The organism is Sphingobacterium sp. HSC-15S19 (assembly GCF_050433745.1).
In the GTDB taxonomy this organism is placed as follows: Bacteria; Bacteroidota; Bacteroidia; order Sphingobacteriales; family Sphingobacteriaceae; genus Sphingobacterium; species Sphingobacterium siyangense.
In genome coordinates this window covers 1-230,686 of record NZ_JBNPWQ010000004.1, presented here as the reverse complement: position 1 = coordinate 230,686, position 230,686 = coordinate 1, and the positions used below count along the sequence as shown (strand labels likewise).

Annotated in this window: 190 protein-coding genes and 2 pseudogenes (1 of these 192 cut by a window edge); 49 read left to right on the top strand and 143 right to left on the bottom strand. The window is 40.2% G+C overall.

From position 1 onward, the window contains the following. From lepB to L1283_RS05185, 6 genes are all read right to left on the bottom strand, one after another. Window positions 1-830, bottom strand: partial view of a signal peptidase I gene (gene lepB / locus L1283_RS05210; protein WP_145330922.1) — the 5' portion only. Its footprint begins 748 nt before the window's first position; 830 of the gene's 1,578 nt are visible here — the first part of the coding sequence; its start codon is at window positions 828-830; the stop codon falls past the left edge of the window. Window positions 831-868: 38 nt separating this feature from the next. Beyond that, window positions 869-1,603, bottom strand: a complete 735-nt coding sequence (locus L1283_RS05205) for a hypothetical protein (protein ID WP_429625938.1) — start codon at window positions 1,601-1,603, stop codon at window positions 869-871. A 304-nt stretch (window positions 1,604-1,907) separates the two neighbouring features. Further along, window positions 1,908-2,381 (bottom strand): LIC11966 family surface protein, encoded by a 474-nt coding sequence (locus L1283_RS05200; protein ID WP_286727815.1) that lies wholly within the window; start codon window positions 2,379-2,381, stop codon window positions 1,908-1,910. A gap of 113 nt (window positions 2,382-2,494) precedes the next feature. Next, complete coding sequence (locus L1283_RS05195) at window positions 2,495-3,556, bottom strand: hypothetical protein (protein ID WP_286766815.1); 1,062 nt, start codon at window positions 3,554-3,556, stop codon at window positions 2,495-2,497. A 99-nt stretch (window positions 3,557-3,655) separates the two neighbouring features. Continuing rightward, on the bottom strand, window positions 3,656-5,443 hold the full coding sequence (locus L1283_RS05190; protein ID WP_429625937.1) for an HSP90 family protein: 1,788 nt from the start codon (window positions 5,441-5,443) through the stop codon (window positions 3,656-3,658). A 7-nt stretch (window positions 5,444-5,450) separates the two neighbouring features. After that, on the bottom strand, window positions 5,451-7,928 hold the full coding sequence (locus L1283_RS05185) for a tetratricopeptide repeat protein (RefSeq protein WP_429625936.1): 2,478 nt from the start codon (window positions 7,926-7,928) through the stop codon (window positions 5,451-5,453). Window positions 7,929-8,154: 226 nt separating this feature from the next. On the opposite strand from L1283_RS05185, the gene L1283_RS05180 reads away from it, so the two are divergent. The 3 genes from L1283_RS05180 (at window position 8,155) to L1283_RS05170 (ending at window position 12,066) form a co-directional block, all read left to right on the top strand. Further along, window positions 8,155-10,323, top strand: a complete 2,169-nt coding sequence (locus L1283_RS05180) for a TonB-dependent receptor (protein WP_429625935.1) — start codon at window positions 8,155-8,157, stop codon at window positions 10,321-10,323. A 202-nt stretch (window positions 10,324-10,525) separates the two neighbouring features. Further along, complete coding sequence (locus L1283_RS05175) at window positions 10,526-11,002, top strand: DUF4625 domain-containing protein (RefSeq protein ID WP_286851614.1); 477 nt, start codon at window positions 10,526-10,528, stop codon at window positions 11,000-11,002. A 44-nt stretch (window positions 11,003-11,046) separates the two neighbouring features. Further along, window positions 11,047-12,066 (top strand): DUF4625 domain-containing protein, encoded by a 1,020-nt coding sequence (locus L1283_RS05170; RefSeq protein WP_313490928.1) that lies wholly within the window; start codon window positions 11,047-11,049, stop codon window positions 12,064-12,066. Window positions 12,067-12,148: 82 nt separating this feature from the next. On the opposite strand, the gene L1283_RS05165 is transcribed toward L1283_RS05170, so the two are convergent. The 5 genes from L1283_RS05165 to L1283_RS05145 all read right to left on the bottom strand — a co-directional run bounded on the left by L1283_RS05165 (window position 12,149) and on the right by L1283_RS05145 (window position 19,224). Beyond that, window positions 12,149-12,619, bottom strand: coding sequence for a PepSY-like domain-containing protein (locus L1283_RS05165; protein WP_429625934.1), 471 nt, complete (start codon window positions 12,617-12,619; stop codon window positions 12,149-12,151). A gap of 82 nt (window positions 12,620-12,701) precedes the next feature. Next, window positions 12,702-13,985 (bottom strand): sensor histidine kinase, encoded by a 1,284-nt coding sequence (locus L1283_RS05160; protein ID WP_429625933.1) that lies wholly within the window; start codon window positions 13,983-13,985, stop codon window positions 12,702-12,704. After that, entirely contained in the window at window positions 13,982-14,659 is a 678-nt protein-coding gene (locus L1283_RS05155) for a response regulator transcription factor (RefSeq protein ID WP_313239355.1), read from the bottom strand. The genes L1283_RS05160 and L1283_RS05155 overlap by 4 nt, the downstream gene beginning before the upstream one ends. Before the next feature lie 137 nt (window positions 14,660-14,796). Continuing rightward, the gene (locus tag L1283_RS05150; RefSeq protein WP_429625932.1) at window positions 14,797-17,853 is read right to left on the bottom strand and encodes a beta-L-arabinofuranosidase domain-containing protein; all 3,057 of its coding nucleotides are present in this window, start codon (window positions 17,851-17,853) and stop codon (window positions 14,797-14,799) included. Between the two features lie 264 nt (window positions 17,854-18,117). Continuing rightward, entirely contained in the window at window positions 18,118-19,224 is a 1,107-nt protein-coding gene (locus tag L1283_RS05145; protein WP_429625931.1) for an acyltransferase family protein, read from the bottom strand. Between the two features lie 118 nt (window positions 19,225-19,342). Here L1283_RS05145 and L1283_RS05140 point away from each other — a divergent pair, with 118 nt between their 5' ends. Both L1283_RS05140 and L1283_RS05135 read left to right on the top strand, forming a co-directional pair. Further along, window positions 19,343-21,271 carry a tetratricopeptide repeat-containing sensor histidine kinase gene (locus L1283_RS05140; protein WP_313239352.1) on the top strand — a complete coding sequence of 643 codons (1,929 nt, stop codon included), beginning with the start codon at window positions 19,343-19,345 and terminating at the stop codon, window positions 21,269-21,271. Window positions 21,272-21,410: 139 nt separating this feature from the next. Then, window positions 21,411-21,821, top strand: coding sequence for a hypothetical protein (locus tag L1283_RS05135; protein WP_286851618.1), 411 nt, complete (start codon window positions 21,411-21,413; stop codon window positions 21,819-21,821). Window positions 21,822-21,833: 12 nt separating this feature from the next. Here L1283_RS05135 and rfbA read toward each other — a convergent pair whose 3' ends face one another. The 5 genes from rfbA to L1283_RS05110 form a co-directional block, all read right to left on the bottom strand. After that, the gene (rfbA, locus tag L1283_RS05130) at window positions 21,834-22,697 is read right to left on the bottom strand and encodes a glucose-1-phosphate thymidylyltransferase RfbA (protein WP_286727806.1); all 864 of its coding nucleotides are present in this window, start codon (window positions 22,695-22,697) and stop codon (window positions 21,834-21,836) included. A 22-nt stretch (window positions 22,698-22,719) separates the two neighbouring features. Next, window positions 22,720-23,577 carry a dTDP-4-dehydrorhamnose reductase gene (gene rfbD / locus L1283_RS05125; RefSeq protein ID WP_380943445.1) on the bottom strand — a complete coding sequence of 286 codons (858 nt, stop codon included), beginning with the start codon at window positions 23,575-23,577 and terminating at the stop codon, window positions 22,720-22,722. A 6-nt stretch (window positions 23,578-23,583) separates the two neighbouring features. Beyond that, entirely contained in the window at window positions 23,584-24,138 is a 555-nt protein-coding gene (rfbC, locus tag L1283_RS05120; protein ID WP_313239348.1) for a dTDP-4-dehydrorhamnose 3,5-epimerase, read from the bottom strand. Window positions 24,139-24,140: 2 nt separating this feature from the next. Beyond that, window positions 24,141-25,196, bottom strand: a complete 1,056-nt coding sequence (gene rfbB / locus L1283_RS05115; protein ID WP_312905988.1) for a dTDP-glucose 4,6-dehydratase — start codon at window positions 25,194-25,196, stop codon at window positions 24,141-24,143. 138 nt (window positions 25,197-25,334) lie between these two features. Further along, the gene (locus L1283_RS05110; protein ID WP_429625930.1) at window positions 25,335-27,335 is read right to left on the bottom strand and encodes a polysaccharide biosynthesis protein; all 2,001 of its coding nucleotides are present in this window, start codon (window positions 27,333-27,335) and stop codon (window positions 25,335-25,337) included. A 473-nt stretch (window positions 27,336-27,808) separates the two neighbouring features. Here L1283_RS05110 and L1283_RS05105 point away from each other — a divergent pair, with 473 nt between their 5' ends. Further along, on the top strand, window positions 27,809-28,603 hold the full coding sequence (locus L1283_RS05105) for a tyrosine-protein phosphatase (protein ID WP_088159935.1): 795 nt from the start codon (window positions 27,809-27,811) through the stop codon (window positions 28,601-28,603). Between the two features lie 27 nt (window positions 28,604-28,630). On the opposite strand, the gene L1283_RS05100 is transcribed toward L1283_RS05105, so the two are convergent. The 23 genes from L1283_RS05100 to L1283_RS04990 all read right to left on the bottom strand — a co-directional run bounded on the left by L1283_RS05100 (window position 28,631) and on the right by L1283_RS04990 (window position 56,528). Next, entirely contained in the window at window positions 28,631-29,575 is a 945-nt protein-coding gene (locus tag L1283_RS05100) for a UDP-glucuronic acid decarboxylase family protein (RefSeq protein ID WP_313490898.1), read from the bottom strand. 20 nt (window positions 29,576-29,595) lie between these two features. Next, complete coding sequence (locus L1283_RS05095) at window positions 29,596-30,726, bottom strand: hybrid sensor histidine kinase/response regulator (protein ID WP_286851632.1); 1,131 nt, start codon at window positions 30,724-30,726, stop codon at window positions 29,596-29,598. Between the two features lie 106 nt (window positions 30,727-30,832). Then, entirely contained in the window at window positions 30,833-31,891 is a 1,059-nt protein-coding gene (locus tag L1283_RS05090) for an endonuclease/exonuclease/phosphatase family protein (RefSeq protein WP_313261880.1), read from the bottom strand. A gap of 10 nt (window positions 31,892-31,901) precedes the next feature. Beyond that, window positions 31,902-33,722 (bottom strand): ATP-binding protein, encoded by a 1,821-nt coding sequence (locus L1283_RS05085; RefSeq protein ID WP_429625928.1) that lies wholly within the window; start codon window positions 33,720-33,722, stop codon window positions 31,902-31,904. A 10-nt stretch (window positions 33,723-33,732) separates the two neighbouring features. Next, window positions 33,733-34,920, bottom strand: a complete 1,188-nt coding sequence (locus L1283_RS05080) for a glycosyltransferase family 2 protein (protein ID WP_313239338.1) — start codon at window positions 34,918-34,920, stop codon at window positions 33,733-33,735. An 18-nt stretch (window positions 34,921-34,938) separates the two neighbouring features. Beyond that, window positions 34,939-35,808, bottom strand: coding sequence for a glycosyltransferase family 2 protein (locus L1283_RS05075; protein WP_313261876.1), 870 nt, complete (start codon window positions 35,806-35,808; stop codon window positions 34,939-34,941). Window positions 35,809-35,814: 6 nt separating this feature from the next. Then, complete coding sequence (locus L1283_RS05070; RefSeq protein ID WP_313239335.1) at window positions 35,815-36,972, bottom strand: glycosyltransferase family 4 protein; 1,158 nt, start codon at window positions 36,970-36,972, stop codon at window positions 35,815-35,817. Window positions 36,973-36,977: 5 nt separating this feature from the next. Next, entirely contained in the window at window positions 36,978-38,123 is a 1,146-nt protein-coding gene (locus L1283_RS05065; RefSeq protein WP_313239334.1) for a glycosyltransferase family 4 protein, read from the bottom strand. Between the two features lie 4 nt (window positions 38,124-38,127). Further along, entirely contained in the window at window positions 38,128-39,033 is a 906-nt protein-coding gene (locus tag L1283_RS05060) for an SP_1767 family glycosyltransferase (protein ID WP_313490882.1), read from the bottom strand. Next, the gene (locus L1283_RS05055; RefSeq protein ID WP_313239332.1) at window positions 39,033-40,160 is read right to left on the bottom strand and encodes a hypothetical protein; all 1,128 of its coding nucleotides are present in this window, start codon (window positions 40,158-40,160) and stop codon (window positions 39,033-39,035) included. Before L1283_RS05055 ends, L1283_RS05060 begins: the two co-directional genes overlap by 1 nt. A 13-nt stretch (window positions 40,161-40,173) precedes the next feature. Beyond that, window positions 40,174-41,616, bottom strand: coding sequence for a lipopolysaccharide biosynthesis protein (locus L1283_RS05050; RefSeq protein ID WP_313239330.1), 1,443 nt, complete (start codon window positions 41,614-41,616; stop codon window positions 40,174-40,176). Then, complete coding sequence (locus L1283_RS05045) at window positions 41,616-42,554, bottom strand: glycosyltransferase family 2 protein (RefSeq protein WP_313239328.1); 939 nt, start codon at window positions 42,552-42,554, stop codon at window positions 41,616-41,618. Before L1283_RS05045 ends, L1283_RS05050 begins: the two co-directional genes overlap by 1 nt. Beyond that, on the bottom strand, window positions 42,538-43,164 hold the full coding sequence (locus L1283_RS05040; protein WP_088159923.1) for an acyltransferase: 627 nt from the start codon (window positions 43,162-43,164) through the stop codon (window positions 42,538-42,540). The genes L1283_RS05045 and L1283_RS05040 overlap by 17 nt, the downstream gene beginning before the upstream one ends. A gap of 32 nt (window positions 43,165-43,196) precedes the next feature. Further along, window positions 43,197-44,378: a glycosyltransferase family 2 protein gene (locus L1283_RS05035; protein WP_312906010.1), complete on the bottom strand. Its 1,182-nt coding sequence runs from the start codon at window positions 44,376-44,378 to the stop codon at window positions 43,197-43,199. Window positions 44,379-44,390: 12 nt separating this feature from the next. After that, complete coding sequence (locus L1283_RS05030) at window positions 44,391-45,308, bottom strand: glycosyltransferase family 2 protein (protein WP_312906012.1); 918 nt, start codon at window positions 45,306-45,308, stop codon at window positions 44,391-44,393. Beyond that, on the bottom strand, window positions 45,286-46,512 hold the full coding sequence (locus L1283_RS05025) for an O-antigen ligase family protein (protein WP_313239325.1): 1,227 nt from the start codon (window positions 46,510-46,512) through the stop codon (window positions 45,286-45,288). The genes L1283_RS05030 and L1283_RS05025 overlap by 23 nt, the downstream gene beginning before the upstream one ends. A gap of 224 nt (window positions 46,513-46,736) precedes the next feature. Continuing rightward, the gene (locus L1283_RS05020) at window positions 46,737-48,788 is read right to left on the bottom strand and encodes a hypothetical protein (protein ID WP_429625924.1); all 2,052 of its coding nucleotides are present in this window, start codon (window positions 48,786-48,788) and stop codon (window positions 46,737-46,739) included. Window positions 48,789-48,894: 106 nt separating this feature from the next. Next, window positions 48,895-49,626: a TolC family protein gene (locus L1283_RS05015; RefSeq protein WP_157698344.1), complete on the bottom strand. Its 732-nt coding sequence runs from the start codon at window positions 49,624-49,626 to the stop codon at window positions 48,895-48,897. A 72-nt stretch (window positions 49,627-49,698) separates the two neighbouring features. Further along, window positions 49,699-50,892: a sugar transferase gene (locus L1283_RS05010; protein WP_313261862.1), complete on the bottom strand. Its 1,194-nt coding sequence runs from the start codon at window positions 50,890-50,892 to the stop codon at window positions 49,699-49,701. Continuing rightward, a complete protein-coding gene (locus L1283_RS05005; protein ID WP_088159916.1) occupies window positions 50,892-51,257 on the bottom strand; it encodes a response regulator in 366 nt (121 codons plus the stop codon). The genes L1283_RS05010 and L1283_RS05005 overlap by 1 nt, the downstream gene beginning before the upstream one ends. Window positions 51,258-51,393: 136 nt before the next feature. Further along, on the bottom strand, window positions 51,394-53,640 hold the full coding sequence (locus tag L1283_RS05000) for an LruC domain-containing protein (protein WP_429625922.1): 2,247 nt from the start codon (window positions 53,638-53,640) through the stop codon (window positions 51,394-51,396). 262 nt (window positions 53,641-53,902) lie between these two features. Continuing rightward, the gene (locus L1283_RS04995; protein ID WP_313261858.1) at window positions 53,903-54,733 is read right to left on the bottom strand and encodes a helix-turn-helix domain-containing protein; all 831 of its coding nucleotides are present in this window, start codon (window positions 54,731-54,733) and stop codon (window positions 53,903-53,905) included. A gap of 724 nt (window positions 54,734-55,457) precedes the next feature. Next, window positions 55,458-56,528: an endonuclease/exonuclease/phosphatase family protein gene (locus L1283_RS04990; protein WP_429625920.1), complete on the bottom strand. Its 1,071-nt coding sequence runs from the start codon at window positions 56,526-56,528 to the stop codon at window positions 55,458-55,460. A 280-nt stretch (window positions 56,529-56,808) separates the two neighbouring features. Here L1283_RS04990 and L1283_RS04985 point away from each other — a divergent pair, with 280 nt between their 5' ends. Further along, on the top strand, window positions 56,809-57,099 hold the full coding sequence (locus L1283_RS04985; RefSeq protein ID WP_070570037.1) for a helix-turn-helix domain-containing protein: 291 nt from the start codon (window positions 56,809-56,811) through the stop codon (window positions 57,097-57,099). A gap of 6 nt (window positions 57,100-57,105) precedes the next feature. After that, complete coding sequence (locus L1283_RS04980; RefSeq protein ID WP_208734241.1) at window positions 57,106-57,447, top strand: HipA N-terminal domain-containing protein; 342 nt, start codon at window positions 57,106-57,108, stop codon at window positions 57,445-57,447. A gap of 124 nt (window positions 57,448-57,571) precedes the next feature. Here the strand turns inward: L1283_RS04980 and L1283_RS04975 are convergent, their stop codons facing one another. Continuing rightward, window positions 57,572-58,657 carry a mechanosensitive ion channel family protein gene (locus tag L1283_RS04975; RefSeq protein WP_232475655.1) on the bottom strand — a complete coding sequence of 362 codons (1,086 nt, stop codon included), beginning with the start codon at window positions 58,655-58,657 and terminating at the stop codon, window positions 57,572-57,574. 824 nt (window positions 58,658-59,481) lie between these two features. Here L1283_RS04975 and gldL point away from each other — a divergent pair. Together gldL and gldM are read left to right on the top strand one after the other, a co-directional pair. After that, entirely contained in the window at window positions 59,482-60,294 is an 813-nt protein-coding gene (gldL, locus tag L1283_RS04970; protein ID WP_088159910.1) for a gliding motility protein GldL, read from the top strand. Window positions 60,295-60,324: 30 nt separating this feature from the next. Next, a complete protein-coding gene (gene gldM, locus L1283_RS04965; RefSeq protein WP_088159909.1) occupies window positions 60,325-61,860 on the top strand; it encodes a gliding motility protein GldM in 1,536 nt (511 codons plus the stop codon). Window positions 61,861-61,962: 102 nt separating this feature from the next. Here the strand turns inward: gldM and L1283_RS04960 are convergent, their stop codons facing one another. Next, window positions 61,963-63,030, bottom strand: a complete 1,068-nt coding sequence (locus tag L1283_RS04960; protein ID WP_429625917.1) for a Fic family protein — start codon at window positions 63,028-63,030, stop codon at window positions 61,963-61,965. 594 nt (window positions 63,031-63,624) lie between these two features. Between L1283_RS04960 and L1283_RS04955 the strand changes: the two genes are divergently transcribed. Further along, a complete protein-coding gene (locus L1283_RS04955; protein WP_286727777.1) occupies window positions 63,625-64,794 on the top strand; it encodes a homing endonuclease associated repeat-containing protein in 1,170 nt (389 codons plus the stop codon). A 221-nt stretch (window positions 64,795-65,015) separates the two neighbouring features. Here L1283_RS04955 and L1283_RS04950 read toward each other — a convergent pair whose 3' ends face one another. The 8 genes from L1283_RS04950 to L1283_RS04915 all read right to left on the bottom strand — a co-directional run bounded on the left by L1283_RS04950 (window position 65,016) and on the right by L1283_RS04915 (window position 70,187). Then, complete coding sequence (locus L1283_RS04950) at window positions 65,016-65,321, bottom strand: hypothetical protein (protein ID WP_286727775.1); 306 nt, start codon at window positions 65,319-65,321, stop codon at window positions 65,016-65,018. Window positions 65,322-65,344: 23 nt separating this feature from the next. Then, the gene (locus L1283_RS04945) at window positions 65,345-65,797 is read right to left on the bottom strand and encodes a DUF5675 family protein (RefSeq protein WP_201639822.1); all 453 of its coding nucleotides are present in this window, start codon (window positions 65,795-65,797) and stop codon (window positions 65,345-65,347) included. 3 nt (window positions 65,798-65,800) lie between these two features. Then, window positions 65,801-66,379: a hypothetical protein gene (locus L1283_RS04940; protein ID WP_281047749.1), complete on the bottom strand. Its 579-nt coding sequence runs from the start codon at window positions 66,377-66,379 to the stop codon at window positions 65,801-65,803. 313 nt (window positions 66,380-66,692) lie between these two features. Beyond that, the gene (locus L1283_RS04935) at window positions 66,693-66,971 is read right to left on the bottom strand and encodes a hypothetical protein (RefSeq protein WP_145328136.1); all 279 of its coding nucleotides are present in this window, start codon (window positions 66,969-66,971) and stop codon (window positions 66,693-66,695) included. A 69-nt stretch (window positions 66,972-67,040) separates the two neighbouring features. Continuing rightward, window positions 67,041-67,814, bottom strand: a complete 774-nt coding sequence (locus tag L1283_RS04930) for a LytR/AlgR family response regulator transcription factor (protein WP_313261845.1) — start codon at window positions 67,812-67,814, stop codon at window positions 67,041-67,043. Window positions 67,815-67,840: 26 nt separating this feature from the next. Beyond that, window positions 67,841-68,869: a hypothetical protein gene (locus L1283_RS04925; RefSeq protein WP_429625914.1), complete on the bottom strand. Its 1,029-nt coding sequence runs from the start codon at window positions 68,867-68,869 to the stop codon at window positions 67,841-67,843. Between the two features lie 179 nt (window positions 68,870-69,048). Continuing rightward, window positions 69,049-69,972 (bottom strand): hypothetical protein, encoded by a 924-nt coding sequence (locus L1283_RS04920; RefSeq protein WP_313261841.1) that lies wholly within the window; start codon window positions 69,970-69,972, stop codon window positions 69,049-69,051. 86 nt (window positions 69,973-70,058) lie between these two features. After that, a complete protein-coding gene (locus L1283_RS04915) occupies window positions 70,059-70,187 on the bottom strand; it encodes a hypothetical protein (protein ID WP_262511799.1) in 129 nt (42 codons plus the stop codon). A gap of 326 nt (window positions 70,188-70,513) precedes the next feature. On the opposite strand from L1283_RS04915, the gene L1283_RS04910 reads away from it, so the two are divergent. Continuing rightward, window positions 70,514-71,485 carry a helix-turn-helix domain-containing protein gene (locus L1283_RS04910; protein WP_429625912.1) on the top strand — a complete coding sequence of 324 codons (972 nt, stop codon included), beginning with the start codon at window positions 70,514-70,516 and terminating at the stop codon, window positions 71,483-71,485. A gap of 311 nt (window positions 71,486-71,796) precedes the next feature. Beyond that, entirely contained in the window at window positions 71,797-72,210 is a 414-nt protein-coding gene (locus L1283_RS04905; protein WP_147281976.1) for a hypothetical protein, read from the top strand. Between the two features lie 56 nt (window positions 72,211-72,266). On the opposite strand, the gene L1283_RS04900 is transcribed toward L1283_RS04905, so the two are convergent. The 4 genes and pseudogenes from L1283_RS04900 to L1283_RS04885 form a co-directional block, all read right to left on the bottom strand. Continuing rightward, complete coding sequence (locus tag L1283_RS04900; RefSeq protein WP_313490848.1) at window positions 72,267-73,589, bottom strand: RagB/SusD family nutrient uptake outer membrane protein; 1,323 nt, start codon at window positions 73,587-73,589, stop codon at window positions 72,267-72,269. A 55-nt stretch (window positions 73,590-73,644) separates the two neighbouring features. Further along, a pseudogene (locus L1283_RS04895) lies at window positions 73,645-76,743 on the bottom strand (SusC/RagA family TonB-linked outer membrane protein); the annotation flags it as partial. A 61-nt stretch (window positions 76,744-76,804) separates the two neighbouring features. After that, a complete protein-coding gene (locus tag L1283_RS04890) occupies window positions 76,805-77,419 on the bottom strand; it encodes a TlpA family protein disulfide reductase (RefSeq protein ID WP_159332688.1) in 615 nt (204 codons plus the stop codon). 4 nt (window positions 77,420-77,423) lie between these two features. Further along, complete coding sequence (locus L1283_RS04885) at window positions 77,424-77,801, bottom strand: hypothetical protein (protein ID WP_286803498.1); 378 nt, start codon at window positions 77,799-77,801, stop codon at window positions 77,424-77,426. Window positions 77,802-78,626: 825 nt separating this feature from the next. Here L1283_RS04885 and L1283_RS04880 point away from each other — a divergent pair. Further along, complete coding sequence (locus tag L1283_RS04880) at window positions 78,627-79,148, top strand: hypothetical protein (protein WP_429625909.1); 522 nt, start codon at window positions 78,627-78,629, stop codon at window positions 79,146-79,148. 339 nt (window positions 79,149-79,487) lie between these two features. On the opposite strand, the gene L1283_RS04875 is transcribed toward L1283_RS04880, so the two are convergent. Further along, window positions 79,488-79,724 (bottom strand): hypothetical protein, encoded by a 237-nt coding sequence (locus L1283_RS04875; RefSeq protein ID WP_429625907.1) that lies wholly within the window; start codon window positions 79,722-79,724, stop codon window positions 79,488-79,490. A 170-nt stretch (window positions 79,725-79,894) separates the two neighbouring features. Continuing rightward, window positions 79,895-80,542: an Rpn family recombination-promoting nuclease/putative transposase gene (locus L1283_RS04870; protein ID WP_429625905.1), complete on the bottom strand. Its 648-nt coding sequence runs from the start codon at window positions 80,540-80,542 to the stop codon at window positions 79,895-79,897. 595 nt (window positions 80,543-81,137) lie between these two features. On the opposite strand from L1283_RS04870, the gene L1283_RS04865 reads away from it, so the two are divergent. Next, window positions 81,138-82,772, top strand: a complete 1,635-nt coding sequence (locus tag L1283_RS04865) for an SGNH/GDSL hydrolase family protein (protein WP_429625904.1) — start codon at window positions 81,138-81,140, stop codon at window positions 82,770-82,772. 26 nt (window positions 82,773-82,798) lie between these two features. Here the strand turns inward: L1283_RS04865 and nagA are convergent, their stop codons facing one another. The 11 genes from nagA to L1283_RS04810 form a co-directional block, all read right to left on the bottom strand. Next, on the bottom strand, window positions 82,799-83,995 hold the full coding sequence (gene nagA, locus L1283_RS04860) for an N-acetylglucosamine-6-phosphate deacetylase (RefSeq protein ID WP_429625902.1): 1,197 nt from the start codon (window positions 83,993-83,995) through the stop codon (window positions 82,799-82,801). Next, complete coding sequence (locus L1283_RS04855; protein ID WP_333889310.1) at window positions 83,976-85,256, bottom strand: sugar MFS transporter; 1,281 nt, start codon at window positions 85,254-85,256, stop codon at window positions 83,976-83,978. Before L1283_RS04855 ends, nagA begins: the two co-directional genes overlap by 20 nt. Before the next feature lie 13 nt (window positions 85,257-85,269). Beyond that, window positions 85,270-86,328, bottom strand: coding sequence for a hypothetical protein (locus tag L1283_RS04850; protein WP_333889309.1), 1,059 nt, complete (start codon window positions 86,326-86,328; stop codon window positions 85,270-85,272). Between the two features lie 95 nt (window positions 86,329-86,423). Beyond that, window positions 86,424-87,533 carry an alanine racemase gene (locus L1283_RS04845; protein ID WP_429625901.1) on the bottom strand — a complete coding sequence of 370 codons (1,110 nt, stop codon included), beginning with the start codon at window positions 87,531-87,533 and terminating at the stop codon, window positions 86,424-86,426. Beyond that, a complete protein-coding gene (locus L1283_RS04840; RefSeq protein ID WP_429625899.1) occupies window positions 87,530-88,900 on the bottom strand; it encodes a hypothetical protein in 1,371 nt (456 codons plus the stop codon). The genes L1283_RS04845 and L1283_RS04840 overlap by 4 nt, the downstream gene beginning before the upstream one ends. A gap of 7 nt (window positions 88,901-88,907) precedes the next feature. Next, window positions 88,908-89,987 (bottom strand): dipeptidase, encoded by a 1,080-nt coding sequence (locus tag L1283_RS04835; RefSeq protein WP_333889306.1) that lies wholly within the window; start codon window positions 89,985-89,987, stop codon window positions 88,908-88,910. Further along, entirely contained in the window at window positions 89,984-90,838 is an 855-nt protein-coding gene (locus tag L1283_RS04830) for a 3-hydroxyacyl-CoA dehydrogenase family protein (RefSeq protein ID WP_333889305.1), read from the bottom strand. Before L1283_RS04830 ends, L1283_RS04835 begins: the two co-directional genes overlap by 4 nt. Window position 90,839: 1 nt before the next feature. Continuing rightward, entirely contained in the window at window positions 90,840-92,150 is a 1,311-nt protein-coding gene (locus L1283_RS04825; RefSeq protein WP_333889304.1) for an aspartate aminotransferase family protein, read from the bottom strand. After that, complete coding sequence (locus L1283_RS04820) at window positions 92,147-93,118, bottom strand: 3-hydroxyacyl-CoA dehydrogenase family protein (RefSeq protein ID WP_333889303.1); 972 nt, start codon at window positions 93,116-93,118, stop codon at window positions 92,147-92,149. Before L1283_RS04820 ends, L1283_RS04825 begins: the two co-directional genes overlap by 4 nt. 2 nt (window positions 93,119-93,120) lie before the next feature. Further along, the gene (locus L1283_RS04815) at window positions 93,121-93,519 is read right to left on the bottom strand and encodes a RidA family protein (protein WP_333889302.1); all 399 of its coding nucleotides are present in this window, start codon (window positions 93,517-93,519) and stop codon (window positions 93,121-93,123) included. A 112-nt stretch (window positions 93,520-93,631) separates the two neighbouring features. Beyond that, window positions 93,632-94,522, bottom strand: coding sequence for an AraC family transcriptional regulator (locus L1283_RS04810; RefSeq protein WP_333889301.1), 891 nt, complete (start codon window positions 94,520-94,522; stop codon window positions 93,632-93,634). A gap of 184 nt (window positions 94,523-94,706) precedes the next feature. On the opposite strand from L1283_RS04810, the gene L1283_RS04805 reads away from it, so the two are divergent. After that, window positions 94,707-95,723 carry a LacI family DNA-binding transcriptional regulator gene (locus L1283_RS04805; RefSeq protein WP_333889300.1) on the top strand — a complete coding sequence of 339 codons (1,017 nt, stop codon included), beginning with the start codon at window positions 94,707-94,709 and terminating at the stop codon, window positions 95,721-95,723. A 10-nt stretch (window positions 95,724-95,733) separates the two neighbouring features. Here the strand turns inward: L1283_RS04805 and L1283_RS04800 are convergent, their stop codons facing one another. The 6 genes from L1283_RS04800 to L1283_RS04775 form a co-directional block, all read right to left on the bottom strand. Continuing rightward, window positions 95,734-96,483 (bottom strand): glucosamine-6-phosphate deaminase, encoded by a 750-nt coding sequence (locus L1283_RS04800; protein ID WP_429625896.1) that lies wholly within the window; start codon window positions 96,481-96,483, stop codon window positions 95,734-95,736. Window positions 96,484-96,504: 21 nt separating this feature from the next. Continuing rightward, window positions 96,505-97,926, bottom strand: a complete 1,422-nt coding sequence (locus L1283_RS04795; protein WP_333889298.1) for a Gfo/Idh/MocA family protein — start codon at window positions 97,924-97,926, stop codon at window positions 96,505-96,507. A 43-nt stretch (window positions 97,927-97,969) separates the two neighbouring features. Then, the gene (locus L1283_RS04790; RefSeq protein ID WP_333889297.1) at window positions 97,970-99,526 is read right to left on the bottom strand and encodes a SusD/RagB family nutrient-binding outer membrane lipoprotein; all 1,557 of its coding nucleotides are present in this window, start codon (window positions 99,524-99,526) and stop codon (window positions 97,970-97,972) included. Window positions 99,527-99,557: 31 nt separating this feature from the next. Then, the gene (locus L1283_RS04785) at window positions 99,558-102,629 is read right to left on the bottom strand and encodes a SusC/RagA family TonB-linked outer membrane protein (protein ID WP_429625894.1); all 3,072 of its coding nucleotides are present in this window, start codon (window positions 102,627-102,629) and stop codon (window positions 99,558-99,560) included. A 272-nt stretch (window positions 102,630-102,901) separates the two neighbouring features. Next, on the bottom strand, window positions 102,902-103,240 hold the full coding sequence (locus tag L1283_RS04780) for a hypothetical protein (RefSeq protein ID WP_333889295.1): 339 nt from the start codon (window positions 103,238-103,240) through the stop codon (window positions 102,902-102,904). A 64-nt stretch (window positions 103,241-103,304) separates the two neighbouring features. Next, complete coding sequence (locus tag L1283_RS04775; RefSeq protein ID WP_429625893.1) at window positions 103,305-103,592, bottom strand: hypothetical protein; 288 nt, start codon at window positions 103,590-103,592, stop codon at window positions 103,305-103,307. 253 nt (window positions 103,593-103,845) lie between these two features. Here L1283_RS04775 and L1283_RS04770 point away from each other — a divergent pair, with 253 nt between their 5' ends. The 5 genes from L1283_RS04770 (at window position 103,846) to L1283_RS04750 (ending at window position 107,815) form a co-directional block, all read left to right on the top strand. Further along, on the top strand, window positions 103,846-104,106 hold the full coding sequence (locus L1283_RS04770; RefSeq protein ID WP_429625892.1) for a two-component regulator propeller domain-containing protein: 261 nt from the start codon (window positions 103,846-103,848) through the stop codon (window positions 104,104-104,106). A gap of 485 nt (window positions 104,107-104,591) precedes the next feature. Continuing rightward, a complete protein-coding gene (locus L1283_RS04765; protein ID WP_333889293.1) occupies window positions 104,592-104,927 on the top strand; it encodes a hypothetical protein in 336 nt (111 codons plus the stop codon). Between the two features lie 84 nt (window positions 104,928-105,011). After that, window positions 105,012-105,914, top strand: coding sequence for a helix-turn-helix transcriptional regulator (locus tag L1283_RS04760; protein WP_429625891.1), 903 nt, complete (start codon window positions 105,012-105,014; stop codon window positions 105,912-105,914). A gap of 223 nt (window positions 105,915-106,137) precedes the next feature. Continuing rightward, window positions 106,138-106,998: a hypothetical protein gene (locus L1283_RS04755; RefSeq protein ID WP_429625890.1), complete on the top strand. Its 861-nt coding sequence runs from the start codon at window positions 106,138-106,140 to the stop codon at window positions 106,996-106,998. 217 nt (window positions 106,999-107,215) lie between these two features. Then, complete coding sequence (locus L1283_RS04750) at window positions 107,216-107,815, top strand: HIRAN domain-containing protein (RefSeq protein ID WP_313154644.1); 600 nt, start codon at window positions 107,216-107,218, stop codon at window positions 107,813-107,815. Between the two features lie 239 nt (window positions 107,816-108,054). Here the strand turns inward: L1283_RS04750 and L1283_RS04745 are convergent, their stop codons facing one another. Next, on the bottom strand, window positions 108,055-108,303 hold the full coding sequence (locus L1283_RS04745; protein WP_429625888.1) for a hypothetical protein: 249 nt from the start codon (window positions 108,301-108,303) through the stop codon (window positions 108,055-108,057). Between the two features lie 217 nt (window positions 108,304-108,520). Here L1283_RS04745 and L1283_RS04740 point away from each other — a divergent pair, with 217 nt between their 5' ends. The 14 genes from L1283_RS04740 (at window position 108,521) to L1283_RS04675 (ending at window position 129,132) form a co-directional block, all read left to right on the top strand. After that, window positions 108,521-109,105, top strand: a complete 585-nt coding sequence (locus tag L1283_RS04740) for an RNA polymerase sigma factor (protein WP_429625887.1) — start codon at window positions 108,521-108,523, stop codon at window positions 109,103-109,105. 56 nt (window positions 109,106-109,161) lie between these two features. Continuing rightward, complete coding sequence (locus tag L1283_RS04735; protein ID WP_429625885.1) at window positions 109,162-110,325, top strand: FecR family protein; 1,164 nt, start codon at window positions 109,162-109,164, stop codon at window positions 110,323-110,325. Window positions 110,326-110,391: 66 nt separating this feature from the next. Next, window positions 110,392-114,000: a SusC/RagA family TonB-linked outer membrane protein gene (locus L1283_RS04730; protein WP_429625884.1), complete on the top strand. Its 3,609-nt coding sequence runs from the start codon at window positions 110,392-110,394 to the stop codon at window positions 113,998-114,000. A gap of 12 nt (window positions 114,001-114,012) precedes the next feature. Next, a complete protein-coding gene (locus L1283_RS04725; RefSeq protein ID WP_429625883.1) occupies window positions 114,013-115,437 on the top strand; it encodes a RagB/SusD family nutrient uptake outer membrane protein in 1,425 nt (474 codons plus the stop codon). 19 nt (window positions 115,438-115,456) lie between these two features. Then, on the top strand, window positions 115,457-117,955 hold the full coding sequence (locus L1283_RS04720; RefSeq protein WP_429625882.1) for a zinc-dependent metalloprotease: 2,499 nt from the start codon (window positions 115,457-115,459) through the stop codon (window positions 117,953-117,955). A 48-nt stretch (window positions 117,956-118,003) separates the two neighbouring features. Continuing rightward, a complete protein-coding gene (locus tag L1283_RS04715; RefSeq protein ID WP_429625881.1) occupies window positions 118,004-118,546 on the top strand; it encodes a DUF3347 domain-containing protein in 543 nt (180 codons plus the stop codon). Window positions 118,547-118,698: 152 nt separating this feature from the next. Beyond that, complete coding sequence (locus tag L1283_RS04710; RefSeq protein WP_429625880.1) at window positions 118,699-118,884, top strand: hypothetical protein; 186 nt, start codon at window positions 118,699-118,701, stop codon at window positions 118,882-118,884. A gap of 124 nt (window positions 118,885-119,008) precedes the next feature. Further along, a complete protein-coding gene (locus L1283_RS04705; RefSeq protein ID WP_429625878.1) occupies window positions 119,009-121,249 on the top strand; it encodes a PAS domain S-box protein in 2,241 nt (746 codons plus the stop codon). Between the two features lies 1 nt (window position 121,250). After that, window positions 121,251-121,613: a response regulator gene (locus tag L1283_RS04700; protein ID WP_159332665.1), complete on the top strand. Its 363-nt coding sequence runs from the start codon at window positions 121,251-121,253 to the stop codon at window positions 121,611-121,613. A gap of 412 nt (window positions 121,614-122,025) precedes the next feature. Further along, window positions 122,026-125,109: a SusC/RagA family TonB-linked outer membrane protein gene (locus L1283_RS04695; RefSeq protein ID WP_429625876.1), complete on the top strand. Its 3,084-nt coding sequence runs from the start codon at window positions 122,026-122,028 to the stop codon at window positions 125,107-125,109. Window positions 125,110-125,121: 12 nt separating this feature from the next. After that, window positions 125,122-126,687 carry a SusD/RagB family nutrient-binding outer membrane lipoprotein gene (locus L1283_RS04690; RefSeq protein ID WP_115045879.1) on the top strand — a complete coding sequence of 522 codons (1,566 nt, stop codon included), beginning with the start codon at window positions 125,122-125,124 and terminating at the stop codon, window positions 126,685-126,687. An 18-nt stretch (window positions 126,688-126,705) separates the two neighbouring features. Then, a complete protein-coding gene (locus L1283_RS04685) occupies window positions 126,706-127,518 on the top strand; it encodes a DUF4397 domain-containing protein (protein ID WP_051606686.1) in 813 nt (270 codons plus the stop codon). Between the two features lie 2 nt (window positions 127,519-127,520). Then, window positions 127,521-128,513 (top strand): phosphodiester glycosidase family protein, encoded by a 993-nt coding sequence (locus L1283_RS04680; RefSeq protein ID WP_201639865.1) that lies wholly within the window; start codon window positions 127,521-127,523, stop codon window positions 128,511-128,513. Window positions 128,514-128,793: 280 nt separating this feature from the next. Beyond that, complete coding sequence (locus tag L1283_RS04675) at window positions 128,794-129,132, top strand: helix-turn-helix domain-containing protein (RefSeq protein WP_429625875.1); 339 nt, start codon at window positions 128,794-128,796, stop codon at window positions 129,130-129,132. Between the two features lie 21 nt (window positions 129,133-129,153). Here the strand turns inward: L1283_RS04675 and L1283_RS04670 are convergent, their stop codons facing one another. Beyond that, window positions 129,154-130,257, bottom strand: a complete 1,104-nt coding sequence (locus tag L1283_RS04670; RefSeq protein ID WP_286831826.1) for a PAS domain-containing sensor histidine kinase — start codon at window positions 130,255-130,257, stop codon at window positions 129,154-129,156. Window positions 130,258-130,345: 88 nt separating this feature from the next. On the opposite strand from L1283_RS04670, the gene L1283_RS04665 reads away from it, so the two are divergent. Together L1283_RS04665 and L1283_RS04660 are read left to right on the top strand one after the other, a co-directional pair. After that, on the top strand, window positions 130,346-130,501 hold the full coding sequence (locus L1283_RS04665) for a hypothetical protein (protein ID WP_429625874.1): 156 nt from the start codon (window positions 130,346-130,348) through the stop codon (window positions 130,499-130,501). 61 nt (window positions 130,502-130,562) lie between these two features. Beyond that, the gene (locus L1283_RS04660) at window positions 130,563-131,612 is read left to right on the top strand and encodes a LacI family DNA-binding transcriptional regulator (protein ID WP_286851710.1); all 1,050 of its coding nucleotides are present in this window, start codon (window positions 130,563-130,565) and stop codon (window positions 131,610-131,612) included. A gap of 73 nt (window positions 131,613-131,685) precedes the next feature. Here the strand turns inward: L1283_RS04660 and L1283_RS04655 are convergent, their stop codons facing one another. The 9 genes from L1283_RS04655 to L1283_RS04615 form a co-directional block, all read right to left on the bottom strand. Continuing rightward, the gene (locus L1283_RS04655; protein ID WP_208734239.1) at window positions 131,686-132,510 is read right to left on the bottom strand and encodes an endonuclease/exonuclease/phosphatase family protein; all 825 of its coding nucleotides are present in this window, start codon (window positions 132,508-132,510) and stop codon (window positions 131,686-131,688) included. 47 nt (window positions 132,511-132,557) lie between these two features. Beyond that, window positions 132,558-133,817: an IPT/TIG domain-containing protein gene (locus L1283_RS04650; protein ID WP_286834250.1), complete on the bottom strand. Its 1,260-nt coding sequence runs from the start codon at window positions 133,815-133,817 to the stop codon at window positions 132,558-132,560. Window positions 133,818-133,912: 95 nt separating this feature from the next. Further along, window positions 133,913-134,764: an endonuclease/exonuclease/phosphatase family protein gene (locus L1283_RS04645; protein ID WP_429625873.1), complete on the bottom strand. Its 852-nt coding sequence runs from the start codon at window positions 134,762-134,764 to the stop codon at window positions 133,913-133,915. Next, window positions 134,757-135,461, bottom strand: a complete 705-nt coding sequence (locus L1283_RS04640; protein WP_429625872.1) for a DUF3823 domain-containing protein — start codon at window positions 135,459-135,461, stop codon at window positions 134,757-134,759. Before L1283_RS04640 ends, L1283_RS04645 begins: the two co-directional genes overlap by 8 nt. Window positions 135,462-135,488: 27 nt before the next feature. Beyond that, window positions 135,489-137,387 carry a RagB/SusD family nutrient uptake outer membrane protein gene (locus tag L1283_RS04635; RefSeq protein ID WP_429625871.1) on the bottom strand — a complete coding sequence of 633 codons (1,899 nt, stop codon included), beginning with the start codon at window positions 137,385-137,387 and terminating at the stop codon, window positions 135,489-135,491. Window positions 137,388-137,398: 11 nt separating this feature from the next. Next, window positions 137,399-140,545 (bottom strand): SusC/RagA family TonB-linked outer membrane protein, encoded by a 3,147-nt coding sequence (locus tag L1283_RS04630; RefSeq protein WP_429625870.1) that lies wholly within the window; start codon window positions 140,543-140,545, stop codon window positions 137,399-137,401. A gap of 80 nt (window positions 140,546-140,625) precedes the next feature. After that, window positions 140,626-141,798 carry a glycoside hydrolase family 130 protein gene (locus L1283_RS04625; RefSeq protein ID WP_429625869.1) on the bottom strand — a complete coding sequence of 391 codons (1,173 nt, stop codon included), beginning with the start codon at window positions 141,796-141,798 and terminating at the stop codon, window positions 140,626-140,628. 158 nt (window positions 141,799-141,956) lie between these two features. Beyond that, on the bottom strand, window positions 141,957-143,234 hold the full coding sequence (locus L1283_RS04620) for a sugar porter family MFS transporter (RefSeq protein WP_429625868.1): 1,278 nt from the start codon (window positions 143,232-143,234) through the stop codon (window positions 141,957-141,959). Beyond that, window positions 143,231-144,091: an ROK family protein gene (locus L1283_RS04615; protein ID WP_312194515.1), complete on the bottom strand. Its 861-nt coding sequence runs from the start codon at window positions 144,089-144,091 to the stop codon at window positions 143,231-143,233. Before L1283_RS04615 ends, L1283_RS04620 begins: the two co-directional genes overlap by 4 nt. A 219-nt stretch (window positions 144,092-144,310) precedes the next feature. Between L1283_RS04615 and L1283_RS04610 the strand changes: the two genes are divergently transcribed. After that, complete coding sequence (locus L1283_RS04610; RefSeq protein ID WP_313419644.1) at window positions 144,311-144,871, top strand: OmpA family protein; 561 nt, start codon at window positions 144,311-144,313, stop codon at window positions 144,869-144,871. 34 nt (window positions 144,872-144,905) lie between these two features. Further along, on the top strand, window positions 144,906-145,607 hold the full coding sequence (locus L1283_RS04605) for a PRC-barrel domain-containing protein (protein ID WP_429625867.1): 702 nt from the start codon (window positions 144,906-144,908) through the stop codon (window positions 145,605-145,607). 272 nt (window positions 145,608-145,879) lie between these two features. On the opposite strand, the gene L1283_RS04600 is transcribed toward L1283_RS04605, so the two are convergent. Next, window positions 145,880-147,247, bottom strand: coding sequence for a RagB/SusD family nutrient uptake outer membrane protein (locus L1283_RS04600; RefSeq protein WP_429625866.1), 1,368 nt, complete (start codon window positions 147,245-147,247; stop codon window positions 145,880-145,882). 10 nt (window positions 147,248-147,257) lie between these two features. Continuing rightward, a complete protein-coding gene (locus L1283_RS04595; protein WP_429625864.1) occupies window positions 147,258-149,300 on the bottom strand; it encodes a hypothetical protein in 2,043 nt (680 codons plus the stop codon). Window positions 149,301-149,414: 114 nt separating this feature from the next. Between L1283_RS04595 and L1283_RS04590 the strand changes: the two genes are divergently transcribed. After that, window positions 149,415-149,564: a hypothetical protein gene (locus tag L1283_RS04590; protein WP_429625862.1), complete on the top strand. Its 150-nt coding sequence runs from the start codon at window positions 149,415-149,417 to the stop codon at window positions 149,562-149,564. Window positions 149,565-150,045: 481 nt separating this feature from the next. Here the strand turns inward: L1283_RS04590 and gldN are convergent, their stop codons facing one another. The 29 genes and pseudogenes from gldN to L1283_RS04445 all read right to left on the bottom strand — a co-directional run bounded on the left by gldN (window position 150,046) and on the right by L1283_RS04445 (window position 180,861). Continuing rightward, window positions 150,046-151,011, bottom strand: coding sequence for a gliding motility protein GldN (gldN, locus tag L1283_RS04585; protein ID WP_429625861.1), 966 nt, complete (start codon window positions 151,009-151,011; stop codon window positions 150,046-150,048). Between the two features lie 29 nt (window positions 151,012-151,040). Then, on the bottom strand, window positions 151,041-152,339 hold the full coding sequence (locus L1283_RS04580) for an SUMF1/EgtB/PvdO family nonheme iron enzyme (RefSeq protein WP_429625859.1): 1,299 nt from the start codon (window positions 152,337-152,339) through the stop codon (window positions 151,041-151,043). Between the two features lie 21 nt (window positions 152,340-152,360). Next, a complete protein-coding gene (locus L1283_RS04575) occupies window positions 152,361-153,053 on the bottom strand; it encodes an outer membrane beta-barrel protein (RefSeq protein WP_429625858.1) in 693 nt (230 codons plus the stop codon). 195 nt (window positions 153,054-153,248) lie between these two features. Then, the gene (locus L1283_RS04570; RefSeq protein WP_429625857.1) at window positions 153,249-155,648 is read right to left on the bottom strand and encodes a GumC family protein; all 2,400 of its coding nucleotides are present in this window, start codon (window positions 155,646-155,648) and stop codon (window positions 153,249-153,251) included. Window positions 155,649-155,656: 8 nt separating this feature from the next. After that, window positions 155,657-156,442, bottom strand: coding sequence for a polysaccharide biosynthesis/export family protein (locus L1283_RS04565; RefSeq protein ID WP_429625856.1), 786 nt, complete (start codon window positions 156,440-156,442; stop codon window positions 155,657-155,659). A 146-nt stretch (window positions 156,443-156,588) separates the two neighbouring features. Continuing rightward, on the bottom strand, window positions 156,589-157,020 hold the full coding sequence (locus tag L1283_RS04560; protein ID WP_429625855.1) for a hypothetical protein: 432 nt from the start codon (window positions 157,018-157,020) through the stop codon (window positions 156,589-156,591). A 1-nt stretch (window position 157,021) separates the two neighbouring features. Further along, complete coding sequence (locus tag L1283_RS04555) at window positions 157,022-157,981, bottom strand: MraY family glycosyltransferase (protein ID WP_429625853.1); 960 nt, start codon at window positions 157,979-157,981, stop codon at window positions 157,022-157,024. Window positions 157,982-158,009: 28 nt separating this feature from the next. Next, window positions 158,010-159,962, bottom strand: coding sequence for a polysaccharide biosynthesis protein (locus tag L1283_RS04550; RefSeq protein ID WP_429625851.1), 1,953 nt, complete (start codon window positions 159,960-159,962; stop codon window positions 158,010-158,012). Between the two features lie 12 nt (window positions 159,963-159,974). Continuing rightward, the gene (locus L1283_RS04545) at window positions 159,975-160,826 is read right to left on the bottom strand and encodes an aldose 1-epimerase family protein (RefSeq protein WP_429625849.1); all 852 of its coding nucleotides are present in this window, start codon (window positions 160,824-160,826) and stop codon (window positions 159,975-159,977) included. Between the two features lie 11 nt (window positions 160,827-160,837). After that, window positions 160,838-162,580, bottom strand: coding sequence for a phospho-sugar mutase (locus L1283_RS04540; protein ID WP_429625941.1), 1,743 nt, complete (start codon window positions 162,578-162,580; stop codon window positions 160,838-160,840). Window positions 162,581-162,612: 32 nt separating this feature from the next. After that, window positions 162,613-163,515, bottom strand: a complete 903-nt coding sequence (locus tag L1283_RS04535; RefSeq protein WP_429625846.1) for an NAD-dependent epimerase/dehydratase family protein — start codon at window positions 163,513-163,515, stop codon at window positions 162,613-162,615. Window positions 163,516-163,530: 15 nt separating this feature from the next. Then, window positions 163,531-164,277: a glycosyltransferase family 2 protein gene (locus tag L1283_RS04530; protein ID WP_182983070.1), complete on the bottom strand. Its 747-nt coding sequence runs from the start codon at window positions 164,275-164,277 to the stop codon at window positions 163,531-163,533. A 5-nt stretch (window positions 164,278-164,282) separates the two neighbouring features. Further along, complete coding sequence (locus L1283_RS04525; RefSeq protein WP_429625844.1) at window positions 164,283-165,425, bottom strand: glycosyltransferase family 4 protein; 1,143 nt, start codon at window positions 165,423-165,425, stop codon at window positions 164,283-164,285. Beyond that, entirely contained in the window at window positions 165,415-166,344 is a 930-nt protein-coding gene (locus L1283_RS04520) for an NAD-dependent epimerase/dehydratase family protein (RefSeq protein ID WP_182983068.1), read from the bottom strand. Before L1283_RS04520 ends, L1283_RS04525 begins: the two co-directional genes overlap by 11 nt. A gap of 29 nt (window positions 166,345-166,373) precedes the next feature. Next, window positions 166,374-166,991: an acyltransferase gene (locus L1283_RS04515; RefSeq protein ID WP_429625843.1), complete on the bottom strand. Its 618-nt coding sequence runs from the start codon at window positions 166,989-166,991 to the stop codon at window positions 166,374-166,376. 17 nt (window positions 166,992-167,008) lie between these two features. Next, window positions 167,009-167,119 (bottom strand): annotated as a pseudogene (locus L1283_RS04510) (acyltransferase); the annotation flags it as partial. 56 nt (window positions 167,120-167,175) lie between these two features. Continuing rightward, window positions 167,176-168,117, bottom strand: coding sequence for a sugar transferase (locus L1283_RS04505; RefSeq protein WP_429625842.1), 942 nt, complete (start codon window positions 168,115-168,117; stop codon window positions 167,176-167,178). A gap of 26 nt (window positions 168,118-168,143) precedes the next feature. Continuing rightward, on the bottom strand, window positions 168,144-169,358 hold the full coding sequence (locus L1283_RS04500) for a hypothetical protein (protein ID WP_429625840.1): 1,215 nt from the start codon (window positions 169,356-169,358) through the stop codon (window positions 168,144-168,146). Beyond that, window positions 169,355-170,224: a hypothetical protein gene (locus tag L1283_RS04495; protein WP_429625839.1), complete on the bottom strand. Its 870-nt coding sequence runs from the start codon at window positions 170,222-170,224 to the stop codon at window positions 169,355-169,357. The genes L1283_RS04500 and L1283_RS04495 overlap by 4 nt, the downstream gene beginning before the upstream one ends. A gap of 11 nt (window positions 170,225-170,235) precedes the next feature. After that, on the bottom strand, window positions 170,236-171,429 hold the full coding sequence (locus tag L1283_RS04490) for a glycosyltransferase (RefSeq protein WP_429625838.1): 1,194 nt from the start codon (window positions 171,427-171,429) through the stop codon (window positions 170,236-170,238). 9 nt (window positions 171,430-171,438) lie between these two features. Beyond that, window positions 171,439-172,431 carry a glycosyltransferase family 2 protein gene (locus L1283_RS04485; protein WP_429625837.1) on the bottom strand — a complete coding sequence of 331 codons (993 nt, stop codon included), beginning with the start codon at window positions 172,429-172,431 and terminating at the stop codon, window positions 171,439-171,441. After that, window positions 172,424-173,485, bottom strand: coding sequence for a polysaccharide pyruvyl transferase family protein (locus L1283_RS04480; RefSeq protein WP_429625836.1), 1,062 nt, complete (start codon window positions 173,483-173,485; stop codon window positions 172,424-172,426). Before L1283_RS04480 ends, L1283_RS04485 begins: the two co-directional genes overlap by 8 nt. Then, the gene (locus L1283_RS04475; protein ID WP_429625835.1) at window positions 173,478-174,947 is read right to left on the bottom strand and encodes a hypothetical protein; all 1,470 of its coding nucleotides are present in this window, start codon (window positions 174,945-174,947) and stop codon (window positions 173,478-173,480) included. Before L1283_RS04475 ends, L1283_RS04480 begins: the two co-directional genes overlap by 8 nt. A gap of 78 nt (window positions 174,948-175,025) precedes the next feature. Then, complete coding sequence (gmd, locus tag L1283_RS04470) at window positions 175,026-176,177, bottom strand: GDP-mannose 4,6-dehydratase (protein WP_182983058.1); 1,152 nt, start codon at window positions 176,175-176,177, stop codon at window positions 175,026-175,028. Between the two features lie 45 nt (window positions 176,178-176,222). After that, entirely contained in the window at window positions 176,223-177,173 is a 951-nt protein-coding gene (locus tag L1283_RS04465; RefSeq protein ID WP_429625834.1) for a GDP-L-fucose synthase family protein, read from the bottom strand. Between the two features lie 17 nt (window positions 177,174-177,190). Next, the gene (locus tag L1283_RS04460; RefSeq protein WP_429625833.1) at window positions 177,191-178,186 is read right to left on the bottom strand and encodes a mannose-1-phosphate guanylyltransferase; all 996 of its coding nucleotides are present in this window, start codon (window positions 178,184-178,186) and stop codon (window positions 177,191-177,193) included. 33 nt (window positions 178,187-178,219) lie between these two features. Continuing rightward, the gene (locus L1283_RS04455) at window positions 178,220-179,602 is read right to left on the bottom strand and encodes a nucleotide sugar dehydrogenase (RefSeq protein WP_429625832.1); all 1,383 of its coding nucleotides are present in this window, start codon (window positions 179,600-179,602) and stop codon (window positions 178,220-178,222) included. Window positions 179,603-179,619: 17 nt separating this feature from the next. Continuing rightward, complete coding sequence (locus L1283_RS04450; protein WP_429625831.1) at window positions 179,620-180,171, bottom strand: ArsR family transcriptional regulator; 552 nt, start codon at window positions 180,169-180,171, stop codon at window positions 179,620-179,622. 198 nt (window positions 180,172-180,369) lie between these two features. Next, the gene (locus L1283_RS04445) at window positions 180,370-180,861 is read right to left on the bottom strand and encodes a hypothetical protein (protein ID WP_286727571.1); all 492 of its coding nucleotides are present in this window, start codon (window positions 180,859-180,861) and stop codon (window positions 180,370-180,372) included. Window positions 180,862-181,040: 179 nt separating this feature from the next. Here L1283_RS04445 and L1283_RS04440 point away from each other — a divergent pair, with 179 nt between their 5' ends. Then, window positions 181,041-182,945, top strand: a complete 1,905-nt coding sequence (locus L1283_RS04440) for a 7TM diverse intracellular signaling domain-containing protein (protein ID WP_429625829.1) — start codon at window positions 181,041-181,043, stop codon at window positions 182,943-182,945. After that, window positions 182,942-183,553 (top strand): response regulator, encoded by a 612-nt coding sequence (locus L1283_RS04435; RefSeq protein WP_429625828.1) that lies wholly within the window; start codon window positions 182,942-182,944, stop codon window positions 183,551-183,553. The genes L1283_RS04440 and L1283_RS04435 overlap by 4 nt, the downstream gene beginning before the upstream one ends. A gap of 62 nt (window positions 183,554-183,615) precedes the next feature. Here the strand turns inward: L1283_RS04435 and L1283_RS04430 are convergent, their stop codons facing one another. The 16 genes from L1283_RS04430 to L1283_RS04355 form a co-directional block, all read right to left on the bottom strand. Beyond that, window positions 183,616-184,113, bottom strand: a complete 498-nt coding sequence (locus tag L1283_RS04430) for a hypothetical protein (protein ID WP_429625827.1) — start codon at window positions 184,111-184,113, stop codon at window positions 183,616-183,618. Window positions 184,114-184,342: 229 nt separating this feature from the next. Then, entirely contained in the window at window positions 184,343-185,341 is a 999-nt protein-coding gene (locus tag L1283_RS04425) for a mannose-1-phosphate guanylyltransferase (RefSeq protein ID WP_429625826.1), read from the bottom strand. A gap of 6 nt (window positions 185,342-185,347) precedes the next feature. Further along, a complete protein-coding gene (locus L1283_RS04420; RefSeq protein WP_182983049.1) occupies window positions 185,348-185,770 on the bottom strand; it encodes an adenylyltransferase/cytidyltransferase family protein in 423 nt (140 codons plus the stop codon). Between the two features lie 28 nt (window positions 185,771-185,798). Then, complete coding sequence (locus tag L1283_RS04415; RefSeq protein ID WP_259655417.1) at window positions 185,799-186,266, bottom strand: adenylyltransferase/cytidyltransferase family protein; 468 nt, start codon at window positions 186,264-186,266, stop codon at window positions 185,799-185,801. Window positions 186,267-186,383: 117 nt separating this feature from the next. Beyond that, window positions 186,384-186,905, bottom strand: coding sequence for a 3'-5' exonuclease (locus tag L1283_RS04410; protein ID WP_429625825.1), 522 nt, complete (start codon window positions 186,903-186,905; stop codon window positions 186,384-186,386). A 68-nt stretch (window positions 186,906-186,973) separates the two neighbouring features. Continuing rightward, a complete protein-coding gene (locus L1283_RS04405) occupies window positions 186,974-188,095 on the bottom strand; it encodes a UDP-GlcNAc--UDP-phosphate GlcNAc-1-phosphate transferase (protein WP_429625824.1) in 1,122 nt (373 codons plus the stop codon). A gap of 272 nt (window positions 188,096-188,367) precedes the next feature. Then, a complete protein-coding gene (locus L1283_RS04400; RefSeq protein ID WP_429625823.1) occupies window positions 188,368-189,195 on the bottom strand; it encodes a glycosyltransferase in 828 nt (275 codons plus the stop codon). A gap of 2 nt (window positions 189,196-189,197) precedes the next feature. Then, window positions 189,198-190,316 (bottom strand): glycosyltransferase family 4 protein, encoded by a 1,119-nt coding sequence (locus L1283_RS04395; protein WP_429625822.1) that lies wholly within the window; start codon window positions 190,314-190,316, stop codon window positions 189,198-189,200. Further along, a complete protein-coding gene (locus L1283_RS04390; protein ID WP_429625819.1) occupies window positions 190,300-191,316 on the bottom strand; it encodes a glycosyltransferase family 4 protein in 1,017 nt (338 codons plus the stop codon). The genes L1283_RS04395 and L1283_RS04390 overlap by 17 nt, the downstream gene beginning before the upstream one ends. A 5-nt stretch (window positions 191,317-191,321) precedes the next feature. Beyond that, entirely contained in the window at window positions 191,322-192,344 is a 1,023-nt protein-coding gene (locus L1283_RS04385; protein ID WP_429625940.1) for an EpsG family protein, read from the bottom strand. Between the two features lie 120 nt (window positions 192,345-192,464). Then, window positions 192,465-193,358, bottom strand: a complete 894-nt coding sequence (locus L1283_RS04380; RefSeq protein WP_429625818.1) for a hypothetical protein — start codon at window positions 193,356-193,358, stop codon at window positions 192,465-192,467. A gap of 6 nt (window positions 193,359-193,364) precedes the next feature. Then, on the bottom strand, window positions 193,365-194,594 hold the full coding sequence (locus L1283_RS04375) for a hypothetical protein (RefSeq protein WP_429625817.1): 1,230 nt from the start codon (window positions 194,592-194,594) through the stop codon (window positions 193,365-193,367). Next, the gene (locus tag L1283_RS04370; RefSeq protein WP_429625816.1) at window positions 194,584-195,444 is read right to left on the bottom strand and encodes a hypothetical protein; all 861 of its coding nucleotides are present in this window, start codon (window positions 195,442-195,444) and stop codon (window positions 194,584-194,586) included. The genes L1283_RS04375 and L1283_RS04370 overlap by 11 nt, the downstream gene beginning before the upstream one ends. Continuing rightward, window positions 195,441-196,829: an O-unit flippase-like protein gene (gene wzx / locus L1283_RS04365; protein WP_429625814.1), complete on the bottom strand. Its 1,389-nt coding sequence runs from the start codon at window positions 196,827-196,829 to the stop codon at window positions 195,441-195,443. The genes L1283_RS04370 and wzx overlap by 4 nt, the downstream gene beginning before the upstream one ends. Window positions 196,830-196,839: 10 nt before the next feature. After that, window positions 196,840-197,916, bottom strand: coding sequence for a lipopolysaccharide biosynthesis protein (locus L1283_RS04360; protein WP_429625813.1), 1,077 nt, complete (start codon window positions 197,914-197,916; stop codon window positions 196,840-196,842). A 4-nt stretch (window positions 197,917-197,920) separates the two neighbouring features. Then, the gene (locus L1283_RS04355; protein WP_429625812.1) at window positions 197,921-200,449 is read right to left on the bottom strand and encodes an SLBB domain-containing protein; all 2,529 of its coding nucleotides are present in this window, start codon (window positions 200,447-200,449) and stop codon (window positions 197,921-197,923) included. A gap of 237 nt (window positions 200,450-200,686) precedes the next feature. Here L1283_RS04355 and L1283_RS04350 point away from each other — a divergent pair, with 237 nt between their 5' ends. Together L1283_RS04350 and L1283_RS04345 are read left to right on the top strand one after the other, a co-directional pair. Continuing rightward, on the top strand, window positions 200,687-202,165 hold the full coding sequence (locus L1283_RS04350; RefSeq protein WP_286851180.1) for a hypothetical protein: 1,479 nt from the start codon (window positions 200,687-200,689) through the stop codon (window positions 202,163-202,165). Window positions 202,166-202,183: 18 nt separating this feature from the next. After that, a complete protein-coding gene (locus L1283_RS04345; RefSeq protein ID WP_286851181.1) occupies window positions 202,184-202,489 on the top strand; it encodes a hypothetical protein in 306 nt (101 codons plus the stop codon). 248 nt (window positions 202,490-202,737) lie between these two features. On the opposite strand, the gene L1283_RS04340 is transcribed toward L1283_RS04345, so the two are convergent. Further along, window positions 202,738-204,246: a S41 family peptidase gene (locus L1283_RS04340; protein ID WP_286735564.1), complete on the bottom strand. Its 1,509-nt coding sequence runs from the start codon at window positions 204,244-204,246 to the stop codon at window positions 202,738-202,740. Window positions 204,247-204,435: 189 nt separating this feature from the next. Further along, window positions 204,436-205,716, bottom strand: coding sequence for a replication-associated recombination protein A (locus L1283_RS04335; protein WP_070565875.1), 1,281 nt, complete (start codon window positions 205,714-205,716; stop codon window positions 204,436-204,438). 314 nt (window positions 205,717-206,030) lie between these two features. Here L1283_RS04335 and L1283_RS04330 point away from each other — a divergent pair, with 314 nt between their 5' ends. The 3 genes from L1283_RS04330 (at window position 206,031) to L1283_RS04320 (ending at window position 210,555) form a co-directional block, all read left to right on the top strand. Then, window positions 206,031-207,134 carry a tetratricopeptide repeat protein gene (locus L1283_RS04330; RefSeq protein WP_429625811.1) on the top strand — a complete coding sequence of 368 codons (1,104 nt, stop codon included), beginning with the start codon at window positions 206,031-206,033 and terminating at the stop codon, window positions 207,132-207,134. 208 nt (window positions 207,135-207,342) lie between these two features. Next, entirely contained in the window at window positions 207,343-209,469 is a 2,127-nt protein-coding gene (locus tag L1283_RS04325) for a carboxy terminal-processing peptidase (RefSeq protein WP_429625810.1), read from the top strand. A gap of 255 nt (window positions 209,470-209,724) precedes the next feature. Continuing rightward, window positions 209,725-210,555 carry a universal stress protein gene (locus tag L1283_RS04320; RefSeq protein WP_341830889.1) on the top strand — a complete coding sequence of 277 codons (831 nt, stop codon included), beginning with the start codon at window positions 209,725-209,727 and terminating at the stop codon, window positions 210,553-210,555. 146 nt (window positions 210,556-210,701) lie between these two features. Here L1283_RS04320 and L1283_RS04315 read toward each other — a convergent pair whose 3' ends face one another. Then, a complete protein-coding gene (locus tag L1283_RS04315; RefSeq protein ID WP_112375279.1) occupies window positions 210,702-211,109 on the bottom strand; it encodes a DoxX family protein in 408 nt (135 codons plus the stop codon). 224 nt (window positions 211,110-211,333) lie between these two features. Between L1283_RS04315 and L1283_RS04310 the strand changes: the two genes are divergently transcribed. Next, window positions 211,334-212,164, top strand: coding sequence for a universal stress protein (locus L1283_RS04310; RefSeq protein ID WP_075990521.1), 831 nt, complete (start codon window positions 211,334-211,336; stop codon window positions 212,162-212,164). 37 nt (window positions 212,165-212,201) lie between these two features. Here the strand turns inward: L1283_RS04310 and L1283_RS04305 are convergent, their stop codons facing one another. Then, on the bottom strand, window positions 212,202-213,104 hold the full coding sequence (locus L1283_RS04305; protein WP_429625809.1) for a S66 peptidase family protein: 903 nt from the start codon (window positions 213,102-213,104) through the stop codon (window positions 212,202-212,204). Window positions 213,105-213,513: 409 nt separating this feature from the next. Here L1283_RS04305 and metG point away from each other — a divergent pair, with 409 nt between their 5' ends. Further along, entirely contained in the window at window positions 213,514-215,583 is a 2,070-nt protein-coding gene (gene metG, locus L1283_RS04300) for a methionine--tRNA ligase (RefSeq protein ID WP_429625808.1), read from the top strand. Between the two features lie 94 nt (window positions 215,584-215,677). Here metG and L1283_RS04295 read toward each other — a convergent pair whose 3' ends face one another. The 9 genes from L1283_RS04295 to L1283_RS04255 form a co-directional block, all read right to left on the bottom strand. Further along, complete coding sequence (locus L1283_RS04295) at window positions 215,678-216,472, bottom strand: GLPGLI family protein (RefSeq protein WP_313261339.1); 795 nt, start codon at window positions 216,470-216,472, stop codon at window positions 215,678-215,680. A 106-nt stretch (window positions 216,473-216,578) separates the two neighbouring features. Continuing rightward, window positions 216,579-219,365, bottom strand: coding sequence for an outer membrane beta-barrel protein (locus L1283_RS04290; protein WP_313261337.1), 2,787 nt, complete (start codon window positions 219,363-219,365; stop codon window positions 216,579-216,581). Between the two features lie 218 nt (window positions 219,366-219,583). Further along, window positions 219,584-220,024: an RrF2 family transcriptional regulator gene (locus L1283_RS04285; protein WP_070565866.1), complete on the bottom strand. Its 441-nt coding sequence runs from the start codon at window positions 220,022-220,024 to the stop codon at window positions 219,584-219,586. A gap of 91 nt (window positions 220,025-220,115) precedes the next feature. Then, entirely contained in the window at window positions 220,116-221,759 is a 1,644-nt protein-coding gene (gene pafA / locus L1283_RS04280) for an alkaline phosphatase PafA (protein ID WP_088159806.1), read from the bottom strand. 140 nt (window positions 221,760-221,899) lie between these two features. Continuing rightward, window positions 221,900-224,701, bottom strand: a complete 2,802-nt coding sequence (gene uvrA, locus L1283_RS04275) for an excinuclease ABC subunit UvrA (protein ID WP_429625807.1) — start codon at window positions 224,699-224,701, stop codon at window positions 221,900-221,902. A gap of 224 nt (window positions 224,702-224,925) precedes the next feature. Then, the gene (gene typA, locus L1283_RS04270) at window positions 224,926-226,731 is read right to left on the bottom strand and encodes a translational GTPase TypA (protein WP_112375271.1); all 1,806 of its coding nucleotides are present in this window, start codon (window positions 226,729-226,731) and stop codon (window positions 224,926-224,928) included. Window positions 226,732-226,809: 78 nt separating this feature from the next. Further along, on the bottom strand, window positions 226,810-228,000 hold the full coding sequence (gene kbl / locus L1283_RS04265; RefSeq protein ID WP_046673761.1) for a glycine C-acetyltransferase: 1,191 nt from the start codon (window positions 227,998-228,000) through the stop codon (window positions 226,810-226,812). Window positions 228,001-228,476: 476 nt separating this feature from the next. After that, complete coding sequence (locus L1283_RS04260; RefSeq protein ID WP_286803562.1) at window positions 228,477-229,724, bottom strand: ABC transporter permease; 1,248 nt, start codon at window positions 229,722-229,724, stop codon at window positions 228,477-228,479. A gap of 154 nt (window positions 229,725-229,878) precedes the next feature. Then, window positions 229,879-230,304 (bottom strand): DUF2147 domain-containing protein, encoded by a 426-nt coding sequence (locus L1283_RS04255; RefSeq protein WP_046673759.1) that lies wholly within the window; start codon window positions 230,302-230,304, stop codon window positions 229,879-229,881. Window positions 230,305-230,686: the final 382 nt, after the last annotated feature.

Here is a 230,686-nt window from a genome sequence, read left to right as displayed (position 1 = left end):
CCCATGCTACGCACCAAGTCATAATAGGGCGAGTCTTGATTTTCGACAGCAACGGTATCACCGGCAGGTGCATTAAAAACGATCACATCATTCCGTTTTATTTCTTGAAATCCGGGCAATCGTTTGTAAGGAATTTTAATGAGTTCGGAGAATGCTTTTCCTCCTACTAATGGCATCGTATGATGTGCAAAAGGAAACGCTATAGGTGTATTTGGAATACGGGGCCCGTAATTTAGTTTACTGACAAAAAGATAATCTCCAATGAGGAGAGACTGTTGCATAGACCCCGAAGGAATCATAAATGCCTCCAATAAAAAACCACGAATCAAGGTTGCAGCGACAGTCGCAAAAACAATCGCATCCGCCCATTCTCGTACCATCGATTTTTTATAGGGATATTTCTTCTTATAGTCTATATACGATTGATGCGCAATTTCCAGTTCAGATTCCTTTGTCGCCAGGCGACCTTCGGCATGCGCTGCTTTCAGATTTTTGGCATATAGCCCATTCAGAAATTGCACGTTTTTATCGCTACCCCAAAGTGGCAGTACGATAAATGGAAGCAGCACCGCAGCGCAATTTTCCCAAAACCTTCTTTTCCCAAAACAATGAATAAAATCGAGGTAGAGATTATAAAAGATAAAAACATTGACGATCGGAACAAGCAAAAGGATAAGCTGCCAGGTCTTCTTGCCGAGTATCCGCGATTGGATAAACTGACTATAGACAGGAACAACTCCTTCCCAACCTTTGCGTCCTGCCTTTTCAAATAGCAACCAAAAGCCATAGGCTGCAACTATAGTCAATACAATAAAGATGGTAAGTATCATAAAATTGTTTTAAATGCAGTATCAGTGAATAAAAAATCTCAATAAATAATTAGTTGCTTTCTCTCCTCGGAAGAGATTTTTGAAAGTTGAAGCTCATTATAGCGCATAACGTATTTTATAAAAAGATCATAATCGTACTTTTTTTCATTTTCAAACTCAGCAAATAGCTCCGGTTCGTCATTGATCAAACGCCCTAAAGCAATTGTCCGCTTTTTTTTGCTGTTGCTAAAAATTTCGTTCGTATTACTACTTATTTCAATCACTTCACCGGTTGACTTTTTTAATGCATAAGCATATTTAGACTTACTGATTCCAATGGACAACATTGTACCACCACCACCCGTACCAAACATCATTCCTCCGCCACCACCAAGGTTCAAATTAAACACATAATAAACCATTATTTCTCCATCAACCAACACTTCAGCAAAAGTTGGCTCCTCCGTATAATATCGACCTATTTGAAATACTTGTGGAGAAGTTCCCTGAACGGGCTCCAAGCCATTTTCGACATAAGAAGGTGCATAAACTTTTCTTTTAGATTCCCAGTAAGCACGAAACACCTGGCCGGGGGCAAAAGTTAGCTTCTCTTTCTGTTGATTTTCAAATTTGAGTTTGTGATCCTTGATGGAGGAGATTTTTCCGTAAAGGGTATCTGCGTTCATAAGCACCAAGTAATCTAATTTTTTTGCGGCTTCCTGTGCACGAGCTGTCATTAGTATACTGGCGAAGCAAGAAAAAAACACAGCAGTTAAAATTGATATGGCTTTCATTTGAACATTTGTTTTGCACTATTTTTAAATCCCATGGCATGCGCTACTATACGTAAGGTAAAGCTACATAAAAATATGAAATTCAAGTTCGGCCTTCGGAGTTTTAACGTTTGTTAGCATTTTGTTTTGCTAGGGCATTCCTACAATACTGTGCAAAGATTTTAAGATCCCTAAAAACGATCCCTAATAATACAGTCAATACAGCCGTATTTCTCAAGCAACAACAGCTGTACTGCAAAAAACAAAGCCACATCATTTTTTGCTGATGTGGCTTAACTGATTGCTTATTGTTTATGCAAAAAGATTAACTTTTATATTTACTTTCAAATGCTGTGGATGCTTGATTGACCCCATTACTCATATTTTCAAATGCTTTATTAATATTATCAAGCAATGCGGATTCTTTAGCTGCATCGGGTGTCTTATTTTTTCGAAGCTCAATCAATTTTGGATAATCCTCCGTAACAATTTTTTTATACCCGTTCAGGCCATCGAGCACCGCCTTTTGGAATGTCGCATCACCCTTGAAATCACCAAGTTCCTCTACTTTTTTGATATCGTCATTTAAAGACTTCTCCCAATCTGCCCGCACCTGTTCAGCCTTAGAATAATCGGAGCCATTCATGGCGGCATTCATGTCTGTCACATGTTTTTCACTACTGTTGATCACGGTAATAATTGAATTGTTGTACGCTGCAGGATCTTTTTCTCCCGAACTACAACTTGACAGGCTCAGAACCGCTGCGGTCATCATGCCCGTAATAAATTGTTTAATCATATTGATCTATTTTGTTGTTACATTTCAGTATTTAATGCTCATTTACACAAAGATAGCCTTCAACACAACTGAATTTCATCACGGAAATCAGGGATTTCTGCTGCCATTCCAAGCTAAAGGGACATTAACTGATTGCGAAAGTTGTGATTGCCATTACGTTGGTCAAAGCGGTCGGCGAGTTGATCCGCTAGTTTCCCATAATGGGTCGCCAGTTCACTTGCGGTGTAGGTATTTTTCCCTTGAAAAAGATTATGCTGATTGCCGAGCTCAAGTATAAAAGGTTCGTCGGGACCGAAGTTCTTCATGGCTTCAGCGATGTAGCAGGCCAATTGAAACATGGATCTATTTTCGGGACCATCGGCCCAAGGTAAAAAACGTTCGATCCATTCCTTGGCTTTACCACTATCGGTATAGGAAAAATAGGTTGCTAGTTTAATCGTCGAGATCAAAATTGCGGAATCCTTTTCTTTCTTAAAAACCTCCTTTTCTGCCAGCAGCGCCATTTTATCCGCTTGTTCGGTATCACCTTGCTTAAGACCTTCATAAGCCAGGTTCACGGCCGTACGCAAAGGGACATGTGAACAGGTAAACTGCCCTTCAATTAAGGGCAAGGCTTTCTCGGCTGCAGGAGCATATCCATACTGTAATAGTGTTGCTGATACTTCGGCGTCCATTTCACAGGCTTCACAGTCGCTCATGTCATCTCTCTGCACAGCATTTACGTTCTTCAATGCGCGCTCGACAGCGGCTATATCTTTTTGCGCAAGGGCATCACTTAACTCCTCATTGTGTATGGCACGCTTTCCATAACCGTTACGAATCAAGCGTTTTTCAAAGTCGCCCAAAGCTGCTTCAATCTGCTCACGGCTGACAGCAGGATTATCGTATAATTCGGACATCATCCATTTGTATTGCCATAAGAAATCTTCTTCATTAAAGAGTTCCGGATTTTCATCGTAAGCTTGTAATATCCACGCAAATGCGGGTAACGACTCGGTTGAAAAAGCGAGGTCTATCTCTTCACTGATTAAATCTAAACGAAGGTCATATCCCCATTCAATATCTTGGTTTTCATCTGCAATCCGTATAGCCTGTGTCAATAGATTAACCTTCTCCAAGGTATTGTCTACGCGCGCAACCTGATTACGCAGTTTCTGAATTTTAAGTGTATACATCTTCTTATTCTCTTCTTTTAATGAAATATTTCCTTTTTAAATAAGCTGTCTAAAAGGTAAAGGGAAATTCTGACCTAGTGTAGAAATCCCACCACCGCGTTAAAGATTCACAAAATTATCCAGCCCCATTACAATGAGGTTCTTTAGGGCTTCGTTCATGACCTTCATTTCCCGTTCCTGGACAGGGTACTTGCCCAAAATGAGTGCCTGCACGTAAAGTACTTCAATGACTGAACGCAGCATGTAAGCATCTTTAATATCCATTAGGGTACTGATCAGCTGATTATCCGCATTTAAACATAAGGTATTCTGGATCTTATTCGGTCTGGATGTCTTGAGCACCTGCGCAAAAGGATTTGCATTTTCCTTTAATTGGCTAATCGTACTCTCTACACTATTTTGATCCATTTTTGTAAAAATAGCCGGTGTATCAATCGGTTTAAACCGTCTAATTTCCAAGATGCAGCGGTAATCGTCCAAAATGCGCTGCACTTCTTTCTGAAAAGAAACATATTGATTTTGCTCATCCTCATGAATCGGCTGAAATGTTTCCAGGAGCTGATTTGGCGACATCTCCGTTATCTTATAGTCGGGGTATCGTTGTTTGATCTTGCGGAGCAACTCCGTATCAAAGGTATAAGAAGCATTCACAAGAATCATTCCCTGTGTATCGGCCATACGGTCAATCTGTTTGAAATCCTCAAAATCAGCACAGTAATAGAGCTGCTGTTGCTGATCGATGATATTTTGGAAACTCCGCTGTCCGCGATTGGTTTCAAACGGGATATCAGCTAAAAAAATAGCCAGGAAGTCGGGATCTTCGAGCGCAAAAGCTTTTAAATGGAGATAATGTGTCTGGATAATACGTATATAAATATCGAAGTCTATCTTCTTCACTTGTTGCAGGTACGTTTTGAGCACAGCTGCAATTTCTTTTCGCGCCTGCCGCAATAGATCATTTTTCATCAGAGACTCCCGTGAGGCAGTAGCACTAAGTTCCTCTGTATTGACAAGCATCCGGACAAAAAATGCCCAATTTGGCAAAATAGACTGATCTTCTTCGGCAAGAAACATGCGTTTCAAGTAAATTCGGTGACGCTGCTTACTACTAAACTGGGTACGGAAAGGTAAACTATACAACACACCCTTTGCCTTACCCGCCGTCGTTTCAAATGGAATTGCATCCAAAAAGTTGACATGAAAGAGTTCTTTGCCTATAGCAAGCAATTCCGCCTTCGAAATCGATGGAGCCAGCCATTTGGGTTCTTCTTTATGGATGATCTTTTCGGCACCTCCTACCACTATAGAAATGGTTTCTCGCAGCGCATCTCCATAAAACTTGATTTTTTTCTCAAAATAATCCCCTTCAAAAATATAGTTGAATTGCTTTTTAGGACTTAGGATAACCCGTGTTCCGACAGGAATATCTTCTGTCAGACGCTCGATTTTATAGTCCCCTTCAGCTCTAGCCGTCCAACGTAGAGGCAGTTGTTCAAGAGCGGATTTTGTTTCAACAATAATCTCATCGCTGACCACAAAACAAGAAAGCAGTCCAATACCAAACTTACCGATAAAGTCCTGAGCATCCTTGATGTCCTTACTCTTTGAGCTCTCCCCGATAACCGACAAAAATTGATGAATATCGGCCTCCTTTAGGCCTATTCCATTATCGCTGAACAGAAACTTCGGTTGTTCAGTGCTTGGCAGCTCAATCGTTATTTTTCCTTGATGTTGTTCATCCAAGTGTTTCAATGCTGTAATTGCATCCACACCGTTTTGAAGCAGTTCCCGAATAAATGTATTGGGATCGCTATACAGGTGTTCTGAGAGCAGTGCGATCATTCCTTTCAGATTGACCTGAAAGGAATAGGATTTTTCTTCTTGCATGTTTTTCTTACTTTCTCGTTTTCTTTGTCAATCGAATAGCATCTTCATGTCCATTGGCTGCCGCCCGTTCAAACCACTCCAGGGCAAGATCTTCATTTTCTTCTACCCCATCCCCCATGAGATAACAGTTGGCCAGTTTATATTGTGCGTCAGCATGATCGGCTTCGGCGGCCTTCATAAGCCATTCGACACCGTCTTGAAGGTCCATCGGTACGCCATCTCCTTCCAGCAGTTGCACCGCAACAAAGTAAGTGGCATACACATTCCCTTGCTGCGCTACTTCCATAAAATACCCATAGGCGGCTGCTTTATCGATCTCGGTACCTATTCCAAAATAATAACAACGGGCCAATCGGTAGCTCGCCTGCTGATTTCCTCGCTCCGCAGCTTGAGTATAATATCCAAATGCTTTTGTCGGCTGCGCTTCCACGCCGATACCAAATTCATAACACATGCCAATCCCCTCCGTCAGATAGCCAAGTTGTTCGGCACGCGTGTAGTAATCAAAGCCTTTGTCGTATTCTTCCCGCTGATCATAGTCGAAGAAAAAGTAGTCGCCAAGCAGCAAGAGTGCCTCAGCTACATTTTTTTGTGCGGCCTCTTCCAAAAGCTGAAGACCATGTGCTACATCCTGTTGCACCAAACCGGTCAAATAGTATCGTCCCAATACGTAAATTGCATAAGGAAACCCCAGATCGGCAGCTTTCTTAATGTTTTCCTGTGCTTTAAATGTATCTTGGTTCAATCCATAACCATACTCATAACAGAGACCCAGATCTGTCAAAGCCTGTACATGATTTCGTTCAGCAGCCTGTTGGTATAAAGCAATCATCCGGTCCAGATTTATCTCCGTACCTATGCCCCCCCGGTAACATCGCGCCAGTTCATATATACTATTTAGCTCCTGCATCCCGGCTCCGGTTTCAAAGGCGGTAAAAGCTGCTTTCGGTTGGGGAGCTCCGGACTGGTGATAATCATTTTCCAAATAAATACCTTTTAAATAATAGGCATAGGGATAGCCAATATCTGCCGCACGCGAGAAATAATCAAAGGCCAATTTATAATCCGGTTCGGATTTTAATTCAGCAGCTAAACCCATTTCAGTCACCGCAGTAGCGTTATTATATACTGCCGCTTCCTCGAAGTAAGGCAATGCAGCGGCCAAATCTGGTTCCTCTCCATGGATACCATATTTTAGGTACCTACCAACCTGATATAAAGCTTGTGGCAGTTTATCTTTTGCGGCATCCTGATAATAATCAAAGGCGGCTTTGTAATCCGGAGCCAAACCCTCGTAACCAGATTCGAGCATATTGCCTAGGCGCAACTTCGCGTAAGCAATATTTTTTTCCGCCATTGCGCTGAAGCGCTGGAATGCTGATGTTTCATTCTTTGGGAGGAACTGACCTTCGAGGAGGATTTCAGCAAGTTCAACCTGCGCTTCCACATAATTATCTTTCTCGTCGAGCAGATGCAATAAAGATAATCCCTTTTCGATGTCCTGCAGCGCGTTCTGATAGAGATAGAGACAAGCAAGACGATAGCCCGCATAATTATTATTATAATCATATGCTTTCTGGAGATACCACAGCGGTTCTTCGAAATCCTGTTTTTCCAGACGGTCATTGCCTAATACCTGAAGTTTGATAAGTGCTATTTGCACCGCAGCATCCATCATTCCGTATTCAAACAGCTCTTGATATTCCGGTATAAGAAGCTCCTGTTCAATTAAGGAAGTCGCCTCCGCACGTTTTATTTCATTCAGCACAAATCTGCAGTAACGAGATTCAGCCATCGCAATACCCTCTTCCAGGGTTTCCAGGCGTTTGCCCCTATCCTCTTTACGCGCATAGTAAAATTGTAGCGCCTCATAATAATGACGCAGTAGTTTCCGCTCCGGAGACTGCTTGAGCACCTGTATACGGTCAAAGACTTCTTCGTATTTATCGGTCCAGACATCGATATGGGCAGCATAAGCTATTCCCCAGCGATCTCCGCCCAACGCGAGCTCATCCAGTTCGACCTTGGCGCTATCGCGGTCGATAGCAGCCAGCATGCCTAAATAATTGTAGTATAAATAAAGAGGTCTTGCCCATTCAACACCAGCATCGATGCCCCTCTTCAAATAAAGGGAAGCTTTTTCTTTATCCACCACATGTCGGCGGCATAAAATATGCTGTAAGCCAAGCTCCACCCATGCGTGAGGATTGATTGCAGCATAGCGCTCCAATATTGTCCTTATTTTATCAATAAAAAAGGAATAATCCTCTTCGTTCAGATATACGTTTGCTGCAAAATCAGTTCCTTTTTCAAATAATGCATCATAAAGTGCAGCCGCACTGGGTTGCTGCAAGTTGTGCTCAAAATAAATCAGGACATCAAGCCATATATCGGGCGTAATGCGTTTCGAAAGGTCAACTGTCAATTGATGTTCAGCCGATTGCAATGCGGCAACTTTAATAGAATATTCTTCACTTAACTTCATATATCATCGTATGTACTACTTGTAAAACATGCTTTTTATACTCTTCAGGCGCCAAAAAGCAACAAAAACTTTGCCACTGTACCATACAGTCAATTCTGCTTATATAATGCAACTATATTGCTTTTAAAATCTTTTTCCCTATATTTGTTGCAACTTAATTGCAATATATTAATTGGAATACCATATGTATTGCACGAATTACGCTTTACGAATCGAATCCACATAGATGAATAGGTATATCATTTTTTCACTTATCGCAGCACAACAGCTATTTTTCCCATGTTATGGACAGGAGAAGAGCATCGAGCTTGAAGAAGTTAAAGTAGGCGGGCGACGTTATCACCGCGCAGCAGAGGGCGCATTATCGATTCAGCTATTGACTGCCGACTCTATCCAAAAATACCAGGAGGGAAGTTTAATGCAGACATTAAGCCGGCTTCCCGGTGTCAGTGCCATCGGCATAGGCGCCAATCAATCTAAACCCCAGATTAGAGGGCTCGGATTTAATCGTGTAGCCACGGTAGAAAATGGCATTAAACATGAAGGTCAGCAGTGGGGATTGGATCATGGGCTGGAAATCGATCAATTCAGTGTGGGAAGTGCCGAGGTACTTAAGGGGGCCAGCTCATTTCTCTATGGCTCAGATGCTATTGGGGGTGTGGTTCGGTTAGCACCGCCACCGGAACTACAGAAGACAGGTTTTAAAGGGCAGTTTAACCTATTGACAAAGTCAAACAACGCGACTTTTGGCGGATCGCTACAAGCACAGGGTAGAAAGGGGAATTGGGTATTTGGAGGCGGATTCACGCACCTTCAATATGGCGATTACCGAGTACCCATAGATACTGTCTATGTCTACAATTATGCGGTACGCCTGAAAGATCGGCATGTTCGCAACACAGCAGGACGAGAAACACATTTTCAACTACGTGGTGGATATCTATCGGATCGTTTTTCTTCGATTTTCTACCTGAGTAATTATCATACAAAGTTTGGCTTCTTTGCCAATGCGCATGGCTTGGAACCACGGGGCGTAGACACGGCATTCTATGATAGATCCAGTCGTGACATTGGTTTCCCTAGCCAGACGGTCAATCACCTGAAGCTTATTAACCGCAACTTTATCGATCTGGATAAGCATAAGCTTTGGATAGACCTGGGTTATCAGAAAAACTACCGGCAAGAATACAACAATTACACCGCGCATGGTTATATGCCACCTGTTTATCCAAAAGATATGACTATCCCCATCAATTTGGAAAGGTTATATGACAAACAGGTCTATAGTATCACTGTAAAAGATCAATTTGAGTTGGCCACACATCGACTTACCATTGGCGCAAATGGAGAGTATCAGGATAACCGTATCAATGGTTGGAGCTTTCTCATCCCAACTTTTCGCCAAAAGGCAATGGGCCTATTCGTTTACGATCAATACAAGCTCGCGGACGAAACCATGCTATATGGGGCATTGCGTTACGATTACAGCCATATTCAAACCTCACCTTATCAGGATTGGTTCGAATCACAGCTGGAAGATAATCAGTCGGGCAGAATAGTCCGGGCTTCGGCGCTCAGTCGCCGTTTCAATAGCCTGGTTTGGTCTATAGGAGCGGCACATCAATTCGGAGATCTAAAAACAAAAATCAATGTAGGAAAGAGTTTCAGGGCTCCTATTGCACAGGAGCTCGGTGCTAATGGTGTCAACTATCACTACTTCAGTTATGAAAAAGGTAATCAATCCCTGTCGCCCGAACAATCCTATCAACTGGATTTATCATTGACCTGGAGTCCTAGAAAAGTCTTTGCTGCCTTTACACCATTCTTTAATTACTTTTCCAATTATATCTATCTCAATCCTACGTCGAGCTACGATCAATATTATGGTGCCGGCAATCAAATCTTTGAATATATGGAAAGTCGTGTTCGCCGTTATGGAGCAGAATTGAAGCTCAGCTATCAGCCTCTGAAACAATGGAAAGTAGAATTATTGGGTGAATATGTTCGATCGGAACAACTATCGGGTGCAAAGAAAGGATATACACTTCCTTTCTCTCCGGCACCTTCAGCTTTGATGGACATCAGCTGGACAGCAAAAAATGGCAAACATTTTAAAGAGACCTACCTTTCCGTCGATTGCAAATGGACAGCAGCGCAATATCATGTTGTTCCACCAGAAGAGTCCACAGCAGATTATCAAGTCTTCAACTTCCGGGCAGGAACACAACTTCAGTTTTCGGGATCTGTCCTTCAATTACGCTTACAGGTTCAAAATCTCTTTGACAAGAAATATATGGATCATACCAGCTTTTATAGGCTGATCTCTTTGCCTGAACAGGGAAGGAATTTTATGCTATCCATTGGAGTTCCTTTTGGAAAACTATCCCGATCATAACATGAATTACAACGAATGAAGAATAAAATAAGATTCAATTAAAGATTACAGCTTTAAATAAGCTTTTGCTTCCAATAACCACCCGTTGAGCAGTATGCGATGAGCACAGCAAACCGTGTACAACAGCAAAGCGAATGAATAATCGAGCAAAGCGAACATATAAATATCGCTTAATACATACACGAATGAATAAAATTTATAGATGAAAACACTTCAAAAATACACACTTATTACAGTGTTACTTGCCATGACTGTTGCCTGTAAAAAAGATAAGGAAAGCATTGATACCGAAAAACCGACCATCGCCATCGATTCGGAAACGGCTTTCCCAAAACAATGCAGCACAATTAAACGAGGCACAAGTTTTACTTTCCGCAGTAAGCTATCTGATAATGTCGCGCTCGGGAGCTATAGCATCGACGTACACCATAATTTTGACCATCATTCGCATAGTACAGAAATCGGCGAATGCACAATTGAAGCGATCAAAACTCCCATCAAGCCCTTTACTTTGGTCAAGACAGTTAATATTCCGGGGCAACCACAGCAATATGATGCCGAATTAAAAATCGATGTGCCAGCAGATATCGATCCCGGTAATTATCATTTTATGATTCAGGTGACTGACCTGGCGGGATGGAGCAGCCAGAAGGGGATCAGCATCCGTATACTCGAGTAATACCATACCTATTTATCAACTCAATTTAATTAAATCCATTTTACATGAAAACTAGAAACATTCGCTTCTTCTTCCTGTTAAGTACAATTCTTTTCGGTTTTTTATCATCCTGTAAGAAAGATAACGAGGAAATTCCAGCACTTGCAAAACCCCAGATAGGCAAACTTGAAATCGGCAGTGGCAATAACAAAACTGTCCAAGCGGGATCAGATCTTCATCTTGAAGGTGATATTGTTGCCGAAGCACTGATTGCTAAAATCGAAATTGAGGTTCATCAAGAAGGTGGCGGTCAGTATAAGTTTACAAAAGCCTATACAGATGGAAAATACATTGGCGTGAAAAATGCGACATTTCATGAACACATTGATGTTCCCGCTGATGCTCCCGCCGGGGCATATCATTTTCATTTTACGGTAACCGACAAAGCCGGAAATGCGACTACAGCTGAATCACCGTTGACTATACAAGGTTCAGATGCCAAAGTTGCTTATAAGCTTGTATTTACAGAAGTAGCCGGCGAAGCCCATGGTGACCACTTCCATGATCTTGCCGACAAAGAAAAGGTAGAGCCAATTGCTATCAGCTTCGATGAGAAGGGGACAGCATTGGCTGGAGGACATGCTCACCTCAATCCCGCAGGTATCTATAAAATTGAATTAAAACAATTTGATGCTTCTTCAAAAGAAATCCAGGGACAATACATCAGCAATAAAGCAACTGCAGACTACTACAAAGCATTCCTTACGGGTGGTTCTTTCGTTTTAAATCCGAATAGCAGTACAGGAAATGGTGCAATCTTTCAAACGAAAGAAACGAACTACGGTGATGGCACTGCAGTAAACGGAGCAACGGAGACGACAGGGATTATCACTTATTTTACGGCAGGAAAAGACAATGAAGGCGAGAAAAATGTATTCTTTGTACTTCGCAAGTTTAACGATGCCAGCACAAAGGCAAAAGTTACCCGTACGGACTGGAACTTATCGGATTATGCCACTAAGTTTGCTGGTCAAGACCTCATAAAACTATCTTTTGAACTCCACGCAGAGGAAGGAGAAGATTAGTTAGCGCGATAAACTCAGCCTACCTGCCCAAAAGAACCTTCATGATTTCGCCGCTATGAGTGCGTGTAAAATCATGAAGGTTTTATTTGTACAGAAATATCGCTTGGTCCCTTACCTTCGTCAGCACATTTCCCTGTGGATCGAGTATCAGCTTCCACTCCTCTTTGCCATTTTTCACTTCAAACGCATAAATCACTTTCTGTTCGGCGGTAATCTTTTTTGCGTCTTCAATGCGATAGCCCGGAAAATCTCTTTTCACCCGGTTCAGCACACTCTTTGGTAGTTCTCTTTTGTTGATTTCAGTTTTATACCGCAAAAGTTTTCCGTTATGCTGAAACCAAGCTTCTTGGTCAATGCCAAATAGGCCCGTTTCAAACTCAGCTTCATAAACATTCCCCTTCAATTCCCAATCTACTTTTTTGGCTTTTGGAAATTTCTGTTGGAAACTATTCACCACGACAGCGGGAACTTGACTTTGTGGTATATCTTGAGCAATAGCTCCTGTTGTTGTCAGTGCAAGTACGAAAGCACTCCAGATTAATTTACAGTTCATGATTCTATTTTTTAGTGTACTACAAAGTAAAAAAGCGAATCTGTAAAGATTTGGGAACACATGCCTGCTCCTCCTATATTTTCTAAGGGAACATATTAAGCTGAAAGCTATGCTGATTATTTTCATAACGGTAGACGATTACAAAACCATAGAGATGACAGATGGCCTGCACAATGGCCAGTCCCAAGCCAGTACCTTTGGATGCTGCATCTGACCTATAAAAACGGGTGAATACCAGCTTAGCATCCAACGCTGCATGTGTACTCGTATTGGACACCGTAAGCCCTTTGTTCGTTATATGGATACTCACCTCACCGCCTAATCTATTGTGGAACAAAGCATTTCGCAGGAGATTTGACACCACTATATTTGCCAAAGCACTATCCATTTGTACACTCAGCTGATCTTCTTGCACGACATTGATTTTTATCTGTTTAAATTCAGCAATAGCCTCAAACTCCGTTACAATATTCAGCACAAGCGTATTGAACGAAAGATCCTCATTGTGCAAAAATTGTTTATTCTCAATTTTACTCAACAGCAACAAGGATTTATTGAGGCGCACAAGCCGCTCGGCAGTAGCTAATACTGCTGCGACAGTCTCTGACTGTTCTTGGTTCAACCCCTCTGTTTCCGCCATGATTTCCAATTTGTTGATCATAATAGCCAACGGTGTCTGTAATTCATGAGAAGCATTGCCAATAAACTGTTTTTGCTGTTCATAGCTTTCTTCGTTATGGCGAATTAAGGTAGCCACAGCAAGCTTTAAGTCTTTAAATTCCTGGATCTGCGTATCCATAGTAGGCTTCTCCTTGGTTTTGCCTAAACGAAACCGTGTCAACTGATCCAAGAAAGTATATAATGGTCCCCATAAACGTTCTATGACGACTTTATTGATGGATACGATACTGATGACCAACAAAACAAATAAAATAACAACAGAATAAAAGAGATTCTTGATTAGATCGCTCTCTTCGATCATCGAATTGATGATCGAAAGTTCATAATAATGTCCTTGATGTTCAAATGCTGTCGTCAACATTCGAACTGGTTCCAGTTCCGGCTCGGGATCATCATCGTCCTGCATATACAACATGGTGTCCTTATAAACATTTTGCATCTTAAGAGCTTGTTCTTCGGAGATCTGGCGCACCTTATAGTTATTTATCCCAAACTCTAAATCTGGAGCTACGGTAGGATTGCTGGAAAGTTCCTGGATAATGAGCCGTTTTTGGTTTTCGAGTTCTTCGTCGATATTATCGTGGATCACCTCCAGCATAAATAGATAGAACACTGTTGACCAAAGGGCGATGACCACCAACACGGAGATAGAAAGATACTTTAGTGTTTGGTTGGCTAATCTCATTTTTCGACGAGTTTATAACCGATTCCATATACCGCTTCAAAATCCACATCAGCATGACTAGCCAAGAATTTTTTGCGCAAGTTTTTTATCTGTGAATAGATGAAATCAAGATTATCCGCCTGGTCCGTATTATCGCCCCATACATGTTCTGCCAGCGCACTTTTGCTGACCAGTCTATTTTTGTTCAATAAGAAGTAGTTGAGCATATCGAACTCTTTCCGATTTAACGGCACAGGTTCCTGTGCAATAAATAAGCAGCGTTCATTGAGGTCCAACACGATGTTTCCCATTTCCAATGTATGCTTACCTTCCCGTTGTTTCCTTCGTAACACGGCTTTAATCCGTGCATTCAGCTCAGCAATATGAAAGGGTTTTGTCAAATAGTCATCGGCTCCAAGTTCGAGTCCCTTTAGCTTATCGTCCAGAGAATCCTTCGCGGAGATAATGATCACATTATCGGACTTACCTTCATTTTTGAGCTGATCGAGGATCTGCAAACCATTGCCTCCAGGCAGCATGATGTCGAGCAGGATACAATCGTAATCATAAACAGCGACTTTCTCAAAGGCTGATCCATAATCAGCGGCAGTTTCTACCGTATATTCTTCCTTAAGTAAAGATGCCTTCACAATTTCCCTTAAATCCGCTTCGTCTTCAATAACCAATATTTTCATCTTCTTATTTCTATTTAGCGGAAAACTTGTGTAAACAATAGTAATCTGTCCATGCTAAATGACAATTTACATACACAATTGTTTATGACAAAGGTACCTTGAATTTGGGAAAGATTTAGGAATACACTGCTGGCATCCTATTTTAAGCTGACATCCAGGTAAACCGAATGACGTCCGTAAGTTTCATAAAAAGGTTTATAAAGGACATCATCAATGTAAAATTCCAATGTTTCGGGATTCCCTTTAATAGACTTAGCAATATCCTTTGCATCTAAAGTTACTTTACGCCAGTCTTTTCTTGCTGCAGGTTCCTGGGCGGCTAATAGGATTGGCCCATAAAACAGACTCGCCATATTGGGCTGATCCATAACCGGGTCCAAATGAAACTGAAATGGCATTTTGAGGTTGATCACATCCCCATCTTTCCAGGTACGGTTTAAGGTCAGGTAAGTGCCCGGCTCAGCTTTAATTTTTTGATCGACTCCATTTATTGCAACAAAAAATCCCTTTGTTGCCCAGCTTGGCACCCGCACATGAAGTTCAAATTTGCCATTCCCCCGTATGGTCAACGCTGTTTGATCCGCTTTCGGAAAACTGGTTTGTTGCTCGACGCTGATTCCCCGTTCCGTCCAATGTAAGGTAGAAGGAATATAGAGATTGACATACAGCGCCTGATCATCCTTGCTCCTAAAATAGATCGTATTCTGCAATTTGGTACTGCTTTCAATAGCCGTACCATTACAGCAGGTAAAGCCTTTCATATCAGCATTTCCAAACTGCTTGATAGATCCCGCGCGTAGAGGCACATGATACGTATTTGCTGGACTATTTTCTGCAACAGACGCTAAGATATGATTGTATAATCCACGTTCATAATAATCCATCAACTCTGCGCGCTGATCGAACATAAACAGGTCACTTGTCAATTTCAACATGTTATAGGTTGCGCAGGTTTCGTTCTGCCCGCCTGCAGAAAATCCATTTTCATATAATGTCGCCGGCTCGCTAATAAAGCATTCGGCATTGGCCGGATTTCTGGCCCCAGCCACACCACCGATACTATACATATAATCGTTGGTGGCCTTATACCAAAAGTTGTCCGCAATTTTATAATATTGGGGCTCATTGGATACCCGGTATAACTCCATACTGCCCACAATTTGAGGAATATGCTGATTGGCATGTAACCCCCTAAAAGTATCTACATTTTTGGCCAGTCCATGCGTATGCGCTGCATTGCCGTAGAACATATCAATATTGTCAAATAAGCGGGCGGTTTTTAAATAGTTCTCTTCACCCGTTATACGATATAACCTTGCCATCACTTCATTCATTCCACCAAATTCACCTGCGATATACGTATTCCACATCTTGATTAATGTCTCTGTTGGGACTTTATTTAAACGTGTATACACCCAATTGCCCATTCCCTGCGCGATCTCCAATGCTTTTTTATTTCCACTTACCTCATAAACATCCATCAGGCCGGCCAAGATCTTATGCAGGGTATAATAAGGTGCCCAAACCTGGTTCTTCTGCCCGCCATATTTTGCGCCATGTTCAAGCATAATAAACTGATCCGGAGGATAGGCACTGATAAAGCCAGTACCCCAGTTCCAATAATCTGTACGGATTCCTTCGTCACTCAGGTCAGAATCATAAGCTGATTTACCGGGGCCATAAGGTACCGCAGCAGGATCCGCAATAGAAGCCTGCCCCGCTGGTCTCGGTGTACCCGACAACTTTGACAAGGAATAAAGCACGTTGACCATGGTATCCATCTTCCCCAAAAATTTTGACTGGAGTGCCTTATCATAGCCTGTACTCGCATAAGCTTGTGCAATTGCCGTCAGGTAATGTCCTGTAGCATGACCGCGCAGCTTGATATCCTGGCTGTCCCATACCTCCAAAGGTTGCGCACCGATCGGTTGTTTTTGCCCAAACGCGTGTCGAAACATATAGAGGAATGAATTGGGATCCGATTTTGCCAATGTATCAATGAATTTATTGCGATTTTCAATAAACTTCGTTTGATGCTGCTTTACATCCGTATTAAGGGAAACCTGATCCAAGTGAAATGCGTCCAATTTTAAGCTAGGCATCTTGGACTTTACCTTCCCTTTGACTGTAATGATGGCTTTGGGTTTCAGATCTGTCCCGGGAACACGCCCCGTGACGGTGTAAGCTGTTTGCTGCGCGACGGCACTATTGTCGATTGGCGCAGGCCACAACACACGCACTTTTGGTCCCACCATACCGTCTTTATATGTACCGACGACATAACTCGGCAATCGAGGCAGCTCGCCTATCGCTGTTTCTACGGTGACATCTGCAACCCCTGTTAAGAAGGCATTATAAAGCGCTGCTTTATTCATTGGAAATCGCGGTAGGTCATCCTCAGCCTTACCTTTAGAAGCAACATCTTCACGCACACCCTTCAACGCATTTCTATACACCATGCCGATCTGGTTTTGATTCAGTGGCACACGATAAATGCGAAAATCATGCAACAGTGCATTTAAACTTACATGTCCACCCAACAGGGATTTTCCAATGTATAGTGTCCTCTTACTACCTGTCTGTCCAAAAACCTCGGTCAGCTCCTGTGGGATGTCTTTAACCTCTCCAGCCGGCATACCATCCAAATATGTTTGCATGGTCCCCGTAGCAATATCAACCACAATGGCCAAGTGCACCCATTTGTTTAAAGGCACAGCCGAAGAGACTGCATTTTTTACTTCGGCCTTCTTTTGGGCGATTATCCCCATATAGCCATTTTGTAGCGCTGTACCTGTTGGTGTTCCAGCAAAATGCCTGGTGATGTCCTGTCCAAAGTCGAATAAATACTGGCCAGACTGCGCTGCTCGTAAATATATCCAACCTGTAATGCTGATCGACTCGAGATCAGCGAGTACTTGCGCTGGAAGTACGACAAAATCGTCCTTTCCTCCAGCGAGAGAAAGCACCTTTGTAAATTGCTTATCTGATACAAATGAAGCTTTTGTGCCCTGGAATTTACCATGTAGTCCATTGCGCGACCAATCCTTAAAATCCCCATCAAAGACATAGCGGGCCACCATTCCTGTCTCCCCGATACCATCTAAGATCTGATCCCCACCCTGTGCCACAGCTACAGCTGTCATTTTGATAAAAATTGTGAGAATTGCTGCAAAATATATCGTATATCTTTTCATATCGCTATCTTTTATTCGCTAATGATTTATTGTTTAAAGATCACCCTCTAGCCCGGTGAAAGCTATTACCGTATCCTTTTCCTTGATTGTCTTCAACAGAAGACGAACAAGAAGAAAAGCAATCCCTATTAATAAGCTTCCAATTAATAAGCTTCCAAAATCGAAGAATATTTTCTGTATTGCTGTCTATTTGACATTTATAAAATTAATGACTCTACATTATTATACATAGGTTTATTTTAGCCAATATTCTCCAGATTTTAACTACTGTCCGTCGAGTCTACTGTCGTCCACGGGCCCACAACTCCTGCCGCCCGCCAGAGGTAAAAACGCCAATATGCTACGAAAATGCTTCATGATCCGCGGTTCAATCCGATCGCTCAGCAGATAAGCCAGGGCGAGCATAAGAATGATAACACCTGAAAGGAGCAGGTATTTATTCAGATACAGATACAGGTGATTAAAAATAATAAAGCCGATGTTTTGATGGATTAAATACAGCGGATAGGTCAACATGCCAATTTTAACAAATCCGGACGAATTGATCGCCTGGAGCTTTTTACAGGAAACCAGTAACATGAGCAGGTAAAACACAACGATGGTCGCACCAATAATATAAGGTGAAAAGTCACTGTGAAAAGTGCGTTCCAGCCAATGAATACGCCCCACAGCACCATCGATGGAAATGTACAAACACCAAGGTAAAGCGACAAAATGCTGGATTTTTGGTCCATGCAGAAAAATCTGGCAGAATATAATTCCCGCAATAAAATACGCACTCCAGTCGAGTAAAAAAAACTCATGGATTGCGTCATAAATTTCTGAAGGCCCAACAAAAAAGCGTAGGCTGGACAATAGCAACCAAAAATAAACCAAGTAATCCAAGCTTATTTTTTTAAATCGATTCAGAATTAGAAACAAAGCGATGATCAGGTAAAACTTCAACTCCACATAAAGTGACCAATAAGCGCCATCGACATCCCCTTGTCCCCATAGTTTTTGCACCATGGTCAGATTGGCCAATAGTTGTGTAAATGTGACATGATAACGCGGTGCGCCCCACAAATAAGAAACGATAAAAGTCAACAGCAAACAAATCCAATACATCGGATACAAACGCTTGAAGCGGGAATAACAGAACTTCCGCAGTGAAAGATGTTTGATGGAAAAAGCAATCACAAAACCACTAATGATAAAAAATAAGTCTACGCCCAGGTAGCCGTATTTAAAATATTCTCCGACGCCATCGAAACCCAATAGCGACATATTTCCGGCTGCATACCCCCGATATAAATAATGATATAATACGACGGCAGATGCTGCAATAAAACGAAACAGATCGATTTGGTAAATTCTTTTGGACTCAGACATTTGGCTGTAAATATAATCAATTATCTTCCCTGTTTGTCCAGCATGGTTTTATATTCGTGAAGTTCATTGTATTTAATAGTTTTTTTTATTTTTACTGTTTTATTGAAACAAACTAGCCATGCATCGTTTAACCACCCTATTATTTTTTACCATATTGTTCTTCACCCATCATGCATATTCCCAAAACACTGGCTGGGACAAGGTAGATAAGCAGCTATCGGAGGCAAGTAACGATTCGACCCGAATATTGGCGTATTATAAAGTTGCCTCAGAAATTTACCGCAGTAATCCCCAAGAAGCACAGGAAATCGTTTCCAAAGGATTGAGTCTCATCAGTGAAAAGAAATTCGAACCTTTGCAAATTGATTTATTAAATCTACAAGGTGTTATATATCTGAAGTTAAATAACTTTGATGAAAGCATAAAAACACACTTTAAAGTACTCAAAAAGCGGGAAGAACGCAACGACAGGAAAGGGATGATGCTCTCTTTCCTGAATATAGGCAATGTATTCAACAAGAGTTATGACCCCGATCAGGCCTTAAAGTATTACCAGCGTGCACTAGATCTCTCCAAAGAGCTGCGTGATACAAGAAACCGAGCCAATATCTCAACCAATATCGGAAATATATATGCCCAAAATGCATTGAATGGAGGAAAGAAGCAAGATGTAACCAAAGCCATCGATTATTTGGTAAAAACGGTTGAATTCTGCAAAGCAGATGCGCCTGAAGTTGATCTTTTCAATACCTATATTCTATTAAGCTACCTCTATCTCAAGGCAGATAAGCTTGAATGGAGTACCTATTATACCGACCTCGCGATAGACATCACCACCAAGAAAGAAGATCCTGTTGGCGAAAGTTATGCCCGTATCAACCGCGCGAATATTTATGTCAAAGAAAAGCGGTTTGATCTGGCGGCAAAAGAAGTAACCCTTATCAAGCGCATTATCGCCAAAAGCGGTTTCACCAACTTAACGGAAGACCTTCAGGGAGATTTTGACAAGATAGCTAAAGCGATCAAAGCGCAGGATGAACATTTAATTCTCAGCGATCAGGATAGCTCAGATCGCAAATTTCATGAAGATGCAGAAGTCCTCCGCGTAAGGATTCGGGAAGAACTTCGGGAAAAATATGAAAGCGAAAAGAAGGAGCTTGAAAATAAAAATCTGTTATTAAAAAACGCGAATGTAAAGCGTGAAGCCCATTGGATAAAGCTGATCGGGTTATTGACCTTTTTTGTTCTACTAATATTTTTGGTGATGATCATTTTGCTGATCAAAAAGAATAGATTATTACATCAGGAGAAATTGAAAGTAGATGAGCAGGCGACGGAAATCAAGCAGCAACACGCCGAATTGGTCCAGGCAGATCGCTTTCGGGCCAGTATCTTTTCTGTCGTGTCGCATGATTTGCGAAGCCCTTTATCTTCATTTCAGGCCTTACTCTCCGTTTCAAAAATCGTTGACCTACCAGCGCATGAAATTAAAAGTATGTTGATCACTATTGGCAATCAGCTTACTGCTGTATCCAAAATGCTCGATAGTTTGCTTGTATGGTCTTCACAACAAATGGCTAATGAGAAGCTTGACATACAGGAAATCTTTCCCTATCAAATTATTAAAGACTGCGAGAATCTTTTTATGGATCGAATAAACTTGAAAAAGTTATATATAAACATCAAAATTTCTCCAAACTTATCCATCCATAGTGATCTTAAACGATTTGAATTTATCATTCGAAATATTTTTAACAACGCCATCAAGTTTAGCTTTAGTGGTAAAGCCATTATTTTTGAACAACATGAAACCGATAGCAAAATCCTTATTTCAATAACAGATCAGGGCGTAGGCATGGATGAAACAAAAATTAGGGCACTGAAAGGTATGCAACAGCAACATAGTCTTGATGGGACCCTCGAGGAAAAAGGAAATGGTATAGGTTTGATGTTATGTCACGAATTTGCAAACCGAATAAAATGTTCTATAACGATTGAAAGTCGTATTGGATTCGGGAGTACTTTCACGATCCATATTCCAAGATAAACAAAGTTTTTCCTTAAGATCGACTAAAAAAAAGAACCCTAGGGTCTATATTAATTATAAATTAATGATTTTATATTTGATGTAAGAATGCGAGATTTCGCATTGGGCTATATTATAATACATTCTAACCTTTTACATCATGAGAAAATTCATACTTATTTTATTTATTGCGACCTCATTTACCTTTATACGCTGTGGGTCTAATGAAAATGCTGTCTTCCAGGAAGATGATATGCTCACTGAGACATCTTGGCTTCGCAAAGACATGGATGCAGAAATTATTTACGGTGGAGGTGATAATTATCTTCGGATTAACTTCAAAAAAAGTAATAATTATGAAATTGTGCAGCTAAAGGGAGAACGTATTACTGGTCTTAAAGAGGAAGGTACGTATGCCCTCACCGACAATAAAGATCTTGTGATTACTACAACAAAAAATCAGCAAAAGCTATCCCTACGTTATGTGCTGGTAAACGATAGGACACTAAACCGGGTTAATGAAAAAGGGGAAGTACTCAGCAATGCCTATGAAGCTTATATAAAGCAATAAAGAGAGAGCAATTTATGATTTTATAATCCGTTTCAAATACTCTCCATACCCCGATTTACAGAGCGGGGCTGAAATTTTTAGCAATTGTTGTCCATCAATATAGCCCATTCTGTAAGCGACCTCTTCAATTGCTCCTATTTTCATCCCTTGCCGCTCCTCAATCACTTGTACAAACTGTCCTGCCTGCATGAGCGACTGTATCGTTCCTGTATCCAGCCAAGCTGTACCACGATCAAAAATACCGACCTTCAATTTACCACGGCGAAGGTACTCTTTATTGATATCTGTGATCTCCAGTTCACCGCGAGCAGAAGGCTCTATGTTCTTGGCGATAGTAACCACTTCGTTGTCATAAAAATAAACTCCGGGCACAGCGTAATTCGACTTTGGCGATTGTGGCTTTTCCTCAATCGAAATAACATTATTTGTTTCATCAAATTCGACCACACCATAACGCTCCGGATCCTGTACAGGATATGCAAAAACAACCCCACCATCTGGATCAGCACAAGACTGTAAAAGATTGGACAAACCTGAGCCATAAAAAATATTGTCACCCAAAATAAGAGCGACCTTATCATCGCCAATAAATTCCTCCCCCAATAAAAATGCTTGCGCCAATCCGTCGGGACTTGGTTGCTCTTTATATTCAAATCGACACCCCAATTGTGACCCATCGCCCAGTAATTTCCTAAAATTCGGAAGATCCTGAGGCGTCGATATAATCAAAATCTCACGTATCCCGGCCAGCATCAAGGTTGACAGCGGGTAATAGATCATCGGCTTATCATATACAGGCATCAGCTGTTTGCTTACTGCCAACGTAAGTGGATGTAGTCGTGTTCCTGAGCCTCCTGCCAATATAATTCCTTTCATAGTACTCATATTTTGATTATTCTTAATTTTTAAATTCTTCGGCTAGCATTTTAGCCAGACTTATCTCCCAACGGGGTACCTCAACTGCAAAAATAGCCTTGATCTTCGACTTATCGAGTAAGGAATACTTTGGCCTGCGCGCAGGTGTCGGGTAGGCACTTGTGGGAATCGGTTTTACTTCACAATCGAACGAACGGAAATCACGTATCGCTACAGCAAAGTCGTACCAAGAAATCTCACCTTCATTGCTATAATGATAAATACCGCCCTCCCATTTAGAAGAATCCACTATTTTTACGATTGCCAAGGCCAGATCCTTCGCATAGGTAGGGCTTCCAATTTGATCGTTAATGACACCTACTTCCTTACGCTCATCCATTAAACGACACATGGTCTTAACAAAATTTTTGCCGTAGGTGGAATAAACCCAAGAGGTACGTATGATGATGGCGTCGGGGCACCATTTCTGAATTGCCTGTTCTCCCGCCAGTTTCGTTTGACCATATACATTGATGGGGGCAGTTTCGGCAGTTTCTGTTAAAGCAGCAGCCGAAGATCCATCAAAAACATAATCTGTCGAAATAGTGATTAGACGTGTACCATGCAGATGACAGTATTGTGCGATCTCTTCGCAAGCTACGTGGTTCACCAAATCAGCATTTACCTGATCCTCCTCAGCCTTATCCACAGCCGTATAAGCTCCCGCGTGGATAATAAGATCCGGCTCATACATTGCCAAAATTTGCTGTATGATTTGAATTTGATCCAATGGTAATTGTTTTCGATCCAGAAAATAACACTCCTTTTCGATATTATCCAGCAAAAGATCTTTTAGCTCTGAGCCAAGTTGCCCTGAGGCTCCTGTTATAACAATCCGCATCCCGTTTTAAATTAGTTTCGAACGCAACTCTTCAAAGGATTGTGCCTCCTGATCTTTTTGGGAGAGAATCATTCGTTCGCTAGGAATCTGCCAGTCCACGGCCAAATCCAGATCCAATGGATTTACCCCATCTTCCGACTCTTTATGATAGTTGTTATCACATTTATAGAAAAAGACCGCATGTTCGGACAATACAGAAAAGCCATGCAAAAAGCCTCTAGGCACAAATAATTGTTTTTTATTTTCAGCAGAAAGTTCAATGCCAATATATTGTCCAAAGGTAGGTGATCCTGGACGAACATCAACAGCGACATCCCATACGCTACCTTCCACAACACGGACCAATTTTGCCTGTGCATGCTCTCCAACTTGCATATGCAAGCCACGCACCACACCAAACTGTGATTTGGATTGATTATCCTGCACAAAGTGTGGTGTATAACCGAGAATCGCCTTTAGTTTCGTTTCATTAAATGATTCAAAAAAATAACCTCTTTCATCTTCAAATACGGTCGGTTCGAGTATAAAGCAGCCTTTGAGTTTAGTTTCCGTATACGTCATTCTTATGCATCTTTGTATTGCTTGTTGTAATAGTTTTGATAATCGCCAGAGGTCACATGCGCCAACCACTCCTGATTGGATAAGAACCAGTCTATTGTCCGTGACAAACCTTCTTCAAAAGTTACGGAAGGCTTCCAGCCCAACTCCTTATTGATCTTCGTTGCATCAATTGCATAACGCAAATCATGGCCTGGTCGGTCCTTAACAAAAGTAATCAATTGTGCCGAAGAGCCTTTTTCACGCCCCAGTTTCTCATCCATTTGTTTGCACAGCTCCTTGATCAGGTCTATATTTTGCCACTCATTAAATCCACCAACATTATAGGAGCCCCCATTTTTACCTTCATGAAAAACAAGATCGATTGCTTTTGCATGATCAATGACATATAACCAATCGCGGGTGTATTTTCCATCACCATAAACAGGCAGCGGTTTATGATTTAAAATATTATGAATGCATAACGGAATCAATTTCTCGGGGAAATGATTCGGCCCATAATTGTTGGAGCAATTTGTCAAAACAATGGGCAAGCCGTAGGTATCGTGGTAAGCCCGCACAAAATGATCAGAACTTGCTTTGGAAGCTGAATACGGTGAGTGCGGATCATATTTTGTTTCTTCCGTAAAAAAACCCGTATCACCGAGCGCGCCAAACACCTCATCTGTTGACACGTGATGAAAACGTTTTCCTTCCAAATTATCCTTCCAGATTATCCGGGCGGCGTTCAATAAATTGACCGTTCCAATTACGTTGGTCATGACGAAAGCCATTGGGTCGACAATTGAGCGGTCGACATGGGACTCCGCCGCCAAATGGATAATACCATCGGGCTGATATTCTTGAAAAATTGCCGAGACAACCTGTTGATCGGTAATATCCGCCTTAACAAAGGTATAATTAGACAAATGTTCGATATCTTTTAAATTCTCCAAATTACCAGCATAGGTCAAAGCGTCCAGATTAACAATCTGATATTCGGGATACTTTAACACAAACTCACGTACCACATGTGAGCCAATAAAGCCAGCCCCACCCGTAATTAAAATTGTTTTATTCATATATTAACTATAGACTCGTTTAGACCATTGGTCTACGAATGATGAATGCATCAAATAATTCGCTAAAATACAAAAAAAACCTTCCATAAGAAGGCCTTTCATTTCTTTATATTGTTAATTATATAAAAACTTTTCTGCTTATAATACATTCTTTACTAAATAATAAACTGGCACCTCTGCCGGCGCCTCATCCAGCATTTCTATTTCTTCCTTCCCCTCCTGTGTATCCAACACCTCATATTCTGAATTTTGAGATTTAAACTCTGGTACAATCTGCTTCATTCCGGCAACAAGCGCCATAAAATCTGGCAATTGTTTATCCGCATCCAAAATCTGCTGGCAAATCGAATTAATACGCTCTGCCTTAAGCGACAATTCATCATGATTCACTTTTGCGATCATAATCTTTGGATGGTGGGTCTTCACCGTATTCTCATTATTTGCCAACAATTCCTCATAAATTTTCTCACCCGGACGTAATCCAACAATTTTAATATCAATATCTTCCGGGTAGCGATAACCTTTCAATTTGATCATGCGTTTTGCCAGATCAATAATCTTAACAGATTTTCCCATATCGAATACAAAGATCTCACCTCCCTTACCCATTACGCCAGCCTCTTGCACCAATTGACATGCTTCGGGTATGGTCATAAAGAAACGCGTGATTTCAGGATGGGTCAGGGTCAGCGGACCACCATCAGCCATCTGTTTCTCAAAGAGCGGAATAACCGAACCGTTTGAACCCAGTACATTTCCAAAACGTGTAATGATAAAACTGGTAGTTGATTTACCACTGCAGCTACTGACATAGATTTCAGCCATGCGTTTTGTTGCCCCCATGACATTCGTTGGATTTACAGCTTTATCCGTCGATACCATCACCATCTTTTTAGTGCCATAGTGCATACAAAGATCAGCCACATTTTTGCTACCCAATACATTTGTCTGAATAGACTCGTACGGGTTTGCCTCCATTAAAGGAACGTGCTTATAAGCAGCAGCATGAAATACCAAATCGGGCGTGTATTGCGCAAATATCCGCTGCATAAAGGCATAGTTACGCACATCACCTACCACGCAGTGCATCTGCTCAGGTTGTGTCGCCTTGATCGATTGTTGAATATCATATAGCGCCGACTCGGCTTGATCTAACAAAATCAAGGTCTTATAGTGACGTCTGGCAATTTGGCGGGCCAGCTCCGAACCGATAGATCCAGCAGCACCAGTAACCAGGATAACTTTTCCTTGCATCTCTTCTTCGATCTCGGGGTGATCCAATTTGATTGGCTTGCGTCCCAATAAATCTTCAATCTTCAAAGGCCTGATTTCACGTTTGGCCCCAGAATTAAGTAAAATCCGGGCCGAAGGCATAATCTTCAATTCCAGTCCAATATTTTGGAACCAATCCGACACATATTCCAAACGCTCGGGATCATTATTTTCAACCGCGATGATCACCTGAGTAATTTGGTATTTTTCAACATATTCCTTTGTTATTTCAGTAATATCTTTAATCTTTAATCCCGCCAATCGCTTACCAATTCGTGATATCTTATCTTCCACAAAAGCGACAACCTGATATTTCGTCCTCGGATCCTCTTTCAATAGGGAGAAAGATACAAGCCCCGGTCTTGAAGCCCCGAAAATCAGCACATTTTCACCTTTCCTGCCAGGTAGAAAAATATATTCATAAATAGTCCGATAGATGACACGTGCACCAACCATGATCACCAGCAAAATTGTGGCCTGCATAGTCAACACACCATAGGACAATCTAAGATAATCTCCGGCCAAAGTTCCTTTGTCAAAAACGGCTTTGATGATGAAGGTTAAAACCATTACGATGAGATAGGCAGACCCTACCGTCTTAAATATTTTAATGGTATCCCGAATGCCTGTCTGCCGAACAATACCTCGAAAGGTATCATAACATAAAAACATCAAAAGATAGACTGGCAATATAACAACAACTTTTTTCAACATCAATGCAATATCAAATACACCCTTGAAGTTGTTGACCACATAATTAGAAAATACGTAGCTTGCAAATACAAACCACATATCAATCATTAAAATGACCCATCTTGGATTGTCCTTTCTCAGGCGCTTTCTTAAATCTCCCAGAGAACCCATCATAGCTTTTTGTCTTAATTAATTAAAATGTTACTGACCGTATCTGCGACAAACGAACACGATCTGATATGGCTTTATTATAATATTTTATATTGGAGATGCAAGATAGTTAAATTTTTACACCTAAAATATTTCTTTGATAAAATATCATTAAAAAAGGACCCTATTCATTCGATCAGTTTATCACCGTGGACTAAGCAACTATTATACCGAAACTGTTACATTGAAAAAAATGAGCATTAAAATAGTATAATTAAGAGTACAGGCTAATAAAAGAACAATTTGTTAACATCAACTTTCGAAACAATTTAATGGATAATATAGCTCTGAAGATACTAACGTCATTATTGGCATATTGTTTGCACTAAATAACAAATAGTCATGGAAAGGAATTAAAATTTTACATCTCCGCTTAATATAGACTGAAACGCCGCTCCTTAACTGAACTATTATGTACAACATAATTAATTTACATCATGGGATTTTTTAGCAACCTATTTGGGAAAAAGACTTCATCCATTCGATCTTTGGCACAGTTGGAATTTCTAGAAGTAGACATGCACAATCATCTTTTACCTGGCATTGACGATGGAAGTAGTTCTGTCCAACAATCATTGCATTATATCCAAGAACTTCAACGCTTAGGCCTTAAAAAGTTTATCTGCACGCCACATATCATGTCGGGTGTCCATCAAAACACCAAGTTTAGTATTGAAAATTCGAGAGATTCGCTTATCGATGGACTAAAAAAATCGGGTAAAGATGTTGATATCTTTGGGGCGGCAGAACACATGATTGACGAAAATCTTCCTTTATTGATCAGAGAAAATGAGCTATGTGTGATGCCAGGCGGTTACGTTTTGATTGAGATGTCTTATCTATCCGAATCGAAAGCATTGTTTCATACCATTTTAGAGATCCAAAAATTAGGATATAAGCCCATTCTAGCCCATCCGGAGCGATATAATTATTACCACAGTAATTTTAATATTTATAAACAGATCAAAGATGCAGGCTGTTTACTGCAGCTAAATCTACTTTCTTTGAGTCGATACTATGGCGTCGATGTGAAAGCCATTGCCATGACCCTCTTGAAATCAGGTATGTATGATTTTGTAGGAACCGACCTCCACCATCAACGCCATCTTGACGCGCTGAAAAATATCGTTGAGAAATATCCTATCCGTGAGATGTTGAAAACTTCGCCCATCTTAAATGAAACACTTCTTGATCATATCAATCAACATAAAGCCCAAGTTATTGCTGGTTAAGTAATCGTAACGGATGCAAAACTTCCCTTATAAAAGTGTCTTAAAATACGCTATTGTCTTGGAGAGTCCTTCTTCAAGTTGAACTGTGGGACTCCAGTCTAAGCTTTTCTTAGCAAGCTCAATATCTGGCTTCCTTTGCTGCGGATCGTCTTGGGGTAAAGGCAAAAATTTAATTTTTGATTGTGATCCCGTTTGCAAGATAACCTGCTCCGCCAATTGCAAAATAGTAAATTCATTGGGATTACCGATATTGAGGGGTCCGATAAAAGACTTCTCTGTAGCCATCATTCGGATCATTCCTTCCACCAAGTCATCTACGTACTGGAAACTGCGGGTCTGATTTCCTTCACCATAAATAGTAATATCTTTATTTTGTAAAGCTTGCATAATAAAGTTAGATACTACCCGTCCATCCTGGGGATGCATGCGTGGGCCATAGGTGTTAAATATCCGAACGATCTTTATCGCCACATGATGTTGTCGGTGATAATCCATAAAAAGTGTTTCTGCGCATCGCTTTCCCTCATCATAGCAGGATCGAATACCGACAGGATTAACATTTCCCCAATAGCTCTCATACTGCGGATGAACCTGTGGGTCGCCATACACTTCACTGGTAGAAGCCTGTAGAATACGAGCATTCACCCGCTTGGCAAGACCAAGCATATTGATAGCACCCATAACCGAAGTTTTGATGGTTTTAATCGGATTATACTGATAATGAACAGGACTTGCTGGACAGGCCAGATTATATATTTCGTCAACCTCAGCTAAAAAAGGTACCGTTACGTCATGCCGTACAAGCTCGAAATAGGGATTATGCAACAGATGAACAATATTCGATTTATCCCCTGTAAAGAAATTGTCCATACAGATAACTTCATTCCCATCCTTAAGTAAACGTTCACACAGATGAGAACCTATAAACCCAGCTCCACCTGAGACTAGTATTCTTTTTTTTAGGTTATACATAAATTTATAATATCAAATTTTTAGTGATTATCTATGGTATGCTCGAGCGGCACACAAAAGCCAAAACGGGATCCTCGATTTTCTTCCGACTCAAAAAAGAATGTTCCACCACCACGCTGGATAAAATGATAAACTATCCACAAACCTAAGCCTTTACCTTTCTCACGCATAGGGGTGATCTTACCCTCCTCCTTCATTTGATCCAATAGCTGACGCTGCGCATCCACACTCATTCCTACACCAGTATCAATAAATTCGACCATAGCATCATCCCCATCGCGAGATAAATTGAGCTTGATTAGCGAATTTTCGTGACTAAACTTCACAGCATTGATCAAAAGATTTCTTAATATACTTTTCATGATATCTGCATCAAAAAAGATCTGCAAACCTGGTTGTAATGTTAATTTTATTTCAATATTTTTCAATTTAGCTGTTGGTTGAAGTGTCTCCACCACACCTTTAATCATTTCATCAATCTCAATTTCCTGTGGCATATAGCTTAACACGCCCAGGCTATTTTTAGTCCATTTGAGCAAATTGTCCAAGACACTAAAAAGCTGTTCGGCAATATCATTACCTGTATTGACCATATTTCCATATCCGGTATTACGTTCTTCAGCACTCATGGTCAAAATATTTAAGATCATTTTGAGTGAAGAAATCGGACTTCGTAGATCATGTGCCAGAATAGCATACATGCTATCGCGGTTTAATATCGCTTCCTGAAGCTGTGCTGTCTGCATTGCAATTGTATGGCCCGATTCAATAAGCTTGATTTGATGTTTGATGCGCTGAAGTAATTCCTTTTTATTGAAAGGCTTCGGAATATAATCTACACCGCCACTATCAAATCCACGCACAACATCATCCGGAGATTTTAAGTTCGTAATAAATAAAACTGGAATATGCTTATACAGCTCCATGGATTTCAGTTCCTTGGTTAGATCAAATCCGTTCGTATTCCCCATCATGACATCCATTAAAATAAGATCTATCCTTTGCTGTTGCAAATTTTCAAATGCCCCTTTAGCACCGGAAGCAGTGAATACGTTGAAGTGCTCACGTTCTAAAATCTCTTTTAAGACAAAAAGATTTAGCTCAGAATCCTCTACGATCAGAATATTATACATTGAAAAATCGATTTCCATAGATCATTATTAGCTTGTGTAGATACTATCCTTTTATAAAATTTATAAATCAATATTACAGGAATAATTGCTTCGATAATTTGTGTAGCAAAAATGTTATCTAACATCAATTTATTTTAAAATCAACCAATACAGGAAGATGATCACTATAGTCAACATTTCCTGTTCTGTAATTTATAGCCCGAATTTCGTCTCCAGAAAAGAATACGAAATCAATGCGAAAGAGTTTCATTAAATTACTGTAAGTATATCCATACCCATTACCTGCTTCGCGAAACGCATCCTTCAAATTTCCTTTAATTTTATGATAACTATATGAATTGGGACTATTGTTGAAATCTCCGCACATAAGCATCGGAAAAGGAGATTTATCCATCACGCTTTTTAGATGATCTGCCTGAGGGCCTCTTAATCTAAAATTTCTCGATAAGGTATTGAGAGCACCCAGCCAATTTGCCTTTCTGTTTTCCGCAGGAATTAGATCTCCTTTTACCTGATTCCAATTTGTTGTCTGCAGGTGGCAGTTGCCGATCCGAATTTTATGTTTCTTATAAGAGAGATCTGCAAAGATCGCACAGTTAGGGCGTTCATCAAATGAAATGGTCTGTACCGAGTCCAGCGGAAATTTACTTAAAATAGCAAGTTGATTCTGCCCTGACTTATTTCCTGTCATGATGAAATACTGAAACTGACCAAACGTACGCTTCAATTCCGACATGGTACAACTAGCTGGAACTTCTTGTAAACAGAGTGTATTTATATGTTGTGATTCGATATAAGCTGCGATCTGCTCCATAGATGATAGATTATAAACCATTTTAAACTCACGAACATTATAGGTCGCTACACGTATATCCGTTGTTTCCTCCCATTGCTCCGGATTGTTTTGAACGATTTTTGTAAAATAATGAAAGTTGGCCAATATTGCTATGAACGGGCAAATACTATACCAACTATGTTTATACAATCCAATAATTAAAAATACGAGATTACAGCATAAAAGGGCAGGCAATAACACACCGACCCACTGAAAGAAAACGGTCGTCTGCGGCGGTATATACAAGGCCAAAAACGAAAATGAAGTGACGAGTGCGACCAATACAACAATGCATATCATCAATAATACCGAGATCTTGATCGGTTTATACGCTAGTTCTTCTGCCATATAGCAAAATTTATACTTGCTTGCCAATAGGCAAAATTATAATAAAAGTAGTGCCTTGTCCTAATTCCGACTCTACCGTTATCTCTCCATTCATCTGCTCAACAATACCTTTACAAATTGCCAGTCCCAACCCCGTACCCTTATCTAGCGGATTAATTTTATAAAACCTATTGAAGATCAATTCTTGATTTTCCTTGGCTATGCCTATACCATTATCCTTTACATAAAACTCTATATGATCTTCTCTTACTCTATAACCAACATGTATAATACCATCAGGTGGTGTAAATTTTAAGCTGTTATTAATTAAATTGACAAGAACCTGAATGACCCGCCCACGATCCAGCCAAACCACTAAATCCCTTTCGGGAATGTCAAAAATTATCGCTGGCTGCTCATCATTTGGCAGAAAACTCAATGATAATTCATTCAGTATTCCTTTGAGAGAAACATCTGAATTCTTTAGCCTGACTTTCCCTGCATCCATCTGCGACATCTCCAATACATCCGTTATCAGCCGTAGCAGCTGGCTACTATTTGCATTGAGGAGCTCCCCATACTCCTTTCGCAGCTCAGGATCTGGCGTATCGGCAATAATACTTCCAAAGCCCATAATAGCGCTTAGCGGCGTCCTGATCTCATGATTCATATTCGAGATAAATGCAGATTTTAACCGCTCAGATTCCTCAGCAGCTTCTTTTGAACGCAACAGCTGCTCCTCGTAACGAAGCTGATCAGAGATATCGCGCTTGATGGTCCAGACAATATCCTCACCATTGCCGTTTTTGATCATCAACGAACTGCATTCTGAGCCGATAATATCCAATTCCGGATATAGGGTATCACAGCGGTATTGATAATAACCCGAAGCAGAAATGATTTTTTGCACCGATAAATCCCACGCTTCTTGTGTGGTGAACTCACGCAGACATTCAAAGATCTTTAAGTCAGTTATATCTTCCTGTTCATTCAGACCATTTTGCTTCCGGCATGCTTTATTTGCAAAAGCCATATTACCATTTTTATGACATGCAAAAATACTATAGGGTGCATTATCAACTACCGCAAGCACCATTTCAAGTTCATTTCTATTTTTAATGAAATCACTTACATTTTGCGAAAAACCTTCTATTATACATACATTGTTTTCAAGGCGTTTGGCATATTTTGTCGCCCGCACATAGGTGATGGGAACATCAGATTGCTTCATACGGTATTCAAATGTATTATTCTCTATGGAATCATTATGTAGAAATGCCTCCATTCCTTTTCTGTCATCTGGATGGACATAAGTCAGTAACTCCGCCAAAGTGATCTTCTCAGGTGCTTCCAGATTTCTTTTGTGTAAATTAGAATAACCATTATGTATTAATTCTTGACGCTGTAGATCATAAGTCCAATGCCCAATCATGGCGACCTTTCCCACCTCAAGTTGTGCGGTAAGAGCCGATTTAAGACGGTACTTCATATTACTGCGCTGCGTAATATCCCGATATTGGCAAAGCAGATGTTCTTCGTCAAATTTATGAATGACGAACTTAAAATAGTACATTTGTTCGTCTGTGGGCAGGTCATAGTTTACATTCGAAGTCTCTCCTGTATGACGGCAAAAGGCAAGTTCCCGCTTAATAAGAGTCGATGTAGGCTGGGGAAATAGCGACAAAATATGTTGACCGATTACATCAATATTAGGATTTAAAATTGGATTATTTGTTTTCATAATCGCGTCCACACAGATATTATCATTATTGATTAATAATAATGTATCGCAGGTTATATTCAATACTTTTTCCAAGTATCCTAAATCATGTAATATTTTTTTCTCCGTCATATTTTTAAAACTATTTCCTTTGAGATTTCTCCCAGCCACCGATAAAACCTCTATTAAATAAGTAGTAAATACCCCGTATCACATTCATGTTCATAAACAGAAAGTAGTATGGGATATAAAATACTTTGTAACTATTCGGATCATCCTTCGTCGAATAACCTAAAACAGCACAAATGTAGAAAAGGCATTGAAGCCAGAAAATGACATTAAATACATTTAGCAATGATGAACTCCAATATCCAAGAACTGCAGACAAAGGTAAAAGTGCGAATAGGGCAAAAGGAGTAATGGACCATCGTAACACGCGATGTGATATGTATTGAAAACTCAGCTTCCCAAATTTAAATCCATTTAGTAAAGGCAACAGTCTTCCAATCGACTGCCAGCCCCCCGCAGCAATACGTCTTTTTCTTTTTCCTTCCTCCTCCATATTCAGCGAACCATGTTCGACTGCATAAGCGTCCGCAGTGTATGCAATACGGTAGCCTTTTTGTGCGATTCGCATTGACAGCATAAAATCATCCAACAGAGTATCTTCTTCCATTGGAGCAAATAAATCCGTACGTAAAGCAAACAATTCTCCAGCGGCACCGACAGCAGAATAAAATTCAAAGTCTAGCTTTTTCAAGAGAGATTCATATTTCCAATACGCTCCTTCCCCTTTTGACGAAACTGTATCATCATCATTAAAAGCAACTCTTTTCTCTCCGGAAACACAACCGATCGATGGTTCGTAAAATTGGCGCGCAATAATCTTCAACGCATCTGCATTGAGTAAACAATTCGCATCACTAAAGACCACAATTGGAGTTCTCACATTTTCCATACCATGATTAACGGCGGCTGTCTTACCTTTCCTTAAGGGCGAACTAATAATTTCGACCATGGGGTACTGTTTTAACAACTCATGACTATGGTCGGTACTTCCATCAATAACCCAAAGAATGTTTAATTTATCTGGAGGATAATCGAGTTCGAGGCAATTCAGCATTTTCTCCGGGATGACTGCAGACTCGTTATAGGCTGTAATAAACAAAGTTAAACCAGGCAAGTGATCTTCTGCCGCATTTTGATCGTCCATCTGAACCTTATTCGGATATCGGAATAATTTGGCCAATATAAAAATTACTACCGCGTAACCGATATAAGTATATAGCACCAACAAGAGGGCACTCCAAAAGACAATATGCAAACTCATCTGTACTAAATAGATAACCTATTTTCTTTTATCACTGTTAATCAAATTCGAATCTTCGTCCCTATAGCTATCCGACTTGGAAAAAACTAACATTAAATTCTTAAACGCTTTTTTACAACGAACTTTAAAACTGTTAAATAAAGATCCGTCTGCTGCAAGTGTTCCATAGCCCGTTATTGCTTTCGCTTTTCTATTATGGACAAAAACAATCCGACCAAATTTTTTTAGTCCCAAGGCGAGGGATCCGTCTTCTCCCCGTATGATATCAGTCCGGATTCCAACCCTTTGAGCTAATGCTGTATGGTAAGCAAACACCAAACCCCGAACACTAAGTTCTGGCCTGTTTATCGATTGGATGAACAGAAAAATGTCGCGTACACGCTCATAAATCCATAGTGAAAATCGGCTATGAGTCTTATCTGGAATATAACCCCAGGAAGCGCTTGCTGCCACTACACCTTGTCGTTCTAATGCGCTTACCATTAAATCCACATATCCGCTTGGATAAAGGGTGTCGGCATCGATATTAAGATGATACTTCCCTTTGGCATGATTCAATCCACATTGCCTCGCAAACCCACAGCCGCTTTGTTTCTCATTATAATATCGAATTCCTGCTTTCTTAAAAATTTCCTCCGTTTTATCCATTGAATTATTATTTATACCGATAATTTCAATAGGGTACCGCGATTTAAGATCACTTAATGACCATAAGCAAGCCCATAAGTTCTTATCTTCATTATAAGCGATAACAGCTACAGTTACTAAAGGCTCATTCGCTTCAAATCTTTTGAGCTGTTCCACAATCGTATTGATTGTAGACTGAGATACTTGATCCGGCTGCACCTGATAAACCGATAAATACTTCCTATACCATTCGTTATTCATAGCTAATCATTCTACTGGTCGTATAGATTCGAAAAGTTGCTGCCACTGTTTTGCTATATTTTCCAAATCAAACTTTCTCACATCATTTCTAGCATTTTTTCCCATTTCTTTTCTGCGTGCATCGTCTTCAATAAGTAGACAAATTCCGTCTGCTAACTGTTTAATATTACCATTTTCTACCAGTAATCCATTCTGCCCATCAACGATAATATCACGGGGACCACATGGACACATAAAAGACACGGGCGGAACACCATAAGCCATTGTTTCTCCCAAAACCAGTGGGAATCCCTCATATCTTGACGATAAAACAAAGATTGAACTTTCATCATATTTTTCAGCTATTGAAGCAGTTCCATTTTCTAAAAAGCAACTTCCCGACAGCCCCAACTCTTTTACCATCGACAAATACATCGCCTTATCCCCCCCCCCATAGATTTTTAATATCCATTCCGGATGCTTTTTAGCCACCATTTCCCAAGCATTAATCAGTAAATCAAATCCCTTTTGATAAGTCATTCTTCCAACTGCAATTACTTGTTTATTATTGAGTAGAGCAGCTTTATCAGGATAGAAAGATAAGGGATTGGAAATAACCGAAATATTGTTAAGTTCATGCCAATATCCTGCATCCTCATTCGTTAGCACGACAAAAGCCGATAGCTTTCGCAGATTCTTGATGAGTTGTCCCTGCCACAATTTTGATATTCCTCTCTGCATAAAGCCAGGAAATCTTTTATCTGTAAACTGACGATAGACTAACCTATTAAAATGTAATTCGCCAACTTTCAAACTGCCGTCTTTTAAATCATTGATAAAATTGATGTCCCGTCTCAATAACGATACAGTAATATCGGGCTTTATAAGACATAATTGTTCTCCAAGTCTCGCTTTAAACAGTCGTTGCTTTTTCCGATAGCTTAAGGTTCGCTTCAATAAAGGTAGAGAAAATATACCGTCAAAGTTGATATCGAGGTGATGCAATTTTATTTTCTCATCTAAAGGATAATAGGGCTCTGATCCTTTTCCGTCAGTGACAAAAATATGAATTTCATAATCAAATTTTTTGACGAAATAGTTTACCTTTGCTGTGAGCACCCTTTCCATGCCACTGGGGTAAAACAGGCCCGGAATAATGTAAGCAAGCTTAAGTTTCCTTTTCATATTGTTTAATCACCTTTCGTATTTTTCCTAAAAGATTCAAATAGTTCTTTCCATTGCGCTGCGATATTTTCCATATGAAATCGAGCACTATTTAGCTGTGCTCTTCCTCCCATTTCCTTTCTCAGCAGATCGTCTTTTATCAAGCTACATATTCTTTTGGCCATCTCCTTAACATTTCCATTTTCCACTAAAAATCCGTCTATACCATCCCGAATTATTTCACTTGGCCCTGACGGGCAATCAAATGCAATACTAGGTAATCCACATGCCATGGCCTCAACCAATACCATACCAAAGCCCTCATACCGTGAAGATAGCACAAAAATAGAGCTATCACAATATTTCTCTTCAATCACCGTGGTACTGGGCTTTAATTTGCAACGCTCGGTTAAGTTAAGGCGATCGATCTGATCTTGTAGCTCAGCGGGATTACCGTCGCCATAGATTTTTAAGACCCAATCGGGATAACTAGCATTCACAATAGACCAAGCCTCTATTAACAAGTCAAATCCTTTCTGAGGAACATATCTTCCAACCGCAATAACTTGCTTCGCTTGGCAAGTAGATACACCTTTAGGTCTTAAAACTAAAGGGTTAGGTATCACGTGTACGTTTGAAAGCTCTGGCCAAAAACTCTTTTCCTGAGCCGTGAGAAAAACGACAGCATCCATCAACTTTAATTTTTTGAGTCTGACACGGTCTTTTCTTTCCCGTAAAAAGCGGCTCATTCCTTTCGGAAAATTGGGATGATAAAAATCCTTCGTTACATGCAACTCTGCCACCTTAATACTACCATCTTTCAGCAGTGGTAAAAAATTGATTTCCCTTCTAATTGTAGAAATTACGATATCGGGCATCTCCTGTTCAAGGATTTTTAGAAATCGATTTTTAAACTTTCGGTAAAGAGAAGGGAAACGAAATAACTTAAGCAAGGGCGACTGATCAAATGGATAGTCAATACAAACATTTAAATCGATATGTTTCACATTTTCCGAAAGCGGAAAAAAGCTGGGCTTATTTAGCTGCTCCGATGTCACCAAAATAACTTGCGCATCCGGCAGATGATTGGCAAAATAATTTGCCTTAAAAACGATAATCCGCTCCAATCCACCAGAAGTATACAATGAAGGTAAATAATACAAAATTTTCATCTTCTCAAAACAGCTTTTTTAAAATCTGACGTTGATAAAGATCTTCGCCATGTACCACAACCTGATCACCGCCAATCACTTCATTGACATATTTAGACGTTATATTAACTTTATGTTTAGCTCCCATCATTAACCATTCGTATTCAATATCAATATGCCCGACATCTATAGCCTGATAACCCAATTTGCACAGGTCATAAGCCAATACAGTCGCTGTGGGGCCCAAAGCGATTAAGATTAGACTATTTTTTGCTAATTTACACGCTTCCTGAAGGATCACATCATACTGATCAAATGCGCCCTTGGACCGGCATAAGATTCGCCCAACACTTTCTACATTATCAAAAAGATCATTACCTATGCCTAAGCGACTCTTTTCTCCCTCTATAAATACGATATCACGCTTGCTCCAAATTTGTTTTAACAGGCTAAACCAGTAGACAGATTTTTTCCGGTCGCTGAAATCAATATAGGGCCTTGTAATAAAAGTATTTCCATACCTCTTTCCTTTCTTAAGATATTTATCCCATAAATCGCCATACAAATAAAAATGTGCCCGCCAAAAACGACGCGCCCGCCTATTGTATCTATCTAGGTCAACAAATGCATCCGAGATACACACGATGTGGTTTGTAAGATCACTTGTTAGTACCTCAGCCAATCTTTTAGAAAGCTCACCGTCATCATGCTGAAAACGTATTCCCTCTCCACCAATCAAGAGCATTTCACCGTCGCCAAACCGACTAACTGAAGACTTCTCGGAAATAATATGCTCAATAGTTTCTTCAATTGTCATAACCAATGGCTTCACACGCTGTTCCCTTCCTGTTAGAAGTTCCAACATGTTATACCATTCTATAATCACATTATAGCGAAACTTATCTTTAAATTTATGTAGGAATGATAGCATTAGCTTAAATTTAAATGATCAATAACTTTTTTCATTTGATTGCGCCAAGATAATTCATAAACATCATTTCTGATGCTCAATGGCTCCCAATCTACGGACGAACAATAAGATACAATCTGTTCGATATCAATAGGAGATTCATCTGGTTTGGCCTTCAATACATAAGGCTTATCTTCGAAATCAGAATCGATTTCTGAATACATAAAAGGTATCCCTCTAGCAGCATACTCCCTTGTCTTTAATGTTCTAATAAATGTTATCCCACTACGATGTCTTGCAAGACTTCCGATAGCGAAATCAGCTTGGTCAAACATTAAATCGAGCTTCTTACCCCATAGCGCACCATGCAGGAAAACATACTCCTGTACTCCCGCCGCTTCGATAGCCGAAAATATTTCATTTTGTTCCCTTGATCCACTCAGATTTCCAACGATGTTGAAGAAGACCTTGCACGCTGGATTTCCCTTATAATATATCCCTAAACCTTTTATAACCCGATCAAATCCATGCCAGAAATGGATTTCCGCTACCCCTAGCAAATGAATCTCATACTCATCATGAGTTTTTTTAACGCGCAAGGGAAGTTCATCCAAATCAATACCATTAGAAATTTTGATAGTTTTTGCACCGAAAATTTCTTCCTCTTCGGTAAATGTTACGATACCATCTAATACAGAAGCCATAGCTTTTCTAAAAAAACGATCGGGCACCTGCATTATCTTGTCTATCAAACGAATATATTCTTGATCATAAGGATAGGTCGGAATTTCCATGACGACTTTCGCACCAGTTTGCCTAAATTTACGCACGGCGTTAATCAAAAAAGGACTCGAGTTATGATAAGAACGCATGTATATCAGATCAAAACGTTCACTTGAAACATAAGCAGTTAAGCCCCTAAAATCCCAGCGCTTTCTTGATTTGGCCCAGGGCCCTTTCCCCAAATCAGCAATAATTTCGCCATCTACAATCCATGCACGATGCCCGCTGTCCAATACTTCGTAGTAACATAGTTTGACCTCAGCCCCACATTCCCGGAGACCTTTAACCTGTCCAAATATCTTTTTACTAATACCATTATGGGCACTAAAGCCATGAAAGACTAGAAATAAAACTTTTAGTTCCATATGCTCCGTATCTCTAATTATTCCTCTTTAAATATAACGCTATATAAGACCTATATCCTGCAAACCAAACAAAAGCGATGAAAAAAAGAGAAGATACAACGATCTTGACAAACAGTTTATACCAGACAATTTCAGTCCTCAAAAATATTCCACACATATACAGCAGAAACGTCAACAATAAACCCGCCATAACTGGCTTTGCCAAAAGATAAAAAAAGCAAAGAAAGTTTCTGTTAAAAACCTTTGTATACATGATGGCATAAGTAAAGACAAATGTGATACAGTTTGTTATGACAAGACATCCAGCGACTGCGGAAATAGATTCAAAATAAAAAATCCCCAGCAATATACCACATACATTCAACAAGGCCGAAAGTAATCCGGAGAAAAACAAATATTTAGTATCTCCAGTAGTTTGAAAAATCGCCCCTGATGAGGACAGAATAAGCTGTAGCCCCACATTAAGGCTCAGGATCTGAAATACAGGAACTGCAGGCCCCCATTGCGCTCCAAAAAATAGGTAAATCAGATCTTCGGCCGCAAAGTAAAGAAAGCTTGCAAGCGGAAATCCAATTAAAGCCAATAGTGCGATGAGTTGTTCCGTCGCAGCGATTAGCTTCATTTTATCCTCTTTTTTTAGACTCAATATGGGATGTATCACCGGTGTAATAACTTGTGTAATATTTTGCAGTGGTAGCGACATCAATTGATAGGCTTTATCATAATAACCCAAGATATTGATTCCTAGATATCTTCCGATAAGCAATGTGTCCGAATTTTTACTAAAATAATTTACGATGTTGAATAGAAATTGAAAGGTAGAATAGCGCAAAATTGGCCGAATTGTATTTAAGGATATCCTCAATTTAAAAGGCAATGGAAAATGCACATAGGAAACGATAAAAAGAAGTATACTATACAGAATGGGATTAATTAGGAGCGCATATATACCAGCACCATAAAACGCAGCACTTATTGACACTGCCCCTAGGACAATCTGAATAATAAAGCTTCTGAGAGCAATAAATTTGAACATTCTTTCCCGATAAAATAAGGCATTGGGTATTACCGAGCTTGCTGTAAAGAATAGGCCAATCGCCAATAGCCTGATTATATTTCGAAGCAAAGGCTGCCCATAATAGCCGGCGATCAACGGAGCAATCAAGACAAGCATTAATGCCAGTATAAATCCTAAATAACAAGAAATAGAAAACAGATTACCTAGTTCATCTTTAGTCAAATTTTTATATTGGATCACGGCAGGAAAAAGACCGATATCTGCAATCAAATTCAAAAAAGCTATAATAACCATCGCCAGAGCAATTACCCCAAATTGCTCTGGCGACAAAAGCCGAGCAAGAACTGCAGTCACACCGAGGGAAATGACCAAGTTAGCATATTTTGCTATTGCGGTAAAAAAAACGCCTGATATAACCTGTTGCTTGGCATTTTCCATTAGCTCCCTGTATATTTTTTAAACAATAATGCGAATAGTGTTTTTATCCTAACATATTTGCGCCAGCTTCTTAAGGATAAGATAAGAATATAAATTCGATTTTTCCAGGGCATAGTGTAAGCCTTCCATACAGCAGCATCAATCATTTCCTTGAGATAAAAATCGACAACATTGCGTTGTTTTTTATTTCTTTTTGTGTATGCCAACAATTTAGTTCCCACCACAAAATAGCTATTTATATTTTTCATCGAATAAGGAACTGTCATAATAGATCCTGCCCGTAAACGACGTAAAAAAAACGAGGTGGGTATATAACTGGTTTTTCGAGCTTCCAAAAATAATATTGATGTAAACAGCTCATCCTCATGTACAATATAGTTTTCGAATAGAAGGCCTATTTTATTTAAAAATTCCCTGTTTATAAAGAGAAGGCACACTGACGAAAAAAATTCCCTATTCTTTAACAGGTTAGCAAACGTTTCAATCCCGGACAAGATCATACTTTCGGTATGTGCTCTTTTATAATCGAACTTTTTCAATAAAACTGAATTTTGAAAGCCGTCTTCGATTACCGCTGCATCAAAAAACACAAAATCCAGTCGATTGCTTTTACAATATCCGTAACAGGTATGTAAGGTATCTTCCTTAATCAGGTCATCACTGTCCATAAAATAAATAAACTCTCCTTTTGCATGTGCGATCCCAGTATTTCTAGCTCCCGATAAGCCCTGATTCGCTTGAGAAAATACATGTACTCTAGCATCTACTTTGGCCCATCTCTCCAAACGTAAAAGGCTTCCATCAGTAGAACCATCATTAATCAATAACAATTCAAAATTTTCAAAAGTCTGGCACAAGACACTCTCTACCGCGCGATCAACATATGCTTCCGTGTTGAAAACTGGCATCACTACAGTTATTTCAGGAGGATTTCTCATGGTTTTTGATCCATTTTTGTTGCTGATCGTCCCATTTTTTAACCACTTTAGCCGGATTTCCGACCACTACAGAAAAAGGTGGAACATCTTTGGTCACCACTGATCCAGCACCCACAACACAATGCTCCCCAATAGTAATTCCGGCTAATATTACTGCATTTGCCCCTATCCATACATTATTATTTATCCTTACGGGTGAGACTTCTATCCCCTGTTCTGCGATCGTTATATCAATATTTTCATACTTGTGATTGAGCCCCGAAATTAATACATGTTGTCCTATTTGTACATAATCGCCAATCCATACAGGTCCTATTACTGTATTTCCAACGCCAATCCTCGAATGACTACCAATAATAAGATCGCCTACAGCATTGTTAATTAAGGAGTACGACTCCACCACAGTCCGAGCGCCGATTTGACATTTTCTAAATGGTACCAGATCTTTACGCACGCTACAATAGATCACAGCCCCACGTCCTTTATGTACATATAAAAACTGAAATAATCTTAAATACCATCTCGGACGCGTTCTTACAGGATGCATTAACATCCTATGCAGCAATTGCTTTATGCGTGGAGAACGCATTATTTTTTCCTTTAGCCCCATATTAACTTTGACTTTAGCAACATACTGTTCAATTAATCCTCTTTACTTGGCGCAGTACCATGTTTCGTATGGATAAAAGTCGACCGTCCCGAACGAAAATGGATTATACTGCTTACCATCGCTAAAAATATACGTGGCAAGGTAAATATTGCCAGAAACAATTGCTTCGTATACATTTTTTTTGGAATGGCCAAAGCTAAGCTCATCATATACAAAGTAATTAAAAAAAACCATTTTAGGGAAGAAATGTCGACGACAAAAAACGAAATCAGCAAAAAGAGGGGAATAATACCAAGCATAATAATTCGCGGTGGCATAGACCACTGGAAAATTTTATCGATTAAAGCCCAATTCCCGGACACAAGTGCATGTCGCGTCTGTTTAATCGCAAGACAGAAGATATCGATTTGTGAAGCGATCCAACGTCGACGTTGTTTCGAGAAATCGTCACTATATTGAATTTTTTCGTCTAAAATGACAACATCTTCCAAATATATCGTGTTTATACGATCTAATAAGAGGAAATATTCTAAAAATTTATCTTCTCCCATCGATTTGATTGCTGCTATCCTTTGCTTAAACCAGTTAAAATCAAATGCCATACCCGAGCCAATCAACGCAGCAGGCAAACCAAGACGAGCATGTCCTAAACGAAAAATTGAATTATTAATTTCTTCGCTTACACCATCCAGAATTGCAGTCGCCGTTGTATTATTTTTAGCCGTACGATGGGTTTGTATAGCTTTCGCCCCAGAAGCAAAAGCATTATTCAGTTTGCTGAGAAAGTCAGGAAAAACAATATTGTCCGCGTCCATCACAACCACTACATCAAACAATTGTGTATCCAACCTAGACATTGCTGCTGTTAATGCTGCAGCTTTCGACCGCTGGCCTTCATCTGGATGAATAAGTGAAATACCCATTGCCCGAAGCTGATCGTTAGTACGATCTTCCATGGCATCCGAAATAACTACGATTTCCAACTTATCGGCAGGATAATTCTGTGCTTTAAAACGTGTAACGCTTTCTCTAATGACATTATCCTCTTTGTAAGCGGGAAATAATATGGCAAATCGCAGTGATGTATCGCTATCCGGGAAAATAATCTTTCTTCTTATTCGGGATGCGAACGCGAACAAAGCTACATAGCATACCCACAACGTGAATGCGAAGAAAAATAAAAAGTCAATGTACCAAAGGATTGTTATAAGCATAACAGGATATATTTATGAATGACTTACTACCATCAGCCAACGACAGGCAGACCAAACCCCTTTAACCATCGCCGCAGCCAGTTTGAATTTCAATTTAAACAAAAGTAAACACAAATGCATTGGAAAAGCCACCAAAATCAAATAACTAAGCGCTAGTAGCCGCAAACTATTTTTTCTTTGCCTATAGGCAAAAATTATTCTATTTCGCGTGATATAATAGATTTTAAGGGGGCTACCGATTCCAGTAGAAGCGCTCTCGAGATGGACGATCTGGGCTGCAGGAAAATAAAATAATTGAAAACATTTGGTAATGCTATTCGACCAATCCAACTCTTCATAATACAAAAAGTAGCATGTAGGCATTTTACCAATCCGCTCAATTACAGTCTTTGGAACAAACATAGCGGCACCATGAAAATAAGGAATCTGAACAATTTGATCGTATTGACCATGGTCTATTTCCCGATGGCCAATTTGTTTATTCCTGATCGTAATCGGAGTCAATGGAGTACTTCCTGCAAACTGAATTAAATTACGGGGTGTATGATACAATATTTTGGGAGAAAGCCCACCTACTTTTGGGTTCGCTTCGCAAAATGAAATCATGGATTCAATTTGTGAAGCAGCGTCTTTAGGTAATAAAGTATCGTTATTAATAAAATACAAATAATCGCCAGAAGCAATTTCCAGTCCTTTATTATTTCCGCCCGCAAATCCCAAATTTTTCGGCAAATGCGCTCCCTTCACCAAGGGATAACTGTGCCGAATCAATTGAAATTCGTCTGTATCCGAAGCGTTGTCAATAACAATGACTTCAAAACAAATGTTTCTGAGATTATCAAAGATTGTCTGCAACAGATTCATTGTATCAGGGGCACCATTAAAATTAACGGTAATAAATGAAACTTTAGGCTGAGATATTTGCTCCATTTCGTTCATTTTCTTGTAAATATGGGCACAACATCGCGATTGCCATTAAAATATAAATAGTTTCCCCTGTTGGGAATTGATGCAAGACTTCATTCCCATAACCAGCCAACATCATACCTGCAACACCGGCCGCTGCAGCACTACAAAATCCGCGAATCATGGGATCCTTTAACTTAAACCAAACAAGGTAAAAGCAAATCGCCAAACACGAAATCCAAATCAACAAATAGAGTACCAACCCAATTACGCCCGTCTCTACCCAGATAAAAACAAAAGAAGTATCTGTTGGAAGGCCATTTAAAAGATCTCCTTCGTTAGCATTCTTTGCGGCGCCCAAACCTAAACCAATCGGAAAATTACGCATAAATTTTTTCATTTTGGCCTGATTTTCCTTTCGTAAGTTAAAGGATGCATCCTCCTTAAATTGAAACGCTGTCCGCATCCTTCGAATGTCGGCGTTACTATTTCCAATAGTTGTTAGCGATAGGAAGCAAAAGACACCAATAAATAGCGTTGATCCTAATATCATGATTCGCCATTGTTTTAACAGCAGAATATAAAATGCATATCCAGCCATTGGAATTGCCATGGCAGAACGGGTGCCGGATATCAGCATACCGTACATCGCCAAAATAGTGACCGTAACGTACAAAATCCGCACGCTTCTATTTTTCTCATAGAAAAACAAAATGGAAAAAACGACCATTCCAAGCCCCATATGGCAGCCAAAATTAGCAGCATCGGTAAAAAATGAAAAATAGCGGACTCCACTATAGATGAGATGCGTATGAGCTCCAAGTGTATAAAGCCAAATTCTTTCATCTGTGTCCAACCCGATAAATTTTTGCCCAATTGCCTTTAGAGCCGCTAGTAATACTAAAATCGCCCAAAAAATAAAAAAAGATCTGAGCTTCGATTTATCTTTAAAAATATAATAGATTAAAAATTGAAATAAACACAAGTAAAGTGCCGTGCTCCGGATAGCAGCAATCCAGTTACCGAAGATACCATCCGGATTAAACACTTCAACCATACAGTAGGCCACCCAAGCTAAAGAGATAAAGAAGTACAATGGTATTTTCAGCTTAGCATTATAATTCCGATAAAGATGATTTAATGCGATTACAATAAAATTAAATAGGATCACAAGATCTACTAAAATACTCGGCGGCATGGGAATACGTACATAGCGTAATATACCCATGACGAAAAAACATACAGTAAATAAGAAAAGAAAACTAACAAAAGGATTCCGAATACAAATAATTAAAAAACAAAGAAGAAAAGGTGCGAGTGCAATTCCAACACTAGGCAAGAGACCTCCGGATACGGCCAAAAAAGTAATCAGCGCGCATCCTAGGACAGCTAATAGCTTTAAACCAATGTTATCAAAAAAAATTTCCTTCGCCATTTCCTTTTTGGTACAATCTAAGCTTTAGATGCAGTGATTCCCAATTGTGAAAATCTATATTCCAACTTTCTGAAGAAACTATAAGGTGGCAACATCCCCGTAAATGTCTCTGTAGCAAATCGATCCGCATTCATAAGACATATTAAAACAGGTACTGTTCCGCTTCGTTCAACGATCTCCTTAAATAATTCATCATCTTCCTCCTTCCATGCGGACTCTGCGTCCAACAACAATAGATTTACAGCTGCCTGAGAGAGGTAGAATGGGGGGACAGGGATATCAAATGCATTTGTATGACCTACAAGTGTGAAATCATTTTCGTCAAGCTTGATTCGTTCCAAGAGGGTTGATTCGATCAAAAATTCACGAGATTTGGCATTAAAGTCTTTTCCCTCTTGCAGAATACCCACCTTAAGGCCTATCGTATCCCATTCATCCCGAATATATTGCATGAGATTCCCACTATCAATCGTTTCATCTAACTTTAATATATTAATAAAATTGACAGCATTTCCTCGCTGATGGTAGTTGAACAACTGATTTGCCAAAGATTTTGATGCCATTCTTTTGATCTGCTCACTATATCGTCCCATTTTTTTATTCGGAAATGCGCCGACGGTATTTCCTTTTGTGACACGATCTGTTCGCTGCTTATCCCGTAAAGTTCGATCTAGCAATTCCAAGACCAGAATGCAGCCCAGTAAAAACGCCAGGGTCGCAAAATAAGAACCTATAACCAACATTTTACGTTTGGTTGGCTTGGAGTTAAGTGGATAAGTTGCCGGATTGATTACTTTTAATGTGGCAGCACTCATCTCCAAGCTCTTTAGGCGAAGCCGCGCGGCATTCAACCCACCCAAAACGGAAAGATAGCTCTGTTCAGTAAAATTAATACCGCGTTCTTGACGTTTGAGTAATGAACCTATTGGGGAGTAATGCGAGTACATTTTATCCAATTCACCTTTAAAATCATCCACTACTTTAATATCTGCTTGCGCCTGATCCAGTTTCAATAATTCGTCAACCCACAACGTCACATAATTTGCATTCGGATACCCATTTTTAGTATATTTCTGGCTGGAATAATCCTGAATAAAGTTGCGGAAATCCCGCTCCTGATTTTTTAATTTCGATTTAAGATCTTGAAGTGTCGACGCTGAATTTTTGACCGTGTTTAACGAATCAGACTGAGCGGATTCAATTTGTGAAATTGAATAATTTAAATCCGATATTTCATTCATCTTAGCCAAAAATTGCGCATTGTTTTTGATACTCTTAGTATTTGCATCAATTCCCGACTCTAATTGCGTTATACTCGCTTGCGCCCTGTTGCGTGCAGATAAGGCATCCTGTTTACGGATTTCGTAATCCTTATCCAAAATTGTAACAGCCTCGGTCTGTTTATCGTAATGAATAAGGCGGTTTTGCACATTGAATTTGGTAAGAGAATCCTCTTTCATAAATAAGTCTTTTCCAATGCGGGCCAGTTCCGCTTCGAAATACTTTATTACATTATTGGTATTACTATATTGAAGAGTTTTATATTCGTCCCCAAAAACCTCGCTCAGTATATTCAATGTTTGATAAGTGATGCCAGCATCATTATTTTCATAATAAACATGCAGAATATCACTATTATCGATCTGTTTAATATCTATTTTGCTTAAAGCTCCATAACTAAAATAGGGGTGATTCCAATTAAATAAGCCATAGACAAAATTCTTAGCATCCATCTTTTCGTACCTTTTTAAATTTTCTACCGTACGTTCTTCGGATGCTTTATCGATTAATTTTCTGACAGCAGGTGGTGTAATAGCTAACAGTTGACGGAAATGAGCACTAGAAATATAAATATTATCCTTCTCCGTATCCCCATTAATCATCGTTCTGGCGAATAGTTTTAAAGACACCACCCGCATCGTTTCTTTTGACCCGATGGTATTGATCACGTTTAACAATGAATTTTTAAGGATATTCCAGTCTTGCTTACCATCTTGGCTAAGATCAGTACCATTAGCAGAGATTATGCCTGTATAAATGGTCATGTCTGATTCGTATTGTCTATTCATATTTCTAGTGAAATAAATAACAATGCCCATGACCATCAATGGTAATACAATCAACCACCATTTAAATCTGTACAAAGATTTTATAATGTAAATCACTATACCCATCTTATTTACTGATAATTTTAGTTCGACTCAAAATTTCCAAATGTAAAAGCTCAGCTGTTATCGTGCTTTCTGTCAATTTATAAGCCTCATATGCTTCTACCTCCATCTTTTTAGCAGCGTTTAAATCAGAAATCGCCGCATGCCCATTAGCAAAATCAGCTTCTACTGTTTTTAATTGTGCTTCCGTTAATGTTAAATTTTCTGTTTTCTTTTTTAAGATGGACATTGCGTTGGTCAATTTAACATAAGAATCGATAATGCGGACTTTCTGTTCGTCAAACCATTTTTCCATTTCCAATTCAGTAGAACGACGTTGCATCTTTTGTCGTTTGACACGATTAGATCGATCAAAAACGTCATCAAATGGCACTGAAACTGTACCACTGACGAAAAGGGCGTTTTGCTTCGCCCCGGAATATTGGTAAAACAAGGGTGTATTTTGATCTGTGAACATTGAATTCACCCCTATATTTCCATATTGCCATGATCCACCAACCTTAAAATACTTTAACCAGCTTCTTTTCTCAGATTTTAGTAGATTATCCTGCTCCATCATCTTAGATTCAAACATCTCAACACTCGGGCTCCTTTTGGCATTCTCAAAAAGTTCCTCCAGCGAGGGAAGTAAAAGTTTCGTATAATCTAATCCTTCCGCTGGCAGGGGAACACTTTGCCCAAAACTGAGCGAACCAACAGTAATTAAGAATAAAAGCATCAGGATAATTTTCTTCATATTCAGACAACAACATTTTATAGACATGAGCCCGTTATATATTTTCATTTAATTATTTACCATTCCTAAAACTTAAACATCCGCTTTTTGGATAAATGCAGAAAAGGTTTTATACAAAATTTTCAAATCCATCCAGATCGAATAATTTTTGGCATAATTAATATCAAGCTGAATTCGTTCCTGGTCGGACATACTTCCATTATCTCCTCTTTTCTCCACTTGCCATAATCCCGTTATCCCCGCAGGCGCCATAAAACGTTCAACACTATCATCCGTTGTCAACATCTCGGCTTCATATAATGGTAATGGTCGATTTCCAACAATGGACATATCGCCTTTGAGTACATTAAATAATTGCGGAAGTTCATCAAGACTATATTTCCGAAGAATACGACCAACCTTTGTCACTCGTGGATCTTTCTCTAGCTTAAAGAAAGCTGCTTTTTTTTGCTTGTTGCCAGTATCTGCACCTTTGACCACCACCTCGTCGCCTATAAGCACATCTCGGAGATCATCTAAACTGAAATACTGGGCTTCATTACTGTCATGAATAGTAGAGGCATTTGAAACAACAGCTCGTGTTGTATCCGCATACTGGTTGAGCGCCATATATTCCTTCAATCGTTTATCTGCATCCGGATACATCGATCTGAATTTATAAAAATCAAACATAAAATAACCCGAACCGATCCGTTTGGATTTATATACCGCAGGCCCTTTACTTTCCAACTTAATTGCAAAATAAACGAATAAGAGAATGGGAGAAAGAAACAAGATTAAAATCAATGACACAACGATATCAAACATCCTTTTACCAAAAGGAATACTAATTTTAGGAAAAGAAGGTGTAATGGATTCAAATTTTTCAGTTTGCGCCGTAGCTTCAAAATATAAATGTATATATTTTTTTACTGATTGAAATACATCTCCATTTGCACGAGGGCTGATGGTGTTTGTAACCCCGGCATCAAAATAGGATTGTTTTTCAAAATGCGAAAAGTCATTTCCGACCAAAATAAGTAAAATATCCTTGCCATGCGTGGCCAGCTTGGCCAACTGTGCTAGATCTTTGGAGAGACTTTTACTTTTTTCGTAGAAGACTACCGAAAAAAATTGATCTTTTTGCTCCTGAAAATACATATTCATGGTCTCGAAAGAATTAAAAAATTTCAAATCCACGCCCAAAGTATCTTGGACTTGTTCATGAAAATAATCAAAAGTTTCGATATTATCACCAAAGTATATATAATCGCTATATTGAGGCATTATTTTAATGCTTTTTTAATCCGCAACTTGAGCTCAAGCGGATTAAAAGGTTTTAAAATGAAATCTTCCGCTCCCGCTTCAAGCAAGTTGATCCGTGTATTCGAATTATCTTCGCCAGACAAAAAGATAACAGGGATATCTTTCAGAAACTCGTTTTGTTTGATCATCAGCAGTAAATCGTAGCCATTCATTTCAGGCATTGTATAATCAGAAAGAATCAAATCGACCCCATTTCCATCTTTCAACCAATTATAAGCATCCAACGCATTATTGAAAAAGCGAAAATCGTAATCCGCGTTTAAGTACAACGTAATTAACTGCCCTATAGCCGGCTTATCATCAATTATTACAATCTTTTTTTTCATGGATCTCCTACGTTTTTTAACGGTAATTAACCAAACAAATTGTATGCTTTAAAAACAAAATTGATTAGTTTTAAGTACCCCATGAGAGGGGTACCCTTTTAGATATAGCCTTTTTTCCTCTTATAGCAATATTTTTCTATTTCACATACCAATTGGTATCCTGAGAACCGCCACTCAATGCCCAACTTTCAAATTTGGGATAAACACCGGTTATTTTTTTATATTCATTTGGATAAACAAACGACACAGGTATACATAATCCCCATGGCTCTCCTTTTGACGATCTAAAAGGATCATTAGCAGAGAGCTGTCCTTTTGCGGTTAGGTTCTCCACTAACGCTTTATTCATTTTATCAGTTGCTTTATATCCAACCAAATGAATTTCAGTTCGTGAACTTACTTTATATCCATTTGTAATAATAAAAGAGTTCAGGTCCGCAAAAGTAAAATTATCCAAAGGAGATGTAAATTCTATTGTGATCTCAGATTCAACCGGTTGAAAATTACCGTTTTGTGTTGAAATGAATTGTGTATCCGAAATACCAAATGCCTTATGCGCATCATCACATAATGTTACTACAGCATACTTTTGGTTAGATTCGACACCGTTGGAGCCCAATGGTAAGTTCTGTCCAACCAAATTCTCATTTGTATATTTTACAGATTTCACGTTGGTGGCCAATATACCATCCAACTGAATAGCTGCAGCAAGTCTATTTTTGGCGCCGACAGATCTAATTTTATTTACCAATTTGAGTTTAGTGATTTTATTTGCAGAATTTTGAACTTTTGTGATAGCCACATCCACCACAAAGTCATTCATATCATAATCTCCAATTGACGGCCAATTATCTTCAAAAGCATACGAATAAGTACCCAACTTAACTTCAGTCACCGTTTGGTCCGTTGGGTTACCACCAGAGGCATTATTACCACCAGCGTTACAGGAAGTACCTGCAATCACCACCGTTGATTTATCGTAAGGAACTATTTTTGCTGGGCTATTGACCACATAATAAGTATTATATTGCTCATTGGGCGTATGATCAGAGCAAGCAACCTCTACATTACCTGAGTATGTAATTGGCGTTCCCCCCTTTATTAGTTCAACCTTTTTCAAACGTGCCAGTGCTTGACCAGAGGAGGGCCCCATCAAATTGTTAGACCAAGTATCAAAAGTGACTTTAGTTGTAACATCCAATATAGACGAAGCAGCCAAATTTATCTTTGTTCCGGTAGCATTTAAATCTTCTAAACTTAATAATGAACCTGAAGCAATCGAGATCGTAGCCCCGTTTGTTTTCATAGTTTTAATTGTAGTATGACATACAGCCTCTAATGTTGCATTTGTAAAATCAGCGTTATTAACAGTAAGTGTTCCCTCATTTCTAACAATCGTTCCAGAAGTTGAACTACTTAACTTTTGAATTGTCGCTATACCGTAGTTTGTTAAACTTCCATTAGTTACTGTCGCCTCATTAACATCCAATGTTCCATAATTTATATAGAGCGAACTGTTTGTTGTTGTCATTTTAGACAAAGAAGCAGCGCCATAATTTTCAAACCTTCCGTTGGTATTTTGGGTAACATGAGCTAACTGAATTGAACCAGCTTGCGCCACTATTAATGTATTATTACCCCCCAAATTGAATTCATTGCCTGTATTTTTCCATACCCCCTGAACATATATTTTTACATTACTGGAACCATTATTAGCATTAATGGTACCTGTAAATGTTACTCCAGATTTGATGACATATGATTTATTTGATTCAACATATATAGAACCATTACCATTTATTTCAACAGCATCGCTAGGAACGACTACGGTTGCAGCTTCTGCAGTCGACGCTGCTGCCTTCAAGCCTCCACTGCCAAGCAAGGCAGACGATGTAGAACCACGCAAAACGCTCGCTTTGCTGCTTGATCCCGCTTTTGTACCATCGACGCTGATTGTATTTTGTTGCCCAACTTCAACCATACTGATTGCAGCAACACCCAGCGGAGAGGTTTCTCTCAAATAGATGTATTTCGCTACGGTGGGAACCATCAGCTTGCCAACGAAATCCTGACCAGATTTTGCCTGTCCTGCAGCCAAAAGGTTCGCTTCCGCACCAAGGGCTGGATCTTTATCAAAAATCTCTACCCGATAGAAGTATTTACCGCTAAATTTATCATCAACGGCAACGCGCACATCTACAGCTCGAGCCGAGCTCCACATAAAATCTGTTGGAACATTAACCCCATCTGGAAACAAGGACGAAGAATCGGAGCCAGTATCAGTTTCGTTGTACAAGTCTTTTACTTTTGAGCAACTTGCCCCAAAGAGCGTAATCCCTGCTAGACCCACCAAGAAGAGATTTAAGCATTTTCTGCTATACATAATTAAATAATAATAGATCAAATAATAATAAATCGATACAAAACAGCACCATCGTTGACCGAAACAGATTTTATACGTGGCTTTACAAATAATCTAAGCTAGAACTGTTTAAGCAAATATATAACTAATTTTAGGGAGTCTACTACAAAAATCGCAGCTACAGTGTAAATTGCAAATCTTGTAGCGGTTCAACTACAAGGCTACAAAAAAACATAATATAAACTACAAAAGAGATTATAACTAACACAAAGATGTTTACCTACTATTGCTGATTACTCTTTCGGTATTCTGTTGGTGTCACCATTGTTTCTTTCAGAAAAAAGGCGCTAAAGTTATTGACATCAGTATATCCAAGTTCCCAAGCAATCTCTTTAATGCTGAGGGAGGATTCAACGATTAGCTTTTTACTAATCCGCAGTAATTCTTCCATAATAACTCCTTTCGGCGTCACCCCTAGCGTCTCCTTGGTGAGATTGGTCAATTTTTTACTTCCTATATTTAATTGATCCGCGTAGAAAGCAACCTGTTTTTCCTTTTTTACATGTTTTTCAACAAGCTCCTGAAAACGTCGCACCAATGATACTTCCGTCCGCTGCCCCAGCAGTTCGCCCGATTGACGATCTTCTGCATATATAGCCGCCAGAAGCACAATCTGCTTCACGATATTATGTGCCAAATCCCGATAAATTGCCTGATTATAATTCTGCTTAGACAGTTTCAGCTGCATGCCTACAAATTCATAGTAGGTCGCGTATTCTTTGGGCACGCTAAGTGTTCGATAGGTATATTCACTTCTGTTAAATGACTTGAAGTTTCGAAGGAAGGCCGTATCAACCTCGGTACGTGCAAAAAAACTTTCCGAAAAATAGATAATCAAAAATGGGCGCTGTTCATTTGTGTTGGCTTCGATTTGTATCCCGCGCGGAATCAAAACTAGACTATATTCCTCAATCTCAGCGATCTGTTTATTGATCTGCATGCTACAGCCGCCACTTGACACAAAAAGAACGACATAGTTCTCTTTTGCTGTTGCATCCTTAATTTCCGAAGACTCCCGTTCTACACCAATAACCCGATGAACTCCAAATTCCATAATAATTATTTACAGCATGTAATGCCTGAAAAACATTTTACGTGCTTAGGCGTGAAGCAATTTAGTAAATAAATCCCGAACACAAAAACTCGCCTCATATTGTATCACAGTTTTATCTGTCTTCATTTTCAAGGCAACCTTATGGTAAGGAAGCAGGTATTCCCGTCATCAGAAGCACATTTCATACATTATTTTTCACAAATTATAATTGATAGATCAGCCTCCAAAAGCCATTAAGCGTTTTTTCTTTGCCACTAAGAGGCAATCCCACAGCCATACCGATAGCCAATTTGTTGTTAAGTCCTAACTTAATCTGGGGATGCAAAATTGTTCTTATCTCATCGGAAGAAATTTCCTGATTGACCTCAATACCGATAAAATGGTCTGTCTGTCCTTCTCCCCCTTCCGCGCGCCAAGATCCCGTACAAGATCATTATATAAAGGTTCGGCATGATGTACTTTATCGGGCAGGGATTTATTTTCTTGGGCAAGGCCAGCAATTGAAGTGGCGAGGGCACATATAAATAAACATGCGCGCAAGCACCGAGATGTAAGTTTATTGTTTTCCATATCACAAACCTCGATGTGAAATATGGAAAGACTTGGGAATGTTCTTTTCCTGCTTCAGTAAAGAAATAGCAAGGTATAATTCCTTAAGATATATTGATCATAAGCCCGACCAAACATACAATAATGCAGCGCAAAATGTTGGCACGATTAACCGTTAACACCGATTATCACTTACTTCCTCTTTTCCATCAGCAATCATCGCATTGACGTCGGCCATATCCCCAGCTTCCAAATGTTCAATATCTTCAGCCTGCTCTTCGGAGTAGCGATCAATAAAGAATGTACAGCCCATCGGAAAATGATCGGACCCAACAGAAGGATAAATAAACAATTTGTCGATAAATACGGTTGGACTATGAAACAATAGATCCAGAGGCACTCTGAAAAACCAATAATTGGCATGAAAGGTGGAAAGAACGCCACGTCCGATGCGTGCATCGATCAATCTGCTGGTTTTCTTGAACAAGAGCGAAGATTTGGCCCAGGCCACATTATTAAAATCTCCCGTGACAACTACGGGCATTTTGTAATCGCGCACCCGTTTAGCCACATTGAGCAGATCGCCATCCCTTTCTTTGGAAGTTTCCTCTTCTGTCGGACTCGGCGGCGGTGGATGCACAGCAAAAAAGATAAAACGATGTCCATCGGCAGTTTCCAGTTCAGCTTCAATACTGGGAATATCATCTGCTACAAAATAATGCACCTGACATTTGTTGATCTTCAGATTGGTATAAAAATGCATTCCGTAGGTATTGTCCAGCGTAACCTTCTCAAAATTGGGATAAGGCTTTTCCAGTACACGTAAGGCTTTTTCCCATGCGGCATCACTTTCCATGGTCAAAAAGATATTTGGCTTTTCTTCCCTTATAAGGTCAATAAAGCGATCATAAGCCGTATTGAATTGCAGTACATTACAGGAGATCACTTTGATACTATCAGATGCATCCTTGCCCTTTTCATATTTTTCGCGACGCCAAAATTTGGTGTAACGTATCAATAGATAGGCATGGTATACAATCAACGCCAACTGTACACCTTGCAACCACCATAGCCAGGGGTCTTCAGTCACAAGATAAAAGCCCAAAGCCAATGTGGGCACCTGAAATACCAGCAGCTGCAGCTTCACAAATTCAGCTACCCGAAAGATCCAATGCTGGCTTTGGGCAAAGGGTAATATACTCAGTAAAATTAATAACCCTGAGAAAACAGTATAGAAAATCAGCATATCGTTCGAGCAAACATTTTAAACAAACTTAAACAAATTACGGTTATTTCCAACAGACCATCATTTATCAAGCGCTCCTCAGCTATTAAATACCCAATTGCTCGCCCTTCATATAATCCACGCGTGTCATGGCTAATGCATTCGGGAAGTTCGTGTGGATATACGCAATCATTTGTTCCCGAATATAACAGCTTAGATAAAACAAAGCTAAAAATAAAAAATGATTGCTATTTCAATCATTTTAACTACTTTTGTTTATAATAGCGAACAAAAATAATATATGAGCTCTAAGAAACAAATCATTTTCCCTAAGTTAGCCAAACTTATGGAACAAGTAGGCGAAAATATTAAGTTAGCAAGAAAGCGTCGTAAATTAACAACTATTCAAGTTGCAGAGCGAGCTGGAATTGCGCGTTCAACCTTATACCTTATTGAAAAAGGAGATACAAGCGTCGCATTTGGCGCATATTTAAATGTGCTCCGAGTATTGGGGCTACAAAATGATGTCTTGCAATTAGCAGCAGACGATGATTTAGGAAGAAAACTACAAGATCTCGAATTATTAAAGTAGCAATCAATGGCACACAACAAGTTTGATATATACGTATATGCGCACTGGAAAGGGATGGCGGAGCCTAAACTTATAGGGACCCTCTCAGCACATTTTGCTAAAGGTAAAAAGGCATTCAGTTTTGAATACGATAAAATATGGTTGAAATCGGAGCAACTTCAAATCTTAGACCCTGAAATACAGTTTTTTTCAGGAACACAATATGCTAGCGAAAAAGGAAACTTCGGTATATTTCTAGACAGTATGCCCGACACTTGGGGGCGAACACTCATGAAAAGACGCGATGCTCAGTTGGCAAAGGGGCGTGGCGAAAAGCCCCCTTCTTGTATGATATTGATTTGCAGATAAGATTGGCATATCAAGAGCAGAAAAAGAATTAATGAGTAGAGCATTTAAAACACATTTCTAGATCATCCATCACCTACCCCTACTATTTTCAAGAGACCATCATTTATCAAGCGCTCCTCAGCTATTAAATACCCAATTGCTCGCTCTCCATATAATCCACCCTTGTCCTGGCTAGCGCATTCGGGAAGTTCGTGTGGATATACGCTATCATCTCCTCGCGGATAAAACAACGCAGGTCAAAAGCTTGCCCCGAATTGCGGCAGCTCATCAGGCAGCGGATCTCCATGGTACGCTCTTTAAAATCCGTTACCTGAAGCACATTGACTTTACCGTCCCAAAGGGGGTGTCCGGTAAGTAAGGCTGTCAATTTCTCACGCAATAGCTGCACAGGTACGGTAAAATCTGTATAGATAAATACAGTACCCAATATTTCAGAAGTCGTACGTGTCCAATTTTGGAATGGTTTTTCGATAAAATAGGTGATGGGCAATACCAAACGGCGTTTGTCCCAGATATTGACTACTACGTAAGTGAGATTGATTTCCTCCACACGCCCCCATTCCCCTTCAACAACCAAGACGTCATCCATTCGGATAGGCTGTGTAAAAGCAATCTGAAAGCCAGCAAGTAAATTTCCCAAGGACTTCTGTGCAGCAAAACCGATGATAATACCGCCAACCCCCACGCCAGTAAGCAAGCCAGCACCGATTTTCTGCATGCTATCAAAGCTTAATAGGATAATCGCCAAAGAAATTACGATGATGAGGGTGACGACCACTTTCCGGATAAAGACGATTTGCGTTCTAATCTTTCGTTCGCGCAGGTTATTCTCCTTATTGATATCAAAACGATGATAGAGATAATCTTCAAAAACCTTAATCCCCTGTATCAGCACAACAGCAAAGAAACCGACCAATAAAAGTTCATTGGTTTTGGTCACGACGCGGAGGGTCCTTTCGTTAAATTGTGCGAAAGGCAACAAACTGTTAAAGACAATTAATGGGATAAATACACTCAACACACGGTTAAAGCGACGGATAAAGGAACGGAAAAGGGAATACGATTCCTGTTCAATGGCCTGCCTGCGCAATAAAGGAATAAATATCAGCTTAATCAAAATACCAATCAAAAATGAAAATAGAATTAATGCAATATTCCAGAGCCATGCGGGCCATTTCTGTGAAAGTTGAATTAATGTTTCGTTCATCATACTGTTCTTTCTTTGTGTTAACACTTGTCTTTATTAAAGTATAACTGCTCAGCAGGGTTAACGTTTGTTTTATTTTGAGAAAGATTGGTTAAATAAACAGCAAAGAATACGGCCATGCACTTTGCTAAGCACATGAATGTTGATACGCCATAATAAAAAGACATGCACAATCCCAAAAATCAAGAATTCTTCAAAATAAAAATTAAAAAAAACATTATTACACAATAATATTAAGTGATAAAACCAAAAAAAACAATATTAATAAGCATAAACGGAAAAATAAAATGAAAAAAAGAGCAATTATATGCTAAAACAAAAGAAATAGAGGCAAAAAGAAGTGAAAAATCAAATAAAAATAAATTTTTATCAAAAAAAACAAATAAAAAACAGATTAAATTTTGCAAAAAACAATAATATACCCTATATTTACAACACCTTAATAGGTTTATAATTGGTTATTTAAAGGTTTTCATCTCCCCGATTGAAAACCTTTTTTTTTATTTTATATTTAACCATCAAAAAATATGTTCTTTGAACATTCTTTACAGCAAAATCCAATCAATCTCTAGCAAATCACCACAAATATGTCCAAGAATTTGATCCCCTTAACTTAAATTATCAGCATTAACAGATAAGACTATCCTCGAACAGCCTTTTGGTATGTTTTTTGAGCCCAAAGAGCCAATGACAGACAGGTGACTAACTTTATGTAGTGCATTACTTAAATATACTATGTAAGAGGTAATCTCCGTTTATTAAGAAATTTAAAAGATGCGGAACATCAAACTTTCCAAAAAAAATTAAACCAACAATATAGATAAACAATGAGCAAGAAAAAAGACAATTCTAGATGGCTAAATGTGGCCATATCCTGGGGAGCGAGTATCGTCATCATTGGGGTACTATTTAAGATTCTACATATCGGTGGCACCACAGCCAATTATATGATCGGAATCGGTTTGGCTGTAGAAGCCTTCCTATTCTTTTTAATGGGCTTTAATCCCCCTCCTGCAGAACCAGACTGGACACGTGTCTATCCTGAATTGGACGATAATTTTACTGGGGAGCTACCTCAAAGAGGAAAAACTGTGGTTGCCCAACCTGCAGGCCCATCGGCCACAGCTGCTTTGGACAAAATGTTCGCCGATGCAAATATTGAACCCGCAAGCATTGAAAATCTCGGTCGTGGCCTACGTGATTTCAGCGAAAAAGTATCCGCTATCAATAAGCTGTCCGATGTTTCACTTGCGACAGAAGAATTCACCCATAAGCTCCGAACAGCAACTTCTAAGTTTGATAACCTGAGCCTAGCGTTTGAAAAAGCTTCGCAAAACCTAGTCGCCATGTCGAATACCTCTGGCGATACGTCCAACTACCACGAACAGGTAAAAAGTTTGACAACCAACCTAAGCCAATTAAATGCGATGTATGAACGTGAGTTACGCGATTCGGCCTCACATTTACAATCGATGAACAAGTTTTATGAGAACCTAAGCTTTACTATGCAGAACTTCAACGAATCGCTGGATGATTCCAAAGCATTTAAAGATGAAGTGGGCAAGCTAGCAAAAAACCTCAATGCCTTGAATGCCATTTATGGCAACATGTTGAGCGCGATGAATCAGCCGCGTGTGTAATTAATTCTTGTATTACTTAAATCAAAAACAATGGCATTAGGAAGAGAAACTCCAAGACAAAGGATGATTGGCATCCTCTATCTGGTCCTGCTCGCCTTATTGGCGCTCAATGTACCGGATTCCATCTTGGATGCATTCAAAAATATCAATAACAGTCTCGAAACATCCAAATCGAATGTGAGCACAGCCGTTCAACAACTGTTCGCCGCGTTCGAAAACACCAAGTTAAAAGAAGAACCCGCACGTGCCAAACCAATCTACGACAAGGCAAAAAAAGCGCAGGCTATTATTGGAGAACTCAATCAATATATTGGTTCTTTAAAAGAAGAGTTCGTTAAACAAGGTGGTGGATACGATGAAGAAAAGGGCGATCTGGCCCAACGTGAAAACGAAGACATTTCACCGAATCTGATGATCAATGAGAAAAAAGGAACCGTCTTAAAAGACAAAATCAATTCAACACGTACCAAACTGTTGGCCCTACTGACACCTGAAGAACAAAAGATGGTCTCGTTCTCTTTGGAGGCTAAAGATCCGGAGAAATCTATAAACGGTAAAAAATCCTGGGAAGAAATTAATTTCGGCAGTGGTACACCTTTGACCGCAGCGATGACTATTTTAACCAAAATTCAGACCGATGCACAGAATGCAGAGTCCGACGTGGTCAAACTTATTTTAGGTAAAATGGATCAGGCCGTTGTGAACTTAGACAAATTTGCAGCAGTTGCTGTTGCCCCGACCTCCTATTTGGTCCAAGGGCAACCTTATAAAGCCGAAGTGTTTTTGACGGCATCCGATTCAAAATCTGAACCGGCCATTTCTGTTAATGGATCATCACTTCAGGTGGTAGATGGAAAAGGTGTTTATTCGGTCAATACCAGTCGGGAAGGTATCTATACCTGGACCGGTGTGATCAAAGTAAAACAAACCGATGGATCCTACAAAGAATATCGGACCCCTGTACAAACCTACCAAGTTGCACGTCCTTCAGCGGTCGTATCGCCAGACAAAATGAATGTACTTTATATCGGTGTGAACAACCCTATTTCGGTATCCGCGCCGGGTACTCCCACAGATAAAGTCCGTGTCAGTATGAGTGGTGGTAGTATTTCCAGTGCCGGTGGTGGTAAATATAATGTGAAGGTAAGTTCACCGGGTACAGCACATATTTCAGTATCCGCGGAGGTAGCACCTGGAAAAACACAGACCCTGAGTTCGACAGAATTCCGTGTGAAACGCATTCCGGATCCTATTGCCAAGTTTGCTGGTAAAACAGGCGGTTCGATGGCTACTGTGGCACTTAAAGCGCAGAATGCTCTTTTTGCAAAACTGGATAACTTTGACTTTGATGCTACCTTTAAAGTTACCAAGTTTACCATGATTATTGCCAAACCACGCGCAGACGCCATCGTTTTGTCGACTTCGGGCGGGCAACTGAGTTCAAGCATGTCATCTGCATTAAATGGAATTGTACCTGGCACACGCGTCATCTTTGACAATATCGTTGCTGTGGGTCCAGATGGAACTTCCAGACAGCTCAATGCAGTTGCTTTGACTGCAAATTAATGTAAACGACCTACATCTACTTAACAAGCAACTGCCCCTGCATAGAATGCAGGGGCAGTTGTTAACAAACGTAAGCCCTGCTCTTTCTGGGAGCAGGTTTTTTTATTCAGATAAAATGCGATATAATTCTAGGTTTAGGTAATACACGTTACGGCTCACCGCACGTTTTTCGAGTACGCCTATATCGGAGAGCTGATCAAGATATTTGCGAGCCGTATTTTCGGCATAGACCCCCTGATCCGTTAAGTGTTTAACACGTGTAAAAGGTTGCGTGAATATAGCTTCTACCAAGAGTTCGGGCCGCATTATATCTCCTTTTTGGACAATAGCATCTAATATCGCATCTTTGGCCGCAATAATATCATTGATTTTGTTATAGGTCAATATCGCGGTTTCCTCTACAGCTTTCAACATATACAAAATCCAATTTTTCCAGTTACCCCGCTGAGAAACACCAGCAAGACCATCGTAGTACGCTTCTTTATGCTCCATGATATATCGGCTCATAAATAAGATGGGGTAATCGAGCAAGCCCTTCTGTGTCAGATAATGATTATTAAATATACGTCCCGTACGGCCATTGCCATCCCTGAAGGGATGAATTGCTTCAAACTGGAAATGTCCAATGACCATTTTTAAAAGTGGATCCAAAGGATATTTTGTATCATTATTGAGAAATTCAATTAAATTATCCAGCTTTTGTTCTACCAATCCTATCCCTCTTGGGGGCGTATAATGTGCTATTCCTGCGTTTGGTCCAGATCCCCCTTGCTTGATATAGATCTGTGCAATGGGCGTTCTTATACCGTCAGAGAACTGACTAACGATGCGATACATGCGGATAAAATAATCGCGGTCAATGATTCCCCCATTGGATAGATAATGATACCCATCCCACAGTGCTTCGCGATAATTTAGAATTTCTTTGGTGGCTCCTTGTATCTGTTGCTGCTGAGACTCACTGAATGCTTGATACAATTCATCGTCTGTCGTAAAGATATTTTCTATCGCACTCGAAGCCTTAGCCTCTTGCAAACTAATGGAATTGATTAAAATACCCTGGTTTGGTATGACAATACTTTCCCCCTGTAGACGGCCTATTGCCGCTTTAGCATTTCCCAGTTGCGCATATATTTGGACAGTCTGATAGTATTCGGGAGCTATCGGCAATTCAGGAAGCCCATTCCATGGGGTATTTCTATCGGGACTAATAATATAATGCCATATGACAAATATACCAAGCTTACCTTAAAAAACACTATATTTTAAGGTAATACCTATTTTAGGCCTTAAAGTTGCTATTTAGCAGATTCATCGCCTTAAAAAACATTACATTTTAAGGTAATACCTATTTTAGACCTTAAAGCGGTATTCAGGCACCCTCGTGATCCGCGACAACATAGTAGCTGTCGGTACAGATTAAACTTCCAGACAGCTCAACGCCGTTGCTTTGACGGCAAATTAATGTAACCGACCTACATCTACTTAACAAGCAAATGCCCCTGCGTAGAAACAGGGGCATTTGTTTTTTGTGGTCATTCGCCCCTCATATTTACTGTTCACCCCTCATATTTGCCATTCACCCCTCAATTTACAGCTGTACCTCTGGTAGCATCGTCCGCACGAAAGAAGTATCAGCAGGGTTGACATTAGTTCTCGTTCGAACATGAACACAATTCTACCAGTAAAATTTTATGTCTTTAAAATCAATCATTATATTTAATAAAATAAACCATAGTTAAAACCACTAAAAAGAAATACAATTTGACACCTATTGAGGAGAAGATAATACAAGATGCTTTTTCAAAAGTGCAGGAATTTTATAGGCAGCATGGACGCTCCCCTGTACGCCGTGAAATGGAAAATATCAATACAATTGCCCGGCGCCATTTTGGCACCTGGAACAATTTTATTCTTGAGGCTGGTCTTAAACCCAATGTAAACAAGACGCCCGAACAAATTAAACCCGAATTATTGGCCTTATTAAACGACTTCTACAATGAGCAGGGCCGCATACCGATGAACAAGGAGTTTTCATCAAAAGCCACAAGCATCAATAAATATTTCGGCTCATGGAACAAATTTATTGCAGCGGGAGGTTTTGATCCCAATGACCGTCGGGTACCATCTATCGGAAAACTCAAAAATTCACTGGTCAGATTCTATATCAAACACCATCGCTCCCCAACTATTTCAGACTGTCTCCGTAAAAATGGACTATATAATGATCAATCATACATTACCCATTTTAAAGTCAATAAATGGGCCGACGTCCTTGAATATGCAGGATTGAACGCCTACTTTAGAATAACCACCATGACGGAATCTGAGGCGAAAGAAAATGTGATCAGGTTGATAAAAAAACATAAAATTAAATATTACAAAGATTACCAACGCCTTAAACCCGATAATTACCCATCCGTGTGGTACATTAAAGAAAAATTCGGATGGAATAATTTATGTTATATAGCCGGAACAAAAATTCCTGTCACCAAATTCAGCATAAAAGATCATTATCTGAGTTTGGCAAAAGAACTGAAGCGCACACCAACGACTAAGGAACTAGAAGCCAAAATGGGGGTTACCTCAGGGGCTATGGTCTGGAAAACAGGCCTTCCACTCAATAAATTTTTGCAGTCCGTTGGTCTGAAACCAGCCCGCCAGTCCCCCTGTAAGTGCAAACTGAGCAAAAAAGAGCTAGCCGACCTCTATAAACGTAAAAGTATCGAACATGGTTACACCAACGGTATGCCACGCTCAAAACTAACCGAACTAACAGGCTACACCAGAGATATTTACGAAAGTCGTTTTTTTAATATGAATGGACTACGTCTGGTCTGCGGTTTCGAACTAATACCAGCAAGAAGCAAAGCATATTCCGAAGAGGAGCTACGCAATATCCTCAAAAAACCACGATACGCAAAAAAGAGTTAAAGATTAAGATCCACCTTAAAAAGTTCATTTTAAGGTGGATTCTAATTCTGGTGGAGTCCAATACAAGCTATTTCTTCCTGAACATACGATTTAACCATCGGCTCAATAGAAAGCTGACGAGTGTCCCGACAAGGGCAGTCAATGCACTGTACAATAGTCCGCCCACGGAGAACGAAGCCCATAGCCCGCAAATAGTGCCGCCAATTGTTGAAAGTTTAACATCACTCCAGCGCATCCGCCCCTCCTTTCCCGCGGGTCCGTTTAACCGCCTTTTTATCCATATCGGGATGATCAGCCTGTGGGCTATAATCCAGTACATCAACTTGGCTCCGTCCGTCCGGCATATTTGCCGAAGCTGTCCGCTCTTCTGTCGCTGGTTCGCCCGTATCCTTTTCCAGGACCGAGTCCACAATACCAAGCCCGAGCGCGATATATTTAGCGATATTCAACGCCTTATTTGGCAACTTAACAGGCGCCAGCAGGATCACCTGTAGGACCTTTGTAATTTTATCTATGATTTTTTTCATATCTCATTTGTATTTAACTCGCGTTAGGCTGTAAACTTGTTCTCGATCGTTAAGGTGACTTGCCCCATTTTTACCTGTTCAATAATTGTCTCATACAACTGTTTATAGGCTTCGGCCGACTGATAGACACCCCAATCGTCATTACTTTTATGAAAATAGGTTCCGACCAGCAGGCAGCCTTCCGTATCTTCATGCGTATTGCCGATATGAATATAAACGAGACTGAAATTGGGGATAGCACTAATTTCGATCATCCCCTCGTGCATATCCGGGAAGCGCTTTTTGTAAGCGGTATTCATCCCGCCCTTCCTGTTGATCCCGAGTTTGTAGGTTCCCGCAGGAATAGCTGTCCGGCCCTTTATCTTTACATCGCGCACGGTGTCTTCAAGACCATAACACTGGAAGGTTCCGTTGATGTAGAGTTCGGACAGGGTACTATTATTCCCCTGCCGAACACGTTTGAGTGTCAGTTCCATACGTTACGGATTGCCATATACTAATTCATAGGTATATTCATGCCCGGGCGTATCCGTTAGGGTTACCCGGTACTTCGCGTTTTCGAAATTCGAATTATCGGCCTGCACCTGGTACATCCAAGATATCCCTTGTCCGTCCATGTCCTGCGCCATCCCTACTTCCAGCTCCAAGTCATTTGCATCGAAAATTCCGACCTGTACTTTCACCACCTTCATCACATCCTTTACCATAAATAAAATCTGATCCATGGCATTGCCTTGGTAACCACTATCGTCCCAACGACGAATGACCGGTGCCGTAAAGTAATCTTTAAAGGCTACATTGAAGGCGGTCTGGTTGATATTAGCCTTGGCCTGGTAGGCCGCCTTTAGGTCAGGATCCTGTATCGCCGTACGTGCATACAACGAAGCATCCATAAAGCGATTTTGTACATCAAGCTGTTTAACTGTGGGTGCTTTTTTATTTTGAAAAGTCGGTCTACGGGCGATGATTGTCTGATCGCCACGTTGCCGAAATACGAGCATCTTGCCTACTGTCCCTGATGCTCCCTCCATGACGACATTACCTTTTGATTTTGCCATTACTTGTGTTTTTAATGTTAAATAATCTGTTGACCGTCACAACAAAGGGCGCCCATCATTGCGTTGACGATACAAATATGCACTCGAAAGCAAGCGATGTCAATAGCTACAGGTAACTGCGGTGAAATACGGTAGAATACGATGGAAAACGCTTAAATACGACACCTGCACATGGGTTATCCTTGAGCTTAACAAGGGCTAAGGTAGGGTGATCGTTTAGTCGAGGTAGTGTGTTTCTTGTGTCAAGCTAGAGTGAAGCGTAAAATTGCCCAGATCCGGCACTTCTAAAATCCGGGCAATTGTCTCTTCCACGCTACTTGTACTTTTTAGGGTTTGCCTTAATATAGGCAATGATTTCATTTTTAAAGTAATAATCCTTACCGTCCAGATTGTAGCCTGGGAGCTGGGGTTTGATCTGCCCCAATTTGGTATCCCTGATATGCAGTAATTCTTTTATATCGGTATTATCCAATAGTTCGGACGTTGTATTGATCAGGTTTTGGCTTACCTGGCGCGCTTCCTTGGCGATCACCTGCACCGCCTGTACGAGCGCGCGTAGTTCGGATCTTACTTCTTCAAAAAATTTTTCCATAATCTTAGTTTATTTTGACTATCATTCGGTTTATTAATTCAGTTTAATTCATCCCTACTATCCGTCTGCTCATTCGATCACGTGCAGCTTCTGCCGGAGTTCCTTGATATAGCTGCGGGTCACGGCGAACGAGCGCTGAGGGCCCTCGCTCATCACAATTTTACGCTTCAAAAAGGAAACAATAAAGTTCATATTGACTAGGGTCGATTGATCCACCTGAACAAATTCGGTTGCCGGTAGAAAATCAACAATCTCTTTAATGGTCTTTTTTGCCTTTCGCGGCACTGGTTTGCCAAACCCATCCAATCTCATATTTCTTTCGAAAAAAGCCAGCTCATTGTCCCCTTTCACTTTCTGCACGAAGTAAATATCACTAAACTGTACCCTTTGACACATTTTATCGGTCATTTCGATAAAGGCGAATTCAGGCTGTGGCACACATTTAAGATTGATCGGAACAGCCAAACGGCGCAAAGCATTTTCTAGCGCTCTGCAGACCATCGGAAACGTAGCCGGTTTGGGCATAAAGTCGGCCGCATCCAAATGATAAGAGCGCAGCGAAAACGCTTCATGCTCCGTCACAAATACGACCTCAGGTCTTTTCTTAGCATCGATAGACTGGTAAAGATCCATTCCATTGAGCAAGGTATCGTCGGCCCTTTGATCCAGCACAACATCCATAAAAAGCACATCATACTTGCCGGAGTTGATTTTCCGTAAGGCATCTTTTTTATTATCCGCCACATCGATAAGGAGATCCAAATCTGTTTCTTCTAAAAGAGTTTTTAATTTTTCAGCATCAGGTCGAAAATCTTCAACGATAAGAATAGGGATTATTGGCATATGGCATTATTTTATAAAATACTCAGTTAAATCACTTTTCGGTAGTTTTGGAGCAGCGTAAGCTGGACGCTGAAAATGGGATTTTGTTCGCGATATTCAATCCGATATGTTCCGGGCAATACCGCATCGAATAGTTCCTGCAGCAACTTATTGCCCACCCCTGTATGCCCCGCTGAGCGCTTTCCGCTAACATAATTAATCATCTGGAAATGCAACTGACCATCTACCCGCGTCCATTCCATGATAATTTGACCCTGTGCTCCCCGAGGACTATAGTTCAGGGCATTTTCAAACCACGAGAGCATGGATGCAGCAATGATAGAGCGGCTCCAATCGGTCGCAAAGAGGACTTCTTCCCCCTTAAATAGCATCAGGCGGTCTGTAAAACAGGAAGCCATCACCTTAAGCTGCTTCCATTCTTCGGCAATAGCTACTTTGACTTTCCGGTTTGCCGTCACTGCAATGATGTATCGAAATAGTTCCAGTGTATCGTTTCGGTGCAGCAATTTGTTATGCTGCACGATCTTGATCCATTCTTTCACGAAATGCTTAGAGAGACGTCCCGCCAGCCTGCCGGCATCCAATTCCATGGTGAGCAATTGAAACCTTAGCCAATAGGAACAATTTCTAAAAACGCTGTGTACAATTAAGGCTGTCCCCAGTACCAATAAATTGCCTACCATGATCCGATTGTGGAATTGCATCAAATGATAATCCGTCAGTTTTCCGGCAAATGAAATGCCGTGAGCAGGAAGCCACGAGTAGGTATAATACACCCAGAAATCTATACTCAGGTATTGCCAGCAGCCTAGCACAAGCAGTATGACCAGTTTAAGATAAATAGAACTTAACTGCAATAAATTTATCGCCAGCCAATACATCGCGAATGAAAACAAGTATGGTCCGGTTAAGGCCAACAGATGTCGCATGGTCAATCGATGCCAAACCTGAATATTCATTTTGAGCAGCAGCAGCAGCAAGAATCCTGTTCCGATAAAAAATAAGATGTATCTCCGCGTGAAAAACTGGGTTATTTTGGTCCGTCTATCTTCCATTATATCCTATTTTAAACGATGGCTAAATTGTTTTTTCTATAATTGGTGTACTTTGAACACTTAAATTACAAAAAACAAAGCGTAAAGAATAAATTAATTAAAAATAATATTTCGTCAAAAGGAAACACCATCCCTATCAAGAAATTACACATCAACTCACTTACTTCATTTCATAATTTTTACCCTTTTAGCAAATTATCCGTTTTTAGTTCGAAAAATTGACGATTTTTCACGTCGAAAAAAAAGGCACGTTCTTGTAAATATATAGGCATTACCCACGTGAGTGCATCTTGTGAAACGACCTTTTTCTCTTCAAGATCCGGACGATAAAAATGAATCAAGGGCCAGTTTTCCCATGCTGTCCATTCCTTCATGACAATGCGGTTTATCGTCGTGTTTAGTTTTCTCTTAAACCTCTTCATAAACCCATCAGGTTGCTCCGCTCTTTTACAGCGCAGCCCTTTTGATAAAGCCAGATTCCACAGTCCATTGTTCTCATTTTTTTCCATCAGCAGAAAAGAGAGGGGAATATGAAACCGGAAGGCAAGCTCGGCGATACTCGCGTGGAAATACAGTCCACTAGCTGCGACGGGGACCTTAAGCAAAGATCGGGTCCCTTTAGCAGCTAGGCGATTCACCCCTTCGTCCGCATCAAGGTATACCAGCACCAAACGCTTTTCATTTAGGTCCGAAAGTATATTTTTGAGTACTGTACGTCTTGAAGCATCGATATAGCGCAGGCTATCTGCTTCGAGATTGTTTAGCTGCATCAGGAGTTCAGTCTCTTTTTGTTCCTTTTTAATGATACCGGGCGAAGCTAGCACAGAGATTTTATAGCCTGCTGCAAGCAGATAGCGCGGTATCAGACGGTATGGGCCATAATGGAAGGAGATGACAATCCCCGTAAGATCTGTTGGAAGCATTTCAAGACAAAAGGCGTCCAGCATTCGGTCCAGTTGGACGGGTTGCAGCATCTTGGCAAAAGACTTTCGGTAAGCGCTCCATCTCAGGTAATTTATTTCAAGATCTTCTACCGTAAATTCCGGAAAAAAATTCCATACGTTGGCAAACCAAAACGGTTTGGTCAATTGATTATTGTTCATTTAAATTGTGGTCTAGAAAAAAATTAGGTTATTATTCAATCAGTGAACAGCATCGCCTTCCGACGGAAAGCGATGCTGAATTAGCGTTAAGGTATTTCTACCCAGCATTTTTCATCGTCAACGACATCTCCCATTTCCGGAAATAGTTGCATCATCTGAGGCAAAGTTAACCCCAGTTCGACGATAAGATCACTTGTCTGTATGTTGTCGTTCATGTTTGAATTGAATTAAACATCGGCCTGCAACGATACGGGTCAGGCCACTCCCGCTGGCTGTACATGCACTAAAATTGTATTAGCTAACGATCAAATATGGCTGAAATCCTTAAAAAAGAGGAAAAGAATGATATGTTACCCAAAAAGAAAGCTAATTGCCTTCGCCGAGGTAAGGGATAAGAAAAGAGGTCAGATATCCTTGTTTTTTTGCATGATTTCGATAGAAATCGGTCATCTATCATTTTTTTAAGTATTTCTCAAACCTCGATTTTACTTTTATAAACATGGATTGAGCCTTTTATAAAACCTGATTAACTGCATATCCAATGATCAAAACTTTTCATTTTATATTGCCCCAGGTGCCCCAATTTACCAAGCAAGTAAGAGCATTTTTGCCCAAGCTTCCCGATTCACAGTTACAGCGCTATGAGGATGCGAGCATCCAATTGCTAGAAGAATATATTGATTACCATAGCGTCCTATTTTATCGCGTGCAGGCCCACGTGCAAAGAACGTTTCAATTGTCCGTGCAAACCGATAAATCCGATTATCATCTGCTGTATAATAGGCATTCCGTTTCGACCATTAACATAGAACATACAGCAAATAATAGTCACGTGCAGCTCCCTTCTGAATATGATACTTATGCCTATATTCCCAAAGGGAAGATGCAAACGCTTCTGGTGCAGGGAGAATATTTGATCTATGGAGTTCTGGTCGATATAGGGTATATTCGATCAGCAATATTTAAAGAAGACCATTTTCTATTTAAATTCAGTACAGCACATTTACGCGACAAAAAGCGGCTCTACCAAAGTGCACTATGGCCAATCAAAGAAAAGACAAGCTATCAGCTTTCTAGAATTGAAGAGCATTTTTTCAATTATCATAAAGACAATGAAGCTATGGCTGTAAAACTTGTCTATGACCTATTTGATATCGCCATTTATAAAAATTTTGAACACTATGAAAAGATAGATCCCGATCAATTCCTAGCCGAAAGGGCCGAGAGAATGATTAGGGATCAGGTGACGCAGACTTTTAGCAGCTGCTCCATTCATGCGATTGCAGAACAGCTGCAGGTAGACATGAGCAGATTGAACAAAATCTATAAAGCCATCTATAGTGAAAGTCCGAAACAGACCTGGACTAGGCATCTTATCCTTAAAGCACAAGAGTTATTGCTGGCAGGACATTCGGTTAAAGAAGTCAGCAATTATTGCGGGTACGGATCCCAGCAGAATTTTTCAGCTTTTTTTCGGAAACATACGGGCGTCTGTCCGAGCGCATATAAATAATAAAACCGCCTATTTATCCCCAATATTCGGCATTCGTCCCTTGTATCAGACATTTCGTCCCAAAAATGCGCTCTTCCACTAAAGAATAAAAATACAAACTCGAAGAAAAGACGGGGCACCACCGCACAAAAAATCATACAACGGCCTACCTAAAATTCAAACATCTTTCGAAAATTACTGCGCTAACTTTGGTATAAGATAACAGATCGGAGGACAGGGAGATGCCCGTCCGGTCATTAGGAAACACCTCCACGGCCGATCCAGGAGGATAATAAGGATAAGCAACAATAATAAACTTAAAAACATTAGAAATGAAAACATTAGCAAAAAGAATCATCGGCACCATGAGCATTGGTGTGATGGCATTAGGAATTTCGTTGAGTGCAAATGCGCAAAGTATTCAAAGTGAAAAAGAAGTTAAAGGAGAGAAAGAAGTAAAGATAATAGCGGCGAATCAGGTATGGTCATACCATGGCACATCCTCAGACTCTCCTACCGATCCCAGCAAATACAGCTTGGGGCCAAGTGAAGAATGTGAAGGTGCTAAACAAACTGTTTGTCAGATCAATGCCCCTGCCAATCCATCAAATCCCTCACAACCCGATATGACGGCACTTGTTACTCCTTCAGGATCATCTACCCCAACAACTATCGCGCTCCGCATCAGCACTGCCAATAGTAGTAAAACACCAAATGAAACTGTCACCGATTTCAGGCCGTTTTAATTCAAGCTATAGCTCAAAGAAAGTAGCGAAGGAACTACTCTTCGCTATTTTCTTATCTATTCTATCCCAGTTATATTTTTAACCTCAATGGGAATATTAAAAATATAGTCTTTACTAATGGGCTTCAGGCTAAATTCTTGAATCTTTCCGTCAATCGTGACCTTGCGAACGATTTCCTTTTTAAAACGTTCGTCTTTATTTAGCCGTCTCAAATCCGACCACCTTAGCCCTCTGCGGACGAATTCTTTGCGCCTTTCCCGAATAACTGTCTTCAATAAGACTTCGATGTTACTTTCCGTTATTGGCACAAAGAATTGCTTCTCAATCCGATTTTGTAAGAGCTCATTGAGTTGTTGCTTAGCTAGCGTCGCATTGCCCAGTCGCGTATTACTTTCAGCAGCATTTAATAAGACTTCAGAAGTTGTAAGTCCAACAAAGAAAAGGTAGGTTCCCGAACCTACGTAATGACCCTTAAACGTGTAGCGTCCATCGGTCCCTTTTTTATAGTTCGCCCGAAACCTTAAGTCATGAGTATCATACTTACTCAATAAATCATCAGTCATATAGGAGCCTCTGCTTCCACCAAACATGGTTGTACCATTTGAGTACGCAAAAAACAAAGTTTCTGCATTCATAGCTGGATAAGGAAAAGATGCATCTACACTCATTGTATTAAGATCCATCAACTTATCGTACCGTATCAAGACCAATTCAGCATATTTCTTTGCATTTTCGTAATCTTCCATCGCCATGTAGACTCTTGAGAGTGCAGCATGAGCCGAAATTTTATTAGGTCGTGTCACTATCCCTAATTCATTTGGAAGCAAGCCAGCTGCTTCCTCCAAATCCTGAATAACCGAACGATAGCATTCCCCTACTGTTGACCGCTTGGTTTTGTCATTGATATCTGAGCTTAACTTGATGGGTATTCCCGGTACATTATTATTGCCTTTTTGATCAAAGGGTGCAGCATATATCTGCAAGAGTATAAAGTGCATAAAAGCTCGATGGAATAGTGCTTGTCCTTTAATATTGTCAGGATCGAGGCCCTTTAAAATTTTAATATCCGACAATTCGTCTAATACAGTATTGGCAACAGCAATGGCCTTATAAGCATCCCGCCATAATATCAATTTCTCCGTTGCCGAATATATTTCTGGATTTTGAAAGGTATACACCTGTCTGTCAAACACATCAAGATTATTATAACCAGCATCCGTAAGGAGAAAATCGTCCGTGCAAGCTTCCAAGAAAAAAGGATAACTTCCGAGATTCAGCTGATTTCCTGCATCTAACAAAGCTTGCAAATCCTCCAATGTGGATGGCACTGTACTTGTTTTATTTGTTTTATCCTCCAGAAATTTATTACATGAAGCCATACAAAATAGGCTTACTATGAGTAGTTTGTAAATATATTGTCTCATGTCACAAGTATTAAAAATTAATATTCCCACCGACTGAAATTACGGGCGGAGCAGGCAAATCCAAATAATCAGGATCGAGATTTTCATTATTTTTTCGCCAGATCAATCCCACGTTATTTGCTCCAATGTAAAGTTGGCCTTTTATCTTACTGTTGCTTATCGCAAAGCTGTAGCCGAGTCTAATATTTTGCACCCTAATGAGATCACCTTTGACGATATTATTCGAAGAGTGCTGATAAAACAGATCGCGATTACTATCGTTGGGGTATTGCATCGCTGGAACTGTTGTCACCAATTCGTCTCCCGGCTGCTGCCATCTTTTGGCAAAATCAGCGTGTCCATCCCATGAGTCAAATAAACTACCATAGACAATGGATTTCTTCTTAAAATAGTGTCCAAATTTAAAGAGCAGACTAAAATCTAGATAAAACTTGCCATAGCCGATGGTATTATTCCATGCTCCGTATATTGGCGGTAAGGCTGTACCATGATAATTTAGGTATTGCAGTGAATCTGTCGCCAGGACCTGATAATCTTTCGATATTTCGCCATTTTTATATCCCCTCGGATCGCCATTGACGGGATCCAGCCCAGCGGATTTATAAGAGAAAACAGGGTACAGAGATTTACCCAATAGCGGCATCAGCGTCCTCCCCCCATCCAGATACAGGCTTGTCGCTCCGATGGTCCCTCTATAATCAGTCACTTTATTTTTGCTATAGGAAAAATTGATGGAAGACTGCCAGTAGCCTTTTCCGAACCTACCATTTGAGGCGAGGGTCAAATCGATCCCATGGGTTGCTATTTTACCAACATTTTTTGTCAACAGGGAATAACCTGAAGTCGGATCAAAGGGATCATCAGAAAGCAGGTCGAAAGACTTTTTCCGGTAATAATCTATATTGCCTATTAATTTTCCACCATAGATTGAGAAATCCAACCCAAAATTTAAGGTACGTACAGTTTCCCATTTGAGCCCGGGGTTTGGCGGGCTTCCGATCAAGGCGTAAGGTAGATTTGAGTATTTAGCATTGCCGACATAACCGATCACAGTTTTATTGAGGGCTCCAGCGGGCTGTACACCGCCGTAGCCAAAGGTTGACCGTAGTTTAAGATAATCAATCCAATCTGCACCTTGCATAAATTTTTCCTTTGCCACCTGCCAAAGTAAACCTGCCGACCATAATGGATTCCATTGGCTGTTGACATTCGTTCCGAACGAATTCGCAGCATCCTTACGGGCAGAAAAAGAAAGCCCGTATTTAGCCTTATATTCATACAAACCATTAAAATACATTGATAAGGTTCTGGATAATGTACCCGAATAAGCATCCAAGGGTGTCATATACCCATATCCCAGACCTCCATACAAGTTATAGATGGTGTTGTAATCAACACTTTTGCGGCTGAGCACTTCGGCATTGTAACCATAGGAGCCCGAAGAGCGCTGGTCGATATTCCTGGTATACAGCTCTGTACCGATCAACGCATTCAGGGTATGCTCGTCTCCAAAAGATTTGTTGAGGCTCACCTGCACCCTTCCCCTATGCGATTGCATCTCATTATCACCATTTCGCAGTATAGCACCAAATGGAAAATCGTACAGTTTTGCCCCATCGACAATTCGCGTATACTTATTGATCAAATCCCGCACCTCAAAAGAATCCTCTCCGGAAAGCGATTCTGATTTGCTACTACTATTCTCATAACCATAGATCACATCGGCCTTTAAGAAGGGGAGGATGTCATAATGCAAGTTAAAATTTAAATAAAGATGCCGATTCCAGGACTTGTAAGTCGACTTATCCCGATCCGCTAAAGGTCGGTAGGTCCAGTCCAATAGACCGTCAGCATTTGCCCTTTCAAGAAAAGATGAATTATAAAATCTCGGGATCGACAGGAAGTTACCTTCGTCATCCACTAGCGAGGCATAAGGATACAAATTATTTTTTCCACCCCCGGGAATCATCGGATAGCGTGGTGTCGAAGAGAAAACCCGATCCCGTCCATTGATCAGAGAAATCATATTTTCTATAGACAACTTTTGTCCGAGTTTCCAGCTATTTGTAGCCCTCAAAGTTAAACGGTCATTATTTGCTCCTTTTGTATCCCCTGTACCGCGATCATAGCCAACCGAATAGCGATTTCTATTGGTTGCATTACTTGTGGAAATATCCAAAAAGTACTGTTGATTTACCGCAGCTTGATAAACATATTTCAGCAGGTCATTTCGATAATCGTTCCTTTCTAGCGCTTTCAATCGCGTATTCAGATCAATATCCGACAAGCTCCCCACTTTATTTGCATACAGCATGTCCACGACAGGCGAAAATATCGTCGTCTGATTATAGGCGCTATTATATGCATCATCATAATACTTATTATCAAAGAGAAAACGCTCCACTTCGATAAAATCCCTACTATTGATCGTCTTGTTATAGAACAGGTCAGGCTTTCTGCTGACCATTGTTGTCGTTGTAAAATTGATAATCGGCTTATTGCCTGTCTTTCCTTTTTTGGTCGTCACGACAATCACGCCATTTCCTGCTCGGGACCCCCAAATACTGGAAGCAGCCGCATCCTTCAATACGGAGACAGATTCCACATCATTAGGATTAAGATCATCCAATGTACCATCGTAAGGGAAATTATCGACCACGATGAGGGGTTGGGCCGCTATTTCAGAAAAGGTGTTTATCCCCCGTATATTTAGCACCGACTTTCCACTCCTTCTATCAAACTGCAGTCCAGAAACTTTACCTTCTATACGGTCCAAGACTCCTCTGCTCGGGATTTTACTGAAGTCTTTATTAGATACCAACCCGAAGCTACCCGTCGTCCGGTCTTTCGGGATGGCCTGATATCCCGTATTCACTTGTACCTCATCGAGTCTATTTTCTTTTCTATTCAATAGGATGGTTCGATTTGTCACATTGGTATCCCAGTTTATGTTTTTGGTTTCAAATCCCAGCGCCGAAACTGTAACAAACCTTATCGCATTGGAAGTGGAGAACTCAAATCTACCCAAGGAATCAGTCCGATAAGCAGCGGCAGTTCCATCCAGTTTAAACGTAGCGAAAGCAATGGGATTATGATCCTGATCAATAACATTTCCTCTATATTTACCCTAAGCAAAGACTGATTTACAGCAGACCATCATTAAGATCAAACTAATTAGACTTTTCATAGAGACGATTATATTTGATAAATGTTTCAACATTTTCCATTTCAACCAACCGTTTTAAGGTTACTGCTACCACTGTACCATTTTGGTCCACCCAAACATAAAATGGGAACGTACGATGAGGAAACAGCTTTATCAGATAATCATCAGCATACACAGTGCTGAGGTCGTTTGTTCGCAGAACATCGATCGGCATCTTGTGAATACGTTGATACGTGTCTAATTTTCCATATGAGTTTACGAGCAAAACATTAAGCTCCTTTCCAAAACTCTTTTGGATTTTAATCAAATCTGACATACCACTAATACAAGTACCACAGGTGGTAGACCAAAAGTCAAGAAGAAAAGATTTGCCTTTGTATTTGGATAGTTCTACAAGTGCTGTATCCCCTTGATTATAGATTTTTACTTTTCTGGACCAGAAATCTTGGGGTAATTTATTTCCGACGAGTACTGGCTCAACGATATCGGCCCCATCCGCCCCGCTGTCCTTGCGGGGCGTCTGAGCAGATAAACTAAACATAGAAACCAAACACAGCAGTATCGCTCGTGCTCGTTTGCTCTTAAAAGCCTTGTACAAATTATATAGTATTGTTTTCATCATCTTAAGGTTTTGGTTGGTTAATGGATTGAAAAAAATCGGTGATTTGTTTGGTCAGCAGGAGTTCCTTCATATTGGCTTTCAGAGTTGACAGTTTTAATTGGGTTGTATCTAAATGGCGGCTATGCGTTAGGAAATACGCCATCAGAGCACGTAGAATATCGGCCAAAAACAGCGTTTGCTGTACAGCCTCTAATTTGCATTCGGTAGCTTCGCCGAGGGTTTTGCATTTGAAATCCAAAGCATATAGGTATTCGCGTATCGTGACTAGCGGATAATTATCCCAAAAGCTTTCGATACATTTCAATGGATCGTAACTGTCTTCATGGATCTCATAGAATGGCCTGTCAAGATGCAAGAGATCTTCATAAATGGCTTTCATGTGTTTAGTTTTTGGCTGTAACCATAGCACATAGCTCTCCCTGTCCGACCGAAATCAGTTTTTTGCGGGAACCTGAATGAACTCAGGTCACAGCGGTGAAAAAATAAGAAATAGGTTATCGGGCGCGGTGCAGGACAGTTACACGTAATTTGATAGAGACGATACCGCGTCCGTTGGTAAAATAAAAAACCGACCTTATATATAGATAATCTACAATCGTATTTTTCTTTAATCTTTGCTTTTGATTTCGGAAACCCTTACTTTTAAAGTGCGAAGATAAAAGAGAAGGGAGCCGTGCAATTTTGGGGCATAGATCTTAAAAAAGTACCGGTCGGCAAAATCAACAGTGGCGGTGCTATTCTCAGGCCTTTGCTGGCTTTTGTATGCACATTCCTCATCCGAGGTAAAGGGCCATTGCTGATTTTAAGCTTTTGAGAAGCTATTCTGGCGGGCAGTATTTGTTCTTGATGAGCAGTGATACTGCAAGCTGACGAAGCTGATCCTTTATCTGCCGTCGTTCTGTTGTGGTTAATGACTTTTTTTGTCTCATAATTTACTAGTTGGGTTATCAACAAGAGTCTCGAAGGGGAAGGTCAAGCGCTAAATAAAGAGGATGGCCCACTATCTTCAACCAGCAGTGAGGCACGACGAAGAGCCTTTGACACGGTATCCAATAGGGAGCCATCCCCTTTTTTTGTAAAAATACAAAAAGCATGGGGGTTAGCAAACCCTACGTCTCGTGTCGTTGGAAAATTCGTCGTTTTCACTTCTGAGACTCAATCAGAAAACTGATTATATCACAAATATAGTCAATTATATATAACAATGAAAAATACGATTCAAGAAAATATAGAACAACATGATTATAAGGATATTAAATTTAAAGAATTTAGAAAATATAGTTATGAATTGATTAGATCATGTAACTTAAACAAAGTTGCTAAAGAAGATAAAAAGGATACAATTCAAGACCTCATTGCAAGAAATGGAGGTGATATTTTTTCTGGACTTATGTTTTACTTGGTCTTGAAAGAACTTGACGCGGATATCAATATTGCCTGCGAAGACTTATTTCACGACTACACGTATCCAGGCATGAAGTCCCCAGCAGAAGATCTAACTAAGTTCGCAAAATTTATCTCAGGTATTAGCCTTACCGATGGTGAGATCGCATCCGCAATTGGCGCCAGTGGAAGTCGAATAAGCAGAATCCGACATGCAAATGATGGAACCGATTTTTATCCCTATCAAGTGTATGCCTTAGCAAAAATATCACAAATTCAACCTAGCCAACTCTTCGATTATTTTTACGGTGATGGCGAGCGACCAATGATTGGGTTAACCTAAAGTAACATCCAAAACGGCAAAAATAAAGATCAAAAATCTTTTATAATTTTTTCAATTTCAAAAAATTATTTCTATATTAGATCAGCTGGTTGAAATATACCAACATCTAGCTAAGCGCCTTAATTTGTTAGGGCGCTTTATTACTAAAAAGCGTCAACCCCGTCTACATAAAAAAAGATTTTTTTCATAATATATTTAGTTTATAAAAGGTACTCCTCTCTCATCACTCGATGAAATGGGGAGTTTTTTTATTAGAGCTACTCTATCCTTAAAATGAAAAAGCCACACCCCTTCGGAAATGGCTCAAAATAAATATCTATAAACTTTAAAAGCATTTGATTACAGTTTTTCGATTTCTTCGATAGAAAGCCCGGTGCCTTTAGCAATATCAGCAATAGGTAGCCCCATTTTCTTAAACTCTAGTGCAATGGCAATAGCTTCTTCACGCTTACCTTTTTCAATCCCAGTCTTAAGCCCTTTCTGAATCCCTTTTTTTTCAGCTTTATCTAATAAATATTCTTGAGTGCCCATAGTATCGCTCCTTCCTATTTTTGTTTTTATTTCTTTTTCAAACATAGATAAATTGCATACAAAAAGCAATTTATCGATCTCTCCTTTGCCATTGATAACTAATCTATTGAGGAAATATACCCAAAACTTCCTCATTATCAAAACTTACGTAGTAAGTAAGGAACCGTTATGAGCTAAGCTCATAACAGCATCATTTCCTATAATAAAAAATTAAATCAATGATAATCATATAGCCCTTGCCTCGTATCCTTATCCATCTCCCGGTTTATCATGTCATCATAAAGATCATGCTTAATCGCTTTCAGGCCTTCGTCACTTATTTTCTTGTTTTTGATAGCCAAAAGAGCAGTAAGGACAATCACTGAAAATGGATTCTCATTAGCTCGTATTACCGACTCTTCCTGATCCATGATCTTGTAACTGTTAAAATCATAGCGCAATGACGTACCCATAAACTCTTGCCTATACACCACTGGTCGGTAGCCGCCATTTTCATCGGCCAGAATCGCTATAGCCGTAATAGGAGCTTTATAACGATCCCATATACGGTAGAAATAGCGTAACATGCGCTCGGCCAAATCGCCATTTCCCTTGCTGCTCTGTATCTCCACATGACATAGCACAAACTGTTCTCTCCCGTCCTTTAAATAGACTTTGACGAGCTTATCGACATAACGCACTCCCCTGCCGGTGCTTTCCGGAGGAAACAAAGTCTCAAACTCTTTATCAAGATAATCAAAGGGTTTGCTTAAATCAAAAACAGCATCTGCTTCCGGAAAAATAAATCGTAAAAAATGCGAAAATGTTTGCTCTAGAATAGACTTCCACAAGGGATCATCTACACGCCTTCTTCTTGGACTCATAATTATTTATCAACTGGCTAACAATACAAAGATAGGAAATAGAAAGTTTAAATACTAATATAATTAGTATTTAAACTAAAAAAGCCACTCCCTTTCGGAAATGGCTTCAATTAATTAAATAAATATAAACTTCAAACTACTTTATTATAGCTTTTCGATCTCCTCAATAGAAAGGCCTGTTCCTTTGGCTATATCTGCTATTGCAATACCCATTTTCTCAATAAATTAAGGAGTTTCCCCACATTTTGCAGTTAGCTCCTTTTTCCATATTTTTTGGTTTTACCACAAATCAAAAATATGAGCAGTAAAAATACAGAAAAGGTATTAAAGCCGGAGATTAATCGGGCAATATAGCAGATCATAGAGACAATCTATACAGGGCTATCCCGAGGCGCGTGCATACCTCAAAAACCAGCAACAGCCCTTTCACGATACTGCAGGTTTCAGCCAGACTACGGCCGGAAACGAAGACAGAGATTGAAAGATTGTATCAATTATAAAAAGGATAATAGCAGTCTTACATTGTAATTCCATTTATCTTTGGAAAACGAGTAGCGGCAAACTAGGCTATTTAAATACCCAGATTGAACACGATATGAAATATTTACCTAATATAGCTTTACTTAGCCTTTTTCTTTCAATTGCAAAGGTTGGATATACACAGGAAATCGCTTGGGATAATACGGCGAAATCAAAATGGAACCCCGTATTTCAAGAAGTTAGCATACCATCGAGTCAAGATAGCTCCAACCAACAAGCCTATTTCTTCAAATCCACCAGCAAACGACCGCAGCCGCTGATCATTAGCTTACATACCTGGAGCGGCGACTTTCGGCAGGCAGACCCTTTGACCAAAGAAATCTTAGCGAGAAATTGGAATTATATCCATCCTGATTTTAGAGGAATGAATCGAACGCCTAAAGCTATGGGGAGCCCTTTTGTTATCAGCGATATTAAGGATGCAATCTCCTATGCGGTTAAACAGGGTAATGTCGATACGAGTGAAATTCATATCATTGGTGTATCAGGAGGAGGATTTGCCACTTTATGTGCTTATATGCAATTAGATTACCCTATCAAATCATTCTCCGCCTGGGCCCCCATTTCAAATATTGAAGCTTGGTACTGGGAATCTCTTGGTCGCGGCCAAAAATATGCCGCCGATATTGCGGCGGCATTAGGTGGTGAATTTAATGCCCGCGAAGCGAGAAAACGTTCACCGCTATTTCAACTTTACCCCAAACAACGTCGTCAAAATTCCGCATTATATATCTATGAAGGTATACACGATGGTTATACCGGCTCTGTCCCTATTACGCAGGCGATAAATATGTATAATCGTTTGGTTGCTGAACAAAAATATCAGGTAAGCAACAGCGATAGTATCAGTGCTATTGCTCCATCCGACCAACAACTGGTGTCTGATCGTGAAATCATCGATCTTTTGACTAAACGTACCGTACCAACTGCGGAACAGGGAACTAAATCCCTTTTTAATCGAAAGGTATACTTGGAAAAACAGACGGACAATATCCACCTCACTATTTTTGAGGGTACTCACGAGCAGTTACCGCAAGCTCTTGCTTTTATTCCAGTACATCAGCAGGACCTTAGCCACTACCAGATCTTAACCATCGGAGATTCGAATGGCGAAATTAAAGGTGGATGGGTCACGCAATTAGGACACTACTTCCCAAATGCCAACATCATCAATATGTCCTCCTCTGGACGCTCCATTGGATTTGACCCCGAAGGTGTATCCATGGCCAATGCCTTAAAGCATATTGACAGCTACCTCACCGAAGCCAAGGCAAAAAGTCTCAAGCATCCTTTCGACTATATCATCGTCTGCCTCGGAACCAACGATACGAAAGTCGAATTTAAAGATCGACAAGGGGAAGTGCCCAAGAATTTAGCCGCCTTACTGACCAAAATAAAAAAACATGGCATTTCAACAAAGAAAACGCGCTTACTCTACGTCAGTCCGCCTCCTATTGTGCCAAGAAATGCCAAATATGTGGACAGCGACAAGAGACTGGCAGACTTGATCGCGCAGTTAAAAGCCACAACTTCTGCACTGGGATTTCAATTTGTAGATGCTTACCACCCTCTTCTTGGTATCTTAGACTACTATGCTGCCGATGGACTTCATATGTCCGCCGCAGGGCAGGCTATTGTAGCCGCGCAAATTATTACTGCAATTGAAGAATCACCCAAGCACAAACATTAAACGCTTTTGATGCATCGATTGAAATCCTATATACCGCTGCTATAGATTATATTTCCATCTACCATCGTTAGTTTAATCGTGATATCCTGATCAAATAAAATGATATTGGCAATTTTTCCGACTTCAATACTCCCGAGGCTCCCTTCCACACCAATAACCTTTGCGGGGTTAATGGTTAACATTTTTACGGCTTCAGGCAATGTTACCCCCGCAACATTAACCATTGTTCTGATCAATCGATCTGCAGTCGCTACGCTTCCTGCAAAGGAACTCCGATCGGGCAATTTGGCCACATCCTGCTCAATAATGACATCCAGTCCTTCTTTCCTATCCCCCAGTTTACTGCGCGTATCATTCGTCCCAGCTGCTCGCATGGCATCCGTCACCAAGACTATCCGATTCACGGTTTTCACTTTAACGATCAATTTTAAAAACGGTTCTGGTAGATGTATTCCATCGGCAATGATCTCCGCGGTAATTTCATCAAGCAATAAGCAGCTTTCGATTGCTCCAGCATAACGAAAAGCATTTTTGCGAAACATCCCTGACATACCAGAATATAAATGCGTCGCTAATTTGTATCCCGCATCCAGACCGCTCACAATATCGGCATACACGGCATCTGTATGTGCCAAAGAAGGGATAACACCGTATTTGAGTAACTCTCTTCCAAAATCCAAGGCCCCTTCTAACTCGGGGGCTGCGCTCCAGCGCGCGATGAGGGGTGCATATTTCTTTAAAATCGGCATATACTCTTTCGGGTCAGGATCCCGTATATATTTGGGATCTTGTGCGCCGCGCTGATTTAAAGCAAAATAGGGACCTTCGAGATGTAATCCTAAAAAACGTGACCGAAAATCCTCCTTCTTCATAAAGGTGCTATATGTCTCCAACAACAGCTTTAAATGTTCGGCATTGCTAGTCAATGATGTCGGCAACATAGACGTGGTTCCATAACGCGCATGGACGTTTGCAATGTGTTGATACTCCTCAGGATCGCAATCCATAAAATCAAAGCCTCCCCCGCCATGCACATGAATATCAATAAAACCGGCGGATAGGTATAATCCCTGTGCATCAATAATCACGGAATCCCCATCCGTATTGATCTTTTCATCTCGAAAGATGGCATTGATCTTCCCGTCCTTGACAAGTATTCCTCCTGAAATAATAGAACCACAGGGCAAAATTAATTTTGCATTTTTAATGAGTGTCCCAAGCATATATTTTATAACCTTTAAATGCGTAAAAACAGATATAACCAAAACAAGGTATTAAGACGATATAAGCCAACTGAAGGCCAATATAATCCGCGACCGCTCCATACACCAAGGGTAAAATAGCGTTTCCGGCTAACCCCATAATTAAAAGTGCAGACGCTTGTCCCGAAAGACTGCCTAAATTCTTTAGCGCCAAGGGCCAAATACTTGCCCATATGAGCGCATTGGGCAAACCTAGGGCACTAATTAGCAAAACACTTAATGCGATATCGTGATTAAACCAGGCCACATTAACTTCCAATAGCACGATCAATAATGAAATAACAATACCTATAATCGAACAAATTTTTAAAGCAGCCGATTGCGAAATAATTTTAGGGATCAACACAATGCCCAAAAAATAACCTACAATAGTACATGTAAGTGTATAGGAAGGCAACAGTTTGCAATCTTCTAAGGCAAGCTCGGTATGCATCCCATAATTAATAATGGTATCAACAGCGATTACTTGAGTACCCACATGTAAAAAAATCGCCACAAAGCCCAATACTAAGTTGGGGTATTTAAATAGTGCTTTAAAAGAAGGCTTTTGATCCCCAGGGCTATCATCAGAAAGATTAATTTCTGGCAACGAACTTTTGTAAATAAAGAAACCAACGAATAGGAGCAACACAGCGAGCACCGCATAAGGTGGAATCACCCGCAAGACCAGTTGATCCAGATAGATCGCTCTAGCTTCGTCAGAAAGTAATGGTATTGATTTAAAGGCGGCCTCATCCCCTTTGCGGATCAGGATTAGCGAAAATAAATAAGGCGCTATAATACCCGCAAATTTATTACAGATACCCATTACACTTATTCTTTGTGCTGCTCTTTCCGGATGACCGATCGTTGTAATATACAGATTGGCTATCGGTTGCAATATCGCCAAACCACTTCCTAATGCAAACAAACCCAATAAAAACAAACTGTAATTTCTTAAATATGCTGCAGGCAAGAATAAGAGCGAACCAAGAGCCATGATCATAAACCCTACCCATATTCCCTTCTTGTAACCAATCTTTTTCACCAGAAATGAAGAAGGCATAGAAACAAAAAAATAAGAGATGTAAAAAGAAAAGGCAACTAAGTAAGATTCAAAATGAGATAGTTCACAAGCAATTTTGAAATAAGGAATTAAGATCGCATTCACCCACGACAAAAAACCAAAAGTGAAAAATAAAACGCCTAAAATTAAAACAGCAGATTTTGTAGTTGGTTGCATAATAAGGCTTAAATTAAGGTTTCATACTTTCGCCCAATAAATCTATGGAGGTCAAAATATCTTTACGATATACTTCTACTGTTGGCCGCCAGTTGGTCTGGATAAAACCCAATAAATGCTTGTCATTGATATGACTTCTAGCAAATTTTACCGTTTCCATCGCACTTTTCTCAGCCCTATATACGCCAGGGGTATGTTCATAATAACCTGCTGTCGGAATTTGATCAAAACCATGTTCTTCCAGTTTGAGGTAGGTCTTAACAGCAATATCATTTAAATTGGAAAAGTCATCTTTATAGTACCAATTGCTCTGAATAACCTCTTTTGGCATTTTACTAAAAAAAGACTCCGGATAATCCCATGCATAGTCCGACCAAATCCATGGTCGCGCATTATATTTACCTAGTAAATCTACAAAATAATATAAATCTTTCCACCATAGGTCATGCTGCCTTAATACAACATAATCGTAAAATCGCTGATTACGATAATCCTCCTCATCATATCCAATATGGAAAAAACGTGGGTTTTCAAAAATTTCTATGACTTCTTCCACTAAATCCTTACATACCTGATAATATAAATCCGTGGATAACATACGAGAATATTTACCCAACCAAGCATCATGTCCAGCCGAAAAATTCAATTTAGGAATAGGCTCGATACCCAAAGCTTTTAATTTTTTAATTTCAGCCTTCAGCCGATCTACTGACCAAGCATTTTTTACGGCAATTTCAGGATGGCTTTCATATAGAACAGCATCCCCCAAATCTAGTAATACCATATTCATTCCGTAATTATGCATCCTCATGACACAATCGTTCCATAGGGCATCGCTTACACGCAATTTTTCATCAAAAACCCTAGCTTTGATTGTCGGATCCAAGCTTTCACTTAAACGATTATGATCCTCCCAAAGATTAAAGCTCAAATGAATTAGATTACACCAAATTTTACTATTCCTGGCCAATGGCTCAACATGTAACGTTGAGCCAATTATATTCTCAATTGCAAATAGACTACTACCGCCAACTGCTATTACATTTTTTAAAAAATTTCTTCTCGTATTCATCGTACAAAAGGATTAAGGTTTATCAGGAATAAAACTATCAAAATCCCCATACATTATATAATACAGGATTCAGCAATACATGTATTTTTATTCAATTAATAGCGTGTGCGCCCACCTATTTCCCATTGCTCAACAATGAGGTGATCTTCAATCACAATAACCTTATCATATAAGGCTATCGTAGGACAAATATGATAAGGTAAAACATATATAACATTCCCGATATCCCAAGACTTCGTTGAATGAGAAATATTCAATACAAGATGCTCTTCACTTTGGGCAACAGGAAAAATTTCAGGATCTGACAAAAAATAAAAACGTTTATCTAACGTGTTTTCAGAGGCTATGGCTTTATACCCCAAATCAATGCAAATATGATCATTTGATGGTTTCGAAATAACGCGCGATAATAGCACTGCAGCAAAGCTGAAATGTTGATTAGGCAAATTCAATTCATAGCCCCTATCCCAGAAAATAAAGGTACCAGGACTACACACAACACTTTCATCTTGTACATAAAATGGAAAGCAAGAAGAACCGCCAATAACGATGTCAACGGCACTATGGTACATCGGGGTAATTAAGGTTCTTAGATTTTTCACAGCCCCTAAATACTCCGCCGATTTTAGCAATCGTTCTGCTTCACAAAGCCCCAACAAGTGTCCATCATAAACATGAAAACCTTTAAAATTTAAGTCCGAACAACATTGCACGAAAGATACCAATGGCTCGGCTTGGTCTAATACCACCCCTGTACGCCCCATTCCTACATCGATATCGATGTAAACATGTATAATTTCGTTATGCTTAGATGCTTCCCTATTCAGTACGTCCGCTACCTCAGCATTATCAACCAAACAGGACAACAGTGTTTGTCGGTACTTTTTTTGGAGTTTAATAAATGCGTTAATATTTGGTCCTACAATTTGATAAGCTAGCAATACATCTTTTGCACCTGCATTACAAAGCAAGTCTAATTCCTGGAGTGTAGCACATTTAAACTTGCTAATCCCGGCTTCCATCATCAGTTTTGAAACATTTCCAGACTTATGAGTTTTAATATGTGGTCTTAATTGATTACTACTTAAGGTATAACCTACTGCCTGTTGAATATTCTTTTGAATACGATCTTTGTACAGCAAAATAGCCGGCGAAAATAGTTGATCTACCCCATTCACCTCAAACCAGTCTTTCTCTAATTTCATAGCGCGTTGTATTTTTCAATCAATCTTTTCAGTGCTTGTGTAATTAATTCTTCGGCATCCCCTGCCAAATAAGATGTACGGCATCGCCAAGTCTCATAGCCGCCCATTTCTATAGCGTCGACCGGAGGCACATAGCCTACATAATCATTAGCCAGACAGATCGTAAAATAGGCGTGTTTTTGCTGGATACTTTTCAGAAAAATACCCGATTTACTGAAAAACTCCCCACCCAATGCCCCAATGATACCTTGACCGATTTTAAATGCCTGAATAGGAAATTGAATCAAATCCGGAAAATCATACAATAACAGCTGCTCCCGGGCATACAGCGCTATTAGTCCTTGCTCATCCACTTTAAAGCTGTCAAAATCCACTTGTTGTAAAGTCGTTTTAGCCCGATTATACTCCTCCAAAGAAGGCTTACGTGTTGACACCTCTATCTCTTCATAAAAAGCATTCAAATCCCCCCTATTCTCCCAACAGACTTCCTGTAGATTTTCGGTTAGCTTTTTAGCTAAAGAGGCACCAATCCAGTTGCTTTTCTCACCAATACCTGCGGGAAAAGAATAGGTGCCTAAAAAATCCCATATATTTACGTCCCCACTCGTACCATTGGTCATTACACCAACGAAATCGTTCGCACAAGATACGCTGTCCACCAAGCTTTTTTCAAATGCAGCGAAATAATCTCCCGCAATCATTCCCGGACTAAAATCACCCACATAATGCAAATTATAATTCGCCAGCACAGCCTTGATTTTATGCACTTTATCCCGAAGGACAAGGTAGGACAACTGCGTATCTGGTGTACCCATACTGCAATCGATAAGATGCTCTGCCCCGATTGGGTTCGTTTTTATTGCGTCAATCTTGCCATCCACCGGACTCCGTGCTACATACGGCTCTTTCATCTTATACCTCCGGATCAACAAAAAATCGGGCACTTCCACCGACCCATATCCGATAGATACAGGTGCTACTTGCGCTAATGCAAGACGCACCGACTCCAGGATTTTACTTTTCAACATAGCCCGATAGCCATCATCCGCATGCCCCCATAAAATAGACGAAACAGCTCCGCCCGAATGGATATGCGTACTCGAAATTAAGACCGATTCCCGCCTGATTCCTGTAGCACAAAAAATAGCATCCTTTACGTCATCCAAAAACTCACGTCGCATCGCACAAGTATCCACTACAACAAAGACCAGCTGCTGCATGGAATTCGATAACACGATGGTACGAACGAAAATATCCTCGTATATAGCCGTGACATACCGCGTATGAAACTCGCCGTTGATCAGTGACCCATAGGATGGTGTTATCTTAATTTTGGCTGTCCCTGCAAATAGAAAATCATCTGTCATCGCTTATTTAAAGTGCTTTTTCTAAAAATACCAACAAATTCCTGTAAAAAATACGGTCTATATCCAGGTCTGAATAGCCTCTATTCTGAAGAATCTGCTCAAATTTCTGCAAATCTGCTATCGAATTCATATCCCAAGGAGTCTGCTCCGTTCCGAAAATACCGTCTAGGTCACTCCCGATAGCAATATGATCGGTATTTCCTGCTATTTGGCAGATGTGATCCCAGTGGTCCACCAGTTTCTCTAATCTAATATCCAATTGCCAAGGATCCGATACCGCATCAATAAAACGAATATCCATTGCCCAACAGTCGAGCATCCCCCCAATAACAGCACCCCGCTCAATTAATAACTTAATCTGCTCGTCAGTTAACTGCCTTTGGTTCGGCACCAGCTTGCGCACATTATGATGACTCGCCCAGATAGGACCATCATAAACAGCCATTGCTTGTTCAAATCCTTCATCTGTCAGATGCGTTACATCAAGAATCATGTTTAATTTAGCCATTTCTTTCATTAAGCGAAAACCCTCGGGTTTTATCTCCCCGACCGTCTTTGTGCCGGGGGCGTATCGGCCCGGACCAAAATGCGATAACCCCAAAGCTCTTAATCCATACCCATGCGCCTCATACAAATAATCCACGTTTACCAACGAATCTGCCCCCTCTAGACTGAGCACATAACCAATAGGCTTGGTCAAATCGTCTATCGTTTCATTTTCCCAGAGCTGCCAATGCTGCCGCAGTTGTGCGGCGGTACGTAATTGCACCATTTCGCCAAGCTTTTCCATCTCCCTATACCAGGCCAATTGCGCCTGTGTTGCTGCCCAAGCCTGCTGCGGTGAATGATATCCCGACAACGCCGTACCAAAAGCATTCACCCGCCCCAATTGCGTAGCAACTACAACAGCAATTTTACCCTTACGCAATTCAGGGAGACAAACCGTATTTTTTCCCCGGTCAGGCTTGTCTTTCATATGCATTTCAGCTGCCCGTATATGATCCAGACTTTTTGATAAATCGCGGTTCCATTCCATCGCATTCATCGCAAGATCAAGATGCGCATCAATAATCAATCTTTTCTTCATAGTGCAACGATATTATCTTGCATCGCTTGAAATTGGGCGATAAGCTGCTTCATTTCAAACGTAAATTCTTTAAACTTATCCAGCATCTGCTGCTTTCCTGCCGCGTCATAACTGTAAAAGCCCCTCCCATTTGAAATCCCATCGTCCCCCTGCGACCATACTTTTTGCGCAAAGGGAGGAATTTGCACCTGCTTAGCAAGCTCAGGATTCAAGTCATACATGACCCTTCCATAAGCATATACCCCCATCAAATCCATGTACCTAAAGTTGCCGGCAAAAGGAACATAAAAACCCGCGTCATTTCGGCAAGCGCGATCCACACTCGCTACATCCGCATATCCTTGATCAACCAAAAACATACCTTCCCGAACAATTGCCGCAAACAAGCGCTCAGCGATACTAAAATCACAGGTAGACACGACAGTTCGCTTTAACCAATCCACCTTTGTGATGCTGCTAAGCCGCTCTACGAGATGAACTGCAGTAGCGTCGTTACTGATTAACTCTAAAAAAAAGTTCGCTTCAACCGGGAAGCTCCATCTTACACCAATCAGGCGATTCGGATAGCGCAGTCCTTTTTGAAAGGTCGATAACATCTGGGACTCCAGGTTAATCAAAATTGGAATATCAGGCGCAAGGGTTTGATCAAGGCATTCCAAGGCGTACCGTTTCTGTTCAGCTTCCTTCTCCGAATGAAAAATAACCAAATCGAGCATATGGCTGACCTGCTGCGCTAAGTCCAAAACGCTGTCAAAGACCATACAATGCTCCACATGCTTCTTCAAAAATTCATGGATATTTATCACCCATTTTCCATCACCGAGGAGGCCTATATTTCGCTGCGTATTCATCTTATTTAAGCCTAAAATCTCGAAAAACTTTTTCAACAGCTGTCAATGCCACCTCCATATCTGCGACCGTATGCACTGCCGATATATACCAGAGCCCTCGACTCAATATTCGGATCCCCTGCTCCTGCAATGCATTGACAAATTCAGCCAGCTTCGCCTTATCCGCATGTAAAGTATCGCGATAATCATACGATTTTTCAAGATCGGAAAAAGTCGTACTAAATACTGGTCCAGGACCTTCGATCAACATCGTAATACCATACCGCGCTGCAATATAGCGGATCCCCAGCATCAGTTTATTCCCAAGCGCATACATTCTAGCATAAGTCTCGACATCATCCTCCAACACTTTAATCGTCGCCAGTGCCGCCGCAACGGTACTATTACAAGCATTCATCGTTCCAGCATGGATCGCCTTCGATTGCGTTATCATGTCCATCCACTCGTTTTTTCCAACGATAGCGCTAATCGGATGACCACTCCCTATGGCCTTGGCAAAAATTGACAAATCAGGCTTGATATTAAAATAACCCTGAGCGCCAGACAGTGACAATCTAAATCCCGTTATCACCTCATCAAAAATTAGCGCTACCCCATACCGATCACATAAATCACGAATTCCCTGCAAGTAAGATTTTTCGGGCACAATGCACCCATTATTACACATGACCGGCTCCATAATGATGGCCGCAATTTCCTTTCCACTCACTTCTAATAAATTTTCCACAAGCTGCAGATCATTCCACGGTAAAACAAAAAAATCATGGCTACTATTTTCAGAAAGCCCCTGCGACCAAGGGAAAAAATTAGGATCATGACGGTCTCCCAGTGCGGCGATAGACGGCGCACTAAAACCATAGGCGACATTATCCATCCAACCATGATAATGACCTTCAAAACGCAAGAATTTTTGTCGCCCAGTTTTAGCCCTTGCAATTCGAAATGCCGTTTGCACAGCTTCCGAGCCATCAAGGCAAAACCTAATTTTTTCAGCACTCGGAATAAGTTCGCAAATCTTTTCGGCCAACTGCAGCTCTTTGATATGCTGACCCGCGAACAATTGACCACGCGCACTATATTTATCAATTTCTGCCTGCACATACGGATGTGCATGCCCCACAATAAGCGGCCCTTGACTCAATGAAAAGTCCAAATAAGCATTGCCATCTACATCAAAAATACGACTCCCCTCCCCATGCGAAAAAAATAACGCATGCGGGTAACTATACTTTCGAAATTCGGAGGAAACACCACCAGCCATTACCCGCTCCGCCCGTAGCAAGAGTTCGGCAGATTTACTATAATTTTTCATTCGCTATGATTAAGATTAAATGAATCCTTTTTGGACAATCGAAAAATTGCCAAGTTAAACTGCTCAAACAAATGCGCCCATTGCTTTGCAGATTCTTTGGTATACGGATACAAGCCATCCAAATTATGAATCCCTCTCTTATGCCTTTGTACCGCTTCCTCCATGATAGGGGGAACATTTTCATACACATATAAGTCTTGAAACCCCTTGTGTAATGTCGCTAAAACATGCTGCGTACCCAAGTAATCCATACGCCTAAAAATGCCCATAAAGGTGATCCAAGCCCCAAAATCATGTTTGAACAATTCATCAGCCTGTTCGAAAGTCGTAAATCCATCATTTACCAAGCCCAGTGCTTCACGATACACCGCATACATTAACCTGTTGGTAATAAAACCACGAATATCCTTTTTTAGCAGGGTGGGTTCTTTGCCCCAATGATGCGCGATCGCGTACATTAGATCTGCCCTGTCCATATCTGTTTTCTCACCACAAGTTATCTCCAAAAAGCGCGTCGCATAAGCCGGCTCGGCCCAGTGAATACCCAAAAAGTTAGCTGGATTTTTAACAAACTGCTGCAATTGACTAATCGGGATGGCAGACGTGTTGGAAGCGATCGTACAGCTCTCCTTTACCACGGCTTCAATCTTTGTATAGATGCTTTTTTTGATCTCTAGATCTTCAATCACACATTCCTGTACAAAAAAACATTCTTCTAACGCCCGAAAATCTGCTGTCAACAGCAACATCTCCTCCAAATCAGGCTGTTGGCCCGAGCGATAATAATCTTGATGCGCATTTGCGAGCAACATGTTCAAATCATGCTTCGCTTTTTCAATTTCCCCCTCCAATAAACCAATACCGATCACTTTATACCCCGACAACATCAAAGAAAGGGCAATACTTGTCCCCATGAGCCCCAGCCCAACTACGCCAACTTGACCGTTATCTATGCCCTGAACTGCCATGATTAATCGTTTTTGGGTGCTATCCAGGCGACACAGTCAATTTCAATTTTTATACCTTCAGCCAATACAGATTGAACCGTAGTCCGGGCAGGCTTCAATACATTAAAAAACGTTGCATAAGCCGCATTAAAGCGATCAAAATCAGCAATATCAGCCAAATGCACCGTTGTTTTTACAATATCCGATGCCGAGGCACCCGCTTGCTGTAAGATGAGCAATATATTTTCCATTGTCCGCTCCGTTTCCTCTTCGATCGATCCCAGCACAAAGGCTGATTTTTTAAAATCTACAGCAGCCTGACCACTGACATAAATAAACCCATCAATCTGTATGGCATCCGCGTAAGCACCCGTTTCAAAATTTACATCCCGATCCGGATGATGATAAATTTTTCTTTCCATTGCAATTTCATTTTTAGTATACCCAAATCTACAAGATGGCCGAAGACAGGACTGTTACAATCTTACGTAAACATGATATTATCACACAAAAACGCCCGCGCCCGCGAGGTCGCTATACAGAAAGTGTTTGCACGCTCATCTTTTCTTGCACCAACTTTCTATATTCAGAAGGAGACATGCCTTTCAATCGTTTAAACTGCCTATTGAAGTTTGCCAAATTATTAAAGCCACATTGATAGGCCACCAACACAATCGGCGTTTGGTTACTCCGTAAGAGCGTACAAACATGGCCGATCCGAACCGCATTCAGATAAGCGACGAAGGTCATTCTAAATTGATCTTTAAAATAATTGCAAAAAGCCGTAACAGACATGCAAGCCATATCAGCCACCTCCTTTAAGCAGATATCCCGATAAAAATTAATTTTTATAAAGGCTATAATTTTAGCGTATCGATCCGTAGCCGTACGGTCGCCGATCTGATAATTGGGGCTTGCTAAAACTTGGATTTCGTTTTCCTCCATGGCTGCGACGAGAAGATCAAAAATTAAAAACAAAGAAGAAAGTCGCTGTAAACCAGTTTGATCAATCATGTTGCACATCACCGATTCAATTTTGGACCGGCAATTTCCGAAAATAACGAGGCCACGCTTTGCCAAGTAAAATACCTCCTTGAGCCGATTCATTTCCATGATCGAAAAGATATTGCCGTTCAAAAAATCTTCAGTGAAGTGGATAACAACGGCTTCAGACCTGTTGTCCCCATCGAGCCGTTCATTGTTCGACCAGACATGTGGAATTCCGGGCGCCATAAAAACGAGATCTCCGGCGTCAAAAGAACCGATGTGATCGCCCACCATCCTTTTTCCAGCACTTTTCCGCACCAACACAAGTTCGTATTCCGGATGATAATGCCAAGGACATGGAAAATAAGCCCCCTTTTCTGTATATACAATGAAAGATTTATCTAGTTCCTTTGGTAAACGACATTCTATTGCTTTCATATTTCTAATTTTTTAAAACATAATATCATTTCATTTTTGTATTTTTAAAACAAAGAGCCAGCCCTCTCCCCCCTACATTTAGCTACTTTATGATATGAAATATCCACGTAGTACAGGCTGCACAAACACGAATGAATATAGTTTGAATATTCCATATGGCCTTTAAAGAACAAATTATTTACATATGAAAAACAGAGAAACGATAAACATAAAATACATTGCTGAACTTTTAAATATTTCCACTTCGACCGTATCTCGCGCATTCAGAAATACCCATGATATAAATCCGGAGACAAAAGACCGGGTGCTGGATCTGGCGAAATCATTAAACTACAAACCAAATCCCAGTGCCGCAGCCTTAGCCTCTGGATCAACCAAAACGATCGGTGTTATCATCCCCTCGGTACAGAACTTCTACTTTTCGACCGTCATATCAGGGATCCAATCCAAAGCATTGTCCGAAGGTTATAATGTGATCCTCTATATTTCAAATGACAATCCCGATGATGAAGAACGCCTATTAGAAAATATTTCGCTGGGGCATATCGATGGCCTACTCATCTCGCTATCATCCGAAAAAAACATTCCCTACTTTGAGCGATTGATCCAAGCCAAGTTTCCCGTCGTATTTTTTGACCGTGTCCCGCACCACATTCAGGCAACCAAAGTCATGCAAGATGATTTCCAAGGCGCCTATGATGCCACCAAATTTTTGATCGCTCGCGGCTACAGATCCCTCGCCCATATTTCCGGACCCAAAGAAATGGCCCTCGTGCAAAACAGGTATGCCGGTTTTAAGCAAGCGATGGACGATCATCAAATGGCTATAGACCCCGAGCTCATTATTTTCTCTGCCTTTAACCGTCAGTCCGGATTTGACGACACCACCAAACTAATCGCGTCGACCAATAGACCCGACGCGATATTTGCTGTTAATGATTCCAAAGCCATTGGTGCTATTTTAGCTTTAAAAAAGCAGAACATCACCGTAGGTGCTGAAATCGGTGTCATTGGTTTTACAAATGACCCTATTGGTGAAATCATAGAACCCGCCTTAACCACCATCGAGGAACCCGCGTTCCAAATAGGTCAAGAAAGCTGTCACCTACTCCTACGCCATATAAAACATGTCGACTTTGAGGTACGCGATCTCATCTTGCCCAATAAGCTCATCATTCGGTCCTCTACCAAAGTCGAGTAACGCGCTCACATTAGCCCTTAGTCTCCGTTAACAAGCTTGCCGAACACCTGTCCAAAAAAATATGACAATCGCCATGGCTTTGCAATATACTCGCTGGATGGAGATTGGATATTTCACCCTCGATGCAATTTTTAACCGCCAATGCCTTACGTTCGTCAGGCACAGTACAAACGATTTTAGTCGATTTTAAAATTTGTTGTACCGACATACTGATCGCTTGTTTTGGCACTTCATCCAATGAATTAAACCAGCCTTCGCCCAATTGTTGCAGCCTACATTCCTTATCCAAATCCACCCGAAGATAAGGTTGCATGGTTTCAAAATCCGCCGGCGGGTCATTGAAAGCGAGGTGTCCATTTTCGCCAATGCCGACAAAAGCTACATCGATCTGATGCGCGACAATTTTTTCCGATATCCGTTTCAGTTCCACCGCCACATCGTTCTCCCCATTGATTAAGATCGCTTCTTTAATCGCAGCTACCTTATCCAGAAATCGTTCTTTGAGGTATTTTCTAAAACTAGCCGGATGATTTTCAGACAGGTCAATGTATTCGTCCAGATGAAACATGCGAACTTTTGACCAATCAATATCCCTATCTGAAAGTAAGGCTTCAATCGTTTCAAATTGACTTTGGCCAGTTGCCAAAATAATATTAGCCTCGCCATTCTTCGCAATTGCCTCTTTAATATAAAGGGCACCTAAGAGCCCCGCTGCCGCCCCCATCTCCTTTCTACTGTTATAGCTATTAATTTTTAACATATTTATATTTACTATTCGGTTTTATGATTCAAGATTAATATCATGGACACTATTATTTTTCCATCTTCCCATTGTAAAATCAGGAACTTTTATTGGTTGTGAGCCATTTGCGATAGACCATTCACTTAGCGGACCAATCACAGACCAAGCAGCCGCATCATACACATCCATATCCACAGGCAATCCCTTACGCAAACATTCAATTAAACGCCAATCCATGATATAATCCATTCCACCATGTCCCCCCACCAATTTGGCCATTTCACCCACTTTTTTTACAATGCCAGGCGTATATTTTTCTTCGAGGGCTTTGAACGTTTGTTCATCAACAAAGCCCTCATGGCTCGTGGCAATTTTTGCCGGCAAGGGGTATTTTTGCGCAAAAGCTTTCGTACCACTGACTACATGCAGCCTCGAATAAGGACGCGGCGAGCTCACGTCATGCTGGAGCAAGATCGTACTGCCCGAAGCCGTCATAATATTCGAAGAATTGATGTTACCCCTAAACTTATTATGATCAAATTGTTTGAAAAAAGGATCCTGCTGCGCCATTTCCAGATTTTTCTTTCCGAGCGAAAAATCCTTACTCGCCATGGCGGTCATATAATCCATCCGATTACCCCGATTAATCTTTAAAATTTGGCTAATCGGACCAAGCCCATGCGTCGGGTATAAATTTGCATTATGCGCAGCATTCTCACGCAATCGCCAATAATTATAGCGCGCATCCTTATCAAAAAGACTATCCAGCAAATCATGAATATAAGCCCCTTCACAATGAATTATTTCCCCGAAGAAGTCATTCCGAGCCATATTTAAAGTCAACAGTTCGAAAAAATCATAACAACAATTTTCGAGCATGACACAATGCTTTTTCGTTTTCTCGGAAGTCGTCACCAATCGCCAGCATTCATCTACCGTCCGCGCAGCAGGTACCTCTACGGCCACATGTTTTCCATGTTCCATGGCATATACAGCGATATCCGTATGCAAGTGCCAATCCGTACAGATATAGATCAAATCAACATCCTCGCGATTACATAACGCTTTCCACGCATCCTCCTTTCCCGAATACAATTTTACCTGAGCCGCATGATGAGCAGCAACTTTTGCTTTCGCATTGACTGCAGACTCTTCTCGAATATCACATATCCCCTGTACCGAGACCCCTTCAATTTGGCTCACCCGCTGAACAGCAGCAGTTCCCCTTTTGCCCACCCCAACAAAGCCTATCCGAACCGTATCCAACTTTGGCGCACGGTAGCCGCTCATGTTAAAAATGGGTTTGTGTTCTTGAAGCGCAGCCCTTTCAATCTCATCAAGATACCTCTCATACGTTTTCTGGTCTGCCTGTTTGGCAAACACGACCGGCTTTGCAATGACAGACAGCCCTAAAAGGCCCGACATTTTCAAAAAGCCCCTTCGATTAGCATTATTTTTCATCCTTATATAACTTTAAGTCCATACATATCGCTAAAAACCACGATCAATCCACGTCCCACCAAAGGCGCGTCGACGCTTTATCAACCCCACCCAATAAAGCAATACCCGATGCTACCCCAGCGGCGTTGCTTGTATACTCCGTATTCGGGAAATTTAATCGTTTAATGAACGTACCTACCGGCAGGTCCGCATTGTCAGAGGCCAATAAATCATAGAGATCCGGATACCCCGTACGTCTAAACTCAGCCCAAGCCTCCCATCCATCCGGAAAAATAGCCAACCATTTTTGCGTACCGATTTGTTTTCTTTGTTCAGCTGCCGAAGTCGCAAAGCTAATGGCGGTCGTAGACACCGCCGGCGAATTATTATAATCTTCCGGAGCCACAGGCTTATCGGACGAATTGATGTAAGCCGTAATGACCGATTCGTCTACTACCCCCCATTGATTTAAACTCAGTTTTATTCCCTTTTCATACCACACCTTTGCCGTTCCGCCCATTGACCATCCATTCAAAGCACCCTCCGCACGTAAAAATGCAGCCTCTGCCGAACACATGACATGCTGCCGCGCATTCAAATTTTGCGTATAGCTACTTGCCGAAGTATACGTAATCCAGTAAGGCCCCACATTCGACTGCAGTGTCGACGCATTCGTTGCCAAGTTGAGATCCGAAGCCAGCATCCCATTGCGACGACTTTTAAACGTTCCCGTGGTAATATTTTTCTGAAAATAAATAGGCAGCCTAGGATCATTATAGCCCACCAGATAAGACTTCATGGTCGAACTCATCGAACTCCCATACCAACCGGCGATTTGAGCTAAGCCATTATAATCACTCGCCGTATTGACTTTTTCGATGGATGCATTATCCGCATTACTCTCAATCACGCCCGCTAGCACAGCCTCTTCGGCATATTTCTTTGCATTCGTAGGATCGATCTTCGAGATGCGCAGAGCCAAGCGCAATTTTAACGTATTAGCCAATTTCAACCACTTTTTCACATTGCCATCATAAATGACATCCCCACTAGGCATTACTGCAGTTGCCGCATCAGCCGATTCCAAGATGGCAATTGCCTTATTCAATCGCACAAAAAAGTCAGCATAAATAGCATCCATGGCATCATACGGTATCGAAGTACTCTCCCCGTCTTGTAAGGCATTAAAATAAGGTATCGGCCCAATGGCATCCGTCAAGCGATGAAAAGAATACACCCAGACCACATTCGCCATTGCATACTCAGGCGAATCGGCCGTCACGTTGTCCATAATGGTCTTCAATTGCGCCCCAACCTGCACAAAGCTGATTAAAAACATCCGTGCAGTATAAGCCGTATTCACCGTATAGCGTTCGGTGGTGACACTTTTCGCAAAATATTGCGAATAGATATCCGCAAAATAATTTTGCGTAGTTTCATAATACGAATGATTTATTCCCGCTGAGCTAATTGCCTTTGTAAACAAATAAGGGAGTTCGGCACTACTAATTGTAGTGATGCCGTTACTAGCCGTATTTTTGATGGTAAAATCCTTTGTACAGCCACCCAAAAGCGTGCAAGCCAAAAACATAGGTAGATATTTTTTCATGTTGGTTTTCATAATTCACCAGATTAATTGTAAAAAATAAAGATTAAAACGAAGCCTTTAGACCGAGTGTAAAGGTCCTAGACAAGGGCAATACCCCCGCTTCAACCCCTTGAAAGTTGCCCGATCCAATGGACGATTCCGGATCCACAGGATTCGCAATCTTACCCAATCCCGGAATATCTAAGATAGATTTGCCTTTATATAAGAACAGCACATTATTTACGGAGAAATTGAACTGCAAGGCCCGAATACCCGGGATCACCTTTGCGGGCAAATCATAAGAAGCCCCAATATTTCTGATTCTAAAATTCGTCATATCAAAAGTAAAGAACTGACCATACGGGTAAATGCCCCCAGCAGCGACTTTGGTCCAAAACGTTTCCGCATTCACAGCTGTTGTATTTTGATTTCCCGAAGCATCTACCGCATCCAGTACCAACCCACCCTCTCTAAACTTTTCCGTAAAATCCGCTACCCCATAATCTGCCAGCATAGCGGCTGTACCCGAAACCATTTCTCCACCTATTCGCCCATCGATATGGATATTCAATCCAAAGTTTTTGTATTTAAAAGAATTTGACCAGCCTAAAGTAGAGGATGGGTTATAATTACCCACCTTTTTACCCGCTTCAACTACCGGCAGTCCCTGCGCATCAACGACGTACTTATCCGTAGCCGCATCCTTTTTCCAGATATAACTATACAAATCACCATAGGCCCCTCCCTTGGCTACGACCACCGATGCATAAGCAATATTTTCACTGATATTGACAGAAGAAACCTGATCATTTAGACTTACCACTTTGCTTATGTTTCGCGCAAAGTTGAAATTCGAGTTCCATGTAAAATGCTCCGTTTTCACCGGAGTAGTCTGTAGTTGGAGTTCAAATCCCTGATTTTGGATATTTCCTGCATTAACATACTTCGTTTGGTATCCCGTCGCATACGGCACCGTTAAATACATCAACTGATTTTTTGAGTTCGTTTTGTAATACGTACCATTTAGATTCACGCGGTTATCAAACATTTGCAAATCAAATCCAGCCTCAAATGACAAGGTTTGTTCAGGTTTTAAGTTCGAAATATTTTGTGTGGCACTCCGATTGATCGCGCCGTCGCCAGCAGCCTTCACATAGTAATACGTTTGATTCAGCAAGTTAGGATCCGCATCATTACCCACCTTGGTATACGACGTTCTAATTTTCCCCATATTAATCCAGGTCGGTAAATGAACAACCTCGTTTAAGAGAACCGACAAACCCGCCGAAGGATAGAAGTAGCTATGCGGACTAGGCAAAGTAGAAGACCAGTCATTTCTACCCGTAATATCCACGTATAACGCTTTCCATAGCATGAGGTTTACACTACCAAAAACAGAGTTCAATTGCCGATCATAAGACAAGAGATTAATATACGCCGGCGAAGCTGCAAAAGACAGCGAGAACCTATTCGGGATCACCAAGCCATTCGCTTCATCCGTATGCGTATCGAATTTTCTGTTCAAGAAACTTGAACCGAGAACATAATCAATATGGAAGTTTTCATTTCCCAAGTCACTTCCACCCGTTAACAACAGATCCAAATTCGTATTACTATATTTCGATTCTGTCAAGTAATACATTCCCCCCGCTCTGATTGTGCCATTTGATTTTGTCGTTGCATTAAATGCGCCATCTGTAGTTTCATTGTAAGTATCAAAGCTGAATCTTGTCATGAAATTCATCCAGGGGAAAAATTGATAAGAAACCGATCCTATTCCATTCGTACGCTTGCGTTTTTCATTAACCGATGTACGATTTACTGTCCAGAATGGATTATCATTATTTACATTTGTACTCCAGAACAAGCTCTCGGTAATCCCAGTACTCTGGTTAAAAACCTCATAATTATTCAGCTCATCATCAGACATATCCCTTGGCATGGTATATAAAGTCGCCAAGACCCCATTTGCCGATAGGCGCTGTTTGTTTTTGATATCCTGATCGAGGTAGCTCAGTTTCAGATCCGTTTTGAGGTTTTTAATCAACTCCGTATTGATCCTGAGATCCAGCCCATTTTTCGTCATGTAATTATTTGGAATGAGCCCGCCAATCCGACTATTATTCACCGAGAAAAACGAAGCCACCTTATCCGTACCACCAGACGCGCTCAGCGAATTGTTATTCGAATAAGCCGCATTAAAAAAATGCTTAACGTTGTCCGGGTAAGCCGTTGATTTTTCCCCCCAGCTATCCACCGCATTATCCCCCCTTACACCCGCATTTCCACGTCCATACGCATTTTGGAGCGACGGGATATACGATGCCGACTCTATGCTATGAGTCGAATTGAGGTCCAATTTCCAGCTACCGGCAGCACCTTTTTTCGTTGTGATAATAATCGCACCATTGACGGCGCGGCTACCATACAAAGCCGCAGCAGAAGGTCCCTTTAGCACATTTATACTTTCAATATCCTCTGGGTTAATATTTGCGCCACCATCACTACTTGAGTACACATTTGAAAAAGGAGAAGCGGATTGTGTAGTTGACGAATTATCAAATACAATTCCATCGATCACAATTAAGGCGTTATTATTGCCCGTAATTGATTTATTCCCCCTTAAAACAATCCGAGCAGATGATCCAGGCCCCCCCGAAGTCGTATTTATAACAGCCCCCGCTACTTTACCGGATAAAGCACTCACGAAATTTCCACTATTATCACGAATACCACTTACCGCTTCAGCCGAGACTTTTTGCGTAGAATACGTTAAGCCTTTGGCTTCCCGCTTTAAGCCCAAAGCCGTGACGACCACCTCATCCAGCATCCCCTCTTTAGGCTGCAGTTGCACGGTAAAGAAGCCCTTCTTTGTCACGGTGTACGTAAGCTTCTCATAGCCCAGCAAAGAGACCTCCACGATATCGCCCGTTTTCAGATCAATTTTAAATTGACCCTGCTCATTCGATTTCACGGTGTTATTATTCACTTTTACGGTTGCGTAGGGCAATGGCTTCCCATCAATTTTGGAGGTAACTCTCCCACTAAATTCCTGAGCTGACAAATACAGACAACTCATCAAGCATAGAACAGTCAAAACCGCTCCCTTGTAATCAACAAAACACTGCTTTCTCATAACTTTAAGTATTAATTCCGGTTATATATCAATTCTGATATCCTAAAATAGCCAAAACACAATTTAAAATCATGGAGAAAGCCCCAATAAATTACCGAGAGCGTTGCCGAAATAAGAAATCACCCATTAAAAAGCAAGATTAGGTCGTATACTATCAAAATAAAGAACAATAAATTGCTCAATTATTTCAAAAACTAGGGGTATACCCCTAGGCGTCAATACATAGCATGCTCCGAAAACCATAGATGGAAGCTTTGCAGTAGCCAGCCAGCTTACAAATGGCAGTGCTTAAATACGATTATCCTCCCTTCGAGATCGACGGAATATAAGAGAGAATCTGTACTATCAAGCACATCTTGTAGCAACTTTTGCTGCTTTTTCCACTCACTTTTCAACTCCGTTGCTATTCCTTTCCAAGACGAGCTTTCTTGGTTCAGAAGTTCTACAGTGCAACAATAGTATCCATCTCCAATAGATGCCGGTTTTAATTTCAGGCTGTAGGAAGTTGATTCACATAAGAAATCCAGCTTTATTTGCTCATTATTAATCAACATTTTTCGGATATTCGGTTCAATCTGTGCAATAGCATCCAACCATTTATTTTTGATCACATGAAAGTCTTCCTCCCCTACAAGCTGCTTAAATGATGTATTGGCAAAATCACAGTGGGCATGCTTATCGATTATCCCCGATCAATGTAGACAATAGGAAAAGATCTTCTGACATCGCTATGACGCGATCTATGGTTGAGATATTCAAATTAGCCATCAGCATCGCAATGGATGAAAAGGCAAGCACATAGCAGATCAGTAGCCTTTCGGCCATTTGAATGGGCCGCAACGAGACGGGAGCTCTAAGACTAATACCAAACCAGTAAACCCCGAGCCCAAAAGCGAGGGCCACCATTAAAACACAAGGCGTACTCAATAAAACCAATACAGAAATCGAATCAGAAGGCATCATAACAACAGATTAAGGGTACAAATATGAACAACAGACCTCCTCTTTATTTTCATCAATTTATAAAATCTGCGTTTCACCCCATGAACCCTCCCTTTCAATTGATAAACACGTACGAGATTGGACAAAAAATGACTATTTTTATAAAGCCATAATAAGGTTTGGTGCGATCAAAAATGATCTTCACAAACTCCACTTGAGAAGAGAAGACCTGAATATGTACATTTATTCGCAAACCATCTATTTGTAATTGTTGATGAGAGGTATTGGACTACTTATTTTTTTTACGACATTATTACTGTGCCGGGCAGTTGGGCAACAGCCTTATGCCCACGATCTCCAGCAACTCAGCGATCTCCCGAGCAAACATGTCTACTGCATTTACCAAGACCATAAAGGCTTTATCTGGCTGGCCATTGAAGAAGGCTTGTTTGGCTATGATGGCTTTACTTACACAAACCATAAATCAGAAATTCAAACCACCGTCGTGGGTAGCAATATTCAGGAGGATAAATAGGGACGCATCTGGTACCAAAGTTTTGACGGCTTTTACCCCAAAACCCGCCCCCCGACTTTATTACCTTTGGACTAACGGATACTCACCTTTTTGTAGTCCAGAAAAAAGGGGTTGATAGCTATGATCTCCGGTCGCTACACCTGACCACGACTATCGCCATTCCTATTGAAAGAGCTGAACACGCAACGGTATTAAATTAAGATTTTTACCTGATATCGGACAATAGGATATTTCGGATAGACGAGCACCTTCAACTGTCGTCAAGCCATTTCTTTGCCGACAAAAAGCTCCACGTCAAATACATTTAGCCGTACAAAAACACGCTGTATGTCGTATCAAAACGCAACGAAACCAAACAGCTCTACTTTTTTGACAATCGGCTCAATTACATTAAAAGTGTTCCTATCCGCGGCCCAATACATATTCAGGGATCTGACGTTGTCGACAACAAAATATGGCTACACACGCCGCAAGGTGTATTTGTGGTGAATACAAACGACGAAAAGATAACCGAAGTTGTTTTGTTTCCGGAAAACAATAGTTCAAAAGTCCTCAAAGATTATCAGGACAACTACTGGTTTGCATCGCTCAATAATGGGGTACAGATTGTCCCCAATCTCGTCGACCGCATGTACCATGTACAGCCTTTTCTCACCAGAACATTTAGCCTCACATCAAAACCGACTATGCAGCCTGGCACTAACTTACAATGGTATACATGGGTGATTCTTTCAGTATTCGTCATATTGAGCTTAAAGGTCATTCTAAAATTGAGCCGTTGGGTCAGTCATGGTTTATGTGATGCTTTATCCAGAAAATAGGAATAAACAGTAAGAGAACGACACATAATATCACAGTCAATTATTAACTTGTTAAAATATTATTTAGAAATAAAACAGTGCGACATGTCAAAAAGAGAAGCTATAGCAAGATACAACCTTATCATCAAGAAACTACGAAAGCGTCCGGCTAAGTTTGTCGAGATAGCGGACTATTTGGCTTTAGAGTCGGAGTTACAGGAATATGATCTTAATATATCTATGCGTACATTTCAGCGGGATAGAAAAGATATATTCTCCATTTATAATATCGATATCCAATACGATTTTATACGAAAGGTCTATTACATTGATCAAGAAGAACAACTGGAGTTGAACGAACGGATATTGGAAGCTTTCGACACGTTCAATGCGTTGAACCTCACAGACAGATTATCGAATTATATCCATTTTGAAAAGCGAAAACCACAGGGTACGGAGCATCTTTATGGCTTGTTGCATGCCATTAAAAACCAGTTGCAGATCAGGTTTGTCTATCAAAAATATTGGCAAGAAGGATTAACTGACCGTCATGTTGAGCCCTTTGCTTTGAAGGAATTTAAAAACAGATGGTACTTGTTGGCAAAAGACCTCAAAAACGAACAGATCAAAAGTTTTGCACTCGACCGGCTGAAGGAATTGGAGATATTGAAAAAGAGATTTGAATCTCCGAAAAATTTTGATGTAAATGAGCATTATAGACACTGCTTCGGTATCATCAGCCAAAATAGTGACAAACCGGCGGATGTCATCTTATCGTTCAATCCTTTTCAAGGGAAATATATTAAATCATTACCTCTACACGAATCGCAAGTGTTGCTTACCGATAGTGATGAAGAAGTGCGTGTGAGGCTGAAGCTATTCCTCACCCACGATTTCTTTATGGAATTGTTATCTTTTGGAAATGACATGAGAGTCATTGCGCCCAATAGTTTGATTGATGAATTAAAATCAACTGCTAAGAATATTCTAGACATGTATAAAGAATAGGAATCGCCTCAATACTTTCCTCCCAAAAATGATTTTTAATATAAAATTGTTTATCATTATATTAGTAATTCCAGTTAAAAGAAAGCCAATATATAGCTAAGCCTCCTAATAAAAACTGTGAAGCTTAATTATTAACAATTTTTGAATATGTCTATGGCAACAAAAAACGTTCTTTATTTGAACAAATGGTCAAAGACATTATTATAATCTATTACACAATTGCATGGATGTAAAATTTATTGACACAACAGATTGGCAGGAAATGATCTGGGTAAGTAGTGGTGGTACAAGAGAAAAACGGATCCTCCAAGATGAAAATGATTTATTGTGGTATTTTAAGCGATCAGAATATAAACTAGGACAAAATGGTGCCCCTGATAAATATTACAAATTTGAATTCTGGTCCGAAATTATTGCCTATCAGATAGGAATGATGCTAGGCTTAGACATACTTCGATATGATCTGGCCCTTAACAAGGGTAAATTAGGCTGTATAAGCCCATCAATGATAGATCAAAGCAGAGAGAAACTTATTGAAGTAGGGCGTTTTATGATTACTTTCAATCCAAATTTCGCGCCAGAACATAATGAAACCAGAAATGAGTACACAGTTTCATTACTTTACGAAACTCTGAACCACTTTCAACTAAACGAATTTCGCCATAAATTTCTAGAAACTTTAGTATTCGATGCTTTAATAGGGAATTCTGATAGGCACCAGGAAAACTGGGCTTTTATATCTGATTCATTCAAGGACGATGAACAAGTTGATATATCCCCCATCATTAACAGCTTACTGCAAACAAAATACAATGTTGATGCTGCAAATAAGGAGTTTGAATTAAGGAAATTAAATCTCCAGAAAATGGCTCCAATATACGACAGTGGAAGCTCTTTAGGCAGGGAGTTAACAGAAGATCGAATCGAAAAAATGTTGGCAAATCCTGAAATGATAAACAAATATGTAAAAAATGGAAATTCTGAGTTACATTGGAATGATAAAAAGAAAGTTTCTCATTTTGAGTTAATTAAACTACTAAAAAATGACTATCTAGATGAAATCATACAATCAGCTACCTTTTAAAAAAAATGGAATAATAATATGATGATAGATATTATAAATAACATAGACAACGTTTTGCCTCATGACCACTCCAAATATAAATTGTCAGATAATAGAAAGGAGTTCATTATTAAATTGCTAACTTTGCGGTTCGAGCAAATAATTAAAATTATCAATGACTGAGTTTTCTAAAATATTTCTATCATGGCGTAGGGGTAAAGGATCCCGTAGGCATATTGTGGGACTTTTGGAAAGGTCGTTAGATAATCAGGTTTCATTCCAATATTTGCCACTTGCTAAAGAATTAAAAAAAACTGAAGGCTTCATTCCATATTTCGAATTTCAAAACCTCGATGAAATCTATACGACCAATGTAATGAAGATTTTTTCTCACCGTCTCATTAAATCAGAGCGTCCGGACGCTGCTAATTTTTATGACTTCTGGGATATCGAAAAGATTAAAACTACCGATTCATTCTATGTATTGGGAAAATCTCAGGGACTCACGATACTGGATAACTTTGAATTTTTAGCAGACTTTCAACCAAATGAAAATATAGATTTTGTAACAGATCTTTCTGGCTTATCTTATTTAAACCTTCTTCGAGATACGGTAAAATCGGGGGACAGTTTGACATATCAATTTGAATCTAATAATCCAATAGATTCAGAAGCTGTCATTGTTAAATTTAACGGGCAAAATGTAGGTTATATCAAACAGATTCATTGTAAAGTTTTTCATAAATATAGGTTGGACGAACTAAAACTAATTGTTAAAGCTACTGAACAAAACGGCGTTATTAGAAATATTTTTGTGAAGGTTAACTATAATATTTAAGTGGGATATTGGCTCAACTGGTTGAAATATACCAAAATCTAGCGAAGCGGCTTAATCTATTTAGTCCGTTTTATTATTAACGATAAGATTTTTCATAATTTAGATTTATAAAGTTCTCCTCTTTTATCAGCGATGAAAGGGGAGTTTTTTGTTAGAGCTACTCCATCCTGAAAATGAAAAAGCCATTCCCTTTCGGAAATGGCTCACAATAAATATCTATAAACTTTAAAAGTATTTGATTACAGTTTTCCGATTTCTTCGATAGAAAGCCCGGTGCCTTTAGCAATATCAGCAATAGGTAGCCCCATTTTCTTAAACTTTAGTGCAATGGCAATAGCTTCTTCCCGCTTACCTTCAATCTTACCTTTCTGAATTCCCTTTCTTTCAGCCTTATCTAATAAATATTCTTGAGTACCCATAGTATCGCTCCTTCCTATTTTTGTTTTTATTTCTTCTTCAAACTTAGTTAAATTGCCTACAAAAAGCAATTTATCGATCTCTCCTCTGCCATTTAATGACTAATATATTGAGGAAATATACTCAAAACTTCCTCATTTACACTCATTATCAAAACTTACTGCGCAGCATACATACTGTCGGCTGAAAACTATTGCCCCAATAGGAAGTATTCAGCCGGAAAGTTGTAAATTTGACAGCTGGTTACAGATTCAATCCGCATAGAATCTGACTGTTGAAAAGTTTACTATGGATATTACTGCAGAAAATAAGCTATTGATTTCGCTTTCCCATGGCGACGAACAAGCTTTTTTTGCCTTATATGATCAGTATAGCCATGCCCTATTTTCCACTATTTTTCGAATGGTCAAAGATCGGCAGGTGAGTGAAGAGATCGTGCAGGATGTATTCCTCAAAGTCTGGCAAAAAAGATCGACCATAGACCCCACGCGAAGTTTTAAATCCTGGATTTTTACAATCGCCAAAAATGATGTGATCACCTGGTATAGAAAATTAGCGAAAGAAGCCGCAATGCAGGAAAATTTATACCAGCATTTCGAGCAGCTCTACCTGATGGAAAAAGAAGTTGATATCGAAGAAAAACAGTCCGCATTATTAGAAAAAGCGCTCAACTCCCTAAGTGAGCGTAGAAGAGAAATATTTGTGCTCTGCAAAATAGAGCAGAAAAGCTACGAAGAGGTTGCTAAGCAATTGCATATTTCTGTATCCACCGTGAGTAATGCCATGGTAAAATCCAACCAACATATCCGCCAATTTGTGCAAGACCATTATGAGGAGATTTTAACTATTCTTGTCACATTCTACTTTTTTTAAAAAAAACACCACAACGATAGTGTTTTTGCTAATAAGTTGCGTATTAACTTATAGATATGGCAAAAAAAATAGAAAACATTTACAAGAACTATTTAGATGGAAGTATCAATCGTGTCGACCTCGATAGACTGCTCCACTATTTTGAACGTGCCAGCGACGAAGAGCTCGAACAGCTCACTTCTTTGGCCTCGATCGATATTGACCAACATCAAATCGATCAACCTTTTGCGCCCCATATTGCCCGTATCAAAGAAAGATTAGAAGATAGGCTAAACCAAGCAGATGGATTAAACCAACCAAACAAACAACCGCTTCGTTTAAGCTACAAACAGCGGTGGTGGGCAGCCGCTTCCATTCTACTGGTCGCCGGATTGGCCACCTGGTTTTACCTCGCACAGCGCCTGTCACCTTCCGATATTGCGACACCATCAGCACCCACCTTATATGTGAAAGATAAGTCTGGCAAAGGAATAGCCATTTTACCAAAAACAGATTCAGCATGGCAGATCGGCGAAATCGCATTTTCCCGCATCGACAGTCAAACGGTGAAAGTCACCGCAACGGGAAAAACCCCAAGTCTGCAAACCATCTACACCCCCAATTCCGACTTTAGGATTATTCTGGAAGATGGCACCAAGATTACGATGAATGCGGCATCTACCCTCACCTTTCAGGTTCCTTTTGATGCTGCCAAAAGAGAAGTTTCCCTAGAAGGAGAAGGGTATTTCGATGTAGCTCACCAAGCACAAAGACCATTTACCGTTCATGCCGGAGCCACAAACGTCGAGGTGCTGGGCACTGTTTTCAACGTACGAAATTATGCGAGCGACGGACAGGTCACCACATCCCTGCTGTCCGGACGGATCGCTTTGAGCAAATCCGGAACCGTTCAGCGCATTGTGCTGCATCCGGGTGAAACAGCCATTACCGACCACAATGGAATACATCGCGAGCAGGTAGCGCCAAAGCAAGCTACCGCCTGGACCGCAGGCTACTTTGACTACCGCGATCAGTCGCTCCGTGTCATCCTAGCTGATTTGTCCAGATGGTATGGCATCGAAGTCGATACCCTCCCGCTACCTAACGACCGGTCAATCTATATGAAAGTCCGAAAAAATATACCATTACAGGAAATGCTAAGTCTCTTAAATGAAGCAAGCGGCCTCCATTTTCAATTGAACAATAAAAAAATCAGCTTAAAAACTACGTCTAAAAACTAACGCGTAACAATTCAATTTTAACAATACATATTTAACAACTAAATACTACATTAACCTACATCTACCATGTCCTACCTAACCCCAAAGCGACCGGTATTTTTGCGGAAATACTTGAGTGTTGTCGCTGGAATTGCTTTGATGAGCATGATTGATCCTTACGAACTACAAGCGCAACAGGTTCAGTTAAATTTTAAAAATGCCGATGTCAAAGAAGTGATCACAAGCCTATCGGATCGCTACGGCTACGAATTTGTTTTCGATGGGAATCTGTTAAAATCGGCCCGCCCGATCAGTGTCAACCTCAAACGCTCGAGCGTTGCGGACGCATTGTCCATTTTGTTTAAGGATCAGCCCTTCAGTTACCGTCTGGAAAACAAGCGCATCATCCTTTATCGCAAAGCGGCATCCACCAATAGTCAGCCCGTGCGCGGAAAGGTTATTGATAGCCTGGGCAATACCATCCCCGGCGTTTCAATCCACAACCTACAGGACAATAGCCAGACGATGAGTTCCGGAGATGGCGATTTTGAATTGAGTGTTGCCAACCCTGCAGACATCCAATTGTCTTTCAGCCACGTCTCTTTTCAAGAAAAAGTGATGCGTTTCAGTCCAGATCAAATTGCGCGGCCGGTACGGGTCATGCTGAGCGCAAAAGAGTCTATGCTCAACGAAATTATGATCACAGGATATCAGCGCATCAGCAAAGAGCGTAGCCCTGGAGCATATACCACGGTCAGCAATGATCAGTTAAACAAACAGATCAACGTCGACTTAGTTTCTGCGCTTGAAGGCCAGGTAGCTGGACTGACCTATATCAAAAACCCTACGCGCTCTGCTGCAGATAGTCCCGTACTTCGCGGAATCGGCACCTATTCCAATCAGGTCACCACCAATCCGCTTATCGTCGTGGACGACCTACCCACCGAGCTTACCCTGAGCGACATCAACCCCTATGACGTCGAGTCCGTTACCGTACTGAAAGACGCAACAGCAGCATCCATCTATGGTGCCCGGGCAGCCAATGGCGTTATTGTCGTTACCACTAAAAGAGGAAAAGGCCAAGGAGTTTCCGTCAACTTCAATGTCGATCAGTTCATCACCCAAAAACCGGATATCGACAAGATGCATTACGCCAGCACATCCGATCTGATCGACTATGAAATCGATGTGTACACCAAAGAACGATCGCGCTATGCGAATACCGAGTCTTTGTTCAATTACTACGGAAGGTTGGGTAGTGGAAGTCTAAAATATTATTCACCGTTATACGATCTATTCCGTAAAGAATCTACCGGGGCCATTAGCACGCAAGAACGCGATGCGACGATCAATACCTGGCGCAACAACGATTACATCAAAGAGTTTACAGACAACGTCTGGCAGAATGAATCACGCCAACGGTATAACGCCAGCATCTCACAGAATTCGTCCAAAAGCAACACCTTTGTTTCGTTCAACTACGATAAAGGAAAGGGTCTAGTGCAGCACGAGAAGAATGAGAAATTCAACCTGTATTTGAAATCCAGCTTCAACGTCACCAAATGGTTAAATGCGACAGTCGGACTGAACGGCACCTATGGTGTCAATAAAGAAACCGAAGGCGATTACAATAATGTGTTTTTACAGCCTCGCTATACACGCATCAAAGATGAAAATGGCAACCTCGTGTATGCGCCTTACGTTGACCTTTCAAGTTCCGTCGGACCCGGATCGGCCATTAACGGCGCGACAGCAGAACAGATTGCTGCAAACCCAAACCTAAAAAGTACCGCCTTTAATGTGCTTGAAGCCTTGGGCGAAGGCATCGAGAGCAGAAAGAATTTAAATCTTCGCGCATTTACAGCGTTGCGGGCCACCATTTACAAAGGACTCTCTTTTCAAACACAGTTTTCCTATGAACTGGGGCAAACATCCCGTGAAAGCTTCTACGACGAAGACAGTTACATGATGCGTGTTGCATCAAATGCAATGGTCAGCTACAATGCGGCGACAGGAGTATACACCAAGAACCTGCCAGCAGGAGGCCGTTACTATCAATTCGAATCCAAACGGTACAACTATACGTTCCGGAATCAATTTAACTATGACAATACCTTTGGCCAATATGGCCAGCATCAGCTAACCGCCCTGGCGGGCTTCGAGATGCGTCAGTCGCATACACCGCGTCCTATCCAACAATTGCTTGTGGGCTACAATCCCGTCACCTTGACATCGACTACCATCGACTGGGCCACATTAAGTAAAACAGGGGTAACGAGTGACATCTATGGAGGCAATGTCCGCTTGGGCGACTTAAATGGCGGTGCGCAAAAAGAAAGTTTGCACCGCTATACCTCGCTTTATGCCAATGCCGGCTATACCTACAACAACAGATACAACCTAACCGGAAGTATCCGCGTTGATCAGGCCGATCTTTTTGGTGTAGACCCCAAGTTTAAATACCGCCCGTTATGGTCTGTCGGAGCAGGATGGAATGTCAGCAACGAAGACTTTATGAAAAACAGCGAATGGTTAAACTCGCTCAAGCTGCGCGCCACGTACGGTATTACCGGCAACGTGGATCAAGAAAGTTCCAGCTATGGTACCGCCACCTGGAAATCCGACAAGCTTTTCCCCTACCTGCAGTATCTCGAGCAAAAATCTCTGCCCAATCCCATGCTGCGCTGGGAGAAAACAGCAACGACCAACTTCGGTGTAGATATTTCAATGTTAGACAACCGCCTGTCCGCCACTATCGATGCCTATAATCGCTACAGCTCCGATTTGCTGATCAGTGCAGTACTCGACCCAACCGTCGGAGCCAATTCACGCGTTATCAACAATGGGGCCTTACGCAACCGAGGAATCGAGTTTAACATCAATGGCGTGTGGCTCAAAAAGAAAGATCTGACAGCAAGCACCCAATTGGTATTTTCCTTCAACAAAAACAAGGTCGAGAAAGTGAATGGATTGACCGCTACCGCGCAGTCCTATGTTGGCTCACCAAGTAATTACTTTTTTGAAGGCAACAGCTACAACTCCATTATGGCCTATCGCTACGCCGGCATGGTCAATGGTTACCCCTATTTTCTGGATCAAAACGGCGACTCCAATGTTGTTTTTGATGATAATGGCACCCCTACAAAGATCAATGATATCAATTCACCCGATGCATTGGTCAACTTAGGGACATTGTTTCCAAAATATACAGGATCCATCAATCAGCGTCTGCGCTATAAAGCATTTGACCTTTCGGCCATGTTTGTCTTCTCCGGCGGACATAAATTGCGCAAAGATGCCATTGACTTCGCAAGCGATAAACTGACTAACGCGGGTCTGGTGAACCGCTGGGCAGCAGGAGCCACTAACGATTATCCCCGATTGATGGTCGATTATCCAGACAACCTACGGAGTGGCGCGAGCACCTTATCAAATCTATGGCGCTATAGCGATCAGCAGGTTGTTTCGGCAGATTATGTGAAACTGCGAAACATCGCTGTAGGCTATCAGTTGCCAAAACAATTGGCCCATAAAGCCGGCATGCAAAACGTCAGATTAACGGCGCAAGTCAATAATTTATGGACATGGAGCGCCGCCGGCAATGATATCGATACAGAATCCTATTCACTCAATAGTGGTACACGCACTTTGCCCCTGGCAAAATCATTCCTGATGGGACTTTCAATCACTTTTTAACCCAAATCTACGATGACTTTAAAAACTATAATGGCGGCTTTTGCAACTCTGGTAGTCTTTACCGCCTGCGATAAATACCTCGACATTACACCAAAAGGCTCCCAATTGGTGCGTACCACACAAGACTATTACGATCTGGTGGCCTACCCCAATAGAGGCTACCCCGTCAATAACTTTCAGTATCTGGTCGATGACCAATACCTCAAAGAATCCAATGTTATTGGTTTGACGCCCAACATCAATACCATAAACTTTTTGTTTCAGGAACAGGAAGACCGGGTCAGTCAGCTCAATTCATCGAGCTTTTACAACCAGTGCTACAAATACATTGCACAGTGGAACATGATTATTTCCCTGGTGGATGAAAGCCCAGGCGATAGCCAATTGAAGACCCTGGCTAAAGCCGAGGCCAAAATGTTTCGAGCCTTCGATTATTTCCACCTCATCAATGTCTACGCCAAGGCCTATGATGCCAGCACGGCAGCGCAGGACGGCGGTGTCTGCATCATGGATAAATACGACCTGGAGGCCAAACCAGTCAAGTCGACAGTACGGCAGGTATACGATTTTATTCAAAAAGATATTGACGACGCCATACCCCATCTGCAGGAGAAACCCAACAATCCCTACCACCCATCGCTGGCCTTTGCTTATGCATTGAAAGCCAAGGTGCACCTTTTCAAAAGGGAGATTGCCGAAGCACAGGCGGCAGCCGAAAAAGCCATGCAGCTGAATGGGCAGCTCATTGATCTGGTACAGTATGAAAAATTGGGCGGACCAAGCAAGACACCGATCATCGCCGAAAATAATCCCGAAGTATTGAGCTACATGTATATCAATGGCTACACCGAAATGAACTTTGGGTACAGCTACATGTTAAGTCCCGAACTGACGAGCATGTTCGATAAAGAAGACAAGCGTTTTAGTTTATTCTACACCAAGACCAATGCCAGCTTCCTGGATATCGGCGCCGGAGCAAGTTACTACAACGTCAAGTATACCGCATTTTTCTTCCCCACCGTTGGACTAAAAACACCGGAAATATACCTGATGCTGGCCGAATGTTATGCCCGTCAAGATCAATATGCCAAAGCCATCAGCCTATTGAATAGCCTACGCAAAACCCGCATTGAAGGCGAAAAGGCCATTCTGGCCGTTCCGACGACACGCAAGGAAGCAATGGATCTGGTTATTAACGAGCGCCGCCGCGAGCTGCCGATCGGATACCACCGTTTCTTTGATCTGAAACGCTTAAATCTCGAAAAAGAATATGCCAAAACACTCGTCCGTGTCTTCCCGATTGTCAATAAGACGGTCGAGCAAAAGACCTATACACTGGCGCCAAACTCCAGAATGTACATCATTCCCTTTCCATTGGACGCCATGAAGTTAAACCCAAACTTACGGTTAAATACAGACGAAGCCGTACCGTTTTAATAGATGCTATAACAAACACATGAAAAACAAAATTATCTTAAGTACCCTCGCCCTGCTTTTGTCTGGCGGTATAGTCCAAGCGCAGCAACCCTTGGAAAAGAAAGCCGATAAAACGGCCAGTAAGACCGATGCGAAGACAGCGGCCAAAACAGATACCCTGAAAACAAAAAATGACCTCTATGAGGCCTACAGTAAAATTTTAAATAAAAAAAGAATTTCCCGCTCAGGCGTTTTTAAGGTTATCGAATCCGAAAAGAAGTGGTACCTTGACATACCTGATAGTTTGCTGAACCGCTATTTCCTTACCGTAACACGCCTGGTGTCGGCACCACAGGGATTTCCGATGTATGGCGGCGAAAAGCTGAATGAGCAGACACTTTACTTCGAAAAAGGCCTGGGCGACCGGATACAGCTGCGGGCAGCGATTTACAAGCAGGATGCGCCAGAAAACGATGCCATCCGTACCGCATTGATCCAGTCGCAGGAAGATCCTATCCTTGCTATTTTAGATATCAAAGGACTACAGGCAGGCAGCAACAGTTATTTGGTAGAGGTGACCGATCTATTTCGGAAAGACAACGCCGCCCTTTCTTTCGACAGCAGAATAAAAAGCGAAAATAAGCTATCCTCCCTGGCAGACGACCGTTCTTTCATTACCGATATGAAGGTATTCCCGATCAATCTGGAAGTAAAGACCACCAAAACCTACAGCTCCACATCAGGTACGCCAGCAGCCATGTTAACAGGTTCATTGACCTTTACCACCAACACATCGATGGTACTGTTGCCAAAAGTACCGATGAAAAAACGGATTTACGATGACCGCGTAGGGTATTTTGCCAACAAGTACGTCCTCTTTACCGATAAAGACCAACGGTCCAAAGCCTTTAATTTTATACAGCGCTACCGTCTCGAGCCCCAAGCGAAAGATCTAAAACGCTACTTAAAAGGCGAACTGGTCGAGCCTCAACAGCAGATCGTTTATTACATCGATCCGGCGACACCAAAAAAATGGCGTCCCTACCTCATTGCCGGCATCAATGATTGGAATAAGGCATTCGAGCAAGCTGGCTTCAAAAACGCCATTGTCGGCAAAGAATGGCCCGAGCAAGATACCACCATGAGCCTCGAAGATGCACGTTTCTCTGTGATCCGGTACTTTGCCTCCGAAAAGGCAAATGCCTATGGCCCACGCATATCCGATCCCAGAAGTGGCGAGATTATCGAAGCCCATGTAGGCTGGTATCATAATGTCATGAAACTCGTTCAGCAATGGTTTATGGTGCAAGTGGGCCCCTTGAACAAAGCTGCACAAAAAATGCAGTTAGACGACGAAGTGATGGGGCAGCTGATCCGCTTTGTATCGTCGCACGAAGTAGGGCACAGTTTGGGTCTCCGTCACAATATGGGAGCAAGCAGCCAAACGCCAGTAGAAAAATTGCGCGACAAAAAGTGGGTCGAAAAAAATGGGCACACCGTATCCATTATGGATTATGCACGCTTCAATTATGTAGCGCAGCCCGAAGACGGTGTTGGCCTGGCCGGCATCTACCCACGCATCGGCAGCTACGATAAATGGGCCATCCAATGGGGATACCAATACCTCCCACAGTTTGCGAGCGGTGAAGATGAGCAACTCTACCTCAGCAAACAAGTAACAGACAGTCTCAGAACCAACCCCAAGCTTTGGTTTGGCGGCGAAGGGAACGATGAGGACCCACGGTCACAACGAGAAGACCTTGGCGATGATGCCGTATTGGCAAGCAACTATGGAATCAAAAACCTAAAAAGAGTGGTTTCCAATTTGGTCGAATGGACGAATGAACCCGGCGATGATTACAGCAACCTCAAGGATATGCACAAATCGGTGCGCGCACAGTTTGACCGTTATCTTTACCATGTTCTCAAAAACATCGGTAGTCAGCACGTAACCAAGAAAGTACGTGGCCAGGAGGGAGCCGTTTATGCAACAATTCCGAGAGAGAAAGTCAAAGCAGCCGTGCAGTATGTGAATGACCATGTATTCACCCCACCCCTATGGTTATATCCGCAGGACATCCAAGATTTGATCGGCAAAGATGCCAACAAAGAAATCGTCGAGCAGCACGAACAGATGCTGAACATGTTGATGAGTCCGGGAATGCTCTACAATGTGTACATGAAGTCCTTCAACAGCACCAATCCCTATGGCCTCAACGAATATTTGAACGATATGGGTGGAGCCATCTGGACCTTACCCGTTGGAGACCCACGCATTGCCGTCTTTAAACGTGCACAACAACGCTTTTTTCTCGAAAAAGTCAATCAGATCATCAATCCCAAAGTGGGACAGGGATCCGATATCATTTCACAGGCACAGCGCAGTGATGTGCAGCTTTATGTGCGGAATTACCTGAGCGCATTAGTGCCCGAAATTAATCAGCTTGTCGCAAAACAGATAGATCCATTAAATAAACAGCACCTGGAACTGATGTTGCTCGAAATAAAACGCATTCAAAATCAAATAAATAAAGATTAAACCCAGCTTACTCGAGCGATCATTATCCATTTAAAAGAAAAGAAGAGCATGAAAAATAAACTAAAAGGAATTTACATCACCTGCTTGATCAGTCTTCTCCTAATTTCCTGTCAAGCAAGCCACGGACAAGATGCCGCACAGGCACAACGTGACCGATTATTTAAAAGCTACATGGAAGTAAAAAAGGACATCCAGGATGACAACTTTGCCAGCGGCAAAGCACATGCCGTTCAGCTGGAAAAAGAAGTGCAGAACTTTCGGCTGAAAGGATTGCAGCTCGACGATATGATGCGTCTAAAGAAGGTAAGCCAAACCATGAAGGCCGATGCAGCCGGCCTGAAAGCCGCACAAGATCTAACGGCCATGAAAGCGACTTTTTCTGCAGTCACACAATCCCTATTTACCATTATGGAGACGATGAAATGTACCGATGAGGCGATGTACCTGCAGTATTGCCCTATGGAAAAAGGCTATTGGCTAAGTTACGACAAGACGATAGAAAATCCGTATGCAGCGTCGATGCGCAAGTGTGGTGAGCTGGTCAAAGGAATGGCGAAAGCCGATTACCCAGAGCCCGTAGCCTGCCATTAATTTCCGCACAAACGCGGTAATCTCATACAGATCAGGAGCTGTCCAAATAGATTGGGCAGCTCTTTACAATACAATTACCCAACAGAAATTCAGAAGCGGTTTTAACATTATCACTCCATGGTCGGAGCAGGTAGCGGTAGAAAAAAGATTACATGTCGTTAATTTCTATGCTTGATTATACCAATAAAAATAATGATGTCAGCCCGCGCGTTTTTACACTGGAAATCGCGTCAGAGCAAGGAATCGCAGCAGCATCTCAGCCTCAGCCCGTTCAAAGTGTAGCACCACAGGAATCGTGGACTGTTGTCGAAGACGACAACCGAACCATAGATTGGTAATGTCGAAGATCAAATTCGATGCAGATATACGATTTTTTCACCGCGGTTGATATAATCTATCTATTTTTTTGCTATTTTTAGATACACAACTTTTTACTGTGTATAAGTATACCCATGAATCTATATGCTTAGGGTAACTACCGAAAGATCCGATTTTGACCGGGCCATATTCGACCTAGTCCCGCTACCCATGTGGATCTATGACCTAGATACATTACGTTTTCTTGCTGTAAATAAAGAAGCCATCCATCACTACGGATATAGCGAGGAAGAGTTTAAGCAAATGACAATCAGAGATATTCGCCCGCAAGAGGATATACCGAAATTGGAGGAAGCTGTAGAAAGAACCAAAAGCCGGCTAAAAAAATTTAAGAAAAGTATTTTTCGGCATCAGAAACGTGATGGCAGTATTATGTATGTACAGATTAAAGGCAACACCATCAATTTCAACGGCATTCAAGCCGAAATCGTTACCGCCACCGAACTGACCGAGCTCTATGAGAAAGAACGCAACTTAGACAAGGCCTACAAGGAGCTTTCATTCAGTGAGAAAAGGTTTCGATCATTAATCGAAAATGGTCGGGATCTTGTGGCCATTATCGATCTCGACGGCAAATACAAGTATGTAGCCCCTACATCCACTACCGTTCTGGGGATGGATCCTGAAGCCTTTGTGGGCAAAAATGCCTTTGAATTCATCTATGAAGATGATGCTCGCCAGGTCAAGGCGCAGCTCGACAAAATGAAGGTATCGAAGTCGGCTTCCATTGGCGCATATCGGTTTCCCGATGCAAACGGCGATCTGCGCTGGTTTAAAACCGAATTATCCAACCACCTAAACACGCCCCTTATTGAGGGCATCATTGCTAATACGCAGGAGGTCACCGCCGAAATCAAAGAGAAGATCGTCAACGATCTTTTTACCGAGCTGACCTTAACCTTTGCAAAGTCTATTTCCCTGATATCCTCACTAGATCAAGCGCTTCAACGATTGGTGTTGCTTCCCGAGATACGTGTCAGCGAGATCTGGTTGGTCGCTCCAGACCACAGCGAGTTACACCTTGTGTCAAAATCGTCGCAGCAAAGTAAGTTCGCGCTATTTCACCAACAGACACAGGGATTGACTTCCTTTACAGAAGAGGACGGGCTCGCAGGTAAAGTATGGAAAGAAAAAAAGGTGGTTATTTGGGACGATCTCGGCGCAAATAAAGATTTTCTACGCGCAGAAGCGGCCAGGACGGTGGGTCTTTCCACGGGGATCGGACTACCGATTATGTATGGCGATGAATTTCTGGGCTGCATCGTATGTTTTTCGACGTCTGCGCCAGAGAATCTTGTCGAAAAGATAAATTTACTGACCAATGTCAGCGAAAAGCTTGGCCCACTCGTCAAACAAAAAGTGACAGAAGAAGAGTATCGTTCTATTTTCAATATTTCTTCAGATCCGCTGTGCATAATTGGTTTCGATGGTTATATCAAAAAATGCAATAAAGCTTTCAGCCAACTGCTGGGTTATCCTACAACATATCTATATGCTACCCCCATGTTTGAACTCATCCATCCCGAAGATCGAGAGCGTTTAGAAGAAGGGTTTTCGTTATTGATGAGCGGCCATAACACCGAGCGTTTTTCGGGTCGGTTTTTAACATCCTCCGGTGATATGAAATGGTTGCAATGGTCGGCTACTGTAGCAGCAGAATCCAAAACGCTTGTTGCTGTCGGGAAGGATATCACCAAACAAAAGCTTGCCGAGCACGCGTTACAAACAGCTTATGAACAATTAAAGACAGCCCAAAAAATTGCTAAGCTCGGGTACTGGTTTAGAGCTATAGATTCGCATGTCACGGAATGGAGTGAGGAGATGTACAAAATTTATGAGTGTTCGCCTAGCACCTTTATCCCCAGCTTAGAAAATATCAAGCAGACTTTGCAGCCCAAAGACCAGCATATGCTCGAGGATGATCCTTTATTTCACGTAGAGTCTGGAATTATCAAAAGCTTTGAGCATGAAATCATCACCTTATCGGGAAAGTTGAAATGGGTGCATCAAGAAGTGCGATTAGTCACTGATGAAACGGGTAATACGATTAAAATTGAAGGCACAATACAAGATATTACAGCTTCCCATCAGGCTATGGAACAAATAAAGAAACAGAACGAGACCCTCTGTGAAATCGCCTGGCTGCAGTCTCACAGTATCCGCGCTCCACTAACACGGATCATGAGCCTAATTTACCTTTCAAAGGAATTAGATGGCGGCGGAAAACCTACTGCTGAAATTATGGATCTGATTATGGATTCCGCAAAAGAATTAGATGCGGTGATTGCGCAAATCACCGTTAAAACAAACCTTATTCATCATTAAAATGGAACAGATACTACTTATAGATGACGACGCTGTCATCAATTTTGTACATACTAAAATCATTGCTAGTGTCTATCCCGATGCGACTGTGGTCATTTTAGAAAATGGAAAGAAAGCGGTGGAATACATACAGCAAAATCAACAAAATTCCTATCTCGTCTTCTTGGATATCAATATGCCGATTATGGATGGCTGGCAATTTCTGGAAGCGATGCAAGATTTTCCCAATAAGGACAACTTGCGCATACATATGTTAACCTCTTCCGTAGATTTAAGAGACCAGAGTCGCGCAGCAGACAACAACATGGTGCTTTCTTATCTTTCAAAACCCTTAACAAAAGATGTTTTACGATCGATACCGTAACAGTTGCAAACATCGACAAGTACAGTATGCTGGATGCCCCAATAAGGCCATTGCCGGCAACAATAGTCTGACACAAAATCCAGGTTATTAAAGGACGTAAAAAACCGATTTAAACGAATAGAGCCCAGTCTGATTTAGTAAACAGGCTGGGCTCTTCAATTTTACGCTAAGACCTTCGTTTTAAAAAAGCATCTTTATGCGTCTTTATTCAATAGATTACACATTTCAGCCTAAAAAAATCGAAAAATATTTTAAACACTGCATTTTTATGCTATATTTGATATAAAACATATACAAACCGATTTCTAACCGCTATAAATTTTTATGAAATAGCACAATTTTTATGTTGCCCAAGCACCAGGTGTATTGGCAAAACCTAAGTTAAACGAAACTAATCAAACACAATTTTATTATGAAAAGAAGTATGCTCATACTAGTGAGTTTACTGAGTACGTATGGTGTCGCCCTGGCCCAAAAAATCGTTACCGGTAAAGTCACTACGACAGATGGGTCGGCATTAGGCGGTGTAACAGTTCTCGAAAAAGGCAAAAACACGCAGTCCATCACCAACAACAGTGGAACGTACAAAATCACCGTACAAGAAGATGCCACATTAATCTTTAGACATGTCGGTTATAACCAAATCGAAAAAGCGCTCATGGGGCAGTCGGTAATCAACATCAGCCTATCCGAAAACAGTTCGTCCCTCGACGAAGTGGTAGTCACCGCTTTCGGAGTCAAACGTGATCGAAAAACCCTCGGATACTCCACACCTATCGTTGCCGGATCAGATGTATCCGAGACCCAACGCGAATCGTTTTTCCAAGGTCTCCAAGGCCGTGTACCGGGCCTTTCAATCAATAGTACCAGTGGTATGCCAGGTGCATCAGCACAGATTGTACTGCGCGGCTTTGCCTCCATCTCTGGCGACAACAATGCCCTTATCGTTGTCGATGGCGTACCCATCAACAACTCCACACTGAATGAAAATGACCTGGCTAGCAATGGAGCAAATCGAGATCTCGATTACTCCAATCGGGCAATGGATATCAATCCAGACGATATCGAAACCTACACCATCCTGAAAGGCCCCGAGGCGACAGCCCAATTCGGCAGCCAAGGTGCAGGCGGAGCCATTCTCATAACAACCAAGAAAGGAAAAGCCGGTAAATTTACCGTCAACTATTCGCTTTCAGGACGCGTTGAAACGGTCAATAAATACCCCGAGCGGCAATATGTTTATGCACAGGGAACCAATGGTGTATACGCCGCTAATTCGGTCTATTCAATGGGACCAAAATATGCAGAAGGAGTCACGCTCTACAAAGACAATGTCAACAACTTCTTCCGCACCGGATATAATCAAAAGCATAATCTTTCTTTCGAAGGCGGATCAGAAAAAGTGACTTACCGCTGGTCCAATGAATACAGCAACAATACTGGTATCGTCCCCAATACCAGCTATAAGCGCTTTTCGACCCGCCTCAATGGAACAGCAAAATTTAACGACAAACTCGAATTTAACACCTCTTTCAACTATATCAATTCACAAAACGATAAAGTCCGTAAAGGCAATACAGGCTACCTGATTACCCTGATGCGTTTCAACCCGCTGTTTGATGTGAGGGACTGGATCGATGAAAAAGGGAATCGTGTACTCCACAGCACCGATATTTACAATGAGCTGGATAATCCCTTCTGGGATGTATACCGCAACACCGCCAATGATGATGTAAACCGCCTCCTTGCCACTTCCAACATTACCTATCGTGCTACGAACTGGCTAAGCCTCAACGGGATCATCGGCATCGACTTTGCCAACACACAGGGACAAAGCGTTTACCATCCTCAATCCTACTCCGGATCAGGGTCTTCGACCAATGTACGCAATGGCTCCATGAATGAGTATCAAGTCAATGCACGCGTGCTCTCGGGATCATTTATGGCAACGGCAAATACAAAAATCGGGCGCGACATTAGTTTTAGGGCAAACTTGGGAACAGAATTTAAAGACTACAATACCCTTACTAACTCCCAATATGGCGAGGACTTTTACGATCCCAACTTTTACAGCATCAACAACACCTTTCCGAGCACGCGCCTGGCGCGATCTGTTGCCAATAACTTTCGTACAGTCGGATTTTTGGCACAGGCCGGATTTGGATATCTCGACAACCTCCTGTACCTCAATTTAACAGGTCGATTGGATGCAGCCTCCCGCATGATGCCCAACAATCCTTATTTTGGCTACCCATCGGCATCTTTGGCCTTTAATTTTTCAGACCTGTCTTTCTTCAAAAATAAAGTACAATGGCTCAGTGACGGAAAATACCGCATCTCTGTCGGCACGACCGGAAAAGCACCCTTCAAAAGCTACTATACCCTATCCAATCTAGAGCCAAAGCTCTCAACAGGAGGCGGATTTGCTTACGGCGTGAACGGCGGTAACCCCGACCTGAAAGCCGAAAAAACCCGCGATTTTGAAACAGGACTCGAATTTGGCTTTTTTAAACGCCGTCTCACATTTGATTTCAGCTATTTTAATCGATTAAGCACAGGACAGATCATTCTGCCAAGATTGAGCTATGGCTCAGGCTTTGTACTACGGATGATGAACGGCGGCGAAGTCAAAACCTATGGTACCGAATTGCAAGTCAACGTCAACCCGATCAAAAAAGAAGATTTCAGCTGGGATATGACCTTCAATTTTACCCAATACAAAGGAAGAGTACTATCGCTTGCTGAAGAATTGCCCGAACTCTATGATTCAGACACCTGGGTACTTAGTGGCGTACGGTCTTCCGTGATGCCCGGCTATAGTATCGGTACCCTAACAGGTACGCAGTTTAAAAGAAACGAGCGTGGAGACATTTTGATCAATCCACAAACAGGCTTACCCATTGCGGGCACCGATAAGTATTATCCGATAGGCGACCGCATTCCCGACTATACACTTGGAATTGTCAACAAGTTCAATTACAAAAACTTTTACCTAACGTTTTTATGGGATCTCCGCAAAGGTGGTGATGTGCTCAACGGGCTAGATTATAGACTCTATACCTATGGGCAGTCTGTGAAAACATTAAATCGGGAAGACCCGCGGGTAATTCAGGGCGTATTGGAAGACGGGCTTGAAAACACGGCCAATCCGACAGTAAACCACATTGCAGTAACACCATATTCCGCATCCGCTTACTACATGACCAATATTGAACCGCAGATGTTTATCGAGAAAAACATTTATGCATTTAGGCTTCGGGATGTAACTCTTCGCTATGCCCTACCCAAACATCTGACACAACGCATCTCGTCACAAGCCGCACTTAGCGTATTTTTTACGGCCACCGATCTCTTCCTGTTCACCAATTACACAGGGCTAGATCCCGAAAGTAATAGCAATACAGCAGGGCTAGGCGGTATCGGCGGATACGGAATCGATTACGGGAATATGGCTAAACCCAGAGGTTTCAATTTTGGTTTAAACATGAGATTTTAGGAGGAATACACCATGAGAACAACGCTTTATATACTTATTTTCTTAGTCCTGACCGGATTGAGCAGTTGTAAAAAATACCTGGACATCAATGAAAACCCGTCCAACCCACAGCTTGTAAAAGCCGAATTGCTTTTAGCTCCGATTATCTATCAAATGGCCAATGGTTATGCCAATGACCAACGTCAGATGAACAAGTTCAATCAGACCATCCTTGGCGCCAGCACCGATGAGTCCTCCCGAATCTGGGAGCGGCATGGATTTCCACAGCAAAGTGATGTTGGCGGTGTGATGTGGCGTATGGTCTATTTTGATCACGGACTAAACCTGCAGTTGATGATCAATGACGCCATAGCCAATCAGAAATATGAATATGCCGCAATCGGCTATGCCGTAAAAGCCTGGGGCTATCAGATGCTGACCGACTATCACGGCCCCATTATTCTCGATGAGGCCTTGCGTACGCAACAGTTATCTTTCAGATACAATGACCAACCAGAAGTGTATGCTAAAGTACGCGTATGGTGTGATTCTGCATTATATTATCTGGATCAAAAAAGCCCCGTCGATTACAGCGCCAACCTCAATTCAAAAAAGGGCGATAATCTCTTTCGGGGCAATATGGACCGCTGGCGCAAATTTGTCTACGGCCTAAAAGCACTTCAGTACATTCACTTGGTTAATAAACCCGATTTTAAGGAAAAGTATGCCGACTCGATCGCCTATTTTGTGGACCGCTCCTTTGATTCACCATCCGATGATGCAGGCGTTAAATTTGACGGCGACAAATCCGAAACAGCCAATGTGGTGAGCTCAAAATTCGGCCTTTATACCACATCCTATTACAACAGAGCCGGTAAGCCTATTGTGCGCTACCTAACCGGGGGATTGCGGGGCGAACCTATTGAAAATCCAAAAATATCGACAGACCCTCGTCTATCGCGTATGTTGATGATCAATAATCCTGTTGACAGTATTTTCGTCGGTGGTGAGCCCAATGTATCCAATACCACCGTTCCAAATATCCTAGGCGACGTCAGTAGCGGTGTAGGCAAATTCATCTTTAGAGACGCCGCAGATTTTCCATTGATGACCTATGCGCAGCTGCAACTGGTCAAAGCCGAGGCCCTCTTTATCAAAGGCGACGCAGCAAAGGCCTATGAGGCCTATATCAAAGGCATCTATGCCCACATGAACTTCGTCAATAAGTACATCAATACAACCAATGAAAAATCCATTACTGCTGTTGAAATAGATAATTACATCAAGGGAGGAGAAATACCGCTGTCCGCTGCTGATCTAACCCTAGCCGACATTATGGGACAAAAGTATATTGTGCAATGGGGCTGGGGAGGTCTTGAACAATGGTGTGATTTAAGAAAATATCATTATAACACGGAAATATTCAAGCAGTTTATTCCATTGGCCGGCAGTCAGCTGACTTACAATGATTATTGTTACCGCGTCCGGCCTCGTTATAATTCGGAGTACGTATGGAATGCTTCAGAGCTAGAACGATGGGGCGGATTAGAGCCGGAGTACGTGATTAAGCCAACCTGGTTTGTTACAACAACTTATTAACGTATTAAAGGAAACATTATGAAGATATTCAAAAACTTAGCATTTCTAGCTTTAGGTGTCTTTGGCCTATATTCATGCGAGAAATCCATTCAGGACTTTGGAAAAGTAGATTTCCTTGGCGCCGATGATGTCATCGTGAAAATCAATATGGCATCGATATATCCCGATGACCGCTATATGTATGTCAAATTTGACGATCAGCGCGTTACTTCACTCATTCGGGGACGCGAGCCCTTTCCCGGCGGCGGGTATAATACCCGCGGAGATTCACGGCCTGATTTTTTAAAATGGAAAGCCGGCAACGTAAAGGTACAAGTTGCCCTTCCACATAAAACCGACGATGGACGCGACTCCATTATCTTGGCCGAATCATCCGTTAACCTGAGCGCAGGCAAGCGCTATACCATTCATATTACCGATACGGCGCAGAACACAAAAATGATCCTCAATGAAGAAGACCTCACACGTCCCGACAGTACACAAGCAAGGTATCACTTTACCAATCTGATGCCCAATGTACCATCAATAGACCTGTACTATGGTGCTGCGGCCACTGGGAGCGCAGATGCCATCGCCGTGCAAGACTCACTTGTCGCCAAGGACATTAAATACCTGGAAACAAGCCCATATTTCCAGCTCAACCGCATTGCCACCCGTACCTGGAAGATCCGCAAGGCGGGATCTCCGGTAACAAATGGCACTGTAATCGCGTCCTACAGCAATGCCGGAGCCATCCTGGACCGCAGGTCATATGTCATTTATGCTTTGGGCTATGATGGATTTACCAGCACCATCATGAAGCCTTATGTTTCATTTTTCTTAGTTCGATAGATATGAAAAGAAAAACAATATTAAGAAATGTCCTTTTGTACATCACGTGCATCAGCATGCTATATTCCTGCAAGCAAAGGGATGATTATCCCAGCTTTGACGATAAAGAGATAGTAACTCCGCCCACCGATATTATTCCAGAAGACAAGGAAATAGAGCCCGTCACCAAGAAGCTCATGGCGCAGACCGACCTCATCAAAACATTTCTGGTCGATTCATCTGTTACCCTAACCAATGGACTTGTACGAACCCATATTCGCTACCAGAACAAGCTCGATCAACGCGTGAGCCTTCAACTGCTCACTGTAGATCTTTCATCAAAAGCGGTTTTTCCTTCAATCATGAGTGCATTTGATGATTACCTATATGTGAGCCAGCCGATAGGTGATATGGCCAAGTACTGCGAACCACGCGCAGGCGGCGAGATCCTCGCAGCAACAAATGCGGCGTTATCGTCCACTTATTCCTACATTAAAAACGGGCGGCAGATCAATGTATCCACGAGCAATATAAAGACCAAAGAGAAGACCAGACCTTTCTTTGCGATACAAAAGGATGGCACGCCTTACATAGGCAATTGTGCCGATACCACCAAGTTTGCTTTTGAGCCTTATGATTTGAATCAATTTAGCGGACTGGTATCCGGGACCAATTGGGTCCGTTACCGGGGTTATAACGTTTTGACTACAGCAGCAATTGTTCAAGCGATAACAGCCATTGGCCTATCGACAGATAAAAAAACGATGTATGCCTTAGTTGTCGACGGAGGCGACACCAATTTTTCAGTAGGCATCAGTTTAAATGATGTTGCCGTTTTGATGGGAGCCTTAGGCAGTTACGATGCATTTGTATTGAACGGCGGTTCCACCAGCGTGATGGTCCAAAAGACCAATACAGGAAACCAATTTAATCCCGTGGTCTGGAACACCGTATCCAAGCCATTAACGGCAGGCGGATCTGCAAGCATCAGCGGTATCGCATTTGTGAAGCGATAAATTAGAAAATCAGCTACTCAACAACGGATTTTGAGTAGCTGATTTTTTAAATTTAAATTTGTTTACGCTGTTATTTCATCTTGCTTGCAGCTAAGCAAAACACGATTATTTCGCGCAAGAAAATTCAATCACAAGAATTTTATTTTCCTCATGCCCGAAATAAAACTTCCAGCCGAAGTTAGTATTAGGGTCAACGTATCTACCAATATATTTCAATATAGCTCTAATTATTAAGTTTTCGGTTGTTTTTTTTGTATCTTAACGTTAGATTAATTTTTCAATGGACAAACTAGGAAAAGCAATTAGATTACTGAGACATCAAAAAGGCTGGAATCAAGGCGATGTTGCAACGCGATTAGAAATATCAATTCCTGCATTTTCTAAAATTGAAACCGGTTTTACAGATTTAAATATCTCTCGATTAAACCAAATCGCAAAGGTATTTAATTTGACAACCGCACAGCTTTTATATTATTCTGAAAATGAAGAAATTAAAGAGCATGTTGAGGAGTTAAAAGTTATTTCGGAAAAGATATCCCAACGCGAGGACGAAATCATTCAGCTTCAGAAAAAGCTTATCCAGCTCTATGAGCAATTGTACAAGTACAATAACGCTTAAAATTAAATAATCCCGATCCCATTAGGCTAACGTTCGCGATGAAACTGGAAAAAATAAGCGAACGACGGTCCCTTTGTTAAGTTCGCTCGATAAATGAATCGTCCCACCGATACGTTCCATGAGATGTTTAACCAATGCCAGCCCGATTCCCGATCCAGCAATCTTGGCAGTATTACTCGCCCGTTCATTTGTAAGAAAAACCTTCTGCAACTCGTCTTCCGGAATCCCGATGCCATTATCTTCGAGATAATATACTACTCCTTTATCAGCTTTTTCACTGTAAATATGCAAAAAAGCCTCGCCTGATTTTTTTGCATATTTAACGGCATTACCAATTAGATTTATAAAAACCTGATAAACGATTCCGCCATCCGTATACAAAGGAAATAGATCTCCTAATTTGATTTCCATTTGTTTGTCGGGATATACCAGTTTAATTTCATCAATACAATTCCTTATTTTTTTATCCATTGCCACACACGCGACTTCTTTCTCGGCACTGCGTATCTTGCCAAGCTGCAATGTCTGATTTATAATACTTTCTATATTTTGAATAGATGCCGCAAAAGCTTCAAACCACCTTTCACTTACCTTAACCGAAACACCCACATTTTTGCTTAGAAAACTATTCCCAATTTTCAAAACAGACAATGGATTTTTTAGATCATGTGCCAATGTGCTGGCGAGCACGTCCAATTCGCGGCTAAACATAAGCTGCTCTTGCTTTTCCTCCACATTTTTGTAAGCAAGATGTTGCTCAGTCACATCACTTGCCGTATGCAAAATGGCATAGGTTTTCCCCTCCTCGTCAAGCAATGGCCTATATTCAAAATTAAAATACCGCAGTGTTTTCGTCTCTTCATGAACAATATTTGCGGGTGTACGCTCAGCCTGATAGACAATTCCTGTTTTCCATACGTTTTTCAAAATAGATGAAAAACCTTCTTCTTTAAAATGAGGAAAGCATGCACAAAAACTACGCCCTAGGATGGACCGATCCACACATAATATATCCAGCATACCTTGGCTAACAAAAGCAATATTTAGGTCTATGCTATCATAAATTGCGATCGCACTATGGGACTGCTCCAAAATAGACACCAGAAGATTAGCTGTAGTTTTCATCTACGCTAATTTAATCATAATATTTTACAACAGATAAATCAATAAGGGAAAATCCGAAAAACAAAAAGCTAATCACGAAGTTGACCTGATGTATGACAGAGAAGGCTTCAACCCCATGATGGCCCAAGAAAAGATTATGAAGTACATTGAATCTCTTTACGATCTTGCCGATTTCTTCTGGACACTTTTTTTCTTTGCTGCAGTAAACGACCTCTTTTTCAACAACAATGCCGGTAAATTCTAAAGGCTTTGAACGATAATGGATACAAGTGAATAAAAATCTATATTTTTAAGTTTTAGAATGTATGGAAAATAAAAAGATTTCAATAAATGACATTGCGAAACACTTAAAAATAGCAAAGTCAACCGTATCGTTGATCATTAACGGAAAAGCTGACGAAAGACGGATTAGCAAAGAATTACAGGCTAAAGTACTGGATTATGTCAGAGAGGTTCGTTTTTACCCGCATCACTTAGCGCAAAGCCTAGCCACAGGCCGAAGTAGCAGTATCGGACTTATTGTTGAAGATATTTCTGACTCATTTTTTGGACCAATAGCGCTCATGATCGAAAATCTAGCCAAAACGAAAGGGTATAGGATAATGTACAGCAGTACCCTCGGTGATACCAATACAGCCATTGAGATTATCAATTTTTTCAGACGGAGCCAACTGGATGGCTATATTATTGCACCAACCAAAGGAATAGAAGATGTAGTTAAAGAAATGGTGGATGAACATATCCCAATTGTTCTATTTGACCGGGATCCGGTCGAAGGTGTGGATTTTGTCGGAACCAACAACAAGGAAGCAATGATTGAAGCTTGTATGCATCTATATGATAAGGGGTTTCGTCAGATTGGATTCGTTACACTCGAATCTACACAAAGCCAAATGCATGAACGATTATTAGGTTACCAAGAGACGATGGAAAAATTAGCTGTTGACCCTAAAGTAGCCTTTATACCCTTTGAATCAAAAAAAACAGTCAAACAGCAGCTTATTAAAGATTTTCTTGAAAAAAATCTGGAATTGGACGCTATCATCTTTGCAACCAATTATCTTTGTCTTGCAGGGTTGGCTGCAATAAATAAGCTAACGGCTAAAAGGAAAATGGATTTCGGCATCGTGTCCTTTGACGATCATGAGGCGTTTAACCTGATCTCCCCAACGATCACCGCCATACGTCAGCCCTTGGAGGAACTAAGTAACAACATTATAAAATTATTGCTAAAGCAGATAGAAAAACCAACAAAAGATAATGCTAGTCATGTAGTGTTACCCTCTGTGATAAAAGCAAGAAAGTCATCTGAAAGAAAAAGCAATAATCTTCTGCCAATCGGTCGCAACAACTGATCGGCAGAAGATGCACGGTTTCCCGCATATTTTTGGTTTATATGTTCCAATAATTAGTATTGAATTATTCAGACTATTTAATATTAAATGTTCCTACAACTGGAAAATGGTCGGATTCCTTGTCTGCCCAAAATTGAACCGCATAGTCCTTTACTTCAAAAGCCTGCTGCGGAGCATATATCAACCAATCACAAGTATATGTCGGTTTTGGTGTAGGTACAGTCCATTCACAATTCGAGGTTTGACAGGGCAGGGAAAACCATTTTTGCAAAGCCGGCATAGTCTGTGAGTTGGGCCGTGAATTCAGATCAGCACCCAAAATGATCGGCTTCTTTAAATTTTTGATTTCCGCCAAGATCTCATCGATCTGTTTTAAACGGGTGGCATCATCCTTTTTGTAGCCCAGGTGGGTCGTCGCAAAATAAAATTGTTTGCCTTCCTTTTCCAACAATGCATAGCCAAAGGATCGGATGTCATCCCCATCATTAGCAACCCCCAAATGGATAGACTTTGTCTCCAGTAGCGGATATTTGGAAAGGATAACATTACCATAATCACCTTTCTTCAACGTTAATGCATGTGCAAAATAATAGTATTTCATCCCTGTCAATGCAGCGATTTCCTTCGGAAAATCCATTGGATTAATAGCTGTATTGCGTTCCACTTCTTGCAAAGAAACAACATCGGGATCAACTTTTTTGATCACCGAAGCAATCGCTTCAATGCCCATTTTTCGAGCACTATAGATGTTGTAGGTCATTGTTTTGATCTCAACTTTACGATTCAATTTTTGGGCGGAAACTCCATTGGCGTTAACTGACAACAGCAGAGCGGTTATTAAAACAAACAGCAGGGGGCGCAAGTTTAAATGTCTTGCTTTAGACAAAGTTATCATCATGATCCTATTCTTTAATGTAAGTAAGAATTAGTTAAATTATGTTGTAGTTACTCTATAACGATCTTTCGAATAACGTGATTCCAGGTATCAGCTACATACAATGCTCCGTCAGGACCGAACTGTAGACCTTCGGGTTCGTAAAATTTTGCTGTTAAGGCATTCCCATTCTGGAGACCACTGGTGCCGGCAATTCCTGCATAAGTAGTTACCGTACCATTGGTCGTGATTTTACGAACACAATGGTTTTTACGATCGGCAACATATAAGTTTCCATCCTGATCCAGATCCATTTGTGCAGGTGTATTGAATCGCGCAGACTCTCCATTTCCTATTGCATTCCCCGTCGTATTGGCATTTGGTCCAGCAAGTACTTGTACAGCACCGAATCTCTTGGCCGCAAGGTCATAGGGTACACGATAAACACTGTGTGCATTGTAGGCTCCTGATATAAACATAGTTTGCCCATCTGGAGAGAAAATAATGTCCATAATATTGACATTTTTTGAATTGACTGCAAATAGCTGCTCCAGCGTACCATCGGATTTTAAACGACAGATCTTTCCGCCCGAGTATATACCAACAAACACTTCATCTGTCACGGGGTTCGTTGTTACAGCCGTCAATCCTGCCGTTGCAGATAGGGCCGTTAAATTGCTATATTTACCAGAAGATTTTATCATCTTGCCAAAGCCCATGGATCCATTTGCGTTGTTATCATTGCTAAGGTACAATGTATTTTGGTCTATTGAAAAGTCAAAAGCCCGGAGCCGCTCGAACAAAGGGTTCTCAGAAGCATTAAGTAAGGTACTTACTTGATTATTTGCAGCAACACGGAGTGCCGCAAAATTATCTCGGCTACTCGCCCCCTCTTCGACAAAATAGAGCATATTATCCTTACTCCATTTCAAATAGCGTGGCCCGGATAATTTAGCCTGCACATAATCCCCGTCAACATCATCCTTAGTCGATCCTAAATAGGTGTACACGACGGTCTGATATCCGTACTCAAAATTTTGCTTATAGGTATATTCTACGCCGTTAATAGCTAGTTTGACTTTACCGGATCCCGCATTCTGTGGAATACGTGCGGTAATGACCCGCCCATTGGAACTTAATACACTCGCTTCCTTCTCATTTATTGTCACTTTGATTTTTTCGAGATCCGTTCCAAAATTACTCCCATATAGGGATATTTCGGTAGATGAGCCTCCAGAAATGGGTGTATATTGGGTAATTTGAGGTTCATTAGCCTTATCGGGATACGTCATGTCGCCACCAATCTCTTTGGTGCAACTGAGTAGACCCATTGCGAAACAAAAAAATATCCCGATGTGAAGATTTCTTATTCCTGATATTTTAGAAAAACAAATAGTTATCATGGTTTTGCTACGTAAAATTTGTATTAGTTTTTGATTAAAAAATTCGCAACAACAGGAAAATGATCGGATTGCGAATAGGAACTATAGTCTACATCATATGTCTCCGTCAAGACCCCGTCTGCCGGTGCATACATCAGGTAATCTATGGTTCCATCAGGTTTAGGTGTTCCGGCTGTAAAGCCACAGTAGCCATTTAGGCATCCTGATGTAAACCATTTCGTCAACACTTTATAGCCTTCTTCTGTAGGCTTGGCATTGATGTCGGCAGACAGAATGATAGGTAGCGTAATATCTTTGGTATATTGGTGGATTAGGTCAATTTGATGGAGCCTATTGGCATTATCTGACAGATGATCTAAATGCGTCACTGCAAAATAAAAATCCTGATTATCCTTGGTTACCCTCACCGTGCCAAGCGCTCTTATATAAGCGTTTGATTCTGAAGTGACCACATCCAACAGGTAAGTTGCCTGTTCTTTAAGGGGTAATTTTGAAAGAATGAGATTACCATATTCCCCCTGAGCTAGGTCGCGGGCTTTGACAAAATAATAATAGGGCATACCGGTAAGCTCGGAAAGGCGTTTTCCGGTGTCAAAATTCAGATTGATGGAGTTCTTCTCCACTTCCTGCAGCCCCACAAGGTCGGGATCATTTTTCTTAATCACGTCGGCGATCGCCTCTATGCCTTTTTTTTGTGCCGAATAGATATTATACGACATGGTTTTGACAGATGTGCCGGTTACGGATGGCTCTTCCACCTTGGTTTCATTTTTACTGCATGATACCAAAAAAAAACCGATTATACTGAATGTTATAATTCTTTTCATGAGTGACTCCTGTGTAGTTTTTGCTTTGCGTGTTAGTTGATCAGTCATTTGCTATCAATTCTATGGTATCGCTATAATTGACGACCCCGTTTACCGTCGCACTTACCCGGACATAGATTTTGTTGCCGTTTGCCTTGATCTTGTAAAAGTTCTCGACAAATTGTTTATCATTGGCCAGTTCAAAGACATGTGTACCTTCATCTATTTTGCCCTTAGCAATCTTTGTGACATAATTCGCATTATTTTCATCTACTCGGGGCGTATAGTTCCACATCACAGATACATTGGTAAACGTAAAGGATTCGTCCGATTTATTAACCTTAAATGCTACCTCGACTTGGTTTCTGTCGGAAATGGTGGCCGATGCCGTAATACGGGAAAAAGGGGTTGCTTTCAAATCAAATTCCGTTTGACCTTGGACGGTCGTATACCCTTCGCATACGCCAATAAAAGGGCCGTTGACAACCACTCTATACTTCCCATTAAACACCGTATTGTTGGTATAAGATCCATCTGCATTTGCCCTGAAATCGACAGAGGCAGTCGCCCCGGTTCCTATTTCAAATAAAGAAACCAATACACCTCCCGACCCCTCCACCGGCAATGGAATAGGCTTGTTTGTTTCTATGTCATATATGGTGCCGTGAAGCCCCCCATGAGGAGCCTGTAGATTGTCGATCTCATTTTCGCAACTGTTCATGACAGCGATTAAAATAAAACCAAACACATAAAAAATATTCTTCATTTTGATCATAATTGTAATACATCTTAATTAGTTGCCGTAACCCGGATTTTGAACCAGCTGGGGATTCGTACTCAAATCCGTAGGACTAATGCGGATATAGTAGTTTCTTTCCAGAAATAATCTTTTTTGCTTCGGAGGTACTCCGGTTTCGAAAGTATACTTATTGCTTTTAACATTGAACCAAGGATATAGCGCTGTACCTCTATAGTTGGTTAGTCCGCCCTGCGATTCATCCATGTGGGCTACTCGCCAGCGCTTGAGATCCCAAAAGCGTAGCTTTTCAAAAGCAAGCTCTACCTTGCGTTCCTGCCGAACTTTGGCAATGGATATCGTTGCAAGTGACTGAATTCCGGCACGTGTGCGAATGGCATTTACCGCCTGCAAAGCTTCGGTGTCTTTGCCTCCGAGCTCGACACAGGCCTCGGCAAAATTAAGGTATATTTCACCAAGGCGAAATACTACCCAAGGTGTCTCCGAACGCTTGGCGTCAATATTTGTCATGTCTGTAAGCGTTTCATCAAAAAACTTACGCATATAAAACCCCGTTTTTGAAGCATCTCCGACGTCTGCACCGCCATCTTTACCCGATGTATTGTACCTCACACCGTCTATCGTAGCCACATTATCCTTGTCGGGCTGATTCTGTGCCTGGTATTTTTGCCCCGAGCCATTCTGCCCATTGATCACTCCTCGTATCCATTCGACCTTGCTGCCCTTTAATGGAGCGCCGGGAACATAGATGGAAGCAAACAACCGCGGGTCTTTCCCAACGAAAAGATCGTAGGGACTATCAAAACTACGCGGGGTCCCATCTGTATTTTTTAAAGACAATTTACCCGGGCTCCCATCGCTGTATTCAAATGCTTCGACCATTTCGAGCGTTGGGGTCACTCCGCAGCCCCAGCCATCACCACGATAGGAAAAAGGAGCATTCATCTTATCCCACATGTGACCTTTCCCGGCTGAAACATTATAGGTTTTCTGAAAGATGTATTCCCCATTATCGCCATTTACACTTTTTGAAAACAGCTCATAGAAATTCGCTGCTTTGTCGGCATTTTTGTTATAAAGGGTATAAGTGCCTGCCTCCAGCAATGCTTTTGAAGCATTATACGATTCGGTAAAATACCTCGTTGCCTCATTGGCTGCTATACCAACATAACCGCGCGTTACAGCCTCTCCACTTAAATTTGCATTTGAACCATATTTAGCGATCGAGCCAGCATACAGCGAAGCACGGGACCATAAGGCAAGGGCTGCACCTTTGGAGGCTCTATATTTACTTTCTGCAGATCGCGATACCGGAAGTATGTCGCTAATCGCCTTACATTCACTGATAATAAAATCGTAAACTTCCGATTCCTTATTTCTTGGAACCTGTAATGCCGAAAAATCGCCAGGAACGTATTCTTGTGGTGTCGTTAGCAAGGGGACACCACCATAGCGCTTCACCAAACCAAAATATTGCATCGCGCGTATCCACCTCGCCTCAGCATCGACTAGGCGCTTCTCCTCGTCGCTCAAGACTGTAGTCTCGCTCAGTTTCTTCAAGAAGTCGTTTGTACGTCTTATTTGGACGTATCGCGTCGCAAAAGGGTCTTCAAAGACGTAATCACTATACGTATATATCGAATTTGCATTACTAAATGCATAGTCTTTCTGATACGCTCCTGTCGCTTCATCAGACAAGGAGGTCAAATTGAGCAGATTTGATTTTCCTGTAAACCAATCGTCAAACTCATCTAATCGTAATCCCTCATCATACATCGTGACTAACACGGACTGTATCGCTTGCGGACTTTCCCAGATGAGATCAGAGGTGATAATTCCACTGGTAAGCTCCCGGTCTAGGTAATCGTTACAACTATATAAACTCAGTGTAAATGCACAACTCAGAAGAAGAGGACTGAAATATTTCATTTTCATAGTATAGGATTTTATAAAACTATATTAACACCAAAATTGAATGTTTTCAATTGTGGATAATAGCGCAATCGACTTTGATTGCTTTCAGGGTCTATATTTTTCAATAACGCATCACTCCCCGTGAACGTCAATAGGTTATTGGCATTAAAGTAGATTCTACACCGTTCAATCTTTAGGGACTCGGCCCATTTTTTTGGTAGAGAATACCCCACTTCCAATGTTTTTAACCGTAGATAATCTGCTTTATGTAAGGACCATGAGTTATCAGATCGGTTGTCCACCTGACCTGTTACCCGGGCTGCGGGCATTGTGCCGGCAATCCATTCACTATTGGGATCAGCAGGATCTGCCCGGTGCCATCGGTCGGTCATAAATGCAAATCCGTTACCTAGGCCCTGTTGGATAAACGGATCAAGTATATCGCCACTTATATAAATATCATGGCCTGCAGCTCCCTGAAAAAATAAGGTCATATCAAATCCTTTATAATTCGCGCCGAGATTTAATCCATAATACATTCTTGGTGTTGCACCATGACCGATTGGTTCTACATCGTTCCCATCTATAATGCCGTCGCCATTCACATCTTTGAATTTCAAATCTCCGGGAAGCAGGGATCGATTTCCATTATTATCCTGCACCGGTGAATTTAAAATATCTTCATACGAGGAAAATTGCCCCAAGACCGTCTTCCCCCACCGAATATCCTTATTTCTATCATTACTGTTGTTCCGCCAATTATCATACATATTGGTTGAAGCTGCACGTTCGACGTAGCCATAGCGGATGCGTGTTACAGAAAAATTGCCGGATATATTATAGGCAAAATCACCAATTTTATTTTTATGGCCTACAGTCCATTCAAAACCGGTATTGATATCTGAATTTAAATTTTCCTGTGGCATGGACTCGCCGAATGTTGTCGGGAAAGTGCCTTGTCTTGTCGCAGGAAGCCCAGAGCGTTCGCGTCTAAACCAGTCGAATTCCGTATTGATCAATCCGTTTTTAAAGGAAGCCTCAAACCCTAGATTCATGATATTAGACTCGTACCATGTCAACCAAGGATTGGCCATCCCACTGCTTCTCAGCCCAGAAGACAAGCCTCCAGTTCCCAGCACATAACTCCCTCCATAGACATATCCGTCGAGGTATTGGAATGCCGAAAAATCACCCTCATCACCGACTTGGGCATAGGAGCCCCGGATTTTTACGTTATCAAAATGAGCAAAATTTTCTTTGAAAAATTTCTCTTCCGAAATCCGCCAACCGGCTGAAACTCCCGGGAAGAATCCCCACCTGCGGTCCCGCTGAAATTTATAAGATCCATCATAACGGAAATTCAATTCAAGTAGATATCTTCGGTCATAGGCATAATTAAACCTTCCTACCAGACCTGCATGCGCCGTTTCCACACTTTTGCCACTCGTATTTTGGTTTTCGGTGTCTCCTTTACTGATGTCGTCAATGATCCCGATCGAAGATTCCCTAAAACCCAATATATCGGTCAAACGGTCGTGATAGGCCTCCCATAACAATAAGCCACTGACATCATGCTTTTGTCCAAATACACGGTTGTAATTGATCGAATACTGCTGCGTTGGCATATACAGATTTTCCATCTTGGACTCCAGGCTTGCTTTTTTTCTTAGAGCGACCTCGGTATAGTGTTCATTCGTCTGATTGTACTGGTAATCGCTCAATGCCTTTTGCCATGTTTTCCATTCACTGTTCTTATAGTCATAAGCGACCATAGCACGTAACGACAGTCCAGCTATCCACGGTAGCTTCCAATTTAGATCCAATGAACCGTTAAACTCTCTTCTCAGGCGCGATTCGTATCCACTATGCTCGATATAAGAGCTATGTATAGGGTTGGCCATGTTTCCAATGGCCTGCCAATAACTGGGATTATTATTGGCATAAATGGAATAAATAGGGATGGCCATCTGTGCCTGTGTAAACAGATCGTCACCTCCATACGGTTTTTCACGATCTTGTAAACGACCTGTCAATTTAAATCCGACGGTAAAATTTGGCGTAACATTCAGATCAATATTGGAGCGTAGATTATACCTTTTGAAGTTCCAGTCATCTGACCTCAAAATACCACCCTGGTCAACATATCCCACCGAATTATAATATTTAACTTTATCATTCCCCCCATAGATGCTGACATTGTGTGAGCTCTGTGGAGCATTGTTACGCACGAGGGAATCCCACCAGTCAGTACCCTGTGCTCCATTTTTGTAACTATCGAGTTGTTCTTGACTGTATGCTGGTACCCCAGTGTATGGATTAGAATTATAGATCGCTTCATTATACAGCGACGCATATTCATAGGCATTCATCATACGTGGATATCGCGTCACCTGCTGGATTCCATAATATCCATTGTACTCCACTTTAGTTTTTGAATTGCTTCCTTTTTTTGTGGTCACCAATAGCACCCCGTTGGAACCTTTAAATCCGTACACCGCGGCAGCAGCATCCTTTAATATTGATATAGATTCGATATCATTCGGATCGACCTGTGCAAAATCTCGCTGTACGCCATCCACGATAACGAGCATGCTACCGTACCCGCGGATATCCACCGACGCTCCGTCATCTCCGGGGGCACCGCTACGCTGTACCGCACGAATCCCCGGCAATCGACCAGCAAGCATATTTGTTACGTTTGGCGTCTTTACCTTAATCAGCTCTTCAGCCTGTATGGATGCAACTGAACCTGTTACCGAAGCTCGTTTCTGCACGCCGTATCCCACCACCACAACCTCGTCCATCATCGCTACACTATCTTGCAGAACAATGGATAAGTTTGTTCGTCCCCCTAGCAGGATTTCTTGGCTCTTATAGCCGGCGGCGGATAGCAGCAGTGTTTCGTTCGGATCTGTTGTAATGGAAAATTTTCCGGTTCCGTCCGTACTGGTTCCGATGGAGGGTGTGCGCTTTATTTGCACAGTGACCCCGGCGATCGGATTATTGGCAGCATCCGTTACTTGTCCGGTTATCCGGACGGGTGCTTTGGCCATAGCCATGAGGACAAGATCACTGTCCCAACGCTCATGACCATAAGCCGCGGATGTCATTAGTGCGATCCCTATCAAACTTGCCTTTAAGGCGCTCTTATAGGCTGCATTTAAATCACGCTGTATCATTTTTTATAAAATTTATTTTTGGTTAGTAATTCTTTATTAAAACGCTTACACGAATCACTTTGGCTTTATACATCTATACCTTATTTTTCATTAGGGATGGGATCCAGTGCAGCAGGATGTTGCGGATCAAAAATGGCAACACCAACCTTTGAATCAGCACAGCCATAGTATAGAAACCATTTCTGTTTAAAATAAACCAGGCCTTCAATAAACACTGTGCCGTCAACATATTGACCACTTTTTTCAAAAGCTTCCATTGGTCTTAGGAAAGGCACGTCCATCCTTGCTAATACTTTACCCGGATCTTTACTGTCGAAAAGAACTTGCCCTGCTGAATAAGTACCTTTATTAAATCGCTTATCTCCTTTTTCAGGGTGGTTTTTGCCATTATATAATAGTAGAATTCCTTTATCTGTCAGGATGGCCGGTGGGCCACATTCTGTTAAAGAGCTATCAAAATATCCCTCTCGAGGTGAGATGAACGCTTTGAGTTGACCTTTCTCATCTACAACCGGTTCCCAGTCAAGCAGATTATCCGACGTTGCGCCATATACACCATGCTCGCCCCAGTACATCCAATACTTCCCATTTACTTTAGTAATTAGCTGCTTACCATTTTCCAGTTTAGTGACAATCGATGCTGATTTATGCGATTTATTGACGAGCTCAGGCAGGATGTTCGATTTTTTAAAAATAGGCCCATATTTTGTCCAATTTTTAAGATCCTTTGAGGTAGCTACCCCCAGGCGAGGTACTTTTCGGTTCCATTGCGTATAGAACATCACATAGGTGCCATCTTCGGATTCGGCTATACGCGGATCCTCCGTTCCACCAGGCCATTCAAACTCACGCTGGCTATCAGCCCCGGGATAAAAAACAGGCGTGTTTTGTCGGTTGAAATGTGTTCCATCAGCGCTCGCAGCAAGCCCTAGACGTGAAGTACGATGACCAATTTTTATCCCCGTCTTATCTTCGGCACGATAAAGCACGTAGATACTATCTCCTTTTACCACCGCTGCCGGGTTGAAGGTGTCATTATTCTCCCAATGCACAAGTTGCCCATTCATGGGATTCATAAATGTGGTGGTACTATCCGGTTCGATTACAGGGTTTACCCCTGCTGGACGAACGAAACCGCCCATTACCCAGTCTGGGGCGAGATGGCGCTGCTGTCTTTGCGCGCTACAGCTCCAAAAAGTCACCGCAATCGCAATTATGGAAAGAGGTTTAAATAGCGTTATTATTTGTTTCATATGTCAATTATTTTAATATATGGTATTACGAAAATGTCTTTTTAGTATCAAAAGCGCATAATTATCTTAGAAAACCGGTTTTGCAAAACGAAATTAAGAAGTTTATAGATCAATATCGCTTTATGATGAGGATTTAATAATTATTTAATATGGGAACTTTAGGTTATTTCTTCCAATACTTTGCCCTTCGTTTCGGGCATACATAGAATAAACACGAAGGACGCGATAACCATCAGGGCATAGAATAAAAATACATAATATCCTCCGAGTACGCTACCTTCTACAATAATTGGAAATACCCAGGATATTATTGCAGCAAATAGCCAATGGGTCGTGCTCCCCAAGGAAGAGCCTTGGGCGCGAACCTCGTTCGGGAAAATTTCCGCCAAAAACACCCAAATCACGGCACCTTGTGATAAGGCAAAAGATGCTATAAATCCCATGATATAGAAAAGTAAAAATTGTGCGTTTACTCCTTTTAGGCCAAAGGCTGCCAATAACAGAAATAAGAACATGCCAATAGCGCCTGTCAAAAGCAGTTTTTTTCGCCCAAAACGATCTATGATGCTCATGCCAACCAGGGTGAAGAGCAAATTGGTACCACCGATAAAAATAGGCTGAAGGTAGGCTAATGCTGCACTAAAGCCCGCCATTTCGAAGATCCGTGGTGCGTAATATAGAATAGCATTAATTCCGGTCATTTGATTGAAGAATGCTAACAACACCGCAAAAAGTATAGGTTTGGCATACCGTTTTTGGAATAGGCTAACATGCTTACCAGATGTTTGGGGCGGATTGACCTGCACTTCAAATGGAGTTTCAAGCCGAAGATAACTTGCACGCGCTTTTTCAATGTGTCCCTGCTGCAATAGCCATCTTGGACTTTCGGGAATGAGATTCAATAGAAGTACAAATAATAGGGCAGGCACAGCCATGATACCGAGCATGTATCGCCATCCGCCTGAGTTTACGCTCATAAAGAGAAAATTTGTCAGATAGGCCGTAAAGATTCCCAGCACGATCATAATCTGAAAAGTCCCTGTAAGTTTACCGCGATCTTTTGCGGGAGCAATTTCGGAGGTATATACTGGTCCAACAACAGAGCTGATCCCCACAGCAAGTCCACCCAATAATCTGAACAACAGGAAAAGCTCCCAGATGGACGCTACTGCACAGCCCAATGCTGAGAGTAAATATAAAGCTGCAACGAAATAAAGCACGGGTTTACGCCCATAACGATCGGCCATACGTCCGGCGATAACGGCTCCTATAATGGTTCCGATCAGCGAGATCGATACGGTAAGTCCATGACGGACAGCATCCAAGTCCCAGAGTTTTTGTATGATTTGTTCAGCACCCGATATCACTGCTGTTTCAAAACCAAACAAAAAACCTCCCAACGATGCGATTAATGTAAATTTCCAAATGGGTTTCATATACTAAATGTCTTGAGGGTTAATCCGAGAAATAAGTTGCGTTCATCAAATGATGCAAGGGATAGCTCCGTATCAAGGGCACAAAGGAGCTTATCAAAAAAATAATTGTGGGCCTTGGCAATACTGCCTCCGATTATAATTGTGTCTGGCGTTAACGGATAAATATATTCTTTAATGAAAGTAATCAATTGGTTGCTTAGGAAATCAAAAGCCTCTTTTCTAAAAATTTCAAGATCTGGGCGTTCAGCGATGTCTTTTATGTTATCCACGGGAATATACCCAAATTTTTCTGTCAAATGAGCTAAGACCCCTCGGGTTGAAATGAAGTCTTCTACAATGCCGTTACTGAAAACTGCTGATCCTAAATTGAGATCTACGATTGTTCCATTTTCGTAAAGCGAAGAACCCAATCCGGTTCCTAAAGTCAGGCCTATAACGCGCCTATTTTCCATTTTTTTATTGACAACTTCGCCCAATAAAAAGGCTGCAGCGTCGTTATAAAAGTAGATCGAACTTAAATCAATTCCTGTGATATTCGCAAAAAATGTTTTTAGATTAAAGCCTAGTAGCGACTGATACTTATTCATTCCGTCCATTAAGGATATTCCGTTTTCGTAATCGAATGGGCCAGGGCAAGATATGAAAATTTCGGATGGTAAATGCGTAGTTGAACTTAAGGTCTTATCGATGGTTTGTTTTATGGCCGACAAAATCTGTACTCTTTCTGCGTTACTATTTACATTCCCGCGAAAGTACGATCCGTCCATGACAACTGCAGGGCTCCCGTGCACAAGGCCTGATGAGCAATGCGTACCACCCAAATCGACACATAAAATTATATTTTCGGTATGAGGCATTTTTGTTTTTAAAATTGGTTATTAATGATAATAAGCAAAACCGGTTTTGCTTAGATAATACGAAGATAACACTTATATTTGAAAATCAAATTTTTAATCTAAATTTTTATCTTCGATCCGTCTTACATCCTCTCTTAAGTTTAGCGGTAGCCCCCTATTTTGTATGTGCCATAAAAAAACTTTTGGCTTCTACTCGCACTTATTGCATTGGCAATAATCTTGTTTTTTGTAAATCGTAATAACAGTGCATCCGATGTCGCTGATACCAGGGACAGCACCGGCATGGTAACAGATCAGGGCGATATGGGCGGGGATACCCTTGCAACAACGGAACCAAGCTGGAATTCAGTAGATTTCAATAGTGCTGAATCTTCGGACCCGAATATCACGGACAAAGATATTCGCGTACGCTCCAGTGATGGCTATACCATTTACTCGCTTGGCGAAAATATATTATTTGCCACTGACCAAAGCGCCATACAAAGCAATTCCGAGGCGAAACTTAAACAAATTTCGTCGGCTTTGAATAAAGATTTTCAAGGTGCCTATGTAGGCGTATTTGGGAATACGGATTCTACAGGCACGGCATCCCACAACAAGCAGCTGGGCATGGAACGTGCTACTGCCGTGAAGGACTGGTTGGTTAGTCAAGGTGGAATTGACCAAAGCAAAGTAAGCGTACATTCACGTGGAGAAAATGCTCCTGTGGCTGACAATGCAAGCGCAAGCGGAAAAAATCAAAACCGAAATGTAGAGATCGTGGTTTTTCGCAATAAATAGAAACCTAAAGTTTTGAACTCAAAAATTTAAAGACATGGCATTAGAAGAAAAAAAATACGACCATTTGATCGAATTAGGAGGAAGCGATTATGAAATCGTTGATGGTGAACCAGATATTAGAGGCTGGAAGGTGAAAAATCAGGCCGGACAATCGCTAGGTGAGGTAGATGACCTCCTTTTTGACCCTCAAAGCCAACAAGTACGCTATATTATTGTTGACCTGAAAGATGCAGATTTACCTATTGAAGACGACAAAAAGATATTGGTGCCCATTGGCGTAGCTGCACTTTATGACGGGAAGCGTATACAGGCGAGTAATGATGAGCCGGGTACCGTGGAGCCCATCGACCGCGGCGGCATACTAACGGTAGATGAAATCGATCCCGTGGAACCTGCTACAGACTATCGCTATAATCCGGTCGATGATGGTGAAGTCGTGGTGATACCGGTTACTGCCGACCGTCTGACCAGACTACCGGCATACCGTGAAAATTACCTGGATCCGGATACTGAATTATCCATTCGCCATATTTATGAGGGAACAGGTGATGTCGGATTTACGGTAGGATCTGGTGTATATGACCACGATTTTTATCAACATCCACATTTTAATGAAGATACATTTTATAGCCCGGGATCAAAGACCGACGAATCTGCTGCGGAGCGCGAGCGTGCCCGACGTGTACGTGCTAGATACGATAGAAATTTAGATGGTGATCCCAATGATTTAATCTAAAGAATTTATCAGGTTAAGATCTTACCATTCCAAAGGTTTTCATTCTTTACAGTTTGAAAACCTTTTTTTTTCCGGGAACCTAGTCCTTAGCAGCTGCAGGCAGATCCTCCCATATTTGGCATTCGCCCCTGAAATTAAACCTCTCGTCCCCAAAATGAAGACCGGTCGCCATCGCACAAAAAATCATACAACTACGTACCTAAAAGTCATACATCCAGGGCAGATTACTGCGCTAACTAGCGAAGGAACTACCCTTCGCTATTTTCTTACGATTATTCCATACCGGTCATATTTTTAACCTCAGCTGGAATATTAAAAATGTAACCACCGCTATTGGGCAAGAGTTTGAATTGTTCAGTTTTACCGTCAACGGTTACCTCACGGACAATTTCCTTTTTAAAACGTTCGTCTTTATTCAACCGTCTCAAATCCGACCACCTTAGCCCTCTACGAACCAACTCTTTACGCCGCTCCCTAATTATTATTTTCAACAAAGCTTCGGAGTTAGTTTCCGTTACAGGCACAAAGAATTGTTTCTCAATCCGATTTTGCAACAGATAATTTAACTGTTCCAATGCGCTGGTAACATTTCCCAATCGTGCGTTACATTCAGCGGCATTTAATAATACTTCAGAAGTCGTCATACCTACAAAAAAGAGCCCTGCCCCCGTTCCCATATACTGCCCTTTAAATGTAGAGAAGCCATCTGTTCCTTTTTTATAGTTTGCCCGAAGTCGCAAGTCATGCGCTTCATATAGTTGAAGTAAATCCATTGTCAAGTACGACCCTCGACTCCCAATAAACATGGTCGAGCCGTTTGAGTATGCAAAAAATAACGTTTCAGCATTCATCGCTGGATAAGGATAAGCTGCATCGACATTCATTGTATTGAGATCCATCAAAGTCTTATAACTGCCCAATACCTTATCCGCATAATTTTTTGCTTGCACATAATCTTCCATCGCCAAATACACGCGTGAAAGTGCAGCAAAGGCTGAAATCCTGTTGGGTCTTGTCAGTATACCCAGTTCATGTGGCAGCAAGTCACTCGCTTGTTCCAAATCTTCAATAACCGAACGATAACATTCCCCAACTGTTGACCGCTTGGTTTTGTCATTGATATCAGCAGTCAACTTGAGCGGTATGCCAGCCCCATTATTATCACCTTTCTGATCAAAAGGCGCAGCATATAGCTGCAAAAGAGTAAAATGCATCAATGCCCGATGAAAAAGCGCCTGTCCTTTGATGTTAGAAGGATCAAGCCCTTTCAAAATTTTAATATCAGGAAGTCCATCCAGCACCGTATTTGTTACAGCAATAGCTTTATACGCGTTGCGCCACACAACCATGTTTTCAACTGTTCCATAGAGCGCCGGATTTTGAAAGGTATACACTTGTTGTTCAAAATTGTAAAGCCTATTGTAACCAGCGTCCGAAACGAAAAAATCATCTGTACAAGCTTCGAGCAAAAAAGGGTAACTCCCCAAATTGAGCTGATTACCTGCATCAAGAAGTGCCTGCATATCCTCCAATGTGGATGGCACTGTGCTTGTTTTATTTGTTTTATCCTCTAGAAATTTAGTACAGGAAGCCATACAAAATAGGCTTACTAGGAGTAGTTTGTAAATATATTGTTTCATGACACAAGTATTAAAAATTAATATTCCCACCAACTGAAATTACGCGCGGAGCAGGCAAATCCAAATAATCAGGATCGAGATTTTCCTTATTCTTTCGCCAGATCAATCCCACGTTATTTGCTCCAATGTAAAGTTGGCCTTTGATCTTTTTGTCGCTTAGGCCAAAGTTATAACCGAACCTAATATTTTGCAGCCTAATGAGATCACCTTTGACGATATTATTCGTAGAATGCTGATAAAACAGATCGCGATAACTATCATTGGGATATTGCATCGATGGAACTGTTGTCGTCAATTCGTCCCCCGGCTGCTGCCATCTCTTGGCAAAATCAGCGTGTCCATCCCAAGAGTCAAATAAACTACCATAGACAATGGATTTCTTCTTAAAATAGTGGCCAAATTTAAAGAGCAGACTAAAATCTAGGTAAAACTTGCCATAGCCTATGGTAGTATTCCATGCTCCGTATATTGGCGGTAAGGCTGTACCATGGTAATTTAGATATTGCAATGAATCTGTCGTCAGGGCCTGATAATCTTTCGATATTTCGCCATTTTTATATCCCCTTGGATCGCCATTGACCGGATCCAGCCCAGCGGATTTATAAGAGAAAACAGGGTACAGAGATTTATCCAATAACGGCATCAGCGTCTGTCCCCCATCCAGATACAAGCTTGTCGCTCCGATTGTCCCTCTATAATCAGTCACTTTATTTTTGCTATAGGAAAAATTAATGGAAGATTGCCAGTAGCCTTTTCCGAACCTACCGCTTGAGGCGAGCGTTAAATCAATGCCATGCGTTGCTATTTGACCTACATTTTTTGTCAACAGCGAATAACCCGAAGTCGGATCTAAGGGATCATCAGAAAGTAGGTCAAAAGACTTTTTCCGATAATAATCTAGATTAGCCATTAATTTTCCACCGTATATTGAGAAATCCAGGCCAAAATTTAAGGTACTTACCGTTTCCCATTTGAGTCCCGGGTTTGGCGGGCTTCCAATCAGAGCATAAGGCAGATTGCTGTAATTTGAATTACCGACGTAGCCGATCACAGTTTTATTGAGTGCCCCATAAGGTTGTACACCACCATAACCGAAGGTTGTCCGCAGTTTAAGATGATCTATCCAATCGGTCTCTTTCATAAATTTTTCCTTTGCTATCTGCCAAGAAAGTCCTGCCGACCATAGTGGATTCCACTGGCTGTTGACATTCGTCCCGAAGGAATTCGCGGCATCCTTTCGCGCAGAAAAAGAAAGCCCGTATTTCCCTTTGTATTCGTATAAGCCATTAAAATACATGGAAACGGTTCTCGACAATGTTCCTGCATACGAATCCAAGGGCGTCATAAACCCGTAGCCGAGCCCACCGTAGAGCTGATAGATAGCATTATAATCCATGCTTTTGCGGCTGAGAACTTCGGCATTGTAACCATAAGATCCCGAAGAGCGCTGGTCGGCATTTCTGGTATAAAGCTCAGTACCGATCAGTGCATTCAAGACATGGTCGCCCCCAAAAGACTTGTTGAAGCTCACTTGTACCCTTCCACGATGCGATTGCATCTCATTGTCAGCATTGCGCAATATAGCTCCAAATGGAAAATCGTAGAGCTTTGCCCCATCGACAATTCGCGTATACTTATTGATCAAATCCCGCACCTCAAAAGAATCCTCTCCGGAAAGCGATTCTGATTTGGTATTACTATGCTCATAACCGTAGATCAAATCTGCCTTTAAGAACGGGAGGATGTCATAATGCAAGTTAAAATTTAAATAAAGGTGCCGATTCCAGGACTTGTAAGTCGACTTATCCCGATCCGCTAAAGGTCGGTAGTTCCAGTCCAATAGACCGTCAGCATTTGCCTTTTCGAGAAAAGATGAATTATAAAATCTCGGAATCGACAGGAAGTTTCCTTTGTCGTCCACTAGCGAGGCATAAGGATACAAATTATTTTTTCCACCCCCGGGAATCATCGGATAACGTGGCGTTGAAGAGAAAATTCGGTCTCGACCATTGATCAGGGAAAGCGTGTTCTCTATGGATAACTTTTGCCCCAATTGCCAGCTGTTTACGGCCCGCAAGGTTAACCGGTCATTATTTGCCCCTTTCGTATCCCCTGTACCACGATCATAGCCAACCGAATAGCTGTACAGTTATTAGCTCAACATGCATTGCCTCAACGTAAGAAAGGTAAAGTAAAAGAAAGAGATGAGTGCGCTGAAATTCTAAAAAAAATACGACAACGTGAAGAAGAAATCATGCAAATTCAGATGAAGATTATTCAACTCTATGAGGAACTGTACAAAAAAGATACTGTTTAAATACCAGTTGCACTAAATGCTATTCTTTCTATCGTGGAAAGTTTCAATAATCTTCTATACTCTAATTTTTAATGTATATTTGAAAAATATTTAGGTATATTTTGTACATGCACAAAGGTTGGAGCTTCCGTTTCCAACCTTTATTTTTTGTGGGGCCAGACAAACCCTTATTGTTTCTTCATCACATTCGCCGCTTTTAAGCGAAACATAGCATACAACCTAGCGCGCAAAATCATTATATTAGCATTCTAATCTGATATTATAAATCTTAATGAGGAATTATTTAAAGGATATTTTTTTTCAATTGTTACGTATAGGCCTTTGGGGAAAGGGTCAACTCGTGTTGGCAACGCCCAGTTTGCGCCGCAAGAAGTTTTTTTTCTTCACACTTGTCCACTCGTATTCCAGGTTTATTGGCAAAGACAGTGATTAAAAAATTATAAAAAGACTTCCTTATTCGGGAAGTCTTTTTATAATAGAGTTATAATTTATGTTCAGTAGTGGTACTGCTCTCTTTCTTTTGGAGCTGAATTTGATTACCTTCAAGCTCTTCGGCTTTTACACCTTTTGGATTGCTCCATAATTTTTTCTTATAAGCATCCAGCTTCTCCTCGACTTTCTTTCCATCAAGCTGCTGCCCACCATTTTCAGTATCTTTTAGATTCTGTAACATCCCTGGAGAGGATTCTCGTACAATTGTGCTTGCAAACTTGTTCTGTACGAAAAAATCATCCATGCTCATTTCATACAGCCCTTTGTCCGGATCGGAGATATCGACCTGAACCAAAGCATAACGTAACTGCGGAAAGTAAAGCCAAAACGCAGGTGTAGCACCTACCGATTCTGCCAGTTCAGCCGAAGTTGTTATATTCATCAAGGGAGCTACGCCAATAATACGCGTTTCAAGCCTACTACGCTGTTTATCAAAAAAGATATCCTCTTTTACGCGGAATTTAGTCACACGAGCTGGATCAAATTCGTTCAGCGCCATTTTGGAGTCAATCTGGTTTCCCTCACCATCAAAAATGGGTACAAGCACGCTATCTGCAAATCTTGCCATCCCCTCCTGCGCACTTAATCTTCCTTTAAAAGAATCATCGTCGGGGCTATACAACGATAGTTTTCCCTTTTCAATGGCTTTCATAACTACCTCTATTAATGAATTACCCGGCACAGCCAATATAGCGTTCTTCTCATCTTTTAGGTCAATATCTCGCCAGACGCGTTTATAAAAACGAATATTCTTTTTATTAACCTCCGGATAAGCAAAAGGCACAGCATCTTCCATATTATTTGCCTGGTAGAATCCATCTGTTGTCGGAATAGTATCTTGGATAACTTCCTGAGAAACGTTTGCATTAAGTGTATCGGGAATTATATTTTCTTGTGCTGTAGCAGTTCCAATGCCTAATCCCATCAAAACTGTCGTCAATATTTTTATGTTCATCACGTTTAATTTATATGGTGATCAATGAATTAATACTTCCGTGTTTTACTTTGTACAGTAGGCATTTCAAACGCCGACATCACACAACGGAAACCGATATAAGAATGTGGCTCATAATCTACGGAATAGTTTCTGGTTTCGCTATTTAGCTGTTCACCATTATCTTTCCATGAACCGCCCCTTACCACCTTACGTTTTAGAGCATCCCCATCCTTTGGATCTGCATCATACAATAACGCGGGGTTCAGATCATTTACAAATACCACTGCAGAGGGGCTGTATGCATCCAACGTCCATTCCGATACATTACCGGCCATATTATAAACTCCGAAAGCATTTGGCATATACGATTTAACAGGCAATGTAAAAGTTGCGCCATCACGGGAATACGTTCCCTCGCCCTGCTTAAAGTTTACTGCCAACTTCTTCTTACCATCATTTCCATCAATCGTCATACGGGAACCTGCAATGGTATCCTGCGGATCCAATTTTCCCGAAGCAGCATATTGCCACTGTGCCTCTGTAGGGAGACTAAGACTCAGCTGATAACCATTTAAATAGGAATTTTTTAATACCGTTGCCGCCATTTCGTTGGCGCGCCAGTCTGTAAATGCACGTGCCTGTCTCCAAGTTACGCCCACAACAGGGTAATAATCAAAAGAAGGATGGGTGAAATAATTCGCATCTAAAGACGCTAATTGTGCGTTTGGAAAGTCCTTTGTCCAGATATCTTCCACAGGCATTACTGCAACGGTATCTGTTACATATTTCTTTTTCATATTCCCTTTGGATTGCAAATAGGAAAAACGGTATTTAATCACATCTGGATTAAGTGCCCGTCTATTTCCTCGCATCTCCAACATAGGAGCCAAGCGTTCCTGAATACTCGGATCGTTGCTTTTCCAAAGTGGTGAAACTTTTTTGACTTTTGCCCAATTAATACGTTTTTGGCCAACTTCCTCCCCAGCGATATCCAAAAAATAACTATCATCCTGCAGATAATCTGTAACAGCCACTGAATCGGCCACCCAGTTTACAAATTCACGGTACTGTTTATTGGTTACTTCCGTTTCGTCTATAAAGAAAGCACTTACACTAACGTTCTTACCCACATTTCCACTATCCAATGAGCCTTTAAAAAGTATTGTTCCGGAAGGGATATACACCATTCCTGGTGGCGGGGGCAACTTACCACCCTTAAAAGCATTTACCTTTGGCGCCTTATACATAGCGGAATTAGACTTACAGGCAGCGAAGCCGATTAATATAGCAAAAGCCAATAGCCCAAACAGCTGACGCTTATAATTCGCTTTAAATATATTTTTCATACGTTTATTTTTTCAATTAGCTTACTTACGATTGAATAGCGCATATTTTACACCCACGGAAACAAAGCCATATTGGTCATTGCTCTTATTTTTGACGCCATCAAGATTATCATTTGTTGTCAAAGTATGTTGGTAATTAACGTTGATTGCCCATTGAGGTCCATACAACGTGCGGCCAAATGGAATATCAAGCCCAATATCTAAAGGAACGACAAAATGGATTTCGCCCAGATCAGTAGAAAGTTCACCTCCATTATTCTCAAGATAATTCTTATAGAAACTTGACGTTGTTCTATTTATTCTATTTTTTACTAACCCGGCCCCAGCTCCTACATAGATATTGGATAAAATTCTTGACAAAGTATTGGCTTCTAACGTATAATAACTATAGTTATCAGGATGGCCCATAAATTGGCCTATACGGATTTTTCCATTAATATTACCAGCAAAGTATCTATTTTTAAATTCACTGTCATACCCTTTACCGGCTAAAGTTCCTTTTTCACCTCGCAATCCAACAGATAGATAAGGCGTGATTAAATAATCAGCCTCCCCATAGAAGGCAAATTTAGGTTCGACATTCGCTAAATCCGTAAAATTTAAAGCAACACCTGCTCCCGCCCCTACACTGATAGGTCTAGAAAACTGTCCGAAAGTAGTCTTAGCCATCAAAGACAGTAAGGCTACAAAAGCGCATAGTAACTGTTTTTTCATTTGTATAATCTATTTTTCACTGATAAAAGAACTCTTAAGGTTAGGTCGTATAGATCGAATATAAATCTAAGCAATCTAAACGATATAGTTAAAAACGACGGTGCTCACTCTTTATTGTAAAAGAAACAAACCCCAAGCCGAAGCATCGACTTGGGGTTGAACAACAATAAGGCCAAAAATCCGATGACCAAAAATTTATTTTATATTTAGTCGATCTTTAAGATCCTGCCAAATTTTAGCGATACCTGTTTTCTTCTTCCCTTTATCGCCGTAACCATAGCCATAGCCATAGCCGTAACCATAGCCTTTCGCAAAATCAACATCATTGACTATTGCAGCCAAGTTTTTCAGCTTGCCATCAACATATAGCTCTCGAGGTACCTGTAATAAACGTTTGTCCAGATAATTTGCTCTAGAAACATATAATGTAAGGTCAGCATTATGAGCAATTAGTAAGGTATCGGTAACCAAACTTACTGGAGCGGTATCAACAAGAACATAATCATAATGCTCACGTGCATACTTAATTACATCATCAAAGTGTCCGTTCATTAAAAGTTCAGCAGGATTCGGGGCTATATATCCAGAGTAAATTACATCGAAATCATAATTCCCCGGTTTTTTAATGATGATGTTATCTACATCCATATCCGGATTGATCAAAAACTGTGTAATACCCACATTTGTGTGTTGCAAGTGTGATAAACCCAAATAGTCTAATACTTTCGGGCTACGAATATCCGCACCTATCAAAAGTACATTTTTGCCCGACATCGATAAGATTTGGGCGAGGTTTGTCGTTACAAAGGATTTCCCCTCCCCCGAAATTGTAGAGGTAACAAATACAACTTTTGAGCTTTCCTTTTGGTCAGCACCAAACATGAAGTTCATATTGGTTCTCAAAATTCGGAATGCTTCAGCCAAAGAAGAGCGATCATTTAAGTGGATGACTGTATCCTCTGCAGTAGGAATCTCACCCAATACCGGGGCCTTAACAATATCTTCTATATCTTTTCTTGAATGAACTTTGTTATCCAATAAAAATTTAATATAGATAAGTGCGAATGGAATAATAAAACCAATAATTAGGGCTGCAAAGAGGATGATGACTCTCCGAGGAGAAACGGGAATTCCATTATTATATGCCGCATCAATGATTTTTAAGTTATCTGGAGTAGCGGCAGCTTTCACTTCACTTTCTTCTCGTTTTTGCAATAATAATAAGTACAAAGACTCTACAATCTGCTGCTGTCTAGAAATCTTTTTAAATCCTTGTTCCTGATTTGGAATAGAACTTATGCGTCCCTTAATTTCATTAGATTTCCTTTCAATACTATTTAATGCTAGCTTCGTTACTTTCTGATAGTTATCAAGAGATTGTCGTATATTTTTATCACTTTCTTCAATATTCTCATTCAAAGCAACCACTGTTGGGTTTAATTCCGATGCAGATTTTAATAAATCATCTCTTTCCAATACAAGTTTATTATACTCTGCTATTGTTGAAACAATAGTTGCATCTTGAAGTCCAATATTTGATGGCAACAACTTGCCTGGCTTTTGATTTCTCAAAAAATCATTCATATGATCAACGAGCTGCAATTGCGTGCGGTATTCCAAAACTTTCTTATCATTTTCAGAGGCATTATTGAGAAATACTCCTGCTTCCGTTGCCATATCCACCATCGAATTGGAAGTTTTAAACTCCGCGGCTTCTTCATCAGCACCTGAAAGATCTTTTGAAATCAATACCAGTCTCTTATTGATAAAATCAGAAGTTGCGCGCGTCATTCGAAGCTTATCATTTGTCAAGTCGGCATTATATGTTTCTATAAGACTATTCAACACTAATTCTGCCTTTTTGCCTAATGTAGAAACCATAGCAAAGTTTACAATGTAAGATTGAATTTCTTTACTTGGAGAAATCAAAATCGAGCTTAAGTTAAGATCTACGGCCCAGTCTCTAGGAATAACTTTAATCTCAAAATCATCATTCCTATTTAATGGAAAAGAGCCGTTACGCCGAAAAATAATTGAATTTTTACCTATCTTAACTATCTTATCGAAACCTGCAGTTATTTTCTCGTCAGTAGTCGTATTAATAATCTTTAAATTCAGCTTCTCATCCAAACTTACCTTAATGGATAATCTTATACTATCCAAATTCCCTTGTGGTTGTATGTAAAAAGGCATATCTCTTTCCAACATTTCAGAAGACCTTATATTACCTTTTTTCTCATAAATTATATTGAGGTGATGCTGATCCACTACTTTTCGCATCAGTCTTCTAGAAGTCAGTACTTCAATCTGATCAGTCACGAAAGCAGATCTAGAGCCTCCAAACCCCATGCTACTGCTTAACTCTGCAATCCCGGCCAATTCCCCAGCAGATGCGCTTCGTTCATCTCTCAACAAGATCTTTGCAGTTGTGCTATAAGTCTTCTGCGCATAACGCAAATAAACTACTGCGACTGCCAAAGAAAGAATAACGGAAATTACAAACCATTTCCAATAGAAGGCATATTGCTCAAACAACTGCCTTAAATTAACTTCTTCTTCCCTATCTTCTTTAAGATGTATAGATTTCTGTTCCATAGATAATATTATCGGGTCAATATTGATATGACGGTAATTAAAAGACTAGATATCGAAATTATAATATTTGTATTTGCGCCTAATTTCGAACTATTGATCTGAGCTTGATTAGGCTCAACATATATAACATCGTTCTGGGCTAAATAATAATAAGGCGAGTTTAGTGTGCTTTGCTTTGTAAGATCTAAGCGATTCATTGTCTTCTGACCGTTAACTTCGCGAATGACCATTACATTTTCACGTACCCCTCGAATAGTCAGATCTCCAGCCATACCAAGAGCTTCCAATACCGTCACTCTTTCAGATGGTAAAACAAATGATCCCGGCCTAGCGACTTCGCCTAGTACTGAAACCCGGAAGTTATTAAAATTTATATTAACTCCTGGATCTTTTATATACTTTTCAAGTTCTAATCGAATCTTCTCGATTGCTTCAATACGTGTCAAACCAACAACTTTGGTTTTACCTAACATCGGCAAAGTTATATTACCATCATTATCTACAGTATAAGTTGGTCGCAAAGCCATATCAGTATTTTGGGACATATTTCCGTTTGCTATCGAACTTATAGGGTTAAATGGCGCTGTCACTTTAGGATCAGCAGCTGTTACCACAACAGTCAGGATATCATTCTCCTGAATTTTGGGCACATACTGATTATATAAAGTATTTATCTGCGTCGAATCATTTTGCAGATAAACCATTTTTTTCCTTGATCCACATGAACTAAATAATATAATTATCAAGGCGCAAAAGAGCCCCATTGATAGGCCATACTTTAAAATTGATTGCATGTTTTTATTTCTAATTTGAATTGATTGCTATTATCTAATTGACAAAATTATATTTTTTTTTGCAAATACTTGAAATTCGTTGACGTTTACAAAACGCAAGCCAATGAGCAAAATTTGTGCCTGAAAAAATTTCACCTGCAAATAATCTAAATTGATTTAAAATATTCAACAGGCCAGGTAAAATCATCTTCTACAGCATGCGATAAAGGATAATCTGCATAAACCAACAATTCACTATCCTGTTCCAACGCCCTAAAGGCTGTTGCATAGCCATTTGGCACATTCAACACCTTCATTTCCCCCGCTCTTAATATGATATTATGAATTGGTAATGATTGATCAGGCTTTGCCCAATTGTCGATTTTCACCAAATCTAATGAAAATTCTCCTGAAAGTACATAAAACCATCTTTGCTCAATTTTATGTCCTCGCCACCCACGAGTCAACTCTGTATCTGCATTCCTTATAATATAAAACCGTTTGACTAGACTCATATCAAATTCATTTACAAAACGAATTGACCCTCGTTCATCCTGCGCTATTCCTCCTTGGATTGTATTTGGTTCTATGCTTATCATATTAATGAATTGCGTATTTTTTTACAATATATGTTTTTAAAATCAAATAGACTGCACTTAAGACAGTGAGTAAAACAATAGCAAATATAAATTGCGAATAGAATGTCGCATTTGCAAATTGGATGACCATATATCCAACAATAAACTGTAATAGTCCATAGACAAAAGATACTAAAAGTTTATTCACCTTTGCTTCATTAGCTAAGAACTGATATAAATGCGAACGATGTGCTTCAAAAATGTTTTCTCTGCGCAATAACCTTCTAATTATAGTCCAAACCGCGTCTAATCCGTAAATAGCTAGAAATAAGATATAAATAAGGTTACCCGTTTTTATTATCAGAGCGCCTAATGCAAAAAGTAGAATATAGGCAATAGTGACAGACCCAACGTCCCCGGCGAAACATTTAGCCTTAATCCTAAAGTTGAAAAAAGAAAACACCATCACACCTAATAGGGAATAAGTTAACAAATTCTGGTCTATAAACATCAACTTATTATTGACAATCGAGAGTAAAACGCCAACCGATAAGCTATAACATGCTGTAATGCCATTGATCCCATCCATAAAATTATATGCATTAATAACACCTACAATAATAATAAATGTAAGAAGGAGATAATACCAAGGCATGGAAAATACTTCTAACTGATAAGTCATTAACAACACCGATGCAAAGTGAATCAATAGCCGCACCTTATTGGAAAGTGTGAATATATCATCAAGAAAAGATATGATGGTCATTAACGACAATCCAAGGAAAAACCAAGGATACTGAAAACCAGATTGAAAGAAGTAGATCAAAGCTGCGAAATAAAAAATTATGCCTCCTCCGCGTAATGTTATCGTACTGTGGGACGATCTTTCATTCGGTTTGTCAATTATGTTAAATTTGTCTGCGACTTTAAAATATACAAGTTCCAAAATGAACAGTCCAATTAAAATAAATATATATATCATTACTTCAAATATTGTAGTTTAACCTGTACTAATTTGTTAAGAAATCATTATCCAGATTTTCAAAAATAGAATTTTGAGATTTAAACTCCGGCACAATGGATTTAATCAAAGAAACCATCTGCATTTTATCATCCATCGGATTAACCCGCTTAACTAAATCACAGAGATTATCAATTATAACCTTTTTTTCCGCCAAATTTAGGGTATTTACTTTTGCAATCATGATTTTTTCATGATAAGTTTTTTCGGTATTTTCTCCGTTAGCCAACAATTCCTCGTAGATCTTTTCTCCCGGTCGCAATCCAACGACTTTGATATCGATATCTTCAGGATAAGATAACCCTTTTAAGCGGATCATCTGTTTTGCTAGGTCCATTATCTTAACCGATTCACCCATATCAAATACGAATATCTCGCCCCCATTTCCCATTACGCCCGCTTCCTGCACAAGCTGACAGGCTTCTGGAATAGTCATAAAATATCGTGTAATGTCCGGATGAGTTATCGTAATTGGCCCGCCTTTCTCGATCTGCTTTTCGAACAATGGAATAACTGATCCATTTGAACCGAGCACATTCCCAAACCGCGTTACAATGAAGTTAGTTTTTGAATGCTCATTAACGACACTAACAGCGATTTCTGCAACACGCTTTGTCGCCCCCATAACATTGGTCGGATTTACAGCTTTATCCGTCGAAACCATTACAAATTTTTCGACTTCATATTTATCTGCTAATAAAGCAAGATTATAGGATCCAAAAATATTAGTCCATATAGCTTCATAAGGATTAGCCTCCATCAACGGCACATGTTTATATGCCGCAGCATGGAAAATCAATTCAGGTCGATAGTGCTGAAATACACTTTCCATGAAATCCTTATCGCGAACATCCCCAACTATAAAATTGAAATGTTCAAAAAAAGGATTAGAACGCAGTTCTTGTTGTATATCGTACAATGCCGATTCAGCCTGATCCAGGACAATTAAATGTCTCGTAACTAATGCAATTTGACGCACTAATTCTGAACCGATAGATCCTGCACCTCCTGTAACAAGAACTACTTTATCAGCCAACGCCTCCTTAATAACAGGATTGTCAAGCTGTATCGCTTTGCGGCCGAGAAGATCTGAAACTTTTAAAGCCCTGATTTGCTGGGCAGCAACATTTCCTTCCAATAAAGCCGCAGAATTAGGAATGATCTTTATTTTAATTGGGAGCAACTCAGCTTTCGATGAAATATTCTTTAGTCTTTCTGGCGATGAATTATCAATTGCAATAACCAATTCCTGCGCCCCTCCGATGCGCTCCAGCAATTTCTCATTCAGTTCTTCAAGCGGTCTGACGCGAATGCCTTGAATATAACGGCCTATTCTATTGGGATTATCGTCAATGATAGCGACTACTTTATAGCGATTTCGAGAACCTAATTGCAATAAATTATACGTATTGTGACCCATATTCCCTGCACCGAATAAAATAACCGGGATCGCATTCTGTCTGCTGTTCCAAAAAAAGCTATGATATGCTGTTTTATAGAGCAAACGAACGGATGCCATAGAAATCCCAGTTAAAAGGGCATGAAACAGCAGCTGGGTTTGGGAAACATAGTAACGGCTCTCAATTGGGTTCGAAACAATAGCTTCCCATAGGTAAGACAAAGAAACTCCAATAATAAACGCAACGGCGATACAATTTCCAATTAATTTGAGATCGCGCAAGCCCGTACGTCTTACAATACTTTGATAAGGCTTAAACCAAATGAAGACAAGAACATAAATTGAAGACATGATCGCCGACTCCAATAACATAATAGGCCACGAAATTTCACCGCGATGCTTCATAACCAGAATATAGCTCAAAACAAAATTGAACCAAACAATAAAAAGGTCGATTAAAAACACCAACCAGCGCGGTCCATCTTTCCGGAGAAATCCCTTAAGACGATCTCCACTATCATTTTGCTTATCCCTAATTTCCATCTTAATGTTGTGTTATATTGCTATACTCCATTTTGCTTCCCATGACTTCGTTCCTTCAAGCTTTACAATTCCCTCTTTCTCGGCAAACAGCAAATTGTGATTAATATGGTCTGGTAACCCCTGCCATGGCTCCAAACAAATAAAAGAACTACCTGGCACAGACCATAATCCAAAATATGGGAACCCTTCAAAGGAAAATATCAGCTGTTTATTGTCGGATTTTAAGCGGACCGAAGTGGAATTTAGATTTTTAAGTATCCATGCATCCTCTTTAAAAGTGTCCTTATTGAAAAATAGACAGTGACTTTCTAATTTGATCTTATTATAAGTTTTAGACAGTAAATTATCATGAAGAAAATACCGTTCCACCCTATCATCTGCGGGGAACTCTATATAACATCTCGTATCAACCTGATCGTATGAACAATTAAATGCAGGGTGGGCGCCTAGCGAAAAATAGATTTCCTCTGTCCCTTGGTTGAAAACAGCATAACTGACTTCCAGCCTGTTTCCCTCCAATTCATACTTTATTCGCAAAGAAAATTCAAAAGGAAAACAATATCGTGTAGTTTCATTGGCTTGAAAAGAAAAAACAATGCTTGTTTCTGTCTTTTCCACAAGCTCGAAACTGTTATCGCGAGCAAAGCCGTGCCTAGGTAGACTGTAGGATTGTCCGTCGTATATAAACCGACCTTCCTTCAATGCGCCTACTATAGGAAAAAGGATTGGACTAGATTTTGCCCAGTATCGCTCATCGGCCTGCCATATCCATTCATAATTATCACCTTTGTCCACGGCAGACCGTAATTCTGCACCTTTCTGTGTTATACCAACCCTAAGAAATTCATTCTCAATCGTATGCATCAATCAAATTATTAACCTATGATATCTTTCATCATTCTGTCCACTTTTTCCTGAAGAACAAGTTGTAAGCCAGGATAATCAGCTGAATCCTTTAAGTTTTCTTTCACTGAACAGTAAAACTTGATTTTAGGCTCTGTCCCAGATGGTCGTGCAGAAATTACGTCACCATCTACTGTTATGAATTGTAACACATCCGACTTGGGCAAAAAGATCGCTGTTTTTTCGCCAGTAAACATATTTGTAGTTTGGGAAAGTTGATAATCACGAATTTCCTTGACTTGAACACCTCCAAGACTCTTCGGTAAATTATCGCGTAGTCCCGACATTATAGCCTGAATTTCCTCGGCACCAGCTTTCCCTTTTTTTGTCAAAGAGATCAGTTTTTCCTGATAGCAACCAAACTCTTTGTAGATCTCCATGAGAACTTCATAAACTGTTTTGCCTTCTGCTTTGAAATAAGCAGTCATTTCGGCAAGAAAAGCACAAGCATTTAATGCATCTTTATCTCTAACAAGATCGCCAACAAGATAGCCATAACTTTCTTCTCCGCCCACAAGATATTGTGCTGAATCACCTAGATTGGTAATCAATTCACCGATATATTTGAAGCCTGTAAGTGTTTCATAATGCGTTACACCATAGTGATCTGCGATATCGGCTTGTAAGTTGCTGGTGACGATGGTTTTTACAATATATGGATTCGATCCGAGTTGTTTTAGTTCACTTTTTGCACTGAGGACGTAATATACCAATAAACTACCGATCTGATTGCCATTAAGCAGTTGAAACTGTCCTTGGTTATCTTTTACGACAATACCTACGCGATCGGCATCAGGGTCTGTCGCCAATACAAGATCGGCATCAATTTCCTCCCCTTTTTTCTTTGCTAAAGCCATTGCATCTTCCTCTTCGGGGTTTGGATAGACTACCGTTGGAAAGTTGCCATCGGGAGTAGCTTGTTCGGCAACAATGGACACATTTTCAAATCCCCAGGCAGCCAGCATTTTAGGGACGATTGTAATTCCTGTACCATGTATCGGAGAAAAAACGATCTTTAAATCTTTTTGTGCCAATACAGCTTCTGGGTGAATACTCAAGGTTTTATTGGCATCAATGTAAATCTGATCGATTTCATTCCCCACAGGAAGGATATTGTGTGTATTTCCCTCAAATTTAATGTCACTAACCGATGTGATTGCGTTCACTTCATCAATGACATTTCTATCATGTGGAGCAGTTAGCTGGCAACCATCGTTCCAATAAGCTTTATATCCATTGTATTCCTTTGGGTTATGGGAAGCCGTTAGCATGACACCACTTTGACAGCCGAAATGACGGATGGCAAACGATAACATTGGGGTCGGGCGTAATGCTGTGAAGAGGTATACCTTGATGCTGTTGGCAGCAAACACGTTGGCAACTAGCTGACCAAAATCCTGCGAATTGTTGCGGCTGTCATAGGATACAGCCACTTTAATCTCTCGATCAGGGAACTGTTTTTTAAGGTAGTTAGAAAAACCTTGGGTTGCCTTACCGATTGTGTACTTATTCATCCGATTGGAGCCCACCCCCATAATGCCCCTTAAGCCTCCGGTTCCAAACTCAAGATCTCTGTAAAAAGAGTCTGTAAGCTCCGTGTTCTCATTATTATCGATTAAATGCTGAACCGCATTACGGGTTTCTTCATCATAACTTGGTGTTAACCAACCTTCGATTTTTTTTTGTAAGTTTTTATCTAAATCTAAAAGTTCCATCATTACTAAGGTTAATTGAGTAGTGTAAAACACTATTTTATGAATGATTGTATTGTATGTTTTAAACCTTCTTTCGCACTTATTGGCAGTTGCCTTAAATACAGCGCTTGCTTTATTTTTTCATTGGATACGACATATGATTCTGTTAGCTTTTTCAAACGCTCCGAATTCAGCGGAAGAGGCAAAAAATCGCCAGCTTTTACGAGCGCTTTAATAAAAGCAGAAGGAATTGCAGATAATCTTGGTTTTTTTCCGAGGGTCTCAGAAATCAATGTAACCAGGTCATTCGTAGATAGAGATTCGTCATCAGCGAAATTATAGATACCAGAATCAAGATCTTTTGTCTCGAGCATCGCCTTAATCAAAAACGACAAGTTATCTACACTTAAAAAAGAGCGTTCATTATGAAAAGAAGCTAACGGCCAAGGGATACCTTTTTTTACCACATTGAATAATAGATTTAGATTACCTTTATTACCGGGCCCATGAATCATGCAAGGCCTAATAATAAACAAACGTTTACCTTCGGCTAATTTATTCCCCAAAAGATATTGCTCGGCTTGGTATTTGGATCTACCATAAGCCGTTAGAGGGTTGCCGGTTATATCTTCTCGGACGATAGTATCAACAGAATCTGCTACAGCCTTCACCGAAGAAAAATAGAAGAAATCTTTAATATCAGATTTTATAAACTCTTCAAATAGATGTACAGTCAAATAATAATTAACATCGAAGTATTCCTGATCATGTGATGTATTCGCTGTATCGTGTGCTTTACCTGCTAGATGTATGATTGCATCCGCCTTATTATCAAACTGGTTGATCCAATTATCATTCCTTAAAGAAAGGCTCTGAACTATGTGCTCATTTTCGATAAGATACTTTGTGAGATTTTGACCAACAAACCCCGAAGCTCCAGTAATAATAACATTCATAGGTAGAAAAAAGAATTATTTACGTTTTAAAAAGCCGAATATCTTCCATACGGCACGAGATTTAATTTTGAAAGTACTATATGAAATTTGATTCATTTTAAGGGCTTTCATAATTTCCTCGGAAACTTTTTTATAACTTTCCCAGCCAGAAGAACTCACCCCGCCGACAAGCATACGATGAGTCACAATATTAGAGTAAGCCCAAGAAATCTTATTTTTAAGGAAGAATCTTGTAATCAGCTCATAATCTGCAGCTATTTTGAAGTCAAGTGCATAGTAACCAAGCTTATCAAATAATTCTCGCTTAAAAAATATACCTGGATGCGCAGGCATAAAACCAATTTTAAGTTTTTCAGGTGACCATTTTGCTGCAGAGTAATGCCGTAAAATTTTCCCATCATTATTATGTTGGACAATATCGCCTAAACTCGCACCGACATCATGGTTCTTTAGGAAGTTAACAGTCTCACTAATCACATTTGGGTTAGCAAGCGTATCATCTGCATTGACTATACCCACATAATCCCCCGTAGCCATTGTGATCCCTTTATTCATTGCATCATATAAGCCCTTATCCGGTTCCGAAATCCATTTTGAAACGACTTGTGGATATTTTTTTATGATATTGAGCGTCTCATCTTTAGAATTTCCATCCACAATGATATATTCAATATCATTATAGTTCTGCTCTTGCAGCGATCTGATGGTCTTTTCTATTGTTGCTGCTGAATTCCAGCAAACGGTAATAATTGAGATTTTCATACTAATCAAATTTTGGAATAAAGCCCTTGCAAAAAGCTACGAGCAAATCTTTCGGTTCTTTCGGGTAATTCCCCCCAGTTGACAAACCTTTCCGGTCCATTTATCAATATGTCCATAGAACTTGCGAGTTCGACAGCATTTTCTGGATCGAAAAAATAACCTTGATCTCCCAATTGCTCTATATGAACATCAAGGTTAGACGCAATAACCCTTCTCTTCAATGTCTTTGCATCTTCAATAACCGTACTCCAGCCTTCAAATTTACTTGGTTGAATAACACAAATAGCATATTTCATCAAAGCTAGTTGATCTTCTCTTGGTAATAACCCAACTAATTGGACTTGGTCGGAAAGATCGTTCGCCTTAATATAATCTTCAATTTCATTTATTAGGCTTACATCATCGCTTTTATTCGGGCGGCCTGTCATTAATATATTTGCAAAAATCCCGCGATTTTTTAATTCTTTTAAAGCCTTTAGTACAATTAAATGGTTCTTATGAACATAAAATTGATTGCTAACAATAAAGTATTCTCTCGTAGTGTTGTATTTTTGAGTGACGTATTCTTTGCTAGGTAAAGCTTCAACATCGAAAATAGAAGTAAATCTCACTATTTTAGGAGCAAAAGCTGCTTTCATCGGATAAAATTGCTTAAAATGATCTACTGCAGATTGACTAGACAGAATTAGCCCATTACTATTTTTAACAATACTTTTGAACTTTAATTCTCTTAAAAATAGGTTCAATTTGTTAAAATATTGTGGGTAAAATTTGTGTTGAAAATCTGGAATCCAAGAGACCAAATCAATATTCTCAGAACAAGTTTTACCAATAAAGTCATTGAAAGGAAATAACACATCCAAATTGTGGTGGGTAAAATCATTTGTAAAATAAAAATTCCTTCTCAGAAAAAAAGACTTAAAATATCGCTTATAATCGAAGTCGAGATCCACTTCAACAAATTTCACTTTAGAATAGTCTATTTCCTTTAGATATTTTTGCGTTCTCTGATTATAAAACACTACTATTTCAGGTTGTTCATCCGAAGGAAGATAATTGCAGGCTTTTATTACATTAATGAGATAATAAAGCCCTCCTAACCACCTACTTTTAAAAATAAATAAAATACCTATTCTTTTACTTTTCATTTGTTTCATTTATAAGCCAATTATGGTAATTTTTCAATCCTTCCTGAATGGTTATTTTAGCCTTAAACCCGTATTTCTCCAGTTCACTCATATCCGAACACCAAAACAGTGGATCTCCAGGTTTTTGAATTCCGTTAAAATTAAGTTGCAATGAAGGATTAATGATATTTAAAAATGTTGAAGCAATATCTTCAATAGAAATTTCTTCGCCCGAACCCAAATTATAAGTTTTACCCTTGAAAAGATTGTTTTGAATAGCAATGTTCAATGCCTCCATAAGATCTTCTACATAAATAAAATCTCTTGTCTCATTACCTTTACCGAATAAAGCCACCTCACCTTTGTTGTTGGCAGAAATAGATTTTTGATAAATATCCCATAACAATTGCTTTTTTATACCGGGGCCGTATGCAGAAAAAATTCTAAACGATACGGTTGATATTCCAAATACCTGAAAAAACTCAGAAATCAATTGCTCGGTAATCATTTTATGGAAACCATATGGAGAAAGCGGATTTAACTTGGAGTCTTCTTTGATGGGAAGCTCTTTGGGGTTACCATACACTGCGGCACTTGAAAGATTAATAAATTTACAATCCTTATTGTATACCCTTATTGCATTGAGTAAAGAATAAACGTTACTTACATTCATCCTAAAATCTTCTTGAGGATATTCTAGTGAGAAACCCACTCCAGGGGATCCCGAAGCATTTATACAAACATCAAATTTTTCTAACTTGAAAATATTGTTATAATCTGGAGCAAATCTATCAACCTGAAAGTATTTCTCATCCAATGGATACTCCGAAACCCCGCATCCATAAACATCATGTCCCAAATTTTCAAAATAGCTTAATGCATTCGAACCGATAAATCCTTTCGATCCTATTATAACAATCTTCAATTTTTCTGTATTCATAATATATTTTTATCAAAATCTCTTGAGATTTATTGTTGAATATCTAGAACTTTTACGACTTTTGCCGGGTTCCCGGCAACCACGGTAAAGGGAGGAACATCTTTTGTAACCACGCTTCTAGCTCCTACGATCGCTCCTTTTCCAATCGTAACCCCTTTCAATATCATAGATTCGGCGCCTATCCAAGCATGGTCTTCAATAACTATAGGCAACGAATTAACAACATTCCAATTTTTATTTTTCAGATAGTTGCCTTTTTCATTCACATAATCGACATATGTCTGCTTAACATCTTGATCTCTAAATCTATAATCCAAAGAATGAGAATCATGATCATAAAACACAACACCCCAAGCTACTAGAATGTCATTTCCAAATGAAACTGATGATTTGCAAATAATGCTACTATTTCCCATATATACTCTATCACCTATTTTGACCTTTGAAGTATCTCCCTCGAGAATTATCGTTGTGCCTAATAGACATTGATTGCCTATCTGAACTCGCTCCTTCTGCATTCCATTAACTCGGTTTTTGATTATACTAAAATTTGGTAAAAATTTACTTTCTCCAGCATCCAGAACACTCTTATACCTTCTCTTAACTCCTATCAGCTTACTTAATATGTAGTTTATAATTTTATTCATTGCTTCTAATTCAATTGTTTGATAAATTTAGCTGGGTTTCCAGCAACTAAGGTAAACGGTTCTACATCTTTAGTCTCTACGCTTCCTGCGGCTATTATTGCACCTTTTCCAATCTTAACACCTTTTAAAAATATAGCCATTAATGACCCAATAACAAATTCAATACTTAAAAATTGAACAATGATCACAAATTCTTTATCTTAATAAACTTGCGAATGATTGTTATTATTTTTGTAAAATGACTAGTTCTCTTCCTTATATATTTTTGAGTTTTTTTTACTATAGTGTCCTCCATATCAATTAATACCGGAAAATTTTTTATATTATAATTAGGATCCCAAGAATCGAGAGGAAAAACGTTATAATTATCTTGGTGCCTTCCCGAACCATCCCAACCAATATTTCTTACCAAAGTTACGTCCGGATAAAGTACTACGCCGTCATTCTTAAAAATATTCCAATAAAATCGAATTCCCCAAGAACTAACTTTTCTTTGTTCCATTTGCTGAATAAACATCTTCTTATAGTTATAACTTCCTTCAAAATTAAATCTGTACGCTAGTTTATTATCAGTTTTGATCCTATTATAATCCCTACATTCGAAATCCAAGTTTTTCCATACTCTGTACCAAGTGCCCCAGCCCCATGTAGAAATAATAGGCAGGAAGAAGCTTCTACTTTGCTTTTCAATTTCAGGCACATTATAACTAAAACCAGCAATTTGAAAAACTTTGTTTTCATTTTCATAAAGAGTAAGCGAAGTATTCATATATTCAAGAAATGTTGTACTAGTAATCAAATCATCTTCAAGTACAATCACTTTTCCGAATTTTTTAATGATTTGGCTTACACCAGAAATAACAGAATTTGCTAAACCTTTATTTACAGGTGAAGTGATAATTTCAACCCTACCACACCAAGCTTTTGAAGCAATCACTTCCTTTACTAGCTCGTTATTCTTTCTATTCTCATCGGAAGCAGCTTCAGGCAGTCCATCACAAAATATAAAAAGAGAAGACTCGGCAGCCAAAATATTATTGGAAAGAGCTTCCAAGGTCTTTTTAGTGTGTTCAGGACGGTTATAAACAAATAAAACGATTGGTGCCAATGCTGTATTTAAATCCATGTGTATATTTTGCTTATTTTTTTAAATTAATAATTAGTCACTAAATTCCTTTTACCAAATAAAACACCCATACTTAGCCATAATGTCCGATTCATTTCAAGCGACATTGAACTAAGCGATTGAAAAAAAGAAAATAAAAAAACCATAGAAAATAATAAAAGCACCATATCTGGCTCTTTATTATAAATATATTTTGTTGCTCGAATTACACAGGTTAGAATTACCAAAATAAGAGGTACCCCCAAAATTAGCCCAAACCTTTGTATTATTTCAATAAATATATTATGTGGATAAGGGGTGTAATGTCTCTGACCAACAAAAAGATATTGATCATAGTTATTGAGAAAATCGTTATACTTGTCTTCCCTCTCCTCACTTGATCGGTCAACAGAAGTACCCTGAACCGATCCAACCAAGTCGTCCATTCTATTCATAAACCCGTCAAATGACCGTTGCGCTCCGGGATTGATTTTTATAAAGGCAAAAACTAATAGTGCTCCTAAAAAAAGATAAAGAAGTGTACGCATTAACATTGGAATAGCCTTCTGCAATTTCAGTCCAGAAAAGGAAAAAAGAATGATAATAATGGCTAGATATATAATAGCACCACGTGACTGTGTTTGAATTATCACCAGCACTGACAATAACATTAATGCCAATGCTGTATAAGACATTAACTTGCTTCTTTTACCCAAAAATCTATGAATTATAAAAAGGATAATAAATATTAACGCATTCGTGTAAGCAATCCCGATAACATTGACACCATCATCTTCACCGCCTACGGCACGACCCGACGTACCAACAGTTACGACTAAACTATTTTGAAAAATAAAAAAGAATATCGCACCAACAAATGTTAATATGAAGATTATAATTATAGTCTTTTTATTTGGAAACTTTATCAGAGATTCATTTTTCGCAATAAGCGCACCCGTTATTATTAGCAATACGTTTATAGCACCAAAAATGATAATTGTCGGAGATGTGGTATACTGCTCCTGTAAAAATGCTTTAACAATAACCAGAAGGAAATATAAAGATGCAAAAATCGATATTTCTACCCACCCCTTATGCTTTTTTAAGTAGCTATTGATATTGTATGAGAAAATCATCAACAAACCAACTGCAAGAATAAGATATTTCAGGGCATTTCCTCCTACAAAATAACCATTTACAGACCATAATACCAGGAAAAAACCTAAATATAAAGTATTTGATATATTTATCTTTTTCTTCACTTTTTTAAATCAAAATAGTCCAAAATAATATTATCCTGCATTCCTTTGCCAGGTTGTGATTTATAGCCCCCTTTATACCAATTAGCAAATATAGAATCTTCAGCTTCCCACCATACAATACCACTTACCGACGAGTTTTTATAAGTAAAATTTCGTATTGTTTGAATATAATTCTTCATCTCGCCCTTGGAAACCAATTGATATGCATATCTTTTATTCGATGGATGGATCATACTCCAAACGAATGGAACTACAGGTTTATTCAATCTACTTCCATAAGATAATGCCTGACGGAGGTTCTTCTCTAAATAGGATATATTCGCATTTTTTCCGACCTGCTTATCTGGATAGAATAAATAGAGACTCGGCATAATAACATCACAGTTTTGCAAAATGCTATCGTATTTAGTTAAATCTGTCTCCTTTGATTGATCGTAATAATAGCGCTGTGGAAGAGCATAAATTCCAATTTTAAGATTCGGCCGCAATTTTCTAACTAACCGAATCATTGAGATAAACTTCTGCTCAGCATTTTTATACCTAGAATCAGTTTTTTTATATTTTGAAAGATCATAAAAAAGGCTGTTCTCCAAATCTAAACAAATAAGCTCGTTAGCGCTCTTATTTGGGAAAATACGTATAATGTTTTTCTCTAGCAAATCGAGATCAACAATCCCGACATTTTTCGGGTCAATAAAATGTTGTGTTATTAAACGATAATTCTGAAAATCCCCGCCTACTGCTATTAGATCATTTGATCCTTTGTTGTGAAGTGCTTTTGCATAATATACAGTAAACCCCTTTTGCCCATAAACGATAGAGCTTATAAATAAGATCCATAGCAATAAAAACCATTTGCTTCTCATATCGGTATGTATTAATTTTTAAATAAGTCTATAAACAAATTTTGCCACCTTTGGCCAATTTCATCTATTGTAAAATCTATAGCTTTTAATAAGCATTTCTGACCAATTTCTATCCGTTTATTCTCTTCCTGAATAAGTTCTATAACCTTTGTAGCATAAGCGTCGACATCGAAAGGCTTTATTAAAAAACCATTCTTTCCAGAATCAATTATATCCGATGCAGAAGCGTAACTATCAAATGCCAGAGGAATCGATCCAAAGGTCATAGCCTCAACCAAAACAATGCCAAACCCCTCATATGCAGATGTCATACAAAATATTGGTGAATCTTTATAAAATTCCACAGGGTTTTTAAAACCCTCAAATTCAACATTATTTAACCCTTTTTGTTGTACTATATTTTTTATAAAGACTAAATCTGGTCCATCACCAACAATTTTTAAAATCCAATCTGGAAAATGAGGTAAAATTTTGCTCCAAATCTCTATTAAAAGATCCACTCTCTTTTGTCTTATATCGATCCTGCCTACATGTAAAATTTGTTTCTTTTTATTGCCTAAATATTTTTTATTCTCATCACTTACAGCGAAAGAAGTAGGGTTACTAATTGCGACTACTTTATTTTCATTTACTTTTTTACCCAAGAAAAATTCCAGCTCTCCTTTAAAGCTATTTGATAAAAGCACTACTCTGTCAGAATTCTTATATAATGATTTATAATGGTCTTGATATTTTCTCTTGTAAAACCATAGAAGCGTATCCTTAACTATTTTAATTTTAGTCAACGGCAACAAAAAATGTAAACCTTTTTTCCTTGCGTCATTATAATATGTTATATCAAAATGTTTAATTGGCGATAAAAATGAATTATGTATACAGGATATCAACTTAACACCTGCCTCCTTTGCATAATAAGCTAATTGAGATAGCTGACTATGCATACCTGCCTGATTAATAACAACATCAATTTTATAGTTATCAATTATTCTCAGCAGAAAATCGATATTATCAATGTTAAGGCATTCATCCTGATTGGGTAAAAAAAATTGTCTTTCCTTATTAAAATTATTGGAATTTCTAATGAGAGATAGGTAGAAAACAGAAATTCCTCTATCAATAAAACAATTCGTCAGGACATCTGTAACACGCTGAATTCCCCCCTTTTCAGGATCGATAGCTGAACCATATAGAAACAATATATTCATATCAAATTATTAAAAAGGTAATAGCTTAATCTTTCTTAAAATATTGTATCCCCAATATCTAAACTTAAAGAAACCAACAGGGGAAAATTTAAGAAATGCAGCTTGTATTTTTTTTGCCGATTTATCAGTATGATTAAAACAATATAGTAACGCCTCCCTATTTACTCTGAGAAGCCTGTAATACGCTCTACGATCATCTTTTGAAAGAGTTTGTGCTTTAACAAAAAATGGTAAAAATGTCTCCCATCTTTTTTTCATAATAATCTTAACCTGATCATCAGAATAGTGGTTTGCTTTTACAAATTTGATATGACTATTTAAAATTTCTATAGCAGCCGAAAGTCTTTTCAGACTAATTGACTGCATGATAGATCCAGGGCGTTCTGCTATATAATTTAAGCCAATTACAGGTTTATATGTTACCTTTTCAGCATATGCAAAAACTCTAGGTAAAAATTCCATATCCTCATGAAGAAGCCCCTTATAAAATCTAAAATTATACTTATTCAGAAAGCTCCTTTTGTACAATATATTCCAAGCACCGTAAAATGTAACTTTTGACATAAAATCAAAACCACTATAAATCTTTCCTTCTTCTATTCCTTTATATACGGTCCTTCTATTGTGGGTATTATAAATAAAATCTGCATCAAATACGACAAGGTCTTGTTCAGATACTGTACTAACAATATCTTTTAAAGCAGTTGTTGAGACTGAATCGTCGCTATCTACAAACCAAACATACTCTCCATTAGCAATTTCAAGCCCAGCATTACGCGCATCAGATAGGCCCCCATTTTCTTTGTGTAATACTTTGATACGCGTGTCTTTCACAGCGTACTCTTCACATATTTTACCACAACTATCTGGAGATCCGTCGTCGACTAATATAACTTCTAAAGAACTATATGTTTGTGACAGTATAGAGTCAATGCAGCCAGGTAAATACTCCTCTACATTATAAATCGGAACTACAACTGAAACTAGAACATGACTATTCATGTAACGATTCAATTAAAGGGTTATACATACTTTCAAGCACTTTACTATCATATGGACTGTAACTTTCCAAACTATTTAATTCTCCGAAGGCCTTTTGTGCTTCCTCTATATCTCTTACGAATCGAATATAATTTAGATCTTTAATCCAATCATATGTTCCCAAAACTTTTTGATTATAATTACTAAATACAATGCATGGTGTTCCAGTTATAGCTGCCAAAACCATTCCATGAAGTCTGTCTGTTATAACAATTTTTGCAGATCGAAATTGCGATAACTTAAATTCTAGCACAGCCTTTCGCTTTTCTAATGTCTTTACAGTACGTGAATCCTCGACATGCATATCAGAATTAATTACTTGGTCAAAGTTTGAAACAAGAAGCTGATGTACTTGCTCTTTATCGGAATTCGACAAAATAGATTCTTGATCAGCTCTGATGACTTCAAGACCGTAGCTTCGCGGTTGATTCTTAAGTTGAGATTGTGATAAAACTATATCGGGTGTGAGGATGACCTTATTGGAAGGAAAATATTCTTTCATTAAATCAAATGAAACATTTTCCCTTGCTGTTAAAGTCAAATTAGGATGGCCTGCAAAAAGCCTCTGAATAGCTTGTAATTGTTCTTTTCCTGAAATATCATTGGAGTAATGAATTGTTTGTGGAAATACGACAATCTTATTATTTGGGAAATTCTGGATAACAAAAGTTCTCAATTTTTCCTCTCTCATATATTCATTACCAAAATTCCCACCTCCATGTAAAAGTATAATATCGTTTTTATTGATCAAAGAACTATATTTTTCGATAAAATAAACCATCAAATCTTGATTCAGCTCATATACTGTATGGCCTGGAAAATTCGCATTTAAAAAATCTAATTGTGCTTCTGCAATTGCATGATCACCTATATTTGAATGCGTAGGTGTTTGAAATAAGAAGAAACGTTTATGCTTATTTTCAGACTTTATTAGACGAGCTATTTTGTCTGCTTTTCTCTTATCTAACATTTTAATGTAAGCAGACATGATTTTAATTAAACTTCTTTTAAGCATTTTTGCCAAATTTTGATTTGATAAATGAATAAATAAGATTTCTTTCAGATCTACCTATTCCCAGGATAAAAATTGAAAAAAATATAATAGTTTCGAAAATCAAGGTATATAGAAAGAAAGATGCCCATGTAGTTTCACGCATAACCCCTTCTTTAATAAGATAAAATACCCCTCCAAATAAGATAAATATTGGAATTATATTAGAGGCATAAACCAATATGTTTTTAAGACTTAGGTGGATGATTTTTTTGATAAAGTAAAACCGATAGATGAATGCGATGAAACTCAGACCGAGTTTACCGATTAACACATAAACTGGACTATATCCCAATTTTAATAAGAGATATGACAGCGGTAAATTCAACAATAGAATAAACGATATGCTTAGTTGATAATTACGAATTTTCCCAGTAGCATGAGCTGACATCCACAACGGACCACATAATGCATCAAACAGAGATGACAATATTATAACTCTTGCAAATGGAATAACAAACTGAGGAATAACATCACCCAGCCATAAATGTAGTATAAATTCTGTATGAAGCAAAAATGGCGCTGCTAGTATGCTCATCAAATAAAATGAATATTTTGAAGTATTAATAACTAACGCTCTATGCTTCTCATAATCATTAAGTGCATACGTCTGGATAATTTGTGGATTGAAAGCGATTTGAAAATTAGATATAAAGTTATAGATAGCAGCATTTACCTGGTTTGCTATTCCCATCGCCGCGTTTACAGTCACACCTATAAAAATATTTAACACCATACTAAGGCCTTGGTTTGCGCCAACTGTTGCAACTTGTCCAAACAAGTTCCACCCCGAAAATGATGTCATTTCCCGGGCGAGAACTTTATCATAATACTTTCTAAAGTGAGTTTCTGTCTTAAAATTTTTGACACAAAACACACGATAAATAACGTTTCCCAACAGATTTACAAACATTAAAAGAACTCCATACACAACCAGATAGTCGTAATTAGTAAAAAGAGAGAGCATGTAGACTATCAATAATTTCATGATGGTCTCAAAAATCCCGAAATATGCGTAAAAAGACATCCTCTCATACGCTAGTATAATCGCGCTATAAGGTATTCTCGTAATGTCTATAATAGTAGTCAAAATTGACATTTGAAAAACCAGATTAGCGGCAAACATGCGGTCAGCGGGAATATTGAGCTTATAATTTAAAAACCATAAACCAAGAGTTTCTGCTAATATAAGAACCACTAGACTAATGCCTATGTGTATATTCATACTCGTGCAAAAAACATGATTAATACGCTCTTTTATTCCTTTTGCAATCTCTATATTTAAGAACCGCTGAGTAGCTGAAGACATAGCACCATTCAAAAATGAAAACAATACAACTACCCCGCCTACCAAGTTATAAATACCGAAATCTTGCACACCCAGTGTTTTCAATATAATACGGGAGGTAAAAAGTGTTACCCCCATATTGAAAAACATTCGGAAATACAAAAAAAGTGTATTTTTAGCTATTGTTCTATTTGATGACACAGTAAAATATTGCTATTAACCTACAAGGTGCTCCCACTGAGCATTAAATGATTCCTTTTTAACGACGTTAAGATCCGAATTTACCATATCTTTTACCAGTCCAGCTAAATCATACTCCGGTACCCAACCAAGCTTTGTTTTAGATTTTGTGGGATCACCGATAAGAAGGTCAACCTCTGTCGGACGATAGTATTTAGGATCTATGCATACAACCGTTTTACCTATCAATTCATTAATACGTTGTTCAGAATTGTCTCCCACTTTCTGAACAAAAATCTCTTTGTCCACATTCTCAACTATCGCCTGTTCATTCTCAGCTTCTCCCTCAAAACGAAGAGTAATACCAACTTCTGCGAAAGCAAGACGTACAAAGTCACGGACTGAAGTCGTTACTCCCGTAGCAATCACGTAATCTTCAGCAACTTCTTGTTGCAAAATGCGCCACATTGCCTCAACGTAATCTTTCGCATGCCCCCAGTCGCGTAAAGCATTAAGATTACCCAAAAATAATCGATCTTGTTTACCTAAAGCAATAGCGGCAGTAGCCATCGTAATCTTACGTGTTACAAAGGTTTCACCACGACGAGGTGATTCATGATTAAACAATACACCGTTACATGCATACATATTATACGCTTCCCTGTAATTTTTGGTGATCCAAAAACCATAGATTTTGGCAACCCCGTAAGGTGAGCGTGGATAGAAAGGAGAGTTTTCATCATAAAAACCTTTTTCATTTTTGTTTTCTTCCAAACCACCATAAAGCTCAGAAGTCGATGCCTGATAGATTCTTGTTTTCTTTTCCAATCCTAAAATCCTTACAGCTTCTAAGATGCGTAATGTACCAATTCCATCAACGTTAGCAACATACTCAGGCGAATCAAACGATACCTTCACATGAGACATGGCACCTAAATTATAGATTTCATCAGGTTGGACCTCTTGGATAATACGAATAATATTGGTCGAATCTGTTAAATCTCCGTAATGCAACTTGAAATTAACATGTGCCTCATGCTGATCAATGTATAAGTGATCGATCCGCTGCGTATTAAAAGAAGACGATCTTCTCTTGATACCATGAACCATATAACCTTTTTCCAATAGTAATTCGGCCAAATAAGAACCATCTTGACCAGTGATACCAGTAATTAATGCTGTTTTCATATTATTAATAGTGAGTTTTGATTTATATATGTTAAATCAATAATGTTATAATTTTACTTCTTTATACTGTCCTTCGTTTGCTAAAAACCAAGCGTATGTACGCTCAATTCCTTCCTTAAGCTCCACCTGATGTTTCCACCCTAGCTCATGCATTTTGGAAATATCCATTAGTTTACGTGGAGTACCATCTGGCTTAGAACTGTCCCATACAATCTCTCCTTCATGTCCTACCACTTGTTGAATCAACTCCGCAAGCTCCTTGATAGTCAAGTCTTCTCCAGTACCTACATTATACAAATGCTCTGGTAATTTATTTTCTAATGCAAAAATTACAGAAGCCGCCATATCATCTACAAACAGGAATTCACGCATTGGCGTACCTGATCCCCATAAAGTGACCGGCTGATTTCCGTTTAATTTTGCCTCATGAAACTTCCGAATCATTGCCGGTAAGACATGCGATGATTTTAAATCAAAATTATCATGTGTACCATAGAGATTGGTCGGCATTAAACTCACATAGTCTTTTCCAAATTGCTTACGAATGGCCTGGCAAGTTTTTACACCCGTTATTTTTGCGATCGCATACCACTCATTGGTAGGTTCAAGGCTATCGGTTAAAAGATAATCTTCTTTTAGAGGCTGAGGTGCAAATTTTGGATAGATACAGGAAGAACCCAAGAAAATAAATTTATCTACATCGCCCTTAAGAGACGTATCAATCAGATTATTTTGGATCTGCATATTTTCCATCAAAAACTGATACGGGAAATCATTATTAGCCAAAATACCCCCCACACGAGCAGCGGCATCAATAACGACCTCAGGCGACTCTTCTTTAAAAAATGCTTGAACAGCAACTTGGTCGCGTAAATCAAGTTCTGCACTGGTTTTCCCGACAAGGTTATTATATCCCTTTGACTGCAGTATTCTCCATATTGCGGCCCCTACCATTCCACGGTGACCAGCAATGTAAATCTTTGTATTTTTTTCCATCAAAAATGTTTTTTCGGCTAATCCAATAATTTTGACTGATGCTTTTCAAGCATATTATAAATTTTCTTGACGTCTTGAGATTTTTCCTTCTGTATAATCAAAAATGCATCTTTTGTATGTACAAAAATAGCTCGTTTTAAACCTACAAATCCAGTAAAAATATCTGTCCCTATTACAATGTTCCCCTGATCATCTTTTGGATAACCGCTATCGATAAAATAATCGTACAACGATTCAAAAGAACCTAAATCGGACCAGTCAAAACTTGTCGGCACAACCCGAATTTTTTTAGAACGTTCCATTACAGCATAATCAACGGATATAGAAGGAATAGCAAGCGAAAGCTCTTCATCCAAAAAGCCTTCTTTGGAAGATTCCCATACGGCAAGTGCTTTTTCATAGACTACCGGCTCATATTTCTTTAGCTCCTCTAAAAAGACAGATGCCTGAAAACAGAACATGCCGGAATTCCACAGGAAGTTACCTTTTTCAATAAAATCTTCGGCTGTGTCCTGATTGGGTTTCTCGCGGAAAGACTTTACCTCGTCACCATCAAATTCAATATATCCATACCCTGTTTCCGGACGAGTAGGGCGAATACCAAAGGTTACAATAAACCCTTCCTTGGCCTTCTCCACTCCCTCTTCCATCGCATTTCGATAAGCCTCGTCTCCAGCAATCATGTGATCGGAAGGGGTCACAATAAGAATGTCATCTGGGTCTACACTAAACGCCGCAAAAGCTATTGCCGCTGCTGTATTACGTGGAGTTGCTTCTACAATATTTTTATAAGGTAATCCACAGGATACCATCGCCTTATGACTCAAATGCGTATTATCTTTATTTCCTACGACGATAACCCGCTCCGCCACCTGTTGGTTGCGTTGCACGGTCATTTCAAATAGCGATTTGCCATCAAATAAGCCTAAGTATTGCTTTGGGCTATGCTTGCGGGAGAGTGGCCACAAACGGCTACCGATCCCCCCTGACAAAAGAACGTGTACAATGTTCATTAGGATAATCTTCTTTAATAGTTATTCAATAAATTATTCACCGATTGCATAATAATCAAAACCCAAAGCGTCTAATTGTTTGCGATCCAACAATTTTCTACCGTCAAACACAAAAGCCGGCTTCTTCATCTGTTGCTTTATTTTGGCCCAATCATACGATTTGAACTCATCCCATTCAGTTAAAATAGCTGTGGCATGCGCGTCCAAAGTGGCTTCATAAGGATCGTTAACAACAGTCACCAAACGACGGTTATCTTCGGCAGAACGTGTGCCCAAATAATCAAGATCTTTATAAATCTGCTCAGCGGAAACCTTAGGATCATAAACCACCACATGGGCCTCCTCTTCCAGCAGATGATCTGCGACATAGATAGCAGCAGACTCCCGGGTGTCATTGGTATTTTTCTTAAATGCCCAGCCCAAAAACGCGATCTTTTTCCCATTTACGGTATTGTACATGGTCTGAATGATATTTTGCGCGAAACGTGCTTTTTGATGATCATTTAGTGTAATAACTTGCTCCCAATAATCAGCCACTGCTGTCAAATTATACGTACGTGCGATGTACACCAAGTTCAAAATATCTTTCTGAAAACAAGACCCTCCGAAACCTACTGATGCCTTTAAGAACTTAGCCCCAATTCGGCTATCATGACCGATGGCCCTGGATACTTCATCCACGTTGGCTCCAGTAACCTCGCACAACTCTGAAATAGCATTAATCGATGATACACGTTGCGCCAAAAATGCATTGGCAACGAGTTTTGAAAGTTCGGAAGACCATAGGTTGGTTGTTAAGATGCGTTCGCGTGGAACCCAAGTGGCATATACCTCCACCAAAGCTTGTATAGCTTCTGCGTCTTCTCCACCGATAAGAACACGATCCGGATTGTGCAGATCAGTAACTGCTGTGCCTTCGGCTAAAAATTCCGGATTGGAAAGAATCTGAAAATTGACACCATTACCGGTATTGTCTAAAATGCTTTTCAATGCAGCAGCGGTACGTACAGGCAGTGTCGATTTTTCAACAACAATTTTATCATTTTTAGCGACCGAAGCAATCTGACGCGCACATAATTCAATATACTTTAAATCGGCTGCCTGCCCTTTGCCCTTACCGTAAGTTTTGGTCGGTGTATTGACAGAAATAAAAATCATATCAGCCTCATCGATGGCTTTGTCAACATCGGTAGAAAAGAAAAGGTTACGTCCTCGTGCTTCTGCTACCACAGAATCAAGACCAGGCTCATAAACGGGAAGATTATCCAGATCGGCATCATTCCAGGCATCAATACGTGCCTGATTGAGATCAACTACTGTTACCTGCACATTTGGATTTTTCTGTGCAATGACCGACATGGTAGGCCCCCCTACATAACCTGCACCAATACAGGCTATTTTTTTAATTTCTTTCATTTTATTGCAGTTAATTCTTATTTTTTGAAGTTAATGTCTTTCGGTAGCTTAACCGGACTGTCCACTTTTTGATAGAGAACAATAATCCCCTGCACATTTTTAGGTACCTCTGTATACACGGTCACCTTCTTACCAAGTATTGTGCCAGCTTTGACAGCAGCTTGCATTAAATAGGTTAAATTGAGTTGTTCACCAACAACAAGTACTTCAATATGCCCAGAATCAATTCCTTTAGCATATTCTCCTAACAAAGCAACTTCGTGTACATCTCCAGCCCTTTCCAATATCTGATCAACGAAGGTTTCAATGCCCAGAAAACTATGGATCAGACCTTGAAGTGATGAAAACAAAGAATGCTGAATGTTGGCCTTGTAAAAAACTTTATGCTCACTTTCCTCGCGCAGTAAATAACCGGCTTCGGTCAGTTGATTCAACTCCTTGCGAATTGAATTGGTTGATTCTTTAAACTCATCCGCCAAGCCCCGTAGGTAACCTCGGTTGCCTGCCGAAACAAAAAATTTGATTAATAACTTTAAACGTGTCTTGGATGTAATTAAGGTATCCAACATTGGAATAGCATTTAAGTTGAGTAACAAAAGTACTCATTTCAAGTTGTAGCTCCAAATTAAATTAGTATTAACTACCTGAGAATTTAACAATAAGCACATAAACTCCACGTGGAACATAACAAGAAAATAAAGAAACCCCGGCAAGCAGGGTTCCTTTGAGTTAAATAGGTATGTAATATGGAATAAAAAACACGTAAATTACTTATTTATTAAATCTCCCGGCTTTTCGGGATGATTATGATATACCCCCATCATGGGAAGAACAGTACTAAATGCTTTCTTTTCCCCATTCTGATAGCTTACCACCGCATTCACACGAACCTTATACTTGGTCAAATCAACGCGCTCGGCTTTATCAGAAGCAATACGAAAACGGACAGATACTTCGGACGAGGTTTGCTGGTGTGCTTTAAAAGGTAATACGAGCATCTGCTGCAGCCTCACTTCAACCTTTTGATCGGTAGAACGGACATCTTTTACCACAATATGAAGCACGCCATCGTGAAACCGCTCGGCTCGAAACACCAACGCGCCATGGGTCGAACTGAACCGCCCGCTATACTGTCCCGGATGTTCCTGAAAACGGTAGTAAACACTTAACGAGACATCATTTGACTTCTTTCCTGAAGCAAAAAACTTAAATAGGGCAAACATAATCGCAGCTAACAGAGCTATATATAAGTAAATCATAATCGAATAAATACTGTATCGGAATCAACATATGGTCTGCATTCTTTCTAAATATTAAATGCGGAAAGCAAAAATAAACACTAAATACCCTCCAAAATAGAGACCCTAGGGTCTTATTTACAATTAGGAAAATAAAACCTTATTATTTATTGAAAAATAATGCAATTTTGTTTTGCTATATGAGACCAAACATTATAATCATCCTATTACTGCTGCTGAGCATAATCGCCACTCACTATGGGATGGAAGCAATCGTCTCACATAAAAGCGCTATCCTAAGCACCTATATGGCCAGTGAATCTCCTATAGTCATCGCCCAGGAAAAAGAAAACCAAACCGATCCCATCTATTATTACACCAATAAACAATTGTTCAAACCGCTCGCACAATTCAAACCGGCAAAAAGCCAGGATAAAAATAGCTATTGGTTAAAAAAGGTAATTTCCCTGGATGAAAATACCTTAACGGGCGATTATGTGCTGTCATTTGATAACCTAACGTTTGTCGACATGGCGCTCATCGGTATGGAAGGACAAATCATCGAGCGAAGGAGCGCCGGCTTATTTTGTAAAAAAGCAACGCTATCCCCTAAAGGAGGGCGTGACCATTTTAATATTCATTTAGACAGCAACAAAGTTTACACCATTTTACTGCGGGTCAAGCACATTAAAGGCTATACCCCGTTTTATGACTTCCGCTTACAAACACAGAAGGACTACCTGAAGAAAGTGCAAGGCATCAATCTTACCCATGCTTTTATGGAGGGAGCCATTATTGTATTGCTACTGTACATAGCTTTTGCATGGCTCGTTTCGCGCTATAGGCCTTATATCTGGATATTTTGCTTTTTACTATTTATCGGATTTTATAGTTATGGGCTGCAAAATCAATTTATAGACATTTTCTTTCCCAATAATCCGCAACTTGGATGGAGCCTGGTATCGATATTTAGAAATCTGGCGGGGATTAGCTTCTCACTGTTGACAATTGCCTTCTTAAATCTCAAGAAAATAAGCCCCCAATATTATAAGCTGATGCTTGGGCTCATTCTGCTGGTCGTAATGACGTCTATATTCAACTTTATCAATAACTATTGTTTCGCCAATTTTAAACAGAGCAATTCGATTAACCTCTTTGTCGGCGTGGTATATGTCCTCTTCTTTTCGAACTTATTCATATCGCTTTGGAAAAAGATAGACAGGATGCAGCGCTTCCTGATCTACTCGGTAATTTTTCTCGTCATCGGCGTCAGCATACTGATTTATTGTGGATTAATCTTGAAGGAACAGTCCATCCAATATGTGTCTATCATGACGCAGTTTTTTGTTTTATGCATCACCATGATCCTCTTGATCGGCATTCGGCTGAAAATACGCAAGTCAGAACTGGAACATCACCAAACCATCGAAACCATTGTACTGGAGCGGACAGCAGAGCTCAAAAAAGCCAATGATGCCCTCTATAAGCAGCAGATTCAATTGCTTCAGAAAAACCATTATATCGAAACCCTCATTGATGAGGTCAACCATCGGGTTAAAAACAACCTCCAGCTGCTGTATAGTTTAGGGAGCCTGTGCCGCTCCGATCATGGCAACCAAAATATACAGTCCATGCAGGACCGAATACATGCCATGATGCTGGTAAACCAGTTGCTGGTGTACAATCAGAATAGTCAGCTGAAACTGAATATTTTAGTAGCGGAAACTGTTAGCTACCTGAGACAAATGCATGATCCCGAAGAAACAATAGCGATTCAGGTTGATGTTACCCGAGACTGGCTGGTCACCACCCAAACCTCTATTCCCTTGGCGCTCATCATTACGGAGCTTTTGACAAATAGCTATAAGTATGCTTTTCCGAAGGATACAGTCGATTCGCCGGCGATTTACTTGAGTATACTCAAAAATGAATGGGGAACGACCATGCGGTTTGAGGATAATGGCGTCGGCGCGAAAGCTCCTGCACCTACAACTTCCTTCGGAATTGGCCTCGTTAAGGACCTGACCAGGCAGATCAAAGGAACGGTGACCATTCATCCGGAAAACGGATTTAAATATTTAATTGAATTTAACAATATCATATGAGCCTAAAAGTATTAATTGTAGAAGACGAAATGATCATTGCCCGATTTATTGAATATCAATTGCATTCACTTTACACCGGTCTGCAGCTGCACATTGCACTTACTGTGGATGAAGTGGATCAGTATATGGAACAAAACACACCCGATTTGGTGCTCTGCGATATACAGCTCAACGACCGGCTGGATGGTATTGAATTAATGGAGAAATATACAGCAACGAAGCATTTCAGTCTAATCTTTATCACTTCTTATCAATCTAAAGGTAGCATAGATCGCGCAGCTGCCCTCCGTCCAGAAAACTATATCATTAAGCCATTGGGAGAAAATCGCCTCTATGCAGGCACGCATATGGTGATCCGCCGCCTGCAGCAACAAAAGGATAAAAATCAGACCGTGGAAAAGCTGAAGACGTTGACACCCGCCGAGTTAAATATTCTTAAGCTCATTGCGCTCCGACATACCACCAAATATATTGCCGAATCATTATACCTCAGTCCATATACCATCAAAAATACAAGACACCGCATCTGCCGAAAACTTGATCTCAATGAAGAAAATAATGCCCTATTATCTTGGGCGATCGAACACCAGCATCTGCTTAAATTTTGAGATAAAAAAATAAGGGTTTGCAATGAAGCAAACCCTTTCCCATAAAATAAGAATTACGCAAATTATGTCGTCTGATCAAGTGGATCTTTGGATTGATAAAGCTCCCCGATCTTCAATACGGTACTGAATGTTTTCGGTTTATTGTTTGCAAAATTCAACACACCCGATACGCGGATCCCTCTTCCTTCCAAGGTGCTGAGTTCTCCTTTCTTTTTGAGCAATTTAAAGCGGACGGATACGTCTGATTTCCCTTCTTTTTTCTGTTCAAAAGGCACCACCACAATCTGCTCCAGATTGACAAGCAAAGCAGGATGACTGGGTTTGACCTCTTTGATCACCAAATTTTTAAGTGCGTTGTCTTTGGGTTTCGTACGAAAGACAAAGACGCCACTTTTTGTCCGATAGTCGCCGCTATACTGCCCCGGTCTGTCCTGAAACAGGTAATTGACCTCCATCGAAACAGCCTCGTTAAAGAGCTTTTGCTTTTGTTTTTGTTTTGTCTTTAAGATTAGATAAATGGAACTCAAAACAAGTACCGTAAGTGCTATAAAAGTTGCCATAATAAAATAGTTAATGAATAGGAATAGGTGAACCCAAAAATAAGGTAATCGTCTATAGCACACGAAAATGGGACGGGGACAAAAAGGGGACAATTACAAATCAGACCTTAAAAGGACAAAAAAGGCCTATCCGAGGAACAGGCCTTTTAGTGATTTCAGCTGTTATACTAGCTCAACTAATTGACAAAAAACGGGCGTATAATTCGAAAATTGAAAATAATGGCGCCCATTAATCAATCAACTTCGACTGATGACGTTCTAACGTATTGTAAATCTTTTTAACATCTTGCGATTTTTCCTTTTGCAATACCAAGATCGCATCTTTGGTATGAACAAGTATACTATCGCGCAAACCTACAAATGCAGTATAGATATCCGTACCGATAACCATATTACCATGCTCATCCACAGGGTGACCTGTCTGCTTCAAGTAATCATACATCGATTCAAAAGAGCCCAAATCTGACCATTGGAAGCTGGTAGCAACAACGCGAATTTTCTTGGAGCGCTCCATCACCGCGTAGTCAATAGAAATCGATGGAATATCTTTCGAAAGCTGAAGATCGAGCTCACCATTTTGACGATGTTTCCAAGCGTTATAAGCCGTTGCATACACTTTAGGCTCAAAATTTTGGAGTTCGGCCAAAAAGATATCTGCCCGAAAACAGAACATGCCCGAATTCCAAAGAAAATTGCCACGTTCAATAAAGTCCTCTGCCGTATCCTGGTTTGGCTTCTCACGGAAAGACAATACTTTGTCCTCCTTATATTCAATATAGCCATACCCGGTTTCAGGTCGGGTTGGCTGAATCCCAAAAGTAACGATATAGCCCTTATTCGCTTTTTCAACGCCCTCTTTTATGGCCGCAGCATACGCTTCATCACCCACAATGACATGATCAGACGGTGTAACCACCAAAATATCGTCTGGTTGCGCCGCAAAGGCAGCAAAGGCAATTGCAGCAGCGGTATTGCGCGGGGTTGCTTCAACAATATCGATGTAATCAATCTTATTGTTTTCCATCACCTCTCTACTCAAGGTATGATTGTCGCGATTTCCAACCACAATCACCTGTCCACACAACGTTTGATTGCGCTTTACGGTCATTTCAAACAACGATCCATCCTTAAATAGCGAAAGATATTGCTTCGGGTAACTTTTTCGCGAAAGCGGCCATAGACGGCTGCCTACACCTCCGGTTAAGACAACATGTATAATATTACTCATATTAAATTAGTGTTTCTCAGCTTCCTTATCTGCAACAACCCGGCGTAAACCCTCACTGGAGAAACGGTGTGTGCGCTTATTGTAATAGATCTCAATATTTTCTTCCACACAGTACTTACGGCCAGAGAAATCTTTGTCGCGATATTCTTCCCCGATAATACGCATATCGATCGGCAGTGCTTTGATGAGGTCAATCAAATCTTGCTCGGTCTCATAGGGAATGATTTCGTCCACATAGCGACAGCCTTCCAATTGAATATAACGCTCCACAATAGTTTGGGTTGGCTTGGCCTTCTCTGGAAAGACCTCTGATGGGTCGGTATTAAGACCAATAATCAAATAATCGCAGTGTCTCTTTGCTTCTTCAAGCATCATGATATGTCCGGCATGCAATAAATCAAAGACGCCAAAAGTAATTCCTATTTTCATGTTTTTTTAATAGCTGATGAGAACTTAATTAGATAGATTTCAATACGGTTTCCTTGTCCGAATTCGCTTGAGCTACAATACGACGTAAGCCTGAACTAGAAAAGCGATGATCTCGACTATTGAAATAAAGTTCAATTCCCTTTTCCTCACAATACGCCCTTCCCGTAAAGTTCTTCTCGCGGTATTCATCCCCAACAATACGAACATCAATATTAAAAGACCGAAGAATATCTTCCAAGTCCTGTTCTGTAGCATAAGGCACGATCTGATCTACATACTTACAGCCTTTAAGCTGAATATAACGTTCAACGACGGTTTGTGCTGGCTTGTTTTTCTCTGGACGGTCAAGTGTTGGATCTGTCTGCAATCCACAGATCAAATAGTCACATTGTCTTTTGGCATCTTCGAGCATTTTGATATGCCCTGCATGGAGTAGGTCGAATGCACTGAAGGTAATACCTATGCGCATTCCCTTGGCTGGGATTGTTATCATCATCAAAAATATGGATATAAAATTTATTAATAAAACGGCTATATTAGCTACTCAAAGATATAAAAATATCAAACTTAGCGTACTTTTTACACCGGATTTAAAACAGATTTAACGTAAAAATCATGCCAAAGAAGGAATATCGGCGTGCCGCAAATACAATTGCGCACAAGCACGTGCGTCAGAAAGCGCTTCGTGGTGATTAAGTTCGATACCAAGTACCTCACAACAGGCATTTAAACGGGCAGGTTTAAATCCTTTCCCTTGGTAAATTTTAAAGGTACATTCCCATTTTTCCTGCAAACCAAGTTGGTCGTAAGGTAAGTTGTAATAATTCATGGTTTTGCGAAGCACCCCGCGATCAAACAGCTCATTATGTGCGACCATAATGCGATTATTAATAAGCGGATAAATACGTGGAAAGATCTCTTTAAAAGTAGGAGCTTGCGCGGTATCCCTCGGGCGAATACCATGCACCCGTGTGGTCTGCCACATGTACTGATTTTGAGGAGGCTGTATTAGAGAATAAAATTCATCCACAATAATTCCTTGCTCAACAACGACCAGCCCAACGGCGCAAGCCGAGTTCTGATTTGCTGTAGCTGTTTCGAAATCTATTGCAGTAAAACTTAATCCTGATTGCATATTCCCCTCTTCTAAAGTTGAGGTAAAATTAACACTTTTTTAATTCTACCCAAACTCCGCGTGCTAAATCACACGCCACGTTGCATTAAGGTGCCTGAAACCTCTTTTTGCGGCATTTCAATAACTTTTGCTTCTGGTGCCAAATTAACCTGGGGTGCAAAAGCTTTTTTCCTCCTTCTATGCGCTTTAAGCTGCTTTAATCGACGGTGACGAATGGCATAACGCTCCTCCCCTTTGATATAATAATTATTGAAAATATGTTGCTTCCAGGTAAGATAAAATGCACTTAACGCAGACAGTACCGTGATGGCAAAAGCCCACTGTACCGGTGCCCCAAACTGTACAATATAAATAACAGAAGCCCCAAGGCCTAACTGAACAAGGCCATATCCTACAGAGACCAAGAGGCTATTATACCCCACTTCGTTACTTAACATATGTAACAAAAACGTGCGGTGTGGTTCGAAAATATGATAGCCCTGATAAACACGACGTGCTACTGACCAGCCAATTTCAATACCGTATACGCCAAGAAAAAGAATATAACTAAAATCACCTGTTTTCAAGATGAGTTTTCCCAACGCAAATAATAACATAAAAGATAACACAGCAGGCCCCACATCCCCGGCAAAACACATCGCTTTTTTTCGAAAGTTGAAGAACCCAAAGACCACAACTCCCAATAACGTATAGATAAGGAAGTCCTGCTCGATAAAATTGATCTTGGTATTTACGTATGTTAAAAGCCCTCCCATAACCAAAGTGCAAAAAGCAGTCATACCGTTTATCCCATCCATAAAATTGTAGGCATTGATTACACCTATCGTAAAGACAAAAGCCAATACCAAATAATACCAAGGATAGTTAAAGACACCAAACTCGTACACCATAAGCAAAACGGACACAAAATGTACAGCTAACCGCCAATTTGGATTTACACCCCTGATATCGTCTAGGAAAGAGATATAGGTTAATAACGTTAAGCCTAAAAAAAACCAAGGATATTGGTAACCGGAAGAAATAAAATATATAAACGAGGCAGCATAAAAAATAATACCTCCACCGCGTATAGTAATCTTTGTGTGTGAAGAGCGCTCGTTGGGTTTATCTATTATATTAAACTTATCAGCTATTTTCAAATAGAGCAGCTCCAAAATAAAAAGTAGTAGGAGTGTAAAAATATAATGCATAAAATATAATTAGTGAGTCAAATAAAGCCGTACAAATATAATAATATTAATTTTTATTTAAAAACGGATTAACCCTTATATTCGCTACAAAAAAATATATTTTTTTTGTAGCGAATATAATGCCACGACAACTAATTGTTTCTATGATTTGTTAAAATAAAGGAAATGTTACGATTAAATTCCTCTCGAAGAGGTTTTCGGAACAATTGTGATGTTAATAAAGCCTTTAGCTTAGATTTTAGTGACCTAATTATAGAACAGAAAACTTAAAACTATTTGCGAAGCAATAAATTATACATAAATAAGACAAGTTTGGGCGGTAGTAAACGAGCAGTTAGTCTTACAACCTTATTTCTGACAAATTGCTTCTTGTTAAATGCGCCTAAATTATATCCATAATTTAAAAATTTATTTTCTTTTTTAAAATAATGTATTCCGCTTCTCTTTTTGATCATTGCCAAACCGTCTCCAACTCTAAAATCTAAAAGCACGTCTTGAATATTATGAAATTTTGCTCCTGATTTCCATAACCTAAGAAATAATGCATAATCCTCAAATAGCAAAAACCTTCCATCGTATCCACCTGCATCAAATAAGGCTTTCTTTCTAATCATTATAGAAGGGTGATTAAACGGAGACCTAAAACTAATCTCTTTAACCAGTTGATCATGAGTTTCTGGACAATTTCTAAACCTATTTAGATCTCCTGGTACTTTATTGAACTCTTCAATATTGCTTCCCAAAACGTCTATATTCGGGTTAGTGGCGAGAAAATTAAACTGCTTCTCGAAACGCTCTCTTCTACAAATGTCATCGGCATCCATTCGTGCGATGAAGTCGTATTTACAAAATTCTGCACCTATTCTTAACGCATTTCCCAATCCTCTATTCTCCTTTAAAACAACGAAATCAAATAAGTTTGGATATCTAGTCTCAAATTCTGCTAAAATAAGGGATATTTCAGGATTTAAAGGACCATCTTGAACTAATACAATCTGATTAGGCATAAGATTTTGCTGACATATACTTTCTAAAGATTGTTTTAAAAATATTGGTGAATCTTTAATGTAAACGGAAATTAATACTGAAATGCCTCTCATTATTATTTTGTAAATTTTAAAACAGATTTAAATTTTTGAATCTCTTGCAAAGAATTGAATTTTTTAATTTGAGCCGGAATATATTTTGTATAACTATCCTTTTCCTGAATTACCTTATTCATATTTTCAGAAAGCAGCCTATAATCCATTACATTTTGAATAATTCCAGCCTTGCCTACAACCTCAGGTAATGAGGAATTATCGCTAACAATCGACACTTTATTAAAATACATACCTTCCAAAGGTGGGATACCGAACCCTTCATATAGACTTAGATAAACGATCGCTGTACACTCTGACAAAAGTTGCGCTTTCTCATCATCATTGACGTAACCCAAAAAATCAACTTTATCATTTAAATTGAGTTCACCCACTAACTGTAAAATACGATCATAATTCCATCCTAATTTACCTGCAAATTTATATCTCATTTGACTATACATCGGATATTTAATAAGAAAGTCTGCAAAGCCTCTCAACATATTCTCAATGTTTTTCCCTGGCTCAATAGTACTTAGTGTCAAAAAATAACTATTGTCAGAGAATTTTGTTTCATGGTTGAACTCAGTGACGAAATTATAAACGACTGATATCTTATTTGGATTAACTTTGGAAATATGAGCGATATCCCTTCTCGAGAAATCTGAGACTGTAATAATGTTAGAGCCCAGCTTCGCTGCTAATAACGATATTGACTTCACATAAATGCTTCGAAAAAAAGTATATTTATTCGAAACTTTAAATGGAATCATATCATGAATTGTAGGTATAACCCTCATCTTTTTGTTTACTTTATTTAAAAGTAATGGAATCGCCGGAGTAGGGGAAAAGAAGACGCCTTTACAAAACAATAGATTCAAGGGCAGATAAATTTGCTCATAAAGAATTCGGAAAAAGACATTATTCATTAATTTGACGCGCTTTATTGTAATTTTTTTCGATTGTTTAATATCAAAGAGACTAAAAGCATCGACTTTATCACTTGTCAATAGTATAATTTCTTCAAATAATTCCCAATCCGGATCATCAAAGTCCAATGAGCTAATAATTCTTTTAAAATAGTAACCCACTCCCGCTAATTTTTCGTCGCAAAAATTCAATAAATTAATATATAACTTCATTATAAAATACTAAATGTTCTTTTACAATCTCATTCCAACTAAAATTAGCCACTAAAGCAGATGTTTCCAATTTTGGAATAGCCTTACTGCTTAAAATAGTATAGAGCAGGTCTGCTCCGTCAGAAATATCGTCAAGAAGATAAATATATGGCTTGAAAAAGTCATTTACCTCTTTAATGCTAGATTTGCGGCTTACAATTATACAATTCGCCATTGCTGCTGCCAACATAGATCCTCTTCTACTCGAAATGCCGTCCGGAAATGGCAAAAAGCAAATGCGAATCTGCGACAGAATATCGGAAATCTCATCACTGTCCTTGTTCAAGATGAACTCGATAGGCAAACCTTCACATCTCTTCCGAAGGCTAATAAAATATGTTTCATATCTAGGAAGCACCTGTCCGACAATGCAGCATCTTATCGGAATAAGCAGACTGAGAGCTTTAACTGTATTAATAAACTCTTCTAACCCTTTTTCTGGTCTAATATGACCAAAATATCCAACATCAAATTTACGGTCCGAAAAACTTCTAAGGGCATGTTGAGAACGATCAATATTACTTCCAATATTTATTATTTTGATATCCTTGTTTCGCAAAAACTTATGTTTCTTGATATATGATAGCTCTTCGTGATTCGTACAGATTATTCTTGGAAAAAAATAGAGAAGCGCAGCTGTAAAGATCCTAGCTTTTTGTGTACGATTTGAAAACTCATGGATCGTAATTATTCGACTTTTTTTTGGCAAAAAAGCAAAAAGAAATAAGGGTAAAAAGCTATACCCATAGCCTTCAGTAGGGTATTGAAGATGATAGTAATCTGCACGATTGGACAAAAGCTGTCTCAGATAAATTGCAAAATTGAATAAATTCCAATTCTTCCTATAGAATATAGAAATTTCGTATCCAGACTTTCTGATCTCTTTATTCAAAAAATAAGTATAATCTCCAACGCCACAAACGTCTGGAGGAAATGAGCCAGTAACCATTGTAATTTTCATAAATTTTATTTCGTAATTATAGATTTATACGGCAAGTACAATTCCGGGTACCAGCTAACTGCACTTACTAATTGAAATAAGCCGTATAGAAATAAGAAGGCAAAAAAGATATATTTTGTTTGATTGTCGGCAAGTGGAAATATCCTACCGATCAAACAAATTTCAATAAAAGTAAAATAAGTGGATAACATTTGAAATACGGGCGATCCGTTTAGCGCAATGTAAAATGCAAATCCAATTATATATAAATTGAAAAAATACTGAGTTAATGAATTCAATTTGACTTTTGTATTCTTCAGAATGACAAAATAGAAAGCTAAAAAAATACTTCTTTTTATAACAGATAGCAATGTTTGGACAATTGGATTAATGTTATCAGAAACCATAGCCTCATTATTATCGGTATAATATTGCATCTTATCAACAAATTGATTGTTGAGAAATGACAATGACCTACCTAAAATTTCAAAAATCTTAAACGGGAGCTGTGGCATTCCTATTACTAAGGAAATGCCTAATATAATAAGAACTTTATTCCAGCTAAATATTTTACGTGGAATAAACCAAGAAACTAAACCTATAATCGAACTTCGATGAAACAAAAATCCAATCAATTGAAAAATTGCAAATCTTCCTTTATTCTTTTCATAAGCGTAATTGAACATAAAAAGTAATGCCCCCATGGCTATAATACGCCTATTGCTACCCATAAATTGAGCAACGAAATATGCATTGTAAAAAACAAATAGCGAAAGGCAAGGACTGAATGAATTTTTTTTTAAAAAATAGTAAATGATATATACTGCTAAAAAGCTATCTATTAATAAAAATACGGCATAATCTTGGGAGAAAATTCTCACCAAGGCATTCAATAACACATACCCTAAGTCGAAACTATAAACATTTAATAAAAATGTCCAATTTAACTCTAAATCATCGAAGAGAGCCTTATAAGTATCCCAATCTGTCCCTGTCTCCCACCTTAATCCAGTGAAAAGAAACAAAACAAACATCATGAAAGTAAACATTAAATTTCGATATTTTCTGAATTCGTGTATACTCTCTAAAAATGCTGTAATAAAAATTAATATATATAGAAAAATATAGATATACCCTTCTACAAATAATTGCTTGATCGCCTCTAACATTTACTCTTTCAGTTTTCTAAATGTAAACACTAAACAAAGTAATTTAAACATACCAAGGGGAAGGATTCTCCTTAGAAAAATTAGAAAAGGAGTACTACCATAATAGACCTGCAACTTCCCTACAATATAATTTTGATAACCCTGATCTTGAATAGATTTATTAAACAATACATGCTCACATAAAGCTTCAATATATCTATCCTGATTTTTAACAGCTCGATATCTCAATTTTTTTATTAAATCATACCGATAAATACCTATACCTCCAAATGCAGATGTAACGGAGAAGTAGGAAGTCTTATTTAAACGTTCAAAAAGAGTTTTTTTTTCTAAAAACATCTCCCTATTGGTTGTTTGCGGGAACTTTGGTTTCCACTGCGCTAGATATGCATACATATCATGATATACTTTATTAAGTTGTAAATTAAGCAGTTTAAAATCGGTATATCCATTTGCAAACAATGCGCCCCAATTATTAGAGGGACAATTAGATATAGCATCATAGATAGCGTTTGGGGAGAATTCAATAATATCTATATCTATCATAATGACATAATCGATATCGAAAGGAATTTTAGACAAATGATCCATATAGATATTGCGATAAAAACTCATTTTCTCTATTCGATGTAAACTTGTTCCAGGAAACGGGTTATCTACATCTCTAGGTGGAATAGTTAACGTGTTATAATCCTCTGACAAAAGTATTACTCCTTCACATGTATTTTTCCACTCTAATAGAATATCCTTTGTACCATCCACACTATCATTTTCAACAACAATCACACTGGATAATCCAAATAGACTTCTTAAATACTCAACTTTAGGAATATTCTTTTTTAGAGATTGCTCACAATCTCTTGCCAAAGCACAAACAACTATATTTTTATCCACAATTATTTAATTCTCCTTTTTAATCAAAAAAACACTTTTTTCAGCCCGGTAATATTCACTAAAAAACACTAAGATGTTATTATAATGTCTCAGAGGGAGAGCAAATTTTAAAAATTTTAAAAACATCTTTCCAAGTCTAATACCTGAGGAATTACTGGTTAAAACATTGGGATCTGAAGATCCTATCTTTTTTACTCGATCGTGGGTAAGAAATTTATTGCTTCTCAGTAAACGATAGAAAGCTCCTGTCGATTCAAATGGATCTTCTATATTCATTTCTGCCTCTAATACCCTAAAAATACGTCGTTGGAACGGTATAATTCTTTCGAAATTTGAAAACCAGTTGAAGCCATATGGCATTTCTGTATATTGAAGATAATTATGCGCAAAAACAGCATCCGCATATTCATCGAAAATATTCTTAAAACTCGGGAATGTATCAATGTTATATCTCGGATGTCTCCGATTTATAACGGCTGGGTTTCTGGGATTAAATCCAGAAAAATGGAAGAAAAGGAGATCCATCTTTTCGCCAGTACGATTATTAATAACAAAATATTGACCTGAATCTTCTAAAAGAGTTCTTTCATGTAAATTCCAGATTGCTGTATTGATACCAACATGATGTGATATCTCTACATTGTTTGGAAAATAAGCAGGAATAAAATCGAACCACTTTTGATCCACATGCAAACCATCAAATTTATCAGCGTAACATTTGTCCCGTAGCCTATTCATCCACCAGGATACTACTTTATTGCCTATTTCGCTATTTCGAATACCTAAAAAACCTAAGTTATAAATCCCCACGAATAAAATCTCTTCTTCAGTTACAGCACCTGTATAATTTTCTTCTATCGTCAAATAATGAGGAGTAATAAAAATATCTTTCAGTTTTAACTTGTCAAATATGTAGGTTAAATCTTTGATCACATAAATATCGGGATCTAAATAAACAACATTATTATATGTTTTAAACAAATAATGGATACAAAATGGTTTGATACTTGTCGAAAATTCGATGACATTATATTTAAAAGCCATAGCTTTCCAGCCAGGTAGCCAAGAATCATCTAGCTTAATGATAAAAGGATCTTCCTGGACACCTTCGAATGTATCAGCGATAAAAATAAAGAAATCAATTGAATGATTATTTCTTATAAATGATTCTCTCAATGTCAACGCTTGCGCTAAGTAGTTCCTTGCGCAGACTGTAAAAACACATTTATCCTTCATATTTCCCAGTTTTATTTAGTAGCCCATGTATTAAGCCCAATAATATTGATTTCAATTTTTTAATCTTATCCTTTTCACCAATTATGACCTTTATGAATCTCTTTAAAATATGCCCCTCTAGCAGTACTTTTTTATATGACTTTTGAAAAAATTTTGGATATTTTCTCCAAATAATTATGTGATTTCTCACTATATAATAAGTGCGTAAGGGAGAATAGTTGTCCGTAGTGAATCCACCATATATCTTTTCCGGATAACCTACCTCATGCTCTAAAATGACATTTGTAAATACTAAAGTGTTCAAACCCAACATTGCCTTTACTCTATAGCAATATTCATAATCTACAGCGTCAATAAAAAGTGTCTCATCGAAATAGCCCGCATCTAAAAAGGTCTGTATTGGAAAAATCGTTCCAGATGTAATACTGTCAGGTACAAGTAACGATGATTGATCTTCACTAAATACCAACGCTCCCCTATTGGCAATATTGCAACAAAAAATTCCTATATCAGGTTTTAATGATGTCTTGATTAACTCCTTATATCTTTTAAGGTGATCATTTCTAAAATAACTATCCTGATCCAGGGTTAATAGGTGCGTATAGTTTTCTGATATGGATAACTTTGCAGTAATATTTAAGGCTCCAGCAATACCCAAGTTAACTCCGTCACCAAGAAATGATATTTTTTCTTGCACTTGTATATCGAAAAATTTTAAAATCTTTACTTCATCAACCGTAGAATTTTTATATAGAAATAGATGATCCAATTGATCAACCACACTTAGTATATTACGGTAAAGTGCCTCTAAATTGGGGTGAAACAATACTATAACTCCTGATAATTTCATCTTAACCTCCCCTTTAATAATACCTGCTTGCACGTTGAAAAATTGATATTGAAATCTTTAAAGACCATAAGAGGCCACTTCCAAGCTTGATAACAAAGATCTACTAATCCAGGAGCCAATACAAGTACTATCATTCCCCAATGAAAAATACCGAGACCGACAAATAGTAAAAGAATTGTAGCAACTCCCGAAATAATTGAAGGAACCATAAAAGGAATTTCATTTTTTGTAGATATGATTGCTCCTGAAATCCCTGAATTCAAACCCAGAAAGGCTGAAATAGCCATACAAGCCAATAACTTCTGATCTAATAAGCTTGTTTTACTTCCGATTAAGTTGAGAATGCTAGGGCCTAAAAAAATAAATAAGATACTGCCAGTGATAAACAAAATATTAGAAACAAGTAATCCCCAAATCACAATATTTCTAATCTCATCTTTGTTATTTTTTAATCTCAGCGCAGAAATCTTAGGCAAATAGGTTGATAAAACAATATTAGACCCCATGATCATTAAATCAATAATCTGCTTACTGATACCGAATGATCCAATAAGATGCAGTGGAATGTACATTGCACCTATAATAAGTGATGATTTTTGAATCAGAAAGCCTCCTAAAGACGTTATTCCATATTTAACAGCATTCGGTGAAATTTTAGATAGGATATATTTCCTATCTGTACTGATGGCTTGGTCAAGAAGGGGCTTATTTTCCGGCGTATAAAATGCCCTATTCATAAATACTCTAATAGTAAATACCGAGATCAATTGTGCAACGACAATAGCCAACAGCCCATAGCCTAATTTTATTAACACCCATGCAAAAGCGATGTACAAAATATTTCCAATAATCGAAATCCTCTTTATAACCCGTATCTTTCCTGATCCTTCTAATAAAGCTTCATAATAAAGTGTAAAAAGATTGTAGCAGGTCACTAAACAAAAGAGTCCCCAAGCGATCATTATTTCAGCTTTTCCGCCTGAATAATTGGAGATGAGATCGTAGAGATACGCTGTGCCAGCGCTAGCCAACAACAAAAACAGTATTAATGAAACTCGCGAATAAAACCAGCGCATACTTTTGATTACGCCTTTAAGAAGTCCAAAATTCACATTTTCACCTAAAGTGTGTTGTTCTTTGCTGAATCCTTTTACTTCAAGATCTTGAGCTCCCGACCAGATATAACTAACTACTCGGACGAAAGAAGCGTGAAATCCAAAATCCATCAGATATACTAATCCAGTAATAGTTGAAAAGACCATCCATATCCCAACATCATCACTTCCAAGGGATTTCAAAATTATAGGCAACAGGAAAATTGATGACCCCATTTTAAGTATAACGGCCATATAATTCCATATTACATCTACCTTATTAATATTCATATTAGAAAAATTATAAGGTCCTCAATTTCCGATCGAAAATAAGGATAATGGCAGCCAATGTAGATAATACTAAACCTAATACTACTGCAAAAAACAGCTTGCTAGCCTTTTGTTTTGTTAGCGGATAAATTGGTTCATCAACCTTTTGAATCAAAGGGGCTTCTTTCATCAATGCCATTTTGGACATCTCCAGATTTTGAACGAGTTGGCCTAGAATTGCTTTATTTGTCTCAGCCGAAAACTGGGATCGTTGCGTAGGGATCATACGCTGCGCCTGACGTGTTGGATTTAAATTTGGAGTTGCGTCAATAGCCGCAGCCGTAGCACTTATACTGCTATTCATAACGCGCCTTACAGAGTCTGTTTTGTACTGTAAAATATCTATATTATCTAATGATTTCTTCGTTTTAGTAGTTATATAAAACGTATTTACCTCATCGACAATAGCCTCGTTAAATTCTTTTGAAAAAAGTTCGCTTTCTGATGAAACGTCAACTTTTATAATAGATAACTTCTTATCAAGTTTATCTACCGTAAGGTTTTTTTTATTGATATCCACAACGATACTTTGCAAAATACTATCTCTACTACGTCGCAGATTTCCATCTGTGGCTTGATTAAAATTAATTTTTAACAAATCTGGAGACTCTTGCTTCCATTTATCACGTGTATGATTTAAATCCAAATAAAGATCTACAAGTAATTTTGAACTATCATTATTGCACGGCTTTAGTAAAGCTGACTCTATCATTTTACGGGACTTATATAGTTCAAGTAAATTGTCGCCTTGGAAAATACCCCCTCCCGTACTGCCCAGGTTAATTCCTACCATGGCTGCCATTCCTGCATATTGTCCTAAATTACCACTTTGATCGCCTGATTCCAACACGAATGTGGTAGTAGCAATATAAAGTGGTTTCTTTAATTTAGCATAGTAAAATCCTGCTAACGCTCCAGTTAATCCTACTAGAACTAAAATATACCATTTTGAAAGAAGATATGTGGTCCATTTTCTTACGGTCAAAATTAGATCTTTAAGTAAAATAGGATCTCCTTCTCTATCAATAATTTGATCACTTTTGCCCATGATACTATCTTAATAAACTAACAATAATAGCTGCTAAAGAAGCAATACCCGTTCCTAATCCAACCCATCCCTGAGCACTCATGCGCTCACGAGGAGCTCTTTTAGGTACAACAATCTCTGCGCCTGGCTTAACTTCTGGATATCCGCCGTCTTTGCCCTTTACGGCACCATTCGCATATTGTACAAAAACGCGCTTCTTCAACGCATTGTCTGTAAATCCGCCTGCTTGGTTCACATAGTATTTTAGGCTCTTGCCTTTTACATAGACCACATTGTTTGGGTTCAACACCTCACCCACAACCTTCACCGTTTCTAATTCCTTAGGCACATTGATAATATCGCCATCCAAAACCAAAAGATCACCTTTCTCGTAAGGTTTTTCTAAGATTTTATTCAGTTCAATCCCTACGAGGTCGCTCGGCTCGATATCTGAGTCTGAAGTACCTTGTTGTGATACTTTTGCCAAAGCTGCACTTTTTGCTTTCGTACCATCATAGTTTCTTTCAGTATCTTGATCTAAGCTCGTATCTTTCGGATTGCCTTCTTCATCAAGCCTATCCTTCTCCAATTCTTTCTTCAATCGCTCCTGCTCCTTTTTCTCTGCTGCTTTTAATTTAGACATGCCTGTCCTTTTTAATGAAGCACCTTCGGTATAAGCATACGTAGTCAAACCGCCTGCGCGCTTGATAATATCTGAAATACGCTCATCCTCACGCATAATCGTATAGTAGCCCGGATATAATACTTCCCCTTCGATTTTTACCTGACGTTGGGTGCGGAAACCAGCATCGCCCAAAACGGAGATAACATCGTAAGGTTGCAGCGTCATATTTGGATCTGTAAGCACACCATCTTTAATATCAACCAATACAGTTTGTGAAGAGCGATGGTCGGTCACATCTAAGTTTTTGATACGGCGTGCGATTTCTACACGGGCATTCTTAGCGGCCTCGGTCAATCCGCCCGCTTTCTGAATGAGATCGCCCAGCGTTGCATTGCTGGCAAACGGAAAATCACCCGGAAAACGGACCTCACCCTGTACAGTAAATTTATATTCATCCCTTAAATCAAAGATGGACGAAATCTCAATCTTATCTTCTCGCTTTAATGGAATATCGGCTGCAGTTCCTGCAAGGACGTCACGTACATTGAAATTGATCAATTCGGACGTATTGTCTGCTTTAAGACGATTGATGATACCGCGTTCCAAGAAAGCATCTTCACGCACGCCATCGGCCATCTCAAGCACCTGTTTTAACGTCATACCTGGCGCTAATCCAAATATGCCGGGACGAAATACGGCTCCTAACACACTGATACGGTTGGCAAAACGATCCAAAATAGGTTCTACAATATATTGATCGCCACTTTTGGGGGTGTAGTTTGCAAACTGGTCGGCGTAAATATCTTGTACACTGCGCTCGCGGCCTGTGGTCTGCAACACTTTAACCTTGGCACTATAGGCATTTTCGGTAAAATCGCCCGCATAACGCAAGATATCGGAAAGGGATTCTCCGGGTACGGTCTCAAAAATAGCGGGGCGCTTGACTTCGCCCTCAAATTGTACTCTGGCTCCGTAAACGGGGATATGAATAATATCTTGATCTTGTAAACGGATATTGCCTTGTTGAATGCCATTGGCTAAAAAATCGTACACATCGATCGTGCTGATCACGCGGTTACCACGGATCACCTGGATCTTCCGGTAGGTACCATTTTTATTGGGACCACCTGCGGCGTACAGTGCGTTAAACACGGTCGCTAACGAAGGTAAACTATAGGTACCCGGTTTGGTAGCCGCCCCGGTTAAGGTAACACGGATGGTACGGATATTACCAATGGTGACATTGACCTGCGTACGTCCAGAGCGTATTGCGGGGTATGTACCGCTCAAACGTTGTTCTATTTTACTTTTTGCTGCAGCAATGGATAAACCCGCCACATTGATCTGACCTACATATTCTACTTTAATTGTTCCATCGGGACTTACGGGAAGTTGATAGGAGGCTTCGTTATCGCCTGTAATATCTAAAAGAATTTCATCGTCTGGACCAATAATGTACGAGCTAGGTGTAGCCATACGCAGATTGGGCTCAAAGGTGATGGCATTATTCTTAAAGAGGTCTGAGCCAAAGATCTTGAGCTTGCCTTCTTCATTTTCCATCGAATCTCTTCTATTCGTCTGCTTATTTTGCAAAGAATCTGCATTGGAGTAACCATCTACCTGACGGCCATTGCTGCGCGTATTGCGCGATTGGCTGGAAGATACTTGTGACGGATTTGGCTGCTGTTTTTTACGTTTGATATTCGCCAGACGTTCTTTTAATTTTTGAACCTCGACAGCTGAAACGCCCTGCGCACGTGCAAAGCCATCTAACTGACTTTCGTCGTAACCCATTAAAGCGGCCTGTTTGACATACTGTTCAATCTGTGCGTCACTTAGATTGTCTACTTTTATATTGGCAGGATTGGTCTGTGCGTGTACTGTACCCACAAATCCTGCTATGCATAACCATAATATTATTCTTTTCATCGACACTGCGGTATTTGCCGCAAAATTAGTAAAACTATTTAATTAAATGATTGAAATATTTCCTGAATCGGCTTTTCAACTGTAATTGATTCGTTATTCAACGAGACTTTGAAAAAGTCTATTGTAATAAACGTAAAAACTATTCCTTTCGCTACACAATAGTGTAGTGGAGCATCATCGTATTATTTTTTTTATTTAACGAAATAGTTAATCCAATAAGAAGGCTTATATTTGCGCATGCGCCAAATTATTTACACAAAAGCTATTCTTATTACGTTAGGATGTGGCCTATTGTCTTCTTGCCTAAAAAAAGATCTTTACCAAGGCAATAAGAGCGAAGATGGAAAAGAAGTATCACCTCCCGATAACGGCGAAAATGCAAACCGATACGTCTACCCCTTTGCTGAGGAAAAGACGGGACAAGAAGCGGAACTTATCATCGAGTTTCAACCGGGGCAGGAAATATCCCAAACGCCCACTGTAAGTATTCCGCCACTAAAATATAATAAGAGCTTATTGTTTATGCTCACACAGGACGACTGTAAGCAGTCGGCATTCAGCATGACCTGGGCAGCGATTAATGGCAAACCGATAGACCGCTCGGACATCAAACGGAAATATTATTTCGATATTGAGCACCTGGAAGCTGATGATATGCCACCAAACAGTTACCTGCTGGGCAAAACACTAGGCAGTACGGATGGCGTTGGCAATGAAGTCAGGTTCCATTTTACCACCACGCTGGCGCCGGAATGGGCCTTTATGAACGATCCAACAGTGGTAAAGAAAGGGTTTAAGGAAAATTTCTTCCGCTTTTATATGAAAGCTGGTCTACGGTGGAACAACGTGATCGAAATGATTAACGACGGTAATGCCATTGCTTTCCACGACCTCAATACCACCGCAGTCAACACTGTTGACTCGCTGATTAAGCATTTTGACCTTGCGCAACAAATCACTAAAAAACGGTTGAATGGGCGAAACATGAAATTTTTGGCCGAGCCAAATGGAAATAAATCGTACCTCCAGGCGGCACTTGGCTTTCCGGCAATACAGACCATGACGGCACAGACCGGTGCCGATAAGCTTATCCCGTATCAGGTCAATTCGTCCCTAAACCAAAAGACTTTGGCCCGGGTATTTGTCAATCGCGCGGCTGAGGTAGAAAAGCTTGTCAACGATGCTGTCGCAAAAGATATGGCTAACCGCGAGGCTGTCCATATTGGTGTGCACGAAACGGATCAGGACTGGGCTCAGCTCCTGCTCTGGCTCAACGATACTTATGGAAAAGACGGCAAGGACATCTTGTGGTTTCCTTCGCAAGAGGAGTATTACGAATACAATTATAACCGACAAAACAGCCTGATCAGCAGCCGTATCGACGGGAATAAGTTGATCGTGAACGTCAAATTACCGAATCAAGCGGATTTCTACTACCCTGCGCTAACATTAAATATCAGCGGATTAGACAAAAATAGCATCAAATCCATCTCGTCAAATGATGCTGTAACGGGGCTCACCTATGGCAATTTTGAAAAAGGCATCAGTGTTAATATAGACTGCCGCACATTTATACGACAACATGCAACACACTATGTCGATCGCTATCTCGCTAAAAAATCTGCCGCAAACCTGTTAGATGCAAAGTATCATGTCCATGCGCTAAAAGATTCGGATGAAAAGAAGAAGCTGCTTCGCGCTCTGGGTATAGAGTAAAGAATCACAGCGGAAAGAGTGGACATTTATGGGACACCGTGGAGCGGAAAAACGCCTTGTTATAAAAATGAGAAGTTAACATTGCAGGACTTTGTACGCCTGCAGCGGGCTCCAGTAAATGAGTTTGAGTGGCAGTCCGGACCGAAAGGCTTTATCGCGGTATTACCCAGCTGTACTTCTATCCGGTGGAACAAGGAATTATTTTCCAACATGAATACCATTTTGGAAAAAATCATCGCTCAGGCTCCTGTTGGCTACTTAAAATGCTTACCCGATGCGGCTGCGGCAGAACTGTGCCATTCTTATCTTTTTTCGAACGAATAAGAACAATCAGATTCGTACTTTGTTCGTACCTGCTTCGGATGCGGACAGACTTTGACCCAATAGGCAACAGACCTTGACCAGATCCCGAACAGGAATTATCTGTTCAGTACCTGCACAAAATTTCTATACGTATTCATCAGCCCCGAACGCGGTCCGAAGACAATACGAAGAACGTGCGAAGAAATGAAATAAAAAATCCCCCATTTGTCGACGAGACCTTTGGGGGATTTTTTTATAGCTTTTTTTGATTAGCGTTTCTTGAACATGCCGCGCTCGGGACGGGGATTGACCAGCCCTTGGCTAATGCTTCTGCGGCTTTTGCTGCTCACAGTATTCAATGCAGCCTTAGTTGTGATACCGGGCAAAGCATCATTCAATGCCGTAGCCAGCATCGTCTCCTTTTTATCACCAAAGTCGACAAAAACATAATCATCAACATTACTTTTATCGGGACTAAGTCCGTCCCAATACTCAGATACACCTTTTGAATTGCGGAGCATAAAGGATACTGGCCAAAAGGAGACTTTATTACGAATCACTTCTTCAAAAAATCCTACAGGCTTACCGTAGGTTCGGCTACCCGAAGCGATCACCTCGACGGTCAGATGTGGTTTGAGCACATTGATCAACATCTCTGCCGCTGAGGCAGTACCTTCGCTCACAAGAAAGTAAACTTTAGTCAGATTGAGACTACTGCTCCCACTGAAATAGGTATTTGCAAATTCCTTGCTGAGCTGTGCATCATTTTTGATGTAATCGTTTACATCATAGGTCAACATCAATCGCTTATCCGCACCGATGGTTCCAGCGATTTTATCGGCAACATACACGGAGGATTCGACGTAACCTCCTCCATTGTAACGCAGATCAACAATCAGGCTCTTGATACCGGCAGTTTGAAACTTCGTAAAGGCATCGTCCATATTCTTTTTGTTGGTCGCACTGCTGCCAATCTCTTCAAACGAAGACAGGGCCAAATAACCAACACTACTGCCATTGTAGGTGTAGACCTCATCTTTATAAATTGGATTGATCGTATAACCATTGGCGTAAGTAAGATCTTCGCTCATCGTTGTCCCGTCCTGATGTTTAACCTGCAGTTTAAGTGTACCCGCGTCCAAGGCTGCATTCAGTTTGTTCATCATCTTGTCCCGAGCACTGGCATCATCAATGCTGCAGCCAGTAGCTGTACAGGTAACAGCAATGGAATAGTCGGAATCGCCGTTGACAGCTGTAATAAAATCAGACCGTCTGAAACCCGCTTTTTGGGCAGGCGATCCGCCCTCGACAAAATAGATGATAGGCTGTGCTGTCTTCCCATCTTCAGTTCCCAATTGCACATAGATGCCATACCCGTCGTTCGTATCCATTTTAAGCCTGCCAGAAGCTGTTGTTCCGGTATTATAACCATCTAGCCCCAACATATAGGAAAACCGGTCCAATACACCACCTGAATAAGAAGCATGTGCTGGGGTCATTTTCTTCAATGCGTCGAGCACCAAATCTGCTGAGCCATATTTATCGGTGAATTGAGAAGGATCACTGGTATAATCAGGAATGGATTTGTCCCAAAGTGAATATAACTTATAATACTTATAGATATCATCTTTGATCAGCTGCGCTTCGGTACGCTCCACTGGTTCGGGTTCAGGCTCAGGCTCAGGTTCAGGGCTATCCTTTTTACAAGAGAAAACTAAAAGTCCAGTCAGTGCTAGGATAGCCAAACGTCCTGTTTGTTTTAATGGCGCTACGTTCATAGTTGAAACATTTGTAAAACAAACATAATTAATTTACTCCGATCCACAATAAAAAAAACACGCTGACCATGGGGAGTGCCAACGTGTTTACTACCTATTGAAAAACGTTAGGAGAACAAGCAAAGGCATAAGATAGTTTTAACAAAATCAAAAAATACCCGCCAAGCCCGTTTTTTATAACATATTGATTTAATACTTATATTTCTCTTTCCATTTGTCCCGTAAACTCTGTCTCAATTTTTCCTCCTGTGAATTTTGCCCAGGCTCATACAATTTGACGCCACTAATTTCTTTGGGCAGAAATTCCTGAACGACAAAGTTTCCCGGATAGGCATGTGCATATTTGTATTCGGCCCCATAATTTAAGTCCTTCATCAATTTGGTCGGCGCATTGCGGATATGCAGCGGTACAGACAGATCACCAGTTTGTTTCACCAAGGCCTGCGCTTTATTGATTGCTTCATAGGAAGCGTTGCTTTTAACTGAAGTCGCCAAATAGATAACCGTTTGCGAAAGAATGATACGTGATTCGGGCCACCCAATAACATTGACAGCCTGAAAGCAATTGTTTGCCAACAACAAGGCATTCGGATTGGCATTGCCAATATCTTCAGAAGCTAAAATCAACAACCTCCGTGCAATAAAGGATGGATCCTCCCCGCCTTCGATCATCCGTGCAAGCCAATAGACCGCGGCATTCGGATCAGACCCCCGGATTGATTTAATAAAAGCCGAAATTATATCGTAATGCTGCTCACCCGCTTTATCATAAATGGCCATATTTTGCTGTACCTGCTTCAAAACAAAAGCATTTGTAATTGGCTCTTTGTGCAGTACAGCAGCATTCACAACCAATTCGAGAACATTCAACAATTTACGCGCATCGCCACCAGACAACCGCAACAAGGCCTCATATTCTTCGACAACAATCGCTTGTTTCTGTAAATATTCGTCTTCATGTAATGCTTTTTGAATTAATCCAATCAGATCTTGTTCCGAAAGATGTTCCAATACATACACTTGGCAACGCGAGAGCAATGCGGAGATGACCTCGAACGATGGGTTTTCTGTTGTTGCACCAATCAGTGTCACAAGCCCGCGTTCAACAGCCCCTAAAAGTGAATCTTGCTGCGACTTGGAAAAACGGTGAATCTCATCAATAAATAAAATGGGTTGATCTTGGTTGAAGTTCATCAGCCGTTCGGCTTTTTCGATAACTTCACGAATATCTTTCACCCCTGCCTGAATTGCACTTAATGAAAAGAAAGGCCGGTCGAGCGCTCTTGCGATCAGCAAGGCCAAACTTGTTTTCCCAACCCCGGGAGGTCCCCACAAAATCATGGATGGAATATTTTTTTGCTGGATCGCATGATAGAGTACCGCATCTGGGCCCACAATATGTTGTTGTCCCACATAATCACTCAATTGCCGCGGTCTAAGTCGTTCTGCTAATGGAATTCGTGTCGCCATAACACAAAGTTAAAAATTAAACGGCACAGCAACTAAATATTTTAGCTTTATTCATCCAAACTTTTCGATGAAGAGTTCTGCAAAGCGATAAGCATCAAGCTTTCACACGCATAGTTTTGAGGGTCATCATTCGCCGTTCGCTATTACTTTAACATTTTTTCACACAATTTTTCGTCATATTTGCGCTATGATATATGTAAATTGCTTTTGGCAGCGCATAACCGACCGTACAGGTTTATCGAATGAAGGAGTAGATTGCTCAAATATGTCCTTTAGCTAAATTTATGTAGACGTTAATAATAACGTAATATTTTATGAGAATGACAAAATACTGGATTGCTATAGTTACCGCTTTGACTGCATTCATGAATATACCATGTCAGGTAATCGCACAGGATGCCGCCAAAGATTATACGGGCGCAATAAAACAATACGATGCTTCCTTTAAAGGTATCGGTCCAGAGGTCTATTTTTTACCACCTCCAAAAACGGCCAATGAAATACTAGCAGAGAATTATGCAGACAAGAAGTCTTTCAGCAAAGAAATTGCCAGGCAGCTCCTGCTCCAGCGACTGTTATTGCAACTGCGGAGCACCAATAACGTGGGCCATTTTCAATATTTGATGAACCCCATGCCCACTGCGGCAAAGAGCTGGGATAGTGCTATAGAGAGGCAAACAAAAGCTGAAAACTGGATTGCTGGCTATGCGCTTGCCAATGAAGCAGCCCTATTTTCAATTAAAAATAACGATAGCAGCAACGCCTCAAAATTTCTATATCAGGCGCTTTCCTTGGCAAATCGTACCGATAACAGGGATGATATTGCTACCATTAATATGAACATCAGCAATTTCCAGCTGTATCGTGGAGACTTTGTACGTGCTGAAGAGAGCGCACAAAATTATCATACCTATGCCATGAAGAGCAAAAGCTATGCAGACCAAGCCAACGCCTGGCTTTTAATTGCTATGGCACGAGCCGGTCAGGGAAATTATAAAGCTGCCGAAAACAATATTATCCGCAGTGCGATCCCTTTACTCAATAAGGCCAAAGCCTATGAGGGGAAGATTTTCGCATGGGAAATGCTTGCTGAAATTTATTTTAAGCAAAATAAATTTACCGAGGCTCAGTGGTTTCTGCTACAGGCTCGCGACTTGGCCAATGCAAAAAAACTATATAGCGAGCTCGCTGAAATCGAATACTTGCTGGCCTCATCCAAGCAAAAAGATGGAAATTATAAGGTGGCGATCAAAGAATTTGTGCAGGCCGCTGAATTGGCTTCAGATGAAAATAACAAACAGCTCTCACTGGCAATATTAGATAAACTGGGTGAAGTATATCTTGTGCTAAAAGATTATCCATCTGCTGATCAGACCTACAAAGCCTATACGCAGTTGAAAAATGAATTGTACAATTGAAACATTTAAAACAATCTACCCCTTCTACTGGTCTGTTGAAAGAGCCGTCTACAAAGACATTTTAAGCTTTTTGTAAATATTGAAGGATAAATCAAATAAATTTTTAGATTCTGCGATAATGTGCTACGAATTTCACTAAATTTAGCACGCTTATCAATAAGAGCTGAATATTTTTTAAATAAAAATGATTATTAAAACCGTCGAAAATATGTTTAGGAAACTCATATTTGCACTTTTTGTTGTATCCATTGTTTCTTGTGGTTCAAAACCACGGGTAGCGCTTCCTGATGATGGAGGGCTTAAACCAAGCACGCAACATCAAATTATCGCTAAAGAAGTCTCTGGATTATTGGAAAATGCGAGCTACAAAAAGGTCAAAATGAATGATTCGATATCGGGCATCATATACGATAATCTGATCAAAAGTTTGGATCAAGGAAAAAATTACTTGCTTCAATCGGATATTGATGAATTTCAAGCGTACAGAAACAATCTTGCGCAGGATATCAAAAATGGGGATCTTTCTGCGGCATTCCATATTTTTAATGTCTATTCGAAGAGATACCTGGACAGAATGCAATATGCGCTTTCAGAAATTGACAAGAAACAGGATTATACAAAGGATGAGTATTACCAACCTAATCGTGAAAAACTGGGCTGGTTCAAAACGGCAGATGAAGCCAACGACCAATGGCGTAAACGGGTGAAATACGACCTGCTCAACTTAGAAACTGCCAGTGGAAAATCGACCGACAGTGCGCGAACCAAACAGGTGGAAACATTAAAAAAACGCTACGTCAATTTGATCTCTCAGGCCAAAAAAACCAATGCAAACGATGCTTTTCAAGTGGTCATGCAAGCATTGACCGATGCTGTTGATCCACATACGTCCTATTTTAACCCATCCTTTGCCCAGGCGTTTAATGAGGGAATGGCCAATACGTTTGAAGGGATCGGTGCAAGATTATCGATCGATAATGAAGCGGTAAGCATCTTTGAAATTATCCCCGGTGGACCGATATTCAAAGACAAGAGCATTCATGTCAATGATAAAATCATCGCTGTAGCCCAAGGTAAAGATGGTGAATTCGAAGACATTATTGGCTGGAGACTTGATGCAGCCGTAGCAAAAATCAAAGGTCCAAAAGGAACCATTGTCCGCCTGAAAATTATACCTGCTGGTCAGCCCATGAACTCTCATCCGCGCATTGTATCTTTAGTACGTGAGAAAATCGTTGTTGAAGAAGAGTCTGCGAAAAAAGAAATTACGAGCGTTAAAGGATCAGACGGAAAAACGTACAAAGTGGGTATCATCAATATTCCGAAGTTCTACATGGATTTTGAAGCTTACAGAAGACGCGATCCAAACTATAAGAGCACAACGAGAGACGTTAGGTTAATCTTAGACACCTTGAAACAAGAAAAAGTAGATGCTGTGGTTATCGATTTGCGATTCAATGGTGGCGGTTCTTTACCGGAAGCAATTGATTTAACAGGTTTATTTATCGACAAAGGTCCAGTTGTACAAGTAAGAGACACAAAAAATAACATCGATGTCGAAGAAGATAAAAACGCGGGTGTATCCTGGGATGGTCCATTGGGCATCATGATCAACCGCTTCTCGGCTTCGGCTTCTGAAATCTTTGCTGGAGCGATCCAGGATTATGGAAGAGGTATTATCTTGGGATCTCAAAGTTATGGTAAAGGAACAGTGCAATCGGCAATCGACATGTCTCGCGTTATTAGCCCAACCAGCCGCTTGCTACTAAAGGCCTCGGGTGAAAAAGATCCGGACACCCCAGAAGGTGCTCCTCAATATGGCCAGATCAATATCACACTAGGTAAATTCTATCGTGTAAACGGTAGTAGTACACAACATAAAGGGGTTACACCAGATATCGTATTCCCTTCACAGTTCTCCGCAGAAAAATTTGGCGAGAGCTCAGAAAAATCAGCACTCCCTTGGGATCAGATCCAATCGAGCAACTTCAAAAAAGTAGCTGATCTAAGTGCTGTTGACAAAAAGTTAGAAGCAATGCATGAGGCACGCATTAAAAACTCATTGGAATATAAGTATCTGAAAGAGGATATTGAAGAAGCTCAAAAAGATGAGGATGTTAAAATTCCATTGGAACTCAACAAATTCAAGAAAGAGAAAGATGACAACCTCAAGAAAAATAGGGACCGCATCAACGCTTTATTGAAATTGCAGGGTAAACCAGCTTGGGAGGAAGGTAAGTCCCAACCTAAAATCGATCTTGACTTTGTGAAAGATGAAAGTGCCAAAGTGATGACCGATTATATCATCAACTTTGGAACAAAAAAACCATTGTAATTTCAACGTTTCAAAAGCTAGAAAATGAAAGGCAACCGTAACTGCGGTTGCCTTTTTTTATGACCCTCATCACAATAGGGAGAGTTTAACATTAAATTCACGTTTTCTTTGTAACTTATCGCTACATTCATTGTTTTAGTAATATACCGGTACTGCTTAAAGTCCCAATGATTCCCATAGCTCATACGCTAAAGATTTTGCAGGACAGGATGCACCAACCAGGTTATAGAAGTTAAACGTATAAAAAAGAACATCATGAAACGTATCCTCCTGTTAACTGACTTTTCAGAAAATGCTCTTCTGGCAGCACAACAAGTAGCCCTATGTACAGAAGCCTGGAAAACGCAAAAGGTTATTATCTACCATACGTACAACAGTGTTACCATTGTCAATAACGAACCTATAGTCATTGTTAATGATGAGGTAAAAGAGGCCAAAGAGAAAGAACTGACAGCATGGTTTGACCAAATTAGATTATTGTTCCCCCCACAAGTGGAACTTACACATCAGATGGAAGATGTTGATCTGCCATTGGGAGTCAACGACATGTGTAAATCGCACGACATTGACCTTGTCGCATTGGGTATCACCGGACAAACAGGTTTTGCTAAGATCTTGGTCGGAAGTAATGCTATTACACTGATGGACATCTGCATTAAGCCCATGCTTATCGTTTCCCATAAGGTAAATCCTGCCGTCCCCAAAAATGTGTTGGCTACAACCGATCTGAAGGAGGTAGACAGAAAGCTGGATTTATTCAATTTAGATCAGGTGTTAGATACGTTCAATGCACAATTGTATGTGTTGAATGTTGCTAAAAAAGAAGGTTCAGCCGCAGATTTGGCACAGGAATTAAAGCACCTCCATGAACGCCTAGACAAATATCATCCGATTTACGACTACATCAGCCATGACGATATTGCACTAGGTATTGAAGAATATGCCAAAGAGAAACATATTGATCTCATACTTTCATTCCATAAAAAGCAAGGACTATTAGCGAGCCTATTCAAAACAAGCATTTCTAAAAAAATAGCCTGGAATGGCGCGGCCAACTTACTGGTTATTCCCATGGATAGATCGTAGAAATCTGTGCTTTGTATATATCCACAGCGATGGACTCCTTGTCCAATAGAAACAAATTATACGACAAAAACGCCGCAATTTAGAATACATTGCGGCGTTTTTGTCGTATTGTTGTTCCTCCAGGAAATCTCTTCCCGAGAAATCTCTTATTTCTTGTCAACCGAATGTTTACCCGGCCCAATAAGGATAAGTCCTAAAAACACAAAGCAAAGCTCAATCGCATGTGATGCACCAGCGATACCATCTCCTTTAGAAAGGTGCATTAATCCAGCGATGACCATCGTAAATGCAAGCAATAATGCCGCTGGTCGGAAAAAGAGCCCCAGCAGTAAAAATAGGCCCCCAACAGTTTCGGTCGCAGCTGCCATAAAGCCCCAAAAAGTAGGCATAAAATGAATACCAATATTACCCATTGATTTTCCGACACCTGCCCAGAGCTCAGGACCGCCCTGCAATTTGGGCAGACCATGCATGATCATCATCACCCCAAGTCCAACACGCAAGACCAAAAGTCCCGTATCCCTATATTTACCCAATGAATTCCAAATTGCCATAAAAAACGTTTAATTTATTAAAACTTGAATTACCGATCTCCCTAAATTAATGAAATTATTTAAATTGAACAGCTCACAGTACTCACCATAATAAATAAAGCTATTGCATTTATAATACTTAATGCGTAATTTGATGATTATAGACCCGATTATAATGCTTTGGAACGGCTAAGACAGCGTAAAAGACCTTAGCCACGGATTATGGATCAACAAATAACTAAAGGATGAAAAACCTACTCTTGTTAACAGACTTTTCGGACAATGCCTATGCTGCTGCTCGATATGCCGCACAATTAGCCCCACTTTGGGGCATTGAAAAGGTTGTCCTATACCACACATACGAAGTAATCCCTACCGTAGGTACTGAACCTGTTGTCATCAGCAATTCAGAAATCTTGGAAGAAAAACAAAAGGACCTCAATACCTGGCAACAGGAACTGATGTTGCTTTTCCCTGAGGGCATTGCCTGGAAATCAGTTCTTGAGGAATATGAACTGAGCTATGGTGTAAACCGTACCTGTGCTGAGGAGGACATTGACCTTGTCATCGTCGGAACTGCAGGTAAAAGTGGCTTAAAGAAACTGCTTCTTGGAAGCAATACCCTCAAGCTGATCGAAAATTGTCACACACCATTACTGGTGGTCCCCGCACGAGCAGAATTTCGGGTACCCAAAAAAATGTTAATCGCCACCAATCTCAAAGAGGTAAAACTAAAATTAAACCGTCTTTTGGTTAATGCGTCCGAAGTATTACGGAAAAGTGAGGTCTATGTCGTCCATGTGACCAAAGAAGATCCTGCAAATAAGGCGGTAAATGCCGAAATAAAAACCATGCAGGATTTACTTGCTCCTTATCATCCCATTTATAGTTATATCCTCAACGCAGACATTGCTGCAGGGATCAACCAATACATCAACGAAAATCATATCGACATGATGGTCACTTTCCATCGCGACAAGGGCTTATTAAGTCGAATTTTCAATACGAGCATTGCGCAAAAGATGGCCTGGAAGAGTCAGGCTGCCATGATGGTCATCCCTGTACATTCGGGATAATCAATAAATAAAACAACGAGATTCTGTTCAGCTTCCCCTACAAATAGGTTAACTGAACAGAATCAGCTGTAGTCTGCAATTTTACTTTTCGCCCAAATACCAGGGCGTGATTATCATCAATATGCCCGGCAGGATAGCCAAATGCTACCGGAAAATCATATTCTTTAACTATATCCCACACAATTTCCGATACACTTTGCCCAAAAGCAGGATCATTGTCTTTCATCGCAGAAAAGCCACCTACAATTAGACCATTCAATTTTTTTAATTTCCCCGCGCGCTTCAATGCCCTTAGCATTCTGTCTACGGAATAATAGGCTTCACCTACATCCTCTATAAATAAAACTTTATTCTTGTAATTGACATCCGAATTGGAAGCAAGTACAGATAGTAAGATTGCTAAATTTCCACCGACCAATTTTCCTTCGCCTTTACCCGCACGATTGGGGAATAACGTTTGCTCGTAGGCAAAATCCATAGTATGACCAAACAATGCATTTTTTAACGTTTCCAACGATGCTTTTGTGCCCGTTTCAAAAGACTTTGGCATCTGTCCATGTATTGTTGCAATTTTATAGTTCCGTTGAATATGACTATGCAATACGGTAATATCGCTAAAACCCACCAACCATTTGGGATCTTTTTCAAAGCTTGAAAAATCTATCTGATCGACAATACGAACACAACCGTAACCTCCGCGCGCGGCAAAAACCGCTTTAATCGACGGATCATCCAGTGCCCACTGCAGATCGGCAGCGCGTAAATTGTCATCTCCGGCAAACTGATGGAACGATGTCCCAACAGTCTTCCCAACCACAACTTCCAGCCCCCAGTTCTCCAATGTTTTTATGCCAACATCAATAGAGCCTCGTATAAAACTCGCAGGACAAACGATAGCTACTTTATCGCCTTCTTTCAGAAAATCAGGTATTTTGGACATCTTTTTTATCGCTAATGATCAAACAAAACCTTCATGGCTTCGAAGACACCAACAGCTATGCAAGCGAACTGAAGAATCTTTCTGGCCAACAACATCAAACAATTTCAAAAAAAAGGACCGCTACATTGCAAAGTCCGATTAGAAATATACTTGATATATGGTGCTTATATGTACAAATAAACGTAAATTTATCTAAGTTTTCTACCGCTATTTTGAATAATATTTCTACGATAACAAGCTGTTAAGTGAAAGCGCATTTTAATCAAGTTGAAACAATCGTAGAAATGAGCCAAAACAAGAATTCAAGAATAAATTGTTCGATATGACACGCATTTATATTGCATATAAACAGCAATTTATCTAAGTTTGCCAAAGAAAACAAGTACACACTTTAATATACTTTCAAGCATTGAGTATTCTAGATAAAAAACGTTATACCATCACATCGGCATTACCTTATGCCAATGGTCCTTTACATATTGGACACCTTGCCGGAGCTTATATCCCAGGGGATATCTTTGTCCGCTATTTGCGTCTGAATCAAAAAGATGTAGTCTATGTATGTGGTTCAGATGAGCATGGTGCGGCGATTACCATCCGTGCAAAAAAAGAGGGCATCACCCCGCAACAAATCATTGACAAATACAATAAACAAATCAAAGAAAGCTTTGAGGAGTTTGGTATCTCTTTCGATATCTATCACCGTACGTCGGAGCCCATACATCACCAGTTATCGCAGGATTTCTTCTTGAACCTTTACAACAAAGGTGAATTTGTGGAGAAATTTTCTGAGCAGTACTACGATGAGGAATACCATCAGTTTTTGGCCGACCGTTACATTACGGGAACTTGCCCAAATTGTAAGTCCGAAGGCGCCTATGGTGACCAATGTGAAAAATGTGGGACATCACTTAGCCCAACAGATCTGATCAACCCAATTTCAACATTGAGCGGAAAAACGCCAGTTTTGAAAGAAACGAAACATTGGTATCTACCTTTGGATAAATACCAACCTTGGCTTGAAAAATGGCTGATCGAAGGAAAGAAAAATATCCTGAAGTCCAACGTTTTTGGCCAATGTCAATCTTGGCTTAAATCCGGTTTACAGCCGCGTTCAATGACAAGAGATCTGGATTGGGGCGTTGATGTACCTTTGGCTGAAGCAGCGGGTAAAAAACTATATGTTTGGTTAGATGCACCTATCGGTTATATCTCAGCAACAAAACAGTGGGCTTTAGACCATGGTAAAAACTGGGAAGACTATTGGAAAACCCATGAAAACCCCGCAGACGATTCTACGCTGATCCATTTTATTGGAAAAGATAATATTGTTTTCCACTGTATTATTTTCCCGGCGATTCTTCATGCACACGGCGACTATATTTTACCAGAAAATATTCCAGCCAACGAATTCCTTAACCTGGAGGGCGATAAGCTGTCCACGTCCAGAAACCATGCGGTTTGGTTACATGAATACCTACAGGAATTTCCTGATAAGCAGGATGAATTGCGTTATGTATTGACATCCATATTACCGGAAACTTCGGATGCCGAGTTTACATGGAAAGATTTCCAAGCTCGGATCAACAATGAGCTCGTTGCTATTTTTGGAAACTTTGTCAACCGTGTCTTGGTACTTTCCCACAAATATTTTGATGGCAAGGTATTGAACGGTTCGCCACTAACAGCTGTAGACCAAGCGGTACTGGATGAACTGAAATCATACCCTACTTCTATCAAATCGTCTTTGGAGCAATTTCGCTTCCGTGAGGCATTGGCAGAATTTATGAATGTAGCTCGTCTGGGCAATAAATACCTTGCCGATGAGGAGCCATGGAAAATCATTAAAACAGATGAGGAACGTGTCAAAACAATCCTAAATGTAGCGGCTCAAATCGTTGCCAATCTTGCCGTTCTTGCACAACCGTTTTTACCGAAAACAGCGATCAAATTATTTGAAATGCTTAATTTTCCACAAGGAAACTGGAACGACGCAGGTTCAGATGCTTTGATCAAAACTGGACACCAACTGGGTGAAGTGCAATTGTTATTTGACAAAATAACCGATGAACAAGTCGACTTCCAACTAAACAAACTTGCTGAAGCAAAAGCAAAAAATCTAGCTGATAATGCAAAAGTTGCTCCTGCGAAAGAAAACATCAGCTTCGATGATTTTGTTAAAATGGATATCCGTGTCGGAACTATTGCAGCCGCTGAAAAAGTTGCCAAAACAAAGAAATTGTTAAAATTGACGATAGACACCGGCTTAGATACACGCACCGTCGTTTCGGGTATCGCGGAGTTCTTCAGTCCTGAGGAAATCGTAGGCCGTCAGGTATCCATCCTGGTCAACCTTGAGCCTCGTGAAATCAAAGGAATTATGTCTCAGGGAATGATCCTGATGGCTGAAGACGCTGATGGTCGATTGGATTTTGTGAAACCAGATACAACCATTAAAGTAGGAAGTACAGTACGTTAATATAAAACCGGCATTTCTTTTATACAAAAAGCCTGTTCGTATGAACAGGCTTTTTTTTCATCTCGACGGGACAAGAACGGTATAAGATTAATCCCTAAAAGAGTATACTCTGCAGTCGTTTTTTAAAGGCCTTCTCATCCATATAGTCATAGACGGTATCTTTCAGCTTCTTTATGATCTCCGCTCTGGATTCCGCAACAACCTTTTTCTTTTTGGTCAGCACATTGGAAAATGCTGTATTGGTAATCTCCACCTTTGTGGCAAACATATTGACATTCATGCTCGGGATAGATATCCCCATTACCAGACCTGGGAGCCCATGGATAAGCTCTGGACCACCCGAGATAGGAATTTGTCCCGCAAAAAAAGCTACTACATAGACCGAATCTTGAATAATTCCATTGGCTCTCCGACAATCATATCCCGCAATATTTCGGTATTCATCCGTATATTTCCATTTAACCGCAGGCAAAGAATCTTTGAGCAACAACTGCTCATCTCCAAAAGGGAGCAACTTTAAAAACTCCTGATTCTGGAAATTAATATAGGTTTTTGAATCGGGAAGAATAGAATTATAGTAAGTCACATTACGATAATTCGCAGGATAATCCTCCTGCACGGTTTCAAACAGGGTTTCATTATCGTAAAATTTCAAAATATGGTGGGTCACCACCTCAGTGGGCCCATTTTTCACGGCATTGTCGACCATCAGCTTATCCCAGGTATCTAAATCGGGCTTGCTGAGATAATTACGCTTTAAGAAATTCTGCACATGGAACTTCCGTTCATAGGTGACCGTTCCGCTGCTCGGAAAATAAGCATGTTGTGCATGGGCTGTACCCGTGCACAGCAATAATACCCAAACCATCAACTTGATATACTTACTCATTTGGCATCTCCTTTCATCTGTAAATAATTTAATTTTTCCATCGGCCAGATGGAGCTTACCATGATTAAATTCATGGAAATCATTGAAAACAAAATCGTTAATTTAATCATGGACGGTTCATTGTTGTAAAATTGTAGATTACTTTTAGCATTCCATACCGACGTAATACGTCGTTGCTGGTCTGGATAAATGAAGTTCCATTCTGATAACGATACACTCCATTATTTTTATTCAAAATATCATTGACAAATACCTGTACCTCCAAGGACTTATCTTTCAATAATTTCTTGGAAACATAACCATTCATATTAATGATATTAATGGATTCAAGCGTTTTTGTAGCGGCCTGATAATTCTGGTTTGTCGACAGGGAAATTTTAAAGTCTTTTGGTAAATAATAGGTAATCTCCGAGAAGGTCCTGAATTTAAAAGTCGTCCGGTTCAACTCAGGCTGCAGATAGGAATTCATCTGCTCCGCACCAGGGCTCATGGAGATGTAAAAATCCATTTTGTTTGCTTTATATCGGCTAAAACCAATACTTGGTGCTACACTCCATGTTTGATTTCTATTGAGCTTTGGCTCTTCATTGAAGGAGGATAAATAGCTAAACTGGCTGTTATACTGCGCATTCATGCCAAGATTCATTTTTAATCCCCATTTTTTCTTCAATACAAAACTGTATCCTCCACCACCATACATACGCCAATTATCTTTATCAATATTGACGTAGGAAATTTGCTGCGTACCTTTATCTAGATCATAGCGCACGCTATTGTTGATACTTTTCTTTCCTTGATCTGCACTCACATAAAAATAGATACTCTGATCCTTTAACTGCTTGTAGTTATTGAAATTAACTGAATAGGAGTTATCAAAGCCCGCTTTCAGATCTGGATTATCCAAATACTCGACGAGTGGCTGGGAATTTTGTTTCAACGGCTCTATTTGTGTCAACGAAGGCTGACTCGTGCGGCCGCTGTAGCGGAAGCTTACATTTTTGCTTTTCGAGATTTTGTAGTTGATGGAAAGATTTGGAGCAACAGATGTCTGGTTCCGCTGCAGTATTGTATTCAGGTTGTTATAGGTTCTCTTGACCTGCTCAAAATCAACTCGATTGCTCAAATTTACTGTTAATGTATTCGACTTGTAATTCAAGGAGGCGTTGACACCATTTTTTAAACTGTTAAAATCAAAATCGTTGAGCAGGTTTTGGTCCAATACCGTATATTTTCCTGTAGCCGGGTCTTTATCAAACGACTGATTGAGTGTTTCCGATTTATTTTGATTGAATGCATAGCCTATTGCAGCGGTCAGCCTTTTAGAAAGCGGCTCCGAATAGGTTACTGAAGCACCGTAGGTATTATTCGCCAGTTTATCATTTTTATATTGATCGATCAAGGTTGTATCTCCGGAACTTTGGAAGAAGTTTTCCGAAAAATACTGTGTTTTGTTGCGATTTTGATCTGCATTCGCATTGACATTGAAAGTAATGGAGCGGCGATCCTTTTTAAAACGACGTGTAAGCATCGCATTGACATTAAATCGATCCTGATCATTATTTAAATCTGTCCTGGATGAAGTCCGTGTAATCAATGTGCCATCCAATTTACGTTGATCTGCTTCGGAATTGGATAAATTGTCGCGGCTAGATTTGGTAAAGCCCATGGTGACAGTAAGGTCGGCAAGCGAATCAAGCTTATAGTCATACCGTAGATTTGCAATATTTGCCTGTGTTTCTGTTTCAGATGTGGTCACATTATTATCTACCTGTGCGCGTTCAGGAAGGTTATTCTGTGCGTTGTATGTACTTGTATTGTTGACATTGATCTGATTCCGCTTGAAGTTGACATTGATCTTATGCTTATCATCTTTGGACTTATCCGAATAGCTTGCTCCCATGTTGACAGCCTTAGGTACGCCACCACCATAGTATTTACCGTCCCATCCACCGTCGGAGCCATCACCACTAGAAGAAATCATAATGCCGCCGCCGTCCATCATCTGTACATTGCTGCTTCCGCCCACACCATATTTTTGGCTATCTTCAAATCCTAATCCGACCATTCCATCATTGGCGAGAATGCCATAAGCTGCAATTTTCTGCGATCCCTTAAACTTATTGAGCATGACTTTTCCGCCATAATATTTATCTGTACCAGCTCCCGCAACAGCTTGGCCGAACATTCCTTTTTTCTTATCTTCTTTGAGCTTAATATCAATTGTCTGCGTTCGTTCGCCATCATCTACTCCGGTACGTACAGCAAGATCTGATTTCTTCTCATACACTTGTACCTTGCTAACCATATCTGACCGAATATTCTTGGTAATCAGGGTTGGATCATCACCAAAAAACTCTTCCCCATCAAGCAATACCTTTTTGACTTCCTTGCCCTGAGCAATGATCTTGCCTGATCCATCCATCGTAATACCCGGCAAGACCTTCAATAGGTCCTCTACTTTAGCATCCTTCTCTACTTTAAAACTACCGGCATCGTATTCGATGGTGTCGCCTTTAATAACCACAGGAATTTTGCCATTCACCTGAACCTCTTCCAAGAGCAAAGCCGCTTTAGACAGTTTTACCATACCAAGATCCATGTCTTGAGCATCGATACGAATATCTTTGACTAAATCTGCATATTGGGGATAGGAAACGACCATTTTATAGGTACCGGTATCGAGATTAGCGATTTGGAATGATCCATTTTCCTTTGTTCGACCAAATTTTACCAGAATCGAATCTTTGGGGCTGAGCAGCGCGACTGAAGCTTGATGTAGTTTTGCAAGATCTTTAACATCTACCACCGACCCGACCAGTTTATGCTGCGCATAAGAATGGGAACTCAGGACAGAAAGTAAAAGAAACAAAACTAGGGAATAGGTTAGTTTCATAAATTTTCGTTTATATATTGTCGACGTAAATATATAAATGTTGCTACGGAAAATTCGTAAAATAATGTTAAATAATTATATAATTAATAAATTAAGCTTACACTCCTCAAACAAAACACGGTAATTCACTTTATACCAATAACTTTACCGCATAAAAAAAGAGGCGTAACTTATTTGTTACGCCTCCAATCTAAATAGAAAAATATATTTTATTTCCTTTAATCTACATTTAGGTTCAATTCTTTTTCCTTATTGATTAAATGGGCAATACTTGTATCATTTAAAATCTGCAACATGGCATTTCTCACCTCGACAAAAGTATCGCGTATGCCACAGGCATGCTCTTGTGTGCACTCTTCGCAGGAGCGGTAGAAGTTCAAGCTCACGCAGGGTAGCAAGGCTATGGGGCCATCAATTAGACGCATCACCTGCGATAAAAAAACATCTTCGGGAGCCTTATTGAGGCTATAACCACCTCCAGCACCTTTTTTGCTATAGAGAATTCCGGCATTTCGCATTTCAAGTAGAATTTGTTCCAAAAATTTTTTTGGAATATTCTCCTCCTGCGCAATCTTCAAGATTTGCATCGGCTCATTACCGTAATTACGACCAAGCACCATCAGTGCCTTTATTGCATATTTTGTCTTTTTGGACAGCATAATTTGTTAACCCCCTGTTGAATTGCAAATTTACGTTTTTTATTCAATAGAATAAAACCTTCATGATTTCACGCATGCAGCAACAGTTTCCTTATTGCCCCAATACCGCCGTGATCGGTTTTCCGATGCTACCATTGGGCTCAGTAATGTGGAGTAGTGAAGAAATTGTCGGTGCAATATCCACAATATGTACCTCTGTATTAGATACACCCGGTTTAATTCCCCAACCCATAAATACCAAAGGAATATGGGAATCATAGCCAGACCAGGTACCATGTGTTGTCCCGGTGGAGCGCGGTGTGCCGTCATACCATTGTGGCTCACAAACGATCTGAATAGCACCACTACGTTTAAAGTTGTAACCGTTGATCATTTTTTCGCGAATAGGCGCCGGGATCATCAGACTTTCCCCTTTTTCCATATCAGCAACATACGCGACACCTTCGGTATGGCGAAGTTCACGAATGATGGTCTCTTTTATTTTATCACGATCCAAGTTCAACGAATCAATCAATTGATTATTTAAGTGCACCTGGTAGTTCATCATGCTTTTAACAAGCTTCTCCTGTCCAAATTTTTCTTTAAGGGTTTTGTTAAGTCCTGTGATAATCTGACGAGAATAGAAATAACCACCATTTCCTTTCATATCCATAAAGAAACGAGAGTTATAAGAAGCGCCATGATCTGCTGTCAGGAAGAACGTGTAGTTACCCTTGCCCACCGTCTTATCGAGGTAGTTGAAGAAATCGGCAAGCTGTTTATCGAGCTGCAGATAGATATCTTCAATCTCCACTGCTGTCAATGAGTAACGGTGTCCAACGTAGTCTGTTGCAGAAAGACTCACACAAAGGAAGTCGGTATTTTTAGTTGGGTTATTTCCCATCTGCTCATTTTTGATTGCTTCCATAGCCAGATCCAACGTAAACTGATTTCCCATTGGTGTGGTTTTGATTAGCTCATAGCCTTCGTCTTTCATTAGCTTGGAAGTCGCACGCGGCAAAGTCGGTTTTTCTTCACCAGGGTACTTACCTTCATAGATATTATCATCTGCAATACTGTTGGCCGCATAGCTGCTGATATCATACATGGGTTTCCAGTCGCCTTTCAGGTATTTTTCGGCCAATTTTTTCTTGTTGAAGTCTACGACCCATTTTGGCAGTTTATCCATATAGAAATTAGAGGTGATCCAATCGCCTGATTTAGCTTCAAACCAATACGCTGCATCGGCAAAATGCCCCGCCGGTAGAATACCGCCGCGGTCTTTGATCGCGATACCGATCACTTTGGATTTAAAGTTAGAAGCGAGCTTCAATTGGTCCGTTACGGTCGAGGCAAGTAAATTACGTGGAGACTGCTGTCCCTCCTTGGCTGTAGTACCTACACCAACGACATTATCGTCCTGCGTACAGTACATATTTTTACCCGTCTGTTCTTCAATCCAGTCATTGCCCGCAATACCATGTATGGAAGGAACGGATCCTGTATAGACCGAACTGTGCCCAATGGCTGTGTATGTCGGAATATAATTAATCAATGTATTTTCACAGGAGAATCCTTCTTTCAAAAGTCGTTTGAAACCATCATTTCCATATCGATCTGCAAAGCGATATAAATAATCCCAACGCATTTGATCCACCATCAGGCCGACAACCAATTTTGGTCTTTCCGGTTGTTGCGCCATGGACGAAAGCGCCGCTATTCCAAGGACGACACTTAAAAAAAATCTTTTAATCATAATCGTATTAAGTATTGAAATATTAGTTTTTTAATTACTGTATAGTATTTCATCAGGCCTTAACAAAAGGAACAATAAACGGAACTTATTGGCAGCTCCGTTGCCCTGAGACAGATTACTTCACTTCGCTAAAGTAGGATTTAATCTTTTAAATGTGCCTTTAAAAATTGACCTGTATAAGAATCTTTACAATGAATAAGTTCTTCAGGAAGTCCCGCAAAGACGAGCTTTCCACCTTTATTACCGCCCTCAGGACCAATATCGATTACCCAATCTGCCGATTTGATCATATCCATATTATGCTCGATCACTAATATACTGTTCCCTAAGGCAATCAGTGCATCAAATGATTTCAATAACTTTTTAATATCCTGAAAGTGTAAGCCTGTTGTTGGCTCATCAAAGATAAAAAGTGTCTTCTTGCTATTATTTCCCTTAATGAGGAAGGAGGCGAGTTTAATCCGCTGTGCTTCACCGCCAGACAATGTACTTGACGATTGCCCGAGCTTAACGTAGCCTAGTCCAACGTCCTGTAAAGGCTGCAATTTCGCTAATATTTTAGGCTGGTCTGCAAAGAATACGATCGCTTCATCAACACTCAGCTCGAGAACATCTGCTACCGACTTGTTCTTATAGTGTACATCAAGCACAAACTGTTTAAATCGCTTGCCCCCACAGGCCTCACATGGCAAAACGATATCGGCCATAAATTGCATTTCAATTTTAACTTCACCTTCACCCTGACAGACATCACAACGTCCACCTTCAACATTAAATGAAAATGCCGCAGGTTTCAGTCCAGCAGCTTTGGCTGCTGCCTGGTTGGCATATAAGGCCCTGATTTCATCCCAGGCTTTCACGTAAGTCACCGGGTTGGATCGCGAAGAACGACCGATCGGGTTTTGATCGACCATTTCAACTTGTTCTATATGGGTAATATCCCCCTCGATCGCATCATAGACCCCAGTCTGTTCACCAGAGTAATTGCCTATCGACTTCTGCAATGCTGGGTAAAGGATACGTTTGACCAAGGAGGTCTTACCTGACCCTGAAACACCTGTCACCACAGTAAACGTATTCAATGGAAATTGTACATCAATCCCTTTGAGGTTATTCTCATGCGCTCCTTTAATGGTCACACTATTGGACCATGAGCGGCGCTTTTGGGATACCTCAATCTGGCTTTTACCACTGAGGTATTGCCCCGTAAGGCTCTTTGTATCTTTCAGAATCTGCTGATATGTACCTGCGAAGACCATTTCGCCGCCATTGATCCCGGCTTCCGGTCCGATATCGATCAGGTAATCAGCCGCCTCCATCATCTCCTGCTCATGCTCGACCACCACAACCGTATTACCAACATCGCGCAGGGATTTCAGCACAGAAATCAGACGCTGTGTATCACGTGGATGAAGTCCAATACTTGGCTCGTCCAACACATAAATAGAACCTACGAGCGAACTCCCTAATGAAGTTGCCAGATTGATCCGCTGTGATTCCCCTCCAGAAAGGGTATTCGATAGCCGGTTCAAGGTCAGGTAACTTAATCCAACATCGCACAAAAATTGCAATCTATTATTAATTTCAGCAAGAAGTCTTTTGGCAATGACCAGTTCATTACCCACCAGCGGTAGGGTTTTAAAGAATTCCAAGGCTTCCTCAAGCGGCATCAAAACGATATCGGTGATAGACTTGCCCCCTACTTTCACGTAAGTCGCATCTTTGCGTAAACGGGTACCGCGGCAGTCCGGGCAATCTGTCTTCCCACGATAGCGAGATAACATCACACGATATTGAATTTTATAGGTCTGAGCTTCGAGCTCTTCAAAAAATTGAGTAAGACCGGCGAAATATTTATTTCCCGTCCACAGCAGCTCTTTCTGCGCCGCAGTCAGGTCCATGTAGGCACGATGTATGGGAAAATCAAATTTCAGGGAACTTTTAACAAGCACTTGTAACCACTCGCCCATTTTCTCCCCTCGCCAAGGTGCAATTGCGCCATCGTAGACCGAGCGGCTTTTGTCTGGAATAACAAGATCAGGGTCAATACCAATGATCTTTCCATAGCCCTCACATCGGCGACAGGCACCATAGGGGTTATTAAAACTGAAGAAATTTGGTGTAGGTTCTTCAAATGTTATTCCATCAAGTTCAAATTTATGGGAGAAATGATGTCTTTGACCATTTTCTTCCATATAGAGCTCACCCTTACCTTCGAAAAAACCTGTTTGGACAGAGTCAGAAAGTCGATTGACGGTATCATCGTCCTGTTCAACACGGACCCGGTCGACGACAATAAGCACTTCACCATCCTGAAGGTCTTTATTGGCGACGGCCTTATCATCGATAATAGCTTCGATTTTCTGCATGCTATCCCCAAAGACGACACGCACAAAACCTTTCTGTAACAGGAGCGACAGTTCTTCCTTAAGTTTACGTCCATGAGCAGGAATAAGTGGCGCGAGAAGTGTCACCGTTGTCCCCTCTTCCAAATTCAAGGCAAAATCCACCACTGAACTCACACTGTCTTTGGTCACCTCGCGACCAGATACAGGAGAAATTGTCTTGCCGATCCGGGCATACAACAATTTCAGATAATCATAGATCTCAGTGGATGTCCCCACCGTCGAACGAGGGTTGGACGTAATGACGCGTTGTTCTATGGCAATCGCAGGAGCAATACCTTTGATGTAATCCACCTCCGGTTTATTCATCCGTCCCATAAACTGTCTTGCGTACGAAGAAAGACTCTCGACATAACGTCGCTGTCCTTCGGCATAGAGCGTATCAAAAGCTAAGGAGGATTTTCCTGAGCCCGACATTCCAGTGATAACAACTAATTTATTTTTAGGGATATCAACGTCAATATTCTTTAAGTTATTAACTCTTGCGCCCTTTATCTGAATATATTCTTTTGGAGTGTGCTCCACCTGTTTACTCATAATAATCCTTATCTCACACAAAGTTACGTATTCTTGGCTGATTATATTCCTTTGAATTAAAAAGCTATTCGGTTTTCTGCCGGATGATACTTACTGTACCGGGGAGGAAAGAACAAAAAAACGTGATATCTCCCTAAGGCACTGCCAAGGGGAGGATTTAAATCATCAAAAAAAGCCCTCGAACAATGTTCGGGGGCTTTTCTTTTATCGCGTTTCGCTATTGACTATTGAAATTTCTTCGCGTTAACTTTACGCTCGTTTTCAGTCAAATAGATTTTACGCAGACGCATTGATTGCGGTGTCACCTCAATATACTCGTCAGCTTGAATATACTCCATACATTCTTCCAAGGAGAATTTGATTGCTGGTGCAATACGTACGTTGTCGTCAGAACCAGAAGCACGCATATTTGTCAACTGCTTTCCTTTGGTAACGTTGATCGTTAAATCATTGTCACGGATGTGTTCACCTAGGATTTGTCCTTCATATACATCCACACCTGGATCTACGAAGAAACGACCACGGTCTTGTAACTTATCGATGGAGTATGCTGTTGTTGAACCTGTATCCAAAGAGATCAATACACCAGCCAAACGACCAGGAATTGTACCTTTCCAAGGCTCGTAACCTTTCAAACGGTGTGCCATAACAGCTTCACCAGCTGTTGCTGTCAACACGTTGTTACGTAAACCGATGATACCGCGAGAAGGGATAGAGAACTCAAGATGTTGCATATCTCCTCTAGCTTCCATAATCAACAACTCACCTTTACGTTGGGTCACCAACTCAATTACTTTTCCTGACACATCAGAAGGAACGTCAACAACAAGTTCTTCGATTGGCTCACATTTTTGACCATCAATTTCTTTGATGATAACTTGTGGCTGGCCTACTTGCAATTCATAACCTTCACGACGCATTGTTTCGATCAATACCGACAAGTGAAGGATACCACGTCCGTATACCAACCAAGCATCTGGAGACTCTGTAGGAACGACACGTAGTGCTAAGTTTTTCTCCAACTCTTTTTGTAAACGATCGTAGATGTTACGTGATGTTACCAATTTACCTTCTTTACCGAAGAAAGGAGAGTTATTGATGGTAAACAACATGTTCATTGTTGGTTCATCAATGCTGATAACTTCCAATTGCTCTGGATTTTCAAAATCTGCAATGGTATCACCGATATCGAAACCTTCGATACCTACTACGGCACAGATATCACCTGCACTTACTTCAGGCACTTTGATACGGCCAAGGCCTTCAAATACCTGTAGTTCTTTTACACGTGATTTCACAACTTTACCATCGCGTTTCACCAAAGAAACCGGTTGGTTTTCCTTGATCGTACCACGCGCAACACGACCGATAGCGATACGTCCTACGAACGTCGAATAATCCAATGATGTTACCTGCATTTGCAAAGTACCTTCAGATACTTCTGGTGCAGGGATATATTTGATGATGGCTTCCAACAAGTCCGTGAAGTCTTCAGTACGATTTTTCCAATCTGTAGACATCCATCCTTGTTTTGAAGAACCGTACAATACTGGGAAGTCCAATTGCTCTTCAGTAGCACCTAAGTTGAAGAATAGGTCAAAAACATGTTCGTATACTTCTTCAGGACGACAGTTTTCTTTATCGACTTTATTGACAACGACGATAGGTTTGATACCTAATCCCAAAGCTTTACCTGTAACGAAACGTGTTTGAGGCATTGGTCCTTCGAAAGCATCGACCAATAGCACTACTCCATCAGCCATCTTCAATACACGCTCTACTTCACCACCGAAATCGGCGTGACCTGGGGTATCGATGATGTTGATTTTAACACCTTTATATGTTACTGATACGTTCTTAGATACAATAGTGATCCCGCGCTCACGCTCTAAATCATTATTGTCTAGGATTAATTCACCAGCATTTTCATTTTCTCTGAATTGATTGGTAAAATATAAAATTTTGTCTACAAGCGTAGTTTTACCGTGGTCGACGTGAGCGATGATCGCAATGTTTCTAATGTTTTGCATTGAGCAAGAATATTTTTATAAAATTTTAGGGTGCAAAGATAAACATTTTGCACCATAAAATTTATAACTATGTGTATTTTATTTAATTACACCTAATTCTTTACCTACTTTGGTAAAGGCGGCGATTGCTTTATCCAGGTGAGCAACTTCGTGTCCTGCCGAAATCTGCACACGGATACGGGCTTTTCCCTGAGGTACAACAGGATAGTAGAAACCAATCACATAAATTCCCTCGTCCAACATCTTGGATGCGAATTCTTGCGCTAATTTCGCGTCATAAAGCATTACAGGCACGATTGGGTGGAAACCTGGTTTGATATCAAATCCAGCAGCCGTCATTTTTTCACGGAAATAAGTTGTATTTGACTCCAATTTATCGCGCAATGCAGTTGTCTCACTCAGCATATCTAAAACCGCTACAGAAGCTCCTGCAATTGCTGGTGCCAGGGTATTCGAAAATAGGTATGGACGTGAACGCTGACGTAACAAATCGATGATTTCTTTTTTACCGGAAGTGAAACCACCAGAAGCACCGCCTAAGGCTTTGCCCAAAGTGCCCGTAATAATGTCTACACGATCGATAACATTGAAAAGCTCGTGTGTACCACGTCCCGTTGCACCGATAAATCCAGTACAGTGCGACTCATCGATCATCACTAGCGCCTGGTATTTGTCTGCTAGATCACAGATCTGATCCAATGGAGCTACAGATCCATCCATCGAAAATGCGCCATCTGTAACAATGATTTTATGTCTAGCACCAGATGCAGCCTGCAATTGTGCTTCCAAATCAGCCATATCTGCATTTTTATAACGGAAACGTTGTGCTTTACACAAACGAACACCGTCAATGATAGAGGCGTGATTCAATTCGTCAGAAATGATGGCATCTTCAGCACCAAATAAGGGTTCGAATACACCACCATTCGCGTCGAATGCTGCCGCATATAAAATAGTATCTTCTGTTCCGAGGAACTTTGAAATTTTTGCTTCTAATTCTTTATGCACATCTTGGGTACCACAGATGAAACGTACGGAAGACATTCCATAACCATGTGTATCAATCGCTTTCTTAGCAGCTTCGATTACTTTTGGATGTGAAGAAAGTCCCAAATAATTGTTCGCACAAAAATTGACAACTTCTTGTCCTGTACTCACTTTGATGTCTGCTCCTTGGGGAGTAACGATCACTCGCTCTTGTTTATACAATCCCGCTTCTTTGATTGCTTCCAATTCCTTTTCTAAAACTGGTTGTAATGTATTGTACATAATTCGATTTTATTTTTTTATACAATATTACAGTTTTTTCATTGGAATAAGTTGCTTTACCTTTCGAGAAAAGGGCTATTCACGGAGAATTCACCCCAAATCAATGATTTGGTAACATTAAACCGATTGCATAAAATTCCTTTTTTCAATCTCCCTACTTTTCCTCTTGCTTTGATAGCGACCAACAGGGAGACAACCGCGAGACGTCTTCGGGCTGCAAGCAGGGTGTATGCGCGGTGTCTCAATGGTAAATCCACTTGAAAAAGGTGGACTCATTGTGCTTGCAGTCCGAACTTGGTATAACCTTATCTCAACTTTGGTCTCTCGCATTTTAGCTGAAAAGCGCCGGAATTTTAATAACAGATAGGAGCGAAAGCTAGCGGATTGAGGCTATCGCATAAGAAAAGGTCTTATTCATAAGAATTTCATGAAAATAGCGTGTTAGGCGCTCCAATGTGAATTAGCTCCAATGTGAATTACTCGTAACGAAGCGCATCGACCGGATCCAGTTTAGATGCTTTTGAGGCCGGGTAATAGCCCGATAGCATACCGACGAGTCCACATACCGCAAAACCCAAAATAATCGCTCCCCAAGGTATAATAAAAGATGTGCCGAGCTGCAGCGCCAGAATATTACCAATCAAGATACCAATAAAGATCCCGGCGACACCTCCAATCATACAGATCACAATGGCTTCCATCAGAAATTGTTTACGTATAACACTCGGTGTTGCACCGATTGCCTTACGAATACCGATCTCTCGCGTACGTTCTGTGACCGAAACTAACATGATGTTCATCAATCCGATTGAAGCTCCCACAAGGGTTATAAAAGCGATCACCACTGCACCCAAAGTAACCATAGCCATATTTTGCATCAACATCTGGGCAACCGCATCGGATTTGGTGATTTCAAAATCATTTGACTGCCGTGATGCCAATCCGCGAATATTTCTAAATACGATTGTAGCTTCGCCAATTGCGGCTTCCAATCGCATGGGGTCATTGGAAGAAACAGTGATCACATAGGAAGGCTCGGTACCTTGCATCACTGCCCGGGCCTTGATCAGGGGAATAAAGCAGGCTCTGTCCCCGCCCATCCCGGCAGAGGAACCTTTACTTTTTAAGACTCCTATCACCAAATAGCGGATATTGTTAACAGTAATAAACTGTCCTATGGGATCAATAATTTCGTTGAATAGCATTTTACTCACTTCACTACCGATGATGATCACGCCACTACCTGTTTCAACCTCCCGCGTAGAAAAATTACGGCCTTCGCTGACAACATACCCTGATGTCTGCAGATAATTTTCATCTGTCCCGATCAGGCCGATATTGGGGTTTGTCTTTTTGGATTGATATTTTGCGGTCGTATTCCAACTCACATTGGCACTGATTGATGTCAACGCATTAAAGTGAAAATCCTGTCTGAATTTTGCGGATTGAGCGTAAGTAATATTAGCAAAGACTTTTGAGCGAGTCCCTTCATTACCGATCCGGACATTTAATCCCCTGTTGCGTATGTTGAAGGAATTTGATCCCATGGATGAAAAGGAATCTGTTAGCGAGTTTTTCATGGCATCGATCGAGGTCAATACTCCTATTAAAGCCATCATTCCTATGGCAATGATCAGTGCTGTTAAAAATGTCCGCAGCTTATTCCCTACAATGGACTGTAGTGCAAGCTTGACATTTTCAACATAAGACATTTTTACGGCCATAGAGCTGGTATTTATAATTTATAGGGATGAAAATACTGTAATTCCAGCACAAAACCAAAAAGGCAATTTACTTCCTAGAAATAAATTGCCTTTTTGGTGGAATCTGACCTATCCATGCAAGCGGATTATTTTGATTTTGCAGCCATTTTCTATCTTAATTAATTCTTTTCCATGTCTCGGTGCGTCCAAGCAAGCTCACACCAACATAGCCCCTGATATCAAGCTTATCTCCTTTTAAGGTCATCTTGCAGCTATACGTTTTGCCCGACTTCGGATCGTAGATCTTGCCGTCAACATAGGTATTGCCATCTTTATCAAAATTGGTCAAGATTTCTAGCCCTTGTACATTTCTACTCTGCAGTGCTTTATCTGGATTTTTTATATCTTTCTTCGGCTGACCGGCTTCATTATTTGGAAATTTCAGCCAATAGAGTTTTCCAAAAAACTTATCGCCTTTCTTGTAAATTTCAACACGACCTTCGCCGCTTGGGTTTTCCCACTTTCCGATGATGGGATCGGTCTGCGCAAATAATGCTACTGTAGTCAGCAGCATTATGAATGACATCATAATTTTCTTCATGGGTCTATTATTTTATGAACTTAATTCTTTCAATTTTCCCTGCTATTGGTGATCCGATCGCTTGTTTAAATGACTATCACCTGTTTAAATGACTTAAGTACGTCTTTCAATTCTTTTCCACCATCGGCAACCGTCATACATGACACGCATAATCGTTGATGACCATACGGCTATAGCATGCATAGCTTCTGAATAAATATACAAAATATTTACTATGCTTGCATATATTTTTTATTCCGGTATTGCTATTTATCAAACAGCTCCCGCTTACTAATACCAGTTAACGGTCCATCCATCCATCCATCCATCCATCCATCCATCCATCCATCCATCCATCCATCCATCCATCCATCCATCCATCCATCCATCCATCCATCCATCC

What these genes read in the sequence shown, in the direction of transcription:
- L1283_RS05205 (WP_429625938.1), bottom strand. Translation starts at nt 1,603, where the DNA reads ATGAAAGCCATATCAATTTTAACTGCTGTGTTTTTTTCTTGCTTCGCC.
- L1283_RS05200 (WP_286727815.1), bottom strand. Translation starts at nt 2,381, where the DNA reads ATGATTAAACAATTTATTACGGGCATGATGACCGCAGCGGTTCTGAGC.
- L1283_RS05195 (WP_286766815.1), bottom strand. Translation starts at nt 3,556, where the DNA reads ATGTATACACTTAAAATTCAGAAACTGCGTAATCAGGTTGCGCGCGTA.
- L1283_RS05190 (WP_429625937.1), bottom strand. Translation starts at nt 5,443, where the DNA reads ATGCAAGAAGAAAAATCCTATTCCTTTCAGGTCAATCTGAAAGGAATG.
- L1283_RS05185 (WP_429625936.1), bottom strand. Translation starts at nt 7,928, where the DNA reads ATGAAGTTAAGTGAAGAATATTCTATTAAAGTTGCCGCATTGCAATCG.
- L1283_RS05180 (WP_429625935.1), top strand. Translation starts at nt 8,155, where the DNA reads ATGAATAGGTATATCATTTTTTCACTTATCGCAGCACAACAGCTATTT.
- L1283_RS05175 (WP_286851614.1), top strand. Translation starts at nt 10,526, where the DNA reads ATGAAAACACTTCAAAAATACACACTTATTACAGTGTTACTTGCCATG.
- L1283_RS05170 (WP_313490928.1), top strand. Translation starts at nt 11,047, where the DNA reads ATGAAAACTAGAAACATTCGCTTCTTCTTCCTGTTAAGTACAATTCTT.
- L1283_RS05165 (WP_429625934.1), bottom strand. Translation starts at nt 12,619, where the DNA reads ATGAACTGTAAATTAATCTGGAGTGCTTTCGTACTTGCACTGACAACA.
- L1283_RS05160 (WP_429625933.1), bottom strand. Translation starts at nt 13,985, where the DNA reads ATGAGATTAGCCAACCAAACACTAAAGTATCTTTCTATCTCCGTGTTG.
- L1283_RS05155 (WP_313239355.1), bottom strand. Translation starts at nt 14,659, where the DNA reads ATGAAAATATTGGTTATTGAAGACGAAGCGGATTTAAGGGAAATTGTG.
- L1283_RS05150 (WP_429625932.1), bottom strand. Translation starts at nt 17,853, where the DNA reads ATGAAAAGATATACGATATATTTTGCAGCAATTCTCACAATTTTTATC.
- L1283_RS05145 (WP_429625931.1), bottom strand. Translation starts at nt 19,224, where the DNA reads ATGTCTGAGTCCAAAAGAATTTACCAAATCGATCTGTTTCGTTTTATT.
- L1283_RS05140 (WP_313239352.1), top strand. Translation starts at nt 19,343, where the DNA reads ATGCATCGTTTAACCACCCTATTATTTTTTACCATATTGTTCTTCACC.
- L1283_RS05135 (WP_286851618.1), top strand. Translation starts at nt 21,411, where the DNA reads ATGAGAAAATTCATACTTATTTTATTTATTGCGACCTCATTTACCTTT.
- rfbA (WP_286727806.1), bottom strand. Translation starts at nt 22,697, where the DNA reads ATGAAAGGAATTATATTGGCAGGAGGCTCAGGAACACGACTACATCCA.
- rfbD (WP_380943445.1), bottom strand. Translation starts at nt 23,577, where the DNA reads ATGCGGATTGTTATAACAGGAGCCTCAGGGCAACTTGGCTCAGAGCTA.
- rfbC (WP_313239348.1), bottom strand. Translation starts at nt 24,138, where the DNA reads ATGACGTATACGGAAACTAAACTCAAAGGCTGCTTTATACTCGAACCG.
- rfbB (WP_312905988.1), bottom strand. Translation starts at nt 25,196, where the DNA reads ATGAATAAAACAATTTTAATTACGGGTGGGGCTGGCTTTATTGGCTCA.
- L1283_RS05110 (WP_429625930.1), bottom strand. Translation starts at nt 27,335, where the DNA reads ATGATGGGTTCTCTGGGAGATTTAAGAAAGCGCCTGAGAAAGGACAAT.
- L1283_RS05105 (WP_088159935.1), top strand. Translation starts at nt 27,809, where the DNA reads ATGGGATTTTTTAGCAACCTATTTGGGAAAAAGACTTCATCCATTCGA.
- L1283_RS05100 (WP_313490898.1), bottom strand. Translation starts at nt 29,575, where the DNA reads ATGTATAACCTAAAAAAAAGAATACTAGTCTCAGGTGGAGCTGGGTTT.
- L1283_RS05095 (WP_286851632.1), bottom strand. Translation starts at nt 30,726, where the DNA reads ATGGAAATCGATTTTTCAATGTATAATATTCTGATCGTAGAGGATTCT.
- L1283_RS05090 (WP_313261880.1), bottom strand. Translation starts at nt 31,891, where the DNA reads ATGGCAGAAGAACTAGCGTATAAACCGATCAAGATCTCGGTATTATTG.
- L1283_RS05085 (WP_429625928.1), bottom strand. Translation starts at nt 33,722, where the DNA reads ATGACGGAGAAAAAAATATTACATGATTTAGGATACTTGGAAAAAGTA.
- L1283_RS05080 (WP_313239338.1), bottom strand. Translation starts at nt 34,920, where the DNA reads ATGAGTTTGCATATTGTCTTTTGGAGTGCCCTCTTGTTGGTGCTATAT.
- L1283_RS05075 (WP_313261876.1), bottom strand. Translation starts at nt 35,808, where the DNA reads ATGAATAACGAATGGTATAGGAAGTATTTATCGGTTTATCAGGTGCAG.
- L1283_RS05070 (WP_313239335.1), bottom strand. Translation starts at nt 36,972, where the DNA reads ATGAAAAGGAAACTTAAGCTTGCTTACATTATTCCGGGCCTGTTTTAC.
- L1283_RS05065 (WP_313239334.1), bottom strand. Translation starts at nt 38,123, where the DNA reads ATGAAAATTTTGTATTATTTACCTTCATTGTATACTTCTGGTGGATTG.
- L1283_RS05060 (WP_313490882.1), bottom strand. Translation starts at nt 39,033, where the DNA reads ATGCTATCATTCCTACATAAATTTAAAGATAAGTTTCGCTATAATGTG.
- L1283_RS05055 (WP_313239332.1), bottom strand. Translation starts at nt 40,160, where the DNA reads ATGGAACTAAAAGTTTTATTTCTAGTCTTTCATGGCTTTAGTGCCCAT.
- L1283_RS05050 (WP_313239330.1), bottom strand. Translation starts at nt 41,616, where the DNA reads ATGGAAAATGCCAAGCAACAGGTTATATCAGGCGTTTTTTTTACCGCA.
- L1283_RS05045 (WP_313239328.1), bottom strand. Translation starts at nt 42,554, where the DNA reads ATGAGAAATCCTCCTGAAATAACTGTAGTGATGCCAGTTTTCAACACG.
- L1283_RS05040 (WP_088159923.1), bottom strand. Translation starts at nt 43,164, where the DNA reads ATGGGGCTAAAGGAAAAAATAATGCGTTCTCCACGCATAAAGCAATTG.
- L1283_RS05035 (WP_312906010.1), bottom strand. Translation starts at nt 44,378, where the DNA reads ATGCTTATAACAATCCTTTGGTACATTGACTTTTTATTTTTCTTCGCA.
- L1283_RS05030 (WP_312906012.1), bottom strand. Translation starts at nt 45,308, where the DNA reads ATGGAGCAAATATCTCAGCCTAAAGTTTCATTTATTACCGTTAATTTT.
- L1283_RS05025 (WP_313239325.1), bottom strand. Translation starts at nt 46,512, where the DNA reads ATGGGTATATTACGCTATGTACGTATTCCCATGCCGCCGAGTATTTTA.
- L1283_RS05020 (WP_429625924.1), bottom strand. Translation starts at nt 48,788, where the DNA reads ATGAATAGACAATACGAATCAGACATGACCATTTATACAGGCATAATC.
- L1283_RS05015 (WP_157698344.1), bottom strand. Translation starts at nt 49,626, where the DNA reads ATGAAGAAAATTATCCTGATGCTTTTATTCTTAATTACTGTTGGTTCG.
- L1283_RS05010 (WP_313261862.1), bottom strand. Translation starts at nt 50,892, where the DNA reads ATGCCTCAATATAGCGATTATATATACTTTGGTGATAATATCGAAACT.
- L1283_RS05005 (WP_088159916.1), bottom strand. Translation starts at nt 51,257, where the DNA reads ATGAAAAAAAAGATTGTAATAATTGATGATAAGCCGGCTATAGGGCAG.
- L1283_RS05000 (WP_429625922.1), bottom strand. Translation starts at nt 53,640, where the DNA reads ATGTATAGCAGAAAATGCTTAAATCTCTTCTTGGTGGGTCTAGCAGGG.
- L1283_RS04995 (WP_313261858.1), bottom strand. Translation starts at nt 54,733, where the DNA reads ATGGAATTTGGAGTTCATCGGGTTATTGGTGTAGAACGGGAGTCTTCG.
- L1283_RS04990 (WP_429625920.1), bottom strand. Translation starts at nt 56,528, where the DNA reads ATGCTGATTTTCTATACTGTTTTCTCAGGGTTATTAATTTTACTGAGT.
- L1283_RS04985 (WP_070570037.1), top strand. Translation starts at nt 56,809, where the DNA reads ATGAGCTCTAAGAAACAAATCATTTTCCCTAAGTTAGCCAAACTTATG.
- L1283_RS04980 (WP_208734241.1), top strand. Translation starts at nt 57,106, where the DNA reads ATGGCACACAACAAGTTTGATATATACGTATATGCGCACTGGAAAGGG.
- L1283_RS04975 (WP_232475655.1), bottom strand. Translation starts at nt 58,657, where the DNA reads ATGATGAACGAAACATTAATTCAACTTTCACAGAAATGGCCCGCATGG.
- gldL (WP_088159910.1), top strand. Translation starts at nt 59,482, where the DNA reads ATGAGCAAGAAAAAAGACAATTCTAGATGGCTAAATGTGGCCATATCC.
- gldM (WP_088159909.1), top strand. Translation starts at nt 60,325, where the DNA reads ATGGCATTAGGAAGAGAAACTCCAAGACAAAGGATGATTGGCATCCTC.
- L1283_RS04950 (WP_286727775.1), bottom strand. Translation starts at nt 65,321, where the DNA reads ATGAAAAAAATCATAGATAAAATTACAAAGGTCCTACAGGTGATCCTG.
- L1283_RS04945 (WP_201639822.1), bottom strand. Translation starts at nt 65,797, where the DNA reads ATGGAACTGACACTCAAACGTGTTCGGCAGGGGAATAATAGTACCCTG.
- L1283_RS04940 (WP_281047749.1), bottom strand. Translation starts at nt 66,379, where the DNA reads ATGGCAAAATCAAAAGGTAATGTCGTCATGGAGGGAGCATCAGGGACA.
- L1283_RS04935 (WP_145328136.1), bottom strand. Translation starts at nt 66,971, where the DNA reads ATGGAAAAATTTTTTGAAGAAGTAAGATCCGAACTACGCGCGCTCGTA.
- L1283_RS04930 (WP_313261845.1), bottom strand. Translation starts at nt 67,814, where the DNA reads ATGCCAATAATCCCTATTCTTATCGTTGAAGATTTTCGACCTGATGCT.
- L1283_RS04925 (WP_429625914.1), bottom strand. Translation starts at nt 68,869, where the DNA reads ATGGAAGATAGACGGACCAAAATAACCCAGTTTTTCACGCGGAGATAC.
- L1283_RS04920 (WP_313261841.1), bottom strand. Translation starts at nt 69,972, where the DNA reads ATGAACAATAATCAATTGACCAAACCGTTTTGGTTTGCCAACGTATGG.
- L1283_RS04915 (WP_262511799.1), bottom strand. Translation starts at nt 70,187, where the DNA reads ATGAACGACAACATACAGACAAGTGATCTTATCGTCGAACTGGGGTTA.
- L1283_RS04910 (WP_429625912.1), top strand. Translation starts at nt 70,514, where the DNA reads ATGATCAAAACTTTTCATTTTATATTGCCCCAGGTGCCCCAATTTACC.
- L1283_RS04905 (WP_147281976.1), top strand. Translation starts at nt 71,797, where the DNA reads ATGAAAACATTAGCAAAAAGAATCATCGGCACCATGAGCATTGGTGTG.
- L1283_RS04900 (WP_313490848.1), bottom strand. Translation starts at nt 73,589, where the DNA reads ATGGCTTCATGTAATAAATTTCTGGAGGATAAAACAAATAAAACAAGT.
- L1283_RS04890 (WP_159332688.1), bottom strand. Translation starts at nt 77,419, where the DNA reads ATGAAAACAATACTATATAATTTGTACAAGGCTTTTAAGAGCAAACGA.
- L1283_RS04885 (WP_286803498.1), bottom strand. Translation starts at nt 77,801, where the DNA reads ATGAAAGCCATTTATGAAGATCTCTTGCATCTTGACAGGCCATTCTAT.
- L1283_RS04880 (WP_429625909.1), top strand. Translation starts at nt 78,627, where the DNA reads ATGAAAAATACGATTCAAGAAAATATAGAACAACATGATTATAAGGAT.
- L1283_RS04875 (WP_429625907.1), bottom strand. Translation starts at nt 79,724, where the DNA reads ATGTTTGAAAAAGAAATAAAAACAAAAATAGGAAGGAGCGATACTATG.
- L1283_RS04870 (WP_429625905.1), bottom strand. Translation starts at nt 80,542, where the DNA reads ATGAGTCCAAGAAGAAGGCGTGTAGATGATCCCTTGTGGAAGTCTATT.
- L1283_RS04865 (WP_429625904.1), top strand. Translation starts at nt 81,138, where the DNA reads ATGAAATATTTACCTAATATAGCTTTACTTAGCCTTTTTCTTTCAATT.
- nagA (WP_429625902.1), bottom strand. Translation starts at nt 83,995, where the DNA reads ATGCTTGGGACACTCATTAAAAATGCAAAATTAATTTTGCCCTGTGGT.
- L1283_RS04855 (WP_333889310.1), bottom strand. Translation starts at nt 85,256, where the DNA reads ATGCAACCAACTACAAAATCTGCTGTTTTAATTTTAGGCGTTTTATTT.
- L1283_RS04850 (WP_333889309.1), bottom strand. Translation starts at nt 86,328, where the DNA reads ATGAATACGAGAAGAAATTTTTTAAAAAATGTAATAGCAGTTGGCGGT.
- L1283_RS04845 (WP_429625901.1), bottom strand. Translation starts at nt 87,533, where the DNA reads ATGAAATTAGAGAAAGACTGGTTTGAGGTGAATGGGGTAGATCAACTA.
- L1283_RS04840 (WP_429625899.1), bottom strand. Translation starts at nt 88,900, where the DNA reads ATGACAGATGATTTTCTATTTGCAGGGACAGCCAAAATTAAGATAACA.
- L1283_RS04835 (WP_333889306.1), bottom strand. Translation starts at nt 89,987, where the DNA reads ATGAAGAAAAGATTGATTATTGATGCGCATCTTGATCTTGCGATGAAT.
- L1283_RS04830 (WP_333889305.1), bottom strand. Translation starts at nt 90,838, where the DNA reads ATGAATACGCAGCGAAATATAGGCCTCCTCGGTGATGGAAAATGGGTG.
- L1283_RS04825 (WP_333889304.1), bottom strand. Translation starts at nt 92,150, where the DNA reads ATGAAAAATTATAGTAAATCTGCCGAACTCTTGCTACGGGCGGAGCGG.
- L1283_RS04820 (WP_333889303.1), bottom strand. Translation starts at nt 93,118, where the DNA reads ATGGCAGTTCAGGGCATAGATAACGGTCAAGTTGGCGTAGTTGGGCTG.
- L1283_RS04815 (WP_333889302.1), bottom strand. Translation starts at nt 93,519, where the DNA reads ATGGAAAGAAAAATTTATCATCATCCGGATCGGGATGTAAATTTTGAA.
- L1283_RS04810 (WP_333889301.1), bottom strand. Translation starts at nt 94,522, where the DNA reads ATGAAAGCAATAGAATGTCGTTTACCAAAGGAACTAGATAAATCTTTC.
- L1283_RS04805 (WP_333889300.1), top strand. Translation starts at nt 94,707, where the DNA reads ATGAAAAACAGAGAAACGATAAACATAAAATACATTGCTGAACTTTTA.
- L1283_RS04800 (WP_429625896.1), bottom strand. Translation starts at nt 96,483, where the DNA reads ATGTTAAAAATTAATAGCTATAACAGTAGAAAGGAGATGGGGGCGGCA.
- L1283_RS04795 (WP_333889298.1), bottom strand. Translation starts at nt 97,926, where the DNA reads ATGAAAAATAATGCTAATCGAAGGGGCTTTTTGAAAATGTCGGGCCTT.
- L1283_RS04790 (WP_333889297.1), bottom strand. Translation starts at nt 99,526, where the DNA reads ATGAAAACCAACATGAAAAAATATCTACCTATGTTTTTGGCTTGCACG.
- L1283_RS04785 (WP_429625894.1), bottom strand. Translation starts at nt 102,629, where the DNA reads ATGAGAAAGCAGTGTTTTGTTGATTACAAGGGAGCGGTTTTGACTGTT.
- L1283_RS04775 (WP_429625893.1), bottom strand. Translation starts at nt 103,592, where the DNA reads ATGATGCCTTCTGATTCGATTTCTGTATTGGTTTTATTGAGTACGCCT.
- L1283_RS04770 (WP_429625892.1), top strand. Translation starts at nt 103,846, where the DNA reads ATGAGAGGTATTGGACTACTTATTTTTTTTACGACATTATTACTGTGC.
- L1283_RS04760 (WP_429625891.1), top strand. Translation starts at nt 105,012, where the DNA reads ATGTCAAAAAGAGAAGCTATAGCAAGATACAACCTTATCATCAAGAAA.
- L1283_RS04755 (WP_429625890.1), top strand. Translation starts at nt 106,138, where the DNA reads ATGGATGTAAAATTTATTGACACAACAGATTGGCAGGAAATGATCTGG.
- L1283_RS04740 (WP_429625887.1), top strand. Translation starts at nt 108,521, where the DNA reads ATGGATATTACTGCAGAAAATAAGCTATTGATTTCGCTTTCCCATGGC.
- L1283_RS04735 (WP_429625885.1), top strand. Translation starts at nt 109,162, where the DNA reads ATGGCAAAAAAAATAGAAAACATTTACAAGAACTATTTAGATGGAAGT.
- L1283_RS04730 (WP_429625884.1), top strand. Translation starts at nt 110,392, where the DNA reads ATGTCCTACCTAACCCCAAAGCGACCGGTATTTTTGCGGAAATACTTG.
- L1283_RS04725 (WP_429625883.1), top strand. Translation starts at nt 114,013, where the DNA reads ATGACTTTAAAAACTATAATGGCGGCTTTTGCAACTCTGGTAGTCTTT.
- L1283_RS04720 (WP_429625882.1), top strand. Translation starts at nt 115,457, where the DNA reads ATGAAAAACAAAATTATCTTAAGTACCCTCGCCCTGCTTTTGTCTGGC.
- L1283_RS04715 (WP_429625881.1), top strand. Translation starts at nt 118,004, where the DNA reads ATGAAAAATAAACTAAAAGGAATTTACATCACCTGCTTGATCAGTCTT.
- L1283_RS04710 (WP_429625880.1), top strand. Translation starts at nt 118,699, where the DNA reads ATGTCGTTAATTTCTATGCTTGATTATACCAATAAAAATAATGATGTC.
- L1283_RS04705 (WP_429625878.1), top strand. Translation starts at nt 119,009, where the DNA reads ATGCTTAGGGTAACTACCGAAAGATCCGATTTTGACCGGGCCATATTC.
- L1283_RS04700 (WP_159332665.1), top strand. Translation starts at nt 121,251, where the DNA reads ATGGAACAGATACTACTTATAGATGACGACGCTGTCATCAATTTTGTA.
- L1283_RS04695 (WP_429625876.1), top strand. Translation starts at nt 122,026, where the DNA reads ATGAAAAGAAGTATGCTCATACTAGTGAGTTTACTGAGTACGTATGGT.
- L1283_RS04690 (WP_115045879.1), top strand. Translation starts at nt 125,122, where the DNA reads ATGAGAACAACGCTTTATATACTTATTTTCTTAGTCCTGACCGGATTG.
- L1283_RS04685 (WP_051606686.1), top strand. Translation starts at nt 126,706, where the DNA reads ATGAAGATATTCAAAAACTTAGCATTTCTAGCTTTAGGTGTCTTTGGC.
- L1283_RS04680 (WP_201639865.1), top strand. Translation starts at nt 127,521, where the DNA reads ATGAAAAGAAAAACAATATTAAGAAATGTCCTTTTGTACATCACGTGC.
- L1283_RS04675 (WP_429625875.1), top strand. Translation starts at nt 128,794, where the DNA reads ATGGACAAACTAGGAAAAGCAATTAGATTACTGAGACATCAAAAAGGC.
- L1283_RS04670 (WP_286831826.1), bottom strand. Translation starts at nt 130,257, where the DNA reads ATGAAAACTACAGCTAATCTTCTGGTGTCTATTTTGGAGCAGTCCCAT.
- L1283_RS04665 (WP_429625874.1), top strand. Translation starts at nt 130,346, where the DNA reads ATGTATGACAGAGAAGGCTTCAACCCCATGATGGCCCAAGAAAAGATT.
- L1283_RS04660 (WP_286851710.1), top strand. Translation starts at nt 130,563, where the DNA reads ATGGAAAATAAAAAGATTTCAATAAATGACATTGCGAAACACTTAAAA.
- L1283_RS04655 (WP_208734239.1), bottom strand. Translation starts at nt 132,510, where the DNA reads ATGATGATAACTTTGTCTAAAGCAAGACATTTAAACTTGCGCCCCCTG.
- L1283_RS04650 (WP_286834250.1), bottom strand. Translation starts at nt 133,817, where the DNA reads ATGGGTCTACTCAGTTGCACCAAAGAGATTGGTGGCGACATGACGTAT.
- L1283_RS04645 (WP_429625873.1), bottom strand. Translation starts at nt 134,764, where the DNA reads ATGACTGATCAACTAACACGCAAAGCAAAAACTACACAGGAGTCACTC.
- L1283_RS04640 (WP_429625872.1), bottom strand. Translation starts at nt 135,461, where the DNA reads ATGAAGAATATTTTTTATGTGTTTGGTTTTATTTTAATCGCTGTCATG.
- L1283_RS04635 (WP_429625871.1), bottom strand. Translation starts at nt 137,387, where the DNA reads ATGAAAATGAAATATTTCAGTCCTCTTCTTCTGAGTTGTGCATTTACA.
- L1283_RS04630 (WP_429625870.1), bottom strand. Translation starts at nt 140,545, where the DNA reads ATGATACAGCGTGATTTAAATGCAGCCTATAAGAGCGCCTTAAAGGCA.
- L1283_RS04625 (WP_429625869.1), bottom strand. Translation starts at nt 141,798, where the DNA reads ATGAAACAAATAATAACGCTATTTAAACCTCTTTCCATAATTGCGATT.
- L1283_RS04620 (WP_429625868.1), bottom strand. Translation starts at nt 143,234, where the DNA reads ATGAAACCCATTTGGAAATTTACATTAATCGCATCGTTGGGAGGTTTT.
- L1283_RS04615 (WP_312194515.1), bottom strand. Translation starts at nt 144,091, where the DNA reads ATGCCTCATACCGAAAATATAATTTTATGTGTCGATTTGGGTGGTACG.
- L1283_RS04605 (WP_429625867.1), top strand. Translation starts at nt 144,906, where the DNA reads ATGGCATTAGAAGAAAAAAAATACGACCATTTGATCGAATTAGGAGGA.
- L1283_RS04600 (WP_429625866.1), bottom strand. Translation starts at nt 147,247, where the DNA reads ATGAAACAATATATTTACAAACTACTCCTAGTAAGCCTATTTTGTATG.
- gldN (WP_429625861.1), bottom strand. Translation starts at nt 151,011, where the DNA reads ATGAACATAAAAATATTGACGACAGTTTTGATGGGATTAGGCATTGGA.
- L1283_RS04580 (WP_429625859.1), bottom strand. Translation starts at nt 152,339, where the DNA reads ATGAAAAATATATTTAAAGCGAATTATAAGCGTCAGCTGTTTGGGCTA.
- L1283_RS04575 (WP_429625858.1), bottom strand. Translation starts at nt 153,053, where the DNA reads ATGAAAAAACAGTTACTATGCGCTTTTGTAGCCTTACTGTCTTTGATG.
- L1283_RS04570 (WP_429625857.1), bottom strand. Translation starts at nt 155,648, where the DNA reads ATGGAACAGAAATCTATACATCTTAAAGAAGATAGGGAAGAAGAAGTT.
- L1283_RS04565 (WP_429625856.1), bottom strand. Translation starts at nt 156,442, where the DNA reads ATGCAATCAATTTTAAAGTATGGCCTATCAATGGGGCTCTTTTGCGCC.
- L1283_RS04560 (WP_429625855.1), bottom strand. Translation starts at nt 157,020, where the DNA reads ATGATAAGCATAGAACCAAATACAATCCAAGGAGGAATAGCGCAGGAT.
- L1283_RS04555 (WP_429625853.1), bottom strand. Translation starts at nt 157,981, where the DNA reads ATGATATATATATTTATTTTAATTGGACTGTTCATTTTGGAACTTGTA.
- L1283_RS04550 (WP_429625851.1), bottom strand. Translation starts at nt 159,962, where the DNA reads ATGGAAATTAGGGATAAGCAAAATGATAGTGGAGATCGTCTTAAGGGA.
- L1283_RS04545 (WP_429625849.1), bottom strand. Translation starts at nt 160,826, where the DNA reads ATGCATACGATTGAGAATGAATTTCTTAGGGTTGGTATAACACAGAAA.
- L1283_RS04540 (WP_429625941.1), bottom strand. Translation starts at nt 162,580, where the DNA reads ATGGAACTTTTAGATTTAGATAAAAACTTACAAAAAAAAATCGAAGGT.
- L1283_RS04535 (WP_429625846.1), bottom strand. Translation starts at nt 163,515, where the DNA reads ATGAATGTTATTATTACTGGAGCTTCGGGGTTTGTTGGTCAAAATCTC.
- L1283_RS04530 (WP_182983070.1), bottom strand. Translation starts at nt 164,277, where the DNA reads ATGAAAATCTCAATTATTACCGTTTGCTGGAATTCAGCAGCAACAATA.
- L1283_RS04525 (WP_429625844.1), bottom strand. Translation starts at nt 165,425, where the DNA reads ATGAAAAGTAAAAGAATAGGTATTTTATTTATTTTTAAAAGTAGGTGG.
- L1283_RS04520 (WP_182983068.1), bottom strand. Translation starts at nt 166,344, where the DNA reads ATGAATACAGAAAAATTGAAGATTGTTATAATAGGATCGAAAGGATTT.
- L1283_RS04515 (WP_429625843.1), bottom strand. Translation starts at nt 166,991, where the DNA reads ATGAATAAAATTATAAACTACATATTAAGTAAGCTGATAGGAGTTAAG.
- L1283_RS04505 (WP_429625842.1), bottom strand. Translation starts at nt 168,117, where the DNA reads ATGGATTTAAATACAGCATTGGCACCAATCGTTTTATTTGTTTATAAC.
- L1283_RS04495 (WP_429625839.1), bottom strand. Translation starts at nt 170,224, where the DNA reads ATGAGAAGCAAATGGTTTTTATTGCTATGGATCTTATTTATAAGCTCT.
- L1283_RS04490 (WP_429625838.1), bottom strand. Translation starts at nt 171,429, where the DNA reads ATGAATATATTGTTTCTATATGGTTCAGCTATCGATCCTGAAAAGGGG.
- L1283_RS04485 (WP_429625837.1), bottom strand. Translation starts at nt 172,431, where the DNA reads ATGAATAGTCATGTTCTAGTTTCAGTTGTAGTTCCGATTTATAATGTA.
- L1283_RS04480 (WP_429625836.1), bottom strand. Translation starts at nt 173,485, where the DNA reads ATGCTTAAAAGAAGTTTAATTAAAATCATGTCTGCTTACATTAAAATG.
- L1283_RS04475 (WP_429625835.1), bottom strand. Translation starts at nt 174,947, where the DNA reads ATGGGGGTAACACTTTTTACCTCCCGTATTATATTGAAAACACTGGGT.
- gmd (WP_182983058.1), bottom strand. Translation starts at nt 176,177, where the DNA reads ATGAAAACAGCATTAATTACTGGTATCACTGGTCAAGATGGTTCTTAT.
- L1283_RS04465 (WP_429625834.1), bottom strand. Translation starts at nt 177,173, where the DNA reads ATGGAAAAAAATACAAAGATTTACATTGCTGGTCACCGTGGAATGGTA.
- L1283_RS04460 (WP_429625833.1), bottom strand. Translation starts at nt 178,186, where the DNA reads ATGAACATTGTACACGTTCTTTTGTCAGGGGGGATCGGTAGCCGTTTG.
- L1283_RS04455 (WP_429625832.1), bottom strand. Translation starts at nt 179,602, where the DNA reads ATGAAAGAAATTAAAAAAATAGCCTGTATTGGTGCAGGTTATGTAGGG.
- L1283_RS04450 (WP_429625831.1), bottom strand. Translation starts at nt 180,171, where the DNA reads ATGTTGGATACCTTAATTACATCCAAGACACGTTTAAAGTTATTAATC.
- L1283_RS04445 (WP_286727571.1), bottom strand. Translation starts at nt 180,861, where the DNA reads ATGATTTACTTATATATAGCTCTGTTAGCTGCGATTATGTTTGCCCTA.
- L1283_RS04440 (WP_429625829.1), top strand. Translation starts at nt 181,041, where the DNA reads ATGAGACCAAACATTATAATCATCCTATTACTGCTGCTGAGCATAATC.
- L1283_RS04435 (WP_429625828.1), top strand. Translation starts at nt 182,942, where the DNA reads ATGAGCCTAAAAGTATTAATTGTAGAAGACGAAATGATCATTGCCCGA.
- L1283_RS04430 (WP_429625827.1), bottom strand. Translation starts at nt 184,113, where the DNA reads ATGGCAACTTTTATAGCACTTACGGTACTTGTTTTGAGTTCCATTTAT.
- L1283_RS04425 (WP_429625826.1), bottom strand. Translation starts at nt 185,341, where the DNA reads ATGAGTAATATTATACATGTTGTCTTAACCGGAGGTGTAGGCAGCCGT.
- L1283_RS04420 (WP_182983049.1), bottom strand. Translation starts at nt 185,770, where the DNA reads ATGAAAATAGGAATTACTTTTGGCGTCTTTGATTTATTGCATGCCGGA.
- L1283_RS04415 (WP_259655417.1), bottom strand. Translation starts at nt 186,266, where the DNA reads ATGATGATAACAATCCCAGCCAAGGGAATGCGCATAGGTATTACCTTC.
- L1283_RS04410 (WP_429625825.1), bottom strand. Translation starts at nt 186,905, where the DNA reads ATGCAATCAGGATTAAGTTTTACTGCAATAGATTTCGAAACAGCTACA.
- L1283_RS04405 (WP_429625824.1), bottom strand. Translation starts at nt 188,095, where the DNA reads ATGCATTATATTTTTACACTCCTACTACTTTTTATTTTGGAGCTGCTC.
- L1283_RS04400 (WP_429625823.1), bottom strand. Translation starts at nt 189,195, where the DNA reads ATGAGAGGCATTTCAGTATTAATTTCCGTTTACATTAAAGATTCACCA.
- L1283_RS04395 (WP_429625822.1), bottom strand. Translation starts at nt 190,316, where the DNA reads ATGAAGTTATATATTAATTTATTGAATTTTTGCGACGAAAAATTAGCG.
- L1283_RS04390 (WP_429625819.1), bottom strand. Translation starts at nt 191,316, where the DNA reads ATGAAAATTACAATGGTTACTGGCTCATTTCCTCCAGACGTTTGTGGC.
- L1283_RS04385 (WP_429625940.1), bottom strand. Translation starts at nt 192,344, where the DNA reads ATGTTTACTTTCATGATGTTTGTTTTGTTTCTTTTCACTGGATTAAGG.
- L1283_RS04375 (WP_429625817.1), bottom strand. Translation starts at nt 194,594, where the DNA reads ATGAAGGATAAATGTGTTTTTACAGTCTGCGCAAGGAACTACTTAGCG.
- L1283_RS04370 (WP_429625816.1), bottom strand. Translation starts at nt 195,444, where the DNA reads ATGAAATTATCAGGAGTTATAGTATTGTTTCACCCCAATTTAGAGGCA.
- wzx (WP_429625814.1), bottom strand. Translation starts at nt 196,829, where the DNA reads ATGAATATTAATAAGGTAGATGTAATATGGAATTATATGGCCGTTATA.
- L1283_RS04360 (WP_429625813.1), bottom strand. Translation starts at nt 197,916, where the DNA reads ATGGGCAAAAGTGATCAAATTATTGATAGAGAAGGAGATCCTATTTTA.
- L1283_RS04355 (WP_429625812.1), bottom strand. Translation starts at nt 200,449, where the DNA reads ATGAAAAGAATAATATTATGGTTATGCATAGCAGGATTTGTGGGTACA.
- L1283_RS04350 (WP_286851180.1), top strand. Translation starts at nt 200,687, where the DNA reads ATGCGCCAAATTATTTACACAAAAGCTATTCTTATTACGTTAGGATGT.
- L1283_RS04340 (WP_286735564.1), bottom strand. Translation starts at nt 204,246, where the DNA reads ATGAACGTAGCGCCATTAAAACAAACAGGACGTTTGGCTATCCTAGCA.
- L1283_RS04335 (WP_070565875.1), bottom strand. Translation starts at nt 205,716, where the DNA reads ATGGCGACACGAATTCCATTAGCAGAACGACTTAGACCGCGGCAATTG.
- L1283_RS04330 (WP_429625811.1), top strand. Translation starts at nt 206,031, where the DNA reads ATGAGAATGACAAAATACTGGATTGCTATAGTTACCGCTTTGACTGCA.
- L1283_RS04325 (WP_429625810.1), top strand. Translation starts at nt 207,343, where the DNA reads ATGTTTAGGAAACTCATATTTGCACTTTTTGTTGTATCCATTGTTTCT.
- L1283_RS04320 (WP_341830889.1), top strand. Translation starts at nt 209,725, where the DNA reads ATGAAACGTATCCTCCTGTTAACTGACTTTTCAGAAAATGCTCTTCTG.
- L1283_RS04315 (WP_112375279.1), bottom strand. Translation starts at nt 211,109, where the DNA reads ATGGCAATTTGGAATTCATTGGGTAAATATAGGGATACGGGACTTTTG.
- L1283_RS04310 (WP_075990521.1), top strand. Translation starts at nt 211,334, where the DNA reads ATGAAAAACCTACTCTTGTTAACAGACTTTTCGGACAATGCCTATGCT.
- L1283_RS04305 (WP_429625809.1), bottom strand. Translation starts at nt 213,104, where the DNA reads ATGTCCAAAATACCTGATTTTCTGAAAGAAGGCGATAAAGTAGCTATC.
- L1283_RS04295 (WP_313261339.1), bottom strand. Translation starts at nt 216,472, where the DNA reads ATGAGTAAGTATATCAAGTTGATGGTTTGGGTATTATTGCTGTGCACG.
- L1283_RS04290 (WP_313261337.1), bottom strand. Translation starts at nt 219,365, where the DNA reads ATGAAACTAACCTATTCCCTAGTTTTGTTTCTTTTACTTTCTGTCCTG.
- L1283_RS04285 (WP_070565866.1), bottom strand. Translation starts at nt 220,024, where the DNA reads ATGCTGTCCAAAAAGACAAAATATGCAATAAAGGCACTGATGGTGCTT.
- pafA (WP_088159806.1), bottom strand. Translation starts at nt 221,759, where the DNA reads ATGATTAAAAGATTTTTTTTAAGTGTCGTCCTTGGAATAGCGGCGCTT.
- uvrA (WP_429625807.1), bottom strand. Translation starts at nt 224,701, where the DNA reads ATGAGTAAACAGGTGGAGCACACTCCAAAAGAATATATTCAGATAAAG.
- typA (WP_112375271.1), bottom strand. Translation starts at nt 226,731, where the DNA reads ATGCAAAACATTAGAAACATTGCGATCATCGCTCACGTCGACCACGGT.
- kbl (WP_046673761.1), bottom strand. Translation starts at nt 228,000, where the DNA reads ATGTACAATACATTACAACCAGTTTTAGAAAAGGAATTGGAAGCAATC.
- L1283_RS04260 (WP_286803562.1), bottom strand. Translation starts at nt 229,724, where the DNA reads ATGGCCGTAAAAATGTCTTATGTTGAAAATGTCAAGCTTGCACTACAG.
- L1283_RS04255 (WP_046673759.1), bottom strand. Translation starts at nt 230,304, where the DNA reads ATGAAGAAAATTATGATGTCATTCATAATGCTGCTGACTACAGTAGCA.